This is a genomic window from Leclercia sp. UBA7405, assembly GCF_037152215.1.
Classification (GTDB): Bacteria; Pseudomonadota; Gammaproteobacteria; order Enterobacterales; family Enterobacteriaceae; genus Enterobacter; species Enterobacter pneumoniae.
This window is the reverse complement of record NZ_JBBCMR010000002.1, coordinates 458,584-638,617: the sequence shown is the minus strand read 5'-3', so window position 1 is coordinate 638,617 and position 180,034 is coordinate 458,584. Positions and strand designations below refer to the sequence as shown.

The 180,034-nt window shown below is 54.6% G+C and carries 164 protein-coding genes, 4 tRNA genes and 1 rRNA gene (1 of these 169 cut by a window edge); 89 read left to right on the top strand and 80 right to left on the bottom strand.

The window, feature by feature from the left end; all coding sequences use genetic code 11:
• The 5 genes from rrf to aceK form a co-directional block, all read left to right on the top strand.
• Nucleotides 1–103: ribosomal RNA gene (gene rrf, locus WFN75_RS15265) — 5S ribosomal RNA — on the top strand; the annotation flags it as partial.
• Nucleotides 104–310: 207 nt separating this feature from the next.
• Complete coding sequence (metA, locus tag WFN75_RS15260; RefSeq protein WP_336996439.1) at nucleotides 311–1,240, top strand: homoserine O-acetyltransferase MetA; 930 nt, start codon at nucleotides 311–313, stop codon at nucleotides 1,238–1,240.
• A 270-nt stretch (nucleotides 1,241–1,510) separates the two neighbouring features.
• On the top strand, nucleotides 1,511–3,112 hold the full coding sequence (gene aceB / locus WFN75_RS15255) for a malate synthase A (RefSeq protein WP_336996438.1): 1,602 nt from the start codon (nucleotides 1,511–1,513) through the stop codon (nucleotides 3,110–3,112).
• 156 nt (nucleotides 3,113–3,268) lie between these two features.
• On the top strand, nucleotides 3,269–4,573 hold the full coding sequence (gene aceA, locus WFN75_RS15250) for an isocitrate lyase (protein ID WP_212478563.1): 1,305 nt from the start codon (nucleotides 3,269–3,271) through the stop codon (nucleotides 4,571–4,573).
• 56 nt (nucleotides 4,574–4,629) lie between these two features.
• On the top strand, nucleotides 4,630–6,387 hold the full coding sequence (gene aceK, locus WFN75_RS15245) for a bifunctional isocitrate dehydrogenase kinase/phosphatase (protein ID WP_336996437.1): 1,758 nt from the start codon (nucleotides 4,630–4,632) through the stop codon (nucleotides 6,385–6,387).
• Here aceK and WFN75_RS15240 read toward each other — a convergent pair.
• The gene (locus tag WFN75_RS15240) at nucleotides 6,345–6,767 is read right to left on the bottom strand and encodes an ASCH domain-containing protein (protein ID WP_336996436.1); all 423 of its coding nucleotides are present in this window, start codon (nucleotides 6,765–6,767) and stop codon (nucleotides 6,345–6,347) included. The two genes, aceK and WFN75_RS15240, sit on opposite strands and share 43 nt — an antisense overlap.
• Entirely contained in the window at nucleotides 6,768–7,592 is an 825-nt protein-coding gene (gene iclR / locus WFN75_RS15235; protein ID WP_154298839.1) for a glyoxylate bypass operon transcriptional repressor IclR, read from the bottom strand.
• A gap of 193 nt (nucleotides 7,593–7,785) precedes the next feature.
• Between iclR and metH the strand changes: the two genes are divergently transcribed.
• The 5 genes from metH (at nucleotide 7,786) to rluF (ending at nucleotide 14,913) form a co-directional block, all read left to right on the top strand.
• Nucleotides 7,786–11,469, top strand: coding sequence for a methionine synthase (gene metH, locus WFN75_RS15230; RefSeq protein WP_336996435.1), 3,684 nt, complete (start codon nucleotides 7,786–7,788; stop codon nucleotides 11,467–11,469).
• Between the two features lie 182 nt (nucleotides 11,470–11,651).
• Nucleotides 11,652–13,283 carry a Na/Pi cotransporter family protein gene (locus WFN75_RS15225; RefSeq protein ID WP_046885556.1) on the top strand — a complete coding sequence of 544 codons (1,632 nt, stop codon included), beginning with the start codon at nucleotides 11,652–11,654 and terminating at the stop codon, nucleotides 13,281–13,283.
• A gap of 95 nt (nucleotides 13,284–13,378) precedes the next feature.
• Complete coding sequence (locus tag WFN75_RS15220; RefSeq protein WP_336996434.1) at nucleotides 13,379–13,672, top strand: type II toxin-antitoxin system CcdA family antitoxin; 294 nt, start codon at nucleotides 13,379–13,381, stop codon at nucleotides 13,670–13,672.
• Complete coding sequence (locus tag WFN75_RS15215; RefSeq protein ID WP_040077647.1) at nucleotides 13,672–13,989, top strand: CcdB family protein; 318 nt, start codon at nucleotides 13,672–13,674, stop codon at nucleotides 13,987–13,989. The genes WFN75_RS15220 and WFN75_RS15215 overlap by 1 nt, the downstream gene beginning before the upstream one ends.
• Nucleotides 13,990–14,043: 54 nt before the next feature.
• Nucleotides 14,044–14,913, top strand: coding sequence for a 23S rRNA pseudouridine(2604) synthase RluF (gene rluF / locus WFN75_RS15210; protein ID WP_046885554.1), 870 nt, complete (start codon nucleotides 14,044–14,046; stop codon nucleotides 14,911–14,913).
• On the opposite strand, the gene WFN75_RS15205 is transcribed toward rluF, so the two are convergent.
• The 3 genes from WFN75_RS15205 to rtcR all read right to left on the bottom strand — a co-directional run bounded on the left by WFN75_RS15205 (nucleotide 14,914) and on the right by rtcR (nucleotide 17,861).
• A complete protein-coding gene (locus WFN75_RS15205) occupies nucleotides 14,914–15,186 on the bottom strand; it encodes a DUF3811 domain-containing protein (protein WP_040077645.1) in 273 nt (90 codons plus the stop codon).
• 49 nt (nucleotides 15,187–15,235) lie between these two features.
• The gene (gene panS, locus WFN75_RS15200) at nucleotides 15,236–16,180 is read right to left on the bottom strand and encodes a ketopantoate/pantoate/pantothenate transporter PanS (RefSeq protein WP_263617148.1); all 945 of its coding nucleotides are present in this window, start codon (nucleotides 16,178–16,180) and stop codon (nucleotides 15,236–15,238) included.
• 106 nt (nucleotides 16,181–16,286) lie between these two features.
• Nucleotides 16,287–17,861, bottom strand: a complete 1,575-nt coding sequence (rtcR, locus tag WFN75_RS15195; RefSeq protein WP_336996433.1) for an RNA repair transcriptional activator RtcR — start codon at nucleotides 17,859–17,861, stop codon at nucleotides 16,287–16,289.
• Between the two features lie 437 nt (nucleotides 17,862–18,298).
• Here rtcR and WFN75_RS15190 point away from each other — a divergent pair, with 437 nt between their 5' ends.
• The 3 genes from WFN75_RS15190 to WFN75_RS15180 are packed head-to-tail and all read left to right on the top strand — an operon-like array spanning nucleotide 18,299 to nucleotide 21,450.
• Entirely contained in the window at nucleotides 18,299–19,426 is a 1,128-nt protein-coding gene (locus WFN75_RS15190; RefSeq protein ID WP_336996432.1) for a slipin family protein, read from the top strand.
• Between the two features lie 4 nt (nucleotides 19,427–19,430).
• On the top strand, nucleotides 19,431–20,657 hold the full coding sequence (locus WFN75_RS15185) for an RtcB family protein (protein ID WP_336996431.1): 1,227 nt from the start codon (nucleotides 19,431–19,433) through the stop codon (nucleotides 20,655–20,657).
• 4 nt (nucleotides 20,658–20,661) lie between these two features.
• A complete protein-coding gene (locus WFN75_RS15180; RefSeq protein ID WP_040077640.1) occupies nucleotides 20,662–21,450 on the top strand; it encodes a nucleotidyltransferase domain-containing protein in 789 nt (262 codons plus the stop codon).
• 35 nt (nucleotides 21,451–21,485) lie between these two features.
• On the opposite strand, the gene lysC is transcribed toward WFN75_RS15180, so the two are convergent.
• Complete coding sequence (gene lysC / locus WFN75_RS15175; RefSeq protein WP_046885548.1) at nucleotides 21,486–22,835, bottom strand: lysine-sensitive aspartokinase 3; 1,350 nt, start codon at nucleotides 22,833–22,835, stop codon at nucleotides 21,486–21,488.
• Between the two features lie 374 nt (nucleotides 22,836–23,209).
• Between lysC and pgi the strand changes: the two genes are divergently transcribed.
• The 6 genes from pgi (at nucleotide 23,210) to psiE (ending at nucleotide 29,632) form a co-directional block, all read left to right on the top strand.
• The gene (gene pgi, locus WFN75_RS15170) at nucleotides 23,210–24,859 is read left to right on the top strand and encodes a glucose-6-phosphate isomerase (protein WP_336996430.1); all 1,650 of its coding nucleotides are present in this window, start codon (nucleotides 23,210–23,212) and stop codon (nucleotides 24,857–24,859) included.
• Between the two features lie 364 nt (nucleotides 24,860–25,223).
• On the top strand, nucleotides 25,224–25,466 hold the full coding sequence (gene yjbE, locus WFN75_RS15165; RefSeq protein ID WP_040077635.1) for an exopolysaccharide production protein YjbE: 243 nt from the start codon (nucleotides 25,224–25,226) through the stop codon (nucleotides 25,464–25,466).
• 63 nt (nucleotides 25,467–25,529) lie between these two features.
• A complete protein-coding gene (locus WFN75_RS15160) occupies nucleotides 25,530–26,168 on the top strand; it encodes a YjbF family lipoprotein (protein ID WP_046885546.1) in 639 nt (212 codons plus the stop codon).
• A complete protein-coding gene (locus WFN75_RS15155) occupies nucleotides 26,165–26,902 on the top strand; it encodes a capsule biosynthesis GfcC family protein (RefSeq protein ID WP_336996429.1) in 738 nt (245 codons plus the stop codon). Before WFN75_RS15160 ends, WFN75_RS15155 begins: the two co-directional genes overlap by 4 nt.
• Nucleotides 26,902–28,998: a YjbH domain-containing protein gene (locus WFN75_RS15150; protein ID WP_336996428.1), complete on the top strand. Its 2,097-nt coding sequence runs from the start codon at nucleotides 26,902–26,904 to the stop codon at nucleotides 28,996–28,998. The genes WFN75_RS15155 and WFN75_RS15150 overlap by 1 nt, the downstream gene beginning before the upstream one ends.
• A 223-nt stretch (nucleotides 28,999–29,221) precedes the next feature.
• Nucleotides 29,222–29,632 carry a phosphate-starvation-inducible protein PsiE gene (gene psiE / locus WFN75_RS15145; RefSeq protein ID WP_040077630.1) on the top strand — a complete coding sequence of 137 codons (411 nt, stop codon included), beginning with the start codon at nucleotides 29,222–29,224 and terminating at the stop codon, nucleotides 29,630–29,632.
• Nucleotides 29,633–29,718: 86 nt separating this feature from the next.
• On the opposite strand, the gene malG is transcribed toward psiE, so the two are convergent.
• From malG to malE, 3 genes are all read right to left on the bottom strand, one after another.
• The gene (gene malG, locus WFN75_RS15140; protein ID WP_040078625.1) at nucleotides 29,719–30,609 is read right to left on the bottom strand and encodes a maltose ABC transporter permease MalG; all 891 of its coding nucleotides are present in this window, start codon (nucleotides 30,607–30,609) and stop codon (nucleotides 29,719–29,721) included.
• Between the two features lie 14 nt (nucleotides 30,610–30,623).
• Complete coding sequence (gene malF / locus WFN75_RS15135; protein ID WP_336996427.1) at nucleotides 30,624–32,168, bottom strand: maltose ABC transporter permease MalF; 1,545 nt, start codon at nucleotides 32,166–32,168, stop codon at nucleotides 30,624–30,626.
• A gap of 123 nt (nucleotides 32,169–32,291) precedes the next feature.
• The gene (malE, locus tag WFN75_RS15130) at nucleotides 32,292–33,482 is read right to left on the bottom strand and encodes a maltose/maltodextrin ABC transporter substrate-binding protein MalE (protein WP_046885542.1); all 1,191 of its coding nucleotides are present in this window, start codon (nucleotides 33,480–33,482) and stop codon (nucleotides 32,292–32,294) included.
• Nucleotides 33,483–33,851: 369 nt separating this feature from the next.
• Here malE and malK point away from each other — a divergent pair, with 369 nt between their 5' ends.
• The 5 genes from malK to ubiA all read left to right on the top strand — a co-directional run bounded on the left by malK (nucleotide 33,852) and on the right by ubiA (nucleotide 38,993).
• Nucleotides 33,852–34,961: a maltose/maltodextrin ABC transporter ATP-binding protein MalK gene (gene malK / locus WFN75_RS15125; RefSeq protein ID WP_040077627.1), complete on the top strand. Its 1,110-nt coding sequence runs from the start codon at nucleotides 33,852–33,854 to the stop codon at nucleotides 34,959–34,961.
• Between the two features lie 70 nt (nucleotides 34,962–35,031).
• On the top strand, nucleotides 35,032–36,369 hold the full coding sequence (locus WFN75_RS15120; protein WP_154298841.1) for a maltoporin: 1,338 nt from the start codon (nucleotides 35,032–35,034) through the stop codon (nucleotides 36,367–36,369).
• Nucleotides 36,370–36,482: 113 nt separating this feature from the next.
• A complete protein-coding gene (gene malM / locus WFN75_RS15115; RefSeq protein WP_336996426.1) occupies nucleotides 36,483–37,433 on the top strand; it encodes a maltose operon protein MalM in 951 nt (316 codons plus the stop codon).
• A 179-nt stretch (nucleotides 37,434–37,612) separates the two neighbouring features.
• Nucleotides 37,613–38,110, top strand: a complete 498-nt coding sequence (gene ubiC, locus WFN75_RS15110; RefSeq protein ID WP_040077624.1) for a chorismate lyase — start codon at nucleotides 37,613–37,615, stop codon at nucleotides 38,108–38,110.
• Between the two features lie 13 nt (nucleotides 38,111–38,123).
• Nucleotides 38,124–38,993 (top strand): 4-hydroxybenzoate octaprenyltransferase, encoded by an 870-nt coding sequence (gene ubiA / locus WFN75_RS15105; RefSeq protein WP_288821141.1) that lies wholly within the window; start codon nucleotides 38,124–38,126, stop codon nucleotides 38,991–38,993.
• A gap of 54 nt (nucleotides 38,994–39,047) precedes the next feature.
• Here ubiA and plsB read toward each other — a convergent pair whose 3' ends face one another.
• On the bottom strand, nucleotides 39,048–41,468 hold the full coding sequence (gene plsB / locus WFN75_RS15100) for a glycerol-3-phosphate 1-O-acyltransferase PlsB (RefSeq protein ID WP_040077622.1): 2,421 nt from the start codon (nucleotides 41,466–41,468) through the stop codon (nucleotides 39,048–39,050).
• Between the two features lie 154 nt (nucleotides 41,469–41,622).
• Between plsB and WFN75_RS15095 the strand changes: the two genes are divergently transcribed.
• The 4 genes from WFN75_RS15095 (at nucleotide 41,623) to WFN75_RS15080 (ending at nucleotide 44,441) form a co-directional block, all read left to right on the top strand.
• Nucleotides 41,623–41,991, top strand: a complete 369-nt coding sequence (locus WFN75_RS15095) for a diacylglycerol kinase (RefSeq protein ID WP_040077620.1) — start codon at nucleotides 41,623–41,625, stop codon at nucleotides 41,989–41,991.
• Between the two features lie 109 nt (nucleotides 41,992–42,100).
• Nucleotides 42,101–42,709 (top strand): transcriptional repressor LexA, encoded by a 609-nt coding sequence (gene lexA / locus WFN75_RS15090; RefSeq protein ID WP_040077619.1) that lies wholly within the window; start codon nucleotides 42,101–42,103, stop codon nucleotides 42,707–42,709.
• Nucleotides 42,710–42,769: 60 nt separating this feature from the next.
• Nucleotides 42,770–44,089 carry an MATE family efflux transporter DinF gene (gene dinF / locus WFN75_RS15085; RefSeq protein WP_336996425.1) on the top strand — a complete coding sequence of 440 codons (1,320 nt, stop codon included), beginning with the start codon at nucleotides 42,770–42,772 and terminating at the stop codon, nucleotides 44,087–44,089.
• Between the two features lie 142 nt (nucleotides 44,090–44,231).
• A complete protein-coding gene (locus tag WFN75_RS15080) occupies nucleotides 44,232–44,441 on the top strand; it encodes a CsbD family protein (RefSeq protein ID WP_046885537.1) in 210 nt (69 codons plus the stop codon).
• Between the two features lie 63 nt (nucleotides 44,442–44,504).
• On the opposite strand, the gene zur is transcribed toward WFN75_RS15080, so the two are convergent.
• A complete protein-coding gene (gene zur, locus WFN75_RS15075) occupies nucleotides 44,505–45,020 on the bottom strand; it encodes a zinc uptake transcriptional repressor Zur (RefSeq protein ID WP_040077614.1) in 516 nt (171 codons plus the stop codon).
• Between the two features lie 112 nt (nucleotides 45,021–45,132).
• Between zur and WFN75_RS15070 the strand changes: the two genes are divergently transcribed.
• From WFN75_RS15070 to pspG, 4 genes are all read left to right on the top strand, one after another.
• Entirely contained in the window at nucleotides 45,133–45,621 is a 489-nt protein-coding gene (locus tag WFN75_RS15070) for a cupin domain-containing protein (protein WP_040077613.1), read from the top strand.
• 171 nt (nucleotides 45,622–45,792) lie between these two features.
• Nucleotides 45,793–47,118, top strand: a complete 1,326-nt coding sequence (locus tag WFN75_RS15065) for a conjugal transfer protein TraF (protein ID WP_263616655.1) — start codon at nucleotides 45,793–45,795, stop codon at nucleotides 47,116–47,118.
• Nucleotides 47,119–47,200: 82 nt separating this feature from the next.
• On the top strand, nucleotides 47,201–48,196 hold the full coding sequence (gene dusA / locus WFN75_RS15060) for a tRNA dihydrouridine(20/20a) synthase DusA (protein WP_040077610.1): 996 nt from the start codon (nucleotides 47,201–47,203) through the stop codon (nucleotides 48,194–48,196).
• A gap of 138 nt (nucleotides 48,197–48,334) precedes the next feature.
• The gene (gene pspG, locus WFN75_RS15055) at nucleotides 48,335–48,577 is read left to right on the top strand and encodes an envelope stress response protein PspG (RefSeq protein WP_040077608.1); all 243 of its coding nucleotides are present in this window, start codon (nucleotides 48,335–48,337) and stop codon (nucleotides 48,575–48,577) included.
• A gap of 185 nt (nucleotides 48,578–48,762) precedes the next feature.
• On the opposite strand, the gene WFN75_RS15050 is transcribed toward pspG, so the two are convergent.
• Entirely contained in the window at nucleotides 48,763–49,746 is a 984-nt protein-coding gene (locus WFN75_RS15050; RefSeq protein ID WP_336996424.1) for a quinone oxidoreductase, read from the bottom strand.
• 66 nt (nucleotides 49,747–49,812) lie between these two features.
• On the opposite strand from WFN75_RS15050, the gene dnaB reads away from it, so the two are divergent.
• The 6 genes from dnaB (at nucleotide 49,813) to WFN75_RS15020 (ending at nucleotide 55,573) form a co-directional block, all read left to right on the top strand.
• On the top strand, nucleotides 49,813–51,225 hold the full coding sequence (gene dnaB / locus WFN75_RS15045; protein WP_040077606.1) for a replicative DNA helicase: 1,413 nt from the start codon (nucleotides 49,813–49,815) through the stop codon (nucleotides 51,223–51,225).
• Between the two features lie 146 nt (nucleotides 51,226–51,371).
• Nucleotides 51,372–52,451 carry an alanine racemase gene (alr, locus tag WFN75_RS15040; protein WP_336996423.1) on the top strand — a complete coding sequence of 360 codons (1,080 nt, stop codon included), beginning with the start codon at nucleotides 51,372–51,374 and terminating at the stop codon, nucleotides 52,449–52,451.
• Nucleotides 52,452–52,568: 117 nt separating this feature from the next.
• Entirely contained in the window at nucleotides 52,569–53,762 is a 1,194-nt protein-coding gene (tyrB, locus tag WFN75_RS15035) for an aromatic amino acid transaminase (RefSeq protein ID WP_046885564.1), read from the top strand.
• Nucleotides 53,763–53,958: 196 nt separating this feature from the next.
• Nucleotides 53,959–54,672 (top strand): acid phosphatase AphA, encoded by a 714-nt coding sequence (gene aphA / locus WFN75_RS15030; RefSeq protein WP_040077604.1) that lies wholly within the window; start codon nucleotides 53,959–53,961, stop codon nucleotides 54,670–54,672.
• 128 nt (nucleotides 54,673–54,800) lie between these two features.
• Complete coding sequence (locus WFN75_RS15025; RefSeq protein ID WP_040077603.1) at nucleotides 54,801–55,217, top strand: secondary thiamine-phosphate synthase enzyme YjbQ; 417 nt, start codon at nucleotides 54,801–54,803, stop codon at nucleotides 55,215–55,217.
• Nucleotides 55,218–55,219: 2 nt separating this feature from the next.
• Entirely contained in the window at nucleotides 55,220–55,573 is a 354-nt protein-coding gene (locus WFN75_RS15020; protein WP_046885533.1) for an MmcQ/YjbR family DNA-binding protein, read from the top strand.
• A gap of 3 nt (nucleotides 55,574–55,576) precedes the next feature.
• Here WFN75_RS15020 and uvrA read toward each other — a convergent pair whose 3' ends face one another.
• On the bottom strand, nucleotides 55,577–58,399 hold the full coding sequence (uvrA, locus tag WFN75_RS15015; RefSeq protein ID WP_040077600.1) for an excinuclease ABC subunit UvrA: 2,823 nt from the start codon (nucleotides 58,397–58,399) through the stop codon (nucleotides 55,577–55,579).
• A 247-nt stretch (nucleotides 58,400–58,646) separates the two neighbouring features.
• Between uvrA and ssb1 the strand changes: the two genes are divergently transcribed.
• A complete protein-coding gene (gene ssb1, locus WFN75_RS15010; RefSeq protein ID WP_006177466.1) occupies nucleotides 58,647–59,177 on the top strand; it encodes a single-stranded DNA-binding protein SSB1 in 531 nt (176 codons plus the stop codon).
• A 70-nt stretch (nucleotides 59,178–59,247) separates the two neighbouring features.
• On the opposite strand, the gene WFN75_RS15005 is transcribed toward ssb1, so the two are convergent.
• Entirely contained in the window at nucleotides 59,248–59,529 is a 282-nt protein-coding gene (locus WFN75_RS15005) for a YjcB family protein (RefSeq protein ID WP_207292810.1), read from the bottom strand.
• Between the two features lie 546 nt (nucleotides 59,530–60,075).
• Here WFN75_RS15005 and WFN75_RS15000 point away from each other — a divergent pair.
• Together WFN75_RS15000 and WFN75_RS14995 are read left to right on the top strand one after the other, a co-directional pair.
• Nucleotides 60,076–61,479: a sensor domain-containing diguanylate cyclase gene (locus WFN75_RS15000; RefSeq protein ID WP_336996422.1), complete on the top strand. Its 1,404-nt coding sequence runs from the start codon at nucleotides 60,076–60,078 to the stop codon at nucleotides 61,477–61,479.
• A 338-nt stretch (nucleotides 61,480–61,817) separates the two neighbouring features.
• Nucleotides 61,818–63,407, top strand: a complete 1,590-nt coding sequence (locus WFN75_RS14995) for an EAL domain-containing protein (RefSeq protein WP_233803239.1) — start codon at nucleotides 61,818–61,820, stop codon at nucleotides 63,405–63,407.
• Here WFN75_RS14995 and soxS read toward each other — a convergent pair.
• Nucleotides 63,400–63,726 (bottom strand): superoxide response transcriptional regulator SoxS, encoded by a 327-nt coding sequence (gene soxS / locus WFN75_RS14990; protein WP_040077595.1) that lies wholly within the window; start codon nucleotides 63,724–63,726, stop codon nucleotides 63,400–63,402. The genes WFN75_RS14995 and soxS overlap by 8 nt on opposite strands.
• Before the next feature lie 98 nt (nucleotides 63,727–63,824).
• Here soxS and soxR point away from each other — a divergent pair, with 98 nt between their 5' ends.
• From soxR to WFN75_RS14970, 4 genes are all read left to right on the top strand, one after another.
• The gene (soxR, locus tag WFN75_RS14985; protein ID WP_040077594.1) at nucleotides 63,825–64,295 is read left to right on the top strand and encodes a redox-sensitive transcriptional activator SoxR; all 471 of its coding nucleotides are present in this window, start codon (nucleotides 63,825–63,827) and stop codon (nucleotides 64,293–64,295) included.
• A 260-nt stretch (nucleotides 64,296–64,555) separates the two neighbouring features.
• Nucleotides 64,556–65,227 carry a glutathione S-transferase family protein gene (locus WFN75_RS14980; protein WP_312961362.1) on the top strand — a complete coding sequence of 224 codons (672 nt, stop codon included), beginning with the start codon at nucleotides 64,556–64,558 and terminating at the stop codon, nucleotides 65,225–65,227.
• A 301-nt stretch (nucleotides 65,228–65,528) separates the two neighbouring features.
• Nucleotides 65,529–66,878 (top strand): guanine/hypoxanthine transporter GhxP, encoded by a 1,350-nt coding sequence (gene ghxP, locus WFN75_RS14975; protein WP_336996421.1) that lies wholly within the window; start codon nucleotides 65,529–65,531, stop codon nucleotides 66,876–66,878.
• 153 nt (nucleotides 66,879–67,031) lie between these two features.
• Nucleotides 67,032–68,678 (top strand): Na+/H+ antiporter, encoded by a 1,647-nt coding sequence (locus tag WFN75_RS14970; protein ID WP_046885529.1) that lies wholly within the window; start codon nucleotides 67,032–67,034, stop codon nucleotides 68,676–68,678.
• A gap of 19 nt (nucleotides 68,679–68,697) precedes the next feature.
• Here WFN75_RS14970 and WFN75_RS14965 read toward each other — a convergent pair whose 3' ends face one another.
• A complete protein-coding gene (locus WFN75_RS14965; RefSeq protein WP_046885528.1) occupies nucleotides 68,698–69,585 on the bottom strand; it encodes a LysR family transcriptional regulator in 888 nt (295 codons plus the stop codon).
• Nucleotides 69,586–69,686: 101 nt separating this feature from the next.
• On the opposite strand from WFN75_RS14965, the gene WFN75_RS14960 reads away from it, so the two are divergent.
• Nucleotides 69,687–70,097, top strand: coding sequence for a CidA/LrgA family protein (locus WFN75_RS14960; protein ID WP_263616647.1), 411 nt, complete (start codon nucleotides 69,687–69,689; stop codon nucleotides 70,095–70,097).
• Nucleotides 70,090–70,779: an LrgB family protein gene (locus WFN75_RS14955; protein WP_046885526.1), complete on the top strand. Its 690-nt coding sequence runs from the start codon at nucleotides 70,090–70,092 to the stop codon at nucleotides 70,777–70,779. The genes WFN75_RS14960 and WFN75_RS14955 overlap by 8 nt, the downstream gene beginning before the upstream one ends.
• A gap of 26 nt (nucleotides 70,780–70,805) precedes the next feature.
• Here the strand turns inward: WFN75_RS14955 and WFN75_RS14950 are convergent, their stop codons facing one another.
• Both WFN75_RS14950 and WFN75_RS14945 read right to left on the bottom strand, forming a co-directional pair.
• Entirely contained in the window at nucleotides 70,806–72,086 is a 1,281-nt protein-coding gene (locus WFN75_RS14950; RefSeq protein WP_207292815.1) for an ABC transporter substrate-binding protein, read from the bottom strand.
• Between the two features lie 108 nt (nucleotides 72,087–72,194).
• Nucleotides 72,195–73,490 (bottom strand): Gfo/Idh/MocA family protein, encoded by a 1,296-nt coding sequence (locus WFN75_RS14945; protein WP_046885563.1) that lies wholly within the window; start codon nucleotides 73,488–73,490, stop codon nucleotides 72,195–72,197.
• Between the two features lie 47 nt (nucleotides 73,491–73,537).
• Between WFN75_RS14945 and WFN75_RS14940 the strand changes: the two genes are divergently transcribed.
• The gene (locus WFN75_RS14940) at nucleotides 73,538–75,106 is read left to right on the top strand and encodes a hypothetical protein (protein ID WP_336996420.1); all 1,569 of its coding nucleotides are present in this window, start codon (nucleotides 73,538–73,540) and stop codon (nucleotides 75,104–75,106) included.
• A gap of 205 nt (nucleotides 75,107–75,311) precedes the next feature.
• Here the strand turns inward: WFN75_RS14940 and actP are convergent, their stop codons facing one another.
• The 3 genes from actP to acs all read right to left on the bottom strand — a co-directional run bounded on the left by actP (nucleotide 75,312) and on the right by acs (nucleotide 79,340).
• Nucleotides 75,312–76,961: a cation/acetate symporter ActP gene (actP, locus tag WFN75_RS14935; RefSeq protein WP_046885523.1), complete on the bottom strand. Its 1,650-nt coding sequence runs from the start codon at nucleotides 76,959–76,961 to the stop codon at nucleotides 75,312–75,314.
• A complete protein-coding gene (locus tag WFN75_RS14930) occupies nucleotides 76,958–77,272 on the bottom strand; it encodes a DUF485 domain-containing protein (protein ID WP_046885522.1) in 315 nt (104 codons plus the stop codon). Before WFN75_RS14930 ends, actP begins: the two co-directional genes overlap by 4 nt.
• A 109-nt stretch (nucleotides 77,273–77,381) precedes the next feature.
• The gene (gene acs / locus WFN75_RS14925) at nucleotides 77,382–79,340 is read right to left on the bottom strand and encodes an acetate--CoA ligase (protein ID WP_336996419.1); all 1,959 of its coding nucleotides are present in this window, start codon (nucleotides 79,338–79,340) and stop codon (nucleotides 77,382–77,384) included.
• A gap of 420 nt (nucleotides 79,341–79,760) precedes the next feature.
• On the opposite strand from acs, the gene gltP reads away from it, so the two are divergent.
• Entirely contained in the window at nucleotides 79,761–81,074 is a 1,314-nt protein-coding gene (gene gltP, locus WFN75_RS14920) for a glutamate/aspartate:proton symporter GltP (RefSeq protein ID WP_046885520.1), read from the top strand.
• Between the two features lie 31 nt (nucleotides 81,075–81,105).
• On the opposite strand, the gene WFN75_RS14915 is transcribed toward gltP, so the two are convergent.
• The 3 genes from WFN75_RS14915 to fdhF all read right to left on the bottom strand — a co-directional run bounded on the left by WFN75_RS14915 (nucleotide 81,106) and on the right by fdhF (nucleotide 84,483).
• Nucleotides 81,106–81,780, bottom strand: a complete 675-nt coding sequence (locus tag WFN75_RS14915) for a tetratricopeptide repeat protein (RefSeq protein ID WP_046885519.1) — start codon at nucleotides 81,778–81,780, stop codon at nucleotides 81,106–81,108.
• A 115-nt stretch (nucleotides 81,781–81,895) separates the two neighbouring features.
• Nucleotides 81,896–82,048: a Hok/Gef family protein gene (locus tag WFN75_RS14910; RefSeq protein ID WP_040077580.1), complete on the bottom strand. Its 153-nt coding sequence runs from the start codon at nucleotides 82,046–82,048 to the stop codon at nucleotides 81,896–81,898.
• 287 nt (nucleotides 82,049–82,335) lie between these two features.
• Nucleotides 82,336–84,483 (bottom strand): formate dehydrogenase subunit alpha, encoded by a 2,148-nt coding sequence (fdhF, locus tag WFN75_RS14905; RefSeq protein ID WP_336996418.1) that lies wholly within the window; start codon nucleotides 84,481–84,483, stop codon nucleotides 82,336–82,338.
• A gap of 244 nt (nucleotides 84,484–84,727) precedes the next feature.
• On the opposite strand from fdhF, the gene WFN75_RS14900 reads away from it, so the two are divergent.
• Nucleotides 84,728–85,459, top strand: coding sequence for a response regulator (locus WFN75_RS14900; RefSeq protein WP_040077577.1), 732 nt, complete (start codon nucleotides 84,728–84,730; stop codon nucleotides 85,457–85,459).
• Here WFN75_RS14900 and WFN75_RS14895 read toward each other — a convergent pair.
• The 6 genes from WFN75_RS14895 to WFN75_RS14870 all read right to left on the bottom strand — a co-directional run bounded on the left by WFN75_RS14895 (nucleotide 85,424) and on the right by WFN75_RS14870 (nucleotide 91,630).
• Entirely contained in the window at nucleotides 85,424–86,467 is a 1,044-nt protein-coding gene (locus tag WFN75_RS14895; protein WP_336996417.1) for a carbohydrate kinase family protein, read from the bottom strand. The genes WFN75_RS14900 and WFN75_RS14895 overlap by 36 nt on opposite strands.
• The gene (locus WFN75_RS14890; protein WP_040077576.1) at nucleotides 86,467–87,327 is read right to left on the bottom strand and encodes a ketose 1,6-bisphosphate aldolase; all 861 of its coding nucleotides are present in this window, start codon (nucleotides 87,325–87,327) and stop codon (nucleotides 86,467–86,469) included. The genes WFN75_RS14895 and WFN75_RS14890 overlap by 1 nt, the downstream gene beginning before the upstream one ends.
• A gap of 10 nt (nucleotides 87,328–87,337) precedes the next feature.
• Complete coding sequence (locus WFN75_RS14885; RefSeq protein WP_263616639.1) at nucleotides 87,338–88,024, bottom strand: D-lyxose/D-mannose isomerase; 687 nt, start codon at nucleotides 88,022–88,024, stop codon at nucleotides 87,338–87,340.
• A gap of 120 nt (nucleotides 88,025–88,144) precedes the next feature.
• On the bottom strand, nucleotides 88,145–89,086 hold the full coding sequence (locus tag WFN75_RS14880; protein WP_046885513.1) for an ABC transporter substrate-binding protein: 942 nt from the start codon (nucleotides 89,084–89,086) through the stop codon (nucleotides 88,145–88,147).
• 31 nt (nucleotides 89,087–89,117) lie between these two features.
• Nucleotides 89,118–90,113, bottom strand: a complete 996-nt coding sequence (locus tag WFN75_RS14875) for an ABC transporter permease subunit (RefSeq protein ID WP_040077573.1) — start codon at nucleotides 90,111–90,113, stop codon at nucleotides 89,118–89,120.
• A 2-nt stretch (nucleotides 90,114–90,115) separates the two neighbouring features.
• Nucleotides 90,116–91,630, bottom strand: coding sequence for a sugar ABC transporter ATP-binding protein (locus WFN75_RS14870; protein ID WP_040077572.1), 1,515 nt, complete (start codon nucleotides 91,628–91,630; stop codon nucleotides 90,116–90,118).
• A gap of 236 nt (nucleotides 91,631–91,866) precedes the next feature.
• Here WFN75_RS14870 and WFN75_RS14865 point away from each other — a divergent pair, with 236 nt between their 5' ends.
• On the top strand, nucleotides 91,867–94,149 hold the full coding sequence (locus WFN75_RS14865) for an ATP-binding protein (RefSeq protein WP_336996416.1): 2,283 nt from the start codon (nucleotides 91,867–91,869) through the stop codon (nucleotides 94,147–94,149).
• Between the two features lie 69 nt (nucleotides 94,150–94,218).
• Complete coding sequence (gene yjdP / locus WFN75_RS14860; RefSeq protein WP_040077571.1) at nucleotides 94,219–94,539, top strand: DDRRRQL repeat protein YjdP; 321 nt, start codon at nucleotides 94,219–94,221, stop codon at nucleotides 94,537–94,539.
• A gap of 159 nt (nucleotides 94,540–94,698) precedes the next feature.
• On the opposite strand, the gene phnP is transcribed toward yjdP, so the two are convergent.
• The 15 genes from phnP to WFN75_RS14785 all read right to left on the bottom strand — a co-directional run bounded on the left by phnP (nucleotide 94,699) and on the right by WFN75_RS14785 (nucleotide 106,044).
• Nucleotides 94,699–95,457 carry a phosphonate metabolism protein PhnP gene (phnP, locus tag WFN75_RS14855; protein ID WP_336996415.1) on the bottom strand — a complete coding sequence of 253 codons (759 nt, stop codon included), beginning with the start codon at nucleotides 95,455–95,457 and terminating at the stop codon, nucleotides 94,699–94,701.
• 12 nt (nucleotides 95,458–95,469) lie between these two features.
• Entirely contained in the window at nucleotides 95,470–95,904 is a 435-nt protein-coding gene (gene phnO / locus WFN75_RS14850; RefSeq protein ID WP_336996414.1) for an aminoalkylphosphonate N-acetyltransferase, read from the bottom strand.
• Nucleotides 95,897–96,448: a ribose 1,5-bisphosphokinase gene (phnN, locus tag WFN75_RS14845; RefSeq protein WP_154298836.1), complete on the bottom strand. Its 552-nt coding sequence runs from the start codon at nucleotides 96,446–96,448 to the stop codon at nucleotides 95,897–95,899. Before phnN ends, phnO begins: the two co-directional genes overlap by 8 nt.
• Nucleotides 96,445–97,581 carry an alpha-D-ribose 1-methylphosphonate 5-triphosphate diphosphatase gene (gene phnM, locus WFN75_RS14840; protein WP_233803213.1) on the bottom strand — a complete coding sequence of 379 codons (1,137 nt, stop codon included), beginning with the start codon at nucleotides 97,579–97,581 and terminating at the stop codon, nucleotides 96,445–96,447. Before phnM ends, phnN begins: the two co-directional genes overlap by 4 nt.
• Nucleotides 97,578–98,258, bottom strand: a complete 681-nt coding sequence (gene phnL, locus WFN75_RS14835; RefSeq protein ID WP_336996413.1) for a phosphonate C-P lyase system protein PhnL — start codon at nucleotides 98,256–98,258, stop codon at nucleotides 97,578–97,580. Before phnL ends, phnM begins: the two co-directional genes overlap by 4 nt.
• A 9-nt stretch (nucleotides 98,259–98,267) precedes the next feature.
• Entirely contained in the window at nucleotides 98,268–99,023 is a 756-nt protein-coding gene (gene phnK, locus WFN75_RS14830) for a phosphonate C-P lyase system protein PhnK (RefSeq protein ID WP_336996412.1), read from the bottom strand.
• Entirely contained in the window at nucleotides 99,020–99,865 is an 846-nt protein-coding gene (gene phnJ / locus WFN75_RS14825; RefSeq protein ID WP_233803211.1) for an alpha-D-ribose 1-methylphosphonate 5-phosphate C-P-lyase PhnJ, read from the bottom strand. The genes phnK and phnJ overlap by 4 nt, the downstream gene beginning before the upstream one ends.
• Nucleotides 99,858–100,922, bottom strand: a complete 1,065-nt coding sequence (locus tag WFN75_RS14820; protein ID WP_336996411.1) for a carbon-phosphorus lyase complex subunit PhnI — start codon at nucleotides 100,920–100,922, stop codon at nucleotides 99,858–99,860. The genes phnJ and WFN75_RS14820 overlap by 8 nt, the downstream gene beginning before the upstream one ends.
• Nucleotides 100,922–101,506 carry a phosphonate C-P lyase system protein PhnH gene (gene phnH / locus WFN75_RS14815; protein WP_336996410.1) on the bottom strand — a complete coding sequence of 195 codons (585 nt, stop codon included), beginning with the start codon at nucleotides 101,504–101,506 and terminating at the stop codon, nucleotides 100,922–100,924. The genes WFN75_RS14820 and phnH overlap by 1 nt, the downstream gene beginning before the upstream one ends.
• Entirely contained in the window at nucleotides 101,503–101,955 is a 453-nt protein-coding gene (gene phnG / locus WFN75_RS14810) for a phosphonate C-P lyase system protein PhnG (RefSeq protein WP_207292827.1), read from the bottom strand. Before phnG ends, phnH begins: the two co-directional genes overlap by 4 nt.
• Nucleotides 101,956–102,681, bottom strand: a complete 726-nt coding sequence (gene phnF / locus WFN75_RS14805; protein ID WP_336996409.1) for a phosphonate metabolism transcriptional regulator PhnF — start codon at nucleotides 102,679–102,681, stop codon at nucleotides 101,956–101,958.
• 20 nt (nucleotides 102,682–102,701) lie between these two features.
• The gene (phnE, locus tag WFN75_RS14800) at nucleotides 102,702–103,481 is read right to left on the bottom strand and encodes a phosphonate ABC transporter, permease protein PhnE (protein ID WP_212478528.1); all 780 of its coding nucleotides are present in this window, start codon (nucleotides 103,479–103,481) and stop codon (nucleotides 102,702–102,704) included.
• Between the two features lie 158 nt (nucleotides 103,482–103,639).
• A complete protein-coding gene (phnD, locus tag WFN75_RS14795; RefSeq protein ID WP_263616660.1) occupies nucleotides 103,640–104,656 on the bottom strand; it encodes a phosphonate ABC transporter substrate-binding protein in 1,017 nt (338 codons plus the stop codon).
• Between the two features lie 23 nt (nucleotides 104,657–104,679).
• Nucleotides 104,680–105,468, bottom strand: a complete 789-nt coding sequence (gene phnC / locus WFN75_RS14790) for a phosphonate ABC transporter ATP-binding protein (RefSeq protein ID WP_336996408.1) — start codon at nucleotides 105,466–105,468, stop codon at nucleotides 104,680–104,682.
• Between the two features lie 240 nt (nucleotides 105,469–105,708).
• Nucleotides 105,709–106,044, bottom strand: coding sequence for a zinc ribbon domain-containing protein YjdM (locus WFN75_RS14785; protein WP_040077554.1), 336 nt, complete (start codon nucleotides 106,042–106,044; stop codon nucleotides 105,709–105,711).
• 598 nt (nucleotides 106,045–106,642) lie between these two features.
• Here WFN75_RS14785 and crfC point away from each other — a divergent pair.
• Together crfC and WFN75_RS14775 are read left to right on the top strand one after the other, a co-directional pair.
• Nucleotides 106,643–108,994: a clamp-binding protein CrfC gene (gene crfC, locus WFN75_RS14780; RefSeq protein WP_336996407.1), complete on the top strand. Its 2,352-nt coding sequence runs from the start codon at nucleotides 106,643–106,645 to the stop codon at nucleotides 108,992–108,994.
• Nucleotides 108,991–109,869, top strand: a complete 879-nt coding sequence (locus WFN75_RS14775) for a diguanylate cyclase regulator RdcB family protein (protein ID WP_046885498.1) — start codon at nucleotides 108,991–108,993, stop codon at nucleotides 109,867–109,869. The genes crfC and WFN75_RS14775 overlap by 4 nt, the downstream gene beginning before the upstream one ends.
• 31 nt (nucleotides 109,870–109,900) lie before the next feature.
• Here WFN75_RS14775 and kdgT read toward each other — a convergent pair whose 3' ends face one another.
• Nucleotides 109,901–110,896, bottom strand: a complete 996-nt coding sequence (kdgT, locus tag WFN75_RS14770) for a 2-keto-3-deoxygluconate transporter (protein WP_040077550.1) — start codon at nucleotides 110,894–110,896, stop codon at nucleotides 109,901–109,903.
• 653 nt (nucleotides 110,897–111,549) lie between these two features.
• On the opposite strand from kdgT, the gene proP reads away from it, so the two are divergent.
• Complete coding sequence (gene proP, locus WFN75_RS14765) at nucleotides 111,550–113,052, top strand: glycine betaine/L-proline transporter ProP (RefSeq protein WP_046885497.1); 1,503 nt, start codon at nucleotides 111,550–111,552, stop codon at nucleotides 113,050–113,052.
• Between the two features lie 30 nt (nucleotides 113,053–113,082).
• Here the strand turns inward: proP and WFN75_RS14760 are convergent, their stop codons facing one another.
• Together WFN75_RS14760 and WFN75_RS14755 are read right to left on the bottom strand one after the other, a co-directional pair.
• On the bottom strand, nucleotides 113,083–114,036 hold the full coding sequence (locus WFN75_RS14760; protein ID WP_233803200.1) for a nickel/cobalt transporter: 954 nt from the start codon (nucleotides 114,034–114,036) through the stop codon (nucleotides 113,083–113,085).
• Nucleotides 114,037–114,226: 190 nt separating this feature from the next.
• Nucleotides 114,227–114,302, bottom strand: a tRNA-Phe gene (locus tag WFN75_RS14755).
• A 169-nt stretch (nucleotides 114,303–114,471) separates the two neighbouring features.
• Here WFN75_RS14755 and WFN75_RS14750 point away from each other — a divergent pair.
• Together WFN75_RS14750 and WFN75_RS14745 are read left to right on the top strand one after the other, a co-directional pair.
• Complete coding sequence (locus WFN75_RS14750) at nucleotides 114,472–115,317, top strand: AraC family transcriptional regulator (RefSeq protein ID WP_040077547.1); 846 nt, start codon at nucleotides 114,472–114,474, stop codon at nucleotides 115,315–115,317.
• A 35-nt stretch (nucleotides 115,318–115,352) separates the two neighbouring features.
• Complete coding sequence (locus WFN75_RS14745; RefSeq protein ID WP_040077546.1) at nucleotides 115,353–115,943, top strand: LysE family translocator; 591 nt, start codon at nucleotides 115,353–115,355, stop codon at nucleotides 115,941–115,943.
• Here the strand turns inward: WFN75_RS14745 and WFN75_RS14740 are convergent.
• From WFN75_RS14740 to aspA, 5 genes are all read right to left on the bottom strand, one after another.
• Complete coding sequence (locus WFN75_RS14740) at nucleotides 115,940–116,515, bottom strand: transcriptional regulator (RefSeq protein WP_040077545.1); 576 nt, start codon at nucleotides 116,513–116,515, stop codon at nucleotides 115,940–115,942. The genes WFN75_RS14745 and WFN75_RS14740 overlap by 4 nt on opposite strands.
• A 46-nt stretch (nucleotides 116,516–116,561) precedes the next feature.
• Complete coding sequence (locus tag WFN75_RS14735) at nucleotides 116,562–118,259, bottom strand: protein-disulfide reductase DsbD (protein WP_336996406.1); 1,698 nt, start codon at nucleotides 118,257–118,259, stop codon at nucleotides 116,562–116,564.
• Entirely contained in the window at nucleotides 118,235–118,558 is a 324-nt protein-coding gene (gene cutA / locus WFN75_RS14730; protein WP_172657815.1) for a divalent cation tolerance protein CutA, read from the bottom strand. Before cutA ends, WFN75_RS14735 begins: the two co-directional genes overlap by 25 nt.
• A 113-nt stretch (nucleotides 118,559–118,671) precedes the next feature.
• Nucleotides 118,672–119,973 (bottom strand): anaerobic C4-dicarboxylate transporter, encoded by a 1,302-nt coding sequence (locus WFN75_RS14725; protein ID WP_207292846.1) that lies wholly within the window; start codon nucleotides 119,971–119,973, stop codon nucleotides 118,672–118,674.
• 114 nt (nucleotides 119,974–120,087) lie between these two features.
• On the bottom strand, nucleotides 120,088–121,524 hold the full coding sequence (gene aspA, locus WFN75_RS14720) for an aspartate ammonia-lyase (protein ID WP_040077541.1): 1,437 nt from the start codon (nucleotides 121,522–121,524) through the stop codon (nucleotides 120,088–120,090).
• A 335-nt stretch (nucleotides 121,525–121,859) separates the two neighbouring features.
• Here aspA and WFN75_RS14715 point away from each other — a divergent pair, with 335 nt between their 5' ends.
• Complete coding sequence (locus WFN75_RS14715) at nucleotides 121,860–122,330, top strand: FxsA family protein (RefSeq protein WP_040077540.1); 471 nt, start codon at nucleotides 121,860–121,862, stop codon at nucleotides 122,328–122,330.
• 30 nt (nucleotides 122,331–122,360) lie between these two features.
• Here the strand turns inward: WFN75_RS14715 and yjeH are convergent, their stop codons facing one another.
• Nucleotides 122,361–123,602 (bottom strand): L-methionine/branched-chain amino acid transporter, encoded by a 1,242-nt coding sequence (gene yjeH, locus WFN75_RS14710; RefSeq protein ID WP_336996405.1) that lies wholly within the window; start codon nucleotides 123,600–123,602, stop codon nucleotides 122,361–122,363.
• A 178-nt stretch (nucleotides 123,603–123,780) separates the two neighbouring features.
• Between yjeH and WFN75_RS14705 the strand changes: the two genes are divergently transcribed.
• The 3 genes from WFN75_RS14705 (at nucleotide 123,781) to WFN75_RS14695 (ending at nucleotide 126,245) form a co-directional block, all read left to right on the top strand.
• Entirely contained in the window at nucleotides 123,781–124,074 is a 294-nt protein-coding gene (locus tag WFN75_RS14705) for a co-chaperone GroES (protein WP_003855929.1), read from the top strand.
• 39 nt (nucleotides 124,075–124,113) lie between these two features.
• Nucleotides 124,114–125,760 carry a chaperonin GroEL gene (gene groL / locus WFN75_RS14700; protein WP_040077537.1) on the top strand — a complete coding sequence of 549 codons (1,647 nt, stop codon included), beginning with the start codon at nucleotides 124,114–124,116 and terminating at the stop codon, nucleotides 125,758–125,760.
• Between the two features lie 131 nt (nucleotides 125,761–125,891).
• On the top strand, nucleotides 125,892–126,245 hold the full coding sequence (locus tag WFN75_RS14695; RefSeq protein ID WP_040077535.1) for a DUF4156 domain-containing protein: 354 nt from the start codon (nucleotides 125,892–125,894) through the stop codon (nucleotides 126,243–126,245).
• Nucleotides 126,246–126,374: 129 nt separating this feature from the next.
• Here WFN75_RS14695 and yjeJ read toward each other — a convergent pair whose 3' ends face one another.
• From yjeJ to WFN75_RS14650, 9 genes are all read right to left on the bottom strand, one after another.
• Nucleotides 126,375–127,241 carry a YjeJ family protein gene (gene yjeJ, locus WFN75_RS14690; protein ID WP_046885492.1) on the bottom strand — a complete coding sequence of 289 codons (867 nt, stop codon included), beginning with the start codon at nucleotides 127,239–127,241 and terminating at the stop codon, nucleotides 126,375–126,377.
• A gap of 26 nt (nucleotides 127,242–127,267) precedes the next feature.
• Nucleotides 127,268–129,382 carry a peptidase domain-containing ABC transporter gene (locus tag WFN75_RS14685; RefSeq protein ID WP_286783894.1) on the bottom strand — a complete coding sequence of 705 codons (2,115 nt, stop codon included), beginning with the start codon at nucleotides 129,380–129,382 and terminating at the stop codon, nucleotides 127,268–127,270.
• Nucleotides 129,375–130,661, bottom strand: coding sequence for an HlyD family secretion protein (locus tag WFN75_RS14680; RefSeq protein WP_040077532.1), 1,287 nt, complete (start codon nucleotides 130,659–130,661; stop codon nucleotides 129,375–129,377). Before WFN75_RS14680 ends, WFN75_RS14685 begins: the two co-directional genes overlap by 8 nt.
• A gap of 164 nt (nucleotides 130,662–130,825) precedes the next feature.
• On the bottom strand, nucleotides 130,826–131,188 hold the full coding sequence (locus tag WFN75_RS14675; protein ID WP_052452804.1) for a hypothetical protein: 363 nt from the start codon (nucleotides 131,186–131,188) through the stop codon (nucleotides 130,826–130,828).
• A gap of 163 nt (nucleotides 131,189–131,351) precedes the next feature.
• A complete protein-coding gene (locus tag WFN75_RS14670; RefSeq protein WP_052452803.1) occupies nucleotides 131,352–131,729 on the bottom strand; it encodes a hypothetical protein in 378 nt (125 codons plus the stop codon).
• Between the two features lie 530 nt (nucleotides 131,730–132,259).
• Nucleotides 132,260–133,192 (bottom strand): fimbrial protein, encoded by a 933-nt coding sequence (locus WFN75_RS14665; RefSeq protein WP_336996404.1) that lies wholly within the window; start codon nucleotides 133,190–133,192, stop codon nucleotides 132,260–132,262.
• Between the two features lie 17 nt (nucleotides 133,193–133,209).
• Entirely contained in the window at nucleotides 133,210–135,735 is a 2,526-nt protein-coding gene (locus WFN75_RS14660; protein ID WP_442913312.1) for a fimbria/pilus outer membrane usher protein, read from the bottom strand.
• A 43-nt stretch (nucleotides 135,736–135,778) separates the two neighbouring features.
• Complete coding sequence (locus tag WFN75_RS14655) at nucleotides 135,779–136,474, bottom strand: fimbrial biogenesis chaperone (protein WP_040077528.1); 696 nt, start codon at nucleotides 136,472–136,474, stop codon at nucleotides 135,779–135,781.
• Nucleotides 136,475–136,537: 63 nt separating this feature from the next.
• On the bottom strand, nucleotides 136,538–137,101 hold the full coding sequence (locus WFN75_RS14650; RefSeq protein ID WP_040077527.1) for a fimbrial protein: 564 nt from the start codon (nucleotides 137,099–137,101) through the stop codon (nucleotides 136,538–136,540).
• A gap of 1,025 nt (nucleotides 137,102–138,126) precedes the next feature.
• Here WFN75_RS14650 and WFN75_RS14645 point away from each other — a divergent pair.
• On the top strand, nucleotides 138,127–138,702 hold the full coding sequence (locus WFN75_RS14645; RefSeq protein WP_336996402.1) for a transcriptional regulator: 576 nt from the start codon (nucleotides 138,127–138,129) through the stop codon (nucleotides 138,700–138,702).
• A gap of 81 nt (nucleotides 138,703–138,783) precedes the next feature.
• Here WFN75_RS14645 and epmB read toward each other — a convergent pair whose 3' ends face one another.
• Nucleotides 138,784–139,812, bottom strand: coding sequence for an EF-P beta-lysylation protein EpmB (gene epmB, locus WFN75_RS14640; RefSeq protein WP_336996401.1), 1,029 nt, complete (start codon nucleotides 139,810–139,812; stop codon nucleotides 138,784–138,786).
• Nucleotides 139,813–139,852: 40 nt separating this feature from the next.
• Here epmB and efp point away from each other — a divergent pair, with 40 nt between their 5' ends.
• The 3 genes from efp to ecnB all read left to right on the top strand — a co-directional run bounded on the left by efp (nucleotide 139,853) and on the right by ecnB (nucleotide 140,867).
• Nucleotides 139,853–140,419: an elongation factor P gene (gene efp, locus WFN75_RS14635; protein ID WP_040077524.1), complete on the top strand. Its 567-nt coding sequence runs from the start codon at nucleotides 139,853–139,855 to the stop codon at nucleotides 140,417–140,419.
• A gap of 60 nt (nucleotides 140,420–140,479) precedes the next feature.
• Complete coding sequence (locus WFN75_RS14630) at nucleotides 140,480–140,611, top strand: entericidin A/B family lipoprotein (RefSeq protein ID WP_072056347.1); 132 nt, start codon at nucleotides 140,480–140,482, stop codon at nucleotides 140,609–140,611.
• Between the two features lie 109 nt (nucleotides 140,612–140,720).
• Nucleotides 140,721–140,867: a lipoprotein toxin entericidin B gene (gene ecnB / locus WFN75_RS14625; RefSeq protein WP_039055654.1), complete on the top strand. Its 147-nt coding sequence runs from the start codon at nucleotides 140,721–140,723 to the stop codon at nucleotides 140,865–140,867.
• Between the two features lie 19 nt (nucleotides 140,868–140,886).
• Here ecnB and WFN75_RS14620 read toward each other — a convergent pair whose 3' ends face one another.
• Complete coding sequence (locus WFN75_RS14620) at nucleotides 140,887–141,501, bottom strand: helix-turn-helix transcriptional regulator (protein WP_046885482.1); 615 nt, start codon at nucleotides 141,499–141,501, stop codon at nucleotides 140,887–140,889.
• 268 nt (nucleotides 141,502–141,769) lie between these two features.
• Between WFN75_RS14620 and sugE the strand changes: the two genes are divergently transcribed.
• A complete protein-coding gene (gene sugE / locus WFN75_RS14615) occupies nucleotides 141,770–142,087 on the top strand; it encodes a quaternary ammonium compound efflux SMR transporter SugE (RefSeq protein ID WP_040077522.1) in 318 nt (105 codons plus the stop codon).
• On the opposite strand, the gene blc is transcribed toward sugE, so the two are convergent.
• The 5 genes from blc to frdA form a co-directional block, all read right to left on the bottom strand.
• Entirely contained in the window at nucleotides 142,084–142,614 is a 531-nt protein-coding gene (gene blc, locus WFN75_RS14610; RefSeq protein ID WP_040077521.1) for an outer membrane lipoprotein Blc, read from the bottom strand. The genes sugE and blc overlap by 4 nt on opposite strands.
• Before the next feature lie 83 nt (nucleotides 142,615–142,697).
• A complete protein-coding gene (gene frdD / locus WFN75_RS14605) occupies nucleotides 142,698–143,057 on the bottom strand; it encodes a fumarate reductase subunit FrdD (protein WP_040077519.1) in 360 nt (119 codons plus the stop codon).
• A 10-nt stretch (nucleotides 143,058–143,067) separates the two neighbouring features.
• Complete coding sequence (gene frdC, locus WFN75_RS14600) at nucleotides 143,068–143,463, bottom strand: fumarate reductase subunit FrdC (RefSeq protein WP_336996400.1); 396 nt, start codon at nucleotides 143,461–143,463, stop codon at nucleotides 143,068–143,070.
• A 10-nt stretch (nucleotides 143,464–143,473) separates the two neighbouring features.
• The gene (locus tag WFN75_RS14595; RefSeq protein ID WP_263616673.1) at nucleotides 143,474–144,208 is read right to left on the bottom strand and encodes a succinate dehydrogenase/fumarate reductase iron-sulfur subunit; all 735 of its coding nucleotides are present in this window, start codon (nucleotides 144,206–144,208) and stop codon (nucleotides 143,474–143,476) included.
• Nucleotides 144,201–145,991, bottom strand: coding sequence for a fumarate reductase (quinol) flavoprotein subunit (gene frdA, locus WFN75_RS14590; protein ID WP_336996399.1), 1,791 nt, complete (start codon nucleotides 145,989–145,991; stop codon nucleotides 144,201–144,203). The genes WFN75_RS14595 and frdA overlap by 8 nt, the downstream gene beginning before the upstream one ends.
• A 309-nt stretch (nucleotides 145,992–146,300) precedes the next feature.
• Here frdA and epmA point away from each other — a divergent pair, with 309 nt between their 5' ends.
• Nucleotides 146,301–147,278, top strand: a complete 978-nt coding sequence (epmA, locus tag WFN75_RS14585; protein ID WP_040077514.1) for an elongation factor P--(R)-beta-lysine ligase — start codon at nucleotides 146,301–146,303, stop codon at nucleotides 147,276–147,278.
• A gap of 38 nt (nucleotides 147,279–147,316) precedes the next feature.
• Here epmA and mscM read toward each other — a convergent pair whose 3' ends face one another.
• The 3 genes from mscM to rsgA form a co-directional block, all read right to left on the bottom strand.
• Nucleotides 147,317–150,640 carry a miniconductance mechanosensitive channel MscM gene (gene mscM, locus WFN75_RS14580; protein WP_336996398.1) on the bottom strand — a complete coding sequence of 1,108 codons (3,324 nt, stop codon included), beginning with the start codon at nucleotides 150,638–150,640 and terminating at the stop codon, nucleotides 147,317–147,319.
• Nucleotides 150,641–150,656: 16 nt separating this feature from the next.
• On the bottom strand, nucleotides 150,657–151,625 hold the full coding sequence (gene asd / locus WFN75_RS14575; protein WP_336996397.1) for an archaetidylserine decarboxylase: 969 nt from the start codon (nucleotides 151,623–151,625) through the stop codon (nucleotides 150,657–150,659).
• Nucleotides 151,626–151,722: 97 nt separating this feature from the next.
• Entirely contained in the window at nucleotides 151,723–152,775 is a 1,053-nt protein-coding gene (gene rsgA / locus WFN75_RS14570) for a small ribosomal subunit biogenesis GTPase RsgA (RefSeq protein ID WP_336996396.1), read from the bottom strand.
• 107 nt (nucleotides 152,776–152,882) lie between these two features.
• Between rsgA and orn the strand changes: the two genes are divergently transcribed.
• The 4 genes from orn to WFN75_RS14550 all read left to right on the top strand — a co-directional run bounded on the left by orn (nucleotide 152,883) and on the right by WFN75_RS14550 (nucleotide 153,925).
• Nucleotides 152,883–153,428, top strand: coding sequence for an oligoribonuclease (orn, locus tag WFN75_RS14565; protein ID WP_336996395.1), 546 nt, complete (start codon nucleotides 152,883–152,885; stop codon nucleotides 153,426–153,428).
• A 205-nt stretch (nucleotides 153,429–153,633) separates the two neighbouring features.
• A tRNA-Gly gene (locus WFN75_RS14560) sits at nucleotides 153,634–153,709 on the top strand.
• Between the two features lie 32 nt (nucleotides 153,710–153,741).
• Nucleotides 153,742–153,817 (top strand) — tRNA-Gly (locus WFN75_RS14555).
• A 32-nt stretch (nucleotides 153,818–153,849) separates the two neighbouring features.
• Nucleotides 153,850–153,925 (top strand) — tRNA-Gly (locus WFN75_RS14550).
• 268 nt (nucleotides 153,926–154,193) lie between these two features.
• Here WFN75_RS14550 and queG read toward each other — a convergent pair.
• The gene (gene queG, locus WFN75_RS14545; RefSeq protein ID WP_040077506.1) at nucleotides 154,194–155,333 is read right to left on the bottom strand and encodes a tRNA epoxyqueuosine(34) reductase QueG; all 1,140 of its coding nucleotides are present in this window, start codon (nucleotides 155,331–155,333) and stop codon (nucleotides 154,194–154,196) included.
• On the opposite strand from queG, the gene nnr reads away from it, so the two are divergent.
• The 9 genes from nnr to hflC all read left to right on the top strand — a co-directional run bounded on the left by nnr (nucleotide 155,332) and on the right by hflC (nucleotide 165,534).
• Nucleotides 155,332–156,858, top strand: coding sequence for a bifunctional ADP-dependent NAD(P)H-hydrate dehydratase/NAD(P)H-hydrate epimerase (gene nnr / locus WFN75_RS14540; protein ID WP_336996394.1), 1,527 nt, complete (start codon nucleotides 155,332–155,334; stop codon nucleotides 156,856–156,858). The genes queG and nnr overlap by 2 nt on opposite strands.
• Nucleotides 156,851–157,312 (top strand): tRNA (adenosine(37)-N6)-threonylcarbamoyltransferase complex ATPase subunit type 1 TsaE, encoded by a 462-nt coding sequence (gene tsaE, locus WFN75_RS14535; protein WP_207292856.1) that lies wholly within the window; start codon nucleotides 156,851–156,853, stop codon nucleotides 157,310–157,312. The genes nnr and tsaE overlap by 8 nt, the downstream gene beginning before the upstream one ends.
• Before the next feature lie 16 nt (nucleotides 157,313–157,328).
• On the top strand, nucleotides 157,329–158,663 hold the full coding sequence (amiB, locus tag WFN75_RS14530; RefSeq protein ID WP_336996393.1) for an N-acetylmuramoyl-L-alanine amidase AmiB: 1,335 nt from the start codon (nucleotides 157,329–157,331) through the stop codon (nucleotides 158,661–158,663).
• A gap of 9 nt (nucleotides 158,664–158,672) precedes the next feature.
• Complete coding sequence (mutL, locus tag WFN75_RS14525; protein WP_212478351.1) at nucleotides 158,673–160,520, top strand: DNA mismatch repair endonuclease MutL; 1,848 nt, start codon at nucleotides 158,673–158,675, stop codon at nucleotides 160,518–160,520.
• Nucleotides 160,513–161,463, top strand: coding sequence for a tRNA (adenosine(37)-N6)-dimethylallyltransferase MiaA (gene miaA, locus WFN75_RS14520; RefSeq protein ID WP_040077501.1), 951 nt, complete (start codon nucleotides 160,513–160,515; stop codon nucleotides 161,461–161,463). The genes mutL and miaA overlap by 8 nt, the downstream gene beginning before the upstream one ends.
• An 85-nt stretch (nucleotides 161,464–161,548) precedes the next feature.
• Entirely contained in the window at nucleotides 161,549–161,857 is a 309-nt protein-coding gene (gene hfq, locus WFN75_RS14515; RefSeq protein ID WP_032616179.1) for an RNA chaperone Hfq, read from the top strand.
• A gap of 77 nt (nucleotides 161,858–161,934) precedes the next feature.
• On the top strand, nucleotides 161,935–163,215 hold the full coding sequence (gene hflX, locus WFN75_RS14510; protein WP_207292860.1) for a ribosome rescue GTPase HflX: 1,281 nt from the start codon (nucleotides 161,935–161,937) through the stop codon (nucleotides 163,213–163,215).
• A gap of 64 nt (nucleotides 163,216–163,279) precedes the next feature.
• Nucleotides 163,280–164,533, top strand: a complete 1,254-nt coding sequence (gene hflK / locus WFN75_RS14505) for an FtsH protease activity modulator HflK (RefSeq protein ID WP_046886389.1) — start codon at nucleotides 163,280–163,282, stop codon at nucleotides 164,531–164,533.
• A gap of 2 nt (nucleotides 164,534–164,535) precedes the next feature.
• Entirely contained in the window at nucleotides 164,536–165,534 is a 999-nt protein-coding gene (gene hflC, locus WFN75_RS14500) for a protease modulator HflC (RefSeq protein WP_046886390.1), read from the top strand.
• A gap of 68 nt (nucleotides 165,535–165,602) precedes the next feature.
• Here the strand turns inward: hflC and WFN75_RS14495 are convergent, their stop codons facing one another.
• Nucleotides 165,603–165,911 (bottom strand): hypothetical protein, encoded by a 309-nt coding sequence (locus tag WFN75_RS14495; protein WP_052452840.1) that lies wholly within the window; start codon nucleotides 165,909–165,911, stop codon nucleotides 165,603–165,605.
• A 347-nt stretch (nucleotides 165,912–166,258) separates the two neighbouring features.
• On the opposite strand from WFN75_RS14495, the gene WFN75_RS14490 reads away from it, so the two are divergent.
• The 4 genes from WFN75_RS14490 to rlmB all read left to right on the top strand — a co-directional run bounded on the left by WFN75_RS14490 (nucleotide 166,259) and on the right by rlmB (nucleotide 171,442).
• On the top strand, nucleotides 166,259–167,557 hold the full coding sequence (locus tag WFN75_RS14490; protein WP_040077496.1) for an adenylosuccinate synthase: 1,299 nt from the start codon (nucleotides 166,259–166,261) through the stop codon (nucleotides 167,555–167,557).
• A gap of 183 nt (nucleotides 167,558–167,740) precedes the next feature.
• Nucleotides 167,741–168,166, top strand: a complete 426-nt coding sequence (nsrR, locus tag WFN75_RS14485; protein ID WP_040077495.1) for a nitric oxide-sensing transcriptional repressor NsrR — start codon at nucleotides 167,741–167,743, stop codon at nucleotides 168,164–168,166.
• Between the two features lie 38 nt (nucleotides 168,167–168,204).
• Complete coding sequence (rnr, locus tag WFN75_RS14480; protein WP_040077494.1) at nucleotides 168,205–170,646, top strand: ribonuclease R; 2,442 nt, start codon at nucleotides 168,205–168,207, stop codon at nucleotides 170,644–170,646.
• Nucleotides 170,647–170,710: 64 nt separating this feature from the next.
• Nucleotides 170,711–171,442, top strand: a complete 732-nt coding sequence (rlmB, locus tag WFN75_RS14475; RefSeq protein ID WP_023334255.1) for a 23S rRNA (guanosine(2251)-2'-O)-methyltransferase RlmB — start codon at nucleotides 170,711–170,713, stop codon at nucleotides 171,440–171,442.
• Nucleotides 171,443–171,527: 85 nt separating this feature from the next.
• Here the strand turns inward: rlmB and WFN75_RS14470 are convergent, their stop codons facing one another.
• Nucleotides 171,528–172,817 (bottom strand): MFS transporter, encoded by a 1,290-nt coding sequence (locus WFN75_RS14470; protein ID WP_046886392.1) that lies wholly within the window; start codon nucleotides 172,815–172,817, stop codon nucleotides 171,528–171,530.
• A 193-nt stretch (nucleotides 172,818–173,010) separates the two neighbouring features.
• Here WFN75_RS14470 and WFN75_RS14465 point away from each other — a divergent pair, with 193 nt between their 5' ends.
• Nucleotides 173,011–174,633: an isovaleryl-CoA dehydrogenase gene (locus tag WFN75_RS14465; RefSeq protein WP_336996392.1), complete on the top strand. Its 1,623-nt coding sequence runs from the start codon at nucleotides 173,011–173,013 to the stop codon at nucleotides 174,631–174,633.
• 3 nt (nucleotides 174,634–174,636) lie between these two features.
• Here the strand turns inward: WFN75_RS14465 and WFN75_RS14460 are convergent, their stop codons facing one another.
• The 3 genes from WFN75_RS14460 to bsmA all read right to left on the bottom strand — a co-directional run bounded on the left by WFN75_RS14460 (nucleotide 174,637) and on the right by bsmA (nucleotide 177,487).
• Nucleotides 174,637–176,562 (bottom strand): methyl-accepting chemotaxis protein, encoded by a 1,926-nt coding sequence (locus WFN75_RS14460; protein WP_336996391.1) that lies wholly within the window; start codon nucleotides 176,560–176,562, stop codon nucleotides 174,637–174,639.
• 171 nt (nucleotides 176,563–176,733) lie between these two features.
• Nucleotides 176,734–177,021 carry a DUF1471 family protease activator YjfN gene (gene yjfN, locus WFN75_RS14455; RefSeq protein WP_046886395.1) on the bottom strand — a complete coding sequence of 96 codons (288 nt, stop codon included), beginning with the start codon at nucleotides 177,019–177,021 and terminating at the stop codon, nucleotides 176,734–176,736.
• A gap of 136 nt (nucleotides 177,022–177,157) precedes the next feature.
• The gene (gene bsmA, locus WFN75_RS14450) at nucleotides 177,158–177,487 is read right to left on the bottom strand and encodes a biofilm peroxide resistance protein BsmA (RefSeq protein WP_040077489.1); all 330 of its coding nucleotides are present in this window, start codon (nucleotides 177,485–177,487) and stop codon (nucleotides 177,158–177,160) included.
• 138 nt (nucleotides 177,488–177,625) lie between these two features.
• Here bsmA and yjfP point away from each other — a divergent pair, with 138 nt between their 5' ends.
• Nucleotides 177,626–178,357, top strand: a complete 732-nt coding sequence (gene yjfP, locus WFN75_RS14445; RefSeq protein WP_288821078.1) for an esterase — start codon at nucleotides 177,626–177,628, stop codon at nucleotides 178,355–178,357.
• 130 nt (nucleotides 178,358–178,487) lie between these two features.
• Here yjfP and yjfY read toward each other — a convergent pair whose 3' ends face one another.
• The gene (gene yjfY / locus WFN75_RS14440) at nucleotides 178,488–178,763 is read right to left on the bottom strand and encodes a DUF1471 family protein YjfY (protein ID WP_336996390.1); all 276 of its coding nucleotides are present in this window, start codon (nucleotides 178,761–178,763) and stop codon (nucleotides 178,488–178,490) included.
• A 345-nt stretch (nucleotides 178,764–179,108) separates the two neighbouring features.
• On the opposite strand from yjfY, the gene rpsF reads away from it, so the two are divergent.
• The 3 genes in view from rpsF to rpsR are tightly spaced (at most 6 nt apart) and all read left to right on the top strand, a layout consistent with a single transcriptional unit that may run on beyond the window.
• Nucleotides 179,109–179,504: a 30S ribosomal protein S6 gene (rpsF, locus tag WFN75_RS14435; RefSeq protein WP_040077485.1), complete on the top strand. Its 396-nt coding sequence runs from the start codon at nucleotides 179,109–179,111 to the stop codon at nucleotides 179,502–179,504.
• Nucleotides 179,505–179,510: 6 nt separating this feature from the next.
• Nucleotides 179,511–179,825 carry a primosomal replication protein N gene (priB, locus tag WFN75_RS14430; RefSeq protein WP_006178996.1) on the top strand — a complete coding sequence of 105 codons (315 nt, stop codon included), beginning with the start codon at nucleotides 179,511–179,513 and terminating at the stop codon, nucleotides 179,823–179,825.
• Nucleotides 179,826–179,829: 4 nt separating this feature from the next.
• A protein-coding gene (gene rpsR, locus WFN75_RS14425) for a 30S ribosomal protein S18 (RefSeq protein ID WP_000135199.1) crosses the window boundary here: on the top strand, nucleotides 179,830–180,034 show its 5' portion. It continues 23 nt past the right edge of the window; 205 of the gene's 228 nt are visible here — the first part of the coding sequence; its start codon is at nucleotides 179,830–179,832; its stop codon lies off the right edge, out of view.

Below are 180,034 nucleotides of genomic sequence, written 5' to 3'. Positions count from 1 at the left end.
GCGCGGTGGTCCCACCTGACCCCATGCCGAACTCAGAAGTGAAACGCCGTAGCGCCGATGGTAGTGTGGGGTCTCCCCATGCGAGAGTAGGGAACTGCCAGGCATCAATTAGAAGAACCCCGTACCGTAAGGTACGGGGTTTTTTGCTTTGCAATCTTGTCCATTGTAGAGTCCATCCGATCCTACCATTTACCTTCCTTGAAACTTTCTCACCTTTCCCATCCCTGACTCGACATTTCGACGATTCCTGGTTATTGTCAGCTATCTGGATGTCTAAACGTTTATACGTATGCTTTGAGGATGTAAGGTTATGCCAATTCGGGTGCAGGACGAGCTACCAGCCGTCAATTTCTTGCGTGATGAGAACGTCTTTGTTATGACGGCTTCACGTGCTACAGGTCAGGAAATTCGTCCTCTGAAGGTTCTTATCCTCAACCTGATGCCTAAAAAGATCGAGACTGAAAATCAGTTTCTTCGTCTGCTCTCTAACTCGCCGCTGCAGGTCGATATCCAGTTGCTTCGTATCGATGCGCGAGAGTCTCGCAATACACCTTCAGAACACCTCAATAACTTTTATTGTAATTTCGACGATATTCGCAACGATAACTTCGATGGCCTGATTGTCACGGGGGCCCCGCTCGGCCTGGTGGAATTTAATGACGTTGCGTACTGGCCGCAGATCAAGCAAGTGCTTGAATGGGCAAAGGATCATGTCACTTCAACGCTTTTTGTCTGTTGGGCAGTACAAGCCGCGCTGAATATTCTCTACGGTATACCGAAGCAAACCCGTAGCGAAAAGCTGTCTGGCGTTTATGAACACCATATTCTTCATCCCCACGCACTGCTGACGCGCGGGTTCGATGACGCCTTCCTGGCGCCCCATTCCCGTTATGCCGATTTCCCGGCGGCGCTCATTCGTGATTACACGGATCTCGACATCCTGGCAGAAACTGAAGACGGTGATGCCTATCTGTTTGCCAGTAAAGACAAGCGAATCGCGTTTGTGACCGGCCATCCAGAGTATGATCCCGATACGCTGGCGGGCGAATATTTTCGTGACGTGGAAGCCGGTTTGTCACCTGAATTGCCGTATAACTATTTTCCAAAAAATGATCCACAGAACACGCCGAGAGCATCCTGGCGCAGCCACGGGAATTTGCTGTTTACCAACTGGCTCAACTATTACGTCTACCAGATTACGCCATACGATCTGCGCCACATGAATCCAACGCTGGAGTAATCTCCTGCCCGAAACGATCCTAAAGCGTTTCAGCACTCTTTATCAGGCACCTTCGGGTGCCTTTTTTATTTTCGAAATACCGCTCACCTTCAGATATTTTTTAAAAAACAGTCTAATCAAAGGCTTAAATGGCATTTTAAATTAAAATGGAAATAGTTTTTGATTTTAAGAAAATTATAGATAGTCTTATCTTTGCTGAGCGAAAACCGAACAACGATCTTTCGCGCGCATTGGGAAACTGTTTTTGGATCTTTGAAGAGGAGCAACACAATGACTCAACAGGCAACCACAGACGCTGAATTGACGTTTACTCAGCCGTATGGCGAGCGGGAGCAACAAATTTTGACGCCAGAGGCGGTCGAGTTCCTGACTGAGCTGGTGACGCGCTTTACGCCAAAGCGCAACAAACTGCTGGCTGCGCGCATCCAGCAGCAGCAAGAGATTGATAATGGCAGGTTGCCTGACTTTATTTCGGAAACAGCTTCCATTCGTGAAAGTGACTGGCAAATTCGCGGTATTCCTGCTGATTTGCAAGATCGCCGTGTAGAGATCACCGGACCGGTTGAACGTAAAATGGTGATCAATGCCATGAACGCTAACGTCAAAGTCTTTATGGCAGATTTTGAAGACTCACTGGCACCGGACTGGCGTAAAGTAATCGAGGGACAGATCAATCTGCGCGATGCCGTAAACGGCACCATCAGTTATACCAACGAAGCGGGAAAAATTTACCAGCTCAAGCCTAACCCGGCAGTATTGATCTGCCGCGTTCGCGGCCTGCATCTGCCGGAAAAACATGTCACCTGGCGCGGGGAAGCGATTCCGGGCAGCCTGTTTGATTTCGCACTCTACTTTTTCCATAACCACAAAAGCCTGCTGGCCAAAGGTAGCGGCCCTTACTTCTATCTGCCAAAAACTCAGTCATGGCAAGAAGCTGCCTGGTGGAGCGAAGTCTTCAGTTATGCCGAGGATCGCGTCAATTTGCCGCGCGGCACCATTAAAGCCACGCTGCTTATTGAGACGCTGCCGGCCGTCTTCCAGATGGATGAAATCCTTCACGCCCTGCGCGACCACATCGTCGGGCTGAACTGTGGACGCTGGGATTACATCTTCAGCTATATCAAAACCCTGAAAAACTACCCCGACCGCGTTTTACCGGATCGTCAGGTGGTAACCATGGACAAAGCGTTCCTCAGTGCCTATTCACGCCTGCTGATCAAAACCTGCCACAGACGCGGCGCGTTTGCCATGGGCGGGATGGCGGCCTTTATTCCGAGCAAAGATGCCGAACGTAACAACCAGGTGCTGACCAAAGTGAAGGCAGATAAAGAGCTGGAAGCGCGTAACGGCCACGATGGCACCTGGGTGGCACACCCGGGCCTGGCTGACACCGCGATGGAGGTCTTCAGTCGCATCCTCGGAGAGAACCCAAACCAGCTGCATGTTACCCGCGCCGATGATGCGCCAGTCAGCGCCAGCCAATTGCTGGAGCCGAGTGACGGCGAGCGTACGGAAGAGGGGATGCGTGCCAACATTCGCGTCGCCGTGCAGTACATCGAAGCCTGGATCTCCGGCAATGGCTGCGTGCCCATCTACGGTCTGATGGAAGATGCGGCCACGGCGGAAATATCGCGCACGTCCATCTGGCAGTGGATTCATCATCAAAAAACACTCAGCAACGGCAAGCCGGTAACCAAATCCCTCTTCCGCCAGATGCTGGCAGAAGAGATGCAAAACATTCAGGAAGAGCTGGGAGAACACCGTTTCAGTAGCGGACGTTTTGCCGACGCCGCCCGCCTGATGGAGCAAATCACGACATCAGATGACTTAATCGACTTCCTCACCCTGCCAGGCTATCGCCTGCTGGCGTAAAGGCCCGGGCTGTATTGTTCGCCATTTTGGCGCGGGGCAGTGCTCAAAACCCTCCCGTACTATAAGTACGTGCCGGTTTCTGCGCTGCTCCCGTGGCCAAACTGTCTTCACTGATAACGCCTGGGAAGCCAGGAATATAATATGGAGCATCTGCACATGAAAACCCGTACCCAACAAATCGAAGAATTACAAAAAGAGTGGACCCAACCGCGCTGGGAAGGCATCTGTCGCCCGTATAGCGCAGAGGAAGTGGTGAAATTACGCGGCTCGGTCAACCCGGAGTGCACGCTTGCTCAGCATGGCGCGGCAAAAATGTGGAAGCTGCTGCACGGGGGCGCCAAAAAAGGTTATATCAATAGCCTCGGCGCGTTAACCGGCGGCCAGGCGCTGCAGCAGGCAAAAGCCGGGATTGAGGCGATCTATCTCTCCGGCTGGCAGGTGGCAGCAGATGCTAACCTGGCCTCAAGCATGTATCCGGATCAATCGCTCTACCCGGCGAACTCTGTCCCTTCGGTGGTGGATCGGATCAACAATAGCTTCCGTCGGGCGGATCAGATCCAGTGGGCGGCCGGGATTGAGCCTAACGATCCCCGTTTTGTAGATTACTTCCTGCCGATCGTTGCCGATGCGGAAGCCGGGTTTGGTGGTGTACTTAACGCCTTCGAATTGATGAAATCGATGATTGAAGCCGGTGCAGCGGCCGTTCACTTTGAAGATCAGCTCGCCTCGGTGAAGAAGTGTGGCCATATGGGGGGCAAGGTACTGGTTCCCACGCAGGAAGCCATTCAGAAACTGGTTGCGGCCCGTCTGGCAGCGGACGTGCTGGGCGTACCAACGCTGGTCATCGCCCGAACTGACGCAGATGCGGCAGATCTGATCACCTCGGATTGCGACCCCTACGACAGCGAATTTATCACCGGCGAGCGCACCCGCGAGGGGTTCTACCGCACCCATGCCGGCATTGAGCAGGCCATTAGCCGTGGTCTGGCCTACGCCCCCTATGCTGACCTGGTGTGGTGCGAAACCTCCACGCCAGACCTGGCGCTGGCGAAACGCTTTGCCGACGCCATCCACGCGAAGTACCCGGGCAAACTGCTGGCGTATAACTGCTCCCCGTCCTTTAACTGGCAGAAAAATCTCGACGATAAAACCATCGCCAGCTTCCAGCAGCAGCTCTCTGATATGGGCTACAAATACCAGTTCATCACCCTGGCGGGTATCCATAGCATGTGGTTCAACATGTTCGACCTGGCGCATGCATACGCACAGGGAGAGGGCATGAAGCACTATGTTGAAAAAGTGCAGCAGCCTGAATTTGCAGCGGGTAAAGAGGGTTACACCTTCGTTTCACATCAACAGGAGGTGGGAACAGGCTACTTCGATAACGTCACCACCATCATCCAGGGTGGAACCTCCTCCGTGACCGCGTTAACGGGGTCTACCGAAGAAGCCCAGTTCTGATATTTTCCCCTCGCCCTCTCTCCATGGGAAGAAGGTGAGGGGCACTGGAGAACGTTATGTCGCGTGGCCTGGAATTACTGATTGCACAAACCATTCTGCAGGGCTTCGACGCCCAGTACGGCCGTTTTCTGGAAGTGACCGCCGGTGCCCAGCAGCGCTTTGAAAATGCCGACTGGCATGCCGTGCAACAGGCCATGAAGCAGCGCATCCACCTTTACGATCATCACGTCGGCCTGGTGGTAGAGCAGTTGCACTGTATTACCGAGGGCAAAAGCACCGATGAGGCCTTCCTGCTATGCGTGAAGGCGCACTATACCCAGCTATTGCCGGATTACCCGCGCTTCGAGATTGCGGAGAGCTTTTTCAACTCCGTCTATTGCCGGTTATTTGACCACCGCTCGTTATCGCCTGAGCGGTTATTTATTTTCAGCTCTCAGCCAGAGCGCCGATTTCGCACCATCCCGCGCCCGCTGGCGAAAGATTTTTGGCCCGATAATGGCTGGGAAGCGCTGCTCCACCGGGTATTAAGTGATTTGCCACTGCGTTTACCCTGGCAGGATAAATCGCGCGATATCGGGTTTATCCATGCGCATCTGCGTGAATCGTTCGGCGACGCGATACTCAGGCAGAGCCATTTACAGGTGGCGAACGAACTCTTTTATCGCAATAAGGCCGCCTGGCTGGTGGGGAAGCTGGTCATGCCCTCCGCCACGGTCCCGCTGCTATTGCCCATTCATCGTAGCGATGCGGGCGAGCTGTTTATCGATACCTGCCTGACCACTCACGCCGAAGCCAGCATCGTGTTTGGCTTCGCCCGCTCCTATTTCATGGTGTACGCACCGTTGCCTGCGGCCCTGGTTGAGTGGCTGCGCGAGCTCCTGCCGGGTAAAACCACGGCCGAGCTGTATATGGCGATTGGCTGTCAGAAGCACGGCAAAACGGAAAGCTACCGCGAGTATGTGCAGTACATCAGCCGCGCGGATGAGCGCTTTATTGAGGCGCCCGGTATTCGCGGCATGGTGATGCTGGTCTTTACCCTGCCGGGATTTGATCGGGTTTTTAAAGTCATTAAAGATCAGTTCGCGCCGCAAAAGGAGATGACCGCTGCGCATGTCCGCGCCTGCTATCAGCTGGTTAAAGAGCATGACCGCGTGGGGCGGATGGCCGATACCCAGGAGTTTGAAAATTTTGTTCTGGATAAGCGGCAGATAGACCCGGCTTTGATGGCGCTTCTGTTGCAGGAGGCCTCAGGCAAAATCACCGATCTTGGCGATCAGATTGCCATCAGCCATCTTTATATTGAGCGGCGTATGGTGCCGCTCAATATCTGGCTGGAGCAGGTAGAAGGGCAGGCGCTGCGCGATGCTATTGAAGAGTACGGCAATGCCATCCGGCAGCTGGCGGCAGCCAATATCTTTCCTGGCGATATGCTCTTCAAAAACTTCGGCGTCACCCGACACGGAAGGGTGGTGTTCTACGATTACGATGAAATTTGCTATATGACGGAGGTGAATTTCCGCGATATCCCGCCGCCGCGCTATCCCGAAGATGAGCTGGCCAGTGAACCCTGGTACAGCGTCTCGCCGGGGGATGTTTTCCCGGAGGAGTTTCGTCACTGGTTATGCGCTGACCCGCGCATCGGGCCGCTATTTGAAGAGATGCACGCCGACCTGTTCCGCGCCGATTACTGGCGCGGTTTGCAGTCACGCATTAAACAGGGGCATGTCGAGGATGTTTACGCCTACCGCCGCCGCCAACGGTTTTGTATTCGTTACGGCGTTTCGGCGGTCTCGACGACGGTGAACTCTTCATAAACCAGCTCCATCTCCGGCGACCAGTTGCCTTCGCGCTCGAAGAAGGCCTGGTGGACCGATTGCCAGTAAGCCAGGCTGAGATCGCCTTCGCCTTCCAGGGCCGCCAGTTCAGGGCTCATTTCGTTAAAGCGTATGATTCGAAGCGCCATGGTGCGAATGACGCAGACGGCATCGCCTTTACCGTTGAGTACAATATGTATGGCGCCGGGCGTGACGGGTGGCAGCTCTTGCTGATAACTGGCTAACGAGCCGCAGGTGCCGCGCTTCTTCCCGGCGACGACCAGGGCGGCCAGCTCATCGGCCATTTCGGGTGAATCGCCGAACGACCAGCAAAAAGCCTGAGGATATTTATCCTGCCAGTACGCTTTTAAATTGCTCATTCAGCGCACCCCTCCATAGGCCAGCGTCACCTCTTTCGCGGCTTTGATGACCAGCGCCCCCAGCTCGGTCACCCGATCGTCGGTCATGCGCGAAATGGGGCCGGAGATAGAGATGGCCGCAAACGGCTCGCGGTGCTCGTCAAAAATACAGGCCGCCAGACAGCGCAGACCCAGCGCATGCTCTTCGTCATCAAAGGAGTAACCGCGCTTGCGGGTCAGGGCCAGGTCCTCTTTCAGGTGCACGGGAGAGACCAGCGTGGCATGGGTATAAGCGTGCAGCCCTTTGCGGTGCAACAGCCCCGTCACCTGCTCTTCGCTCAACTGAGAAAGAAACGCCTTCCCTGCACCCGAGGCGTGCATCGGCAGTTTACCGCCAATGGGGGCTGACATACGCATCAGCTGTGTACACTGCACCTGGTCGATAATAATCGCCTGATGATCGCTCTGGTCCAGCACCGCCAGGTTCACCGTCTCGCCAGACTCTTCCATCAGTTTACGCAGGATGGGGTGGACGATGGCCAGCAGATTGCGCGTCTGCAAAAAGCTGCTGCCCACGATAAACGCGTGCGCACCCACTGCCCAGTGGCCCAGCTCACCGACCTGACGCACAAAGCCCAACTGCTGCATGGTGGTGAGCAGGCGGTGCGTCGTGGAATTAGGCAGGCCAGCCTGCTGTGCCAGCTCGGTCAGCGCGACGCTACTGTGTGATTCGGCAATCCACTCCAGCAGTTTTAACCCACGGGTCAATGACTGAACTTGCCCACTTTGCGGTGCGGCGTTGGCAGCAGGTTTTCTGCCGCGTTTGGCGGGAACGGTAGCGACCATGATGGGCTCCTTTTTCTGTATCGTGGAAATCATTTTCGTTTTATTTGCTGCTTTTGCAACCGCTTTCATTGCTGGTCGGAGGTGTGATGCTGAACTTGTCTCATGTTACCGCTGTGTGACTTTTCCACCCTGCAAGATTATGCCAGTATGGAATGCAGCCTTATGGCCTTGTTGAGCGTAGTCGGGAGCGAGTGTGAGTAGCAAAGTAGATCAACTGCGCGCGCAGTTAAATGAACGCATTCTGGTGCTGGATGGCGGCATGGGCACCATGATCCAGAGCTATCGTCTGAGTGAAGAGGATTTCCGCGGCGAGCGCTTCGCCGACTGGCCCTGCGATCTGAAAGGTAACAACGATCTGCTGGTGCTCAGTAAGCCTGAGATCATCGCGGCTATCCATTACGCCTACTTCGAGGCGGGTGCCGATATCGTTGAGACGAACACCTTTAACTCGACCACTATCGCCATGGCGGATTATGAGATGGAATCCCTGTCGGCGGAGATCAACTACGAGGCGGCAAAGCTGGCGCGCGCCTGCGCCGATGAGTGGACCGCCCGCACGCCAGAAAAACCGCGCTACGTTGCCGGCGTACTGGGGCCGACAAACCGCACCGCCTCCATCTCTCCGGATGTTAACGACCCGGCGTTTCGCAATATCAGTTTCGATCAACTGGTGGCTGCCTACCGTGAGTCGACCCGTGCGCTGGTGGAGGGCGGTTCCGATCTGATTCTGATTGAAACCGTTTTCGACACCCTGAACGCGAAAGCCGCGATTTACGCCGTCAAAGAGGAGTTCGAGGCGCTGGGCGTGGATCTGCCGATCATGATTTCCGGCACCATTACCGACGCCTCCGGGCGTACCCTCTCCGGGCAGACCACCGAAGCATTTTACAACTCCCTGCGCCACGCCGACGCGCTCACCTTCGGCCTGAACTGCGCCCTGGGGCCGGACGAACTGCGCCAGTACGTGCAGGAGTTGTCCCGCATCGCAGAGTGCTACGTCACCGCGCACCCGAACGCCGGGCTGCCAAACGCCTTCGGTGAATACGATCTGGATGCCGACACCATGGCGGCACAAATCCGCGAGTGGGCCGAGTCTGGCTTCCTGAATATCGTCGGCGGCTGCTGCGGTACTACACCGGAGCACATCGCCGCCATGAGTAACGCGGTAGCCGGGCTGCCGCCGCGCAAGCTGCCGGACATCCCGGTTGCCTGCCGCCTTTCCGGCCTTGAGCCGTTGACCATCGGCGACGACAGCCTGTTTGTGAACGTCGGGGAACGTACTAACGTGACCGGTTCCGCGAAGTTCAAACGCCTGATCAAAGAAGAGAAGTACAGCGAAGCGCTGGACGTAGCGCGTCAGCAGGTAGAGAGCGGTGCGCAGATCATCGACATCAATATGGATGAGGGGATGCTCGACGCCGAAGCGGCGATGGTGCGCTTCCTGAATCTGATTGCCGGTGAGCCGGATATCGCCCGCGTACCGATCATGATCGACTCCTCCAAATGGGACGTCATCGAAAAAGGGCTGAAGTGCATTCAGGGCAAAGGCATTGTTAACTCGATTTCGATGAAAGAGGGGGTTGAGAGTTTTATCCACCATGCGAAGCAGGTGCGTCGTTACGGCGCCGCCGTGGTGGTGATGGCCTTTGACGAAGTCGGCCAGGCCGATACCCGCGAGCGCAAAATTGAGATCTGCCGCCGCGCATACAAGATTTTGACCGAAGAGGTAGGCTTTCCACCGGAAGACATCATCTTCGACCCAAATATTTTTGCCGTGGCAACCGGCATTGAAGAGCATAACAACTACGCGCAGGACTTTATTGGCGCCTGTGAAGACATCAAACGCGAGCTGCCGCACGCGCTGATCTCCGGCGGCGTATCGAACGTCTCGTTCTCGTTCCGCGGTAACGACCCGGTGCGTGAGGCCATTCACGCCGTGTTCCTCTACTATGCCATCCGCAACGGCATGGACATGGGCATCGTCAACGCCGGACAGCTGGCAATTTACGACGACCTGCCCGCCGAACTGCGCGACGCGGTAGAGGACGTGATCCTTAACCGCCGCGACGACGCCACCGAGCGTATGCTGGAGCTGGCGGAGAAATACCGCGGCAGTAAATCCGATGACGCAGTCAATGTTCAGCAGGCCGAATGGCGCGCCTGGGACGTGAAAAAGCGTCTGGAGTATTCACTGGTTAAAGGTATTACCGAATTTATTGAAATCGATACCGAAGAGGCCCGCCAGCAGGCTGCGCGCCCGATAGAGGTGATTGAAGGTCCGCTGATGGACGGCATGAACGTGGTGGGCGATCTCTTCGGCGAGGGCAAAATGTTCCTGCCGCAGGTGGTGAAATCCGCACGCGTAATGAAACAGGCGGTGGCCTACCTTGAGCCGTACATTGAAGCCAGCAAAGAGAAAGGCTCCAGCAACGGCAAAATGGTCATCGCCACGGTAAAAGGCGACGTGCACGACATCGGCAAGAATATCGTCGGCGTGGTTTTGCAGTGCAACAACTACGAGATTATCGACCTCGGCGTCATGGTCCCGGCGGAGAAAATCCTCAAAACCGCGCGGGAAGTGAACGCCGACCTGATTGGCCTCTCCGGGCTGATTACCCCGTCGCTGGACGAGATGGTCAACGTGGCAAAAGAGATGGAGCGGCAGGGCTTTACCATTCCGCTGCTGATTGGCGGAGCCACCACCTCAAAAGCGCACACGGCGGTGAAAATCGAGCAGAACTACAGCGGGCCGACGGTATACGTGCAGAACGCCTCGCGCACCGTGGGCGTGGTATCCGCGCTGCTCTCCGAAACTCAGCGCGATGACTTTGTCGCGCGTACCCGTAAAGAGTACGAAACCGTGCGCATCCAGCATGGTCGTAAAAAACCACGCACGCCGCCGGTCACGCTGCAGGCGGCACGGGAAAACGATCTGGCGTTTGACTGGTCTGCCTATACGCCGCCGGTGGCACATCGTCTGGGCGTGCAGGCGGTTACCGCCAGCATCGAAACGCTGCGTAACTACATCGACTGGACGCCGTTCTTTATGACCTGGTCGCTGGCGGGCAAGTACCCGCGCATCCTCGAAGACGAGGTGGTGGGGGAAGAGGCGAAGCGCCTGTTCAAAGATGCCAACGACATGCTCGATACCCTGAGTGCGGAGAAAACCCTTAATCCGCGCGGCGTAGTGGGCCTGTTCCCGGCCAACCGCGTGGGCGACGACGTGGAAATTTATCGGGATGAAACCCGTACCCAGGTGCTGGCCGTCAGTCGCCATCTGCGTCAGCAAACCGAGAAAATCGGCTTTGCCAACTACTGCCTCGCCGATTTTGTGGCGCCGAAGCTTTCCGGAAAAGCAGATTACATCGGCGCCTTCGCCGTAACCGGCGGCCTGGAAGAGGATGCGCTGGCAGACGCGTTTGACGCGCAGCATGATGATTACAACAAAATCATGGTGAAAGCGATCGCCGACCGTCTGGCAGAGGCCTTTGCAGAGTATCTGCACGAGCGCGTGCGTAAAGTGCACTGGGGCTATGCGGCGAACGAGAACCTCAGCAACGAGGAGCTGATCCGCGAAAACTACCAGGGTATCCGTCCGGCGCCGGGCTATCCGGCCTGTCCGGAACACACTGAAAAGGGCACCATCTGGAAATTACTGGACGTAGAGGCCCATACCGGAATGAAGCTCACTGAGTCCTTCGCCATGTGGCCTGGCGCGTCCGTTTCCGGCTGGTACTTCAGCCATCCCGATAGTAAATACTTCGCGGTGGCGCAGCTTCAGCGCGATCAGATTGAAGACTATGCCCGACGCAAAGGGATGAGCGTGTCGGAAGTGGAGCGCTGGTTAGCACCTAACCTCGGTTACGATGCCGATTAACCTGCCCGCTCGCAGCAGGGCTGCCTCACTCGGGACGCCCTGTGCCTGATCTGGCTGTGCCAGAACTCACGTCACCTTTCCTTACAACTAACAGGGCGCTCATCGGGCGCCCTTTCTCTTTCTTACATTTAAACCCTTATACTGGAGTAAGGATGAATTAACGATAAGGAGAAACCACTTCCGTGCTGACTCTGTTACACCTGCTCTCTGCAGTGGCGCTGCTGGTATGGGGTACCCATATTGTCCGTACCGGTGTGATGCGCGTGTTCGGCGCACGTTTACGTACTGTTCTTAGCCGAAGCGTTGAGAAGAAGCCGCTCGCCTTTTGCGCGGGCATTGGCGTGACTGCTTTGGTGCAAAGCAGTAATGCTACGACCATGCTGGTCACCTCCTTTGTGGCGCAGGACCTGGTGGCGTTGACCCCTGCGCTGGTGATCGTGCTCGGTGCCGATGTGGGTACCGCGCTAATGGCGCGTGTCCTGACGTTTGATCTCTCCTGGCTCTCGCCGCTGCTGATTTTTATCGGCGTTATCTTCTTTCTGGGGCGTAAGCAGACCCGCGCCGGGCAACTCGGGCGCGTGGGGATTGGCCTCGGTCTGATCCTGCTGGCGCTGGAGCTGATTGTGCAGGCCGTTACGCCGATCACCCAGGCCAACGGTGTGCAGGTCATCTTTGCCTCCCTGACCGGCGATATCATGCTGGATGCGCTCATCGGCGCGGTCTTTGCCATTGTCAGCTACTCCAGCCTGGCGGCGGTGCTACTGACGGCGACATTAACGGCCGCCGGTGCCATCTCTTTCCCGGTGGCGCTCTGTCTGGTGATTGGCGCTAACCTTGGCTCCGGCCTGCTGGCGATGCTCAACAACAGCGCCGCCAATGCCGCTGCCCGCCGCGTGGCGCTGGGCAGCCTGCTGTTTAAGCTGGTGGGCAGTTTGATCATCCTGCCGTTTGTTCACCCGCTGGCGAATCTGATGGATAACCTGCCGCTGCCGAAGGCAGAGCTGGTGATCTACTTCCACGTCTTCTACAACCTGGTACGCTGCCTGGCGATGGTGCCTTTCGCCGGGCCGATGGCGCGCTTCTGCGAACGGATGATCCGCGACGAGCCCGAGCTGGATTCGCGCCTCAAACCCAAGCACCTGGATACCTCCGCGCTGGATACGCCAGCGCTGGCGCTGGCCAATGCTGCCCGCGAGACGTTGCGGATGGGCGATGCCATGGAAACCATGCTCGATGGGCTGCAAAAAGTGATGCGTGGCGAACCGCGGGAAGAGAAAGCGCTGCGTAAACTCGCCGACGATATCAACGTGCTCTACACCGCTATCAAGCTCTATCTGGCTCGCATGCCGCAGGATGAACTGGCGGAAGAGGAGTCCCGCCGCTGGGCGGAGATTATCGAAATGTCGCTTAACCTTGAGCAGGCGTCCGATATTGTTGAACGCATGGGCAGTGAAATCGCCGACAAATCGCTGGCGGCCCGTCGCGCATTCTCCCTTGAAGGGTTACAAGAGCTGGAAGCGTTACACGAACAGCTGGTGAGTAACCTGAAGCTGGCCATGTCGGTCTTCTTCTCCGGAGACGTGCCCAGCGCCCGCCGCCTGCGCCGTAACAAGCACCGTTTCCGCATCCTTAACCGCCGTTATTCCCACGCTCACGTCGAGCGTCTGCATCAGCAGAACGTGCAAAGCATTGAAACCAGCTCCCTGCACCTGGGCCTGCTGGGGGATATGAAGCGTCTCAATTCGCTGTTCTGCGCAGTGGCGTATAGCGTGATGGAGCAGCCGGACGAAGATGATGAGCGGGATGAGTATTAATCTCTGAAAGCGCCTCGCAAAACCATGTTGCGAGGCGTGACACCTTTTAAAGCGCCATTTACGCTTAAAACCTTATGATTTTAAGGGAATAGAAAATGGTTGTTTATTACGCTACACTTCGCCAATTCATGCGCATTTCGATGGGGGTTCTCATGCGCACTACTTCTGGCAATAAAAAATCAGTTAATGTGTCTTTAGCACCAGAAATTCTTGAAGAGGCGCGACGTCTTAATCTTAATCTCTCCGCTGTACTCACGGCTGCACTTCAGGAGCAGTTTCGTGTGCATCAGCGCGCCGCGTGGTTAGAAGAAAATAAAGCCTCTATCGAGGCTATTAGCCAGTGGGTAGAGGAAAACGGCTCCTTTAGTGACTTTCAGAGATCTTTCTGATGAAGCAATATTTTGCTTATGAGAATGAAGGTAGGGGTAAAACGGCATATCCCTGGCTAATCAATATGCAGCATCCCGTGGCCAATGTGATGAAGCACCTTCTGGTCGCCCCCGCCGTTGAACTTAGCCATCTTCGAGGCGTTCAGCCACCTGCGAAAGTATGCCCTGTCGTTGAGATAGCGGGTAAGCCCTGTGTGGTCATGATGCACATGATGGCAGGCATTTCACCAACAGAGTTGGGCAGGTGTGTCGCCGATCTTACGCAAAACCGGGCGTCATTGCGTGATGCGCTCGATTTTCTCATCAACGGTTACTAAGCCTTTTTTGTCAGCCGCAAGGTAAGGTATATTTCGCCCTTCACAGGAGAAACTATGCTGCCAGAACAATCAACCCGATTAAATAAATACATTAGCGAGAGCGGAATTTGCTCACGTCGCGAAGCAGACCGTTACATCGAACAGGGTAACGTGTTTATCAACGGCAAACGCGCCACCATTGGCGACCAGGTTACGCCCGGCGACGTGGTTAAAGTAAATGGTCAACTCATCGAGCCGCGTGATGCAGAAGACCTGGTATTTATCGCGTTGAACAAACCGGTTGGCATCGTTAGCACCACCGAAGATGGCGAGCGCGATAACATCGTTGATTTCGTCAACCACAGCACCCGCATCTTCCCGATTGGCCGCCTGGATAAAGACTCTCAGGGGCTGATTTTCCTCACCAACCATGGTGATCTGGTTAACAAAATCCTGCGTGCCGGTAACGATCACGAGAAAGAGTACATTGTGACGGTGAACAAAGCGGTCACCGATGAATTTATCCAGGGCATGGGCGCAGGCGTGCCGATTTTGGGCACCGTCACGAAGAAATGTAAGGTGAAGAAAGAGGGGCCATTCTCGTTTCGCATTACATTGGTACAGGGACTAAACCGCCAGATCCGTCGTATGTGCGAGCATTTCGGCTATGAAGTCACAAAGCTCGAGCGCACACGCATTATGAACGTCAGCCTGTCCGGTATTCCGCTGGGCGAGTGGCGCGACCTGACCGGCGACGAGCTGATTGAGCTGTTCAGGCTGATCGAAAACTCCTCTTCTGAAGCGAAGCCAAAGGCGAAAGCAAAACCGAAAACTCAGGCGATTAAGCGCCCGGTCGTGAAGGCGCCGCCTGCTGAAGAAAAAGGGCGGGGCAAGCCCGCGGGGAAACGCTTTACCCAGCCGGGCCGTAAAAAGAAAGGGCGCTAATTAGCGCCTTCCACGGGTTGATGTACTGGCTGACCAGGAGAAGGTCGCCTCTGCATCCGGTTTATAAGCCTGCTCTTTTTTCAGCTTGCGGGCTTTCTTCGCCGCGGCTTCACGCTGCGCCATCAGCTTATCGATGTACTCTTTTTTAACCTGATTGGTTTCGGCGTTCGTTAGCGTACGGCCATGCGCGATACGGGCGCGATCGAGTAGCGTTTTGAGTTCGCGCTGCTCGGCTTCTGTCATCTCTTTCTGGGTCAAACGGGGTGTCGCCATTGCGAAGCCTCCTGAAGGGGAGGCTTCAGTGTAAAGCAAGTGTCGCCAATTAACCCTGCTTTACCGCATCTTTTTTCGGTTGTTCATCAATCGCTTTGCCGGACCAGTAGCCCGCCAGCAGAGAGCCGGACAGGTTGTGCCAGACGGAGAACAGCGCGCCCGGCAATGCCGCCAGCGGTGAAAAGTAGATCTTGCCAAGCGCCGCCGCCAGGCCGGAGTTCTGCATCCCCACTTCAATGGCCAGCGTGCGGCAGGTGGATTCATCAAAGCCAAAGAGCTTACCGCCCCAGTAGCCACTCAGCAGCCCGATAATGTTGTGCAGCACCACCGCAATAATAACGACAAAGCCGACGGAGGCGATATGTGCAGCCGAGCCGGCCACCACGGCGCTGATAATGGCCAGAATACAGACCATCGAAAAGGCGGGCAGATACGGCTCAACCGCCTTTACCATGCGCGGGAAAAGATGGTGAATAACCAGACCCAGCGCAATAGGGATCACCACGATTTGCAGGATGCTGAGCAGCATTCCCATCACATCCACCTGAATATGCGCATCAACGTACAGGCGGGTTAACAGCGGGGTGGCGATCACGCCCACCAGGGTCGACACCGAAGAGATAGTCACCGAAAGTGCGACATCCCCTTTCGCCAGATAGATCATTACGTTAGAGGCGGTTCCGCTGGCAACGCTGCCCACCAGTACCATGCCGGCAGAGAGGTCAGGCGGCATTTTAAACGCCATCGCCAGCAGCCAGGCGGCGAGCGGCATGATCAGGTAGTGCAGGAAAGTGCCCGCTGCGACCGGCGCCGGGCGCGACAGCACGCGCTTGAAGTCGTCGATTTTTAAATGGACGCCCATGCCGAACATAATCAGCATCAGCAGGGTTGTGATCCAGGGGCCAATGGCGGTGAAATGGGTAGGCGTGTAATACGCGAGTACAGAGAGCAGCAGTGCCCATAACGGGAACAGCCTGGTGATAACGGCTAACATAGGTTTTCCTTGCGATTGTGTTGTTTCTTTATAAAAAAAGCCGGGTTCGAGCCCGGCCATAGGTATTGTTTATCCTGCTAATGAATTTTATTCAAACAAATTCTCTTCATGATCCCGCGCGGAGGCTCTCCCAGCTCAGCCCAAAGCGGGCCAGGTATTTACGTAACCTGTCGGCATCGTTTGGATTGGCCTTTTTTAATCGCGAAACAGCAAAAAGCTCACGGCCCGCCTCGGAGAGTGAAGCACTGCGCCGACACACCTCCAGCACCGTCTCCAGCTGACGCTGCTCGAAGAGATCGATCTCAGGCAGTGGCGTTGTCGACGCTGTTTGCCAGCTGGCCTGCAGGCGCTCAATTTCCTCTTCTACCAGCACCAGGGTAATGCGTCCCTGTTCGGCAAGGGTCGCCATGCGCGCTATCGATGCGCTCAGTTCGCGGAAATTACCGCGCCACAGCGCAGAGGGAGAACTGGCGAAGCGCAGGTAGCGTTCGCGCGCGTCTTTATCAAATCGTACCTGCGCCTGCGCTTCGGTCGAAAAACGGTGCAGTTCGTACTCTACGTTCGGCGCAATATCCTCCCGGCGCTGTGCCAGCCCCGGCAGCGCGAAGCTCCACATATTGATACGGGCGTAGAGATCTTCGCGAAAACGACCTTCTGCCACCCACTGGCGCAGATCCCGGTGCGTGCCCGCGATCAGCTGAAAATCACTCTGCACCTCTTTATCCGAGCCGAACGGGAAAAAGGTCTTCTCTTCAATGGCCTTTAACAGCATGGCCTGTTCGTCGAGGCCCAGTTCCGCAACCTCATCTAAAAACAGCACGCCGCCGTCGGCCTCGCGTAGTAGCCCCGTTCGGGCCGTCTGCGCGCCGGTAAAGGCCCCTTTCACATGGCCGAACAGCGTCGACATGGCGTTGTCGCCGCGCAGCGTGGCGCAGTTCACCGCGACTAATCTGCCAGAGACCCGATGGCGCGCCTGTTTAAGCTGATAAATGCGGTTGGCGAGAAACGACTTGCCAGCCCCCGTCGGGCCTGTCAGCAGTAGAGGCGCTGTAGAACGCAGCGCAACGCGCTCAATCTGATCGATAAGGGCGTTAAAAGTGGCATTGCGGGTGTCGATTCCGGCTTTCAGGAACGAAACGGACTGCTGCTGCTCGCGCTGAAAGCGGCTGGTTAAGGTCGTATACCGGCTCAAATCCAGGTCGATGATTGAGTAACTGCCCGCGGCGATGGCCTCTTCCGGCGCGCCTCTGGCGGCCGGGCCGGTTTGCAGCAGGCTGGCAGGGAGGTAGCGCGCTTCGGTCAGTAAAAACCAGCAAATCTGCGCCACGTGCGTCCCGGTGGTGATGTGCACCAGGTACTCTTCATTGTCCGTATCGAAGGGGTAGTGGGTCGCAAAATCGAGAAACGCAGCGTACACCTCTTCAAAATCCCAGGGGTCTTTTATGATGACCGGGCAAGGGCGAACCTCGGTAAGAGGTGAAAGAAGGGCGATATCTTCTGCGATCTGCTGAGCCATGCTCTGATCGTGCGGCTGGTGAATGAGCTCCAGTCGGTCGACAGGAAAGTCTGGCTGCTGACACAGCCCGACGGTAGGCCGCCATTTGCGAAAGCGGTTTGCCCGTTTTCCGCGTTTATCCATCACCGTGCCGAGCACGCCAATCACCACCCGCCGCTTCTTCATGTTTATCCCAAAAGATAAAAGTTGATATCAAAAGATAAAAATAATCAGCAGATCATGCAATGTCAAAATAGACGATAAAAAATAAATATCTATAAATTCATATACATAAAAATTTATTCGTCATTTTCCTTTTGTTGGCACGCTTATGGCAATAACTCCTCTGTCAGCACGTTGAGCACGCAGGGGGTTAAGGCCCCGCCGGCGCACCAGGAACGGCGAACACTGTTTTCCCGGGGCGTTCCGTCAACCAATGACACCCAGGGGTTCGATTCCCCATTCATTTCCCCAATGAAAACTGGTTGTACTCATAAATGGTAAAGAGGGCGGTGTTTTAGCCCCAAAGAAGGTGGCCGGTAACGGTGCCGGATCGCAGGCAAGAGGGATCTCCCCTGCGATTTCGCTCCTGCACCCGCCCCTGATTTTAAAAGGAAAATAAAATGATAAAAAAAATTACGGTACGCAAAGGTCAACTGGCGCTGCTGGCGAAGCGTGGAGATTACTACAAGGTACTTGAGGCGGGTGAACACCGCCTGCCATGGTTCAACACGCCGGACGTATTAGTGGTTAGCCGCGACGGCAGTGAAGTCCCGGCAGCACTCGCCGACTATTTACGCCGCTTCCAGCCAGCCTGGGTAGACACATACTGCCTGGTCGTGGAATTAACAGATAATGAAGTCGGGGTGTTGTACAGGAATGGCGTCATTGAGGAGGTGATCCCTCCCGCCTCCCGACGTCTGTTCTGGCAGGAAGAGGACGCGCTGAAGCTGGTGCGGTTCGACACGCGCCAGGTTCAGGTGCCCGACGACGTGATGGCTGCCGTATTGCAGCCCCGTCGTAACGGCGCGGTGAAAGGGCGTGACGCGATACAGGTGGTTCAGGTGCCCGCCTGGCACGTGGGGGTATTAAAAATCGATGGTGAAACCCAGCCGTTGCTAATGCCGGGCATGAGCGCCTGGTGGAAAGTGAATCATCTGGTCGAGGCGGAAGTGGTCGATACCCGTTTGCAGGTGCTGGAAGTGGCGGGGCAGGAAATCCTGACGAAGGATAAAGTGAACCTGCGCCTCAATCTTGCGGCGAACTGGCGTTATCGCGATGTGTTGCAGGCATTTGGCCAGCTTACCCGTCCGCTTGATCATCTGTACCGCGAACTGCAGTTTGCTCTGCGCGAAGCGGTAGGTACCCGTACGCTGGACGAACTGCTCGAAGATAAGCAGGTCATCGACGAGGTGGTAAGCAAGCAGGTCGATGCCCGAATGGCACCCTTTGGGATCGATATCGCCTCTCTAGGGGTGAAAGACATTGTCTTACCGGGGGATATGAAAACCATCCTCTCCCGCCTGGTTGAGGCTGAAAAATCGGCGCAGGCTAACGTTATTCGCCGACGCGAAGAGACCGCCGCCACCCGTTCGCTGTTAAATACGGCGAAAGTGATGGAAAACAACCCGGTCGCTCTGCGCTTAAAAGAGCTGGAAACGCTGGAAAGAGTGGCAGAACGCATCGACAAAATCTCGGTGTTTGGTGGCCTGGATCAAGTCCTGCACGGATTAGTGAATCTAAAGGGGTAGTGCAATGCAGCATCACGAATTTCAACTTTTGACGGCGCAGAACAGTGCGCCGGTAAAAATGTGGACCCATGGGGTTCCGGTCGAGCCCGAGGCGCAAGAGCAACTGCTGAACACCGCAAGAATGCCCTTTATCTTTAAACATCTGGCGGTGATGCCGGATGTGCATCTCGGTAAAGGGTCGACCATTGGCAGCGTCATTCCGACCAAAGGGGCCATTATTCCGGCGGCGGTGGGCGTCGATATCGGCTGTGGGATGATCGCCGTGCGCACCTCGCTGGTGGCCAGCGATCTGCCAGATAACCTGAGCGGATTGCGTAGCGCCATTGAGCGGGCGGTGCCGCACGGACGGACTAACACCCGTTCTCGTCGCGATAAAGGGGCCTGGGAAACGCCTCCTGCGGAAGTGGATACCCACTGGGCCGGGCTGGCGCCGCGCTTCAAACGGCTGACGGATAAATACCCTCAGTTGCTGAAAACTAACAATTATCAGCATCTGGGTACGCTGGGCACCGGTAACCACTTTATTGAAGTGTGCCTCGATGAACAGCAGCGAGTGTGGGTGATGCTGCACAGCGGTTCGCGCGGCGTAGGAAATGCGATTGGCAACCTCTTTATCACCCTGGCCCAGAAAGATATGCAGCAACATCTCGCGCATTTGCCGGATAAAAACCTGGCGTATTTCCAGGAGGGGAGCCGCCACTATAACGACTACATCGAAGCCGTGGAGTGGGCACAGGATTTTGCGCGTCATAACCGCGAGGTGATGATGTCCCGGGTACTGAGCGCACTGTCACACATAATCGCCAAACCCTTTATGACTCAGCAAGAGGCGGTCAATTGCCACCATAACTACGTGCAGAAAGAGCACCATTTTGGCGAAGAAGTGCTGGTTACGCGTAAAGGGGCGGTGTCGGCGCAAAAGGGGCAGTTGGGGATTATCCCCGGTTCAATGGGGGCGAAGAGCTTTATCGTGCGCGGGTTGGGCAATGAAGAGAGTTTTTGCTCCTGCAGCCACGGGGCCGGACGTGTAATGAGCCGGACGGCGGCGAAAAAACGGTTCACCGTGGCGGATCAGATCCGCGCCACCGCCCACGTGGAGTGCCGGAAAGACAGCGAGGTGATCGATGAGATCCCCATGGCATATAAAGACATCGAAGCCGTGATGGCGGCGCAATCGTCCCTGGTCGAAGTGGTCCATACCTTGCGTCAGGTGGTCTGTGTAAAAGGATAAAAAGATGGCAAATAACGGAGTCGATGCCGCCATGCGTGACCGCGTGCGGCAGCAGCTAGAAGAGGTCGAACGGCGCTTTAACGTGAAGGTGCTTTACGCCTGCGAATCGGGCAGCCGGGGCTGGGGCTTTGCCTCACCGGATAGCGACTACGACGTGCGCTTTCTCTATGTGCATCAACCTGAATGGTACCTGCGTGTTGAGCCGCAGCGCGATGTGATAGAGCTGCCGATAGATGACGAACTGGATGTTTGCGGCTGGGAATGGCGCAAAGCGCTGGGCTTGCTCAAGGCGGCGAACCCCACCTTAATCGAGTGGCTCGATTCGCCGGTGGTCTATCAGCAGAACGACGCGGTATTAGCGGAGCTGCGAGCATTAGTCCCGCAGTGGTTTTCCCCGGTGCGGGCACGCTGGCACTACTACTCCATGGCACGGAAAAACTTCCGCGGCTATTTGCAGGGGGATGAGGTTCGGCTGAAGAAGTACTTTTACGTTCTGCGTCCGCTGTTAGCGGTGCGCTGGGTCGAAGCGGGCAGAGGGGTGCCGCCGATGCGGTTTGCCGAGCTGTTGGCAGGAAGCGAGCTGGAGCCGCCGCTACGCCAGGAAATAGATGAACTCCTGGCTATCAAACAGCGCGCCGGTGAAGCGCAGTACGGCCCCCGACGGCCGCTTCTGCACGCGTTTTTGCAGCAAGAGCTGGCGCGGGGTGAGGTGCCGCCTACGCTGCCTGATGGCCGTGAAGGCGACATAAAAACGCTGGATGCCCTGTTGATGAAAACAGTGCTGGCGAGCTAAAAAAAGCCCGGTTGCGATGGCACCGGGCTTTTTTATTATTCGAACAGGTTCTGGTGCAGCTTCTGCACGACCTGCTCCGCTTCGGCACCCGGTACCAGGAAACAGAGGTTATAGCTGGAAGCGCCATAGCAAATCATGCGGATATTAAACGGATCCAATACCCCAAAGACCTCTTTGCCCACGCCACAGGCGCGAGAGAGCTGGTTACCGATAATTGCCACCAGCGCCAGGTTCTCTTCGACTTCCACGCGGCACAGCGAAGAGAGCTCCATCAGCAGCGACTGAGTCAGCAGCGTATCGCCGGTAGAGGTTGAGCCGGTGGTATCCAGCGTCAGGGCGATGCTTACCTCAGAGGTGGTGATCAAATCTACCGAGATATTATGGCGCGCCAGGATACCAAACACTTCTGCCAGAAAACCGCGGGAATGCAGCATATTCAGGCTGTGCAGGGTCACCAGGGTCTGCTTGCGACGCAGGGCCAGCGCGCGGAACAGCGGTGGGTTTTCGGTGTTTTTACACACCAGGGTTCCGCCGGCTTTTGGATCTTTACTTGAACCCACAAAGACCGGAATATCGCTGCGAACGGCCGGCAACAGCGTCGCCGGGTGCAGAACTTTCGCCCCAAAGGTGGCCATCTCTGCCGCCTCTTCGAAGGCGATAACATCAATACGTTTTGCTGCCGGTACTACGCGAGGATCGGTGGTGTAGATGCCTGGTACGTCGGTCCAGATATCGACGCGAGACGCGTGCAGCGCTTCGCCCAGCAGTGCGGCGGTGTAGTCGCTGCCACCACGGCCCAGGGTGGTGGTACGGCCTTTCGCTTCGCTACCAATAAAGCCCTGAGTAATGACCATGCCTTCCGCCAGTCGTGGGGCCAGCTGTTGCGCGGTAAGCTCTGCCAGCGCGGCAATGTCGGGCTCGGCGCGGCCAAAACGGTCGTTGGTGCGCATCACTTTACGCACATCAAACCACTGGGCCTGAACCTGACGTTCACGCAGAATTTCGACAAACAGCAGGGTGGACATCAACTCACCGTGGCTGACCAGCTCGTCGGTGAGCGCGGTAGAGGTCGCCAGCGAGGCGGCTTCTGCCAGGGTGGTGATGTTCTCAAGCAGACGTTCGATCTCCTCGCGAATCACGTTTGGATTCTGCATATGCTCAAGAATATCGAACTGAATTTGGCGCAAGGCGTCGAGTTTAACGAAGCGTTCAGTCGCTTCCAGTCCTTCTGACAGCGCAACCAGCAGATTCGTCACGCCAGCGGATGCAGAGAGCACCACCAGGCGAGTATTCGGATCGGCCAGCACCACATCGGCGCTGCGGTTCATGGCTTCATAATCAGCCACACTGGTGCCGCCAAATTTAGCGACCACAAAACTCGTCATAACAACCTCGTGTCAGGGAATGAATAAAGCGACCGTGGCACAAGATTGAAACGAAAACAGGTGCAGCCGCAGATTACGGCCCTATAAATAAAATGCGGGGGAAGTCCTGTCAATGCTGGGATTATGCGGATTTTTCATGGGGGGGTACCCCTCAGTAACAGGACTTATAACAGGCCATTATTTTATCCTTCGTTTTTGCCCTTTCTGAACAACAATCCACCGCGTCAGGGAGAGAGTACAGCAGCTATACTTTCCGGGTCTTTTCACATGCGTTTGATGCAGACCAGGGCAATGGCATAAAAACCATCACAATTTCTGTTCGCAGGCGCTACAATCGACCGCAGTCACAATTCTCAATTCAGAAGAGTATTGCTATGAAAACCATCAATCCAACGCAGACTTCATCCTGGCAGGCTTTACAAAAGCACTTTGACGAAATGAAAGACGTTTCGATCGCGGACCTCTTCGCAAAAGACGCAGATCGTTTCAGTAAGTTCTCCGCGACCTTTGACGATCAGATGCTGGTGGACTTCTCTAAAAACCGTATCACTGAAGAGACGCTGGCCAAACTGCTGGATCTGGCGAAAGAGACCGATCTGGCCGGGGCGATCAAGTCCATGTTCTCTGGCGAGAAGATCAACCGCACCGAAGACCGTGCCGTGCTGCACGTGGCTCTGCGTAACCGTAGCAATACACCTATCATCGTTGACGGCAAAGATGTGATGCCGGAAGTGAACGCGGTGCTGGAAAAAATGAAAACCTTCTCAGAAGCCATTATTTCGGGTGACTGGAAAGGCTATACCGGTAAAGCGATCACCGACGTGGTGAACATCGGTATTGGCGGCTCCGACCTGGGTCCGTTCATGGTGACCGAAGCGCTGCGCCCTTACAAAAATCATCTGAATATGCACTTCGTCTCTAACGTCGATGGCACCCATATCGCGGAAGTGTTGAAGAAAGTGAACCCGGAAACCACGCTGTTCCTGGTGGCATCAAAAACCTTCACCACCCAGGAGACCATGACCAACGCCCACAGCGCGCGTGACTGGTTCCTGAAAACCGCGGGCGACAACAAACACGTGGCGAAACACTTCGCGGCGCTCTCTACCAATGGTAAAGCGGTTGGCGAATTCGGTATCGATACGGCCAACATGTTCGAGTTCTGGGACTGGGTGGGAGGCCGTTACTCCCTGTGGTCCGCCATTGGCCTGTCGATCATCCTCTCCGTAGGCTTCGACAACTTTGTTGAACTGCTCTCCGGCGCACACGCGATGGATAAACACTTCTCCACGACGCCTGCCGAGAAAAACCTGCCGGTGCTGCTGGCGCTGATCGGGATCTGGTACAACAACTTCTTCGGTGCGGAAACAGAAGCCATCCTACCGTACGACCAGTACATGCACCGCTTTGCGGCCTACTTCCAGCAGGGCAACATGGAATCCAACGGTAAGTACGTTGACCGTAATGGCAACGCGGTGGATTACCAGACCGGCCCAATTATTTGGGGTGAACCGGGCACCAATGGTCAACACGCCTTCTATCAGCTGATTCACCAGGGCACCAAAATGGTACCGTGCGATTTCATCGCCCCGGCTATCACCCATAATGCCCTGTCTGACCACCACCAGAAGCTGCTGTCTAACTTCTTCGCCCAGACCGAAGCGCTGGCGTTTGGTAAAGCGCGTGAAGTGGTAGAGCAGGAGTACCGCGACCAGGGTAAAGATCCGGCTCAGCTGGACCACGTGGTGCCTTTTAAAGTGTTCGAAGGCAACCGCCCAACCAACTCCATCCTGCTGCGCGAAATCACTCCGTTCAGCCTGGGGGCGTTGATTGCGCTGTATGAGCACAAGATCTTCACCCAGGGCGCGATCCTGAATATCTTCACCTTTGACCAGTGGGGCGTAGAGCTGGGTAAACAGCTGGCTAACCGCATCCTGCCTGAGCTGAGTGATGATAAAGATATCGCCAGCCACGATAGTTCAACCAACGGTCTGATTAACCGTTATAAAGCGTGGCGCGCGTAATAAATTAGTCATAAATGATGCCGGCACCATGCCGGCATTTTTTTATCGGACTATTCTTGTTGTCCGTTACCTTACGCAAATTTCTATTATAAGTTTTATCTGAAAAGGCCAAATAGCCCAATAGTTATCAGGGTCTATTTTAGGAGTATACGCAGAACCCGTCTCTCGCTGTATATTTTAATTAATTGAAATTAATGGTTTTTTAATTCATTAAATAGACTTTTTATTTCCCTGCATCCAATTATCTGAAAACCTTTCTGTTATTTCCCGCTGCGTCAATCCGTCTGCTTTAGTTGTGTATACTCGATCCCGCCTGAATTTCTTTTCAGGTAAATCTCCATTCATTCATTGAAGGGAAATTGATATGAAGAAAGTACTTTATGGCATTTTTGCCATATCTGCGCTTGCGGCAACGTCTGCCTGGGCAGCACCGGTTCAGGTCGGTGAAGCGGCGGGTTCGGCTGCGACGTCTGCGTCTGCGGGGAGTTCTACCGCAACCGCGACCAGCACCGTAGGCTCGGCCGTGGGTGTCGCGCTGGCGGCAACCGGTGGCGGTGATGGTTCCAATACCGGAACCACGACCACAACCACAACAAGCACCCAGTAATACCGGGTGTATTAACTCTAACCACACTTCGGTGTGGTTATTTCGCCCCTTCGGAGAAGAGTCGTGAAGCGACCTGCAATCATCCTGATTTGCCTGCTTTTACAGGCCTGCTCAGCCACCACTAAAGGGCTGGGCAACTCACTGTGGGAGAGTCTGTTCGGAACGCCGGGTGTACACCTGACCGATGACGATATCCAGAACATGCCCTATGCCAGCCAATACATGCAGTTAAACGATGGCCCGCAACTGTTTGTGGTACTCGCTTTCGATGAAAACGGGCAGCAGAAATGGGTGACGCAGGATCAGGCCACCATTGTTACGCAGCATGGCCGCATAGTAAAAACACTGCTCGGCGGCGACAATCTGCTGGAGGTGAATAACCTCGCGGATGACCCGCTTATCAAGCCCAATCAAATTACCGACGGCGCAAGCTGGACGCGGACGATGGGCTGGACCGAACACAAACAGGTGCGCTATGCCACTGCGCGGTCGGTCTTTCGCTGGGATGGCAGCGACAGCGTAAAAGTCGGCAGCGACGAGACTCACGTTCGCGTGCTGGATGAAGCCGTCACGACAGACCAGGCCAGCTGGCATAACCGTTACTGGGTGGACGACGAAGGGCAGATACGCCAGTCGTTGCAGTACCTGGGCGCCGATTTCTTCCCGGTGAAAGCGACCCTGATTAAGGCAGCGAAACAATGAACATCAAACTCTGCGTTGCGCTGTTAATGTGCCTGAATGCGCCGCTGGCGTGGTCGGCGGGCACGGTTAAGGTCTATATCGCCGACAGCAAAGAACCCAAAACCTTATCCAATGCGGAACACCTCCTCGATCTGGTTGGACAGCCTCGTCTGGCAAACAGCTGGTGGCCGGGAGCCGTAATCAGTGAGCGTCAGGCCACGGTGCGTGCAGAGCAGCAGCACAAGGCGTTGCTGGCAAGGCTGACCGGGCTTGCTGGCCAGGCCTCTGGCGACGATACGGCGGCAATCAACGCCGTGCGCCAGCAGCTGGAGCAGATTGCCGTGACCGGACGTCAGCGGATAAATCTCGATCCTGATCAAGTGCGCATAGCGGAAAACGGCAATCCGACGCTGCTGGGGGAGTACAGCCTGTGGATCCCCGCCAAACCTGGCACCGTGACGGTGATGGGGCTGGTCAGCAGCCCGGGCAAAAAGCCGTTTACGCCGGGGCGTGATGTGGCGAGCTATCTCGACGAGCAGAGCCTGTTAGCGGGTGCTGAGAAGAGCTATGCGTGGGTCGTTTATCCGGATGGCCGTACGCAGAACGTCCCGGTGGCCTACTGGAACAAGCGTCATGTGGAGCCCATGCCGGGCAGCGTGATTTTTGTCGGCTTTGCCGATCACTTCTGGACGAAGGCGTATGACGGTCTCAATACCGACATCCTTCACTCCCTGACGCATCGGATACCGGATTGATGAAAAAAACTTATCTCTACAGCGCCCTGGCGCTGTGTGTGAGCGCCGCCTGCCACGCAGAAACGTATCCGGCCCCGATCGGGCCGTCACAGTCGGACTTTGGTGGTGTGGGGCTGCTGCAAACGCCTACCGCCCGCATGGCGCGGGAAGGGGAGATCAGCCTTAACTATCGCGATAACGATCAGTATCGTTACTACTCCGCTTCGGTACAGCTTTTCCCGTGGCTGGAAACCACTCTGCGCTACACCGACGTTCGCACCAAAAAATACAGCAGCGTAGAGTCTTTCTCTGGCAATCAGACTTACAAAGATAAAGCCTTCGACGTAAAACTGCGCCTGTGGGAAGAGAGCTACTGGATGCCGCAGGTCTCCGTCGGGGCGCGCGATATCGGCGGTACAGGTCTGTTCGATGCCGAGTACCTGGTGGCCAGTAAAGCCTGGGGCCCGTTTGATTTCAGCCTCGGCCTGGGCTGGGGATATCTCGGCACCAGCGGTAACGTCAGTAACCCGTTCTGTTCATACAGCGACAAATATTGCTACCGCGACAATAGCTATAAAAAGGCCGGTTCGGTCAATGGCGATCAGATGTTCCACGGCCCCGCTTCACTGTTTGGCGGCGTAGAGTATCAGACGCCCTGGCAGCCGCTACGCCTGAAGCTGGAGTATGAAGGGAATAACTACAGCGAAGATTTTGCCGGCAAGCTGGAACAGAAGAGCAAGTTTAACGTTGGCGCCATTTATCGCGTAACCGACTGGGCCGACGTGAACCTCAGCTATGAGCGGGGCAATACCCTGATGTTTGGCGTGACCCTGCGCACTAACTTCAATGATATGCGACCGTCATACAACGATAACGCCCGGCCGAAATACCAGCCGGAGCCGCAGGATGCCATCCTCCAGCATACGGTTGTTGCCAACCAGCTCACGCTGTTGAAATACAACGCCGGCCTCGCGGATGCGAAGATCCAGGTGAAGGGCGATACCCTGTACGTGACCGGCGAGCAGGTGAAATACCGCGATTCAGGAGAAGGGATCGTACGCGCCAACCGGATCATCATGAACGATCTTCCCGACGGGATCCGCACGATCCGCGTAACTGAAAACAGACTTAACCTGCCTCAGGTGACCACTGAAACGGATGTGGCAAGCCTGCAGCGCCATCTGGCGGGAGAGCCACTGGGACATGAGACCGAACTGGTTCAAAAACGGGTGGAGCCGATAGTGCCAGAGAGCACCGAGCAGGGCTGGTATATTGATAAACCGCGCTTCGATTTCCATATCGATCCGGTGCTAAACCAGTCCGTCGGTGGGCCAGAAAACTTCTATATGTACCAGTTGGGGGTGATGGCCACGGCGGATCTGTGGGTGACGGATCACCTCCTGACCACCGGGAGTCTGTTTGGCAACCTGGCGAACAACTACGACAAGTTCAACTACACCAACCCGCCAAGCGATTCGAAGCTGCCGCGCGTGCGTACACACGTACGTGACTATGTGCAAAACAACGCGTACGTGAACAACCTGCAGGCCAACTATTTCCAGTACTTTGGCAACGGCTTCTACGGCCAGGTGTACGGAGGCTACCTGGAGACCATGTATGGCGGTGCGGGGGCCGAAGTGCTTTACCGTCCTGTCGACAGCAACTGGGCGTTCGGTCTGGATGCCAACTACGTGAAACAGCGTGACTGGCGCAGCGCGCAGGACATGATGAAGTTCACCGATTACAGCGTGAAAACGGGTCATCTCACCGCCTACTGGACGCCGTCGTTTGCTCAGGATGTGCTGGTGAAAGCGAGCGTTGGACAGTATCTGGCGGGGGATAAAGGCGGCACGCTGGATATCTCGAAACACTTCGACAGCGGCGTGGTTGTGGGTGGCTATGCGACCCTCACCAACGTGTCGCCGGATGAGTACGGGGAAGGGGACTTCACCAAAGGGGTGTATGTCTCTATTCCGCTGGATCTCTTCTCATCAGGCCCGACCCGCAGCCGCGCGGCCATTGGCTGGACGCCGCTGACCCGCGACGGGGGGCAACAGCTTGGACGTAAGTTCCAGCTGTATGATATGACCAGCGATAAGAGTATTAACTTCCGCTGAGGCTCATCACCCTAACCCTCTCCCCAAGGGCGAGGGTTAGGTTTTCTCCCTCTCCCTGAGGGAGAGGGCCGGGGTGAGGGCATGGTTTTCCCCCTCTCCCTCAGGGAGAGGGTCGGGGTGAGGGTAACAAACTCCGAATCGAGTAAAACATAAACAAAAAATATAGATCCCCGTCACATTTTTGCGTTATACAGGAACCTCGCCCTGGAGAATGAGGTGCTGTATGACATCCCTGACCCGCCCGCGCGTTGAGTTCATCTCAACTATCCTCCAGACCGTGCTGAACCTCGGTCTGCTGAGCCTTGGTCTGATTCTGGTCGTCTTTCTCGGCAAAGAGACGCTGCATCTGGCCGATGTCCTGTTTGCCCCTGAACAAACCAGCAAATACGAGTTGGTCGAAGGGCTGGTGGTCTACTTTCTCTACTTTGAATTTATCGCCCTGATCGTGAAGTACTTCCAGTCTGGCTTTCACTTTCCGCTGCGTTACTTTGTCTACATTGGCATTACGGCGATTGTGCGGTTGATTATCGTTGATCATACCTCGCCGCTCGACGTGCTGATCTACTCGGCCGCCATTCTGCTGCTGGTGATCACCCTCTGGCTGTGCAACTCCAAACGCCTGAAGCGGGAATAAAAAAAAGGCGCTCCGAAGAGCGCCAACAACAGTCACAGTGAATTTAAGGCAATTTGAGGGATAACAGTGGCATAGAACAATGAAACTTAACCTTTCACTCCGCCTGCGGTCAGGCCGTTAACCAGCCAGCGTTGAGCCAGCAGGAATACAACGGTGATCGGAATGGCAGAGAGCACAGCGGCGGCGGCAAAGTCGCCCCACAGGTAGTTTTGTGGGTTCAGGTATTGCTGCATCCCAACCGCCAGCGTATAGCTGTTTACATCACGCAGCAGCAGAGACGCGACCGGCACTTCGGTGATGGCCGCAATGAACGACAGAATAAACACCACCGCCAGAATCGGCACCGACAGCGGCAGCAGCACCAGACGGAATGCCTGCCACGGGGTTGCGCCATCGAGCGACGCCGCCTCTTCCAGCGAGTTGTCGATGGTTTCGAAATAGCCCTTAATCGTCCAGACATGCAGCGCAATCCCGCCCAGATAAGCGAAGATCACGCCTCCGTGGGTATTGAGGCCGATAAAGGGCACATACTGACCCAGACGGTCAAACAAGGCATATAACGCTACCAGCGACAGTACCGCCGGGAACATCTGGAAAATAAGCATCCCTTTCAGCAGCGTGGCTTTCCCCGGGAAGCGCATACGGGCAAAGGCATAGGCGCAGGTGGTGGAAAGGGTCACGATGCCGATGGCCGTAATGGTGGCCACCTTCACCGAGTTCCACAGCCATAACAGCACCGGAAACGGCGGCGGCGTCACGCGGCCATCTGCATGTTCAACGCTGAAGCCCAGCGCCAGCTTCCAGTGCTCCCAGGAGATCTGTTCCGGGATGAGACTGCCGGTGGCGAAGTTCCCTGAACGCAGCGAAATAGCGATAACCATCAGCAGCGGGAACATAATCGCCGCGATAAAAATCAGCAGCCCCAGGTGGGTAATCAGTAAACGTAACTTTTGCGATTTGGGTTGGACCATAGCCATATTCATTACCCTCCTTAGTCAAACTTCATGCGGGTTGCTTTCAGGTTCACGATAGCCAGCGCGCCCACCAGCAGGAAGATCAGCGTGGCAATCGCCGCCGCCAGACCAAAGTCCTGGCCACCGCCGCCCTCAAAGGCGATACGGTAGGTGTAACTCACCAGCAGGTCGGTATAGCCTGCCGGGGTGGTGGTGCCCAGGCGATCCGGGCCGCCGTTGGTTAACAGCTGGATCAGCACGAAGTTGTTAAAGTTAAAGGCGAAGCTGGCGATCATCAGCGGCGTGAGCGGCTTAATCAGCAGCGGCAGCGTAATTTTGAAGAAGTTCTGGAAAGGGGTCGCACCGTCCATCGCCGAGGCTTCGTACAGATCGTCCGGAATCGCCTTCAGCAGCCCCATGCACAGAATCATCATGTACGGATAGCCAAGCCAGGTGTTGACGATAACAATCATGGTACGGGCGGTGGTCGGGTCGCTGAACCAGGCCGGTTTGATGCCAAACAGCGCGCTCAGCATCATGTTGATCTCACCAAAGCTCTGGTTAAACAGCCCTTTGAATATCAGAATCGAAATAAACGAGGGCACGGCGTAGGGCAGAATGAGCAGCACCCGGTAAATCGCTTTGCCTTTGAGCGACTCCCACTGCACCAGACAGGCCAGCACCATGCCGACGGCCACGGTCAGGATCACCGTCAGTACCGAGAAGACCACCGTCCAGATGAAGATCGCGAAGAACGGTTTCTGAATACCTTCATCAGTAAAGACGCGGGTAAAGTTGTCCCAGCCGATGGTCACGGTATAGCCCGGGCTGAGCTTCTCATCACCCCAGGTGCCGTCGGCGTTTACCGCCTGATAAAAACCGACATCGTTATTCGGACGGTACTTCATGCCGCTCTGGTTGTTGGTCAGGGTGCCGTCATCGGTCAGGGTATACAGCGGCCGGGTGCCGGAGAACTGGCGCAGCGAGCTCATGGTCACTTTGCTCTCATCCGGCAGCATGGCGGTGAGCTGGGTCAGCGCCTGACGATTTTGGGTAATGACACGCAGATTCGCGCGTTCGCCTTCCGGCAGGGCCGCGGCCTCTTTCAGAGTCAGCTTTTGTTCACCGCCAAATTTGAAGGCATCAGAAACAAAGACCTTTTGGCTTTCCTGGTCAGTAAGCGCTAACTTCCATTGGTCACCGTCAGGATACAAGCCAAAATTAAAGCTCTTACCCGCCTGGTATGAGCGATCCATCAGCACCTGTTGGGCGCGCTCTTGCGCAAGCTGGTTGGTGCTACTGTAGTTAGTAAACGCGATTGCGATAGTACAGATTAATGGGAACAGGACAAACAGCCCCATCCCGGCCACGCCCGGATAGACATAACGCCACGCGTAGGCTTTTCGATTAGCGAAGATATAGAGGCCAACCGCGCTCAAAATCAGCGTCATGCCGGCAAACAGGTACTCCCCCTGGGCGTACATCAAAACAACAAGGTAACCCACCAGCAGGGCAAGCAGACCAATCACTGACCATTTCAGCGTGTCGCTTTGCCACCAGTGTTTCTTTTTAATGACATCCATGGGGTTCTTCCTCAACAGCGTTTTATCTTTTCTTCCTCTCCTGCGAGAGAGGGCCGGGGCGAGGGGTGCAGATAGCGACAACCCTTGCCCTAACCCTCTCCCGGGGGAGAGGGAATTACGGCATTACTTGGTGATACGTCCCTGCGCATCTTTCAGCGCCGCATCGACAGTCTGACGACCGCTTGCCGCATTGATGACCGCGGTACGGGTGGCGTACCAGAACGCTGCCATTTGCGGGATGTTCGGCATGATTTCGCCTTTCTGGGCGTTATCCATAGTGGCCGCAATACGTGGATCTTTTGCCAGCGTATCCTGGAAGGATTTCAGCGCCACGGCGCCCAGCGGTTTGTCTTTGTTCACCATGTCCAGACCGTCGTCGGTCAACAGGTAGTTCTCCAGGAACTCTTTCGCCAGCTCTTTGTTCGGGCTGGCGGCGTTGATACCGGCACTCAGCACGCCAACGAAGGTTTTAGACGGCTTGCCTTTGAAGGTTGGCAGCACCGCTACGCCGTAGTTGATTTTGCTCTTGTCGATATTGGACCACGCCCACGGACCGTTGATGGTCATCGCGGTTTCGCCCTTGTTGAAGGCGGCTTCGGCGATGGAGTAATCGGTATCCGCGTTCATGTGTTTGTTCTTGATCAGGTCAACCAGGAAGGTCAGGCCCGCTTTCGCGCCTGCGTTGTCCACGCCCACGTCTTTGACGTCGTATTTGCCGTTTTCAAACTTGAACGCATAACCGCCATCGGCAGCAATCAGCGGCCAGGTGAAGTACGGCTCTTGCAGGTTGAACATCAGCGCGCTCTTACCTTTGGCCTTCAGCTCTTTATCCAGCGCCGGGATCTCTTCCCAGGTTTTCGGCGGGTTAGGTACGAGGTCTTTGTTGTAAATCAGGGAGAGCGACTCAACCGCCACCGGGTAGGCGATCAGCTTGCCGTTGTAACGCACGGCATCCCAGGTGAACGGGACCAGCTTGTCCTGGAAAGCTTTATCCGGCGAGACTTCCGCCAGCAGGCCAGACTGTGCGTAACCACCGAAACGGTCATGCGCCCAGAAGATGATGTCCGGGCCGTCGCCGGTCGCTGCAACCTGCGGGAATTTCTCTTCCAGCTTATCCGGGTGTTCGACGGTGACTTTGATACCGGTGTCTTTCTCGAATTTTTTGCCCACTTCGGCCAGGCCGTTATAGCCTTTATCGCCGTTAATCCAGATAACCAACTTACCTTCTTCGATCTTGGCCAGAGCCGGGGCGGAAATCATCATTGCTGCCAGGGCGGACAATGCGAAAACGCGTGCGCCAGTCTTGATATTCATATCTGCCATCCTTTTTATGATGTGCTGTGGATACAATGAGGTAGTTCAACGTGGCTCAGTCTCCTTATTTGACATCCTCTTTCCATCCTCCTTGACCCTACGCCCCACCCCCTCAATGTGTGATCTGCGTAGCATAAATTTGAGTTATGCGTACTGGCGCACATAAACAGGCAGTGAATTTTGCCGTCTGCATCACGATTTTCGCCTCCGCCCCCGCTCGCCGGGGGCAGAGCCTGCTCTCTCATCCTCCCGCCTCCTCCCCCATAAAAAAGCCAGGGGGTGGAGGATTCGCGACGCGACGCGTTACCGCATAGTCAGCCCATCTTGAATGTTTCTGTCGATGACGGGTTGTAACAAAGGGAGTAGGGGATGGCGAGCGTACAGCTGCGTAATGTAACGAAAGCCTGGGGCGACGTGGTGGTGTCGAAAGACATCAACCTGGATATCCAGGAAGGTGAATTCGTGGTGTTTGTTGGCCCGTCAGGTTGTGGTAAATCCACGCTGCTGCGCATGATTGCCGGTCTTGAAACCATCACCAGCGGTGATTTGTTCATTGGCGACACCCGTATGAACGATGTGCCGCCCGCTGAGCGCGGCGTGGGCATGGTGTTCCAGTCTTATGCCCTCTATCCCCATCTCTCGGTTGCCGAGAACATGTCTTTCGGCCTCAAGCTGGCCGGCGCGAAGAAAGAGATTATCAACCAGCGTGTGACTCAGGTTGCCGAAGTGCTGCAGCTGGCGCACCTGCTGGAGCGTAAACCGAAGGCGCTCTCGGGCGGCCAGCGTCAGCGCGTCGCGATTGGTCGTACGCTGGTGGCTGAACCGCGCGTCTTCTTACTGGATGAACCCCTGTCGAACCTTGATGCCGCGCTGCGCGTGCAGATGCGTATCGAGATTTCCCGTCTGCACAAACGTCTGGGTCGCACCATGATTTACGTCACCCACGATCAGGTCGAGGCGATGACGCTGGCCGACAAAATTGTGGTGCTGGATGCCGGTCGCGTGGCGCAGGTGGGTAAACCGCTGGAACTCTATCACTATCCGGCAGATCGCTTTGTTGCGGGCTTTATCGGCTCGCCGAAGATGAACTTCCTGCCGGTGAAAGTGACGGCGACCGCCATCGAACAGGTTCAGGTTGAGCTGCCGAACCGCCAGCAGGTGTGGTTACCCGTCGAGAGCACCAACGTGACCGTTGGCGCCAACATGTCTTTGGGCATTCGCCCGGAGCACTTACTGCCTAGCCACATCGCCGATGTGACGCTGGAAGGTGAGGTGCAGGTAGTAGAACAGTTAGGCCACGAAACTCAGATTCATATCCAGATCCCCGCCATCCGTCAGAACCTGGTTTACCGCCAGAATGACGTGGTGTTGGTAAAAGAGGGTGCCACATTCGCTATTGGCTTGCCGCCAGAGCGCTGCCATCTGTTCCGTGAGGATGGCACCGCATGTCGTCGGCTGCATAAAGAGCCCGGCGTTTAAGCATTCCAAAAGAAAACACGTAACCGACAGGTGAAGTGTTCAAAGAAAAGCAATGATCTCAGGAGATAGAATAATGATTACTCTGCGCAAAGTCCCTCTGGCGGTCGCCATTGCGGCAGGCATCCTGTCTGCCCAGGCCGGCGCTGTCGACTTTAAAGGTTATGCTCGTTCTGGCATTGGCTGGACCGGGAGTGGCGGCGAACAACAGTGTTTCCAGGCAACGGGTGCGGGTTCTAAATATCGTCTTGGTAACGAATGTGAAACCTATGCCGAAATTAAACTGGGCCAGGAAGTGTGGAAAGAGGGCGATAAGAGCTTCTACTTCGACACCAACGTAGCCTACTCCGTTGCACAGCAGAACGACTGGGAAGCCACTGACCCGGCCTTCCGTGAAGCCAACGTGCAGGGTAAAAACCTGATTGAATGGCTGCCAGGCTCCACTATCTGGGCCGGTAAGCGCTTCTATCAGCGTCATGACGTTCACATGATCGACTTCTACTACTGGGATATTTCAGGTCCGGGTGCGGGTCTGGAAAATATCGATGTCGGTTTCGGTAAACTCTCTCTGGCGGCAACGCGTTCCTCTGAAGCGGGTGGTTCTTCTGCCTTCGCTAGCAACAACATCTACGACTACACCACCCGTACAGCAAACGATGTTTTCGACGTTCGCTTAGCCCAGATGGAAATCAACCCGGGCGGTACGCTGGAGCTGGGTGTGGATTATGGTCGTGCAAACGAGCGTGATGACTACTATCTGGTTGATGGCGCATCTAAAGATGGCTGGATGTTCACCGCTGAACATACCCAGAGCATGCTGAAAGGCTTTAACAAATTCGTTGTCCAGTACGCAACGGATTCAATGACTTCTCATGGTAAAGGACTATCGCAGGGCGCAAGCATCGGTACTTCCGATGACATTAACTATGCCATGGATAATAACGGTCACCTGATACGACTCCTTGACCACGGTGCGGTCTCTCTGGGTGACAGCTGGGATCTGATGTATGTCGGTATGTACCAGGACATCAATCTGGACAGCAACAATGGGACTAAATGGTGGACTGTGGGCGTGCGCCCTATGTACAAATGGACCCCAATCATGAGTACCCTGCTTGAAGTTGGCTACGACAACGTTAAGTCTCAGGAAACAGGCGATACCAACAATCAGGTTAAAGTCACTCTCGCACAGCAATGGCAGGCGGGTGATAGCATCTGGTCTCGTCCGGCTATCCGTATCTTCGCCACTTACGCGAAGTGGGACGAAAAATGGGGTTATGCGCCAACAGGTAAAAACACTATCGCAGGCTATGCCCCTGGCATCGCTTATAGCGATACCTCGGCAAGAACCTTTAGCCGCGGTGACAACGACGAGTGGTCCTTCGGTGCCCAGATGGAAATCTGGTGGTAATAACGTCTTAATCTGACGTACAGACCAAACGAGGGGCGAAAGCCCCTCAATTCCTTCGGGACGGCGCGCTATTGCCTGGCTACCGCTGAACCTGTGCTTTTGAGGTGATTACAATGAAAATGAAAAAAAGTCTCGTTGCCCTTTGTCTATCCGCAGGGCTGCTGGCCAGCATGCCTGCCGTTACCTTTGCTGACGTAAATTTCGTACCACAAAATACCACGGCGGCGCCGTCTGTACCGACCGCAGCATTGCAGCAGCTGGTCTGGACGCCTGTCGATCAGTCAAAACCAAAAACCGCCCAGCTTGCAACGGGCGGCCAGCCGTTGAACGTTCCCGGTATTTCTGGCCCGGTGCTGGCCTTTAGCGTGCCAGCGAATATCGGCGAAATCGCGCTGACCCTCACGAGCGAAGTGAACAAACAAACCAGCGTCTTTGCCCCGAACGTGTTGATCCTGGATCAAAACCTGACGCCAGCGGCGTTCTTCCCGTCTGACTACTTCCCGTACCAGGAGCCGGGCGTGATGAGCGCAGATCGTCTGGAAGGCGTGATGCGTCTGACCCCGGCGCTGGGACAGCAAAAGCTCTACGTGCTGGTCTTCACCACCCCTCAGGATCTTCAGAAAACGACCACGCTGCTCGATCCGGCTAAAGCATATGCCAAAGGGATCGGCAACGCGATTCCAGACATCCCCGATCCTATCGCCCGTCATACCACCGACGGCACCGTGAAGCTGAAAGTGTCGACCAATACCGCCTCCAGCGTACTGGTTGGCCCGCTGTTTGGCTCCTCCTCAAACGGCCCGGTGACCGTAGGGAATACCGCCGCCCCGGCCACGGCCTATGCCACGCCAGCGCCAGCTCCGGTCGCCGCGCCAGCGCCTGCCCCGGCGAAGAAAGCCGAGCCGGTACTGAACGACACCGAAGCTTACTTCAATAACGCGATTAAGCAGGCGGTAAACAGCGGCGATGTCGACAAAGCGCTGAAACTCCTTGATGAAGCAGAGCGTCTGGGCTCCACATCGGCCCGTTCCACCTTTATCAGCAGTGTAAAAGGCAAGGGGTGACCGTCTCCCCACAATGCTGATTTTGTCAGTAGTTTGGTGCGCCCTGTCGGGCGCACTTTTTTTGTGGATGCAGCCTGTTGCATCCCTGTTGCGATAATGATCGCTAAGTTGCGTTTGCCCCCCCTCTGTTGCCATTTCTGCGATACAATAGCCTTACGTTATGTAACGGAGAGTCTGGCATGTCACATCCTGCGCTAACGCAACTGCGTGCGCTGCGTTACTTTGAAGAAATTCCCCCTCTGGATGCGGCGCAACTCGACTGGTTGTTGCTGGAAGATTCCATGACCAAACGTTTTGAGCAGCAGGGCAAACAGGTCACCGTCACTCTCATTCAGGAAGGGTTTGTCACTGCCGATGCCGTGCAGGACGAACTGCCGCTTTTGCCACAAGAGCCGCGCTACTGGTTGCGAGAAATTTTACTCTGTGCCGACGGAGAACCCTGGCTTGCCGGACGCACCGTGGTGCCCGAGTCGACCCTCACCGGACCAGAGCTGGCTCTGCAGAAGATGGGCAAGACTCCGCTGGGGCGCTATCTGTTTACATCGTCAGAGCTCACCCGGGACTTTATTGAAATTGGTCGCGATGCCGATCTGTGGGGGCGTCGCTCACGCCTGCGCTTAAGTGGTAAACCGTTAATGCTGACGGAGCTTTTTTTACCGGCATCGCCGTTGTACTAAGAGGAAGAGAGATATGGAGTGGAGTCTGACGCAGAACAAGCTGCTGGCTTATCACCGCCTGATGCGCACGGATAAGCCGATTGGGGCGCTGTTGCTGCTGTGGCCAACCCTGTGGGCGCTGTGGGTGGCCACGCCTGGCCTGCCGCCGCTGTGGATCCTGGCGGTGTTTGTGGCGGGCGTCTGGCTGATGCGTGCCGCAGGTTGTGTGGTGAATGATTATGCCGATCGGAAATTCGATGGCCACGTGAAGCGTACCGCTAATCGACCGATGCCCAGTGGCGCAGTGACCGAGAAAGAGGCTCGCACGCTGTTTGTGGTGCTGATACTTATCTCCTTCCTGCTGGTGTTAACCCTCAACACCATGACCATCTTGCTTTCGGTGGCAGCGCTGGCGCTGGCGTGGGTCTATCCCTTTATGAAGCGCTACACCCATCTGCCGCAGGTGGTGCTGGGGGCGGCATTTGGCTGGTCGATCCCAATGGCCTTTGCCGCCGTCAGCGAGACCGTGCCGCTGAGCTGCTGGTTGATGTTTCTTGCCAACATTCTCTGGGCCGTGGCTTACGACACCGAGTACGCAATGGTTGACCGCGATGACGATCTCAAAATCGGTATCAAGTCGACGGCGATTCTGTTTGGCCGCCAGGATAAGCTGATTATCGGCATCCTGCAGGTGGCGGTACTGGCCCTGATGGTGGCGATTGGCTATCTGAACGGGCTGAACGGGGTATTTTATGCCGCCGTGGTGGCCGCGGGTGGGCTGTTTGTTTATCAGCAAAAGCTGATTGCGAATCGCGATCGTGACGCCTGTTTTAAAGCCTTCCTGAACAATAACTACGTGGGGCTGGTGCTGTTTTTAGGCCTGGCGGCGAGTTACTGGGCATAATGAAACGGCAGCCAGAAGGCTGCCGTTTTAACATTATCGACCTGCTTTTCAGCGCTATTCGCCCTGGGTGGCGCTCTCAATGGTTAAGCGCACATCCGAGGTAATCAGCTCTGCCAGCATCTGATAAACCTTCATTGTCTCTTCCGGCTCGGCATCACCGCTATCGCTAATATAGCCTTCGTCACGCAGCGTCAGCACCAGCGAGCTGAACACCGCCTTATCAAAGAACTCTGGCGCGTTAATGCCATGCAGCATCGACAGGCGCTGTGCCAGCGTGCGGCTCTCTTTCTCCAGCGTACCCCGATTAATAGACGGGTTTGCGCTCAGCAGCCAGAACGTAATGGCATAGCGTTGCAGCGTCTCACGCGCGCCTGCGGCCAGCAGCTGCAAGGTCCGGGAGCGGGACGGATTAATCTGCAGTACGTCATCCTTCAACGTAATCAGCCCCTGGCGCACCAGCTCTTCGCTCTGCTGATCCAGTACGCTTGCCAGCTCGTCCTTATCCCAGCGCAGGAACAGCTCGGTTTTAAGCATCGGATAGAGCACTTCAACATGATGCAGCAGCGCCTGACGCGTGATGTGACGATGCTGGGTGATAATGGCCGCCATCAGCGAAGGCAACATCAGCATATGGGCAATGTTGTTGCGATAGTAGGTCATCAGCACCGCCTGCTCGCGCGGCAGAATGATGATATCGCCGATGGTGTCTTTCTCTACCTCGAACTTATTCATCTGCAGTGCGTGGTCGATCAGAGCGCTGGCGCTGACCGTTGGCACGGTGGAGTCCGGTGAATAAGGCACATTGCGCATCAGATTGAGGTAACAGTCGAGCTGTTCGGTCAGTTGCTCGCGGGTAAGCGAACGCTGACGCGACGCCAGCAATGCCGTACAGCACAGGTTCATGGCGTTAGCCGCACCTGCGTTGTTAATACGCACCATCAGCTCTGCGGCGATACCGTTCACCGTTGGCGTCAGCCAGGCCGGGCGTACGGCTTCAATCGGATCGATAGACTCACGCCACTCCGGAACATGGTTGTTCAGGTAGGTCATCAGCGGCATGGGTTCGCCAAAGTTCACATAGCCCTGGCCGAGATTACGCAGCTTGCTCAGCCCACGCAGCATCTGCGGCAGGCTCTCTTTCTCTTTGGTGGCACCGCGCAGCTCTTTTGCATAGGTTCCCACCTCCATCACATGCTCGTAACCGATGTAAATCGGCACCAGGGTGATAGGACGTGTACCGCCGCGCAGCATCGCCTGAATCGTCATCGACAGGGTTCCGGTCTTCGGATCGAGCAGACGCCCGGTACGGGAACGACCTCCCTCAACGAAGTACTCAACGGAATAGCCGCGGCTGAACAGCTCGCCGAGATACTCGCGGAAGACGGTGGAGTAGAGCTTGTTGCCCTTAAAGGTACGGCGAATAAAGAACGCACCCAGGCGACGGAAAATCGGCCCTGCTGGCCAGAAGTTCAGGTTAATACCGGCTGCGATATGCGGCGGTACCAGGCCCTGATGATAGAGCACATACGAGAGCAGCAGGTAGTCCATGTGGCTGCGGTGGCAGGGCACATAGACAATTTCATGACCGTCGTGCGCCAGCTGACGCACCCGTTCGGCGTTATGAACGTTAATGCCCTGATAGAGGCGGTTCCACGTAAAGCTCAGGATACGATCGGAGAGGCGAATCATCTCGTAAGAGAAGTTCGCGGCGATCTCTTCCATTAGCGCAATGGCGTTTTGCTGCGCTTTTTCGTGGGAGATTTTTTTGCTGCGCGCTTCGTCTTCAACCGCACGGGCAATCGCTTTGGATGCCAGCAGTTTGTTGAAGAGATCCTGACGGGCAGGCAGACGTGGCCCTACAGCAGCCAGACGCTGGCGGGCAAAGTGCATACGCGCCACGCGCGCCAGCTTTTGCGCGATAATCTTATCGGTACCGTGCTCATCCGCCATCCGGCGCAGAGAGACGGACGGCGAGAAGCGCACAAAGCTGTCGCGACCAAGCCAGGTCACAGCGAAGAACTTCTGCACGCCGTTCAGCATACGCAGCGGCGGGTTCTCTTCCCCTTTTTCGCGTCCCGGGCGACGGCCAAACATGACCGAGACCGGCACCATCTGCACATCCAGATTCGGGTTGCTGCGGTGCAGATCGAGGTAGTCGTGGAACAGTTTGATGGACTCTTCTTTCGGCGTGTAATAGGTGAACACGCGCGGCCCGCCGTGGATAAAGACATAGCGCGGCAGCAGGGTGCCGTCGATCTCCAGCGGCTCCAGCGGGTCAGGTAAATCATGCGCCAGGCACTGGGCGCGCAGCGTCAGCAAGTCGGCCTTAGAGTTATAAGGCAAAACGTACATAATAGGGCGCGAGGTATCGAGCCCTAATTCCGGCGCAGGATTTGCCGGGATAGACTTGCTTTTTACCAGGACGCTTAATGGTAAATTAAGTAATTTGTAGTAAATTCTTGGCCAGCCAGACATAAACGATGTAAAGCCTCTGGTTAAAAATGCAATTGCGGCGCAAGGATAACAGAATGCGCACAAAATTTCTGTTGTTACCCGTCATACTTCAGGCGGTATGGCAACGCTCTATAGCTATAGTTACTGACGCTATTTTTCAATAAAGGTTCTTTTGATGGCCAATAATACCACTGGGTTAACCCGTATCATTAAAGCTGCTGGTTATTCATGGAAAGGGATCCGTGCAGCCTGGATCAACGAGGCGGCCTTCCGCCAGGAGAGCGTTGCCGTGATTGCGGCAATCATTATTGCCTGCTGGCTGGATGTCGATCCTATTACCCGCGTGCTGCTGATTGGCTCGGTGATGTTGGTGATGATAGTCGAAATTTTAAACAGTGCGATTGAAGCGGTAGTAGATCGTATCGGGTCTGATTATCACGAACTTTCCGGGCGGGCCAAAGACATGGGCTCGGCGGCGGTATTGTTAAGTATCTTTGTCGCGCTCTTTACCTGGGTCTCACTGCTGTGGGGACATTTTCGATAAGCCTCGACAAAACGAATAAGTCTCTGGTTTTTTGTGCGGTTTATGGTTCCAAAATCGCCTTTGACTGTATATACTCACAGCATAACTGTATATACACCCAGGGGGCGGAATGAAAGCGTTAACGACCAGGCAGCAAGAGGTGTTTGATCTCATTCGGGATCATATCGGCCAGACGGGGATGCCACCCACGCGTGCGGAAATCGCGCAGCGTCTGGGATTCCGTTCTCCGAACGCCGCTGAAGAGCATCTCAAAGCCCTGGCACGTAAGGGCGTTCTGGAGATCGTCTCCGGCGCGTCTCGCGGCATTCGTTTGCTGGTTGAAGAAGAAGAGGGCCTGCCGCTGGTAGGCCGCGTAGCAGCGGGTGAGCCGCTGCTGGCGCAGCAGCACATTGAAGGTCACTATCAGGTTGATCCCGGTATGTTTAAGCCGAGTGCAGACTTTTTACTGCGCGTTAGCGGCATGTCCATGAAGGATATCGGCATTATCGACGGCGATCTGCTGGCAGTGCATAAAACGCAGGATGTGCGTAACGGCCAGGTGGTCGTGGCGCGTATCGACGACGAAGTAACCGTGAAGCGCCTGAAGAAGCAGGGCAACATTGTTCAGCTTCTGCCGGAAAACAGCGAATTCTCCCCCATCGTTGTTGACCTGCGTGAAAATAACTTCTCCATTGAAGGCTTAGCGGTTGGCGTTATCCGCAACGGCGACTGGCTGTAATCTCTTCCTGACAGGCTACGACTGTGTCGTAGCCTGCTCTCTTTCTCTCTGGTTATTCACATGTCTCTGCTGACTACCGCCGATAAGGCGTTATGGCGTCTTGCGCTGCCGATGATCTTCTCCAATATCAGCGTGCCGCTGCTGGGGCTGGTCGATACGGCGGTGATAGGTCATCTGGATTCCCCTGTCTATCTTGGCGGCGTGGCCATCGGCGCGACGGCGACCAGTTTCCTCTTTATGCTGCTGCTCTTCCTGCGCATGAGCACTACCGGTTTAACTGCCCAGGCCTATGGTGCGAAAGATCCGCTGCGTCTGGCACGTGCGCTGGTGCAGCCGCTGCTGATGGCGCTGGGGGCCGGGCTGCTGATTGTGTTACTGCGAACCCCGCTTATCGATCTTGCCCTGCACATTGTCGGGGGGAGCGACGCGGTGCTGCTTCAGGCACGGCGTTTCCTGGAAATACGCTGGCTCAGCGCGCCGGCATCGCTGGCAAACCTGGTATTGCTCGGCTGGTTGCTGGGGGTGCAATATGCCCGCGCCCCGGTGATCCTGCTGGTAGTGGGTAACCTGATTAATATCGTGCTCGACCTGTGGCTGGTGATGGGCCTGAAGATGAACGTGCAGGGTGCCGCGCTGGCCACGGCGGTGGCAGAGTACGCCACGTTATTGATTGGCTTGTGGATGGTCTGGCGAGTACTGGCCCTGCGCGGCATCTCACTGGCGATGTTGAAAGCGAGCTGGCGCGGTAATATCCGCAAACTCATGGCTCTGAACCGCGACATCATGTTGCGCTCGTTGCTGTTACAGCTCTGCTTTGGCGCACTAACCGTATTTGGCGCCCGGCTGGGGCCCGAAATCGTCGCCGTCAACGCGGTTCTGATGACCCTGCTGACGTTTACTGCCTACGCGCTGGATGGCTTTGCCTATGCGGTGGAGGCGCACTCCGGCCAGGCGTATGGTGCCCGCGAAAGTGGCCAGCTACGCGAGGTATGGCGCGCCGCCTGTCGTCAGGCCGGGCTGGTGGCGCTGGGGTTTGCTCTCATTTATGCCTTAATGGGCGATCGCATCATCGCCTTACTCACCTCGCTGCCCGAACTTCGCGAACTGGCGAATCATTACCTGGTCTGGCAGATAATATTACCGGTGGTGGGGGTGTGGTGTTACCTGCTGGATGGCATGTTTATTGGCGCCACGCGGGGCGCTGAAATGCGCAACAGTATGGCGATCGCCGCCGCCGGGTTTGGCCTCACGCTACTCACATTGCCCTGGCTGGGAAACCATGGTCTATGGCTGGCGCTGGCCGTGTTTCTGGCTCTGCGTGGCCTGTCGCTTGCGCTTATCTGGCGCCATCACTGGCGTAATGATACCTGGTTTATGTAGCGGTTTCGTTTGGCGTAACGGTAAAAGATTCTGAATAGTGCCTCGTTCGCCGAAGCCTTAACTATAATAATTATCAAGTCCAACAGGAAATGAACGTAACGGACGATACGAAGGCTAATCACCGAACGATGAGGATGCGATTATGAATAAAGACGAAGTCGGCGGTAACTGGAAACAGTTCAAAGGTAAAGCTAAAGAACAGTGGGGTAAGCTGACTGATGATGATATGACTATCATCGAAGGTAAGCGCGACCAGCTGGTGGGTAAAATTCAGGAACGTTATGGTTATCAGAAAGACCAGGCTGAATCGGAAGTGAAAGACTGGGAAACCCGTAACGATTACCGCTGGTAAGCCGGTAATACCCGTAGTACAAGGAAGTACACCCAGGGCGGCCTCAGGCCGCCCACGTTGTTTTTAGCGCGGCTTCTTCTTCAACTGAATGGAGTGATCGTGCTGACATTCACTTTGATGGCTACACGCCTCAACTTCAACGCAATCCACGCACAGTCCGTGCGCTTCAATCACATTGTGCCACAGAGCGAAGCCCATCTTTGCCGCAAGGGTGTGCATAATGTCTTCAATGCCTTCCGCACTCTCTTCCTTCACGCTGCCGCAGCGATCGCAGATAAACATGGCTGATGTGTGGGTCGGCTGATCGAACAGATGGCATAGCACATAGCTGTTCGTCGACTCCACCTTGTGGACAAACCCCTGTTCCAGTAAAAAATCCAGCGCACGATAGACCGTTGGCGGCTTCGCCTGCGGTTCACTGGCACGCAGCAGATCCAGCAAATCATAGGCGCTGATGGCCCCTTGCTGCAGACTGAGCAGGCGCAACACTTCAAGGCGCTGCGGGGTCAGGCGCACATTGCGTTGCGCACAGAGCTTTTCAGCCTGCGCCAGCAGATCCTGCGTTGTGGTCTTTTCCATTAAGCACCTCGAAAACGTGGAATAACAAGTCATCACTTTACCATGTTCTGGTCAAAACACCGAGATCCGCGCCTTGTGCTATACCTGAGCCAATAAACAGAGGAATAAAACGATGAAAAAACCTGACTGTATACGGCATTGGCGCGACCTTGAGGGTCCCGATGATTCTACCTATCCCGACAGCGACGAGCGCTTTTCTATTGGTGCTCCGCTGGCGCGTGCGCTGGGACTGGGTCGGATAGGTATCCATCATGAGCGCCTGCCGCCAGGACGCCGTACCTCGTATCCGCATGCAGAAAGTGATGAAGAGGAGTTTGTGCACGTGCTGGAGGGATACCCGCAGGTGTGGATAAATGGCTATCTCTGGGAGCTGGAGCCTGGCGACAGCGTCGGATTCCCCGCCGGGACGGGCATCTGCCACACCTTTATCAATAATACCGACGCGGAGGTTCGCCTGCTGGTCATTGGTGAAGCGAATAAAAAACACAACCGTATCTATTACCCGAAAAATGCCGTCTACGGCGCCACACGTGAAGATCGCTGGGTTGACCATCCACCGCAATTTTTTGGCCCTCACGATGGAAAACCTGGGCGAAAATAATTTCCTCTTCTATAAATATTGAGGGTCGTCACATATTAGAACAGGCCGGACAGGGAATTTAACTTAAGGAAATAGCAGGTCTTTTTGCACTTATTCACAGCAATAGTTTGCCCCTGTATGGGTGATAACAGACAGGGGTTGTTTAATAACAGACTATAAGACGAGAATACTGTGAAAAAACATTTTAAATTTTCGGTGGTTAGTATCGCTGTCTCCTTTTTTGTGGCAAATCAGGCGGGGGCAGCCAATACCTGGACAGAAGCTCGCGGCGACGCGATGGGTGGCACAGGCGTAGCATCGGCACATTATGGCAGCGCGGCGCTAATTAACCCGGCGTTGCTGGCACGCGCACAACAGGAAGATAACGTTACGATTATCCTTCCGACCGTTGGTGCGCAAATTAGCGATAAAGACAATTTGCAGGATGAAATTGATCACATTAACGATCGTGTCGATTATTACGATGATGTGGTTGATAACTTAACTCTGGAGAATATTCTGCTCGATCCGCGCGGAACCGCATTGCAGTTCCAGGGGGCGGCGGGCGAACTGGCGGATGAGCTTGATTACCTGCGTGGCAAAACTGCCCGTGCCAGCGCGGGGGCCGGACTCACCGTTGCTATTCCCACCCAGCAACTCTCTATGGCGTTTGTGGCGAAGGGTTACGCGCGCGGTCGCGTAAGCACCTCCATCGATCAGCATGACGTGGATTATTTACGCGGGATTCAAAACAGTAACCTGAATAATCCGTTAAGCCCTGTTTATCTGGAAGCCGGGAAGGCGGCGCTGGGCGGATCCGACGAAATCACCAAAAACCTGAACTCAACCGCATCGGGCAGAGTAGCCATTGTCTCTGATTACGGTATTGCGGTTGCTCGTCAGTTTGAGATGGGCGATGTGCCCGTGTCATTAGGCGTGACGCCAAAGCTGCAAAAAACCTGGCTCTACAACTACACCACCTCTATTTATGATTACGACAGCAACGACTGGAACAGCAGTCGCTACCGTAATGACGACACCGGCTTCAACGTTGACGTGGGTATTGCCGCCGATCTGGGCGAGAACTGGACCCTGGGTCTGAGCGGGCAGAACCTTATCTCACGCGATATTGATACTCGAGATGTCCGCATCACCAATGGCTACACGGGTGAGGTGGTGAACTACAAAGATACCTACCAGATTCGACCGCTGGTTACCGCAGGGCTGGCCTGGCACACCGACCTGGTCACTATCAGCGCGGATGGCGATCTGACCGAAACCAAAGGCTTTAAATCGGAAGACACCTCGCAGTATGTGGGCGTGGGTGCCGAAGTGACGCCGCTGAGCTGGCTGGCAGTACGTGCGGGCTTCCGTGGCGATGTGAAAGGTAACGACAGCAATGTCTTTACTGGCGGTCTGGGCTTTGCGCCCTTTAACACCGTCCATGTCGATCTGACCGGTATTTACGGGGAAGATGAGACCTGGGGTGCCGGTGCGCAGCTCACCATGACCTTCTAAAGTAAACCGGAGGCGCTGCGCCTCCGGCTTCTCTTTGTGCTATAGTTACGCCCCCTTTTTACCAGATGCTTAAAACTTCGCCATGTCGTCAGAACTTCAGTCTGTTTACCCAGCCCACCGTTTCTCCATCGCGCCGATGCTCGACTGGACAGACAGGCACTGCCGTTATTTCCTGCGTTTGCTGTCGCGCAATACGCTGCTCTACACCGAAATGGTGACGACCGGCGCGATCATTCACGGTAAGGGTGACTATCTGGCCTACAGCGAAGAGGAGCATCCGGTGGCCCTGCAGCTGGGCGGTAGCGATCCGGTGGCTCTGGCTCACTGTGCAAAGCTTGCGGAAGCGCGCGGCTACGATGAGATCAACCTCAACGTAGGCTGTCCTTCCGATCGTGTGCAGAACGGTATGTTCGGCGCCTGCCTGATGGGCAATGCTCAGCTGGTTGCCGACTGCGTGAAAGCGATGCGCGATGTGGTCTCTATTCCCGTAACGGTTAAAACCCGTATCGGCATTGATGACCAGGACAGCTATGAATTCCTGTGTGATTTCATTAATACGGTTTCCGGCCGCGGCGAGTGCGAGATGTTTATCATCCACGCCCGCAAAGCCTGGCTCTCTGGCCTGAGTCCAAAAGAGAACCGCGAGATCCCGCCGCTGGACTACCCGCGCGTCTACCAGCTGAAGCGCGATTTTCCGCACCTGACCCTGTCTATTAACGGTGGTATCAAATCGCTGGATGAGGCGAAAGCGCATCTGGAGCACATGGATGGAGTCATGGTGGGCCGTGAGGCCTATCAAAACCCGGGTATTCTGGCCTCCGTTGACCGCGAAATTTTTGCTGTCGATGGCATCGACAACGATCCGGTCTCTGTCGTGCGGGCGATGTACCCCTACATTGAGCGCGAGCTCAGTCAAGGGACCTATCTTGGCCATGTGACTCGCCATATGCTTGGCCTGTTCCAGGGCATCCCGGGGGCGCGCCAGTGGCGCCGTCACCTGAGTGAAAACGCCCATAAAGCCGGAGCGGATATCGAGGTGCTCGAACAGGCGCTCCGCCTGGTGGCGGACAAACGATAAATTTCGCTAAAAAATCGTCAAATAGACCACGCCCTGTCATTGTGACAGGGCGTTTTTATATATAAATCAAAGCAATAAGAACTGGCATGAATCTTGTAATGATGTGCATATCATGGTGACATTACCTGGGAGAGAGTCATGCTGGAATTGCTGTTTGTTGTGGGATTTTTTGTGATGCTCCTGGTCACAGGGGTATCCCTGTTGGGAATTATTGCCGCGCTGGTGGTGGCAACCGCAGTGATGTTTGTCGGCGGATTGTTCGCCCTGATGTTTAAAGTTCTGCCCTGGTTGTTGCTGGCCGTGGCCGTCGTATGGGCGATACGGGCGATAAAATCGCCAAAAGTCCCGAAGTATCAGCGCAATAACCGTTTTCGTTACTAAGGTATTGAGGGGTTCGTCACAACCCTGCAACTTTTCCGGCGGCGGGGCTTAGAACGGAATAGGATTTACTTATCAAATCTGTCACTATGACTGCCGTTAAAGAATTCATCGTGCTGTACCCTACATACAGCCGAACTAAAAAAAAGAAAGGGCTTCCTACGGGAAGCCCTAATTCTTTATACGCATCATGGAATTAACAGACTCGACCCCTGCGTTGCCCGACTCTCCAGTATCTCATGCGCGCGCTGCGCATCGCTTAGCGCATATTTCTGCGCCTTTGCAACATCGACTTTGATAACGCCGCTGGCAATCAGCGAGAAGAGCTCATTGCTGGCCTCCTCTAACTCTTCGCGGCTGGTGATGTAACCCTGCAGGGAAGGGCGGGTCACGTACAGCGAGCCCTTCTGATTCAGAATGCCAAGATTCACCCCTGTAACGGCCCCGGAGGCATTCCCGAAGCTCACCATCAGGCCGCGACGTTGCAGACAATCCAGCGACGCCTCCCAGGTATCTTTCCCCACCGAGTCATACACAACCCGCAGCTTTTTGCCGCCGGTGATCTCTTTGACCCGCTCAACAATGCTCTCTTCGCGGTAGTTAATCACCTGCCACGCCCCCGCCTGCTGTGCGCGCTGCGCTTTTTGCGCACTGCCGACGGTACCAATCAGCTTCGCCCCCAGCGCTTTTGCCCACTGGCAGGCAATTAGCCCTACGCCGCCTGCGGCAGCATGGAACAGAAACGGCTCGTCCGGCTTGATCTCATAGGTTTTGCGCAGCAGGTAGAAGACCGTCAGCCCCTTCAGGAATGATGCCGCCGCCTGCTCAAACGAGATAGCCCCAGGAAGGATGGCGGCTTTATCCGCCGGCACGTTATGCACCGAGCTGTAGGCCCCAAGGGCGGATTGCGCATACACGACACGATCGCCCTCCTTGATGTGTTTCACCGCGCTGCCCACTTTTACAACGACACCGGCAGCTTCGGTGCCCAGTCCGCTGGGCAGCGACGGCGGCGGGTACAAACCGCCCCGGATATAGGTGTCAATATAGTTAATACCAATCGCTTTGTTCTCGACCTGAACCTCGTTATCGCCAGGCGGTGTGGGGGTAAACTCCACCGCCCTCAACACGTCCGGACCGCCATGTTTCTGGAACTCAATGCGTGTTGCCATGCTCCCTCCGTAAGAAAAATATGGTAATCTTTCGACCCACTCTTTATCTCGGTAACTCCATTCACTATGGCAGGAAACAAACCCTTCAACAAACAGACTGAACCTCGTGAGCGCGATCCACAACTCGCCGGGCTGAAAGTCCCGCCGCACTCGATTGAAGCGGAACAGTCGGTGTTGGGTGGGTTAATGCTGGATAACGAGCGCTGGGACGACGTCGCCGAGCGCGTTGTGACGGATGATTTCTATACCCGTCCGCACCGCCATATCTTTACTGAAATGGCGCGTTTGCAGGAGTCAGGAAGCCCCATCGACCTGATTACGCTGGCGGAATCGCTGGAGCGTCAGGGTCAACTGGATACCGTAGGCGGCTTTGCCTACCTGGCTGAGCTGTCAAAAAATACTCCAAGTGCCGCAAACATTAGCGCTTATGCCGACATCGTCCGCGAACGTGCTGTTGTTCGCGACATGATCTCTGTGGCCAATGAGATCGCCGAAGCCGGTTTCGATCCCCAGGGACGTAATAGCGACGAACTGCTGGATCTGGCGGAGTCTCGCGTATTCAAAATCGCTGAAAGCCGCGCGAACAAAGATGAAGGGCCGAAAAACATTGCGGAAGTGCTTGATGCCACCGTATCGCGTATAGAGCAGCTCTTCCAGCAGCCGCACGACGGCGTCACCGGGGTTAATACCGGCTATGATGATCTGAATAAAAAGACCGCCGGGCTTCAGCCTTCGGATCTGATTATCGTCGCGGCGCGTCCATCGATGGGTAAAACGACATTTGCGATGAACCTCGTCGAAAATGCGGCGATGTTGCAAGATAAACCGGTTCTTATTTTCAGCCTCGAGATGCCCTCTGAGCAGATTATGATGCGTTCTTTGGCGTCGCTCTCGCGCGTGGATCAGACCCGCATCCGTACCGGCCAGCTTGATGACGAGGATTGGGCACGCATCTCTGGCACCATGGGCATCTTGCTGGAAAAACGTAACATCTACATTGATGACTCCTCCGGCCTGACGCCAACGGAGGTGCGCTCCCGCGCGCGGCGTATCGCGCGTGAACATGGCGGGATCGGTCTTATCATGATCGACTACCTGCAGCTGATGCGTGTGCCGTCACTGTCCGACAACCGTACGCTGGAGATTGCCGAAATCTCCCGCTCGCTCAAAGCGCTCGCCAAAGAACTTCAGGTGCCTGTTGTCGCCCTCTCGCAGCTGAACCGCTCTCTGGAACAGCGCGCCGATAAACGCCCGGTCAACTCCGACCTGCGTGAATCGGGCTCTATCGAGCAGGATGCCGACTTAATCATGTTTATCTATCGTGATGAGGTGTATCACGAGAACAGCGATCTGAAAGGGATCGCGGAAATCATTATTGGTAAGCAGCGTAACGGCCCCATCGGCACCGTGCGCCTGACCTTTAATGGGCAATGGTCGCGCTTCGATAACTATGCGGGACCGCAGTACGACGACGAATAACTCTCCATCATCCTTCACGCCGCAGGGGCGTTGACTGCGCCCGCTCACCCCGGTCACTTAGTTTACTCAGCTCCCGGGGATTCACGGGCTTGTCGCCTTCCTGCAACGCAAAGGATTTTGGAGAGTCTTTTTATTAAGGAATTCACATGCAAGCGGCAACTGTAATCATTAACCGCCGCGCTCTGCGTCACAACCTGCAATGCCTGCGTGAACGGGCACCCGCCAGTAAACTGGTTGCAGTCGTGAAAGCGAACGCTTACGGACACGGTCTTCTTGAGACCGCGCGAACGCTCCCCGATGCCGATGCTTTTGGTGTCGCCCGTCTTGAAGAGGCCCTCCGCCTACGCGCAGGGGGCATCTCTCAACCCATCTTACTGCTCGAAGGCTTTTTCAACGCCGCGGATCTGGATGTCATCGCAGCGCAGCAACTGCATACCGCGGTGCATAACGAAGAGCAGCTGGCCGCTCTGGAAGCCGCACAGCTCAGCACGCCAGTCACCGTGTGGATGAAACTGGATACCGGTATGCACCGGCTTGGGGTGCGTCCAGAGCAGGCTGAAGCGTTCTGGCAGCGTCTGAGTCAGTGCAAAAACGTGCGTCAGCCGGTCAATATCGTCAGCCATTTTGCCCGCGCCGATGAGCCCGAGTGTGGCGCCACGGAACAGCAGCTGGATCTGTTTAACACCTTCTGCGAAGGCAAACCCGGCCAGCGTTCCATCGCGGCCTCTGGCGGTATTCTGCTGTGGCCTCAGTCGCACTTCGACTGGGTGCGCCCGGGCATTATTCTGTATGGCGTGTCGCCGCTTGAGGGCCAATCCTGCGGAGCAAACTTCGGATTTCAGCCGGTGATGTCTCTGGTTTCAACGCTTATTGCCGTGCGCGAGCACAAAGCCGGAGAGCCGGTCGGCTATGGTGGCACTTGGGTAAGCGAACGCGATACCCGTTTAGGCGTGGTGGCGATGGGCTACGGCGACGGCTATCCGCGTGCGGCGCCCACCGGCACCCCCGTACTGGTAAATGGCCGCGAAGTGCCGATTGTTGGCCGCGTGGCGATGGACATGATCTGCGTTGACCTGGGGCCGGCGGCTAACGAGCGCGCGGGCGATCCGGTGGTGATGTGGGGGGATGGCCTCCCGGTTGAGCGCATTGCAGAAATAACAAAAGTGAGCGCTTACGAACTTATTACGCGGCTCACCTCCCGCGTGGCCATGCATTACCTGGATTAAGACAGAATGGAGCGCGGTGAGATGCCGCGCCCCGATTCCCTTCACAAGGCTCGATCTTCTTTCGCTTCCGGTTTATTGTTGAAATCCCTGCCTTATAAAAATCCGGAGAACCATCGCGTGTTCCAGAAAGTAGACGCCTACGCCGGCGATCCCATCCTCTCCTTAATGGAGCGTTTTAAGGACGATCCCCGCAGCGATAAAGTGAACCTGAGCATCGGTCTTTATTACAACGAAGACGGCATTATTCCTCAGCTTAAGGCCGTAGCCGAAGCCGAAGCGCGCCTGAATGCGGTGCCGCACGGTGCCTCACTCTACCTGCCAATGGAAGGACTCAATACCTACCGCAATACCATTGCGCCGCTGCTGTTTGGTGCCGACCATCCGGTGTTGCAAAACAAACGCGTGGCTACCATCCAGACGCTGGGCGGCTCGGGGGCATTGAAAGTCGGTGCGGATTTCCTGAAAAAATACTTCCCGGATTCCGGCGTGTGGGTCAGCGACCCAACGTGGGAAAACCACGTCGCCATCTTTGAAGGCGCGGGCTTTACGGTAGATACTTATCCATGGTTTGACACGGAAACCAACGGCGTACGCGTTTCGGCGTTGCTGGAAAAACTCACGACTCTACCAGAACGCAGCATTGTGCTGCTGCATCCATGCTGCCATAACCCAACCGGCGCGGATCTCACAAACGAGCAGTGGGATGCGGTTATCGAGGTGCTGAAAGCGCGTAATCTGATCCCGTTCCTCGACATCGCCTATCAGGGCTTTGGCGCGGGAATGGAAGAGGACGCCTACGCCATTCGCGCCATTGCCAGCGCCGGGCTGCCCGCACTGGTGAGCAACTCCTTCTCCAAAATCTTCTCGCTCTACGGCGAACGCGTGGGTGGCCTGTCTGTGGTATGTGAAGATGCCGAAGCGGCCAGCCGCGTGCTAGGACAGCTGAAGGCGACGGTGCGTCGCATCTACTCCAGCCCACCGGCGTTTGGGGCGCAGGTCGTGGCCACCGTGCTGGGCGATGAGGCATTAAAAGCCAGCTGGCTTGCTGAAGTCGAAGCCATGCGTAGTCGTATCCTGACGATGCGTCAGACGCTGGTTGAGGTGCTAAAAGAGGCGGTGCCGGGGCATAACTTCGATTATCTGCTTAAGCAACGCGGTATGTTCAGTTACACCGGTCTCAGCGCAGCGCAGGTTGATCGTCTGCGAGAAGAGTTTGGCGTTTATCTTATCGCCAGCGGCCGCATGTGCGTAGCGGGGCTGAATACCCATAACGTTCAGCGCGTTGCACAGGCCTTTGCTGCTGTAATGTAAGCACTTACTTACCATGCCCTCTCTCGCTGAGTGAGGGCATCGGGTCATGCTCAACACTCTGTGATCGTCTTCTTTTTTCTTCATATTCATAAGTAAAAACTCCTTTCCTTCACCGCTTTCAGGGGTTATGGTCGGAGAGTTTTTTGACCATCCACTCAAATTAAAAGAATAAATGTCTGAATATTCAGGGGAAAACATGCGCAAGATCACACTGGCGCTCAGCGCCGCCTGCTTACTCTTCTCTCTCAACAGTTCCGTTGTTGCCCGCGCCTCCGCGCCCACGCCGTTATATAACGGCACTACCGCCGCAAAACTGGCGGAACAAGCCCCAATTCATTGGGTTTCTGTTGCCCAGATTGAAAATAGCCTGCTCGGCCGTCCGGCGATGGCGGTGGGCTTTGATATAGATGATACCGTCCTCTTTTCCAGCCCCGGCTTCTGGCGCGGTAAAAAAACATACTCGCCTGAGAGTGAGGCGTACCTGAAAAATCCCGAGTTTTGGGAAAAGATGAATAACGGCTGGGATGAGTTCAGCATTCCAAAAGAGGTGGCTCGCTCGCTGATTGCCATGCACGTAAAACGCGGCGATAGCATCTATTTCGTGACGGGTCGTAGCCAGACCAAAACCGAGACCGTCTCTAAAACCCTGCAGGGCCTTTTCGGCATCCCGGCCGCCAACATGAATCCGGTGATTTTCGCGGGCGATCAGCCAGGCCAGAACACCAAAACCGAGTGGTTGCAGCAAAAGCAGATCAAAGTGTTCTATGGCGACTCGGATAACGATATCTCCGCGGCACGCGATGTGGGCGCCAGAGGTATCCGCGTGCTGCGCGCCTCTAACTCCACCTATCGACCACTACCGATGGCAGGGGCGTTTGGCGAAGAGGTCATTGTTAATTCGGAATACTGATCGCTGCCCGGTGCGGTCAGCGTACCGGGCGCTTGATTATTTTTTAGTCTGATCGGGCTCTTCGGGTTTTACCTTTTGCCGTATTGCTGCACACTTAGAAGGACAATTCTTTCAATACGGAGCCGTTCATGTGGTATCAGCAAACCCTGACCTTAAGTGCGAAACCTCGCGGATTTCATCTGGTGACGGACGAAGTCATCGGGCAACTTCGCGACCTGAGCCGTATTAACGTCGGGCTGCTGCATCTGCTCCTGCAACACACTTCCGCCTCCCTTACCCTCAATGAAAATTGCGATCCCACGGTGCGTGCCGATATGGAACGACATTTTCTGCAAACTGTGCCAGACAATGCCCCTTATGAGCATGACTACGAAGGCGATGACGACATGCCTTCGCACATCAAATCGTCTCTGATGGGCGTCTCGTTAATGCTGCCGCTGCATAAAGGGCGGATACAGTTGGGCACATGGCAGGGAATCTGGCTGGGGGAACATCGCATCCACGGCGGCTCGCGCACGATTATCGCCACCATCACGGGGGAATAAAGATGACCATTTCGGAGATATTACAGTACTGCATGAACAAAACCGGCGCGGAGCAGAGCGTGCACAGCGACTGGAAAGCCACCCAGATTAAAGTGGCGGATGTCCTGTTCGCGATGGTGAAAGAGGTCGAAGGGCGACCGGCGGCGTCACTGAAAACCAGCCCGGAACTGGCAGAACTGCTGCGTCAGCAACACAGCGATGTACGTCCCAGTAAACATCTGAATAAAGCACACTGGAGCACCGTCTATCTCGATGGATCGCTACCGGATTCGCAAATTTACTATCTGGTAGATGCCTCGTATCAGCAGGCAATTGAGTTGCTGCCGGAAGCGACCCGACAGCAACTTTCAGTGTGATGACTACAGCATCGGCTTAAGGAAACGTGCGGTGTGCGAGGCTTCGCACTCCGCGACGGTCTCTGGGGTACCGGAGACCAGGATCTCACCGCCGCCGCTACCGCCTTCCGGACCGAGGTCAACAATCCAGTCCGCGGTTTTGATCACGTCAAGGTTGTGCTCAATGACCACAATGGTGTTGCCCTGATCCCGGAGCTGATGCAGTACGTCGAGCAACTGCTGGATATCCGCAAAGTGCAGACCGGTGGTCGGCTCATCGAGAATATACAACGTCTGACCGGTACCACGTTTAGAGAGTTCACGCGCCAGCTTCACGCGCTGAGCTTCACCGCCGGAAAGGGTGGTTGCCGACTGCCCCAGGCGAATATAGGTCAGACCCACATCCATCAGCGTTTGTAGTTTACGCGCCAGCGCCGGTACGGCATCAAAGAACTCACGCGCCTCTTCGATGGTCATATCCAGCACTTCGTGGATGGTCTTGCCTTTGTACTTAATCTCCAGCGTTTCGCGGTTATAGCGTTTGCCTTTGCACTGATCGCAGGGGACGTAAATATCCGGCAGGAAGTGCATTTCAACCTTGATCACGCCGTCGCCCTGACAGGCTTCGCAGCGGCCGCCACGAACGTTAAAGCTGAAACGTCCAGGCGTATACCCACGCGAACGTGATTCCGGCACACCAGCAAAGAGTTCTCGCACGGGCGTGAAGACGCCGGTATAGGTCGCCGGGTTGGAACGTGGCGTTCGCCCGATAGGGCTCTGGTCGATATCGATCACCTTATCGAAGTGTTCCAGACCTGAAATTTCGCGATACGGTGCCGGCTCCGCCAGGGTCGCGCCGTTAAGCTGCGTCTGTGCAATAGGGAACAGCGTATCATTAATCAGCGTCGATTTACCGGAACCGGATACCCCGGTGATGCAGGTAAACAGCCCAACCGGCAGCGTCAGCGTCACATCTTTCAGGTTGTTACCGCGCGCGCCGGTCAACTTAAGCACTTTTTCCGGATCCGCCGGAACGCGCTGTTTTGGCACGTCGATTTTACGCTTACCGCTCATGTACTGGCCGGTCAGCGACTCGGGCACCGCCATGATGTCGTTCAGGGTACCTTCTGCCACGACCTGGCCACCATGTACACCCGCACCGGGGCCAATATCGATCACGTGGTCGGCAGCGCGAATGGCGTCTTCGTCGTGCTCGACCACAATCACCGTATTGCCGAGGTTACGCAGGTGGATAAGCGTGCCCAGCAGACGTTCGTTATCGCGCTGGTGCAGGCCGATAGAGGGTTCATCCAGTACGTACATTACCCCAACCAGCCCTGCGCCGATCTGGCTGGCCAGACGGATACGCTGGGCTTCACCGCCGGAGAGGGTCTCTGCGGAGCGAGAAAGCGTCAGGTAGTTCAGACCCACGTTCACCAGGAATTTGAGGCGATCGCCAATCTCTTTCAGCACTTTTTCCGCGATTTTTGCTCGCTGGCCGGAGAGCTTCAGGTTGTTGAAGAAGTCCATCGCGTGGCCGATGCTCATGTCTGAGATGGTCGGCAGCGGGGTATTTTCAACAAAGACGTGGCGTGCTTCACGACGCAGACGCGTGCCGTCGCAGGTGGCGCAGGAGCGGTTGCTGATGAACTTCGCCAGCTCTTCTCGCACCGCGCTGGATTCTGTCTCTTTGTAGCGGCGCTCCATGTTGTGCAGCACCCCTTCAAAAGGATGGCGTCGCACGGAAGTATCACCGCGATCGTTCATGTACTTGAACTCGATGTTCTCTTTAGCGGAACCGAACAGGATCACTTTGTGCACGTTTGCGCTCAGGCTGGCCCAGGGGGCTTCAACGTCGAACTTATAGTGCTCAGCCAGCGACTTCAGCATCTGGAAGTAATAGAAGTTACGCTTATCCCAGCCGCGGATCGCACCGCCAGCCAGCGACAGTTCCGGATTCTGGATCACGCGGTCAGGATCGAAATACTGCTGCACGCCCAGGCCGTCACAGGTTGGGCAGGCGCCCGCCGGGTTGTTAAACGAGAACAGACGCGGCTCAAGCTCGCGCATGCTGTAGCCGCAAATCGGGCAGGCGAAGTTGGCGGAGAAGAGCATCTCTTCCGCTTTGGTATCGTCCATATCTGCCACTACCGCCGTACCGCCGGAGAGATCCAGTGCGGTTTCAAACGACTCGGCCAGACGCGTTGCCAGATCTTCACGCACCTTAAAGCGGTCGATAACCACTTCGATGGTGTGTTTCTTTTGCAGCTCTAGCTTTGGCGGATCGGAGAGATCGCACACTTCTCCGTCGATACGGGCGCGGATGTAACCCTGGTTGGCCAGGTTTTCCAGCGTTTTTGTGTGCTCGCCTTTACGCTCTTTGATAATGGGAGCCAGCAGCATCAGGCGTTTGCCCTCTGGCTGCGCCAGTACGTTATCCACCATCTGACTGACGGTTTGCGCGGCCAGCGGCACGTCGTGGTCCGGGCAGCGTGGCTCACCAACGCGGGCATACAGCAGACGCAGGTAATCATGGATTTCCGTGATTGTCCCTACCGTCGAGCGCGGGTTGTGCGAGGTGGATTTCTGCTCGATTGAGATGGCCGGCGATAGCCCTTCAATATGGTCTACATCCGGCTTCTCCATGAGCGACAGGAACTGACGCGCATAGGCTGAGAGTGATTCAACGTAACGACGCTGCCCTTCGGCATATAAGGTGTCGAAAGCCAGAGAAGATTTGCCAGAACCCGACAACCCGGTCACGACGATCAGTTTGTCGCGAGGGATGACGAGGTTGATATTCTTGAGATTGTGGGTGCGGGCGCCCCGAACTTCGATCTTATCCATTCACCTTTCCCGGTTGGAACACGGAATGCCTGGTTTGTTTGAAGGACAACCGGCATAAACGGCTAATTATGACACAAATTAACCTGTTTGAATATACAGTATTGGAATGCAAATTCCGGCGGGTTGTGTAACAATGTCGAGCTCGCGAGAGTTTTCTGGACCCGCCACGCAACTATGCAAATTGACGCGTGGAAATGGTACACTCGCGCGTTTACACTATTAAGAAACGTATTCAGGAGACACGATCATGGCCAGCAGAGGCGTAAACAAGGTGATTCTCGTCGGTAATCTGGGCCAGGACCCGGAAGTACGCTACATGCCGAGTGGTGGTGCAGTTGCCAACATTACGCTGGCTACTTCCGAATCCTGGCGTGATAAAGCGACCGGTGAGATGAAAGAGCAGACCGAATGGCACCGTGTCGTGCTGTTTGGCAAGCTGGCAGAAGTGGCCGGCGAATATCTGCGTAAAGGTTCTCAGGTCTACATCGAAGGCCAGCTGCGTACCCGCAAATGGACCGATCAGTCCGGCGCAGAAAAATACACCACTGAAGTGGTGGTGAACGTGGGCGGCACCATGCAGATGCTGGGTGGCCGTCAGGGCGGCGGCGCACCGGCGGGTGGCGGTCAGAACCAGCAGCAGGGCGGTTGGGGTCAGCCTCAGCAGCCGCAGGGCGGAAACCAGTTCAGCGGCGGCGCACAGTCCCGTCCGCAGCAGCAATCTGCTCCGGCACCGTCTAACGAACCGCCAATGGATTTTGACGACGACATTCCGTTCTGATTATCCGCATTTGCGATGCACATAAAAAAACCCAGACCATGTCTGGGTTTTTTATCGCTTATTTTCAGCATCAGGTGTACATCATCGGCCAGTCTGGCGGGGTATGGCTCATTGCCTCTACCATGATCTCTTTTACGTTATTCCAGATCACTGCCGCATCGATCAGCGTGATACCCAGTAACCCCGTCGCAAACCAGCAGGCAGCAGCGACACCCAGGAAGGTGCTAATCACCGCCAGCCCCGCGTAATCTGCTTTCCGGAACTGGATATTCAGCGTGCTGGCCAGAAACATCAGTACAGCGCTAAACAGCGGCCAGCGCAAAAGCACTACGCCGGTAGTAAGGGTTGCCATAAAACCGATCCTCAAAATGAACGTCGCCGGAAATAGCGATATTGCTCACAGAGGTGGCAAACTGGCTATCGGCAGACTTAGACACACAACAATGAAACAGCGTTTCTCGTTACACAAGATGTGTGAACTATATCACATTTGTTCTTTTATTCGCCAGTAGCGGAGCGCAAAAAAACGGCATCTTTTTAGCCATTTTAATTGCGTGGTTATTAGGACCAAATAAATATATCTTCGCTTGCTAAGCGACCTGTTTCACAGGTGTTTCCAGCGAATTCATCATGATAGATAAACTTGCACAGCAATAAGCAATTTGTGCAATATTTACAGGTATTAAAGTATGGATTATGCTTGAACGGACAAAAAAATTTACTCGTAATAAATAATTCAGGTATTTGAATTTTCTGGCTTTTATTATTTAACTGTTATTTTTTCAATACACACGCGTCCTTAAATGGCATCGAAAAGCAAATAATCATGGTATTGCTTTTCCAATCCTGACTTATTCGTTGCGGTCATTCTCTCTTATTTAATGAGCGCGAATAAACGATGAATGAATCATATCGCGAGATCGTTAATGACAGTACGGTGGCCCTGCGCACGCTGGCAAAACTTATGCCGCAGTTGTCTTCGCAATCAACGTTGCTGGAGTTGCTTGAGACAATTAACCACGCCTTTGGCGCCCGCCTGAGCTGGATTACCGTCGATGATGAGAACGGCCTTCAGCAGATAGTCAGTGCCGGAGAGCTCACCTGTCATTCACTGGAGGTCGGCAATTTTCTGGCGAGCACCCTGTTGCAGCGACATCACCGCGCGTGGCGTGTCATTTACTGGAAAGACAACATGGGTAAACACCTCTTTTCTGAACGCCATCCCGGTTATACCCAGCTGCAAAGCGGCGTACTTTGCAAAATCACCCCTCACGGTCACCTCTGTAGCGGCTATTTTTTCCTCGGTTTTTCTGATCCGCAGACGCCACTCTCTGTGCTGAAAGATATCGTGGTGATCCTGGTGGAAAAGCTGAAAGACTATTTTGTCGAAATTATTGCGCGCGAACGTACCGCCATTGAAATGCAGCGGGTCGTCACCCAATACCAAACCCTTTTCGAACGTGCCCCGGTGCTGATGAATTCATTCGATCGCCGTAGCCGCTGCGTGCTGTGGAACGCCGAGTGTGAAAAGGTCTTTGGCTGGAAAATGGCCGAGCTCAATGAGCATGCCGATCCGCTGGCGCTCTTCTATCCCGATCCTGAGGTTCGCCGGCGGGTGCGTGAATCCGTCAATACGGTCCCGCTAAATGATATGTACGAATGGCACCCGGTACGCCGGGATGGGGCACAGCTGACCATTCTCTGGTCGAATATCTTATTGCCGGACGGTTCAATCCTTAACATTGGGCTGGATATTACTGAGCGTAAGCGCGTCGAGAAACAGCTTGAGAAAAAGGCGACAACCGATGATCTGACCGGCTGCTTTAATCGATCGGCTATTCTTCAGCAGCTCACCACCGCGTTGGAGGTCAGTCATGGTCTCGCAGCTGAAACTCCCTTCTGCGTGGTGATGTTTGATTTGGATTTCTTCAAACAAATCAACGATCAATGGGGCCATCTGGTCGGCGATCGGGCGCTGGTACACTTTTGCGAACGCATCCGCGAGATGACCCCGGCCGACGCCGCACTCGGGCGGGTAGGCGGAGAAGAATTTCTGCTCTTGATGCCAGGCACGCACAGCGACGCGGCGCTGCAGCTCTCACTCATGCTGCATCAGACGCTGTTGACCCGGCCGTTACAGGTGGGCACCAGGGCGCTCACGCTCTCCTTCAGTGCGGGGATAGTAGAGGTGATGGGCGGTGGACATGATACTTCCTCATTACTCATTCGCGCCGATAAAGCACTTTATGATGCCAAGCGGGCAGGAAGAGGAAAAACAATCGTCGCCGTTGATTATTTATAAATCACTCAACTCTGTCGAATGGGTAAATAGCCAGAACTGACATCACCCGATTGTGCTTTTTTCATGCTGTCAGTAGTTTGACTTAATCAGCGATCCGCTGTGGCGTAATCGAAAAAATCTGCCGTCAGTGCTGGAAAATTATTTAACTTAATAAAAACTGAACGCATACTTTTAGTTTGGCTTACGGACAAATATTATCGTCATAACCAAATATTAGGATTTTGATGATAAAAGTCAGTTGCTAACTTCGCATGATTCATGCAACGTAATCACCTGTTTATCAAAGCATCCGGCCTTCAATACTACAGGCACATTAAAAGCAGGGATATAGGGCGGAAATGAATCATAGCGCGCGCGGCAAGGTGCTGAGAGGTGTGGGGATCATCATGGTAGTTTTACTACCGGTGATGCTTGCGCTTTGGTTTGCCCAACTGCGTGCTGTTTCAGAAACCCGTAATCAATTGCGCTCTTTCGCACAGCTTGCCTTAGATAAAACTGAACTCGTCATTCATCAAGTGGATTTAGCGCGCAATGCCGCTGAACACTATCAGGGTAATGTTTGCTCGCCTGCTCACCGCCAGTATATGTTGAATATTGTTCGCGGGCGTCTCTATATTGCTGATTTAATCTATGCCGAAGGGCGTGAATTTCGCTGTTCCACCGTATTAACGCCCACCACGGCATATACCATCCCACACGCCAATTACACGCGTAAGCCTGATGTGGCTATATATTATTTCCGCGATACGCCCTTCTTTGCGGGATATAAAATGACGTATATGCAGCGCGGCAATTATGTGGTGGTGGTGAATCCGCTCTCATACAGTGAAGTAATGTCAACCGATCACTCCCTGGCGTGGGGTATATTTGATACGGTCACCAATGCTTTTTTCTCGGTCAGTGAAAACGCAGATAAAAATTTATTAAAAACGCTGACTGGCGATAAGGAAACCACGTTTCAGGAGGATGGCCGTTTTTACACCATCGTTCATTCAGAAAAGCGCCCCGTTGCGGCAATTGTTTCAACTACCAATCAGCGTTTCTACGATGTGCTTTACCACGAAGCCACATTAACGCTGCCGCTGGGAATGATCTGTAGCGTCATCATATTATTAGTCTGGTCGCGAACTCGCCGTGAATTAAATTCGCCGGGGCGTTTATTGCACCGGGCGTTAAATAATCGCCAGCTTTGCGTGCATTATCAGCCAATTATCGATATCAAAAATAACGAGTGTGTAGGCGCGGAAGCGTTACTGCGTTGGCCCGGTTTTAGCGGCCCGGTGATGAGCCCGGCGGAATTTATTCCTCTGGCAGAAAAAGAGGGGATGATCGAGCGCATCACCGACTACGTGGTTGAAGAGGTCTTTAACGATCTCGGCCATTTTCTGGCGTCCAGACCGCACCTCTACGTCACCATTAACCTCTCGGCTTCAGATTTCCACTCCTCACGGCTCATCGCCATGATTAGCGACAAGGCTCGCCACTATTCTGTACGCGCGCAGCAAATTAAAATTGAAGTGACCGAACGTGGTTTTATCGACGTGCCCAAAACGACCCCGGTGATTCAGGCCTTCCGGCAGGCGGGTTACGAGGTGGCGATCGATGATTTCGGTACAGGTTACTCTAACCTGCACAATCTCTACTCGCTGAATGTCGATATTCTCAAAATTGATAAGACCTTTATCGACACTCTCACCACCAACAGTACCAGCCATCTGATTGCCGAGCACATTATTGAAATGGCACAAAGCCTGCGTCTGAAGACCATCGCCGAAGGGGTGGAGACGGCAGAGCAGGTCGCCTGGCTACACAAACGCGGGGTGCAATACTGTCAGGGCTGGCACTTCGCAAAGGCGATGCCACCCCACGAGTTTATGACCTGGCAACAGCAGCCTATTGCGGGGCTGGTTGCCCGGCCTGTTAGTTAAGCTGGTGGCGATAGTCGCTGGGGGTACGATCGAACTCCCGGCGGAAAACGCGGGAAAACGTCTGCTGCGACACATATCCGAGATCCATCGCGATATCAAAAATCGGCCGCTGAGTAGTGCGTAGTGCCTGCGCGGCCATCAGCAATCTGCGCTGGCGGATATACTCACCCAACGTCTGACGCATAACATTGCGGAACATTCTCTGCAGGTACCATTTCGAGTAACCCGATTTTTTGGCTACCACATCAATGTTTAATGGCTGGTCGATGTGATCATCAATCCATTCAATAAGTGTCTCAATAATCTGTTGATGCGACATAAAGCTGCCTCTCTCTGGATACACCTGTATCTGTTGATTCGTCGTTTTGTCTGCGGGCGAGTATAATTCCTCAAGTTAACTTGAGGTAAAGAGGTTTTATGGAAAAGAAATTACCGCGTATTAAAGCGCTATTGACGCCAGGTGAAGTGGCGAAGCGTAGCGGGGTGGCGGTATCGGCGCTCCATTTCTATGAAAGCAAAGGGTTAATTAAAAGCATCCGGAACGCCGGGAATCAGCGGCGCTATACGCGTGATGTGTTGCGTTACGTTGCGATCATCAAGATTGCCCAGCGTATCGGCATCCCTTTAGCAACGATTGGTGATGCGTTAGGCGTGCTGCCGGAAGGGCATACGCTGAGCGCGAAGGAGTGGAAAGCGCTCTCCTCCCAGTGGCGTGATGAACTGGATCGACGCATTCATACGCTGGTCGCGCTGCGCGATGAGCTGGACGGCTGTATCGGGTGTGGTTGTTTGTCGCGAAGCGATTGTCCGTTGCGTAACCCTGGCGACAAACTGGGCCAACAGGGTACCGGCGCACGCCTGCTGGAAGAGGATCCGCAGGGTCTGTAAAAAACTAAAGCGCCATAAAGGCGCTTTAGTTTATTCCCGGTCTTTGTCTTTCTCTCTATCCCGCTTATTTCACAGGAGGGTTTCCCCCGACATCAACACCCCTCAGTCGAGCCGTTGCGAGGTTCCGGTTTGTGCTGACACTTTAAGTCTATCCAGGGGCGGGAGCTTCGCCAGCGTAAAAGGGTAAAAACTCGGCGAAATATTTTCGCCAGGTTGTGCAATTTTCTATAGTTAGTTTGTATGAATATCAGGAGCTGCCCATGATTACGGTTCACCACCTAAACCAGTCCCGATCACAGCGGGTACTTTGGGCTCTTGAGGAGCTCTCTCTGCCTTACCAGATTGTTCGCTATCAGCGTGAGAAAACCATGCTGGCGCCGCCTGCGTTGAAAAAAATCCACCCTCTGGGCAAGTCCCCGGTGGTGGAAGATAACGGTCTGATTCTGGCGGAATCGGGCGCGATTCTGGAGTATCTGCAGGAAACCTATGACAGCGCGTCGCAGCTCAAGCCTGACAACCCCGAGCAGCGACTGAACTACCGCTTCTGGCTGCATTATGCGGAAGGTTCGCTCATGCCACTGCTATTAATGAAGCTGGTGTTTGCCAGCCTCGGTAAACCGCCGGTGCCCTTTGGGCTGCGTTCGCTGGGAAAAGTGCTGGGGCAAGGGGTGCAGAAAGCGTATCTCAATAAACAGCTCGAAACCCACGCCCGGTATCTGGAGTCGTGTCTGGCACAAAACAGCTGGTTTGCCGGCGATCGCCTTAGCATGGCTGATATTCAGATGAGTTTTCCGGTCATGGCGCTGCTGGCGCGCGGCGGTATTAACGATCTCCCGCATCTGCAGGCATGGAAGAAAAAAGTTGAAATGAGGCCGGCCTGGCAGCGCGCCATACAACAAGGCGGCCCGTTCGAACTCCCTGGCGAGTCGTAAACCTGTAACCCTATTGCGCATAAACGATAACGTTTGCGCATCCGCTGGTTATTTCTTCATCGTCAAAAGTGAATTTTAGCGAAAAACAGCAAAGTTCAGTTGAAAAGCCCGGTCTTTAGGCTGGATAATCGTTTGCCTTAATTTCACCACCCGTTTTTAAGCGCGGAGCTAAACGTTTGCTTTTTTTGTGACGCCCCTTTTTCGTCGCAAACGCAGCACAAGGATATGACGTTTCGCTGGCAGTGGAGTGTCCACCACGCTTAACAACGAACGATAAAAAAATCTTCAGGGGATGTTTTCTATGTCTACGCCATCTGCGCGTAATGGCGGTTCGCTTGACGCCATGTTTAAAATTTCTGCTCGCGGCAGCACCGTGCGTCAGGAGGTTCTGGCCGGTCTGACGACCTTCCTCGCGATGGTTTATTCCGTCATCGTGGTACCGGGTATGCTGGGCAAAGCGGGCTTCCCGCCGGCGGCGGTCTTCGTGGCGACCTGTCTGGTTGCGGGCGTTGGCTCCATCGTGATGGGGCTGTGGGCCAATCTGCCGCTGGCGATTGGCTGCGCCATTTCACTGACCGCCTTTACCGCGTTCAGCCTGGTGCTGGGACAGCAGATTAGCGTTCCCGTAGCACTGGGTGCCGTGTTCCTGATGGGGGTGCTCTTTACGGTTATCTCCGCCACCGGTATTCGTAGCTGGATCTTGCGCAATCTGCCGCAGGGCGTGGCGCACGGCACCGGTATCGGTATCGGCCTGTTCCTGCTGCTCATCGCCGCGAACGGCGTGGGTCTGGTAATCAAGAACCCGCTGGACGGCCTGCCGGTTGCGCTGGGCCACTTCGCCAGCTTCCCGGTGATCATGTCCCTTATTGGCCTGGCGGTGATCATTGGTCTGGAAAAACTGAAAGTGCCGGGCGGCATTCTGCTGACCATTATCGGTATCTCCATTGTGGGGCTGATTTTCGACCCGACGGTGCACTTCTCCGGTATTTTCGCCATGCCATCCCTGAGTGATGACAAAGGTAACTCCCTGATTGGTAGCCTGGATATTGTGGGCGCGCTGAATCCGGTGATCCTGCCAAGCGCGCTGGCGCTGGTCATGACCGCTGTGTTTGATGCCACCGGTACCATCCGTGCCGTAGCGGGCCAGGCCAACTTGCTGGATAAAGACGGTCAGATTATCGATGGCGGCAAGGCGCTGACCACCGACTCCCTGAGCAGCGTCTTCTCAGGCCTGGTGGGGGCGGCTCCGGCGGCGGTTTATATCGAATCCGCAGCGGGTACGGCGGCGGGCGGTAAAACCGGCCTGACGGCCATTACCGTGGGCGTGCTCTTCCTGCTGATCCTGTTCCTCTCTCCGCTCTCTTACCTGGTACCGGCTTACGCAACGGCGCCAGCGCTGATGTATGTAGGTCTGCTGATGCTGAGCAACGTCGCGAAAATCGACTTTGCCGATTTCGTGGATGCCATGGCGGGGCTGATTACTGCCGTCTTCATCGTGCTGACCTGCAACATCGTGACAGGCATCATGATCGGTTTCGCCTCGCTGGTGATTGGCCGTCTGGTCTCGGGAGAGTGGCGTAAGCTGAACATCGGTACCGTGGTGATCGCCGTGGCGCTGGTGACCTTCTACGCGGGTGGCTGGGCCATCTAATTTGATCTTTCTTGCTAAAACGGGTGGCTCAGGCCGCCCGTTTTTTATTTTCGGACCCCATCGCGTTGTCAATTGCGTTACTCTGAAGAAGATAGACTTAAGGCACGACGCCTTACGATTGACTAAAACAGACACATCGCAAACAGGGAACGCATGGAAATTTTCTTCACCATATTGATCATGACCCTTGTGGTCTCACTTTCCGGGGTAATAACCCGCGTATTACCCTTCCAGTTACCGCTGCCGCTGATGCAAATCGCAATCGGTGCGCTGCTGGCGTGGCCCACGTTTGGGCTGCACGTCGAGTTCGATCCTGAGCTGTTTCTGGTTCTCTTTATCCCGCCGCTGCTCTTTGCCGACGGCTGGAAAACCCCGACCCGTGAGTTCCTGGAACACGGTCGCGAGATTTTAGGTCTGGCGCTGGCGCTGGTGGTGGTCACCGTCGTGGGTATTGGCTTCCTGATTTACTGGGTAGTACCCGGTATTCCGCTGATTCCGGCCTTCGCGCTGGCGGCCGTGCTCTCACCCACCGATGCCGTGGCCCTGTCAGGGATCGTCGGAGAAGGGCGAATTCCAAAGAAAATCATGGGCATTTTGCAGGGCGAGGCGCTGATGAACGACGCCTCTGGCCTGGTGGCGCTGAAATTTGCCGTCGCCGTAGCGATGGGCACCATGATCTTTACCGTCGGCGGCGCGACCATGGAGTTCCTCAAGGTGGCGATTGGCGGTATTTTGGCGGGCTTCGTGGTCAGCTGGCTTTATGGCCGTTCACTGGGCTTCCTCAGCCGCTGGGGCGGGGATGAGCCGGCAACGCAGATTGTGCTGCTGTTCCTGCTGCCCTTCGCCTCATACCTGATTGCCGAACACATCGGCGTGTCGGGCATCCTGGCGGCCGTGGCGGCGGGGATGACCATTACCCGCGCCGGCGTGATGCGCCGGGCGCCGCTGGCGATGCGTCTGCGTGCTAACAGCACCTGGTCGATGCTGGAATTTGTCTTTAACGGCATGGTCTTTCTGCTGTTGGGTCTACAACTGCCGGGCATTCTTGAATCCTCGCTGGTGGCGGCAGAGGCGGACCCTAATGTCGAAACATGGATGCTCTTTACCGATATCGTGCTGATCTACGCCGCGCTGATGCTGGTACGTTTTGGCTGGCTGTGGACCATGAAACGGTTTAGCGTGCGTTTCCTGAATAAAAAACCGATGGAGTTCGGTTCCTGGACCACGCGCGAATTGCTGATTTCGACCTTCGCCGGAGTACGTGGGGCGATCACCCTCGCCGGTGTGCTCTCTATTCCACTGTTGCTGCCCACCGGCGATGTCTTCCCGGCGCGTTATGAGCTGGTGTTCCTGGCGGCTGGGGTAATTCTGTTCTCGCTGTTTGTCGGCGTGGTGATGCTGCCTATTCTGCTGCAGCACATGGAGGTGGCTGACCACGTTCAGCAGCACAAAGAAGAGCGTATTGCCCGTGCGGCCATCGCCGAGGTCGCTATCGTGGCGATCCAGAAGATGGAAGAGCGCCTGGCGGCAGATACCGAAGAGAATATTGATACTCAACTGCTCACCGAAGTGAGTTCTCGCGTCATTGGTAATCTGCGTCGCCGCGCCGATGGCCGTAACGATGTAGAGAGTTCAATGCAGGAAGAGAGACTGGAACGTCGATTCCGTCTGGCGGCGCTGCGTTCAGAGCGTGCTGAGTTGTACCACCTGCGCGCCACGCGCGAGATCAGTAACGAAACGCTGCAAAAGATGCTCCACGACCTCGATTTGCTGGAAGCGCTGCTGGTTGAGAACCCGTAGTCTTTTGCCCCTCATCCGTTCAGGGTGAGGGGCTCCAGAATCCTTCGCAACACTGCAGCCACGCCCGTGCGCTGTGGGATAAATAGACCCCTTCACGCCAAATCATCCCCAACTGCCAGTGGAGATCGCTCTCCAGCGGGATCCAGCGCAGCGTATTTTTGTCCAGCCGCTCGCAGATGGGCTGCGGCAGAATCGCAATGCCTACCCCGGCCTGCACCATGGCGGCCAGAAAATCCCACTGCCCGCTGCGCACGGCAATGCGGGGCTTCACGTCGTGTTGATTAAAGAGCTGCATTAACTGGCGGCTAAGGGCGAAGTCTTCGTTATAAATGAGCAGTGGATGCCCGGCCAGCAGCTCGGGTTTAACCTTGTCAATCTTGAGCCAGTCACCCGAGCGTGGCACCAGTACGCACAGCGGGTGGCTGAACAGCGGCAGGGTCGCGAGGCCGCTCTCCTCTTCAACGGGGAGGGCGGTCATCGCCAGATCCAGCTCGCCGTTAATCACCGCCTGCTGCACGGTTAGCCCGCCAAACTCGGCGATTTTAAGCTCCACGCCCGGATAGCGCTGACGGAACAGGCTGATGGGCCCGGCCATCATCATTCCGACCATCGGCGGAATGCCCAGACGCAGTAAGCCTTTGTTCAGGTGGTTGATATCACTGAGTTCAGCTTCGAGTTGCCGAAACTCGGCCAGAATCGCCAGCCCACGTTCGAACACCACCCGGCCGGTATCAGTGAGCAACAGCTTGCGTCCGTCGCGAATGAGCAAATTACAGTTGAGTTCATCTTCGAGGTTTTTCAGCATCTTGCTGATGGTGGGTTGGGTGACAAACAACTTCTCCGCTGCGCGAGTAAAACTCTGCTGGCGTACCACTTCGACAAAATAGCGCAGCGTTCTGATGTCCATAACTATTCCTCGAAACTATATATTCGATGATTTTAATTCATTTCAGTGGATTAGGTGTGCTCACTATACTGGCGCTCCGTCTCATTTTTGAGGAATAAGCCATGGCCGTGGCGTTAAGTCGTGTTACGCCTGCCGTTGTGCAACGACTCCAGGTGCCCGTACAGGTACTGCTGTATGCCGCGCTGTTCGTTTTTGCGGAGTATCTGGTGAACTGGCTGCATCTGCCGCTACCTGCCAACCTGGTGGGCATGTTACTGATGTTGGCCCTGATCCTCTGTCGCATTCTCCCCCTGAAGTGGGTACGCGCGGGGGCCCGCTGGCTGCTGGCGGAGATGCTCCTCTTCTTTGTCCCTGCGGTGGTGGCGGTGGTGAATTATGCCCAACTGCTGATGGTGGACGGCTGGCGTATCTTTGCGGTGATTGCCCTCAGTACGCTGATGGTATTGGGCGCCACCGCGTGGGTGGTAGACAGGGTCTATCGCTTTGAGATCAGCAGGCTGAAAGATGAGTAATTTTCAGATAAGCCTCTTCTGTCTGGTGATTACGCTGGTGATCTATTTCGCCAATAAACGCCTCTATCGCCGCTTTCATAAATTGCCGCTAATGCCGCTGGTCTTCACGCCGATCCTGCTGGTGTTGATGCTGATCCTGGGCCATATCTCCTGGCAAAACTATATTGGCGAATCGCACTGGCTGCTGTGGCTGCTTGGGCCGGCAACCATTGCGTTTGCGGTACCGGTTTACGACAACCTGGCGGTGATTAAGCGCCACTGGATGTCGCTCACCGCGGGCGTCATCACCGCGACGGTGGTGGCCGTCACCAGTTCAGTCTGGCTGGCGCGGCTGTTCACGCTCTCTGACGAGATCCAGCGTAGCCTCGCGGTGCGCTCGGTCACGACCCCTTTTGCTCTGGCCGCGGCGAAACCGCTCGGCGGACAGCCCGATCTGGTGGCGCTGTTTGTTGTCGTCACTGGGGTGTTTGGCATGGCGGTAGGCGATATGCTGTTTTTACGCCTCTCCATCCGCGAGGGGATGGCGAAAGGGGCCGGCTTCGGTGCCGCCTCCCACGGGGCGGGCACCGCCCGATCCTATGAGCTGGGTCAGCAGGAGGGGGTGGTCGCCAGTCTGGTGATGATGCTCTCTGGCGTAGTGATGGTACTGATTGCGCCGCTGGTGGCGTGGGTGATGTTTTAGGCCGCCGTTGCCAGCGGCCTGCTGGATTAGCGATTCAGACGGCGCACAATGCGTTCAACCTGCTGGCGAAACTCGGCCGCAACCTGGGCAGGCGTGAGCTGGCCCTGGTCTAGCTTTTCACGCGCCGAGGTGAACTGATCGATGATTTGTAAATCCTCGATATACGGGGTGGCGACTACTGTGGTGTGCAGCGCCTGGGCCTGGCGCAAACCGGCAATCACCGGATCGTTCGGGTCAATAATTCCCTTCCCGGTGAGCAGCGTTTCTGCCGATTTGTTCAGCGGAATACCGCGCTCCAGCCCCAGTGCTTCCACCGACTGCGGATCGTTGAGCAAGAAATTGATCAGTAAAGCGGCCTCTTTCGGATGTTTTGTGGATTTCGCCACCGACAACATCTGCGCCGTTTTAAAGTAAGCGCCAGACTCTTTTGCGCCAGGCTGCATTACGTAATCTCCCAGCACCAGCTTCGCCGGTGGCGTCATGTTGTTGGCAAACATCCGGATCGTGATATTCCAGGTAAACAGGCCGCCCCATTCGCCGTTGATCCAGGGCTTCATCTCATAGAGATTCCCCTTGCCGTAGGCAGAGAGCGTTTTTGGCGAGGGCAGGACATGCTCGTCACTTAAGCGCTTCAAAAAGCTAAACGCTTCCGCCCACTGGGCATCGTCCCAGCCGAACGACCCGTCGCGGTTAAACATCGGTTTTTGATACTTCTGCATCATCCAGGTATTCAGCAGCAAGATGACATCCTGATCCACCATCGCGTAGGGATAGGCGTTATTGCCCAATTTTTGCTGGAACACTTTTCCGGCGGCAAAAAACGCATCCCAGTCTTTGGGATAAGCCAGCCCGGCCTTTTGCCAGGTGACGTCGTTATAGTAAAAGACCGGCGCGTTGACTGAGATAGGCAAGCCGTTAAGTTTGCCTTTTACCGTGGTGGAGGCGAGATCGTTGGCGGAATACTGACCTAAATCCAGCGTATCTTTGAGTTTATAGAGGTCGTAATACCCTTCGCCGTTTTTAGAGAAGATGCTTAGCCACGGCCAGTTGGTTTGCATGACGTCCGGTTCGGTGCCGCTGGCCATTTGCGTGGTCAGGCGCGCGAGGTGCCCGTCCCAGCCGGTGTATTCGGCCTTCACGTGGATATGGGGATAGGTTTTCTCGAAGGCTTCCAGCGCCTTCAGCGTGGCCTGATGGCGGCTGTTGCCCCCCCACCAGGACATACGTAATTCAACGGGCTGTTGCGCCCAGGTGGAAGTACAGGAAAATAACAGCGATGCGATGACACCTGATACGAGTTTATTCATTTTTGTCTCCGGGACAGAGGCAGCATTATTGTTATTAAACAGGTGAGTAACTGCACAATACTGACCAGCAGTTTCGGCGCAGCCTCCTGCCGCGCCGTTGAGAAGCACTTAAGATTTAGTAAGACGAGAGACCAGCTCAAACTCCGTAAAGTTCACCGGTCGCTGCAGCTGCATAGAGAGATTGCCCGCAATGCCAGTGAGGATAGACATCGCCCCGGCGCGGTGATCGGCTGCACGCTGCAGGGGATCGTTGCCCGGCTCGCCAAACAGATCGGCCAGCATGGCGTTATCGCCGCCGCCGTGCCCCCCTTCGCCCAGGCTGAATTCTGCCTTCCACGGCTCGGCGAACATTGGGAAGACGGTGATGTCGCACTGCTCCAGGCTCCCCTCGTTTTCGCGTTTACCCCCGGCGTTAACGTAAGATTTCTCAATGATTTTCATCTCCAGACGACCTTCGGTGCCGTTGAAGACCACGTTGAGCCCTTCCCAGGGCAGATAGGCGTTCAGTGAATAGGTAAGCTGGACCTGATTCTGATACTTCACCAGCACCGACATAGTGTCTTCGATGGTGATGCCATCACTGAATACGCTCTGATCGCGGAAGTAGTTATCTTCATGTTCGGCATCCAGATAGAGCGCTTTAAGCTGAGCGTTATCTGCCATATGCAGCGCGAACGGATCGTCTTTCGCTTCGGCGAAGCCGTGGGCGCGGGGATAGAAACGGGTCACGCCGCGTTTTTCTGCGTTCTCTTTACCGTAGAACTGCAGGCTACCTTCGGCGTAGACCCGCTCCGGATAGCTGCCCAGCCAGAAGTTCATCAGGTCGAAGTGGTGGGTGGATTTATGCACCAGCAGGCCACCGCTGTTGCGCTTTTCGCGGTGCCAGCGACGGAAATAATCCGCGCCGTGTTCGGTGTTAAGCAGCCATTCGAAGTGAACGGAGGTGACCTTGCCAATCACCCCCTGCATCAGCAGTTCACGCACTTTGCTGTGGTGCGGCGCGTAGCGGTAGTTAAAGGCCACGCGCACGCTGCGGCCCGTCTCCTCAATGGCATCAAGAATGCGCAGCGCACGTTTCTCATCGATGGTCATCGGCTTTTCGGTGATCACATCGCACCCGGCGTGCAGGGCGCGAACGATATAGTCATCGTGGGTGCGGTCCATTGTGGTCACGATGATGCTGTCCGGGCGGGTTTCGCGGATCATCTCTTCAAACTGCTCCGCTTTCCAGGTAGAGACCGGCGCGGCTCCTTCGTTCTGGAGTAACTGGTTCGCATAGTCCATGCGCGTCTGGTTGGTATCGCAAAACGCGACCATCCTGGCATTTTCACGCCAGGCTCCCCCAATGGCAGAGATATATAAACCCGCACGACCTCCCGTTCCGACCAGCGCATATTTTTTCATGGCATCCTCGATTAAGATAAGAAAATAAATATCAGCAAGGTGGCGCAATGAAACGTATTCCACATCAATTGATGGAGCTGAATAGCACCTTTATTTGGCACTGGCCCTGGTTTATTCAGGGAGTGGCAAGCGCAAAGCAGCATGGTTTCACCGGCATCATCCTGCACCAACAGGAACTGCTCTCTCTTCTTGCGACGCCCTCGCCGTTAAGCGCAAAACTTAACGTCGAGAACTTAATTCATCAGCAAAATTACGCGCTGCAATATTTAAAACGTGTCGATCGTTACCTGGCGGAAAATAATTTAACGTTCTGGCTTCAGGGAGAGGCCGCGCCGAACGACGACATTATTAAGCGTAAATTTCCTGAACTGAGCTTTGATGAAAAAAGCACGCCCGATTTCTGGCACCCTTTCTATGCGTCAATTCTGCATCCGTTATTAGCCTCTTTGCCCCATCTCAGCGGCCTGATTCTTAGCCTCACCACCCCCGATTTTCAGACCACCGGCTGGCAGCAGAGCCTGCATGATGTCTGGAGCCTACTGCGCGGGCAGGGTAAGAAACTGATCCTGCGTGATTTCATTGATGACAGCTGGCCGCGACAGCAGCTGTCCAGCATCCTGGCCCGTTTATCAGACGATGTACGCGCCTCGATTAAAGCCACGGAGCTGGATTACCACCCCGGTTTTGCCAACCATCCCCACATCGCCACGCTGCCGGGGCATAAAAAGTGGATCGAATACGATCTTTTCGGCACCGGATATGGCTGGACCGCGCTGCCTTGCTATCTGGCCGATGAGATCAGTGGGCGCCTGAGCTGGGCGCTAAGCGCGGCTGAAAACGAAATCGAAGCCATTACCTCACGGGTGAGCTGGCAGTGGCTACCGGATAGCCGGGTGATGGACTCGGCTAACGCCATCAATCTCTTCGGTCTGTCTGCCGCAAACCAGCAGGACGATGCCGCACGGACCACGCCGTTTGAGCGCTGGGCAGAGCAACAGCAGCTCGGTTTTCGCTCCCTGCAGGACAAGCATCAGCTCGCGGCCATTTTGCATGCCAGCTACGACTGGCTTTGTAAGACGCCAAACTTCCTTGGGCGGCGACTGCACTATCAAAGCCAAATCCCGGAGAGCGTGGCCCAGGCACAACAACTGCTGCATATGGACACCCGCAGTGCCAACTGGCTGCATGCCTGGCAACCGCTGATGCCTGCCGACGATCCCGCGCTTGGCAAAGAGCAGCGAGAGCGGGTCGCGCTGGAAAAAGAGGCCGCCTGCTTTATCGCGTCGCGCACGGTGCAAAACCTGCGTGAGTTGATGCCGCGTATCGCCTGCCCGAACGACACCCTGGAGATCCTGCTGGCCGCCTGGCGTAGCGCAGAAATCTACAGCCAGATGTTCTCCCGCGTGGCGGCGGCTGTCACCGATGTGCTGTGGCTTGACCATTACGGTGCAAACAGCCTGCCCGCGACGACTCTGCAGCGACACCAACAACATCTGCACGAATACGCCGAGACGCTGGCGCACTGGCTGGAGCATCCTCCCGCCGGTGGGCCGCTGTTCCTGCCGCTCCTGCTTAGCCCGGCGCGTCTCACGCAATTTGCCGAAAGCTTGCGTTAAAGCATAAAAACTGTGGCCAGGGTTGTCTGTACTGGCCGCAGAGGGAAAGGGGGGGTTTGAGGTAAAAACGGGAAAAGTGTGATGGCCTTTACGAAACAGAGATAAAGCCTGTGAAGTGGGTCGGCTTTTTTTGTTTTGGTGACGTGATTAACGTCACCTGAAGAGGGGAAAACTGTGATCCCCGACCAGAGGCCGGGGAGCCATTTTAGTGTGCGCGGCCCTGCTCAACGCCGAGACCGGTTTGTGAACGGATAAACTGGGCGCGGAATTTCTCGCGCTCAAGATTCCCTTCCGCTGAGTTGTCAGTGGCAGAGAAGACCCAGATACCGATGAAGGCCACCGCGATAGAGAAGAGCGCCGGATATTCATACGGGAAGATGGCGCTTTCATGTCCGAGGATCTGTACCCAGATGGTCGGGCCGAGGATCATCAGGATCACCGCCGTCAGCAGGCCAAGCCAGCCGCCAATCATCGCGCCACGCGTCGTCAGTTTTGACCAGTACATGGAGAGCAGAATGATAGGGAAGTTACAGCTCGCTGCGATGGAGAAGGCCAGGCCGACCATGAAGGCGATGTTCTGGTTCTCGAACAGGATCCCCAGCAGGATGGCAACCACCCCCAGCACCAGTACCGTGATTTTGGACACTTTCAGCTCATCGCGCTCGCTCGCCCCTTTACGCCAGACGTTGGCATACAGGTCGTGAGAAACCGCAGACGCGCCCGCCAGCGTCAGGCCGGCGACCACCGCCAGAATGGTGGCGAAGGCCACGGCAGAGATAAAGCCGAGGAATAAGTTACCGCCCACGGCATCGGCCAGGTGCACCGCCGCCATGTTGTTGCCGCCAATCAGCGCGCCCGCTGCGTCTTTGAAGGCCGGGTTCGCCCCCACCAGCATGATCGCACCAAAACCGATGATAAAGGTCAGGATGTAGAAGTAACCCATAAAGCCGGTGGCGTAGAAGACGCTCTTACGCGCTTCACGTGCATCGCTCACGGTGAAGAAACGCATCAGGATGTGCGGCAGGCCTGCGGTACCGAACATCAGCCCCAGCCCTAACGACAGGGCGGATATCGGATCTTTCACCAGTCCACCGGGGCTCATGATCGCTTCCCCTTTCGGGTGGACCGCCATCGCTTCGGTAAACAGGTTATTGAAGCTAAATCCAACGTGCTTCATCACCATAAAGGCCATAAAGCTGGCACCAAACAGCAGCAGCACGGCTTTGATGATCTGAACCCAGGTGGTGGCGAGCATGCCGCCAAACAGCACATACATCACCATCAGTACGCCCACCAGCACCACGGCAATGTGGTAGTTGAGGCCGAACAGCAGCTGGATAAGCTTACCGGCACCCACCATCTGGGCAATGAGGTAAAGGGCGACCACCACCAGCGAGCCGCAGGCGGAAAGCGTGCGGATAGGACCTTGCTTCAGACGATAGGATGCCACGTCGGCAAAGGTATAACGCCCGAGGTTACGCAGACGCTCGGCGATCAGGAACAGAATAATCGGCCAGCCGACCAGGAAGCCGAGAGAGTAAATCAGCCCGTCGTAGCCGGAGGTGTACACCAGCGCGGAGATCCCGAGGAAGGAGGCGGCAGACATAAAGTCACCGGCAATCGCCAGCCCGTTCTGGAAGCCGGTAATGTTACCGCCTGCGGTGTAGTAGTCGTTACGGGAGCGAACGCGTTTTGATGCCCAGTAAGTGATGTAGAGCGTAAACACCACAAAAAGAAGGAACATCACAATGGCTTGCCAGTTGGTGGGCTGGCGTTCAACCGCACCGGTAATGGCATCCGCAGCGTTTGCCGCAAAGGGAAGGGTGGCGGCGAGCGCCGTCAGAACTCTCTTCATGATGCTTTTACCTCGCGCAGTACGGCCTTGTTCAGACGGTCAAATTCGCCGTTAGCGCGCCATACATAGACGCCCGTCAGCACAAACGAAATCACAATCACACCAATGCCAATCGGGATCCCGCGCGTGACGCTGGTGCCCGCATGCAGTGGCGTGCCGAGCCAGTGCGGCGCGAACGCAATCAGCAGAATAAAGCCGACATAGATAATCAGCATAATGATGGACAGCATGAAGGCAAACCGTTGCCGTTTTTCCACGAGCTCCCTGTAGTGCGCACTATTCTCTATCTGCTGACAAATATGGTCATTCATCACAGAGTCTCCAAAGGTAAGGTTGGTTTGTTTTTGTTCCCTCTCCCTGAGGGAGAGGGTTAGGGTGAGGGCATCAGACCGCCCCTCTCCCACGGGGAGAGGGAGAAAATTATGAAGGCATTGCGATGGCCTGCTTCTCTTCGAGCAGTTTTTCCACCACGCCAGGATCCGCGAGCGTTGAGGTATCGCCAAGATTACTGGTATCGCCTGCGGCGATTTTGCGCAGAATACGGCGCATAATCTTGCCGGAACGGGTTTTCGGCAGGGAGTCTGTCCAGTGCAGCACATCCGGCGTGGCAAGCGGGCCGATCTCTTTACGTACCCAGTTGCGCACCTCGGCATAGAGCTCCGGCGTTGGCTCTTCGCCATGATTTAACGTGACATAGGCATAAATCGCCTGGCCTTTAATATTGTGGGGGATGCCGACGACAGCGGCTTCCGCGATCTTCGGATGCGACACCAGCGCCGATTCGATTTCAGCGGTACCCAGACGGTGGCCAGAGACGTTCAGCACGTCATCCACGCGGCCGGTGATCCAGTAGTAACCGTCTTCATCGCGACGGGCACCGTCACCGCTGAAATACATGTTTTTAAAGGTAGAGAAGTAGGTCTGCTCGAAGCGGTCATGATCGCCAAACAGCGTACGCGCCTGGCCTGGCCAGGAGTCGGTGATCACCAGGTTGCCCTCGGTAGCCCCCTCCAGCGCATTGCCTTCGTTATCCACCAGCGCAGGCTGGACGCCAAAGAAAGGACGCGTGGCAGAACCCGCTTTCAGTTCGGTCGCACCCGGCAGCGGGGTGATCATGAAACCGCCGGTTTCGGTCTGCCACCAGGTGTCGATAACCGGGCATTTTTCATTACCAATCTTCTTCCAGTACCACTCCCACGCTTCCGGATTGATGGGTTCACCCACGGAGCCCAGGATACGCAGGGAGGAGCGATCGGTTCCTTCAATCGCTTTATCGCCTTCTGCCATCAGGGCACGAATCGCGGTAGGGGCGGTGTAGAGAATATTCACTTTATGCTTATCCACCACCTGGCTCATGCGCGCCGGGGTCGGCCAGTTTGGCACCCCTTCGAACATCAGCGTGGTGGCGCCACAGGCCAGCGGACCATACAGCAAATAGCTGTGGCCGGTGACCCAGCCTACGTCAGCAGTACACCAATAGATGTCGCCCGGATGGTAATCAAAGACATATTTGAAGGTGGTCGCCGCATACACCAGGTAGCCGCCGGTGGTATGCAGTACCCCTTTCGGCTTGCCGGTGGAGCCAGAGGTATAAAGGATAAACAGCGGATCTTCCGCGTTCATCTCCTCAGGCTGATGCTGGTCGCTGGCCTGCTCAATCAGATCGCTCCACCAGAGATCGCGGCCCGCCTGCCACTCAATGTTGCTACCGGTGCGTTTGAACACCACTACGTTGCTTACGCTTGTGACGTTCGGGTTTTTCAGGGCGTCATCGACGTTCTTTTTCAGCGGAATGGTACGGCCGGCACGTACGCCCTCGTCGGCGGTGATCACCAGTTTTGAGCTGGAGTCGATAATGCGGCCGGCAACCGCTTCCGGCGAGAAGCCGCCAAAAATCACGGAGTGCACGGCACCGATGCGGGCGCAGGCCAGCATGGCAACCGCAGCTTCGGGCACCATTGGCATATAGATAGCGACCACATCGCCTTTTTTGATGCCCTGAGAGAGCAGCACGTTGGCAAAGCGGCAGACGTCGCGATGCAGTTCGCGGTACGTGATGTTTTTGCTCTGCGAGGCGTCGTCGCCTTCCCAGATAATGGCTGTCTGGTCGCCGCGCTCGGCGAGATGGCGATCGAGACAGTTCGCGGCCAGGTTCAGGGTGCCGTCTTCATACCATTTAATCGAGACGTTACCCGGCGCGAAGGAGGTGTTCTTTACCTTCTGATAAGGGGTCATCCAGTCGAGGATTTTTCCCTGCTCACCCCAAAAGGTTTCAGGGCTGGAGACAGACTGTTGGTACTTCTCCTTGTACTGCTCCGGATTGATCAGGCAGCGGTCCGCAATGTTTGCGGGAATGTCGTGTTTGTGGATTTGGCTCATGGCTTTTTTTCTCCTTGTAAGATGTTAATAATATGTCGCAAAAACGTTAATAGTAGGGGCTTTGCCAGCTTTGTTTACTATTTGGGCGACAGATCACGCAATAATTCAGGAGTTCAAAAAACGACCGAATAACACTTTATCTTAAAATAATTGCCCTCAATGATTATTTACATTTATGGATAAAAAAGCGTTTTTATAACAAAAGGTTATTAATCATCACTGGTGGAAATTAGCGTCATAAAGCATTTTGTCAGTCAAATGCCTCGTTCTTAAAGGCTTGCGCAGCATGGCATGCAAATGATACTGATACGCCGCGTTAAAAAACCCCATAAATGAACGCAACACAATTCATACCCTTTCAGTATGTGTCGTCCTCACGCTTTCGCGAGGCCGATCACTTCATTGAGGAAGTCTGTTTTTATGAAAAATTTGAAAGTCAGCCTGGCCTGGCAAATTTTGCTGGCCCTTGTGCTGGGTATCTTGTTGGGTAGTTATCTGCATTATCACAGTGACAGCCGCGAATGGTTGATCGCCAACTTGCTGTCGCCGGCAGGCGATATCTTTATTCATCTGATCAAGATGATTGTGGTCCCAATCGTTATCTCGACGCTGGTGGTAGGTATTGCGGGCGTGGGTGATGCGAAACAGCTGGGACGTATCGGGGCAAAAACCATCCTTTATTTCGAAGTGATCACTACGGTGGCTATCATTCTTGGCATCACGCTGGCAAACGTATTCCAGCCTGGTGCGGGTATTGATATGTCGCAGCTGGCAACGGTGGATATTTCGAAATACCAAAGCACAACGGCCGACGTGCAAAGCCATTCCCATGGCCTGATGGGCACGATCCTCGCGCTGGTTCCCACCAATATCGTGGCCTCCATGGCGAAGGGCGAAATGCTGCCAATTATCTTCTTCTCCGTCCTGTTTGGCCTGGGTCTGGCATCGCTGCCTTCTACCCACCGCGAGCCGCTGGTCACCGTGTTCCGCTCCATCTCCGAAACCATGTTCAAAGTTACCCACATGGTGATGCGTTATGCGCCGGTAGGGGTGTTCGCGCTGATCTCCGTCACCGTGGCCAACTTCGGTTTTGCCTCCCTGTGGCCGCTGGCGAAGCTGGTGATCCTGGTACACTTCGCCATCCTGTTCTTCGCGCTGGTGGTGCTGGGCATCGTGGCGCGACTGTGCGGGTTAAGCATCTGGATTTTGATTCGCATCCTGAAAGATGAGCTGATTCTGGCCTACTCTACCGCCAGCTCCGAGAGTGTACTGCCGCGTATCATCGAGAAGATGGAAGCCTATGGCGCACCGGCGTCGATTACCAGCTTCGTGGTGCCGACCGGCTACTCCTTTAATCTCGATGGCTCAACGCTGTACCAGAGTATTGCCGCGATCTTTATCGCCCAGCTGTACGGTATCGACCTCTCGCTGTGGCAGGAAATCGTGCTGGTACTGACCCTGATGGTGACCTCGAAAGGGATCGCGGGCGTGCCGGGCGTCTCCTTTGTGGTGTTGCTGGCCACGCTGGGAAGCGTGGGGATCCCGCTGGAAGGACTGGCGTTTATCGCCGGTGTTGACCGTATTCTCGACATGGCGCGTACCGCGCTGAACGTGGTGGGGAATGCTCTGGCGGTACTGGTTATCTCTAAATGGGAACACAAATTCGACCATAAAAAAGCGCTGGCGTATGAACGCGAGGTGCTGGGCCGTTTTGATAAGACTGCCGATCGGTAATGCCGCTTCCGCCCTCTTGCGAGGGCGGAATTTACTCCCCGCTTAACGCCTCAAACTCTTCGCAGCCGGTATCAAACCCTTCAGTACAGCTCAGATTAAACCAGTACAGCGCTTTCTGTTTATTTGGCGTGATAAAGCCTTTCTCTCCCTGCTGAAATACCTTCCCTGCCCAGTACTCGGCATAACCGGTGCGCGAAAGGGTAGAGCTGCGCTTAAACCAATCTGCAGCCTGAACATCATCCTGCGCCACTTCCACGCCGTTCGCGTAGATCAGCCCCAGCAGCAGTTGGGCATCCACGGCGGCGTCATCTTCGGTATTGGCTGCCGCTTTTTGCAGCAAGGTAAGCGCCTGCGGATAGTCGGGGGTTCCGGCTTCGGTATTGACCAGCAGGCGCGCCAGCATCACGGTGCCGGGCATACTGCCAGCCAGCATTGCCTGCTGGGCCAGCCCTTTTGCCTGCGGGTAATCGCCGTGCTTGAACTTGATCTGCGACAGCAGCGCCATGGCATCAACATCGCCGCCGGTGGCCGCTTTTTCGGCCCACACCTCAGCCTGTTTATCGTTACCGGAGCTGTACCAGGTCTCTGCAAGGAGATACTGGGCGCGACTGTCGCCCGCCTCGGCCTGAGCCTGGTACTGGCTACCAATCTCATCGGCGCAGGCCAGGGAAGAGGAGAGCAGCAGCAGGTAGAGAAGATGTTTCATCTGTTCATTTCTTTTAAGGAGATTGCGCGCAGTATAAGCGGGGTACGAGAAGAAAAAAAAGGGTGCGTTAAGGCACAACATCCCACAATCGGGCGGGAAACCCCGCCCGCTGAAGTTAGCCTGCACCGCAGGCTAATTTAGCCGCCACTTCATGTTGCCCACTCTTTATTGTGAGTTCGCATAATGCACCGCGATTAATAAAGGTGAATAACACAATTGTCAGGCAAATAATTAATATGATGCCCAACGCATACTTTAATGGCGTCATGCCTTTTACTCCTTGCAAAGAAAAGAATAAGAGGCTACCTTCAACTTGTTGGGAGTTGAGAGGTAGCCTCGGTTAATGGAAACATTACCGGGGCTTTTCACTTTCTGTCTCTCAACACGGCTTAAGACAGAAAGCCTTAAGCACCCGCCGTTATTCTTATTCGTATGAAATAAAAAGCAAAGATGTAAATACATATCGAGTTAATTACATTTTTCTGGAAGGAAGTCCGCAAAATAATATTCACAGAAATGAGTTTCTGTGAATATTATAAAAGCGGGATAAATAAATTATCCCGCAGCGTTTTCACGAAGTCGGTTTTTAAGCTGCTTATATTCCTCTTGTACATCGCGTTCGGCCGCCGCCTGATCGGCAATCGGCTCAACCCTTACGGCACAATATTTATACTCCGGCGTTTTTGTTATCGGGCTCAGGTTTTCCGTCACCAGTTCGTTGCAGGCCCCAATCCACCATTGATAGGTCATATATACCGCGCCTCGGTTTGGCCGTTCGCTGACCTGCGCCCGGGTCATTACGCGTCCTTTGCGCGATTGCACCCAGACCAGCGCCTCATCTTCAATGCCTAACCGGGCGGCATCGGCGGTATTGATCTGCACATAGCCGGGTTCATCCGCCAGGGCAGAGAGGGCGGCGCAGTTACCGGTCATGGAGCGGCAGGAGTAATGGCCTACCTCGCGTACGGTAGAGAGCACCATCGGATACGCAGCGCTCAGCGTATCTATCGGTGCCGACCAGTCGCAGGTGTAGAACTGCGCCAGCTCGTTCGGGGTATCGAAGGATTCGGCAAAGAGCCAGGAGGTTCCTTGATCGTGGGCGGACTCATCCCGGCACGGCCACTGGATATACCCCAGCTCGCCCATTTTTTCGTAGGTGGCGCCGGTAAAGTTGGGGCAGAGATAGCGCAGTTCATCCCAGATCTGCTGCGTGTTGTTATAGTGCATGGGATAACCCATTCGGGTCGCGATCTCGCTGATGATCTGCCAGTCCGTTTTCAAATCCCACTGGGGCTCCACCGCCTTGAAAAAACGCTGGAATCCCCGATCTGCTGCGGTGTAGACCCCTTCATGTTCGCCCCAGGACGTAGACGGCAGTATGACGTCGGCGGCGGCGGCCGTTTTGGTCATAAAGATATCCTGCACAATGACCAGATCCAGCGCCGCGAAAGCTTCACGCACCGCCGACAGTTCGGCATCAGTTTGTAAGGGGTCTTCGCCCATGATGTACGCGGCCCGCACCTCACCCTGCGCAACGCGATGCGGCAGCTCGCTTATCCGATAGCCGTGCCGCTCGGGCAGATGCTCAACGCCCCAGGCCCGGGCAAATTTTTCGCGATTTGCCGCGACGGTTACCGGCTGATAGCCCGGATAGACATCCGGCAGGGCGCCCATATCGCAGGCCCCCTGAACATTATTTTGCCCACGTACCGGATTAACGCCCACGTGCGCCTTGCCGAGATTGCCCGTCAGCATCGCCAGGCTGGTGAGGGCACGTACAGTCTCCACGCCTTGCCAGAACTGCGTTACCCCCATGCCCCACAGCAGGGTGGCGGTTTTTGCCCCGGCATACATCCGCGCGGCCTGACGGATATCCCGGGCGCTGACGCCGGTGATGGCTTCTACCGACTCCGGCGAATAGTTTTCGACAACGTTTCGATATTCGTCGAAACCTTCTGTTCGTGTGGCGATAAAGCTCGCGTCATACAATTTCTCGGTAATGATCACCTGCCCGATAGCATTGAGCAGGGCGATATTAGAACCATTTTTCAACGCGATATGCAGGTCGGCGATGCGGGCAGTCTCTATCCGCCGGGGATCGCAGACAATAATTTTCGCGCCGTTCTGTTTCGCCTGAATGATGTGATTCGCCACGATCGGGTGTGAATCGGCCGGGTTGTAGCCAAAAATAAAGACCAGATCGGTATTATCGATCTCATTGATGGCATTGCTCATGGCGCCGTTACCCACTGACTGGTGCAGACCTGCAACCGAGGGGCCGTGTCAGACGCGCGCGCAGCAGTCGACGTTATTGGTGCCAATAACGGCGCGGGCAAATTTCTGCATCACATAGTTGGTTTCATTCCCGGTACCGCGAGACGAGCCCGTCGTCTGGATGGCATCCGGCCCGTATTGTTCTTTGATGGCGCTCAGGCGCCGGGCAACATAGTCCAGCGCCTCGTCCCAGCTTACGGCGACGAGCTTACCGCCGCGGACAGGGCGAATCATGGGGGTTTTTAACCGCGGGGTCAGGATCCCGGTATCGTTAATAAAGTCCCAGCCGTAGTAGCCCTTCAGGCACAACGTTCCTTGATTGGTCTTACCCTGTGCGGGCTCGGCCCGAACGATTTTGCCGTTATCGACCACCAGCGTTAACTTGCAACCGGAGGCGCAATAGGGGCAAACCGTGATGACGTTTTTCATCGGTATCGCTCCAGATAATCGAATTCATGGTTATTATGCAGGCCCATAAGACCTATTTTTATTGTGGAAATACCCTGACTTTACGGCGGATCCCTGGTCAATACCCTGATAGAAAACAGTCATTCGACAAAATCCCCTGCGGGATGTGATGTCGCCTGAAATTTCGATACACAAAAGTCGAAACGGCTGGAGCCAGTGGCAGAATCGGCCAGACTGAAAGTGATCTCCCTGACGGAACTGTGCGATGAAACCCGCGATCCTGGTCGTCGATGACGATACCGCCGTGTGCGAACTGCTGCAGGATGTGCTGAACGAGCATGTCTTTACGGTGCATGTGTGCCATACCGGCCATGAAGCCCTGCGCCTGGCGCAGAGCGACGCCTCCATCGCGCTGGTGCTGCTGGATATGATGTTGCCTGACATCAACGGGTTGCAGGTTTTACAGCAGCTACAAAAACAGCGTCCGGCGCTTCCGGTCATCATGCTTACCGGCTTAGGCAGCGAATCGGATGTGGTGGTGGGGCTGGAGATGGGGGCCGACGACTACATCGGTAAGCCTTTCAATCCCCGGGTGGTGGTGGCCCGGGTCAAAGCGGTGTTACGTCGTACCGGGGCGCTGGCCGCCGAGCCGGTCGCCGTTCGTCACGGCGGTATCAGCTTTAACGGCTGGACGCTGGATACCCAACGCTGCGAACTGAGCGACGCCCAGCGCAGCGTAGTGCCGCTTACCCAGGGAGAGTACAGCCTGCTGCTGGCGCTGACGCAAAACGCCCGCCGGGTGCTGAGCCGTGAACAGCTGCTGGAGCTGACGCATAGCGAAAGCGCCGACGTGTTTGATCGCACCATCGATGTGCTGATTATGCGTCTGCGGCGCAAAATTGAGGTGAATCCACATCAGCCGCTGCTCATTAAAACCATCCGCGGGCTGGGCTATGTCTTTTCAGCCGATGTGCTGGATGGCGACCGCGCCGCTTAACCCCTGACGATGCTCATCAATAAACTGCTGTAACTCCGGCAACGTTTTCGCACCGTCGATAGCATTGGCCGCCAGCAGGCTGGCGCGAGCGCAGGCGTGGGCCAGCAGGATACTCTCTTCCAGCGGCTGCGACTCATGGCAACCGTATAAAAAACCGGCGCAAAACGCGTCGCCCGCCCCCACGCTACCGATGATCTCTGATTGCGACAGCCGCCAGGAGGGGATCCAGCGCCCCTCCTGACCGGGCTCTTGCCCCCATGCGCCTTCCGGGCAGTGAATTACCAGCCGCTCGTTGACCCCTGCCGCCAGCAGCCGTGCGGCCGCCCGGGCGATATTGGCCAGATCGGGCGTATCCTGGCTGTCGCGCATCTCCAGTCCGCTGAACTCCCCCGCTTCCAGCTCGTTAATGACCAGATAATCAACGTGACGCAGGGCAGGGCGCACCAGCGGCTGATAGCGTGGGTCGCCCTTACGGGAGACCAGGTCGAGGGAGGTTTTGAAGCCCCGATCGCGCATTTGCGCCAGCAAGCGAGCCCCGCGGGTGCCGAACGACGCGTCCGGCATGTCCAGGCTATCCAGCAGTAACAGATAGCCGAGGTGAAAGATTTTCAGGCTGTCGTCCAGCCGCTCGAAGGCCGGAAGATCCAGCAGACGATTGGCGCCAGGAGAGTGGAAAAAGGTGCGCTGGCCGCTGGGGTCGGTCATGACCTGCGACATGGATGTGGGGGCAAAGCTGGTGCGCTCTACCCGCTGGCGGTTGACATGATACTGGTCGAGCATCGCCATAATGTAATCGCCGTCGTTATCTTCGCCAATCAGCCCCACCGCCTGCAAAGGCAGACCTGTGTGCATTTTTGCCAGCGTAAGCAAGACATTGAGCGGAGCGCCTCCGGTGGCGCGCTCGCTGTGGGTGATCTCTGCCAGCCAGCCGCGCTCTGGCCAGTCGACGACCTGGTGAACATGATCCACCAGCATATTGCCTGCGGCGATAATGCCCTTGCGTTCCATCAGGCTTGCCCCGCGCTGCCGAAGATGCGCATCTGCTCAGCCACGGTGTCGGTGATCGCCTCTTCAATGCCCAGCAGCAACTCTGCGAACTCGTCATAAATCGGCTGTCGGTTGGCCATCCGCTGCTCTACCGAGGTCAACGCCGCCTGCGACATACCGGTATAGAAATTGATTTTATGAATACCCAGTTCGATGGCACGGCGGAAATCCGCATCGCTAATGCCGGAACCCCCATGCAGCACCAGCGGCAGACCGGTCTGCTGACGAATGGCGTCGAGCCGGGCGAAATCCAGCTTCGGCTCACCTTTGTATTTGCCGTGCGCATTGCCGATCGCCACCGCCAGGGCATCAATACCGGTTTGATCGACGAAATCACGGGCGAGCCGCGGATCGGTAAAGAACGCTTCATCCGCATGACCGTAGAGCGCGCCCCCTTCATCGCCTCCCACCGCCCCCAGTTCGGCCTCTACCGACACCCCAACCGCATGGCACATTTTCACCACTTCGCGGGTCTGGCGAATATTCTCCTCGTAGCTGAGGGTGGAGCCGTCGAACATCACCGAACTGAATCCTAAGCGCAATGCCCGCACTACCGCCTCAAAATGGAGGCCATGATCGAGGTTAAGTACCACAGGGATATCATGTCGGGCAGCTTCGAACCTCACCGCTTCCACCAGCGAGTCGAGGGAGAGATACTTAAAATGCACTTCGGCGATGTTGATGATAAACGGGGAGTTTTCTTGCCTGGCGGCGGCAAACAGCGCCCGCAGGAAATGGGAGTCGAGAACGTTAAACGCCCCCAGGGCATAGCGATGCTCACGGGCGTGAGCCAGCCCGTCGGCGAGAGAGATTAATGGCATGGTTCACTCCTTACAGGCGAAACAGGTTGTACTCGTTGCACAGCACCAGCACGGCGGGCTCGTCCTCTTCGACAGGGTTGTAGCGGGCTAATGGCTGCAAAAAGTGGTTATCGTGTTCATCGTCATTGACCGATGACACCTCGCCAACCAGCACATCGCCAAAGCCGCGCTCGCCCCAGAAGCTGTGATACAAACCCGGCGTCAGGCAGATGCTCTCCCCAGGCGTCAGGCGTAGCTGACTTCCCGGTGCATGAGTCTGGATGTTGCCGTCGATAACCACCGTCACGTCGGTGTTTTCGGTCTCTTCGTGCGCGTCCGCATTCCACAGCTCGATAATTAAATTTCCCCCACCGCGGTTAACGATGTCTTCGCGTTTTCGCCAGTGGAAGTGCATGGGGGTAACTTGCCCGTCGCGGACGTGCATGATTTTTTCGGCGTAGCACTTCTCATAAGGCACGCCGTTGGGTGAACCGTTGCGCAGGGTAAACAGCGTCAGCCCCTGGGCGTAAAAGTTATTGCTGCCAAAGGTCGTCACGTCCCAGCCCAGTTTCAGGTCGAATACTTCACGCCAGGCGTGGCGATCCAGCTGTTGCCACTGGGTGGGGGGGAAGCTGGCGAAAGGGGGTAAATGCACATTGTGCATAGAAAAAAATTGCCGCGTGTGGCCGAGGATTTCGTTTATGTCGGAGCGTTTCATGGGGACTCCTTGAATGATGTGCTGTCCCCCTCACCCCGACCCTCTCCCTCAAGGGAGAGGGAGGAAAGCTCCTGCGGCCTTCAGGCGGGAGAGGGTGAGGGGAAACAGGCCGTACAACGGTTACTTCACCGTCCAGCCTTTGTAATTACCCACACTGTTCTTATCAATCATCGTGACCGGGATCAGCACCGGCTCTTTTGGTGCCGGTTTGCCCTGCAGGATGTCATAGCCAATCTCGACCGCTTTGGCCGCCATCACCTGCGGGTCCTGCGCCGGGGTTGCCACGAACAGCGAGTTCTCCCGCTTCAGCGCCTCCTCCGCATCCGGGCTGCCATCCACCCCCACGATAAAGAACTCCTTACGCTGTGCCTGTTTTGCCGCCAGATCGGCGCCGATCGCCGTAGGATCGTTTATCGCGAAGACCCCATCAATCTTCGGATTAGCCGCCAGCAGGGAGGTCATCACCTCCAGCCCGCCTTCGCGGCTCCCTTTGGCGTTCTGGTTATCGGAAAGCACTTTGATATCCGGATGACGCTTGAACTCGGTCTGGCAGCCTTCCACGCGGTTTTGTACCGCAGAGACCGGCGGCCCGTTGATGATCACCACATTGCCTTTGCCTTTCAGGCGATCAGTAATGTATTTGCAGGCCATCTCCCCCGCCTGGGTGTTATCGGAGGTGATGGTCGCGTCGGCACCTTCTGCCGCCACGTCAACCGCGACCACAATAATGCCCGCCTCCTTCGCCCGCTTCACCGCCGGGCCGATACCCTTAGAATCTGCGGCGTTGAGAATGATCATGTCGACCTTCGCCGCAATAAAGTTATCAATCTGCGACACCTGTTGACCGAGGTCGTAGCCGCTGGAGACCAGCGTCACTTTCACGTTATCCCCCGCCAGTTTGCGCGCTTCCAGCTCGGCGCCTTTGGTGATCTGTACAAAGAACGGGTTGGCGAGGTCACCTACCGTCACGCCGATGGACTTCAGTTCTTTCGCCTGCACAAACGGCGTTGCGGCAAGCAGTGCGCCGGCACAGAGCGCGGTAACAAGAGGTTTTAAACGCATACTTTTTTCCTCGATTCGTAGGGTATTGTTGTTATGCACTTTGATGGTGTCGGGTACGGTATTTATCGATCAGCACTGCAATGATGATCACCGCCCCTTTAATCACCAGTTGCCAGAAATAAGAGACCCCCATCAGGGTCATGCCGTTATTGAGCGTGGCGATAATCAGCGCTCCCACCAGAGTGCCGGTGATGGTGCCAATGCCCCCCACAAAGCTGGTTCCGCCGAGGATCACCGCCGCAATGGCGTCCAGCTCATAGCCGGTGCCCAGGTTGCCGTTGGCGCTGTAGAGGCGGGAAGCGCTCATCACGCCACCCAGGCCAGAGAGCAGGCCGCTCATGCCGTAGACAAACAGCAGCACCATCCACACCTTGATGCCGGTTAAGCGCGCCGCCTGCATGTTGCCGCCGACCGCGTAGATGTGTACCCCCAGGGTGGTGCGGCGCAAAATAAACCAGCAGACGACGATCACCGCCAGCGCGATCACCACCAGCCAGGGCACCGGGCCGAGATAGTTATTGCCGATCCACTCGAAGTTGATATTGGAGTTGATCACCGTCGTACCGTCGGCCAGCAGATAGGCCGCTCCGCGCAGCGCGGTATAGGTACCCAGGGTGACAATAAAGGGCGGCAGTCCGGCGAAGGCCACCAGCGCGCCGTTAAACAGCCCCAGCACCATGCCGAGCATCAGCGCCGCCGGCACCGACAACATGGCGAACTCCGGGATTAGCGAGACCACCATCGCCGCCACCGCGGTGGTGCCCAGAATCGAGCCCACCGAGAGGTCAATGCCGCCGGTCAAAATAATGAAGGTCATTCCCGCTGCCAGCACGATGTTGATCGACGCCTGGCGGGTAATATTCAGCAGATTACTCTCGGTAAAGAAGTTGGGAGCGATAAAACCAAATACCGCCACGATCAGAATCAAAATCGGCAAAATGCCGATGGTTTGCATCAGATCGCCCATTAGCATTTTTTTGGCGGAGGCCGATTTGGCCACCTGCTGCGGAGTGTTGGAGTGCGTCATGGTTATACCGCCCGTTGATGAGAGTCGTTAACGCCGGTTGCCAGCGTCATGATGTTTTCTTGCGTGATATCCCCGCCGTGCAACTCACCCGCAATGCTGCCTTCACGCATGACATACACCCGATCGCTCATTCCCACCACCTCGGGTAGTTCGCTGGAGATCATCAGGATCGCCACCCCTTTGCGGGCCATCTGGTTCATGATCCGGTAGATCTCACTTTTGGCGCCGACGTCCACGCCGCGCGTAGGTTCATCGAGGATCAAAATGCGCGGGCCGATAGCGACCCAGCGGGAGATAAGCAGTTTTTGCTGATTGCCGCCCGACAGGCCACCCGCCCGCACCTGTGAGTGGGGGACGCGGATATTGAGCAGGGCGATGGCATCGTCCGAGATCGACTGGGCTTTTTTGCGGTTTAACATTCCCCAACTGGCATCGCGCTCGAGCGTCGCCATGGTGATGTTCTCCTGGGCTGCCAGTTCCAGGAACAGCCCCTGTTCTTTGCGGTTTTCGGTTAAAAAGCCGATGCCCTGGTCGATGGCCGCGCGAGGGGAGTGAATGACCACCGGCTCGCCGTCCACCTCAATCATGCCGCCGGTGGCCTTGCGCACCCCGAAGATCAGCTGCGCCAGTTCGGAACGCCCCGCCCCGACAAGCCCGGCCAGACCCACAATTTCTCCGGATCTTACCTGCAGGCTGCACGGCTGTACTTTGCCGCTGTCGGTCAGGTGATGAACGTTGAGCCGCGGGCTGCCGAGAGGGATATCCCGTTCTTTGTTAAACAGATCGCTGAGAGGCCGGCCCACCATCATGCGCACCAGCTCCGGGGCGTTAAGCCTGTCGCGGGTCAGGCTACCTACGTATTGCCCGTCGCGCAGCACGCTGACGCGGTCGGAAAGCTCGTACACCTCTGCCATGCGGTGGCTGATGTAGATGATCGCCATCCCTTCATCGCGCAGGCGCATAATGAGTTCGAACAGGCGGTGAGTTTCGCGTGAGGAGAGGGCGGCGGTGGGTTCGTCCATCACCAGGATGCGGCTATTGCGGTGCAGGGCGCGGGCAATCTCCACCTGCTGCTGCTCGGCGATGGTCAGCCTCATCACCAGGTCGGTGGCTTTGAACTGGGCGCCGAGACGGTCAATTACCGCCTGCGCCTGGGCGGCCATCTCTTTGCGCTGCACCAGCCCGCCGCGTGACAGTTCGCTGCCGAGGAAGATGTTTTCCGCCACGGTGAGGTTGGGGGCCAGCTGCATCTCCTGGTAGATCAGGGTAATGCCTGCGGCCAGCGCATCCTTCGGCCCTTTGATATGAAACGGCTGACCATCAATCAGGATCTCACCGCTGGTGGCGGTATAGGCGCCTGCGAGGATCTTCATCAGCGTGCTCTTCCCGGCGCCGTTTTCGCCCATCAGGGCATGGATTTCGCCGGGGAAGACCGTCAGATCCACACCCTTAAGCGCATGGAAGTTGCCAAAGGTTTTGGCAATGTTGCGCATCTCTAAGACCGGGGTCCTGCTCATGGCGGCTCTCCTGAGGGGGTAGATATCCGCACTTCATCACACCCTGATAAATGCAAAATGTCAGAAGCCATTCATATTTGTCATAGTTATGAATAAGTAATGTGGATCACATTTCCCCTCACCCTAACCCTCTCCCCGCAGGGGAGAGGGGACCGCACGGTGCATGCCTTTCCCCCTCGCCCCTCTGGGGAGAGGGCCGGGGTGAGGGGACAAAAAACGCCGAGGAACCTAACCCTATGTCATCACGCCGCCCCTCGTTTTTTGCCAGCGCCCGCGGCCGCCTGCTGATCTTCAATCTACTGGTCGTCGCGGTAACGCTGATGGTAAGCGGGGTGGCGATACTCGGGTTTCGCCACGCCAGCCAGATTCAGGAGCAGGTGCAGCAGCAGACGCTGGACGACATGACCGGCAGCATGAATCTGGCGCGGGAGACGGCGAATGTGGCCACCTCCGCAGTACGTTTATCGCAGGTGGTAGGCGCGCTGGAGTACAAAAGCGAAGCGGAACGGCTGAAGCAGACGCAAACGGCGCTGCGCCGCTCGCTGGAGACGCTGGCAGCGGCGCCGCTGGCCCGCAAAGAGCCTGCGCTGGTGGCGCGAATTATTGAGCGCAGCAATGCGTTGCAGCAAAGCGTCACCGGGATGCTGGAGCGCGGCCAGCGCCGCCATCTGGAGCGCAATGCGTTACTGAGCGCACTCTGGCAAAGCCAGAGTTATTTACGACACCTGCAGGATATTAACCGCCGCTTTGGCGGTAACCAGCCGGATGGGCAGTTACTGAGCGAGATGGCGCGGTTACTGATCGCGGCCATCGAAACCCCCTCTCCCCGGGCGACCATTCAGCAACTGGAGGCGGTGATGGCCTCGCTGCCGCACACCGCCGCGCAGCCTCTGGTTAATTTCGTGCTGCCGGACTTTAACGCCGAGTTACGCAGACTGGCTCCCTTATCCAGGCAACTGGAGGAGAGCGATCTGGCCATTAGCTGGTATATGTTCCACATCAAGGCGCTGGTAGCGATATTGAACAGCGACATTAATCTCTATGTGGAGCAGGTGGCGGCGGCCTCCGAACTGCGTACTCGCCAGAGCCACCAGGAGCTACGCTCAATCAGCCTGTTTATCACGGCGTTTGCCCTGCTGGCGCTGGTGATCACCGGTTTTGCCGGCTGGTATATCTATCGCAATCTGGGGTCGAACCTGACGGCGATCTCCCGGGCGATGTCACGCCTTGCTCATGGCGAGCAGGAGGTGTCGGTACCCGGTCTGCAACGCCGGGATGAACTGGGGGAACTGGCGCGTTCGTTCAGCGTCTTTGCCCGAAATACCGCGTCTCTGCAGCACACGACCCGGTTGCTGAAGGAGAAGAGTGGCCAGATGGAGATTGACCGTATCGAACGTCAGGGGCTGGAAGAGGCGCTGCTGCATAGCCAGAAGATGAAGGCCGTCGGGCAACTGACGGGCGGACTGGCGCATGATTTTAACAATCTGCTGGCGGTGATTATTGGCAGCCTGGAGCTGATTGACCCTGCATCGCCAGAGGCGTCAAGGGTGGGGCGCGCCCTGAAAGCGGCGGAGCGCGGGGCGCTCCTCACGCAGCGCTTGCTGGCCTTTTCGCGTAAGCAGTCGCTGCATCCACGGGCGATAGAGATGAAACCGATGCTGGAAAACCTCGGGGAGCTGATGCGCCACTCGCTGCCCGCCACGCTTTCGCTGGACATTGAAGCCCAGCACCCGGCATGGCCGGCGTGGATCGACGTCAGTCAGCTGGAAAACGCCATCATCAATCTGGTGATGAACGCACGCGATGCGATGGAGGGGCAGAGTGGCGTGATTAAGATCCGCACCTGGAACCAGCGCGTGACCCGTAGCGACGGGCGGCGACAGGACATGGTGGCGCTGGAGGTTATCGATCATGGCTGCGGCATGTCACAGGCGATCAAAGCCCAGGTATTTGAGCCCTTCTTCACCACCAAACAGACCGGGAGCGGCAGCGGGCTGGGGTTGTCGATGGTCTATGGCTTTGTGCGTCAGTCTGGCGGGCGGGTCGAGATCGAGAGTGCGCCGGGCCAGGGCACCGTCGTCAGGCTCCAGCTGCCACGGGCTACCCAGCAGGCAGTGATCCACAGCGAAACGACGCATGCTGAAGCGGCACCGCACAGTGACCGGCTGGTACTGGTGCTGGAGGACGAAGCCGATGTGCGTCAGACGTTGTGCGAACAGCTGCATCAACTGGGTTATCTGACCCTGGAGGCTGAAACCGGCCAGCAGGCACTGCAGATGCTGGAGGCCTCGCCGGATATTGAGATCTTTATCAGTGATTTAATGCTGCCTGGCGCGTTAAGCGGCGCAGAGGTGATCAACCATGTTCGCGTCCATTTCCCCTACCTGCCGCTGCTGCTGATGAGCGGCCAGGATCTGCGCCCAGCCCATAACCCTGCGCTGCCCGACGTGGAGCTGTTGCGTAAACCTTTTACCCGCGCTCAACTGGCACAGGCGCTGCGGAAGGTGACGCTGAATTGAGATTCCTCCGCTACTCGCGTTATCGGCCTTTCATTACCGTAAAGCCAGCCCCTTTGCGAGACTGGCTCTATGAAACGTTACTCTACCGCCCTGATATTTTGCCTGCTGTCTTTCACCAGTCAGCTGGCGCATGCCGATATTGTTGATGACGCCATTGGCAATATTCAGCAGGCGATCAACGACGCCTATAACCCTAATAGCAACCGCAACAATGATGACGACGATCGTTATGATCAGAGACGGCGTAGCGACAGCCGTCAGTATGACGAGCGCCGCAGGCAGCTAGAGGATCGTCGCCAGCGCCTGGATGAGCGTCAGCGCCAGCTTGATGATGACAGGCGTCGCTTAGAGGATGATGAGCGCAGGCTGGAAGAGGATTATGATCGGTGACATTGTGCGGTCTGATGCCCTCACCCCGACCCTCTCCCACGGGGAGAGGGAGGAAAACCGTTCCAACCCTCTCGTACGGGGAGAGGGAGGAAAACCGTTCCGACTCTCTCGTACGGGGAGAGGGAGAAAATCCGTTCCGGCTTTCCTGAAGGGAGAAAACTAGTCCAGCGCCAGCACCATCCCGTCATACCCTGCTTCAAACCCTTCCGGTAGCGGGTTATCCATCATCCACACGTCGAATTGATGATTAATGTGGGTGAGGATCACCTGCGGACAGCCAATGACCTCATTTAGCGCAATCACGGTATTTAAATCGCAGTGGTTGCGCGGCGCTTCATCGCGCGGTGCGTGGCTGCAGTCGATGATAATCACCTGCGGTTGGTTATTGAGTAAGAACTTGACCGTTTTCTCGGGCAGCGTGCTGGTATCCGAAAGCCACGCTACGCGGCTATGGGCGCTCTCCAGCAGGTAGCCAAACGTGAGTCTTGAGTGGTTAAGCGGCAGGGGCGTGACCCGCAGCCCCTGGAGTTCAAAAACCACAAAGGGCTCAAGCGTATGGCTAAAATCCAGCAGTCCAGGGTGTTTAAACAAATCGTCGCAGCCCGCGTCGTCCGGCGGGCCGTAGACCGGTATGGTCGCGCCCACGCCCCAGCGAAGCGGGAACAGCCCCTGAACGTGATCCATATGGTAATGGGTGAGGAGAAATTGCTGGAAGCTGCCCGCGGGCCAGTCATCCATCAGCTGCGGGATCCCCGCATCCAGCAAGGTCACTGCGTCGTTGAATTTGACCACCGCGCTACAGGGACGGCGGCGGTACTCCTCCTGCAAGCGCGCCCGACGACACGCCATGCAGTCGCAACCAAACACCGGTACCAGCTGGGCACCACCGGTGCCTGTCAACGTAATCGTCAAACTCATCACTCACCCTCTCTACAGCGGTTTGGTGAAGCGAAAATGGCTCTGCGTATAGCCTTCACGAAGGTAAAAACGGTGAGCGTCGGTGCGCTTCACGCTGGTGGAGAGCTCTGTCAGTTCCGCTCCCGCCTGGCGGGCAACCTCCTCGGCCCAGGCCAGCAGTTGACTGCCCACCTTCAGGCCGCGCGCCTGCGGCATCACCACCAGCTCCTGGATCTCGCCGATCCAGCGGGCGTGATGCAGATGAAACTGCATATGCAGGCCGATCATGCCGATGACCTGCCCGTCCAGTTCGGCCAGTTGATAGCGCATATTGTGATCCTGAAGATTGGCAAGAAAACCGGCGTGAAACGCCTGGTGATCGAACTCGGCCTGCTTCAGTTCGCAGATCAGGGCGTAAACCTTCTGGGCGTCGTCGGCGGCGGCGGGGCGAAGATGGCAGTCAGGCATGCAGTTTCTCCTTTTGACGGATAAGCGATAAGAAGGTACCGACTGACTGTAGCAAACTTCCGTCGTTATTGAGGAGATGGCAGTCCGCTGGGGTATAGCGCGCCGCGCGCGCCAGTCGCTGCTCTATCTCATGATCCGACTCGCGTCCCCGGCTTTGCAGTCGGCTACGCAGAATCTCTGGCGACACTTGCAGGCAGACGGGCATCAGCGCCGCTTCATAGCGGGCACGAGCCTGCGGCAGGTGGGCGCGTGAGCCATTGACCAGCACGTCAAACCCGGCATGTAGCCACAGGTCAATCTCAATACCGACCCCGTAATAGAAGCCGTTGGCGTGCCAGCTTAGCGCCAGCAGATTTTGCCCGGCGCGGGTAAAAAATTCCTGCTCGCTGAGGGCAATATGGTTTTCACTCCCGGCGTTGGCCGCGCGAGTAATGTAGCGATGCGCCACCAGCAGCTGGGTATGTTCTTGCTGCCGTAACGCCGACAATAAGCTGTCTTTACCTGAGCCCGAGGGGCCCATTAACCAGATAAGTCGTCCCATCAGAACACCCGTTTACCCTGACGCCAGACGTGGTCGATATGGATGTGCTCGCCCTTGCGATGCGCCAGCACCAGATCCGCCCGTTTGCCCTCGGCAATGTCGCCCCGATCGTGAAGATTGAGCGCCGTTGCCGGGTTTTTTGTCACCAGGCGAATGGCCTGAGACAAGGTGAAACTATTGCCTTCGTCATCCGCCACGCGAAAAGCCGCGTCCAGCAGGCTCGCCGGGTAGTAATCGGAAGAGAGAATATCCAGCAGGCCAAGGGAGGCCAGTTTGCTGGCCGCCACGTTGCCGGAGTGCGAGCCGCCGCGTACGATGTTAGGTGCCCCCATCAGCACATTCATGCCGTGCTGGCGCGAGGCGTCTGCCGCTGCAAACGTGGTAGGAAATTCGGCGATCACGCTGCCAAGTTGATGAGATTCGCGTACATGCTCGGGCGTGGCGTCGTCGTGGCTGGCCAACGCGATGTGACGATCCCGGCACAATGCGGCTATGGCGAGGCGATTCGGCTGAGACCACCGTGCTGCAAGCTGAAGCTGTTCTTCTTCGTAGCGGGCCATCTCTTCGTTGTTCAGAGAATATTTGCCCTGGTAGTACTCACGGTATTTTTCAATGTTGGCGAACTGGCGCTGGCCGGGCGAGTGATCCATCAGCGAGACCAGCGAAACCGGCTCGCGCTCTACCAGCTTTTCAAAGAGCGGCAGGGTGGTGTGGTGCGGCAGTTCGCAGCGCAGATGCAGACGGTGCTCGGCACGGTTGAGGCCGCGTTTCTGGGTCTCTTCCACGGCGTTGATCATCTTCTCCAGATTCTCAAGACGATCGCCACCGTCGCGCACGTCGCCAATCGCCACCGCGTCCAGCACCGTGGTGATGCCGCTGGCGACCATCAATGCGTCGTGGCTGCTCATCGCCGAATGGGCGGGCCAGTCGACTTTCGGGCGCGGGGTGAAAAATTTATCCAGATTATCGGTATGCAGCTCAATCAGCCCCGGCAGCAGCCAGCCGCCGTCGCCATCCATCGCCTCCGGGGAGCGGCTCTGGGTTTCGGCAAAGGCGCGGATGATGCCCTCCTGAATTTCAACCGAGCCATCAACGACCTCATTTTCCAGCACCAGTTTGACGTTATTAATAATCATGCGTGGGTCCCCATCGGGTGCAATCTGTCTGCGACGCGATCGCGTACGGCGTCGTCGTGGAAGATCCCGACGATCGCTGCGCCGCGCGTTTTGGCCTGTTCGATCAGTTTAATTACCGCTGCGCTGTTTTTGTTGTCGAGCGAGGCGGTGGGTTCGTCGAGCAACAAAATGGGATAATCGACGATAAACCCCCGGGCAATATTGACGCGCTGCTGTTCGCCGCCGGAAAAGGTCGAGGGGGCAAGGTGCCACAGGCGCTCCGGCACGTTCAGGCGCGTTAGCAGGCTGGCGGCTTTGGCGGCGCAGGTTTCACGCGGCACGCCCAGATCCAGCAGGGGCTGCATCACCACATCCAGAGCTGAGATCCGCGGGATCACCCGCAGGAACTGGCTGACCCAGCCGATCGTTGAGCGACGCACCTCCAGCACTTTGCGCGCCGGAGCCTGCACCAGATCCACCCACTCGTTGTGATGACGAATATGAATGTGGCCTTCGTCCGGCAGGTAGTTGGCATACAGGGAGCGCAGCAGGGTCGATTTTCCGCTGCCGGAGTGGCCATGCAGCACCACGCATTCGCCGTTGCTGACCTCCAGCGAGGCGTGTTGCAGTACCGGCAGGCGCACGCCGCTTTGCTGGTGGAGCACAAAGGTCTTACTCACGTTTTCTACGCGGATCATGTTGGCCTCTTAGTTCTGCAATACCGATGACACCAGCAGCTGGGTGTACGGATGATGGGGATCGTCAAGTACGCGGTCGGTTAACCCACTTTCCACCACCTGACCCTGTTTCATCACCAGCAGACGGTCCGCCAGCAGGCGCGCAACACCCAGATCGTGGGTGACAATTACCACCGCAAGGTTCAGCTCCACCACCAGGCCGCGCAGCAGGTCGAGCAGGCGCGCCTGTACCGAGACGTCCAGCCCGCCCGTTGGCTCATCCATAAACACCAGCTTCGGATGGGTCACCAGATTGCGGGCGATCTGTAAACGTTGCTGCATCCCACCGGAAAAGGTGGAGGGCAGGTCGTCGATGCGCGATGCGGGGATCTCTACCTCCTCCAGCCAGTGCTGCGCCGTGGCGCGGATGTTGCCGTAGTGGCGCGCGCCGGTCGCCATCAGCCGTTCGCCGATATTGCCCCCCGCCGAAACCTGACGGCGCAGGCCGTCCATCGGGTGCTGATGCACCACGCCCCACTCGGTGCGCAGCAGGCGGCGGCGCTCGGCCTCGCTCATGCCGTACAGCGAGGCGCCTTCGTAGAGAATGTCGCCGTTGTGCGGCGTCAGGCGCGCGGAGATCGATTTCAGCAAGGTGGTTTTGCCGGAGCCGGACTCGCCGACAATCCCCAGCACTTCTCCCGGCCACAATTCAAATGACACGTCGCTAAAGCCTTTGCCCGGCGCGTAAAGGTGGGTCAGGTTGTTAACCGAAAGCAGCGGTTTCATTGGCTTTTCGCCTCGCTCTGTTGGCGGCAGTAGTCGGTGTCGGAGCAGACAAACATCCGTTTGCCGGTATCGTCCAGCACCACTTCATCCAGATAGCTGTGCTGCGAGCCGCAGATGGCGCACGGCTCGTCCCAGGCCTGCACCGTAAACGGGTGGTCGTCAAAATCGAGACTCTCCACGCGGGTATACGGCGGGACGGCATAGATGCGTTTTTCGCGCCCGGCGCCAAACAGCTGCAGGGCGGGCATCATGTCCATCTTCGGGTTATCGAATTTCGGGATCGGCGACGGGTCCATCACGTAGCGTCCGTTCACCTTCACCGGGTAGGCGTAGGTGGTGGCGATATGGCCGAAGCGGGCGATATCCTCGTACAGCTTCACCTGCATCACGCCGTACTCTTCCAGCGCGTGCATGGTGCGGGTCTCGGTTTCACGCGGCTCGATAAAGCGCAGCGGCTCCGGGATCGGCACCTGGAAAATCAGGATCTGATCTTCCGCGAGCGGCGTTTCTGGGATGCGGTGACGGGTCTGGATCAGCGTCGCGTCTTCAGTTTTTTCAGTGGTGTTCACGCCCGTGACGCGCTTAAAGAAGTTGCGAATCGACACCGCATTGGTGGTGTCGTCCGCCCCCTGGTCGATAACCTTCAGCACGTCCGCTTCGCCGATTACGCTGGCGGTGAGCTGAATGCCACCGGTCCCCCAGCCGTAGGGCATCGGCATTTCGCGGCCGCCGAACGGCACCTGATAGCCCGGAATGGCCACGGCTTTCAGGATGGCGCGGCGGATCATGCGTTTGGTTTGCTCATCCAGATAGGCAAAGTTATAGCCGCTTAAGTTAGCCATTTCTGCGCTCCCGTTGCAGGCGTTTCAGCAGTTCCAGTTCGGCCTGGAAGTCGACGTAATGGGGCAGCTTGAGGTGCGAGACAAAGCCTGCGGCCTCGACGTTATCCGCGTGGGCCAGCACGAACTCTTCGTCCTGCGCCGGGCCGGCAGCGTGCTCACCGTAGTCCGCTGCCTGCAGGGCGCGGTCAACCAGCGCCATTGCCATTGCCTTGCGCTCGCTCATGCCGAACACCAGCCCGTAGCCACGGGTAAAGTGCGGGTCATCATTTTCCGGTGCGACAAAGCCGTTAACCATTTCACACTCGGTAACCAGCAGTTCGCCGACGTTCACCGCAAAACCGAGCTCTTCTGGCACGATCTCGATGTCGAGGTAGCCGCTGCGGATCTCCGCCGCGAACGGGTGGTTGCGCCCGTAGCCGCGCTGAGTGGAGTAGGCCAGCGCCAGCAGATACCCTTCGTCGCCGCGCATCAGTTGCTGCAGGCGCGACGATCGCGAGCACGGATAGACCGGCGGCGTACGGGTAATGTCGTCAGGTACCGTGCCGGAATCTTCTTCCGCTTTTGCGAGGCCCTGCTTCGCCAGCAGGCTAAAGACGTGCGGAGAGGCTTCCTGCGCGGCATCGGAGGTGGCAAGCGACGGTGCGTCGCCGTTCGCCAGCAGGGTGAAATCGAGCAAGCGGTGGGTATAGTCGTAGGTGGGGCCAAGCAGCTGACCGCCGGGAATATCTTTATAAACGGCCGAAATGCGGCGTTCCAGACGCATCTCCGGGGTACTCACCGGCTCGCTTACCGCCAGTTTCGCCAGCGTGGTGCGGTAGGCGCGCAGCAGAAAAATCGCTTCGACGTTATCGCCGCTGGCCTGCTTCAGCGCCAGCGCCGCCAGTTCGCGATCCGCGATGCCCCCTTCGGTCATCACCCGATCGACGGCGAGGTTTAACTGCTGTTCTATCTGGGCGACGCTCAGCTCGGGAAGCTGTTCATCACCCCGTCGTCTCTGCTCTTGCAGCATGTGGGCGGCGGCAATCGCCTTCTCGCCCCCCTTGACGGCAACGTACATCAGCACACCTCCACGTGGGTGGTTCGCGGGATGGCCAGCAGGCGCTCGCCGCAGGTGAGGATCAGGTCGATACCCAGCGGGAACGGGTGCGGACGCTCGGTCAGCTCATGAATAATGCACTCCGGCAGCTGAGGGGCGACCATGCGCTCCTCGGCAATGCCTGCCCCGGTCAGGCGCAGCATGCGGCCACCGCTCAGGCTGGTGACCTGCAAAATCAACGTGGCGCTGGCCTCTGGCGCCACGGCAGTGCCTTCGCTCAGGGCGTTGAGCTGCTCGTGGCTGATCTGCTCGTCGGCCACGGCGAAGACCGCCTGCTTGGGCTGTTCAACCAGTGGCGCGTTGGTGTGAAAACGCAGGTTCTGACAGGCGATGTCGTTGGTCAGCGCACCGGAGAGCCACACCGGGGTATCGTTGTCGGCCAGCGTCAGCAGCACGCTGGTGGTGGCGAGGTTCAGCGGCAACCAGCCCTGCGCAAGCTGATGCAGCGAGACGATGACGCCCGGCTCGCTCATGGCTTTCAGCAGGCGACGAAAACTTTGTTGGGCATCCTGGACGGCGAGGGTAAAAGCGGGTTGAAGCGTCATGCGTTATCTCCGCGAACGAGCGTAAAGAAGTCGACCCGGCTGGTGTTAACTTCAGCCTGACGCGCAGCAAGGCGTGCGGCGCGGTCAGCTTCCAGCGGGGTAATCAAGGTTTCCATCAATGACTGGAAATAGGGTTGTTCTTGCAGCAGGGCGTCGATAACGGCGCACTGCTCGGCATGATGTTTGTTACGCCCCAGCTGATAGCTGTAACCCAGAGTACCGCTGGACAGGCGCACAACAGCACGTGTGAGGGTGGCGTCACCGGCAAAAAAGCGTTCTCCGGTGCCGCCCATGCGCGCCTGGATCTGCACCAGGCCACTCTCCGGTGCGCGGATCAGTTCATAGGTCGGCGTGAGGGCAAGGGCAGAGACGCGCGCCTGCAACGCCCCGGGGTCGCTATGTGCCAGGACGCGCATCCAGTGCTGACGGGTGGCGGTATCGAAGTGCATTCAGTGCTCCATGGTGAATTCAATCATGTCGGCGCGGGTCAGGCTGACGGAGTACTCCGTCGCGTTGATCTCGCCGTCACGGTGGTTGAGGGTGCGCACGCAGAGCAGCGGAGCCATGTTGGGGATCTCCAGCACCTTGCTCTCTTTTGCCTGCGCGCGGCGGGCGCTGATGCGCGTCTGGGTGCGCTTGAGCGCGATGCCCGTGGCCTCCTGCAGAAAATCATGCAGCGAACCGCTGGCGAAATGTTGCAGCACCGGCCAGAGGGAGAGGTCGGCAAAGTAGTGGTCGATCTGGCACACCGCCACGCCGTTGACCCGGCGCAGGGTACGCAGGTGTACAACGTTTTCACCCTCGGTAATGCCCAGTGCGTCCGCCACGTGGCTGGAGGCCGGGCGTAATACTGAGAGCAGTTTTTCGCTGGTAGGGTGGTTGCCCTGGTCGAGCAGGTTCTGGCTAAAGCGCGCCTGCGCGTTAAGCGGGTAGTCGAACGGGCGCATCAGCACCAGCACGCCGACGCCCTGGCGGCGCTGTACCCATCCGCGCTCCACCAGTTGGTCAATGGCGCGGCGCAGGGTGTGGCGATTCACTTCGTAGCGGTCGGCAAGCTGCTGCTCGGCGGGCAGATAGTCCCCGCAGCGGTAGTGGGTGCGAAGTTCCACTTCGAGCTTTGCCGCAATCTCTTGCCAACGGGTTGGGTAGCTGGTCGGATGTCTGGATAAGTGCATAGAAATCAAAGCCTCGCTTCTCAGATGAAGTGCTTACGCAAACGTTGAGAGAGGAAATCCAGCAGGCTGACGGTGATGATGATGAGTACCATCAGGGCGCAGGTTTGCTGGAACTGGAAACCACGAATCGCTTCCCACAGGGTGACGCCGATACCGCCTGCGCCAACCATGCCGACCACGGTGGCCGAGCGAACGTTGGATTCAAAGCGATAGAGGGAGTAGGAGATAAGCAGCGGCATCACCTGCGGCAACACGCCATACAGAATCTCTTCAATTTTGTTGGCGCCGGTGGCGCGGATGCCTTCGACCGGGCCAGGCTCGATGGCTTCCACCGCCTCGGAGAGCAGCTTGGAGAGCACGCCGGTGGTGTGAATAAACAGCGCCATTACGCCGGCAAAGGGGCCGAGACCGACGGCGACCACGAACAGCATGGCGAAGACCATTTCGTTAATGGCGCGGCAGGCGTCCATCAGGCGGCGCATCGGCTGGTACACCCACCATGGCACGATGTTTTCGGCGCTCATCAGGCCAAACGGGATCGAGAGGATGACCGCGAGGGCGGTGCCCCAGACGGCGATTTGCAGGGTGATGGCCATTTCGCCGAGGTAGTCCTGCCACTGGCTGAAGTCCGGCGGGAAGAAGTCGGCGGCGAAAGTGGCCATGTTGCCGGAATCTTTCACCAGCAGCAGCGGGTCCATTTCCGCGCCCTTCCAGGAGATAACAAGCACCGCCAGCAGGATGGCCCAGCTGATCAGCGAGAACCAGCTGCGCTTTGGCGGTGGGAGAGTGATGGTTTGCATGGTGACTCCTTTATCTGTTCTCCCTCTCCCTGTGGGAGAGGGCCGGGGTGAGGGCATCAGCGTGTGCATTTCCCCCTCACCCTAACCCTCTCCCTCAAGGGAGAGGGGACTGTCCGGTGCGGTTTTTACCCTCTCTCACAGGGAGAGGGAGAAAAGATTTACTGCACCGCTTTATTCACGCTGGTCATCGCGCCGAGCGCGGCGGTCAGGCGGTCGAGATCGTCCAGCTGTGCCTGAATTTCAGACACTTTGCTGCTCTTCTCTTCCTCCTTCAGCCCCTTGTTGTCCTTCACGCCCTGCATCTGTTTAAACAGCGCCAGCTGGCGAATCGGGACCAGCTGCAGGTCGCTTGAGGCGCGGAACGGTGCCCAGCCCAGCTTCTCCAGAACGGCTTTCTCTTCCGGCGTTTTGCCGTAGGCCATAAAGAAGTCGTACACCTTGTCCTTGGTGCTTTCTGAGAGGTTTTTACGCCACACGATCGGGTCGCCCGGGATCAGCGGTGATTTCCAGATCACCTTCAGTTCTTTCAGCTTGTCCGGCGCGGAGGTCTTCAGCTTGTCGAGGTTTTCGGTGTTGTTAGTTGCCACGTCCACCTGCTTGTTGGCCACGGCCAGGGCGTTGGTTTCGTGCCCGGCGTTGACGGTGCGTTTGAATTCGTTGGTGGAAATATTGTTTTTGGCGAAGACGTAATAGCCCGGCACCAGGAACCCGGAAGTGGAGTTCGGATCGCCGTTGCCAAAGGTCAGCTCTTTGCGTTTGGCGAGCATGTCGTTGAGGTTATTGATCGGGCTGTCTTTGTTCACGATCAGCACGCTCCAGTAGCCCGGAGAGCCATCTGCCGCCACGGTCTGCGCAAAGACCTGGCCGTTGGCACGGTCTACCGCTTCCATTGCGGAGAGGTTGCCGTACCAGGCGATGTCGACCTTGTTAAAGCGCATCCCCTGGATGATGCCCGCGTAGTCCGGGGCGAAGAAGGCGTTCACTTTGATCCCCAGTTTGGTTTCCATATCTTTCAGGAACGGTTCCCACTGAGGCTTCAGGTTCTGCTGTGACTCCGTCGAAATAATGCCAAAGTTCAGCGCTTTTTCCTGCTCCTCGGCATACGCCGGGCTTAACAGGGTGCTGATGCTGAACAGGCTGGTGAAGGCCAGCGCGGCAACGGCTTTGTAGCTCATGTACTTTCCTCGGATCGGGTGAATTAAGCAGCCTGCGCGCGCTCTTCGACGCGGTTAATGCTGCGGTAGAGATGGTCAAAGCGTTCGTTATCGAACTGATGGCTTGCGCCATCAAAGAAGACATGTCCCTGACGCAGGGCGACGATGCGCTCGCAGTAGCGCAGGGCATAGTCCACCTGGTGTAGCGTGACCACCACGGTGATGCCGTCGTTCTGGTTGATGTCGCGCAGGGTCTCCATCACGATGCGCGCCGATTCCGGATCCAGTGAGGCGATGGGTTCGTCGGCCAGAATGATTTTCGCTTTCTGCATCAGGGCACGGGCAATGGCGACGCGCTGCTGTTGTCCACCGGAGAGGGTGGAGACGCGCTGGTGGGCGAAGTGGGTCATGCCGACGCGGGTCAGCGCCTGCAGGGCTTCTTGTTTCTGGGAAGGGGAGAACCAGCGCAGACAGGTGCGCCAGAACGGGGTGCTGCCGAGCGCGCCAATCAGCACGTTCTCCAGCACCGTCAGGCGGTTCACCAGGTTGAACTGCTGGAAGATGTAGCCTGTCTGGGCGCGACTTTTACGGATGTCACATGCCAGGCGGCCGGCGCGCTGGACGGTGTTACCCAGCAGCTCGACGTGGCTTTCCGGCGTTTTATCGCAGGTAATGAGGCCGCTTAAATGGCGCAGCAGGGTCGACTTTCCTGAACCGGAAGGCCCCAGCAGCGCCACCATTTCGCCCTGCTGGACGGTCAGATCAACGGCATGCAGCGCCTTATTATGGTTAAAAGACTTACTCAGTTTTTCGACGCGAATGACAGTGTGCATGTGTCGGGCCTCACGATAAATGTGGCCTCATGCTGGCGGATCAATGTGACATTTAGGTTAAGTACTGGTTGCGGGAGTTTGAAGAGTTGAAGCGATGGCGATGACAGGCGATTGCCTCTGCACAAGTGCCGGCGAAGGAGAGGGAGGGACGTAACGGCATAATCGTTACCTCAGGTAAGAGAAGCCCGTTACGTGTCGTTCTCGTCCGCCCGGTAAGCGAAGCCTCACCGGGCGGAGAAATCAGTTCTTTTTGACGAACTCAGATTTCAATTTCATAGGGCCAAAGCCGTCGATTTTGCAGTCAATGTTGTGATCGCCTTCAACCAGACGGATGCCCTTCACTTTGGTGCCGATTTTCAGCATGGAAGAGCTGCCTTTTACTTTCAGATCTTTGATTACGGTAACGTTATCGCCATCGGCCAGCAGGTTGCCGTTCGCATCTTTCACGATCAGTGCGTCACTGTCTGGTGCCGGTTCGGCATCGTTCCACTCGTGGGCGCATTCCGGGCAAATAAACAGACCGTTGTCTTCGTAGGTGTACTCGGAATTGCATTTCGGGCAATGAGGTAGCTGCATGATGGACTCCTGAAATAGTGCGAAGCGGCGGGAGTGTGCCCGCCAAAAACCGACGTATTGTCGAAAAAGGCGGCAAGTATAACGTAAAACCTTACTGTTGTCGGTGACATTGTTTTTATCAAGAAATTTAAAAAAAGTATGGCGGATGACATTTTCTGTCAGTCAATTAAGCGATGCTAACTCCCACATCCAACGGAGTAACGGCCATGATTGAATTAATCAGAATTTTATTGCGGCAAATTGCTACGTACTGCCATTTCGGATAAGGTAAGAGCAGTTTTGCTATTTTTTAGATTTCCCGAACTACCCACACTTTGTTTGGGTAGGGCTCTCCTCCCTCTCATTTTGGGTAGGGGAAATAATAATGATATATCCTGACCTTTCTTAAATTTGAGCTACGCTCTTACTCTTTCGGTTTCCCTGACCGAGGGGCTCGCTCCGTTGTTAATGCATTTTTTAAATATAAAATTTCAACAGCATCAATCGCTTATATTTTAGTGGGGATATTTTCCACATGTAATCAATAAAACCGATTCTTCATTATTAAAATTATTCGGTTTAATAAAATTAAGAAATTTGCGTTAAGGGAAGTTATTGCATGCACACACAAACAATATTTGAATTGAGCCAGGAAGCGGAACGGCTACTGCAACTCTCTTTGCAAAACCTTGAAACCTTAAAAGCGATGCCTGTCGCGGTAATGGACAGTACCACCACGGCGTTGACGGGTGAAAGCAATAATGTCTTGCCGCTGCATTTCAGCGCCCGGGGTTTAGACGCCCAGCAGTCGATGCTGAACAATGAACTGCGCAAAATTACCCGGCTGGAGATGGTGCTGGCGATTGTTGGCACCATGAAGGCCGGGAAATCGACCACCATCAATGCCATCGTCGGTACGGAGGTGTTGCCAAACCGCAACCGCCCGATGACGGCCCTCCCCACGCTTATTCGTCATACGCCGGGCCAGAAGGAGCCAGTGCTGAACTTTTCGCACGTCGCGCCGATCGATACCTTAATTAAGCAACTGCAAATAAAGCTGAGTAATTGCGATCGCGGCAAGCTGGCGCAACAGTTGGAAATTGATAAAGACATGAATGCCCTGCTGGGGCGTATTGAAAAAGGGGAGGCGTTTGAAAAACGTTATCTCGGCGCCCAGCCCATCTTCTATTGTCTGAAAAACTTAAATGATCTGGTGCGGCTTTCCCAGGCGCTGGAAACCGACTTTCCCTTCTCTGAATATGCGGCTATCGAACACATTCCGGTGATTGAGGTGGAGTTTGTTCATCTGGCCGGGCTGGATGCGCATCTCGGACACTTAACACTTCTTGATACCCCCGGGCCGAACGAGGCCGGGCAACCGCATCTGCAGAAGATGCTGGCAGAACAGATCTCCCGCGCCTCGGCGGTGCTGGCGGTGATGGATTACACCCAACTTAAGTCGATCTCCGACGAAGAGGTGCGTCAGGCCATTTCGGCGGCAGGGAGATCAGTGCCGCTCTATGCGCTGGTTAATAAATTCGACCAGAAAGATCGTAATAGCGATGACGAAGAGCAGGTGCGGGCGATGATCTCCGGCACCCTGATGAAGGGGTATATCTCTCCGGGGCAGATTTACCCGGTCTCTTCCATGTGGGGATATCTGGCAAACCGTGCGCGTCACGAACTGGATCAACGCGGTAAATTGCCGGATCACCAGAGCCAGCGCTGGGTACAGGATTTTGCCGAAGCGGCGCTTGGCCGCCGCTGGCGCACCGCCGATCTCGACGACATTGAGCATGTTCGTCACTCTGCCGATCTGCTGTGGGAAGATTCCCTGTTTGAACAGCCGATCCGCAAGCTGATTTATGCCGCTTATGCTAACGCTTCGCTGTATGCCCTGCGTTCTGCATCGCATAAGTTATTAAACTACGCGCAAAATGCCCGTGAATATCTCGATTTTCGCTATCAGGGGCTGACGGTAGCCTTTGATGAGCTACAGCTCAATATCACCCGTCTGGAAGAGGACATGGCCCTGTTACAGCGTCGTCAGGAGTCGGTCAGCGATGAGGTGAGGCATGAAGTCGAAGAGGCGCTCTGCACGGCAGAGGGGTTTATTAACGGGCAGAAGGGGCAAATCCAGCAGGCGATAAGTCAGGTCTTCAGCAGCGATAATCTGCGCGATCTAACCGGCTATGACCTGCGTTTGCGTAGTGATGATCCTGCAGCCGCGGAGCTACTGGTGCTGGAAGATGAAGGCCAGGCGCAGATTGTGCTCAGTAAAATCCGCTCCTCCTGCGAAATGATTCTGCTGGCGGCGCAAGAGCGTATCAGCCGTGAACTGGCTCTGCGTTTCGATCAGCTTGAATCCACCCTGGCGCGCTCGCTGAATGATGCCATGCGCCCCATTGAGACACGTATCAAAGAAGAGTTGAGCCACGCCGGTTTCCGGGCGCGGATCAGCTTCCCGGCCTTCCAGGCCAGCCAGCTTAACTTTAATACCCGCGGCCTGTTTAACGACGTGATTGCCCGTGAGAACCTTCCTGCGAGCCAGGTGGCAGGCACGAGTAGCGTGCGTGAAACGGTCTCTCGCTGGCTGAATAATCCTGGCTGGGGTTGGGATGACTACGTCGTGACACATACCCGTTACGTGATCAACGTGGCTGAGCTGCATGACAAAATTAATCACCATATTGCGCAGTTTTGTGCACAAATCCGTAAAGCTTTGGCCGCGCAGGTCGATGTCTCTGTTACGGCAGGCATGGCGACTTTCTTTGCGGAATTTTCGCTATGTCTTGCAGGATTACAAGAAAGCTTGCGTGATAGCCTCGCGGTGCGCCAGCAGAATGAGCATGCTACCCGGTCGCTCACTCAGCTGCTTTCACAGTGTATCTCCACCGCGACGTGGATTCAGGAAGATACCCGACTGTTACGCGATGATATTCAAACTCTATTCGCGGCAGAGCAACCATGACAAAACAACTACTGGACGGTCCCGGGCGGACGCTGGAGTGTATCCATCCCAAATTTATGGTCGATTTGGTGCAAGGGGTGGATGCCACGCGTCAAACCCCGCTCGTGCCACAGCAACAGCAGTTTCGTGAACGTTTAACCCAGGAGATCATGACGCAGACTCAGCTTCGTCCATGGGCGATGGCGGGAATGTTCAGCGAAAATGCTGCGCTGCGGCTTGGGCTGGCAGAGAAACTGGCGGGCATGTTTGACCCCGGCCATCTTGCGCTTACCCGCATGACACAGAAACTGGACGCATTACGCCAGCACACGGGTCTGCGCAATGCGCCCCCGCCAGGCTTGTTGCAGCAGTACGATACCCTCTCTTCTCATTTCCAGCAGCGTGCGGTCTGGAAAGTCAAAGCGTTAGGCCAGCGTGGATTAACGGTGCAGGCCGGTGAGCATACCGAACAGATCTTTACCCGCTGGCGGGCCGGCCATTACGACGGCTGGTCCCTGGCCGGGCGCGGTTATGTGGCGCTGGAAGAGTTGCGCTGGGGAGCGTTTGGCGACGCCTGCCGGCTGGCCAATGCCGACGTGAGCGCCATGCTGAAAGATGAGCTGCAAAATCAGGTGGCGAACTACCTGGCGCTGGGCATTAATGCGGCACCAGCCACGCGCCATTTTTACCATCAATGGCTTGCCACACCGGCGTCTCCGGGTCTGATCGATCATAAAGATATGCTGGGCTGGCTGGGCGACTGGTGTGATGTGGACCGTCATCCGGTCTGCTGGTCGGTGACGCAAAGCTGGCAAAACGTGGCGCTGGGGATGCCGAGACTCTGTTCGGCGACAAGACTGGCGAAAGCCATGGTAGAAGAGGTCTTCGCAGAGTAAAAACCCTCTCCCGTGGGAGAGGGTCAGTCACTTAGTGGTGCAGCGATTCCACTCTTTGTTCTTCAGCTTCCGGCGCCGGGATGTTACCGAAGCGTCTGGCGTACAGTGCAGTGATGATTGGCACCAGAATCGCGGTGACGATCACGCTGGCCGCAACCAGTGCGGTAGCGGATGCGGCAACCGGTTCAAAGGCTGGGTTAATCTGCGCGATGATGACCGGGTTAGCCACCGCAGCGCCCGCGGCGGATGATGCCGCCACCCCCGCAGTCCCGTTGCCACCGCCAATGACGCGGTCGGCAATAATCAGCGGAATACCGGTGATGATGATCACCGCCACGCCCAGCACGATACCCAGCAGGCCGGTCTGAAGGATCACGTTCAGGTTGATGGTGTTACCCAGGGCGAAACCGAAGAAGGGAATCAGTACCGGCGTTGCTTTGCTGAAGAAGTCACGCAGGTCGTGGTCCAGGTTACCGAGGGCGAAACCGATCAGGAATGGCAGGATGGCGCCAACAAAATGGTGCGCTTCAAACGAGGCCAGACCTGCAGAGCCGAGGATCAGCATGGTCATCAGCGGGCCGGACTCCAGCGACATCAGAACGAAAGCACCGGACTCCTCTTTGGTGCCATACTGGTTCATCAGACTGGCGTAGAGACCGCCGTTGGTCATGTCCATGGCAGAGACGATGGCAAGTACGGAGAGACCCGCAAAGAAGCCCGTCTGGATCCCATTCTCTGGGATGAACATCGCGCAGAGCATCGCCACAATCCATGCAACGGCAATTTTAGTCAGTACCAGCGTGCCGGACTTACGTAATACCGTTCCGGTTGCACGTAAATTAATGGAAGCACCGATACAGAAGAACCATACCGCCAGGATCGGCACCGTACCGGTAATCATACCTTTAGTGAATCCACCGAAATAAGCCCCGGTGTTAGGCGCTAAGGTATTTAAAATGGCACCCAGCACCAGCGGAACCAACATCATCCCACCGGGAATGCGCTCAATCGCGGCTTTAATTTTCATCGTGTACCCTCGCATCTCATCACGCATCGCCGGCGGACAAGTTAGAAACCAATAATTTAATGAATTCAACGCATTGAGGGCTTTGTGCGCCTGGCAATCCGTTATTCATACAGCAAACATAATTCGGTTTGGGTTTTGGCCTTCGACTGAAAGCATTTAAACCCTGTTGACCAGACTTATGATGCGATCGATGGAATGGCGATTCAATGAAAATAAAACAGTGTTTTAGTTATCTGGATCACATATTTTTCGGAAACCGATCGGCGCCCTTTTGATTATTAAAATTGCTGTAAATTGGATGTGAAGAAATGTCGTTTATTTTTTGTTTTCGTGTGAATAATAACTTAAGGAATGATATTTAAGAGGTGGGGGTTGAGACGTATCTCAATTGAGAAAATTGACCTTTCATTACGTAGGCTTAAGGTCGCTAAATATATATGTGAAGTTGATCACAAATATAAACGCTGGTAGGGTAAGGAGGTCATTAACTGCCCAGACAGGCGTCAACAGGTTCGGTTGTACTGACTTTGAACGTCAGTGTAAGTAAACCTGCTACGCTTGAAAGAGGAGAATGCGCACGATGCGCTTCCCGGGTCCACAAGGTGCTCTTAAAGCACTGTGGTAAGGACAGGGCTTAGTCTACGAGGTTAGCAATGCTTAAAAGGAAAAAGGTTAAACCCATCACCCTGCGTGACGTCACTATCATTGACGACGGTAAATTGCGCAAAGCGATAACCGCGGCTTCGCTCGGTAACGCAATGGAATGGTTCGATTTTGGCGTGTATGGCTTTGTGGCCTACGCGTTAGGTAAAGTATTCTTCCCCGGCGCCGATCCTAGCCTGCAGATGATTGCAGCGTTAGGTACGTTCTCCGTTCCCTTCTTAATCCGCCCGCTGGGTGGTCTGTTCTTCGGGATGCTTGGCGATAAATATGGTCGCCAGAAAATACTCGCGATTACCATTGTTATCATGTCCGTCAGTACCTTCTGTATTGGCTTGATACCGTCGTACGCCAGTATTGGTATCTGGGCGCCCATCCTGCTGCTGCTGTGTAAGATGGCCCAGGGCTTCTCGGTCGGTGGTGAGTACACCGGCGCGTCAATCTTTGTAGCTGAGTATTCGCCGGACCGTAAGCGTGGTTTTATGGGAAGCTGGCTGGACTTTGGCTCCATCGCAGGCTTTGTGCTGGGTGCGGGTGTCGTGGTCCTGATTTCCACCGTGGTGGGTGAAGCGAACTTCCTGGAGTGGGGCTGGCGTATCCCGTTCTTCCTGGCGCTGCCGCTCGGGGTGATTGGTCTCTATCTGCGTCACGCGCTTGAAGAGACTCCGGCTTTCCAGCAGCATGTCGAAAAGCTGGAGCAGGGCGATCGCGAAGGATTGCAGGAAGGGCCTAAAGTCTCGTTTAAAGAGATTGCCACTAAACACTGGCGTAGCCTGCTGACCTGTATTGGTCTGGTGATCTCCACCAACGTGACCTACTACATGCTGTTGACCTACATGCCGAGCTATCTGTCGCATAACCTGCACTACTCGGAAGATCACGGCGTACTCATTATCATCGCCATCATGGTGGGGATGTTGTTTGTGCAGCCGATTATGGGCCTGCTGAGTGACCGTTTCGGTCGTCGACCGTTCATTATTCTCGGCAGCGTTGCTCTGTTCGCGCTCTCGATTCCGGCCTTTATCCTGATCAACAGTAACGTGCTGGGGCTGATTTTCGCCGGTCTGCTGATGCTGGCGGTGATCCTGAACTGCTTTATTGGCGTGATGGCATCCACTCTGCCGGCGATGTTCCCGACGCATATTCGTTATAGTGCCCTGGCGGCAGCGTTTAACATTTCAGTGCTGATTGCCGGCCTGACGCCGACCCTGGCGGCCTCGCTGGTAGAGAGCACGCAGAACCTGATGATGCCTGCCTACTACCTGATGGTGATTGCGGTCATTGGTCTGGCGACCGGTCTGACCATGAAGGAGACGGCGAACCGTCCTCTGAAAGGCGCGACACCGGCGGCATCGGATATTGCGGAAGCGAAAGAGATCCTGCGCGAACATTACGATAACGTCGAGCAGAAGATTGAAGATATTGACGCCGAAATTGAGGCGTTACAGAAAAAGCGTTCTCGCCTTGTTGATCAACATCCGAGAATTAATGAGTAATAAAAAACCCGGCGCAAGCCGGGTTTTTTATTAGCAGCCAGCGGCGATAAAGTCGCCGTCCGCGCTGATAGGGATCACCGTTAAAAAGAGCACGACGGCAAACAGAATAAGCACCACGCCTCCGGCTATCCTGGCTGCGGGCGCCAGCCAGCGTAACGATGCAGGGCTATCAAACAGCGCCACGGTGCGCTCACGGGCATAACGTACCGCGAGGGACAGGCCCATAATGGATAACGCGGTACCAAGCGACATGGTCATGACCGCCGCCATTCCCCAACTGACAATCCCCAGCGCATTCGAGAACAGCAAAATCATGATGGCGCCGCTGCAGGGCCGCGCACCAATCGCCAGAATCACACCCAGACGCGTTTTCCAGTCGCCTTGCGTCATCCCGGCCCCTACGCCGTGATGGCCGCATCCGCACTGGTCACTGTGTTCGTGCAGCGGTTTGATGGCAAAGAGGGTCATTTTGCGGGGCAGCAAGCTTTTTAGCGCCTGATAGATGATGAAGGCACCGAATGAACCGATCATCACGGCGCTGATTTTCTCGACGTACCAGCGGCTGGTGCTGAGATCGCCAGACGCCATATTCAGGCCGACGGCGAGGATAAACACAAACAGAATGGCGCTGACGCCCTGCATCAGGCTCCCGAGAAACGGCACCACGCGAGATGCCCGCTGGCTCTCGGTATTGGTGCTGAGCCAGGTGGTGACGATAAATTTGCCATGCCCCGGGCCGATAGCGTGCAGCACGCCATAAAAAAAGGCCCCCGTCAGTAGCCATAGCCCGCCGCTGAACTGATGGTTATTCAGTTGCAGCAGATACATCACCAGATAACGATGCAGCGTGATTTGGGTGGCGAGGCACCACTGGATAAAATCGTTCCAGTGAGTGTGCAGCGTGAAGCCAGCAAAGAGGACTATCAAGGCCAGCAACCCTGCCGTGGGCAATCGCCAGTCGCGCGTTAGACGGTATGTATTCATAAGGAAGCCTGCGGGTGAGTGTGGCTGAATTATAGCAAGCGCAGAATGAGGGGAGGATGGGTATTTCGTGATGGCTTGCCAGGGACTTATGTAGAAAGCGTGGAATCGCGCGCCTGTCGCACTGGTTCCGAAGGGGAGAGTCCGCTTTCAGAAAGCAAAAAACCCGCCATAGGCGGGTTTTTCTAAATAGTGGTGCCCGGACTCGGAATCGAACCAAGGACACGGGGATTTTCAATCCCCTGCTCTACCGACTGAGCTATCCGGGCAACGGGGCGCATTAAACCGCAATCGCGTAACGCCGTCAACCCTATTTCGGGAAAAGCTGTTCAACTGCTTAAGATTACGGCAATCTGGCGGTTTGCGCGTCGCATTTGCACAAATCTTCCAGACAGGCGCGCAAGGCCAGGCAATGCTGGCGGTGAAAGAGGGGGAAGTATGGCGAAAGACTGGCTTGAGCTACGTCAGCATGCAGAAACGGGTATCGAAACGATTAAGGCGCACTTTGAAGGGCACGCCTTCGATCCGCACTGGCACGACAGTTATCTGGTGGGGATTACTCTCTCCGGCACGCAGCAGTTTCACTGCCGTCGCGAGCGTTATCATAGCCGTCCGGGCGATGCGTTTCTGCTTGAGCCGGGGGAGATCCACGACGGCGATGCGCCCGTAGAAGGCGGCTTTACCTACCTGACCTTTTATCTGGATGAACGATGGCTGACTAACACCCTGCAGGGGTTGTATGAATCTACGCCTGGCAGCTATTCGCTGCACTTTCCGCAGACGCTGACGCGCGAGCCACATCTGGCGCTCGCCATCGGTGAAACCTTCTCGAGCCTGCATAACGATGAGATGAAAATCGTGCAGCAGAGCAGCATGGATACCCTGCTGGCGCAAATCACCGCCCACTGCCACTGGCGTAAAAAAGTCCCTTCCCAGATACAAAGTGCCGCTATCGCTCACCGGGCGAGAGATTATCTCTTCGCGCATATGGGCGAAAATATCGGTTTAACCGATCTGGCACGTGAAACAGGCACTGACCGTTTTACTTTGACGCGCAGCTTTAAACGCGAGTTCCACCTGGCTCCTCACGCCTGGCTTATCCAGCTGCGTCTGGCGAAAGCGCGTCAGCGTCTGGCACAGGGCGAGCAGCCGGTTGATGTAGCCGCGGCGCTGGGCTTTTCCGATCAAAGTCATCTGGGACGCTGGTTCCAGCGAGCCTATCGCATCACGCCTGCCCACTACCGGCGTTTGTGCACAAACCTTCCAGATCTTTCTAAAAAATAGCGGCACAGTCAGAGCTCTATAATAAGGAGCCACCTGTGAATTTGATGCCATTTCTGCTATTTGCTTTCGTCGCCTCGATTACCCCCGGGCCGACTAATATTCTTGTGTTTACGCATAGCCAGCAACATGGCGTTAAATCCACGCTTCCTGCGCTGGTGAGCGCCTGCGCTGCGGCCAGCGCGATAGTCCTGATCTCCGGTGCCGGAGCCGGGGAGATCCTGCGTCAGTCTCCGCTGATACGACAGCTGATGAGCTGGGCCGGGGTGCTCTGGCTAAGCTGGATGAGCTGGCAGTTGTTTCGCGCGCCGGCGACTGATATTTCCGGACGCTCGCCTGTGCGGTTTACCCCGCGAGCGGCTGCGCTGCTGCAGGTGGTGAATCCCAAAACCTGGATGATGGCGCTGGCGGTGGTCACGCTTTTTGCCCCGGCCGGGCGGAATGGGTTGCACGATGTGGCGCTCATGGCCTTCTGGTTTTTACTGATTTCTATCGCCTGCCTGATGTGCTGGGCATGGCTGGGAAAGGCGGTGACCCGTCTCTTTCGCACCACCGTTGCGATGGTGCGCTTTCAACGGCTGATGGCATTGTGCCTGTTTATTTCAGCCTGGGCGGGAATACTGGCTTAAGTGAGCGCCCCGCCTTTGCGGCACTGAGCAAAGTGCAGGATATCCTCTGCCAGGCGTTGTGCGGTATCGACATCGGCCTGGCTACGGTTGACCATCATACGGCTCAGGCACCCCTCCAGCACCAAATCCATCTGCTTTGCGACCATCGCCGGATCGTCCACTTCCAGGGTGGTAAGCAGCTCATGAGTAAAATCATGGGAAGCGCGCTTTTGCTGATCGGCCAACTGATGGATAGGGTGGTCTGGATCCGGGAAGAAGGTACAGGCGGCAATAAACAGACAGCCGGGATAGCGGTGATTACGCACGCACTCAGCGAGCGCGTTATAGCGCGCCAGCAATTTTTGCTCGGCGCTGAGCTCGTCGTTGAGCCGCAATTGCGTGCGCCAGGTATCGACCTGCTGGCTAAGATAGCGCAGCGCATCGTATAGCAACGCCTCTTTATCAGGCCAGAAGCGCATCAGCTCATCCAGCGGATAATCCACCCGTTCGGCGACCATCTCCAGCGTCGTGCTGGCTATTCCCTGGATCTCAAGTAATTGCAGGGTTTCTCCCAAAACATCTTCGCGTTGCATGATTATCTCCTCTGCATACCGTCGAACGTCCCGTCTACAGTGTCGTTTACGGTTGTCGATCGCGCAAATGTGCGCTGAAAGCCGTGGCATCCATAAATCCGGTCACTCTCTGGGCCGCCTGCTCCTCGCCCTCTCCGTTAAAGAACAGAATTGTCGGCAGGCCAAGCACGTTTAATCTCTTCAGCAGGGCCTTATCTTCTGCGTTATTGGCCGTCACGTTTGCCTGAAGCAGAACCGTCCCTTTCAGCGCGTTTTGCACCTGCGGATCGCTAAAGGTGTATTTTTCGAACTCTTTGCAAGCCACGCACCAGTCGGCATAGAGATCGAGCATGACCGGTTTGCCGTTGGCCTGTGCCAGCGCGCGTTGCAGCTCATCTACGTTGCGTACTGGTGTGAAGTTAAGATGGGCCTGAGATTGCGTCACGTTGACGCCAAATGCCCAGTCCTGCAGAGGACGTACGCTTACCAGTGCGGCGGCCAGGAGGAGGATTTGCACCACGCGCATCCACGCTTGTTTTGCTGACAAACTGGTAATAAAGGCCCACAAGAAGAAGGCGACGCCGAGCATCGACCAGAGACGTAATCCCCAGGCGTCGCCGACAACGCGCTCCAGCAGGAAAACCGGCAGCGCCAGGATCACAAACCCGAACGCGGTTTTCACCTGCGTCATCCAGGGACCGTTTTTAGGTAATAGTCGGTTGCCGAACAGGGTCACCAGGATCAGCGGCAATCCCATACCCAGCGCGTAGAGATAGAGCGTGCCGCCACCGAGCCACAAATTACCGCTCTGGGCGATATAGAGCAGAATTGCGCTCAGCGGGGCGGTCGTGCAGGGGGAGCAGATGAGCCCGGCGATAGCGCCCATGGCAAAAACGCCTCCCGCTGAGCCGCCCTGCTGGCGATTGCTCATTAATGTTAAGCGGGTTTGCAGCGATGAAGGCAATTGAAGGCTGAAGAGACCAAACATCGACAGCGCCAGCAAAGTAAAGAGTACCGAGAGGCCGATCAGAACGTACGGATGCTGAAGCGCAGCCTGGAATTGCAATCCTGCCGCAGCCACGACCAGACCGAGGGCGGTATACGTCAGGGCCATCCCCTGCACATAGATAAATGCCAGTAGTAATGCCCGGCCCGTGGAGAGACGCGTTTTACCGCCAAGGACAATGCCCGAAATAAGCGGGTACATCGGCAATACGCAGGGCGTAAAGGAGATGCCAATGCCGATCAGCAGCGCCCACAGCGCGGAGAAGGGCAGCTCGCTTTTCGGCGCGGGGTCAGGCGCATTTGTGGCAGGTGCGGAAGGCGCTAAGGCGGCAGCTTGCACCTCACTCAGCGGCACCACTTTGGTTTCGGGTGGATAACACAACCCGGCATCGGCACAGCCCTGGTAGGTGACGGTGAGGGTCGCCCCTTTCCCGGCCTGGTTAATGGTCACCGGTACGGTGAGCTGTTGCCGGTAGATCTCACTTTTGCCGTAAAATTCATCTTCATGCCACTCCCCTGCGGGCAGCGTTGGCGCACCGATAGTGGCCTGAGCAGGGGTGATGCTGATCTGTTTGCGATAGAGGTAAAACCCCGGCTTCACACTCCAGTTCAGGTTCAGTTCATGTTGGTTTTGCTGAAAATCGAAAACGAACGCCTGGTCGGCAGGAACGAAGTTTGAACGGCCGGGTGCATCAAACAACCCGGCAAAAACTGAGGTGCTGCACAGCAGCAGGATCAGCGTAAGGAAGCGTTGAGCCATGATAGATAATCGTTATCACCGTGGGAGACTGGCAACACCAGTAACTCCGGGGTCTGGTAAGGGTGGTGAGACTTAAGACAATCGAGGAGCGCCTGCTGGAGTGAGACTCGGGATTTCAGCAGCATCTGCACTTCGTACTCCTGCTCCAGCTTGCCTTCCCAGTAATAGAGCGAGGTGGCGCCAGGCAGAATAGTCACGCAGGCGGCAAGCTTTTCAGCCAGGACTTTAGCGGCCAGATCCTGGGCAGTGGCTTCATCGGGTGCGGTGCAGAGAACAACAACAGCGTCAGACATGTTCACAGGTCGACCTCGTTATCGCGAAAAAAACCACTATAGCATGCCGGGCAGTGAAGAATTGATGAATCGGGCCGCTAAGCGGCCCGACTTTAATGATTTTTACAGCGAAAAGCCTTTTACAACAGCATGCCGCCGAAGATGAAACCGAGGATGACGCAGAGGGAAATCGCCACCACACCCGGGATGAGGAAGGCATGGTTAAATACATATTTACCGATACGTGTAGAGCCTGTGTCATCCATCTCTACCGCCGCCAGCAGGGTGGGATAGGTCGGGAGGACGAACAGCGCAGACACCGCGGCGAAAGAGGCGATAGCGGTCAGCGGAGTAACGCCCAGCATCAGCGCCGCGGGCATCAGGGCTTTGGTGGTTGCCGCCTGGGAGTAAAGCAGGGTGGCGGCGAAGAACAGAACGACCGCCAGCAGCCATGGATAGCTATGTAACAGATCGCCCGCTACGGTCTGGATATCACTGATGTGGGCTTTGACAAAGGTGTCACCCAGCCAGGCCACGCCCAGTACGCATACGCAGGCGCTCATCCCGGATTTGAAGGTGCTGGCATTGAGCACTTCGCTGGTATCGATTTTACAGGTAATACTGATAAGCGTGGCGATGGTCAGCATAAAGACCACAATCGCTTCGTTACGTGGCAGTACCGGATTCTCAATCAGACCTACGGTGTCGCTGATGGCGGTAGCGTAGAACATCACCGCCACGATCCCGATCAGGAACAGCAGTACGGAACGTTTTGCGTGCGGCTTCAGTTCAAAAACCTGGCTCCCGCGTAGTTTGACTTCCCCCTTCGCCAGGCGCTCCTGGTAAACCGGATCGTCTTTCAGTTCGGCGCCGAGGAAGTTACAGAGGACGGCGGTGATCATCACGGCGATCAGCGTCACCGGAATACAGATCGCCAGCAGGGTGAGATAGCTGACGCCCATTGGTTCAAGGATACCCGCGAAGAAGACCACCGCAGCGGAGATGGGTGATGCGGTGATCGCAATCTGAGACGCCACCACAGCAATGGAGAGCGGGCGAGACGGACGAATCCCTTGCTCTTTTGCCACTTCGGTAATAACGGGCAGGGTGGAAAAAGCGGTATGGCCCGTGCCGGCGAGAATGGTCATAAACCAGGTGACCAGCGGTGCCAGGAAGGTAATGTATTTTGGATGGCGGCGCAGCATACGCTCGGCGAGGCTTACCAGGTAGTCCATCCCACCGGCCACCTGCATGGCAGCAATGGCGGCGATAACGGCCATGATGATTTCGATGACGTCAAAGGGAATTGCGCCGGGTTTGATTTGAAAAATGAGGGTAAGAACAAGGACGCCGAGCCCACCGGCGAAACCGATACCGATCCCTCCAAGCCTTGCGCCAAGGTATATCGCCAACAGCACGATGACGAGTTCTGCTCCAAACATAGGTGCCTTCCTTGTTTATTAACAAGTTGATATTGAATTGTTGTGGTTTGGTAAACCCCAAAAAGAAAAAAGGCACGTCAATTGACGTGCCTTCATGAATTTTAACCTGAACTGTTATTGTTCACTTTCATCAGTATATCTTTTCGCTTTGTAGGCCGGGTGCATTAAGTTTTGCGCCGAGAAGATATCATCCAGTTCGGCTTCTGTCAGCAAACCACGCTCAAGTACGACCTCTCGCACGCTCTTACCTGTTTCAGCACAAATCTTACCGACGATATCGCCGTTATGGTGGCCAATGAACGGGTTGAGGTAGGTCACGATGCCAATGGAGTTATAGACGTAGCTTTCACATACCGCTTTGTTGGCGGTAATGCCGTTAATGCATTTTTCCAGCAGGTTATAACAGGCGTTGGTCAGAATATGAATGGACTCAAACATCGCCTGGCCGATGACCGGCTCCATTACGTTCAACTGCAACTGACCTGCTTCAGAGGCCATGGTAACGGTGATGTCATTACCGATCACTTTGAAGCAGACCTGGTTAACTACCTCTGGCACCACCGGGTTCACTTTAGCCGGCATGATAGAGGAGCCAGCCTGCAGCTCTGGCAGGTTGATCTCATTCAGACCAGCACGCGGGCCGGAAGAGAGTAGGCGCAGGTCATTACAAATTTTAGACAGCTTAACGGCCAGGCGCTTCAGGGCGCTATGCACCATGACGTAGGCGCCGCAGTCGGAGGTGGCTTCAATCAGATCTTCTGCCGGGCTGACCGCCAGGTTGGAGACTTCTGCCAGCTTCTGTACCGCCAGCTGCTGGTAGCCATCCGGCGTATTCAGGCGTGTACCGATAGCGGTGGCGCCCAGGTTCACTTCCAGCAGCAGCTCGGAAGTGCGCATCAGGTTTTTGGTCTCTTCGTTCAGCAGCACGTTAAATGCGTGGAATTCCTGGCCGAGGGTCATTGGCACCGCGTCTTGCAACTGGGTGCGACCCATTTTCAGAATGTCCTGGAACTCGACCGCTTTGTTCTGGAAACCTTCGCCCAGTTGATTAATGGCATCCACCAGTTTCACCACAGAGGCGTAGACCGCAATACGGAAGCCGGTAGGGTAGGCATCGTTGGTGGACTGACATTTGTTAACATGGTCGTTCGGATTCAGGTACTGGTACTCACCTTTCTGGTGACCCATCAGCTCCAGGCCGATGTTGGCCAGTACCTCGTTAGTATTCATATTGACGGAAGTGCCCGCGCCGCCCTGGTAGACGTCCACCGGGAATTGGTCCATGCACTTGCCGTTGTTCAGCACCTCATCGCAGGCGGCGATGATCGCGTTTGCAACGCTTTTAGGAATGGTTTGCAGCTCTTTATTTGCCAGCGCTGCCGCTTTCTTCACCATTACCATGCCGCGTACAAACTCAGGGATATCACTGATTTTGCTGTTGCTGATGTAGAAGTTTTCAATCGCTCTCAGAGTATGAATACCGTAATAGGCATCCGCTGGAACTTCCCTGGTACCCAACAAATCTTCTTCGATACGAATGTTGTTTAACATGTGAACCTTCTTTTCAAGCTGCCGATTGATTGCACTAAACACACAGTATATCTGTGGTTATGTCTATTTACTGACCGACGATTATCCCAATGAGCGACCAGATATCCGAGATCATATGCTGATGATAGCGAAATGCCGTAATCTGGATCACTTATTATCGACCCTGTTGCATGATAATTATCAATTTGTGAAATGAGTCACCGCTTTAATGTTTCCAAAAAAAATATCCGTGCAAACCGATTGAATTTTGGCTAACCGCCCTCATTTCGAACAGACGCGAATCGCGAAAATGTTCAGACAGGGGCCACAGGGCCTCTGCCACACAGGAGACGCCAGTGCGCTGGATACCGTTAGTTGCTATTTTTCTCTATGTTTATATTGAGATTTCGATTTTTATTCAGGTCGCCCACGTCTTTGGCGTCCTGCTGACTCTGATTCTCGTCATCTTTACGTCGGTGATTGGGATGTCTCTGGTACGGAACCAGGGTTTCAAAAATTTCCTGTTAATGCAGCAAAAGATGGCCGCAGGCGAGAGTCCGGCGGCAGAAATGATCAAAAGCGTCTCGCTGATTATTGCGGGCCTGCTGCTGTTACTGCCCGGATTTTTCACCGATTTCCTGGGGCTGCTACTGTTGCTGCCGCCGGTGCAAAAACATCTGACCATGAAGCTGATGCCGCACCTGCGCTTCAATCGTATGCCGGGTGGTGGTTTTAGCGCGGGGACGGGCGGGGGCGAAACCTTTGACGGTGAGTATCATCGCAAGGACGATGAGCGCGATCGTCTTGACCATAAAGACGACCGCTAAGAAAAGCGCCCGGCATTGCCGGGCGTTTTTTTATGCTGGGCGGCCGCGCACGGGTAAAAAGCACCACAGCCCCGCCAGCATGACAATGGCATACAAACTCTTCCAGCCCACCATCGCCAGCAACAACAGACAGAGCACGCCACCCACTACCGCCAACGCTTTATAACGTCCTTTCAGCAGCCGCGCGCCTGCCAGCATACAGAGCAGGTAGATCATAATGAAGATACCGTTGGCATAGACGATAAGGGCATCCAGATTAATGTTAAGCCAGTAGATGCCCAGCGTACTCAGCACACAGCAGCCCAGTACGGCATTGAGGGCATTCAGCGGTAGCTGACGCTGAGAAAGTCTTGCCAGCGGGCTGGTGGGTTTGTAGAGCGCCTGCGACCAGACCAGACGCGCAAAACTCTGGATGTAGATATTTAGACTGGCAAAGCAGGCCAGATAGCCAATCACGCAGGCGACCCACAACGCTTTTGTGCCAAACAACTGCACCACAATACCGGGCAGCGACGCCGCCGCCGCTTTATCTTCCCCAAAGGCGTTGAAGTGCAACACCAGCACCGTACAGGCCCAGTAGACCGTGCCGGCCAACAGCAGGCCGATCATCAGTGCGCGCGGGAAATCTCGCTCGGGCTGTTTAAACTCTGACGCCAGGTGGGCAAAGGCTTCCAGCCCGACAAAACACCAGAACATCACCGACAATGCGGCAAACAGCGGGGGCAATTCCACTTCGCCGATCGATGGGAAGGGGATTTCGTGCAGCTGGATATTGCCCGCCCACCAGATAGCGACAATCAACGCCACAATAAGCAGCGCAATCAACGTTTGTAAGTTAGCGCTGGAGCTGGCACCCCGTGAACCGACCCACCAGACAATCGCCAGCGTCCCCAGCTCGGCAAACAGCAACTGCTCATCGTGCCAGCCAAAGAGCGCCTGACCGAAACCGGCGGCGATGTGCAACGCAGCGGGCAGGCCTACCGGAATCACGGATAAGAATAGCCACCCCGTTACCCGTTCAAGACGAGGGCCAAACGCCATGCCGACAAAATGCGCTACGCCGCCGGCGCTGGGAAAGTGACGACCCAGAATCGCAAAGACAATCGCCACCGGGAACACCAGCACGATTAAGAGCGGCCACGCCCACAGGCTATTATCGCCTGCAACCAGCGCCGCAAGAGCGGGTACGGCAAAGACACCCGTTCCTAATAAAGAGGTCGAGAGCAAGCCGACGCCTTGCGCCAGGCCCAACTCCTGTTTGAGTCCACTCATCTACTTCGTCCTGCCACCATCAAAAGAGAGGCGATGGTAACACTTTCGCAAATTTTTTTTCGACTCCCCCTTGAAGGGGGAAAAACCTATCCCCATCTCTCAGGGCACTAGCCGGAAAACCGGATACGGGCCGGCGTCATCCATAACTGATAAAGACTTTCTCAAAGGAGAGCTATCAATGAGTATTCGTCCGTTACATGATCGTGTGATCGTCAAACGTAAAGAAGTTGAAACCAAGTCTGCAGGCGGCATCGTTCTGACCGGTTCTGCAGCAGCAAAATCAACGCGTGGCGAAATCATCGCTGTCGGTAAGGGCCGCATCCTGGAAAACGGAACTGTGCAGCCACTGGACGTTAAAGTTGGTGACATCGTCATTTTCAACGATGGCTACGGCGTGAAATCCGAGAAGATCGACAATGAAGAAGTGTTGATCATGTCCGAAAGCGACATTCTGGCAATTGTTGAAGCGTAATTTACGCACGAAACTGTACGAATTTGAGGAAATAAGAACATGGCAGCTAAAGACGTAAAATTCGGTAACGACGCTCGTGTTAAAATGCTCCGCGGCGTGAACGTACTGGCAGATGCAGTTAAAGTCACTCTGGGCCCGAAAGGTCGTAACGTAGTGCTGGATAAATCCTTCGGCGCGCCAACCATTACTAAAGATGGTGTTTCTGTTGCACGTGAAATCGAGCTGGAAGACAAGTTCGAAAACATGGGCGCGCAGATGGTGAAAGAAGTTGCCTCTAAAGCGAACGACGCTGCAGGCGACGGTACCACCACCGCGACCGTACTGGCGCAGGCTATCATCACTGAAGGTCTGAAAGCCGTAGCTGCGGGTATGAACCCAATGGATCTGAAACGTGGTATCGACAAAGCTGTCGCTTCCGCTGTTGAAGAACTGAAAGCGCTCTCCGTACCGTGCTCTGACTCTAAAGCGATTGCTCAGGTTGGCACCATCTCCGCTAACTCCGACGAAACCGTAGGTAAACTGATCGCAGAAGCGATGGACAAAGTCGGTAAAGAAGGCGTTATCACCGTTGAAGACGGTACCGGTCTGGAAGACGAACTGGACGTGGTTGAAGGTATGCAGTTCGACCGCGGTTACCTGTCCCCATACTTCATCAACAAGCCAGAAACTGGCGCTGTTGAACTGGAAAGCCCGTTCATTCTGCTGGCTGACAAGAAAATCTCCAACATCCGCGAAATGCTGCCAGTGCTGGAAGCCGTTGCGAAAGCAGGCAAGCCGCTGCTTATCATTGCTGAAGACGTTGAAGGCGAAGCGCTGGCGACCCTGGTGGTTAACACCATGCGTGGCATCGTGAAAGTGGCTGCGGTTAAAGCACCTGGCTTCGGCGATCGCCGTAAAGCGATGCTGCAGGATATCGCTACCCTGACCGGCGGTACCGTTATCTCTGAAGAGATCGGTATGGAGCTGGAAAAAGCGACCCTGGAAGATCTGGGTCAGGCTAAACGTGTTGTGATCAACAAAGACACCACCACCATCATTGATGGCGTGGGTGAAGAAGCGGCGATTCAGGGCCGTGTTGGTCAGATCCGTAAGCAGATCGAAGAAGCGACTTCTGATTACGACCGTGAAAAACTGCAGGAGCGCGTAGCGAAACTGGCAGGCGGCGTTGCAGTAATCAAAGTGGGTGCTGCGACCGAAGTTGAAATGAAAGAGAAAAAAGCACGCGTTGACGATGCTCTGCATGCAACCCGCGCTGCAGTAGAAGAAGGCGTTGTTGCTGGTGGTGGTGTAGCGCTGGTGCGCGTTGCCGCTAAACTGGCTAACCTGACTGCTCAGAACGAAGATCAGAACGTGGGTATCAAAGTTGCGCTGCGCGCAATGGAAGCACCTCTGCGTCAGATCGTGTCTAACGCCGGTGAAGAACCGTCTGTTGTGACTAACAACGTGAAAGCGGGCGAAGGTAACTACGGTTACAACGCAGCTACTGAAGAATACGGCAACATGATCGACTTCGGTATTCTGGACCCAACCAAAGTGACCCGTTCTGCGCTGCAGTACGCGGCCTCTGTTGCTGGCCTGATGATCACCACCGAGTGCATGGTGACTGACCTGCCGAAAAGCGACGCGCCTGACTTAGGTGCTGCTGGCGGTATGGGCGGCATGGGTGGTATGGGCGGCATGATGTAATTGCCCTGCACCTCGCAGAAATGAAGAAACCCCCAGTCAGAAATGGCTGGGGGTTTTTCTTTTGGTCATCTTTTTAGTATAAGGTTTACACAGGGCAACGGTTGTCCATCTTATTAAAATCGAGGAATAACATGCGCGTAAAAGTCTGTGCAGGGATCGTAGGGGCAGCGTTGCTGCTGGCGGGTTGCAGTTCCGGTAATGAGTTATCTGCGGGTGGGCAGAATGTCCGCTTCGTAGAAGATAAACCCGGGAGTGAATGTCAGCTGTTGGGCACGGCCAATGGCAAACAGAGCAACTGGCTTTCTGGGCAGCACGGGGAAGAGGGCGGCTCAATGCGTGGTGCGGCTAATGCGCTGCGTAACCAGGCAGCTGCAATGGGCGGTAACGTGATTTATGGCGTGAGCAGCCCGACGCAGGGGATGTTATCAAGCTTTGTCCCGACGGCCAGTGAGATGAACGGCCAGGTGTATAAGTGCCCGAACTGATATTATCAAAGCAAAAGCATTAATATCTTGTCTGGACGCTCTGGTTCGCCCTCTCATAAATGAGAGGGAAACCTGAGCAAACGGAGGGAAAGATTACCGTTTTCTACATCCCTGTAGACGCTCAAATTCTTATGCGTTGAGCATCGCCGCCTTCACTTCCACACAGAAATCATGCAGCGGCTGCATGCACTCCTCCATGGTAAGAAGCTGGTTTGGTTCTGACGGAATGATTTTGGCAAAAGTCTGGCATATCGGATGCTGATCCTGAAGCGCTTTCACGCCAGGCGACATCACCGCAACCCGATGAAGAATACTCTGCAATTGCTCCGTATTAGGTTCGGCCTCTGTTTTAAGTATGGTACCCGCCAATATTTTTTTGCCCTCTTCATGTTCAAAGCAAAACAGAACGGCAATATAGTGCGTGAACAAATCTAGCTTCCATTTCTCATGTTCAACTTTTCGGAAGTTAAGATTAGTCATATCTGACAGATCAACAAAATACAGCATGACAAAATCAAGCAATGAAGTAACCAGTTGTATGGTTTGCTTGTCATTTGTTGTATTGAGCGATTGTTGAATAGCGAAGACGATAAACTCAATTTGAGTATCATCTATTTCAATACACTCGATTTGTTCATTTTGCAACATAGCGACGAGCTCGAATTTTTCATCTTTCTGCTTCGGCGCCATAGACATAATGACTTTAGAAATGTCCGGGTTATTGACTTCCATGACATCAATATTGGGGACATTAGCCATCAAACTGTCTCTTTCAGCGATAAGCTTTTCTTTATAACTTTCCCCACGCTCAGCGAGGCGCTGCGATACTTTTGCTATACGAAAGCGTAGGATCAAAAGTAAATCGATCAACTGATTCAACTGGAAAAAGAAAGTATGTTCAACATTATCGATATCTCTGATTTTGAACGCCATGAGGGCAAAGCGTTCATTGCTTTTAATCGATCCTGTATTAATCCCTTTTACTTTTATCGTCATAGGTTGTTCCTTACCTGTGAATAGGGTTAATGTTTAGCCAGTTTACTTAAATCAATTACGCGGTCTGCTGATGCAATCGTCGATGGACGGTGGGCAACAATAACGCGGGTAATACTTAACGATGAAATAGACTGGTTAATGTTAGCTTCGTTGTTTAAATCCAGATGGCTGGTTGCTTCATCCATAAACAGAATGCCTGGTTTCCGGTATAAGGCACGAGCAATAAGCAAACGTTGTTTTTGCCCGCCTGACAAGCCTGTCCCTAATTCACCAACCAGCGTTTCATATCCCATAGGCATGTTAATAATCTCATCATGAATATTACAATGGCGTGCACATTCAATAATGAAATCCATATCGGCATTATCTTCAAAGCAGCTTATGTTTTCAGCGATGGAACCCGAAAACAGACGGTCCTCCTGAAGAACACAAGCCGTGCTGAGGCGATAATTATTTAAACCAATCTTCTCAATACTTAAATTGTTGGCCTTCACATCGCCGCTGGTAGGCGAAAGTAACCCGCACATCACCTTGAGTAATGTGGTTTTGCCCACACCTGACGGGCCGACCAACGCCAGTGATTCCCCTGGCTCGATGGTAATGTCGAGATTCGAGAATATAGGCTGTGAAAAGGGATCGTATTGATAGCTAAGGTTTTTGATCTCCAGCTTAATGCCTTCGTTTTCTGCAAAGACCCGACGAACCGGCATTTCAGCTTCTGGCTCGCTAAATGCAATTTCAGAAAGCCTTTCATTATGTAAGGAAAGCATGCGTAACTGCATGACCAGGTCGATCAAACTGGATGCGCGCTGCGAGAACTGACCGCGATAAGCATTAAAGGCCATAAACATACCCAGCGACATATTGTTGTCGATAACCATAAGTGCGCCAAGCCAAAGGATAACCACTTGATCAATTGACGAAATAAAAGTGTTTATTCCACCAAATAGCATGTCAAATCGCGTCTGTTTGATACCAGCGTTACAGGCATCGATATTCAAATTCAACCAGTTCTGTGAGCGACGCTCTTTTATATTGAGGGCTTTAATGGTTGCGATACCATACAAGGACTCCATAAAGTGCGAGTTTGCTCTGGCTCCTTTAATAACCTGTTCTTCCGATACGCGGCGATAGAAGCGATAAGTGGCTAAACGGATGATGGCATAACACACTGTAAAACCGACAACTACCCAGACTAGCCAGCCACCGTAAAGGGTGAGCATAACCAGGAGCCCGATAGTCATAATCGAGTCGATAACGCCGGTGACGATACTATTCGTAAAGGTTGAACGAATAGTGTCTAACGAACCAAAGCGCGACTGAATATCACCAAGCTGCCGTTTCTCAAAGAACGCCAGCGGCAGACGGACAAGATGATCAAATAACGTTGTTTTCCACTGAATACTTGTCAGTGTATTCAACGTTAATGATGTCCAGCCACGTAACATGCTCAGGAAGGTACGGAACAGTGTAAAGGTCACCAGACCGATACAGATGACTGCCAGCAGACTTTGATCGTGAGCCATGATCACATGGTCCGTAACCATCTGCGTACCAATCGGCAGGAGTAAGCCTATCGCTTCGATGACGACAGAGAAGGCGAAGAGTTTAATAAGCGTACTCTTAAGTCCGACAATATTACGCATTAAATCTAATAAGCGTAAACGGGACTTTGCTTTCTCCTGCTGGAAGTTTTGATCAGGCCATAACTCCATGGCAATGCCCGTGAAGTTATTAGACATTTCCTGGATGCCAATAATACGTTTGCCAAGAGCGGGGTCATGCACCACAAAGCTTGATCTACGTACTTTAGTCAGTACCACGTAGTGGTTCATTCCCCAGTGAATCACGCATGGCAATTTCAACTGATGAATTTCATCAAGATCCAGAGATAATGCACGGTTCTTTAAGCCAGCGCGATCGGCTGTGTGAGATAATGACAACAGACTCACACCCTGGGAGGGGCTACCAAAACGCTCACGGAAATTGAACAAGTCAATATTCAGGCCGTAGTAGCCTGAAATCATTGCTAAGCAAGCGATTCCGCACTCTGAAACCTCGGACTGCAAAATGACAGGGGTGCTTTTTCTGAACGAAAAATTCAGTTTGGATATAATATTTTCAAATAACGCTTTATTCATTGATCGGACCACTCACGCTTTGTGCAATTTTATAAACTGGGGTAAACATCCACATGTACAGTGGTCTTTCTTCAAGAAAAACAATCGCCTGGGCCTTAAGCCCATTAGAAAGTTCAAGTGTTTTGCCGTTGTAACTGATTTTCTTATCTTTGATTGCAACAACTGTTTTATAGAGCGCGAGTTCTTGTTGATTAGGGCCAGATGCAGTGTTCGTATATTCAGCCATTTCCTGTCGCGATGCAGGAACGGAAGATATAGAGACAATTTTTCCCGGGAACTGGCCAAATTTGTCCGAAGGGAAAGCATCATAACGAATATTTACAGTATCCCCGGTTTTGACATAGGGAATGCTGTTATTAGGCAGCCACAAAATTAAGTAATACTCAACGTTACCCGTTGGTTTTATTTGAGCAAGGCTGCTTCCTTTATCAACCATCTGGCCCGTGGTGACGGATATTGATTCTATCTTGCCGTCCGTAGTGGCTTTAACAACCAGATTTCCGTTTGCATTAGATTCCAGTCGTTGGTTTTTGTAATCGTTAATTTGGTTCTTTTGACTTGATATTTGGTTATCAAAATCTGAGCCTTTAGTCACAATATCGCTTTTAAGCTGAGTTAATTGCGATTCAAGCTGCATTTTTTGGCTGACCAGCGATTGATAAGTACTCTGCTGTTGAAAGAATAATGAGTGCTGGTAGTTATACTGATCTTTAGTGATCAACCCTTGCTTAAGATATTGGTCGTAACTCTGCAGGTTTTCTTTCATTTTTCGCAGACCACTCGAGGCATTGCGCAACATTTCGTTAGTCTCTTTTAACGAAAATTCATATTGATGCAGCTGGGTGTTTAATGCCTCTAATGTTTCATTCTTGTTAGATGCAATTTTGGCGATAATCTCTTCGCCATTACTAATTTTCTCAGTAATGACTGCCGTCATGGAATCGTTAACATTGCCGCTTGCGGTGGAGCGAGAGACATCCAGTTCATACAGTGGTGTTCCTTTAGTCACTATATCGCCTGGCTCCACGTATTTGTTAACAACAAAACCTTGCTGCGGAGAGAAGACGTTTACCGAATGAGGCAATGTAATGACCTCGCCGCGCACATCGATACGCTGCGTATAGCTACAGAAAATCAACGAAAAGATAAGCATGCAAAAAAAACACAGCGAAAGTATGCTTATTAACCATGCTGGCATGCCTGCTAATAAAAGTGCTTTCCCTTTCCAGTGATTCTTTTTGTATTCAATCGCTTCCTTGCGATAAAGTTTATTAGTCATGTTCAATCACTTTTATTTTATAGTGTTTAAAATCGTTAATAAAAAGAATGATTCTTTATCAGTAAATTTGAAATTATTATCCCTATGGGCGTGAATTTTAAAAAGAGAATGGAGAGCACATCGACAAGTGATATCGATGTGCTCTCCACGATCAATAAGAAAACTTAGTTTTTGAAGCCGCCGCCAGTACCAAATACTACGCTGTCAAAGAAGATACGGGTGCGATCGTCAATGGCAGCAGTACCTTCATAGGCACCAATGACGGCACCCCAAACGCCACCCTGAACTGCTGCCCAGATGGAACCAGTCCAGGCCATCACTGCGCCAACACCCAGCATACCGCCGCCAGTGCCGTTACCGGTCACACCACCTTGTAATCCGCCCTGAGCTGAAAGTACGACCGCGCCGTAAATACCACCTACTACGGCGTCAACAAGCGCTACACCAAGGCTTTGTTCACCATTCAAGAAGCTCAGAATACCGGCGCCTGAAATTTCATTCATTTCAATTGAAGTTAACTCTTTCATTTTTTATTCCTGTTTTAATATTGCTGTATTCGTTATTAACTAATGAATGAGGATAAACTTTATCCTGCAGTCATTAAATTTAAAAAAGTAAGCATTCTTTATGAATGCTCGAGGGGGAAACTAAGCGTTTAAATTAACAATCACGCTTATAGTGGCTTTATTTTTATTTAAACCACTGGATAGGTTTATAACCACCGATGGTGCCATCAGACAGGCCGTCTAACACCTGATTAGAGATAACTTGCGAATCAGCAACGCCATTGTAAGCGCCAAAACAGGCACCAAGAATGCCGCCATGAATGGCGCCCCAGATTGAACCTACAGCCATGGTAATAACGCCTACCCCAATGAAGCCACCACCTGCGCCGGTACCCGTTGTAGCGCCCTGCAGACCACCCGCTGAAGAACAAACGATAGCGGAAAGCAGGCCACCCAGGACACCGTCAACGACTGCGGCGCCAAAACCTTGCGTACCATTAATAAAAGCCTTAAGAGCCGCTCCTGACACATTCGCCATTTCAATTGAAGTTAATTCTTTCATTGTATTTCCTTATATAATGAGGATTTAAATTTGTATGTAATTAATCTTAACGAGTGCTTTACAGACAAAGTATGTCAGGAATCGGTGCCCTGACATTCTTTCGCAATAAGGTAAAACGATAAAATATCATTGCCAATACTTTTATTATACTTTGATGTTGAATTTTGATTGGTAAATCTAATAAAGAAACATACTTCACTTATGAAGTTAATCGTGAACTCTGTCTCATTTTATAATATCCAACTGAAAAAAAAGACTTTTCTAAGTTGCGTTTTTGATGTTTCCCTGGTTCGGTATGGCGCTTTGGCTGAGGTGTTAATGGCCATTATTAATTGATGTCTTTTCAGAGCGGACCGCAGAACTATAAAAAAAATCATCAGCCGATGGTTAGGCTGATGATGAAAAATTACAGAGGACTACTTAATGGACTGAAATACAGTGTCATTTTTCCTGCAGTATGACTTCAAATTGTCCCTTAACAGCCCCTGACGTGACATCATTGGACATTAAATAGTAGTCTGCTGTTAGATTTAACGATTGGTTATTTTAATGTTAGAAATTTTATATTTATTAAGATCATAGAATGTGATTGGTTTGTTTTCTTGTTTTATGATGAGACCAACCCCTCTTACCCCGTTCGAAATATCGTTCAGCAAAACACCATCTTTAGTGGGTGAGTTTTCACTAATTGGGTTGAACCAATAGAGATAATTTTTCCCAACCTCAGATGAAGGGCAGTCAATATCGAGCCTGATATTTTTTTGCTTCCCTGTATCTCCCCCCTGAGGTGTTGCTTTCAACTGTGCCGCAGTGATCTTATCAAGGATCACCGTATTTCCACTACGTGGTGTAATGTTGCAACTGGTTTGCTTAAATTTAATAGTAGATAAGTTAATACCAATCCTGAAGAGCTGCCCTTTGTTCTGAGCACCCGTACCCGCGGTATCCGTAGCGTTTCCGGCCAAATAATAAACTGTAATCATACCGCTTAAAGTTTGCGGTGTAATTGGGCCTGTTTTGACCAGCCAGACGGTCACTTGTTCTGGAATATAGGACTTAGAAAAGTAACGTGTGTCAGCGGGTACAGGTGAGTTGAACTCTGCAGCAATAGGTCGTATTTTCGTACCTATTGTGATGTCCGTTATTTGATAACCTATGCCGGGTATACCTGTATTATAAACAGGCATACCCTGAACACCTTTTATTCCGGAATCGACATCTTTGGTGGAATGTATAACATATACATCACTTGGATCGCAGTTTGAGAATGTTTTGACATCCGTTACGTTACCACCGCGAGTTGCGGCCGCTAATATTGCTCCGTTGGGCTGGCTTGAATCAGATAATATTTTCACATTGGTAAAGGATACGTTAATACCGCCACCAGTACCGCTGTAACTACATTCAGCCGCTACGTGCAAGCTTGTGGTAAATAAACTTATTAGTAAGAATAATTTTTTCATGGTGTTAACGATCCTTATTAGCGGCAAACCACTGTTGTTTGCGCAATACTTCCTGTAACTGAAGCTAAATTATATGATGCGGTACACTGTTGATCTGCATTTGTACCCCATTTAGCATAAACCTCACCCGTGTCTTTCAGACCTGACATGTAAACCATGCCTGCATCGGAAACGATACTGGCCTGGGCTTTAGGTATGGCAGAGGAGGTTACCATTGCACCATAAGGGACGTCTGCACCTGATAGCTGTTTCAATATGAGGAATGCCCGACGGCCGATATTACCCTCGAAATCTGCGCTTACGATTGCGCCTCGGGTAGGTACCACTTTTTTCGACGTAACAGGTAATTCCATATTGTCGGCTAATGTTGTGCTGTCGAGTGTGATACCCGTTCTGCGATAAGGGCTGACGTAAGGAACGATGGCATATCCACGAGAATCAGTTTCAATTGTTGAATCAGACTCCAGCCGAACATGACTGAGCCCGGGAGCCTTAACCAATGCTGCAGTGTCTGACATTTCCTGTCCAAAGGTGATCCCATTCTCATGGAGCAAGACACCGCCACTGGCGCCATAGTTGATCTGTTGGCTACTGCTACTGTAACTGTAACCACCGTTAACTGAGCCTTTTGAGCCTTTGTACGAGCTGTAGACGCCTCCACTGGTACTGTCGCGGTTGCTATAACCTTGCTGAACGTTCCAGTCCAGCTGGTTGTTTTCTAATGCAACGCCATTTAATGAGACAAATTGTTCAGTCGATCCCGGGTTACTATTATTCAATTGATACGAAGCATAAGTGTTCGGCAACCAATCGGCTAACGGTACGGAGATGTTCAAAGAGAAAAGATGGTTATCTTCTTTTATTTTATCGCTTTGGCTATTTTCCCAGCTATATCTGCTATAGCTGTAACCCACATAGTAGTTGATTCTTTTCCAGCCGCCATTATAGCCAATGCTTAATGACTGATTTTTACGGCTGCTATCCCAATAGTCTTCAAACAGACCGGTGACGGCAATATTCCCAAGGCCATCGCCGAGGCTTTGGTTTACCGTTAAGTTTGTTCTGTTACGCACTGAACGCGAAGTCCTTGATAGCGTGTCGCTTACGTAAGTATCAAGTACCTCTGAGAGGGTATTAAAACCTTTTGTAGAATAGCGGTAGCCGGCTACCGTGATATTCGTACCGGTTTCAATGATATTTTTACCATAACGAATACGCCACGATTGACCTGAAGTTTTATCTTCATCTTTTCTTTTTGACCAGGCTTGGGTGATATCCGCGGAGATTGCACCAATTTCGCCAAGGTTATGGCCAATGCCGAATACCAGCGACTTATATTTAGATGCCGCCTGCAAACCCGTATAGAAAGTGGTGTTACTGAATGCTCCATAACTGACAGTTGCCTGAGTGAAAGGCGTTTCATCTGTATTGTTGTCATAAGGGCGGTATTTACCGCTCGTCACTTCATACTCGACTTGCCCTTCACGAAGCATTAATGGCAGCGATGCAAATGGGACTATAAATTTTTGTTCTGTTCCATCTGCTTCTTCTACGGTTACATAGAGGTCTCCGTTACCACCCGTAGCATACATATCATTAATTTCAAACGCGCCAGGAGAGACAAATGCCTGATAGACCTGGTATCCGTTTTGTTTGACAACAACACGCGCATTGGTTTTTGCAATGCCTCGAATAACAGGAGCATAACCACGAACGCTTTCCGGTAACATATCGAGATCGGTACTTAATTGTAAACCAGTAAAAGGAACGCTATCAAAAATATTCGATAGGGATGAACTTTCACCTAATACCAGGGTGCTCTTCAATGGCACAATACTTCTTTGCGCATATAAATAGACAGAATCCCATTCTGATTTATTGCCATCAGTTTTACTCCATGCACCTAAATTACGGATTCGCCATGGACCGAGGTTCAAACCTGACTGCAGATTGAGATTGTAACTTTCATGCTCATTTTCAAAATCTTTACCACCGGTAAACTGGTAGTTGGCTAAAAGGCTAGTTATGCCTTCGTCAAATTCTTCAACAGGTATTACATCTTGCGCTATATGTGTTAAAGCGGCTTGAGGTATGGATATATTTAATTGTTGTGTATTGAAGTTGAATTCAGCTTTGAAATCAGGAATAATATTTGTATTAGTGCAACCTTTAGTATCTTCCTTCAGATCAGGAAATGCACTCAGACGTAAGCCATAGGCTGAAAGCTTAGTTAGGCTGAGACAAGGAACGAGCGCAATCCCATCGTTTTTAGCGACTTCGACGAAATGTACTGTCGTTGTTTCGATGTACTGATTGTTGAGCATGACTTCAACGCGATATTCCCCAGGTGCCTGGGCATTCTGGGTTGCATATATCGATAAATCCGGCAGTTTTGATGTGTCGTTTTGACCAACGCTTCGTATGAATGCAGGATCAAAAAAATCACGAGCAGCAACATTTCCACTGAAGCCAATCAGTAATGCTGGCATTAGTGCCACAAATTTTTGGGATACTCCTGCTAGGATGTGCTCCCTTTTTTTTATGAATGCAGACATAGTTTCACCCTAACCGGTCAGAATTTTTAAGTTATATTGATGATGAATATTCCGGACCCGCGCTCCCATATTCGGTTGCGACGCTCCATGTGACTTTTCCTCCAGTTATCCCTGCTGGCAAGTCTGCTTGTTTAGATTCAAATGCCTCAATATTAGGAATGTTATCGACCATTTCTTTTCCATTTATTTTTACTGATGTAAAATAAATGAAAAATGGAGTTGGGTTTTCAATGGTGATTTTCCCGTTATTTTTCCGCCATTTTATTTTCTTTGACTCTTCGATCACGGATAAATTTTGTATTGCTTTTGGACGATAGATCAATCGCATTCTGTGGCGAACCGCAAGCTGTAGCCTGTTCTGACTCTCAGCGTCGTCACTGTTTGTTGGCGGAATCGACATTACGTTGAAATAAAATAATGTATCTCTGTCTTTTGCTGCAGATGAGATATGTGCATTGGGAAAAATGCGGACAGTGTTTTTCTGTTTACCCTCTAATCGAAAAAGAGGTGGGGTCACCATAAAAGCGGAGACTGTACTTGTACCTGATGCTTCAACCCATGATTTCATCAGGTAAGGTGTATCATCTTTGTTATCTAACTGGGCGCTGATTTCACGCGAGCCCTCTTTATAAAGATAACGAGTGGACTCGACAACCACGCCGCCATTAGCTACGAAACTGGTGGAGCAAATTAACATTGCCACTAATTTTAATAATGACTTGCGCATAATGTATTCTCAAAAAAATAAAAGCAAAACAAAAGGGCCTGCCGTAGCAGGCCCCTCAAACGATCAATAAGTAATAGTAAAGGTAGCAACACCTTTTACATCACCAGCAGTTACGCCAGTTGCAGTTTTAACATATGCTGCTTTATAACTCAGGATGGTTGGGCTACCGGCTTTATAAGCAACGGTTTTTGCTTCAGTACCATCGAATTTAACGCGGGTAGAGTCACCATTGATCAATGCGATACCTGTTTTCGCTGCAGGATTTGCTGCTTCGTTAGTCAGAATCTGAGGCTGACCTGAAACATAGTTACCTGCAACGTTCACAGTCAGATTACCTGTGTACGCATTGCCACCTTTCTTACAATCTTCAATTTTGTAAGTGATATCTTTTGCAGAGGCTAATACCGGAACGTTGGCAGCAGCGGCTTCCAGTACAGTTGCTTTGACGTTGTCCAGTACCACGGTACCACCGCTGATAGCACCAGCACCTGGGGTAACGTTACAGGATTCATCAGAGTTAGACACGGTACCGTGAATAACCAGTTGAGCTGTGTTGCCAGCTGCAAATGCCTGAGCGCTCAGAACTGTTGTTGCGGCGACTAAAACGGCGAGAATATTCTTTTTCATTTGTTTGTTCCATTCATATAAAACGACAGCAATCCTATTTAAGTAGCGGCTAATGCATGCGATTAGGCCTACCCTTTTGCTCCTGGGCACAAACCTTTCATCTATCGCCATGCGATGGTAATCAGAGGTCTATGCAACGAGAAAGCTGAGTAAATGTATTTCTTTTTATGTGTGTGCGCATATGAATTTGGTTGAATTAAATATCATGTTGACAGAAGTAGGGATCATTTAGTTTTTTTATAGATGATAGATTCTGGTTATAGTCGCAAGATGAATTTAATTTTGTTGGTGAATTGTTTAGTTGTTAATAATCGGTCTTATCCTATTTGTATTAATTTTTATTAACTAAGAAGAATAATTAAACGTTGAATTAAGATATGTTTAGATGCAAGGCATTCTTCCCGCAAATAATTCATGTTCCAGTCATACTTTAGCGATGCGATAATGGAGGGCTTTAGCCACCTTATTGTTAGTTGTTTGAGTATCATAATAGGGTGCTTGTCGCCTTTGATGGATACGCTATTCAGAAAAATAACCTGCCGTAACCTTCATAAATTCATAACAACTATCAGCATTCTCTTCCCTCTGACATCACATTGCCTGGTAAGCATTAGAAATCAATAAATCAGAATGAAATAGAACTACATTCAAATTTTCCGAGCCACACATCAATGCTGGGTTTCCATGGGTTGCGGAGATTTGGATAAGACTTCTAAAGTATCCAACTACATGAATAGTATGATTTATTTATGTATTTGATAAACGGTAGCATTGTTTAAGCTAACTTTATTCTCATTTCAGTATAATCAAAGAGTTAAAAATGATCTTAGACATGTTTTTTGGCTGCGAGTGGTATCTTTCATCGAATACGAAAATTATGATACGATATTCAACTGTTGTTTGTAGGTCATCATGAATCGGTAGGATTCATACATCAAAATCGTTGTGATGAAATGATTTCACAGGTGGTTGGGAATAACCGCTACGTTTTAACCGTCTTGACAGTAAAGGAAGGCTGAAAGGTTATGGCATATAATTTATTTCTAATAAATAAAGAAATTATATTCGATGTCAATTCATGCGAATTGAGAACGCTTAAACCTGATGGTACAAAGGTGACTCTTAATGCGCCAACTGCGCGTTGCTTGCAGCTCTTAATTGAAAATGGCGGAAAGGTTGTTTCACGCGATGATTTCCTGGAGCGCGTCTGGATGGCTAGAGGTATTGTTGTGTCACAGAATACCTTTTATCAAAATATTTCGTTATTAAGGAAATCCCTTAAAAAAGCAGGTTTGACTGATGAAATCATTGTTACTGTGCGCCGAAATGGGTTTATTCTTGCCCCAGGTACGCATCTGGAGATCGTTGAGGAGAAGGACAGTGAGAATACTATCCCATCAACGTCTATCTCAGGACATGCTTCCATAAAAAGTCAGCCGGGTGCTCTCACAGGTTACAACGTTATGGACAATAACGCAGCGCCTTCAGGCTCTTCGGGCGTGATTTTGAAATTACCGAAATGGGTTATAGTACTTTTTGTTATTTTGATAGTCGCTGAGCTAATTTCCCTCATTATCAAACATTTTAAAATGTTATTTTAAGCTTATGGATATTTTAAGTTTAGAATTAGAGGGTTTTGGAGTCTTGTCCGGATAGAAAGGGATACCCGGACAACTATGATTTTAATGTTGCTTAAGGCCTAGATCGAGTGTCGTCTTACTAGGCTCTCCGCCTATTTCTCGCGTCAATTTGGGTACCAGATACCCAGAGATACTGGCCATCAACTCGCGCATTATCGCCCGCGCTTCACTATCACTCACCATAAAATGAGCCCCTCCCTGAACCTTGTCCAAAACATGGAGATAGTAAGGGATGATTCCGGCATCAAACAGTTTGTTGCTTAGGGCCGCTAGCGTAAACGCATTATCATTGACACCACGCAACAAGACGCTCTGGTTGAGCAGTGTCACACCCGCTTTTCGTAGCCGTGCCATTGCTTGACTGAATTCTTCATCAATCTCATTGCCGTGGTTTATATGGTTCACGAGCAAGATTTGTAACGATGAGGCTGCAAAGCGTGCAACTAGCGGTTCTGTAATACGTGCCGGGATAACAATCGGCAAACGGCTATGAATCCGCAGCCGCTTTATATGTGGAATACTCTCAAGCTGCGTCATCAGCCAATCCAGCTCATGGTCTTTCGCCATAAGCGGATCGCCGCCGGAGAAAATAATCTCATCCAGCTCCGGATGCTGGGTAATGTAATCCAGCGCACCTTGCCAGTTGCGCTTGTTGCCCTGATTATCAGCGTAAGGGAAGTGGCGACGGAAACAGTAGCGACAATTTACCGCGCAACCTCCTTTTACAAGCAGCAAAGCCCGATTGCGGTATTTGTGCAGCAAACCCGGCACGACGCTGTTCTGCTCGTCGAGGGGATCGGTGCTGTATCCCGGGGTAGAAATAAACTCTTCTTGAGAAGTAAGTACCTGTCTTAAAAGAGGATCGTTAGGATTGCCTTTCTCCATTCGCGCAATAAACGCGCGGGGGACACGCAGCGCAAAGAGGCGTCTTGCCTCTCTACCTGCAAGCAATGTTTCATCGGCGTCCAAATCTAAAAGACGAAGCAGTTCATCAGGACTGGTGATTACATCGGCAAGTTGCGATAACCAATCTTCTCTGGATGGGGTATTTAGGGTTACAATATGCGCCATTTTGTGGCTTAGCTACCAATTAACAATTTCAGAGGGCCTTATGGCGACTTACTATAGCAACGATTTTCGTGCCGGTCTCAAAATCATGATGGACGGCGAACCGTACGCGGTTGAAGCCAGTGAATTCGTTAAACCCGGCAAAGGTCAGGCATTCGCACGTGTTAAACTGCGCCGCCTGCTGACGGGTACCCGTGTTGAGAAAACCTTCAAATCCACCGACTCTGCAGAAGGCGCAGATGTTGTCGATATGAACCTGACTTACCTGTACAACGATGGTGAGTTCTGGCACTTCATGAACAACGAAACCTTCGAGCAGCTGTCCGCTGATGCAAAAGCTATCGGTGATAACGGCAAATGGCTGCTGGATCAGGCTGAGTGCATCGTGACCCTGTGGAATGGCCAGCCAATCGCTGTCACTCCGCCGAACTTCGTTGAACTGGAAATTATCGAAACCGATCCAGGCCTGAAAGGTGATACCGCAGGTACAGGTGGCAAACCCGCTACGCTGTCTACTGGCGCAGTGGTTAAAGTTCCGCTGTTCGTACAGATCGGTGAAGTTATTAAAGTGGATACCCGCTCTGGCGAGTACGTATCCCGCGTCAAGTAATGCACTCTTGATCGAAGGCGCAGCGTTTGCTGCGCCTGATTTTTTTGAGGTTCAGGGAAGATGAAACGTAAAATCGCTCTCGTCTTGATGATGACTATCGCAGGCACTTTGCTGTGCGGATGCAATACCGCGCGCGGTGTTGGTGAGGATATTCAGGGCCTGGGCCACATCATTTCTCGCGCTGCCAGTTAATCTCTTCTCATTTATTCCTAAAATTTTTCCCTTTTCCGTCGAATGGCGCGATTTTGGCTATGCTTAAGTGGCTATACAAAAATAACTTTGGCTTAAAAAGGAAGAAATTATGGTTAAGAAAACAATTGCAGCGATCTTTTCTGTTCTGGTGCTTTCATCAGTTTTAACCGCCTGTAATACCACCCGTGGGGTTGGTGAGGATATTTCTGACGGTGGCAGCGCAATCTCTGGCGCCGCAACGAAAGCACAACAGTAATGCTGAACGGTACGGGGCTTCAGGTCACCGTACCGTCCAGTTGATGTTCAGGTAGTGATAAAAACGGCGAATACCGCGTATCCATATGTAGTTTCATACGAATATTTCGTTTGTAGGTGTACACGGTTTTGCCGTTAATACTCAGCTTGCTGGCAATCTTTTGATTACTGTCCCCCTCCATCCATAGCGATAACACTCTCTCTTCCTGTTTGGTCAATAATGGCGTCACCATATACGCAGGCTCACATACTTCGTGAGTGGTGAGCGCGTCGTTAATGGTTTCGGATAGGGTGTCCAGAGCCGTGTTTTTTTGTAATGATGCCCAAACCGGAAAGCGCTGCATAAATGCAGACATCTCTGGCGCTTCGCCCGTATGCAAAGAGATAAAAGGAACATTTTCACTGGCCGCCATCAGAGGAGAGAGCTGCTCAAGATGGTGTATATCTGACTGAAAACCGTTTAAATCAGCAATAACCAGTGCCGGTTTCCACTGCAGGATATGCTCTTTGGCAAGAAAGAGGTTATTAAGACTGGTAACTAACAGGGAGTGTGGAAACAGCCCTGAATGATTGAGCCACTCTTCTAGCCCGGTGCGGGTGAAGTGACATCGGTCAATCAAAAGTATTTTGAACATATTATTTTCGCAATCGGTAAGAGGTGGCTACGATCTGCTCTCAGCAAGCCCCCCATCATAGGGAAGTCCGATGAGTGGTAAATGCCTGAACTTCGTAGCTAACAGCGCCTATTTCTTGCTTTTAAGCTCTCATTTATTCGCTGAATAAATATATTGAATTGTGAACCCATGCTCTTCACAATGAGAATGACCTACCTTTATGGGACGACCCATAAAGGCCTTATCATCGGGGACGGCCCCATACTGTTTTCTAAGTTAAGGAGCCCCTATGTCCTGGATTATTCTTTTTATTGCCGGCTTGCTGGAAGTGGTATGGGCCATTGGCCTGAAATATACCCATGGTTTTACCCGCCTGACTCCAAGCATCATCACTGTCTCCGCCATGATTATCAGTATTGTTTTGCTCTCCTGGGCGATGCGTTCGCTACCGGTAGGGACGGCCTACGCGGTGTGGACGGGTATCGGCGCGGTGGGCGCTGCTATCACAGGCATTTTGCTTCTGGGCGAGTCAGCGAGCCTGGCTCGAATTGCCAGCCTCGCGTTGATCGTTGCCGGAATCATTGGGCTAAAACTCAGCACCCATTAGTGTGGCTGTTCAATCCACATTAATTTGCTGACGTCGAAACCCTGACGGGTCGCAACATCGAGGAGCTGCTGTTTCATCTCTGCCGTGACCGTTGGCGTACGAGACAGCAGCCAAAGATAGTTGCGATCCGGTCCGCATATCAGCGCATGCTGATAGTCTCGATCCAGTCCAATGACATTATACCCACCATAGAAGGGGCCAATGAAAGAGACTTTCAGCGCCCCTCTGCTCGGCGAGCCAGTAAAATAAGCTTTCCCTTTCACCTGCTGCCACATTCCACGCTCAGCGTTATAGCCCCGGTTGATGACCTGGATACCGCCGTCGCGCATCGGGCTATAGTTTGCCGTCACTTTCTCTAATCCGCGTTCAAAACGGTGGTCGTAGCGGGCGATCTCATACCAGGTACCCAGGAAACGTTGGGCGTTAAAATTATTCACGACGGTGACGCCAGGCGGCGGGGTAGGGGTACTACAGGCAACAACCAGAAACGCAGCGGCAATAGCAGCGAAAGCAGGCAGGATGCGCATAGAGATGTCCTGAGAGGTTTTTTGTTAAGTGTAGAACCTGGCGAGAAATTTGCTCTCCTGCCGCGACAGGAGAGCGAGGATAATTACATAAATACGACAGCAACCAGCGTGACAACGGTCAGGATCGCCGCCAGACCATAAAATACCCACTTACCGTTTGGCACATGGATTTTCAGGTCGTGCATGGCATGATGGATACGGTGTAACCCACACCATAGCGGCAGAACGATCATCAGGAAGATGAAGACGCGACCGATGAAGCTGTGGGCAAAAGCGAGTACTCGCTCATAGCTCAGGGCATCACCAGGATACAGTCCCAGCGGCAGCATAATTCCCACCAGCAAGATGATCGCAGGCGCGATAATGGCGCACCACATGCCGCCTGCGCCAAATAGCCCCCAAAAGAGAGGTTCATCAGATCGTTTTGGATTTTGATTGATCATACTGGCCTCCTTACCAGAACAGGGCAACGCCAAGGATCACCACAGTCACAACGGCTGTGACTACCCAAAGCCCCTTGATTACAGGCTCTGGCCCCATTTTTTCGCCTTTGACGAAAATGTTGGCCGCTTTAGGCGCCAGCTCAAACCAGGTTTTGGTATGTAGCAGCGCGGCCGCCAGCACAATGATATTTAGCAGCACCACTATGGGGTTTTGCAGGAAACCCACAAATCCGGCCCAGGATTCCGGACCGTGCTTCAGGGCAAACAGGCCGTACATCAATTCAATGCTGAACCACACCGCGGGGACTGCCGTACCTTCGCGCAGCATGTAGAAGCGATAAAACGGCAGATTTTTCCACCAGGTGGACGGCACTGGCCGTATATAGGCTTTGCGTTTAGTCGTCATTACGCACTCCTTAGCGTGGTTTCAGGGTGGCGATAAGAAAGTCTTTCGAGCTTTCAACTTTACCCTGCTGGATAGCGGCGGCCGGGTCGACGTGCTTCGGACAGACTTCCGAGCAGTAACCCACAAACGTACAGGTCCAGACGCCGTTCTGGCCATTGAGCTGTGCCATACGCTCTTTTTTACCGCGATCGCGGCTGTCTTCGTTATAGCGGTGTGCCAGCGTGATGGCGGCCGGGCCGATGAACTCCGGGTTCAGGCCAAACTGTGGGCAAGCAGCGTAACAGAGGCCGCAGTTGATGCAGCCGGAGAATTGATGGTATTTCGCCATCTGTGCCGGCGTTTGCACGTTCGGCCCCTGATCCGGGGTGCGTGGGTTACCAATGATGTACGGTTTAATCGCCTCCAGGCTTTCGATAAAGTGGGTCATATCGACAACCAGGTCGCGCTCGATCGGGAAGTTGCCCAGGGCTTCTACCTTGATGCCTTTAGGGTAATCTCGCAGGAAGGTTTTACAGGCAAGCTTCGGCACTTTATTGACCATCATGCCGCATGAACCGCAAATCGCCATGCGGCATGACCAGCGGTAACTCAGGTCCGGGGCCAGATTATCTTTTATATAGCCGAGCGCATCCAGCAGGGAGGTTTGCTCGTCATAAGGCACTTCATAGAAAGCGCTGTGCGGTGCGGAATCCACTTCCGGGTTGTAGCGCACCACTTCAACTTTCAGCGTTTGCATCTCAGCCATTCGCCGTCTCCTTCTTATCGACTGCTTCCGCTTCTGCACCGTACACACGCTTCGCCGGTGGCAGCGTAGTAATCTTCACATCGCTATAGTCCAGACGCGTTGTGCCGTCTGCATCGCGATAAGCGAGGGTATGCTTGAGGAAATTGACATCGTCGCGCTCGGTGCAGCCTTCATCCAGACGCTGATGCGCGCCGCGTGACTCTTTGCGCGCCATTGCCGAGTGAGCCATACATTCGGCTACGTTAAGGCCGTGGCCCAGCTCGATGGTGTACAGCAGATCGGTATTGAACACGCTGGAGGTGTCGGTAATACGTACGCGTTTAAAACGCTCCTGGAGCTCCGCCAGCTTGTCGATGGTTTTCTGCATGAGTTCAGGTGTACGGTAGATGCCGCAGCCCTCTTCCATGGAGAGGCCCATCTCATCGCGGATCTTCGCCCAGTTTTCACTGCCTTCCTGGTTAACGAGCGCTTTCAGGCGTTTTTCGACATCCGCAGCCTGTGCATCCAGCGCGGCACTATTGGCCTCGCCTGAGGTTGCTGCTCGCGCCATCGCTTTTTCGCCAGCCATGCGGCCAAAGACTACCAGTTCGGCCAGCGAGTTGGACCCCAGACGGTTTGCCCCGTGCAGGCCTACAGAGGAGCATTCGCCCACGGCAAACAGCCCCTGAATACGTGTTTCACACTGCTGATCGGTTTCAATGCCGCCCATGGTGTAGTGTGCTGTCGGGCGTACCGGAATGGGCTCTTTCACGGGGTCCACGCCCACGTAGGCTTTCGCCAGTTCACAAATGAACGGTAGGCGTTCAAGTAACTTTTTCTCGCCCAGGTGACGAAGATCCAGCCAGACCACATCGCCGCGCGGCGTCGGAACCGTGTTGCCTTTACGCCACTCGTGCCAGAATGCCTGAGACACCTTATCGCGTGGGCCAAGCTCCATATATTTATTCTTCGGCTCGCCGAGTGGAGTCTCAGGGCCCATGCCGTAATCTTGCAAATAACGGTAGCCATCTTTATTGACCAGGATCCCGCCTTCACCGCGGCAACCCTCCGTCATCAAAATGCCCGAACCCGGCAGGCCGGTGGGGTGATATTGCACAAATTCCATGTCACGCAGCGGCACGCCGTGGCTGAGCGCCATACCCATGCCATCGCCGGTAACGATGCCGCCATTGGTGTTGTAGCGATATACCCGGCCTGCACCCCCGGTCGCCATCACCACCGCATTCGCGCGGATCTGCACCAGCGTGCCTTCCATCATATTCATCGCCACCAGGCCGCGCGCGTGCCCGTCATCGACCAGAATATCCAGCACGAAGTGCTCATCGAAGCGGTGAATTTGTGGGAACTGGAGGGAGGTCTGGAAGAGGGTGTGAAGCATATGGAAGCCGGTCTTGTCGGCGGCAAACCAGGTGCGCTCAATCTTCATGCCACCAAAACGGCGCACATTGACGCTGCCGTCCGGGCGGCGGCTCCACGGGCAACCCCATTGTTCCAGTTGCGTCATCTCGGTTGGGCAATGATGTACGAAATAATCGACGACATCCTGCTCGCAAAGCCAGTCGCCCCCGGCGACGGTGTCGTGAAAATGGTACTCAAAGCTATCATGATCCTGCGCAACGGCGGCAGAACCGCCTTCCGCGGCAACCGTATGGCTGCGCATGGGATAAACTTTGGAAATCAGAGCGATTTTGGCGTTCGGATTGGCCTGCGCTGCAGCAATTGCAGCGCGTAATCCTGCTCCGCCAGCGCCAACGATGGCGAGATCGGCTTGAAAGGTTTGCACGACATTCCTCCAGATATTGTTATTTCGCATCACGGCGACCATCAAGAGGGTTCTTTTCCGAATGGGCGGATGCAAAAACGATTCCACTGCTCCTTTATGGGTAAAGCAGTATAGCCGCACAGACGTGAGGGAAATTTGACGTGTTCGATTTTTTTGCGGTTCTACCGCGCGATTTATCATCGTGATTGATGAATTGCGACACGCAATTAATGTCCTAAATAAAAAATGGCTATTTCACTGTGCAAAATTTGTCTCCGCTCGGGGTAACGAGTAGACTTCGTCCCCTTGTCTGAAATCGGAGAAAATCTCATGAGCGAAACGGCCACCTGGCAGCCGAGCGCATCCATCCCAAACCTGTTAAAACGCGCAGCAATCATGGCGGAAATTCGCCGTTTCTTTGCCGATCGCGGTGTGCTGGAGGTGGAGACGCCCTGCATGAGTCAGGCGACGGTGACTGATATTCATCTGGTCCCGTTTGAAACCCGTTTTGTTGGACCTGGCCACTCTCAGGGGATGAACCTCTATCTGATGACCAGCCCGGAATACCACATGAAGCGCTTGCTGGCGGCGGGTTGTGGCCCGGTATTCCAGCTATGTCGTAGTTTCCGTAATGAAGAGATGGGACGTCATCACAACCCTGAGTTCACCATGCTGGAGTGGTACCGTCCGCATTACGATATGTATCGCCTGATGAACGAGGTGGATGATCTGCTGCAGCAGGTTCTGGAGTGTGCAGAAGCCGAAACGCTCTCTTATCAGCAAGCATTCCAGCGCTATCTGGAGATTGATCCTCTTTCAGCGGATAAAACCCAGCTACGTGAAGTGGCAGCCAAACTCGATCTGAGCAATGTGGCGGACACCGAAGAAGATCGCGATACCTTACTGCAACTGCTGTTTGCCTTTGGCGTTGAGCCACAGATTGGTAAAGACCGCCCGACGTTCGTCTATCACTTCCCGGCAAGTCAGGCCTCGCTCGCGCAGATCAGCACCGAAGATCACCGCGTTGCGGAACGTTTTGAGGTCTATTACAAGGGCATTGAGCTGGCGAATGGCTTCCACGAATTAACCGATGCTCGTGAACAGCAGCAACGTTTCGAGCAGGATAACCGCAAGCGCAATGCCCGCGGTCTTCCACAGCAGCCTATTGATACTAACCTGCTGGACGCATTAACAGCCGGTCTTCCGGACTGTTCCGGCGTCGCGCTGGGCGTAGACCGTCTGGTGATGCTGGCGCTAGGCGCCGAGCAACTGGGCGACGTGATTGCCTTTACGGTTGATCGCGCGTAATTCTTTTTCACCCTCTCCCGCAGGAGAGGGTGAAGGCGTTACAAACTTCCCGCCGGACGGGAACGCGCCGCCGACGTCAAAGTTCTTCCCGTCTTACGCCCATCCAGACTTTCCAGACGCATCTGGAAAGGCGGGAACGGCATTTCCAGGCCATGCTCACGGAAGCCAGCGAGAATCAGCTGGTGGATCTCATGACGCAACGGCATACGATGGCCCATTTCAGCGGCATAAATGCGCAGTTCGAAGATCTGGATCCCCTGCTGAAGGTCAACAAGGAAGACTTCCGGTTCCGGTGTATTGATCACCAACGAGCAGCGATCGGCCGCCGTATAGAGGATCTTCGTCACCTCTTCGCTGTCGGCATCGGAAGGAGCGGGCACGGTTAAGACCACACGCGTCACCGAATCCGACAGTGACCAGTTGATAAACTGCTCGGTGATGAACGCTTTATTCGGCACGATGATCTCTTTGCGATCCCAGTCGCTGATGGTGGTCGCGCGGGTATTGATCTTCGTAATACTGCCCGTCAAATCGCGGATCGTCACGGTATCGCCGATACGAATCGGTTTTTCGAACAGGATGATCAGGCCAGAAATGAAGTTGGCAAAAATCTCCTGCAAACCAAAGCCGAGCCCCACACCCAATGCGGCGACCAGCCACTGCAGTTTCGACCACTCAATACCAATCATCGAGAAACCGACCAGCCCACCCAGCAGCAGGATCAGGTATTTGGTGATGGTGGTAATGGCGTAGCCGGTGCCTGGCGTGAGATCCAGATGCTGCAGCAGGGCGAGTTCCAGCAGGGCAGGGAAGTTCCGTACCAACTGGGTGGTGATAATCAGCACCAGAATGGCGATCAGAACGGCGCCAAGCGTGATGGGCTCAAGGCTCTCAACGCCCTGGACGGTTGAGGTGGCATCCCACAGGGAGATGTTCTCAAGGAAGCCAAACGCCGAGTGAATTTCAGACCACAACACGATCACTGACAGCAGGGCAATCAGCATCAGAATGGAACGCACCAGACGCAGAGACTGGGTACTGATGGCATCAAGGTCCAGCTCAACCTCATCAATCTCCGCGGTGCCTTCAGTGCTGGTGGTGTGCTGCGGTTCGTCCTCACCACGGGCGCGCTGAGCAAGAATTTCCGCGCGGCGATGTTTAGCCCGATCGAAAGCCAGACGCCGCCGCTGAATCAGCATCCAGCGACGGATAATGTGATACACCACCAGCAGCAAGAACCAGATGGCGACCGAGGTCTCAAGACGCGCCAGCAGGGCCTGTGCGGTAGCCAGATAGCCTACGGCAGAGGCCAGAATGGCAACCAGCGGAGCGCTGAGCAGCATATTCCAGAGCAGACGGTTAAACATATTGTCACCGCTGCCGGTTTTATCGACATAGAGCGGGATCCCCGCACGCTTCAGGCTCAGGGTAACTATCGCCAGCGCGCCACAAATCAAAATAAAGCACAGGCGGCCAAGCGAGCCAGAGAACTCTCGGTCGCTCAAGTTATCGAACATGATCAGCGCCATGATGAGCGGCACAATCAGCCCGATGCTCATCAGGTAGTAGCGCATCGCTCGTGTGACGCGGTGACGCGGCCAGGCGAAGTGGGTAATAAAAAGCCCACTGGGTCTGGCAAATGTGGCGCAGATCATAACGACCCATAGCAGCGGTACCGTAGCGGTTACCCCATCGCCGATCGCTACGGCCAGCGGATAAGGCCAGGCTTCACGCAGACCATAACCCAGCGTCATCCACAGCACCGGCAAGGGTGACGCCACCAGGATAGACCAAAACACGGTACGCAGAGTGAGCCAGAAATGGTCTTGCGTCACTTTCCCAACTTTAGCGCTAGAACGTTCCAGGAAGCGAGTAAAGTGGCGGCGGGAGTAGATACTGCATCCGACCAGAATCAGCGCCCCCAGCAGCGGGAATATGGTCTCCTTGCTGGTCAGCATCATGATGCTGGCTTTGCCGAGTTGATTGACAGTATCCAGCGAGATGAGGCGCCGTAAATCCTGCACAATTTCAATCGGCCAGGAGATGGTCATCGGGCGTACGTCAGACGTCCAGAACAGATAGCGGTGGGTCGCCTCGTTCACCTCTTTCAGCGCATCTTCGAGCTGGCTGTTAGACACCTTCAGCTTGGTCAGCTCCAGAATCAGGGTATCACCACCCTGCAAAAGCGAGTTCAGCAGTTCGCGCTGAGTACGCAACTGGGCTTCCAGAATGCGGTTTTGCTCGGCTGTCAGCGGCGCGCCGTCGGCCTGGCGGATCTGACGTAGCTGCGGCTGTTTGTTGAGTTGATCCTCATAGCGCAAACGCTGCACTCGCAACTGCGCCAGCTCGGTATCAAGTTGCTGTGGTTTCGGCATCTCAGGCAGACGTGCCACCTGGGCACGCAGGGCTTCGCCAAGCAGATTCGACGATCCCAGCCACTGAGACTGTTCGCGCAGGGTATTTAGCGCCTGGCGTACCTGTAAGGTTTGATTGGTGGCCTGACGCTGCTGCGATGCGACCAGATCCATCCGCTGGGCCTGCTGGTTAAGGGCAGCCGACAGCTCACGGTTTACTTTGAACTGGGCGATCAGGTCCGGTGGCAAGTTGGCGCTGTTTTCAGCCAGCAGTTCTGTGCTCTCCAGCGCGCGTTCTGCTTCGCGCTGGCGCTGGCTGTTTAACTGATTACGTAGGGCCTGTAAGTAGCCATCAAGCTGTTGGCTCTGCTTCTGCGCAAGCTCAGAGCGCATGCGTGCCAGTTCCTGACGGTTATTCGCAGACAGCTGTGCCAGCTCAAGTTCATCCACCAGCGCTTTGAGTTTGGCGGACTCGGCCTGAATGGCGATATTTTGCGCCTGACTCTGGGCTGTGTTGCCGGCTTGTGTTCCTACGCGACGCTCAACGTCATTAAGCTGTCGGCGGGCGTCGGTTTGCTGTTGCGGCAGTTGGTTCAGGGAGTCGCCAATTTCACGGGCGCGCTCTTGCTCTTGCTGCGCCTGACGGCTTTTTTCCAGCAGTTGGCTACTGACCTGCAGGATCTCCTGATTGAGGGCGTCGGTGGTCATTCCCACTGGCACCTCACGCGGTTCATCGCGCAGATTATTCAGCTGAGAGCGTAACGTCTGAGAGAGTTTGGGGAAGTTATCGATAACCTGCTGATATTGCTGAGCGCGCTCGAGGGAACCTTTACGCTCCTCGAGGGCGTTCAGTGCGGTCTGGAGTGCCTCAACGGCTTCAGGCTGCGCGGGTTTAGCCGCTTTCGCCTGCTCCAGCTCCTGGGTTATCTGTTTGGCATCAGGGGCCGTCGCAGCGTACGCCCCCGTACTGAGGCACCAGGCCATCAGAAAAATGATAATCGGGCGCACGTCAGCGGTCCTTTAATTAGCTTTCAGCTTTCTTATCGTCAACAAGCGGGCTGGCGTCAAGTTCAGCGGCAATCTCTTCCTCAGCAAGCGGGGCGGGTTCCGCGTCCGGCGTAACGAAGGTCTCGGTAGAGAGGGCTAACGGTTGGCCAATCTTCGTTACGGAGAGGCTCTGCAACGACTCGACCAGATCCACCTTGCCCGGTGCGAACAGGTTGATAACGGTCGAGCCGAGCTTGAAACGACCCATCTCCTGGCCTTTCAGCAGAGCGACGGAACCTTCGCTTTCACCTTCAGGCCATGTCCAGCGCTTGATCACGCCTTCACGCGGTGGCGTGATGGTGCCAGCCCAGACGGTTTCAATGCTGCCCACAATGGTCGCACCGACTAAAATCTGCGCCATGGGGCCAAATTCAGTATCAAACAGGCAAATGACGCGCTCGTTACGGGCGAACAAATTCGGTACGTTCTGCGCGGTCAGGTGGTTAACGGAAAAGAGGTCGCCCGGTACGTAGATCATTTCGCGCAGAATACCGTTACAAGGCATATGTACACGGTGGTAGTCGCGCGGTGACAGGTAAGTGGTTACGAAAGAGCCATTGCGGAACTTGTCAGCTATCAGGTAGTTACCTGCCAGCAGTGCTTCCATGCTGTAGTTATGGCCTTTCGCCTGCAAAATCTTATCTTCTTCGATTTTACCTAACTGGCTGATGACCCCATCGGCAGGCATGACCAGGACATTTGGGTCGGTATTCAGTGGGCGAACTTCGTCGCGCAGCGGGCGAACAAAGAAGTCGTTAAAGGTGCGGTAGCTGGCTGTATCCGGCTTCTGCGCCTCTTTCATATCGACCTTGTAATATTTTACGAACAGGTCGATTACCAGCTTTGTCAGCCAGCCCGCTCGTTTGCTCGCGCCCCAGCCCGCCAGGCGAGTGAGCCACAGTTTTGGCAGAATGTATTGAAGCGAAAGTTTGAATGAGTTTAACAAGGTAGCCTCCAGGCCATTGTTTTGTCGTTCCTGATCCGGCTGTTAACAGCCGGAACCTGAAAATGGGGGACGATTTTAGCGACGCTAAGCTTAGTTGTCAGTCATCAGATTCAGAAAAGCTTTTACGCGTTTTTACCTGAGACATGCTTTCGAGAATGCGGTGATAGTTTTCGAAACGGGTTTCCGCAATGTCACCGTTTTCGACCGCTTCGCGAATTGCGCAGCCAGGGTCGTTATCATGCTTGCAGTCGCGGTATTTACAAGCGCCTAAATAGTCATGGAATTCGACAAATCCGTTAAAGATTTGTTCCGGTTCGAGGTGCCATAAACCGAATTCGCGCACCCCAGGCGAGTCAATCACGTCGCCGCCGTGAGGGAAGTGATACAGGCGTGAGGCAGTAGTGGTATGTTGGCCAAGTCCGGAGACATCAGAGACATCATTGGTCAGGATCTCTTTCTGCAGCCCCAGTAAGTTATTTAGCAGGCTCGATTTACCCACGCCTGATTGCCCGGCAAAGATACTGATGCGGTCAGTCAACGCTTCTTCCAGCGGTAACAGTCCATCTTTTTTATGGCTGGAGACCATCAGTACCCAATAGCCAATCTTGCGGTAAATATCCATTTGTTCGTTCACGAACGCCATGCCTTCGTCGTCGAGCAGATCGATTTTATTCAGTACGATCAACGGCTCAACTTGCAAGGTTTCGCAGGCCACCAGATACCGGTCGATGATATTCAACGACAGCTCAGGCAATATGGCCGAAACGATGACGATCTGATTGATATTGGCAGCGATCGGCTTAACGCCGTCGTAGAAATCAGGGCGCGTCAGCACCGACGTGCGCTCATGTACCGCCTCTACGATGCCTTTTACCAGCACCCCTTCCGCTGCCACTTTACCTGGACGCCAGACGACGCGATCGCCGGTAACCAGCGAACGGATGGTGCGACGAATATTGCAGCGGTGCACGCTGCCGTCTTCAGATTCCACATCGGCGTGCATACCAAAGCGGCTAATAACCGTGCCTTCAGCCGTATCGCCAAACAGGTTGTCATCGTAGTCGGCTTTCTCCGCAGTGGTTTTAAGACGACGCTGGTGATTGGCTTTCACCCGGCGCTGCTGCCCCTTGGAGAGTTTATTTTTACTCAATCGTGCTGGCTCCTGGTCGCCCGTAACGGGCAAAACCTCTATGATACACACTAATCAATACTAGTTAACCTGCCGCGGCGGGTTATGCGAGAAGGGTGGAAAATAACATGAGCGCGGATGAAAATAACCTGATTTGGATCGATCTTGAGATGACCGGGCTGGATCCCGAGCGCGATCGCATCATTGAGATTGCGACCCTGGTCACCGATGCGAACCTCAATATCCTGGCGGAAGGGCCGACCATTGCGGTTCATCAAAGCGACGAACAGCTGGCGCTGATGGATGACTGGAACGTGCGCACCCATACCGGCAGCGGGCTAGTGGATCGTGTCAAAGCCAGTAACAAGGGCGATCGCGAAGCGGAACTGGCCACCATTGAATTTCTGAAACAGTGGGTACCTGCAGGTAAATCGCCTATCTGTGGCAATAGCATCGGGCAGGATCGCCGTTTTCTTTTTAAATATATGCCGGAACTGGAATCGTACTTCCATTACCGTTATCTGGACGTCAGCACCTTGAAAGAGCTGGCGCGTCGCTGGAAACCTGAAATCCTGGATGGCTTCAAGAAGCAGGGCACGCACCAGGCAATGGACGATATTCGTGAGTCAGTGGCGGAGCTGGCATACTATCGCGAACACTTTATTCAGCTTTGATTCAGGGCGTTGCCGGGTAGTGCTTGTGCCTTACCCGGCCGTCAGAAGGGCTGCATGGTGTAAAAACGCGCAAAGCGATGAATATTCCATCACTTGAACTGAATTTCTAAAAAAACGCTTTGAGGGGGGTTGCAGCTAAAAGGATTTCTCGTATAATGCGCCTCCCGTAACGACAGGATTTATTCGTTACGACAGCAACAGATTTGCGGGAATAGCTCAGTTGGTAGAGCACGACCTTGCCAAGGTCGGGGTCGCGAGTTCGAGTCTCGTTTCCCGCTCCAAAATTTGTTCGCTACGCAGTAAGACCACCCAAGCGGGAATAGCTCAGTTGGTAGAGCACGACCTTGCCAAGGTCGGGGTCGCGAGTTCGAGTCTCGTTTCCCGCTCCAAAATTTGTTCGCTACACAGTAAGACCACCCAAGCGGGAATAGCTCAGTTGGTAGAGCACGACCTTGCCAAGGTCGGGGTCGCGAGTTCGAGTCTCGTTTCCCGCTCCAAATTTTCTCTCCTCTTAGATATCCACAGCGAGAACCCTCGCCGCGGGTGATTTGTATTGTTTCTGAAAAACTTTCCTCAACAGACTTATCCACAGGTTTGTTCGATTTGCGTCAATATGTAAAAACTTCGCCTGGTGAATAGTATCTTTATAACTCACTGAAATTTGGCAATAAAATTTCATTTCAAAATGTTATGGCGATCTCTTGACCTGTAAGCTACCCATGATGATTCCTCGGTTTTTAATTTTATTCACAGGGTGTGAATATATCACGCATCCCGCGGTAACCCTTTTTCGATCACCCTTACAAGGCGTTGTTTTTGCGGTAGCTGTACTTCGATAACGCACGCATTCCGCTTCTCAATCTGCTGCGCAATCGCCCATTCGATGTGTTCATCGAGAAGTGGGTGCTCACCTCTACGACTTTCCAGCGCCTGAATATTCGCCTCGCTCCACGGCGCATTGCCCAGCGCCACTGCGACATTTCGCAGCCAGCGTAAATGGCCGATGCGGCGAATAGCCGAACCTTCCGTTACCTTTAAGAACCAGGCTTCGCTCCAGGCAAACAGCTCGACAAGCGGTGGGGCATGTAGCGCCTTACGCGGGCTGAAATCATCTTCATCCGTTAACTGTGAATAGCGGTTCCAGGGGCAGATCAGCTGGCAATCATCGCAGCCGTAAATACGGTTGCCGATAAGCGGTCGGAACTCTTCAGGGATGGCCCCTTCCAGTTCGATGGTGAGATAAGAGATACAGCGGCGGGCATCCACCGTGTAGGGCTCAACAATCGCTCCCGTAGGGCAGATGGTCATGCAGGCCACACAGCGACCGCAGCCCTCTTCAACCGGGCTATCCACCGGGAGAGGGAGATCGATCAGTAATTCACCTAAAAAAAAGAACGAACCGGCATCACGGCTCAGGATAAGTGAGTGCTTACCAGTCCAGCCGAGACCGGCTTTTTCCGCAAGCGGGCGCTCAAGAATAGGCGCAGAGTCGACAAAGGGTCTAAAATTCAGCGAATCGCAATGCTGCTGAATGATCTCGCCCAGTTTTTTTAGTCGGTTACGCAGAAGCTTATGATAATCACGCCCCAGGGCATAACGGCTCACGTAACCTAATGTCGGATCTTTCAGCGTGCGGGCAAATGCCGCATTAGCGGGAAGGTAGTTCATGCGTACGCTAATGACGCGTAGGGTACCCGGTAAGAGTTCATGCGGACGGGCACGCATCATGCCGTGTCGCGCCATCCACTCCATTTCGCCGTGGTATTGTTTATCCAGCCATGCCTGCAGTTTTGGCTCGCTGGCAGAGAGATCGGTATCCGTGATGCCGACTTTCTGAAAGCCAAGCTCGGCGCCCCACTGTTTAATATTTAGCGCTAACTGATTGAGATCGAGGGGCTGTGACATGACGGACCATACTGTGAAGAAAAACCCCGCAAGTATACCACATTCCATCTGGCCTGCGGATGACCTCCGTCGCGCCGAAAAAGAGGCTGCTGATAGCCTTGGCATTACCCTTTATGAGCTGATGCAGCGCGCGGGCGAGTCGGCGTTTACCGTGGCGCGTGAAGCCTGGCCGGATGCAGCACACTGGCTCATCCTTTGCGGGCACGGCAACAACGGCGGCGATGGCTACGTGGTGGCCCGGCTGGCGCTTGCCGCCGGGTTTAGCGTCACGCTGCTGGCATTAGAGAGCGACAACCCTTTACCAGAAGAAGCCCAGGCGGCAAGGGACGCCTGGCTTAACGCGGGCGGTGTCATTCATGCTCCCGACGTATGCTGGCCAGAAGAGGTCGATCTGATCATTGATGGGCTGCTTGGTACCGGGCTTCGCAGCGCGCCGCGCGACCCGGTTGCCGCGCTGATTGACCATGCTAATGCGCATCCCGCGCCCGTGATGGCGCTCGATATTCCCTCGGGATTACTGGCTCAGACGGGGGCCACACCTGGTGCGGTCATTCAGGCTGCCCGGACGGTGACCTTTATCGCGCTAAAACCCGGTCTGTTGACGGGCAAAGCGCGGGACGTAGTCGGCAAGCTTCACCATAACGCCCTGGGGCTAGACGCGTGGCTGGCAGGGCAGGAGACGGCAATGACCCGCTTTGAGGCCAGTCAGTTGTCAGGTTGGCTGGCACCGCGTCGGGCGACTTCGCAAAAAGGGGACCACGGTAAGCTGGTGATTATCGGTGGCGATCACGGTACGGCGGGGGCGATACGGATGACGGGTGAGGCTGCCCTGCGTACAGGTGCAGGTCTGGTACGCGTGCTGACGCGCGCAGAGAACATCGCGCCTATTATCACTGCCCGGCCAGAGCTGATGCTGCATGAACTGACCGCGCACTCACTGGAAGAGAGCCTCGCCTGGGCGGATGTCGTGGTGATAGGACCCGGGCTCGGCCAGCAAGCATGGGGCAAACAGGCGCTGCAGAAAGTTGAAAACGTCCGGAAACCGATGCTCTGGGATGCCGACGCGCTGAACCTTCTGGCAATCAATCCGGATAAACGTCACAATCGCATCCTGACGCCACACCCCGGCGAGGCCGCGCGGCTGCTAAATTGTAGCATCGCAGAAATTGAAAGCGATCGCTTACTTTCTGCGCAACGTCTGGTACAACGTTACGGTGGTGTTGTCGTTTTAAAAGGGGCGGGAACCGTTGTAGCCTGTGAATCAGGCGCGCTGGGCATTGTTGATGCCGGCAATGCGGGGATGGCGAGCGGCGGTATGGGTGATGTACTCTCCGGTATTATCGGCGCGTTGCTCGGACAAAAACTCCCCCTTTACGATGCCGCCTGCGCGGGTTGTGTAGCCCATGGCGCAGCAGCCGACAAACTTGCCGTTCACTACGGCACGCGCGGTATGCTGGCCACCGATCTTTTTGACACGCTGCGGCGTGTTGTAAACCCGAATGTGATTGATGTAGAAAATGACTAATCGAGTGATTCCATTACCTGACGAGCAGGCCACTTTAGCACTGGGTAAGCGTCTGGCAGAGGCTTGCCAGGGCGCAACGGTGATTTATCTGTATGGCGATCTGGGCGCGGGGAAAACGACCTTTAGCCGCGGTTTTTTACAGGCGCTAGGCCACAAGGGTAACGTAAAAAGTCCTACTTACACCCTGGTTGAGCCCTACACGCTTGAAAATTTAATGGTTTACCATTTCGATCTGTACCGTCTTGCGGATCCCGAGGAGCTGGAATTTATGGGGATCCGCGACTATTTTGCCAACGACGCCATTTGCCTGGTGGAGTGGCCGCAACAAGGTGCGGGTGTCTTGCCTGACCCGGATGTCGAAATCCACTTAGATTACCAGGCGCAAGGGCGTGAGGCTCGCATCAGCGCAGTCTCCTCATCAGGCAGTTCCCTACTGGCGCGTTTAGCCGGTTAAGCGAAGGGATGACGGGATGTTTAATCGCGTTAAAAATTGGTTATTAGCAGCAACGGTATTGCTTTGTGCACAAGCCGGAGCGGCCACACTTTCGGATATTCAGGTGTCGAATGGCGATAGCCAGGCGCGGATTACCTTCAGTTTTATGGGCGATCCTGAATATGCTTTTTCACAGCCTGATAGCCGCAGCGTGGCGCTGGATATCAAACAGACGGGCGTGATTCAGGGACTGCCGCTGCAATTCAGTGGTAACAATCTGGTGAAAACCATCCGTTCGGGAACACCGAAGGATGCCCAGTCGCTGAGGCTGGTGGTCGATCTTACGGAAAAGGGTAAAACCCAGGCGGTGAAGCAGCAGAACGGTGCGAACTACACCGTGGTCTTCACCATCAAAGCCGATACGCCGCCACCGCCACCACCGCCGGTTGTCGCGAAACGCGTGGAGACCCCCGCTTACACGCCACGGCCCGCAGAGCCTGCCCGTAACCCATTCAAATCGGGCAGCGATCGTATCACCACCGTGACCAGCAGTAATACCGCGACCCGGCCTGCATCCAGTGCGCGTCGTGCCGTCACGGGCGATAAAGTGATTATTGCTATCGATGCCGGCCACGGCGGGCAGGATCCCGGGGCGATAGGCCCTGGCGGTACGCGTGAGAAAAACGTCACTATCGCTATTGCCCGTAAGCTGCGTACGCTGCTGAACAATGACCCGATGTTTAAAGGCGTGCTCACCCGTGACGGCGACTATTTCATCTCTGTGATGGGGCGCTCTGACGTGGCGCGTAAGCAGAATGCGAACTTCCTGGTCTCTATTCATGCTGATGCCGCGCCAAACCGGAGTGCGACGGGGGCTTCGGTGTGGGTGTTGTCCAACCGTCGCGCCAACAGTGAAATGGCGAACTGGCTGGAAGAACATGAGAAACAGTCCGAGCTGTTAGGCGGGGCGGGCGATGTGCTGGCAAACAGCCAGTCCGATCCTTACCTTAGCCAGGCGGTTCTCGATTTACAGTTCGGCCATTCTCAGCGCGTCGGGTATGATGTGGCCACTAACGTACTGAGCCAGTTAGACGGTATCGGAGCCCTGCATAAGCGTCGCCCTGAGCATGCGAGTCTGGGCGTACTGCGCTCGCCTGATATCCCTTCCATTCTTGTAGAGACCGGGTTTATCAGTAACAACGGCGAAGAGCGTCTGTTAGGCAGCGACAGTTATCAGCAGCAAATTGCCGAGGCGATTTATAACGGGCTGCGCAAGTATTTCGATGCCCATCCACTCCAGTCTGCGCCGCAGGGTGGTGTCGGACAGACCGCCAGTGCCGAACTACCGGGCGGGATAACCGCCACTAACTAAGGAGCATTCATGCCGATTCAGGTTCTGCCGCCGCAGCTTGCGAACCAAATCGCCGCCGGCGAGGTGGTAGAGCGCCCGGCATCGGTCGTGAAAGAGCTGGTTGAAAACAGCCTTGATGCGGGGGCCACCCGCATTGATATCGATATTGAACGCGGTGGGGCCAAGCTGATCCGCATTCGCGATAACGGCTGTGGCATCAAAAAAGAGGAGCTGGCGCTGGCGCTGGCGCGTCACGCCACCAGTAAAATTGCCTCGCTTGACGATCTTGAAGCCATAATCAGCCTCGGTTTTCGTGGTGAAGCCCTGGCCAGTATCAGCTCCGTCTCCCGCTTAACGCTGACCTCACGTACGGCTGAGCAGCAAGAAGCCTGGCAAGCCTATGCGGAAGGACGCGACCAGGACGTGACGGTAAAGCCTGCGGCTCACCCGGTGGGGACCACGCTGGAAGTATTAGATCTCTTTTACAACACGCCGGCGCGTCGCAAGTTTATGCGCACTGAAAAAACCGAATTCAGCCATATCGATGAGGTCATTCGCCGCATCGCGCTGGCGCGTTTCGACGTGACTCTCAACCTAAGCCATAACGGTAAAGTAATGCGGCAATACCGCGCTGTCGCACAAGGCGGACAGAAAGAGCGCCGTCTTGGTGCCATCTGCGGTACGCCATTCCTTGAACAGGCTCTGGCCATCGAATGGCAGCACGGGGATCTAACCCTGCGCGGCTGGGTGGCCGATCCTAAAGTAAGCAGTGCCGCGTTTGCCGAAATTCAGTACTGTTACGTCAATGGCCGTATGATGCGCGACCGGCTGATCAACCACGCCATCCGTCAGGCCTGCGAAGACAAGCTGGGCGCCGATCAACAGCCCGCTTTTGTACTCTATCTGGAGATCGACCCACATCAGGTAGACGTCAACGTTCATCCCGCCAAACATGAAGTGCGTTTTCATCAATCCCGGCTGGTGCATGATTTCATCTATCAGGGCGTATTGAGCGTGCTGCAACAACAGGCCGAGCCTGCATTACCGTTGGCAGACGAGCCCGTTGCACCCCGTGCGATACCTGAAAACCGGGCCGCCGCAGGACGTAACCAATTCGCCGAGCCGGTGGTGGCCAAAGCGCCACCTGCGCCGGGGTATGCGGCCAGCGACAGAGCGTCGCGCGCAACGGGAGCAAACTACCCGCATGCGCATACGGGATACCAGAAACAGCAGGGAGCCAATTATCGCAAGCTGTTGGAAACCCCACCGGTTGAAAGACGTAGCGCCGATGTCGCGCCGACGGCCGACACGCTGGAAGGACATAGCCAGAGTTTTGGCCGCGTGTTGACGATAGTCGCCCCGGATATCGCTCTTCTGGAGCGCGACGGTAAGCTGGCGTTGCTGGCACTGCCGGTGGCGGAGCGCTGGCTGAAACAGACGCAGTTAACCCCTGGCGAACATCGCGCCTGTGCGCAACCGCTATTAATCCCGGTGCGTTTAAAGATAACCCCGGAAGAAACCCGGGTATTACAGCGTTTCCAGCCCCTGTTGGCAGAAATGGGCATAGAAACGGCAGTAGAGGCCCAGCATGTGACCCTTCGCGCGGTGCCTTTACCCTTACGCCAACAAAATTTACAAAACTTGATTCCTGAACTGATAGGCTACCTGGCGCAGCAAACGACCTTTGATGCAGCCAATACGGCACAGTGGATCGCACGCCATCTGGCCAGCGATCATCCTGTGTGGAGTATGGCGCAGGCCATCACCGTGCTGGCGGAGGTAGAACGCCTCTGCCCGCATCTGGTGAAAGCGCCGCCGGGCGGTTTATTACAACCTGTTGATTTACAATCGGCGAAGAACGCCCTGAAAGATGAGTGATGTAAGTAAGACTGGCCTGCCTAAGGCGATTTTTTTGATGGGGCCTACGGCCTCGGGCAAGACGGCGTTAGCCATTGAGCTACGTAAAGTTTTGCCAGTAGAGTTGATCAGCGTGGATTCCGCCCTCATCTACAAAGGGATGGATATCGGCACGGCAAAGCCCAGCGCCGAGGAGCTGCGCGCGGCTCCACACCGTTTATTAGATATTCTTGACCCGGCCCTGGCGTACTCGGCGGCAGATTTCCGCCGCGATGCGCTGGCAGAGATGGCCAGGATCACCGAGGCGGGGCGCATTCCGCTTCTGGTGGGCGGAACTATGCTCTATTTCAAGGCGTTACTTGAAGGGTTATCGCCATTGCCGTCGGCAGACCCGGCGGTAAGAGCAAAGATTGAGCAGCAGGCAGCAGAGCAGGGATGGGGCGCGTTGCACCAACAACTGGAACAGATCGATCCGGTTGCTGCGGCACGTATTCATCCAAATGATCCGCAAAGGCTTTCCCGGGCACTGGAAGTTTTTTTCATTTCGGGTAAAACTTTAACGGAACTGACGCAAACGTCAGGAGAGGCTCTGCCGTATCAGGTGCATCAGTTCGCCATCGCCCCGGCGAGCCGTGAACTGCTCCATCAGCGAATTGAGCAGCGTTTTCATCAGATGTTAGCTTCAGGTTTTGAAGCAGAAGTGCGGGCGCTTTTTGCCCGTGGAGATTTGCATACGGACATGCCTTCCATTCGTTGTGTCGGTTATCGCCAGATGTGGTCATACATTGAAGGCGAAATATCTCATGATGAAATGGTTTATCGAGGTGTTTGCGCCACGAGACAGTTAGCGAAGCGCCAGATCACCTGGTTGCGCGGTTGGGAAGGTGTTCATTGGTTAGACAGTGAAAAACCGCAACAAGCGTTCAACGAAGTATTACAGGTTGTTGGTGCTATCACGGACTGAATGTGTACAATTGAGACGTATCGTGCGCAATTTTTCAGAGTCGCAAGATTCTAAGTACAAAACAAGCATATAAGGAAAAGATAGAATGGCTAAGGGGCAATCTTTACAAGACCCGTTCCTGAACGCACTGCGTCGTGAACGTGTTCCAGTTTCTATTTATTTGGTGAATGGTATTAAGCTGCAAGGTCAGATTGAGTCTTTCGATCAGTTCGTGATCCTGTTGAAAAACACGGTCAGCCAGATGGTCTATAAGCACGCGATTTCTACTGTTGTTCCGTCTCGTCCGGTATCTCATCACAGCAATAACGCAGGCGGCGGTTCCAGTAACTACCATCATGGCAGCAACGCGCAGGGTTCTTCAGCGCCTGCGCAGGACAGTGAAGAGACCGAATAAGGTTTCTGGCTGTTTTTTCCACGTCGGGGAGCCAGGTTTTCTGTGTTCCCCGCTGATCTTTTTTAAGGGGTTTACGCTTGTTTGACCGTTATGATGCCGGTGAGCAGGCGGTGCTGGTACACATCTATTTTTCGCAAGACAAAGATATGGAAGACCTCCAGGAGTTTGAATCTCTGGTCTCTTCCGCCGGTGTCGAAGCAATGCAGGTGATTACCGGTAGCCGTAAAGCGCCGCACCCAAAGTATTTTGTTGGTGAAGGTAAAGCAGTTGAGATTGCGGATGCCGTAAAAGCGACTGGTGCTTCAGTCGTGCTATTTGATCACGCCCTGACCCCAGCCCAGGAACGTAACCTGGAGCGCCTGTGCGAATGCCGTGTTATCGACCGTACGGGTTTGATTTTAGACATCTTTGCCCAACGTGCACGTACCCATGAAGGGAAATTGCAGGTTGAGCTGGCGCAGTTGCGCCACCTGGCCACGCGTCTGGTGCGCGGCTGGACACACCTTGAAAGACAGAAAGGCGGGATCGGTTTGCGTGGCCCGGGTGAAACCCAGCTCGAAACTGACCGTCGCTTACTGCGTGGCCGTATAACCCAGATCCTCTCACGGCTGGAAAGAGTCGAGAAGCAGCGTGAGCAGGGGCGACGTTCCCGAATGAAAGCCGATATCCCAACGGTTTCGCTTGTCGGTTATACCAACGCCGGTAAATCCACCCTGTTTAACCAGATCACCGAGGCCCAGGTTTACGCCGCAGACCAACTTTTTGCGACCCTGGACCCAACGCTGCGCCGCATTAACGTGGCGGATGTGGGGGAAACCGTACTGGCGGATACCGTAGGGTTTATCCGTCATTTGCCACACGACCTGGTGGCGGCGTTTAAAGCCACCCTGCAGGAGACGCGTCAGGCGACCCTGCTACTGCACATAATTGATGGCGCGGATGTCCGCGTGCAGGAAAACATTGATGCAGTTAATACCGTGCTTGAAGAGATAGACGCGCATGAGATCCCATCGCTGCTGGTGATGAATAAGATCGACATGCTGGATGACTTCGAGCCCCGTATTGACCGTGATGAAGAGAATAAGCCGATTCGGGTCTGGCTTTCAGCCCAGACCGGTGTTGGTGTGCCACTGCTTTTCCAGGCTTTAACAGAACGTCTCTCCGGTGAGGTGGCTCAGCATACGCTGCGCCTCCCGCCACAAGAAGGCAGACTGCGCAGCCGTTTTTATCAGCTTCAGGCGATAGAAAAAGAGTGGATGGAGGATGACGGCAGCGTGGGGATGCAGGTGCGTATGCCGATCGTTGACTGGCGTCGCCTCTGCAAACAAGAACCTGCGCTGGTGGACTACGTCGTCTGACCAGAAAAGGTTTACACAAGGCCTGAAAAAATTCGCCCTTGCATAACAAATATGGAGCATATACATGGCGTGGAATCAGCCCGGTAATAACGGACAAGACCGCGACCCGTGGGGAAGCAGCAATAATCAAGGCGGCAACTCTGGGGGAAATGGCAACAAAGGTGGTCGCGAGCAGGGGCCGCCGGATCTGGATGATATCTTCCGCAAGCTGAGCAAAAAGCTCGGTGGTCTTGGCGGCGGTAAAGGCACTGGCGGCGGTACTGGCCAGGGGCCGCGTCCTCATATGGGTGGCCGTGTGGTCGGGATTGTTGCCGCCGCTGCGGTAATCATCTGGGCAGCCAGCGGGTTCTACACCATTAAAGAAGCGGAGCGTGGCGTGGTTACCCGTTTTGGTAAGTTCAGCCATCTGGTTGAGCCGGGCCTGAACTGGAAACCCACCTTTATTGATAACGTCACTGCGGTGAACGTTGAATCGGTGCGTGAGCTGGCAGCCTCTGGCGTGATGCTGACGTCTGACGAAAACGTGGTGCGCGTTGAGATGAACGTGCAGTACCGCGTGACCGATCCGAAGAACTACCTGTTTAGCGTCACCAGCCCCGACGACAGTCTGCGTCAGGCGACCGACAGCGCTCTGCGTGGCGTTATCGGTAAATACACCATGGACCGCATTCTGACCGAAGGTCGTACCGTTATTCGTAGCGATACCCAGCGTGAGCTGGAAGAGACCATCCGTCCTTACAACATGGGTATCACCCTGCTGGACGTCAACTTCCAGGCTGCCCGTCCGCCGGAAGAGGTGAAAGCGGCGTTTGACGATGCGATTGCCGCTCGTGAAAACGAACAGCAGTACATCCGTGAAGCTGAAGCGTACACCAACGAAGTTCAGCCGCGTGCTAACGGCCAGGCACAGCGTATTCTGGAAGAGGCTCGCGCGTACAAGACCCAGACCATCCTTGAAGCTCAGGGTGAAGTGGCTCGTTTCGCGAAGATTCTGCCGGAGTATAAAGCTGCACCGGAAATTACCCGTGAGCGTCTCTATATTGAGACCATGGAGAAAGTGCTGAGCCATACCCGTAAAGTGCTGGTTAATGATAACAAAGGTGGCAACCTCATGGTTCTGCCGCTGGACCAGATGCTGAAGGGCGGTAACGCGCCTGCGGCGAAAGATAGCAATAGCGGTGCAAACAGCATGCTACGTCTGCCTCCGTCTTCATCAGGCAATTCCAGTGCGAATACAACCTCTACGAACGAGGGTGACATCATGGACCAACGCCGCGCTAACGCGCAGCGTAACGACTACCAGCGTCAGGGGGAATAACGATGCGTAAGTCAGTTATTGCGATCATTGTCATCGTGCTGGTCGTGCTTTATACCTCTATCTTCGTCGTGAAAGAGGGCGAGCGTGGGATCAAGTTCCAGTTCAGCAGCGTTGTGCGCGACGGCGACAAAAAGCCGCTGATCTATGAGCCAGGTCTGCACTTCAAGGTGCCTTTCATTCAGTCCGTTAAGACGCTTGATGCACGTATCCAGACCATGGATAACCAGGCCGATCGCTTCGTGACGAAAGAGAAAAAAGACCTGATCGTTGATTCCTATATCAAATGGCGTATTAGCGACTTCAGTCGTTACTTCCTGGCCACCGGCGGCGGCGACGTCTCCCAGGCGGAAGTGCTGCTGAAACGTAAGTTCTCTGACCGTCTGCGTTCTGAGATTGGTCGTCTGGATGTGAAAGACATCGTGACCGACTCCCGTGGTCGTTTGACCTCGGAAGTGCGCGATGCGCTGAACTCCGGCTCTGCAGGCACCGAAGACGAGGTAGAAACCCCGGCGGCGGATGACGCAATTGCCAAAGCCGCTGAGCGCGTTCAGGCTGAAACCAACGGCAATGTGCCGGTGATCAACCCGAACAGTATGGCTGCGCTGGGTATCGAGGTGGTGGATGTGCGTATTAAGCAGATCAACCTGCCGACCGAAGTCTCTGAGGCTATCTACAACCGTATGCGTGCTGAGCGTGAAGCGGTCGCCCGTCGTCACCGTTCACAGGGTCAGGAAGAGGCTGAAAAGCTGCGCGCAGCCGCAGACTATGAAGTCACCAAAACCCTGGCTGAAGCAGAACGTCAGGGCCGTATTCAGCGCGGTGAAGGCGATGCCGAAGCGGCGAAGCTGTTTGCGGATGCGTTTAGTCAGGATCCAGACTTCTACGCCTTTATCCGTAGCCTGCGTGCTTACGAAAACAGCTTTAAGAGCAACCAGGACGTTATGGTTCTGAGCCCGGATAGCGATTTCTTCCGGTATATGAAATCACCGGCTGCAAACTAACAGGTTCAGCAGCTGATGAAATAAAAATGGCGCCTCATTGAGGCGCCATTTTTGCTTAAGGTTAAATCTTAAGCGGTAGTGCTAACGTTAGCTCTGAAGAGCTTAGTGAAGAAAGAACCTGTTTTAGGCAGTGCAGACAACGAAGTTTCGATAAAACCGCCAATGGTTGAACCCAGAGACGTTCCCACTTCTGTACCCAGATCCGGCGCAAAAATACCCAGATTGACTCTACCGATCAGCGGCAGATCAACGTTGAGCATATCGCTGGCCGTTGACCACAATGCGGTGCCAAATTGCCCGCCCAGCGTTGCCAGACCATCCTGCAGCCAGCCTGCGCCGCTGACGAGTTCGAGCTCCATTACGGTTAATTCTTTCATGATAATCATCCTAATTATGTTGTTATTACGCGACCCTCCGGTTGCGCATGAGGGATGGTGACAACTTTTAAAATATCCAGCAATACGATGAGATTATGAATTTTATTTCACATCTTTAATCACATATTCCGGCGGTCACAGATAAAATAGCCGTACAGAGATGCAGGACAATACGATGCGCCTGAGTCTGACTAGTGATCAAAGCCAGCTGATTACACAACATATTGAGGTAATCGTTTAACTCTCTGCAAATCGGCCCATATCGCCGAAATTTGTATACAAAAAAAGCTGAACATCAACAAAACCGATGGTAGAATCCATTTTTAAGCAAACGGTGATTTTGAAAAATGGGTAACAACGTCGTCGTACTGGGCACCCAATGGGGTGACGAAGGTAAAGGGAAGATCGTTGATCTCCTGACTGAACGCGCTAAATATGTTGTACGCTACCAGGGCGGTCACAACGCAGGTCATACTCTCGTAATCAACGGTGAAAAAACCGTCCTCCATCTTATTCCATCAGGCATTCTTCGTGACAATGTGACCAGCATCATCGGTAACGGTGTTGTGCTGTCTCCTGCTGCCCTGATGAAAGAGATGAAAGGCCTGGAAGACCGTGGTATCCCGGTGCGTGAGCGCCTTCTCCTCTCTGAAGCATGTCCGCTGATCCTCGACTATCATGTCGCGCTGGATGTGGCACGTGAGAAAGCACGTGGTGCGAAAGCGATTGGTACTACTGGTCGTGGTATCGGTCCAGCCTACGAAGACAAAGTAGCCCGTCGCGGTCTGCGCGTTGGCGACCTGTTTGACAAAGCCACCTTCGCTGAAAAGCTGAAAGAGGTGATGGAATATCACAACTTCCAGCTGGTGAATTTCTATAAAGCTGACGCCGTTGACTATCAGAAAGTGCTCGACGACGTGATGGCGATTGCCGACATCCTGACCGGTATGGTTGTTGATGTCTCCGATCTGCTGGATCAGGCGCGTAAACGTGGCGACTTCGTGATGTTCGAAGGCGCACAGGGTACGCTGCTGGATATCGACCACGGTACCTATCCGTACGTCACCTCCTCTAACACCACCGCAGGTGGCGTGGCGACCGGTTCTGGCCTGGGTCCGCGTTATGTGGATTACGTTCTGGGGATCATCAAAGCTTACTCCACTCGCGTGGGTGCAGGTCCGTTCCCGACCGAGCTGTTTGATGAAACCGGCGAGTTCCTTTGCAAGCAGGGTAACGAGTTTGGCGCGACCACTGGTCGTCGTCGTCGTACCGGCTGGCTGGACGCTGTTGCAGTGCGTCGTGCAGTACAGATCAACTCCCTGTCTGGCTTCTGCCTGACCAAACTGGACGTCCTGGACGGCCTGAAAGAGGTTAAAATCTGTGTGGGCTACCGCATGCCAGATGGCCGCGAAGTGACCACCACGCCGCTGGCGGCAGATGACTGGGAAGGCATTGAGCCAATTTACGAAACCATGCCGGGCTGGTCCGAAACCACCTTTGGCGTGAAGGAGCGTAGCGGCCTGCCACAAGCAGCGCTGGACTACATCAAGCGTATTGAAGAACTGACCGAAGTGCCGATCGATATTATCTCTACCGGCCCGGATCGTAGTGAAACGATGATTCTGCGCGATCCGTTCGACGCATAAGACGCGTTTCTGCAAGCCTGTTAGGTAACCTGCAGGCTTGCAACCCCGGTTTTTGTCCTCTCTTTCCCGCTTTTCACCCCGCTTCAGTTTAAATAAATTAGCCGCTTACCATCTGGCTGGTTTATCATCAATAGTGAATATCTCTGCGGTTATACCGCGTTTTGCCCTTTTCCTGAGGTTGATGTGCAGTTAACAAGTTTCACCGATTACGGATTACGTGCGCTGATCTATATGGCGTCATTACCCGAAGGACAGATGACCAGTATCTCTGAGGTGACAGAGGTCTACGGCGTGTCCCGTAATCATATGGTCAAAATAATCAATCAACTTAGCCGTGCCGGATACGTTGCTGCCGTCCGCGGGAAAAATGGCGGGATCCGCCTCGGCAAACCGGCACAGAGTATTCGTGTTGGAGATGTGGTACGAGAGCTGGAGCCCTTGTCGCTGGTGAACTGCAGCAGCGCGTTCTGCCATATCACACCCGCTTGTCGCCTGAAACAGGCGCTTTCTACGGCCGTGCAAAGTTTTCTCAAGGAACTGGATAACTACACGCTGGCCGATTTGGTTGAAGAGAATCAACCGCTTTATAAATTATTGCTGGTGGAATGAAGAGAATATCCACCGGAGATGACAACGGAGGAACCGAAATGTCACAAGATCCTTTCCAGGAACGCGAAGCCGAAAAATACGCGAATCCTATCCCCAGCCGCGAGTTCATCATTGAACACTTAACTAAACGCGAAAAACCCGCCAATCGTGAAGAACTTGCCGTTGAACTCAATATTGAAGGTGAAGAGCAAATAGAAGCCCTTCGCCGCCGCCTGCGCGCCATGGAGCGTGACGGGCAACTGGTCTTTACGCGGCGCCAGTGCTACGCACTGCCTGAACGTCTCGATCTGCTGAAAGGGGTGGTCATTGGTCACCGTGACGGCTTCGGGTTCTTGCGCGTTGAAGGCCGCAAAGATGATCTCTATCTCTCATCTGAACAGATGAAGATGTGTATTCATGGAGATCAAATCCTGGCGCAACCGCTGGGTGCAGACCGTAAAGGCCGCCGCGAAGCGCGCGTAGTGCGCGTGCTGGTACCAAAAACCAGTCAGATCGTAGGCCGTTACTTTACCGATGCGGGCGTGGGCTTTGTCGTACCCGATGACAGCCGCCTGAGCTTTGACATTCTGATCCCGCCGGAAGAGGTGATGGGCGCGCGCATGGGCTTTGTGGTGGTGGTTGAACTTACCCAGCGTCCAACCCGCCGTACCAAAGCGGTAGGTAAAATTGTTGAAGTGCTGGGCGATAACATGGGTACCGGCATGGCCGTTGATATGGCGCTGCGCACCCATGAGATCCCTTACGTCTGGCCAACCGCCGTTGAAGAGCAGATCAAAGACCTGAAAGAACAGGTGCCAGAAGAGGCCAAGGCTGGACGCGTCGATCTGCGCGACCTGCCGCTGGTCACTATCGACGGTGAAGATGCCCGCGACTTCGATGATGCCGTCTACTGTGAGAAAAAACGGGGTGGCGGCTGGCGTTTATGGGTCGCTATCGCGGACGTAAGCTATTACGTCCGGCCGAATACGCCACTGGATAACGAAGCGCGTGGCCGCGGTACGTCGGTCTATTTCCCGTCGCAAGTGGTGCCGATGCTACCGGAAGTCCTCTCAAACGGTCTCTGCTCGCTGAACCCGCAGGTTGACCGTCTGTGCATGGTCTGTGAGATGACCATCTCCACGAAGGGGCGCCTGACAGGCTACAAATTCTACGAAGCGGTGATGAGCTCACACGCACGTCTGACCTACACCAAGGTCTGGCATATGCTGCAGGGCGACCAGGAGCTGCGCCAGCAGTACGCGCCGCTAGTGAAGCATATTGAAGAGCTTCATAACCTCTATAAAACCCTGGATCAGGCTCGCGAAGAGCGCGGCGGTATCTCATTTGAAAGTGAAGAAGCTAAATTCATCTTCAATGCCGAGCGCCGTATCGAGCGTATTGAGCAGACTCAGCGTAACGATGCGCACAAACTGATTGAAGAGTGCATGATCCTCGCTAACATCTCGGCTGCACGCTTTGTTGAGAAAGCGAAAGAGCCTGCGCTGTTCCGAATTCATGATAAGCCAACGACGGAAGCGATCACCTCTTTCCGTACCGTGCTGGCAGAGCTGGGCCTTGAGCTGCCGGGCGGCAATAAACCAGAGCCGCGCGATTATGCGGAACTGCTTGAATCTATCAGCGATCGTCCGGATGCCGAGATGCTGCAAACCATGCTGCTGCGCTCGATGAAACAGGCGATCTACGACCCAGAAAACCGGGGACACTTCGGCCTGGCGCTGCAGTCATATGCGCACTTCACCTCGCCGATTCGCCGTTATCCGGATCTTTCGCTACACCGTGCCATTAAGTATCTGCTGGCGCAGGAGCAGGGTCACAAAGGCAAGACCACTGAAACCGGTGGCTATCACTATTCCCTGGAAGAGATGCTGCAGCTTGGGCAGCACTGTTCTATGACGGAGCGCCGTGCCGATGAAGCGACCCGTGAGGTCTCTGACTGGCTGAAATGTGATTTCATGCTGGATCAGGTGGGCAACGTCTTTAAAGGGGTGATTGCCAGCGTGACTGGCTTTGGCTTCTTTGTCCGACTGGATGAGCTGTTCATTGACGGCCTGGTGCACGTCTCCAGTCTGGACAATGACTACTACCGTTTCGATCAGGTAGGCCAGCGTTTGATTGGCGAATCCGGCGGCCAGACCTATCGCCTTGGCGATCGCGTTGAAGTGAAAGTTGAAGCCGTTAATATGGACGAGCGTAAAATCGACTTCAGCTTGATCTCCAGCGAACGCGCGCCACGCAATGTGGGTAAAACCGAGCGTGAGAAGGCGAAAAAAGGCGGAAATGGCAAAGCAGGCGGTAAACGCCGTCAGGCCGGTAAACGTGTGAATTTCGAGCCTGATAGTGCCTTCCGTGGTGAGAAAAAACAGAAGCCAAAAGCGGCAAAGAAAGAGGCGCGCTCAGAGAAGAAGCCTTCCGCGAAGACGCAGAAAATAGCTGCTGCGACCAAAGCGAAGCGCGCAGCGAAGAAAAAGCAGGCGGAGTAATATTCCCCTCATCCTGACCCTCTCCCTCTGTGGAGAGGGGAAATGTACATTACGAGAACCATCAATGAGTGAAATGATTTACGGCATCCACGCGGTGCAAGCCCTGCTGGAGCGCGCACCGGAGCGTTTTCAGGAAGTTTTTATTCTGAAAGGACGTGAAGATAAACGTCTGATGCCGCTGATTCATGCCCTGGAAGCACAGGGCGTGGTGATCCAGCTGGCGAACCGTCAGTTCCTGGATGAGAAAAGCGAGGGTGCGGTGCATCAGGGCATTATCGCCCGCGTGAAACCGGGTCGGCAGTATCAGGAGAACGATCTGCCGGATCTGATCGCCGAGCTGGATAATCCGTTCTTCCTGATCCTCGATGGCGTAACCGATCCCCATAACCTGGGCGCTTGCCTGCGTAGTGCCGATGCGGCGGGCGTGCATGCGGTGATCGTTCCCAAAGATCGTTCAGCACAGTTGAACGCCACGGCCAAGAAAGTAGCCTGTGGCGCGGCTGAGAATGTGCCGCTGATCCGCGTAACCAACCTTGCACGCACCATGCGTCTGCTGCAGGAAGAGAACATCTGGATCGTGGGCACTGCCGGTGAAGCCGACCATACGCTCTATCAGAGCAAAATGACGGGCCGTCTGGCGCTGGTGATGGGTGCAGAAGGGGAAGGCATGCGCCGTTTAACGCGCGAGCATTGCGATGAGCTGATCAGCATTCCGATGGCGGGTAGCGTGTCGTCACTGAACGTCTCCGTTGCGACGGGCATCTGCCTGTTTGAAGCGGTACGTCAGCGCGGGTAATAAACAGCAAGGCCGTCCAGGGGACGGCCTTGCGTGTTTTCTTCCTCTCCCTGTAAGGGCGGGAGGGCATCAGACAGTGATCACCTCACTCCTCCAATGACCGCAAGTGGTCATCCTTCCTGAGCGTCATGAGAGCCGCGATACTCACCACCGCCGTTGCCATCACGTAATAAGCCGGAATATCCAGGTTCCCCGTCTCTTTAATCAGCCCGGTAATGATCAACCCGGCGCAGCCCGAAAAAATCGCATTCGACAGCGAGTAGGCCAGACCCAGCCCCGTATAACGAACGCGGGTCGGGAACATCTCAGAGAGCATGGCCGGCCCCGGTCCTGCCAGCATGCCCACCAGGCCGCCCGCAATCAGCACCACGAGAGCTTTCACCACCAGCGTGCTGGACTCCGCCTGCAAAATCTTCAGTAGTGGCAGGGCGAGAAGCAGTAACAGCACGGTGGCAACCACCATTACCGTCCGGCGGCCAATCCGGTCGCTCAGCATCCCAGCCGGGATGATGGTCAGGGCAAAGCCAATATTCGAAATCACCGCAATCAACAGCGCCTGGTTAAAGCCTGTATGCAGAGCGGACTGCAGATAAGCGGGCATAATCACCAGATAGGTATATCCCGCCGCCGACCAGACCATCACACGACCAATCCCCATGACAATGGCTTTTAGCGTGGCGCCGGTTTCAGCCTGCTGTACCTCCGCCTGCGCCTGCTGCTTCACAAAGCTTGGCGTCTCTTCCATGCTGACCCGCAGCCATAACGCGACGGCACCCAGCGGCAGGGCGATAAAGAACGGGATCCGCCAGCCCCAGTCGTACAACGCCTCGGGCGTAAGTAGCGCCGACAGCAGCGCCACAATACCGGCCCCCGCCAGCAGACCCAGCGCAACGGTAAACGACTGCCAGGCACCGTACAGCCCACGCTTGCCACGAGGGGCAAACTCGGTCATCAGCGACACCGCGCCGCCATATTCGCCACCCGCAAACAGCCCTTGCAGAATGCGCAGCCCGGTAATGATCAGCGGTGCGGCAATGCCGATACTGGCATACACCGGCACCAGGCCGATGGCCGCCGTCGCCAGGGTCATCATAATTAAAACGATGATCAGCGTAGGTTTACGTCCGATACGATCGCCAAGGCGTCCAAAAACCACCGCGCCCAGCGGGCGGAAGAAAAAGGCGATGGCGAAAGAGGCATAGGTAAGGATTAGGCTCGTCAGCCCGCTTTCCCCCTCCAGTTGAAAGAAGTTTTTCGCGATGACCGTCGCCAGGAAACCATAGACCGCGAATTCGTACCATTCGATAAAATTGCCAATAGAACCGGCAATCAATGCACGTTTATGTGCGTCCGGCGTATGTTGTGAAGCGTGCATAATCACTCTCTTCTGGAAGGTGGGAATAAATTATTCTATATAAATCGCGATTTGAAATAGTTTATTCGTACGTTATGTGAGCTGATTCACGAATGATTTCAACGATCTCCTTGCCTTGTGACCCTCCTCCCATGCAGCCGCGGCCAGCTCTGTCCATACTTAGCCTCACTTGCCATTGAAGGAGGGAGACACAATGCACTGGCAGACGCATACCGTTTTTAATCAGCCTTCGCCGCTGAGTAATAGCAACCTGTTTCTTTCAGATCGTGCCCTGTGCGAGGCGGTGAACCGGGAGGGGGCGGAGTGGGATGGGGAACTGCTCGCCAGTATCGGCCAGCAGCTGGGCACGGCAGAGTCGCTGGAGCTAGGGAGGCTGGCTAACGCCAATCCACCGGAACTGCTCCGCTACGATGCCACCGGCGCCCGGCTGGATGATGTGCGTTTCCACCCCGCCTGGCATTTGCTCATGCAGGGGCTGTGCGCCAACCGGGTGCATAACCTGGCGTGGGAAGAGGACGCGCGGCGGGGCGCGTTTGTGGCCCGGGCGGCACGTTTTATTCTGCATGCGCAGGTGGAAGCCGGGACCCTGTGCCCCATCACCATGACCTTCGCCGCCACGCCGCTATTGCAGCAGAGCCTGCCGCATGCCTTTCACGACTGGCTAACCCCATTGATGAGCGATCGCTACGACCCTCATCTGGCGCCGGGTAACCAGAAGCGCGGCCTGCTGATAGGCATGGGAATGACGGAGAAGCAGGGCGGCTCAGATGTGCTGAGTAACACTACCCGGGCGGAAAAGTGCAGCGACGGTAGCTATCGGCTGGTGGGTCATAAATGGTTCTTCTCGGTACCGCAAAGCGATGCCCATCTGGTGTTAGCCCAGGCGAAAGGGGGCCTGTCCTGTTTTTTTGTACCGCGTTTTTTACCCGACGGGCTGCGTAACCACGTGCGGCTGGAACGACTGAAAGAGAAGCTCGGTAATTGTTCAAACGCCAGCACTGAAGCCGAAATGCTGGATGCCACCGGCTGGCTGCTGGGAGAAGAAGGTGAGGGGATTCGCCAGATCCTGAAGATGGGCGGCCTGACTCGCTTTGATTGTGCGCTGGGTAGTCACGGTTTGATGCGCCGCGCCCTGTCGGTGGCGCTCTATCACGCCCATCAACGCCAGACCTTTGGCAAGACGCTAATAAATCAGCCTCTGATGCGGGATGGACTCAGCCGGATGGCGTTGCAGCTCGAAGGGCAGACGGCGCTATTGTTCCGTCTGGCTCGGGCATGGGATCGCCGCAGCGATGAGCAGGAAGCGCTGTGGGCCAGGTTATTTACCCCGGCGGCAAAATTCAGCGTCTGCAAGGCGGGCATTCCCTTCGTGGCAGAGGCGATGGAGGTGCTGGGCGGTATCGGCTATTGCGAAGAGAGCGAGCTGCCGCGCATTTATCGCGAGATGCCGGTTAACAGTATCTGGGAAGGGTCGGGAAATATCATGTGCCTGGATGTTTTACGCGTGCTGGCAAAACAGCCTGGCGTCATGGATCTGCTGGCCGACGATTTTGCTGAAGTAAAAGGGCAAGATCGCCATTTCGATCGTAGCTGGCGCCAGCTTCAGCAACGTCTACGCAAACCGCAGGAGGCGCAGGGCAGGGAGATAACCCGGCAGATCTTCCTGCTGGGCGCAGGGGCACAGATGTTGCGCCATGCCTCGCCGCCCATCGCGCAGGCATGGTGCCGTGAAATGCTCGATGCCCGTGGTGGCTCCCTGCTCAGCGAGCAGGTTCAGGACGACCTGCTCTTACGCGCCACGGGCGGTGTGGCCTGATAACTACAGACGGAACAGACTCACCAGCTCGCTGAGGTGTGAGCCCTTTTCCCGCAGGGTCTGGGCCGTCTGTTCGCTGCGCGAGACGCGATCGGCGTTGATATGGGATGCTTCGCCGATATGGGTCATCGCCAGGTTCACCTGGCCAATCCCTGCTGACTGCTCATGGGAGGCGTGATTGATCTCGGTGACCAGCTGGTTGATGTTGTCGATATGCGTAATGATGCTCTCCATCGCCTGGCGGGTCTGTTCTGATAGCGCATGCCCCTCGCTCACTTTACTGAGCGTATCGCCAATCAACTGCTCGATCTCCTTCACGGCGTTGGCGCTGCGTGCCGCCAGGGCACGCACTTCCTGCGCGACAACCGCGAAGCCTTTGCCATGTTCCCCCGCACGAGCCGCTTCTACGGCCGCATTTAGCGCCAGGATATTGGTCTGGAAGGCGATGCTCTCAATCACGTGGGTGATAGCTTCGATACGTTTCGATGCGTCGCGAATATCATCCATGGTTGAGACGGCGTTGCTGACGGTCTCGCCGCCCTGATGCACCGCGCGTGACGTTTCACCCACCAGTTGCTGAGTCTGTTCCATATTGGCGGCGTTTTGCTGCACGGTGGCGGCCAGCTGTTCCATGCTGGCGGACGTTTCTTCTACGCTGCTGGCCTGCTTGTTGATCTGCTCAGAGATCTCACCGGTATCAGAAGCCAGCGCAGTAGTGCCCTGGTGGATCTCTCCTGCGGCTTCCCTTACCTGGCGTACGATTTTTTGTAACCCGCCGCCGATGCCGTTGATGGCCGCGATCAGCTGGCCGACCTCATCCTGTCGCGTGGCGGGAAGCGTAGCGCGCAGATCCCCGGCGGCATATTGCTCTGCCAGGCCAATCACATCGCGAAGTGGACGCGAGAGCCAGCGGCGAATAATCATCACGAACAGCAGGGCGAACAGGGCGGAAAGGACAACGCCGGCGATTAAAAACTGATTGCGCAGGGTCGTGACGCTGGCCAGCAGCACGCGCTTGTCCACTTCACCTACAATCGTCCAGTTCCAGCCCGGTAGCGGGGTCCAGGCCATAATCAGGGTGCGTCCATCGGCACTCTGGCGCTCCAGGGTGCCGGATTGATCGCTCAGCAGTTGCTGTTGGATGCCATTATCCCACTCCGGCAATTTCCCCTCATTGATGCTATGGAAGAGATATTGGCCATGGTTCTTGCCATTACTACGATCCAGGACGAAGAAATGACCACTCTCACCCAGGCGGCGGCTGAGGATCTTTTCGCGCATGACGTTCCAGGAGTGCGTGATATCGACTCCGACGAAGAGGATAGCGATCACTTGTCCATCGGCACCCTTCACCGGTTGATACTGCGTGATATAGCGCTTTCCGAAGAGCAGGGCCAGGCCGCGATAGACCTCACCTTTGGTTACCGCAGCATAGGCCGGACTGGCGACATCCAGCACCGTACCCATCGCTCTGTCGCCATTCTCTTTACGCAGCGAGGTCGCCACGCGCACAAAATCATTTCCGCTGCGGACAAACAGGGTAGAGATAGCCCCCGTGCGCGCAAGGAAATCATCCGGCGTCGCGTTGTTTTCATGCAGCTCGGACTCACCACCCTTTAGCAGCGGCACGTTCAGGCCGTTAATGGTGCGGCTCTGGCTGGCATCAATGTTCAGCGGCTGGGGCAGAAAAGTTGTGAACAGGCGGGTATAGCTCTCCACCTCTTCGGTGAGGCTGGTATTAAACATCTGCACCATATCCACCACGCCCGTGGCCTGGTTATGCAGATCTTCAACAGCTAAGGTTTCGAGTTTTTTACTGGTGTTGTAACTCAGGAGAAAAGTGAACAGCAAAAAGAGTGTGGCAACACTCAGGCCGGTAAGCAGCGATAGCTTTGTGCCAAGGCCTGCACGGCGAAAAAAAGTGATCATAAATTGCTCAGCATTGAAAAGGTATGGCTCTTCAACGGCAGGGCAGGGCTAACATTTACGGGGAAGATGTAACAGGATGTTACGGAAACGTCTCAATGTAGTAACGACAAGGATAACTGATTTGTAAATATTGAAAAGCCACTAATTTTTAGTGGCTTTTCAAAGGCTTTATCACGCGTACAGAATGGCTTGTACCCGCCAGCGATCAACATGAACATCTTCCTGCATCCGGATGATTCGATACCAGGACGCGCCTTGCTCATCGGCTTTCAGGGCGATGACACGTTCGACGTCCTGCTGGCTTCCGGAAATATCATTCACGGAGATCAACCCAATTTCATTCAGTCCTGTCACACAATCTGCGCTGGCAAAATCCGCCGACTGTGCCGTCGTGCTCAACAGCCCTGCTGAGAGCAACAGTGAGGATAAAGCAAGAGTTCGTTTCATCGTTAGCTCCATTCTACGTGTCCCCGGTATCCGCCGGGCAATCCTTCGCAAATAAACTCACTTCCATTGTCACAGTCACGGAGTTTATTGTGGACAGGAAAACGTCTATGGACGCAAAGCAGTGTAAATGTCGTTTAAATACCTTCAGTTATTTACGATACAAAATGGCCTGCGAATACCATTGTCCCGTAATAACGGTTTCATCGACGAGGATGATGACGTAATAATCTGCTTTCGCTGCGGCGGCCTGGGCTTTAATTGCATTTTCCACATCCATCGGCGAACCGCGCTCAAGGGCGGTGATGGTTCCCATACGCTGTAATCCTTCCGTTTGATTACGGCGAATTTCCTGGGGGTGGTCAGCCACTGGCGGAGCGGGTTGGGGCGTGCCTTGTAACACGCTACAGCCGCATGACAGCAACACCAGCAATAAAGCGACAAACTTTCGCATAACCCTATCTCGTTTCCTGATAGCCATAGTGTAGATGCCCGGTAATTTCATTTTGGGGGAATGTTCCCAAACTGTTATCTGTAACGTAAATTTCGAATGAAAATGGTGTGAAAGCGTAATCCACTTCTCAACATTATGAATCACCCCGCGAGTAAAGGATCCTCAATGATTGAAGTTAAAACAGAACAGCCTGGAGATTATGAAATTTTACAGGCTTTTCCGGCAGGGTTAGGTGAACAGCCTTTGCCGACGATCATTTTTTATCATGGTTTTACCTCCTCTAAGCTGGTGTACAGCTACTTTGCCGTGGCACTGGCGCAGGCAGGGTTTCGCGTAGTGATGCCTGATGCCCCAGAGCATGGCGCACGGTTTAACGGCGATGAGCAGGCGCGTTTAGGGCAGTTCTGGTCCATTTTGCACGGCAGTCTTACCGAGTTCAGCGGGTTGCGTGACACGATCTGTCAGGCCGGGTGGGTCGCAGGCGACCGTCTGGCCGTGGCGGGGGCGTCGATGGGCGGGATGACGGCGCTGGGCATTATGACCCGCCATCCGGAGGTGAAATGCGTGGCCAGCCTGATGGGATCGGGGTACTTCACCACGCTTGCCCACACGCTCTTTCCACCGCAGGATGAACAGATTCTGGAGGCCGTGCTGGCGCCATTAGCCCACTGGGAAGTGACCCGGGCGCTGCCCCGGCTGGCAGACCGCCCACTGCTGCTGTGGCACGGCGAGGCGGACGATGTCGTGCCGGCTACGGAGACGTTTCGTTTACAGCAAGCCTTACAGCGCGATGGACTGGATGGCAATCTCACCTGCCTGTGGGAGACCGGTGTCCGTCATCGCATCACGCCCACGGCGCTGGATGCCACCGTCAGGTTTTTTGAAACGCACCTCTGAGTCTGACGAAGCAGTAAGCACGGCCTGAATACGTATCAAGGATAAAAATAAAAAAAGCCCCCGAACCGGGGGCGAATGAAAGGATGACGTTATTTTCGTTGTTGGCTTTCCTGGTGCTAGCGTTAATGCATTACTGATAGATGTCTGCGCTGGCGTGCATATTCCCGTTGCTGCCCGGCTCCCGGTTAAGTATGACGTGATAATAGCGGGCATTCTGCACATCGGCTTCTTGATTAAGGGCTTGATCTGCTTCACTTTCAGTGGCGAAGTTATGGTTGATATAAATCACGCCTAAGCTCTGCACATCATCCATGTTTCTGGCCTGTCGGCCGTCGATCTTAATGGCTGCCATGGCGTTTGCACTCAGCAAAAGCGCAGCCAGAACCGCTACAGTGATCTTTTTCATGATATGCGCTCCACGACGACATGCTGTGAATCGGTTGTTTCTCTCTCCTTCTGATCCTCGGTTGGGGTCTGATTAAAGTGTAATCTCTTCTGCGGGGGGCATTGACGACCATTTCTGATGCTGTTGTTCAAAAAAACGCCGTAATCGAGGCTGTTCAATGTTAAATCACCCACTTAGACCCGCTTTGCCCTTTGTGCGAATTATTTGTGCAATGACCTTGTGTTTAGCGGGGGTCGCAAGTATTATGACGCGTCAATTTTTCAGCCGACCTTTAACACGTTCCTTGCCTCCCCGGGCCTCGGCTGACCCAGACAGGAGGCTGAATAATCCGTAAGGAGCAATTCGATGCGTCATTACGAAATCGTTTTTATGGTCCATCCTGACCAGAGCGAACAGGTTCCGGGTATGATCGAACGCTACACTGGTGCAATCACTGCAGCAGAAGGCAAGATCCACCGTCTGGAAGACTGGGGCCGCCGTCAGCTGGCTTATCCGATCAACAAACTGCACAAAGCTCACTACGTTCTGCTGAACGTTGAAGCTCCGCAGGAAGCGATCGATGAGCTGGAAACTAACTTCCGCTTCAACGATGCCGTTATCCGCAGCATGGTTATGCGTACCAAAAACGCAGTGACCGAAGCATCTCCGATGGTTAAAGCGAAAGACGAGCGCCGTGAGCGTCGCGATGATTTCGCAAACGAAACCGCAGATGATTCTGATGCTGGGGATTCTGAAGAGTAATTTCTGATGACCAACCGTCTGGTGTTGTCCGGTACCGTGTGCAGGACCCCCCTTCGTAAGGTCAGCCCATCAGGAATTCCTCACTGCCAGTTCGTGCTTGAGCATCGTTCAGTGCAGGAGGAAGCCGGTTTTCACCGGCAGGCGTGGTGCCAAATGCCCGTTATTATTAGCGGACACGAAAACCAGGCCATTACTCACAGTATAACGGTCGGTAGCGCAGTAACCGTTCAGGGGTTCATCTCTTGCCACAAGGCAAAGAACGGCCTGAGCAAGATGGTTCTGCATGCCGAGCAGATTGATTTGATAGATTCTGGAGACTAGCCATATGGCACGTTATTTCCGTCGTCGCAAGTTCTGCCGTTTCACCGCGGAAGGCGTTCAAGAGATCGACTATAAAGATATCGCAACGCTGAAAAACTACATCACCGAAAGCGGTAAGATTGTCCCAAGCCGTATCACCGGTACTCGTGCAAAATACCAGCGCCAGCTGGCTCGCGCTATCAAACGCGCTCGCTACCTGTCCCTGCTGC

Coding starts and splice junctions, on each gene's coding strand:
- WFN75_RS14865 (WP_336996416.1), top strand. CDS start 91,867: ATGTCATCACGCCGCCCCTCGTTTTTTGCCAGCGCCCGCGGCCGCCTG.
- bsmA (WP_040077489.1), bottom strand. CDS start 177,487: ATGGCTATCAGGAAACGAGATAGGGTTATGCGAAAGTTTGTCGCTTTA.
- ssb1 (WP_006177466.1), top strand. CDS start 58,647: ATGGCCAGCAGAGGCGTAAACAAGGTGATTCTCGTCGGTAATCTGGGC.
- blc (WP_040077521.1), bottom strand. CDS start 142,614: ATGCGCATCCTGCCTGCTTTCGCTGCTATTGCCGCTGCGTTTCTGGTT.
- hfq (WP_032616179.1), top strand. CDS start 161,549: ATGGCTAAGGGGCAATCTTTACAAGACCCGTTCCTGAACGCACTGCGT.
- metA (WP_336996439.1), top strand. CDS start 311: ATGCCAATTCGGGTGCAGGACGAGCTACCAGCCGTCAATTTCTTGCGT.
- groL (WP_040077537.1), top strand. CDS start 124,114: ATGGCAGCTAAAGACGTAAAATTCGGTAACGACGCTCGTGTTAAAATG.
- WFN75_RS15185 (WP_336996431.1), top strand. CDS start 19,431: ATGCAGCATCACGAATTTCAACTTTTGACGGCGCAGAACAGTGCGCCG.
- frdD (WP_040077519.1), bottom strand. CDS start 143,057: ATGATCAATCAAAATCCAAAACGATCTGATGAACCTCTCTTTTGGGGG.
- phnP (WP_336996415.1), bottom strand. CDS start 95,457: ATGAGTTTGACGATTACGTTGACAGGCACCGGTGGTGCCCAGCTGGTA.
- epmA (WP_040077514.1), top strand. CDS start 146,301: ATGAGCGAAACGGCCACCTGGCAGCCGAGCGCATCCATCCCAAACCTG.
- dnaB (WP_040077606.1), top strand. CDS start 49,813: ATGGCAGGAAACAAACCCTTCAACAAACAGACTGAACCTCGTGAGCGC.
- psiE (WP_040077630.1), top strand. CDS start 29,222: ATGACATCCCTGACCCGCCCGCGCGTTGAGTTCATCTCAACTATCCTC.
- WFN75_RS15005 (WP_207292810.1), bottom strand. CDS start 59,529: ATGGCAACCCTTACTACCGGCGTAGTGCTTTTGCGCTGGCCGCTGTTT.
- WFN75_RS15150 (WP_336996428.1), top strand. CDS start 26,902: ATGAAAAAAACTTATCTCTACAGCGCCCTGGCGCTGTGTGTGAGCGCC.
- yjbE (WP_040077635.1), top strand. CDS start 25,224: ATGAAGAAAGTACTTTATGGCATTTTTGCCATATCTGCGCTTGCGGCA.
- phnE (WP_212478528.1), bottom strand. CDS start 103,481: ATGCAAACCATCACTCTCCCACCGCCAAAGCGCAGCTGGTTCTCGCTG.
- ubiC (WP_040077624.1), top strand. CDS start 37,613: ATGTCACATCCTGCGCTAACGCAACTGCGTGCGCTGCGTTACTTTGAA.
- WFN75_RS14495 (WP_052452840.1), bottom strand. CDS start 165,911: ATGAAAGAATTAACCGTAATGGAGCTCGAACTCGTCAGCGGCGCAGGC.
- aceA (WP_212478563.1), top strand. CDS start 3,269: ATGAAAACCCGTACCCAACAAATCGAAGAATTACAAAAAGAGTGGACC.
- WFN75_RS14675 (WP_052452804.1), bottom strand. CDS start 131,188: ATGAAAGAGTTAACTTCAATTGAAATGAATGAAATTTCAGGCGCCGGT.
- WFN75_RS14750 (WP_040077547.1), top strand. CDS start 114,472: ATGGCGAAAGACTGGCTTGAGCTACGTCAGCATGCAGAAACGGGTATC.
- soxS (WP_040077595.1), bottom strand. CDS start 63,726: ATGTCGCATCAACAGATTATTGAGACACTTATTGAATGGATTGATGAT.
- phnG (WP_207292827.1), bottom strand. CDS start 101,955: ATGCACTTCGATACCGCCACCCGTCAGCACTGGATGCGCGTCCTGGCA.
- WFN75_RS14760 (WP_233803200.1), bottom strand. CDS start 114,036: ATGAATACATACCGTCTAACGCGCGACTGGCGATTGCCCACGGCAGGG.
- WFN75_RS14955 (WP_046885526.1), top strand. CDS start 70,090: ATGAGTAATTTTCAGATAAGCCTCTTCTGTCTGGTGATTACGCTGGTG.
- WFN75_RS14650 (WP_040077527.1), bottom strand. CDS start 137,101: ATGAAAAAGAATATTCTCGCCGTTTTAGTCGCCGCAACAACAGTTCTG.
- aphA (WP_040077604.1), top strand. CDS start 53,959: ATGCGCAAGATCACACTGGCGCTCAGCGCCGCCTGCTTACTCTTCTCT.
- pgi (WP_336996430.1), top strand. CDS start 23,210: ATGAAAACCATCAATCCAACGCAGACTTCATCCTGGCAGGCTTTACAA.
- WFN75_RS15080 (WP_046885537.1), top strand. CDS start 44,232: ATGAATAAAGACGAAGTCGGCGGTAACTGGAAACAGTTCAAAGGTAAA.
- hflC (WP_046886390.1), top strand. CDS start 164,536: ATGCGTAAGTCAGTTATTGCGATCATTGTCATCGTGCTGGTCGTGCTT.
- malK (WP_040077627.1), top strand. CDS start 33,852: ATGGCGAGCGTACAGCTGCGTAATGTAACGAAAGCCTGGGGCGACGTG.
- WFN75_RS14820 (WP_336996411.1), bottom strand. CDS start 100,922: ATGTACGTTGCCGTCAAGGGGGGCGAGAAGGCGATTGCCGCCGCCCAC.
- lexA (WP_040077619.1), top strand. CDS start 42,101: ATGAAAGCGTTAACGACCAGGCAGCAAGAGGTGTTTGATCTCATTCGG.
- WFN75_RS15240 (WP_336996436.1), bottom strand. CDS start 6,767: ATGAGCAATTTAAAAGCGTACTGGCAGGATAAATATCCTCAGGCTTTT.
- aceB (WP_336996438.1), top strand. CDS start 1,511: ATGACTCAACAGGCAACCACAGACGCTGAATTGACGTTTACTCAGCCG.
- plsB (WP_040077622.1), bottom strand. CDS start 41,468: ATGTCTGGCTGGCCAAGAATTTACTACAAATTACTTAATTTACCATTA.
- WFN75_RS14970 (WP_046885529.1), top strand. CDS start 67,032: ATGGAAATTTTCTTCACCATATTGATCATGACCCTTGTGGTCTCACTT.
- ubiA (WP_288821141.1), top strand. CDS start 38,124: ATGGAGTGGAGTCTGACGCAGAACAAGCTGCTGGCTTATCACCGCCTG.
- nnr (WP_336996394.1), top strand. CDS start 155,332: ATGACGGACCATACTGTGAAGAAAAACCCCGCAAGTATACCACATTCC.
- WFN75_RS14885 (WP_263616639.1), bottom strand. CDS start 88,024: ATGAAACGCTCCGACATAAACGAAATCCTCGGCCACACGCGGCAATTT.
- acs (WP_336996419.1), bottom strand. CDS start 79,340: ATGAGCCAAATCCACAAACACGACATTCCCGCAAACATTGCGGACCGC.
- tsaE (WP_207292856.1), top strand. CDS start 156,851: ATGACTAATCGAGTGATTCCATTACCTGACGAGCAGGCCACTTTAGCA.
- WFN75_RS14900 (WP_040077577.1), top strand. CDS start 84,728: ATGAAACCCGCGATCCTGGTCGTCGATGACGATACCGCCGTGTGCGAA.
- kdgT (WP_040077550.1), bottom strand. CDS start 110,896: ATGAAAATTAAAGCCGCGATTGAGCGCATTCCCGGTGGGATGATGTTG.
- WFN75_RS15070 (WP_040077613.1), top strand. CDS start 45,133: ATGAAAAAACCTGACTGTATACGGCATTGGCGCGACCTTGAGGGTCCC.
- WFN75_RS15205 (WP_040077645.1), bottom strand. CDS start 15,186: ATGGCGACACCCCGTTTGACCCAGAAAGAGATGACAGAAGCCGAGCAG.
- WFN75_RS14910 (WP_040077580.1), bottom strand. CDS start 82,048: ATGACGCCATTAAAGTATGCGTTGGGCATCATATTAATTATTTGCCTG.
- rnr (WP_040077494.1), top strand. CDS start 168,205: ATGTCACAAGATCCTTTCCAGGAACGCGAAGCCGAAAAATACGCGAAT.
- WFN75_RS15050 (WP_336996424.1), bottom strand. CDS start 49,746: ATGGCAACACGCATTGAGTTCCAGAAACATGGCGGTCCGGACGTGTTG.
- WFN75_RS15025 (WP_040077603.1), top strand. CDS start 54,801: ATGTGGTATCAGCAAACCCTGACCTTAAGTGCGAAACCTCGCGGATTT.
- WFN75_RS14465 (WP_336996392.1), top strand. CDS start 173,011: ATGCACTGGCAGACGCATACCGTTTTTAATCAGCCTTCGCCGCTGAGT.
- WFN75_RS14595 (WP_263616673.1), bottom strand. CDS start 144,208: ATGGCTGAGATGCAAACGCTGAAAGTTGAAGTGGTGCGCTACAACCCG.
- WFN75_RS14735 (WP_336996406.1), bottom strand. CDS start 118,259: ATGGCTCAACGCTTCCTTACGCTGATCCTGCTGCTGTGCAGCACCTCA.
- phnF (WP_336996409.1), bottom strand. CDS start 102,681: ATGCACTTATCCAGACATCCGACCAGCTACCCAACCCGTTGGCAAGAG.
- rluF (WP_046885554.1), top strand. CDS start 14,044: ATGCTGCCAGAACAATCAACCCGATTAAATAAATACATTAGCGAGAGC.
- hflK (WP_046886389.1), top strand. CDS start 163,280: ATGGCGTGGAATCAGCCCGGTAATAACGGACAAGACCGCGACCCGTGG.
- yjfY (WP_336996390.1), bottom strand. CDS start 178,763: ATGAAAAAGATCACTGTAGCGGTTCTGGCTGCGCTTTTGCTGAGTGCA.
- phnH (WP_336996410.1), bottom strand. CDS start 101,506: ATGACGCTTCAACCCGCTTTTACCCTCGCCGTCCAGGATGCCCAACAA.
- soxR (WP_040077594.1), top strand. CDS start 63,825: ATGGAAAAGAAATTACCGCGTATTAAAGCGCTATTGACGCCAGGTGAA.
- WFN75_RS14940 (WP_336996420.1), top strand. CDS start 73,538: ATGAAACGTATTCCACATCAATTGATGGAGCTGAATAGCACCTTTATT.
- WFN75_RS14915 (WP_046885519.1), bottom strand. CDS start 81,780: ATGAAACATCTTCTCTACCTGCTGCTGCTCTCCTCTTCCCTGGCCTGC.
- WFN75_RS14875 (WP_040077573.1), bottom strand. CDS start 90,113: ATGACGCACTCCAACACTCCGCAGCAGGTGGCCAAATCGGCCTCCGCC.
- panS (WP_263617148.1), bottom strand. CDS start 16,180: ATGTTAGCCGTTATCACCAGGCTGTTCCCGTTATGGGCACTGCTGCTC.
- WFN75_RS14995 (WP_233803239.1), top strand. CDS start 61,818: ATGAATCATAGCGCGCGCGGCAAGGTGCTGAGAGGTGTGGGGATCATC.
- WFN75_RS14870 (WP_040077572.1), bottom strand. CDS start 91,630: ATGAGCAGGACCCCGGTCTTAGAGATGCGCAACATTGCCAAAACCTTT.
- ghxP (WP_336996421.1), top strand. CDS start 65,529: ATGTCTACGCCATCTGCGCGTAATGGCGGTTCGCTTGACGCCATGTTT.
- sugE (WP_040077522.1), top strand. CDS start 141,770: ATGTCCTGGATTATTCTTTTTATTGCCGGCTTGCTGGAAGTGGTATGG.
- WFN75_RS14890 (WP_040077576.1), bottom strand. CDS start 87,327: ATGCCATTAATCTCTCTCGCCGACGGGCTGGCTCACGCCCGTGAGCAT.
- queG (WP_040077506.1), bottom strand. CDS start 155,333: ATGTCACAGCCCCTCGATCTCAATCAGTTAGCGCTAAATATTAAACAG.
- WFN75_RS14895 (WP_336996417.1), bottom strand. CDS start 86,467: ATGGAACGCAAGGGCATTATCGCCGCAGGCAATATGCTGGTGGATCAT.
- phnJ (WP_233803211.1), bottom strand. CDS start 99,865: ATGGCTAACTTAAGCGGCTATAACTTTGCCTATCTGGATGAGCAAACC.
- WFN75_RS14630 (WP_072056347.1), top strand. CDS start 140,480: ATGAAACGTAAAATCGCTCTCGTCTTGATGATGACTATCGCAGGCACT.
- zur (WP_040077614.1), bottom strand. CDS start 45,020: ATGGAAAAGACCACAACGCAGGATCTGCTGGCGCAGGCTGAAAAGCTC.
- yjdP (WP_040077571.1), top strand. CDS start 94,219: ATGAAACGTTACTCTACCGCCCTGATATTTTGCCTGCTGTCTTTCACC.
- WFN75_RS14655 (WP_040077528.1), bottom strand. CDS start 136,474: ATGCGCAAGTCATTATTAAAATTAGTGGCAATGTTAATTTGCTCCACC.
- WFN75_RS14470 (WP_046886392.1), bottom strand. CDS start 172,817: ATGCACGCTTCACAACATACGCCGGACGCACATAAACGTGCATTGATT.
- WFN75_RS15020 (WP_046885533.1), top strand. CDS start 55,220: ATGACCATTTCGGAGATATTACAGTACTGCATGAACAAAACCGGCGCG.
- WFN75_RS15180 (WP_040077640.1), top strand. CDS start 20,662: ATGGCAAATAACGGAGTCGATGCCGCCATGCGTGACCGCGTGCGGCAG.
- pspG (WP_040077608.1), top strand. CDS start 48,335: ATGCTGGAATTGCTGTTTGTTGTGGGATTTTTTGTGATGCTCCTGGTC.
- WFN75_RS14645 (WP_336996402.1), top strand. CDS start 138,127: ATGGCATATAATTTATTTCTAATAAATAAAGAAATTATATTCGATGTC.
- WFN75_RS15215 (WP_040077647.1), top strand. CDS start 13,672: ATGAAGCAATATTTTGCTTATGAGAATGAAGGTAGGGGTAAAACGGCA.
- dusA (WP_040077610.1), top strand. CDS start 47,201: ATGTCGTCAGAACTTCAGTCTGTTTACCCAGCCCACCGTTTCTCCATC.
- frdC (WP_336996400.1), bottom strand. CDS start 143,463: ATGACGACTAAACGCAAAGCCTATATACGGCCAGTGCCGTCCACCTGG.
- orn (WP_336996395.1), top strand. CDS start 152,883: ATGAGCGCGGATGAAAATAACCTGATTTGGATCGATCTTGAGATGACC.
- WFN75_RS14740 (WP_040077545.1), bottom strand. CDS start 116,515: ATGCAACGCGAAGATGTTTTGGGAGAAACCCTGCAATTACTTGAGATC.
- phnD (WP_263616660.1), bottom strand. CDS start 104,656: ATGAGCTACAAAGCCGTTGCCGCGCTGGCCTTCACCAGCCTGTTCAGC.
- gltP (WP_046885520.1), top strand. CDS start 79,761: ATGAAAAATTTGAAAGTCAGCCTGGCCTGGCAAATTTTGCTGGCCCTT.
- alr (WP_336996423.1), top strand. CDS start 51,372: ATGCAAGCGGCAACTGTAATCATTAACCGCCGCGCTCTGCGTCACAAC.
- WFN75_RS14685 (WP_286783894.1), bottom strand. CDS start 129,382: ATGAATAAAGCGTTATTTGAAAATATTATATCCAAACTGAATTTTTCG.
- WFN75_RS14680 (WP_040077532.1), bottom strand. CDS start 130,661: ATGACTAATAAACTTTATCGCAAGGAAGCGATTGAATACAAAAAGAAT.
- WFN75_RS14705 (WP_003855929.1), top strand. CDS start 123,781: ATGAGTATTCGTCCGTTACATGATCGTGTGATCGTCAAACGTAAAGAA.
- WFN75_RS14980 (WP_312961362.1), top strand. CDS start 64,556: ATGATTACGGTTCACCACCTAAACCAGTCCCGATCACAGCGGGTACTT.
- yjfN (WP_046886395.1), bottom strand. CDS start 177,021: ATGGAGCTAACGATGAAACGAACTCTTGCTTTATCCTCACTGTTGCTC.
- dinF (WP_336996425.1), top strand. CDS start 42,770: ATGTCTCTGCTGACTACCGCCGATAAGGCGTTATGGCGTCTTGCGCTG.
- phnM (WP_233803213.1), bottom strand. CDS start 97,581: ATGATTATTAATAACGTCAAACTGGTGCTGGAAAATGAGGTCGTTGAT.
- malG (WP_040078625.1), bottom strand. CDS start 30,609: ATGGCTATGGTCCAACCCAAATCGCAAAAGTTACGTTTACTGATTACC.
- rtcR (WP_336996433.1), bottom strand. CDS start 17,861: ATGAAGAAGCGGCGGGTGGTGATTGGCGTGCTCGGCACGGTGATGGAT.
- uvrA (WP_040077600.1), bottom strand. CDS start 58,399: ATGGATAAGATCGAAGTTCGGGGCGCCCGCACCCACAATCTCAAGAAT.
- WFN75_RS14945 (WP_046885563.1), bottom strand. CDS start 73,490: ATGAAAAAATATGCGCTGGTCGGAACGGGAGGTCGTGCGGGTTTATAT.
- WFN75_RS15220 (WP_336996434.1), top strand. CDS start 13,379: ATGGTTGTTTATTACGCTACACTTCGCCAATTCATGCGCATTTCGATG.
- priB (WP_006178996.1), top strand. CDS start 179,511: ATGACCAACCGTCTGGTGTTGTCCGGTACCGTGTGCAGGACCCCCCTT.
- amiB (WP_336996393.1), top strand. CDS start 157,329: ATGTTTAATCGCGTTAAAAATTGGTTATTAGCAGCAACGGTATTGCTT.
- WFN75_RS14785 (WP_040077554.1), bottom strand. CDS start 106,044: ATGCAGCTACCTCATTGCCCGAAATGCAATTCCGAGTACACCTACGAA.
- WFN75_RS15000 (WP_336996422.1), top strand. CDS start 60,076: ATGAATGAATCATATCGCGAGATCGTTAATGACAGTACGGTGGCCCTG.
- phnC (WP_336996408.1), bottom strand. CDS start 105,468: ATGCACACTGTCATTCGCGTCGAAAAACTGAGTAAGTCTTTTAACCAT.
- epmB (WP_336996401.1), bottom strand. CDS start 139,812: ATGGCGCATATTGTAACCCTAAATACCCCATCCAGAGAAGATTGGTTA.
- WFN75_RS14490 (WP_040077496.1), top strand. CDS start 166,259: ATGGGTAACAACGTCGTCGTACTGGGCACCCAATGGGGTGACGAAGGT.
- WFN75_RS14665 (WP_336996404.1), bottom strand. CDS start 133,192: ATGAAAAAATTATTCTTACTAATAAGTTTATTTACCACAAGCTTGCAC.
- crfC (WP_336996407.1), top strand. CDS start 106,643: ATGCACACACAAACAATATTTGAATTGAGCCAGGAAGCGGAACGGCTA.
- efp (WP_040077524.1), top strand. CDS start 139,853: ATGGCGACTTACTATAGCAACGATTTTCGTGCCGGTCTCAAAATCATG.
- aceK (WP_336996437.1), top strand. CDS start 4,630: ATGTCGCGTGGCCTGGAATTACTGATTGCACAAACCATTCTGCAGGGC.
- yjfP (WP_288821078.1), top strand. CDS start 177,626: ATGATTGAAGTTAAAACAGAACAGCCTGGAGATTATGAAATTTTACAG.
- malM (WP_336996426.1), top strand. CDS start 36,483: ATGAAAATGAAAAAAAGTCTCGTTGCCCTTTGTCTATCCGCAGGGCTG.
- lysC (WP_046885548.1), bottom strand. CDS start 22,835: ATGACGAGTTTTGTGGTCGCTAAATTTGGCGGCACCAGTGTGGCTGAT.
- WFN75_RS15190 (WP_336996432.1), top strand. CDS start 18,299: ATGATAAAAAAAATTACGGTACGCAAAGGTCAACTGGCGCTGCTGGCG.
- malF (WP_336996427.1), bottom strand. CDS start 32,168: ATGGATGTCATTAAAAAGAAACACTGGTGGCAAAGCGACACGCTGAAA.
- WFN75_RS15155 (WP_336996429.1), top strand. CDS start 26,165: ATGAACATCAAACTCTGCGTTGCGCTGTTAATGTGCCTGAATGCGCCG.
- rpsF (WP_040077485.1), top strand. CDS start 179,109: ATGCGTCATTACGAAATCGTTTTTATGGTCCATCCTGACCAGAGCGAA.
- actP (WP_046885523.1), bottom strand. CDS start 76,961: ATGAAGAGAGTTCTGACGGCGCTCGCCGCCACCCTTCCCTTTGCGGCA.
- WFN75_RS14460 (WP_336996391.1), bottom strand. CDS start 176,562: ATGATCACTTTTTTTCGCCGTGCAGGCCTTGGCACAAAGCTATCGCTG.
- iclR (WP_154298839.1), bottom strand. CDS start 7,592: ATGGTCGCTACCGTTCCCGCCAAACGCGGCAGAAAACCTGCTGCCAAC.
- WFN75_RS14775 (WP_046885498.1), top strand. CDS start 108,991: ATGACAAAACAACTACTGGACGGTCCCGGGCGGACGCTGGAGTGTATC.
- aspA (WP_040077541.1), bottom strand. CDS start 121,524: ATGTTAAACAACATTCGTATCGAAGAAGATTTGTTGGGTACCAGGGAA.
- WFN75_RS14695 (WP_040077535.1), top strand. CDS start 125,892: ATGCGCGTAAAAGTCTGTGCAGGGATCGTAGGGGCAGCGTTGCTGCTG.
- proP (WP_046885497.1), top strand. CDS start 111,550: ATGCTTAAAAGGAAAAAGGTTAAACCCATCACCCTGCGTGACGTCACT.
- yjeH (WP_336996405.1), bottom strand. CDS start 123,602: ATGAGTGGACTCAAACAGGAGTTGGGCCTGGCGCAAGGCGTCGGCTTG.
- miaA (WP_040077501.1), top strand. CDS start 160,513: ATGAGTGATGTAAGTAAGACTGGCCTGCCTAAGGCGATTTTTTTGATG.
- WFN75_RS14960 (WP_263616647.1), top strand. CDS start 69,687: ATGGCCGTGGCGTTAAGTCGTGTTACGCCTGCCGTTGTGCAACGACTC.
- WFN75_RS14620 (WP_046885482.1), bottom strand. CDS start 141,501: ATGTTCAAAATACTTTTGATTGACCGATGTCACTTCACCCGCACCGGG.
- WFN75_RS14950 (WP_207292815.1), bottom strand. CDS start 72,086: ATGAATAAACTCGTATCAGGTGTCATCGCATCGCTGTTATTTTCCTGT.
- yjeJ (WP_046885492.1), bottom strand. CDS start 127,241: ATGACGATAAAAGTAAAAGGGATTAATACAGGATCGATTAAAAGCAAT.
- mutL (WP_212478351.1), top strand. CDS start 158,673: ATGCCGATTCAGGTTCTGCCGCCGCAGCTTGCGAACCAAATCGCCGCC.
- rlmB (WP_023334255.1), top strand. CDS start 170,711: ATGAGTGAAATGATTTACGGCATCCACGCGGTGCAAGCCCTGCTGGAG.
- WFN75_RS14965 (WP_046885528.1), bottom strand. CDS start 69,585: ATGGACATCAGAACGCTGCGCTATTTTGTCGAAGTGGTACGCCAGCAG.
- WFN75_RS14725 (WP_207292846.1), bottom strand. CDS start 119,973: ATGTTTGGAGCAGAACTCGTCATCGTGCTGTTGGCGATATACCTTGGC.
- phnO (WP_336996414.1), bottom strand. CDS start 95,904: ATGCCTGACTGCCATCTTCGCCCCGCCGCCGCCGACGACGCCCAGAAG.
- malE (WP_046885542.1), bottom strand. CDS start 33,482: ATGAATATCAAGACTGGCGCACGCGTTTTCGCATTGTCCGCCCTGGCA.
- WFN75_RS14880 (WP_046885513.1), bottom strand. CDS start 89,086: ATGCGTTTAAAACCTCTTGTTACCGCGCTCTGTGCCGGCGCACTGCTT.
- phnK (WP_336996412.1), bottom strand. CDS start 99,023: ATGAAACCGCTGCTTTCGGTTAACAACCTGACCCACCTTTACGCGCCG.
- WFN75_RS15095 (WP_040077620.1), top strand. CDS start 41,623: ATGGCCAATAATACCACTGGGTTAACCCGTATCATTAAAGCTGCTGGT.
- ecnB (WP_039055654.1), top strand. CDS start 140,721: ATGGTTAAGAAAACAATTGCAGCGATCTTTTCTGTTCTGGTGCTTTCA.
- WFN75_RS14930 (WP_046885522.1), bottom strand. CDS start 77,272: ATGAATGACCATATTTGTCAGCAGATAGAGAATAGTGCGCACTACAGG.
- WFN75_RS14670 (WP_052452803.1), bottom strand. CDS start 131,729: ATGAAAGAATTAACTTCAATTGAAATGGCGAATGTGTCAGGAGCGGCT.
- phnL (WP_336996413.1), bottom strand. CDS start 98,258: ATGATCCGCGTAGAAAACGTGAGTAAGACCTTTGTGCTCCACCAGCAA.